The sequence below is a fragment of the Smaragdicoccus niigatensis DSM 44881 = NBRC 103563 genome (assembly GCF_000380645.1).
In the GTDB taxonomy this organism is placed as follows: domain Bacteria; phylum Actinomycetota; class Actinomycetes; order Mycobacteriales; family Mycobacteriaceae; genus Smaragdicoccus; species Smaragdicoccus niigatensis.
In genome coordinates this window covers 57,360-288,045 of record NZ_AQXZ01000017.1, presented here as the reverse complement: position 1 = coordinate 288,045, position 230,686 = coordinate 57,360, and the positions used below count along the sequence as shown (strand labels likewise).

General features: G+C 64.2%; 211 protein-coding genes, 6 tRNA genes and 3 pseudogenes (1 of these 220 running past the window's edge). 116 read left to right on the top strand and 104 right to left on the bottom strand.

The window, feature by feature from the left end; genetic code table 11:
- The 4 genes from F600_RS0114050 to F600_RS0114035 form a co-directional block, all read left to right on the top strand.
- On the top strand, positions 1-899 hold the 3' portion of the coding sequence (locus tag F600_RS0114050) for a flavin-containing monooxygenase (RefSeq protein WP_018161255.1). It extends 559 nt beyond the left edge of the window; the window shows 899 of its 1,458 coding nt (coding positions 560-1,458); its start codon lies beyond the left edge, outside the window; its stop codon occupies positions 897-899.
- A 34-nt stretch (positions 900-933) separates the two neighbouring features.
- The gene (locus F600_RS0114045) at positions 934-1,935 is read left to right on the top strand and encodes an AurF N-oxygenase family protein (protein WP_018161254.1); all 1,002 of its coding nucleotides are present in this window, start codon (positions 934-936) and stop codon (positions 1,933-1,935) included.
- Complete coding sequence (locus tag F600_RS28310; protein ID WP_081628844.1) at positions 1,936-3,474, top strand: FAD-dependent oxidoreductase; 1,539 nt, start codon at positions 1,936-1,938, stop codon at positions 3,472-3,474.
- 207 nt (positions 3,475-3,681) lie between these two features.
- Positions 3,682-4,671, top strand: coding sequence for an AurF N-oxygenase family protein (locus F600_RS0114035; RefSeq protein WP_018161252.1), 990 nt, complete (start codon positions 3,682-3,684; stop codon positions 4,669-4,671).
- Here F600_RS0114035 and F600_RS0114030 read toward each other — a convergent pair.
- Positions 4,668-5,369 (bottom strand): TetR/AcrR family transcriptional regulator, encoded by a 702-nt coding sequence (locus tag F600_RS0114030; protein ID WP_018161251.1) that lies wholly within the window; start codon positions 5,367-5,369, stop codon positions 4,668-4,670. The two genes, F600_RS0114035 and F600_RS0114030, sit on opposite strands and share 4 nt — an antisense overlap.
- A gap of 188 nt (positions 5,370-5,557) precedes the next feature.
- Here F600_RS0114030 and F600_RS0114025 point away from each other — a divergent pair, with 188 nt between their 5' ends.
- Positions 5,558-5,992, top strand: coding sequence for a type II toxin-antitoxin system Rv0910 family toxin (locus tag F600_RS0114025; RefSeq protein ID WP_018161250.1), 435 nt, complete (start codon positions 5,558-5,560; stop codon positions 5,990-5,992).
- Positions 5,992-8,196 (top strand): acyl-CoA dehydrogenase family protein, encoded by a 2,205-nt coding sequence (locus tag F600_RS0114020; RefSeq protein WP_018161249.1) that lies wholly within the window; start codon positions 5,992-5,994, stop codon positions 8,194-8,196. Before F600_RS0114025 ends, F600_RS0114020 begins: the two co-directional genes overlap by 1 nt.
- Here the strand turns inward: F600_RS0114020 and F600_RS28305 are convergent.
- The 10 genes from F600_RS28305 to F600_RS0113970 all read right to left on the bottom strand — a co-directional run bounded on the left by F600_RS28305 (position 8,193) and on the right by F600_RS0113970 (position 21,469).
- Complete coding sequence (locus tag F600_RS28305; protein WP_018161248.1) at positions 8,193-9,512, bottom strand: S8 family serine peptidase; 1,320 nt, start codon at positions 9,510-9,512, stop codon at positions 8,193-8,195. The two genes, F600_RS0114020 and F600_RS28305, sit on opposite strands and share 4 nt — an antisense overlap.
- A 154-nt stretch (positions 9,513-9,666) precedes the next feature.
- Entirely contained in the window at positions 9,667-10,773 is a 1,107-nt protein-coding gene (proB, locus tag F600_RS0114010; protein ID WP_018161247.1) for a glutamate 5-kinase, read from the bottom strand.
- Positions 10,773-12,230 carry a GTPase ObgE gene (gene obgE / locus F600_RS0114005; RefSeq protein ID WP_018161246.1) on the bottom strand — a complete coding sequence of 486 codons (1,458 nt, stop codon included), beginning with the start codon at positions 12,228-12,230 and terminating at the stop codon, positions 10,773-10,775. The genes proB and obgE overlap by 1 nt, the downstream gene beginning before the upstream one ends.
- Before the next feature lie 100 nt (positions 12,231-12,330).
- Positions 12,331-12,591 carry a 50S ribosomal protein L27 gene (rpmA, locus tag F600_RS0114000; RefSeq protein ID WP_018161245.1) on the bottom strand — a complete coding sequence of 87 codons (261 nt, stop codon included), beginning with the start codon at positions 12,589-12,591 and terminating at the stop codon, positions 12,331-12,333.
- A gap of 40 nt (positions 12,592-12,631) precedes the next feature.
- A complete protein-coding gene (gene rplU / locus F600_RS0113995) occupies positions 12,632-12,943 on the bottom strand; it encodes a 50S ribosomal protein L21 (protein ID WP_026306532.1) in 312 nt (103 codons plus the stop codon).
- Positions 12,944-13,144: 201 nt separating this feature from the next.
- Entirely contained in the window at positions 13,145-16,096 is a 2,952-nt protein-coding gene (locus F600_RS0113990; protein ID WP_018161243.1) for a translation initiation factor IF-2 N-terminal domain-containing protein, read from the bottom strand.
- 471 nt (positions 16,097-16,567) lie between these two features.
- Positions 16,568-16,981 (bottom strand): nucleoside-diphosphate kinase, encoded by a 414-nt coding sequence (ndk, locus tag F600_RS0113985; RefSeq protein WP_018161242.1) that lies wholly within the window; start codon positions 16,979-16,981, stop codon positions 16,568-16,570.
- Between the two features lie 17 nt (positions 16,982-16,998).
- Positions 16,999-17,421, bottom strand: coding sequence for a DUF4233 domain-containing protein (locus F600_RS0113980; protein ID WP_018161241.1), 423 nt, complete (start codon positions 17,419-17,421; stop codon positions 16,999-17,001).
- Positions 17,418-18,815, bottom strand: a complete 1,398-nt coding sequence (folC, locus tag F600_RS0113975; RefSeq protein ID WP_018161240.1) for a bifunctional tetrahydrofolate synthase/dihydrofolate synthase — start codon at positions 18,813-18,815, stop codon at positions 17,418-17,420. Before folC ends, F600_RS0113980 begins: the two co-directional genes overlap by 4 nt.
- A complete protein-coding gene (locus F600_RS0113970; RefSeq protein WP_051090821.1) occupies positions 18,812-21,469 on the bottom strand; it encodes a valine--tRNA ligase in 2,658 nt (885 codons plus the stop codon). Before F600_RS0113970 ends, folC begins: the two co-directional genes overlap by 4 nt.
- 351 nt (positions 21,470-21,820) lie before the next feature.
- Here F600_RS0113970 and F600_RS0113965 point away from each other — a divergent pair, with 351 nt between their 5' ends.
- Positions 21,821-23,749 (top strand): FHA domain-containing protein, encoded by a 1,929-nt coding sequence (locus F600_RS0113965; RefSeq protein ID WP_162141420.1) that lies wholly within the window; start codon positions 21,821-21,823, stop codon positions 23,747-23,749.
- 606 nt (positions 23,750-24,355) lie between these two features.
- On the opposite strand, the gene F600_RS28300 is transcribed toward F600_RS0113965, so the two are convergent.
- The 3 genes and pseudogenes from F600_RS28300 to F600_RS0113945 all read right to left on the bottom strand — a co-directional run bounded on the left by F600_RS28300 (position 24,356) and on the right by F600_RS0113945 (position 28,882).
- Positions 24,356-26,068: a serine/threonine-protein kinase gene (locus F600_RS28300; protein WP_018161237.1), complete on the bottom strand. Its 1,713-nt coding sequence runs from the start codon at positions 26,066-26,068 to the stop codon at positions 24,356-24,358.
- Positions 26,065-27,456, bottom strand: a pseudogene (locus F600_RS0113950) (DUF7373 family lipoprotein). Before F600_RS0113950 ends, F600_RS28300 begins: the two are co-directional and overlap by 4 nt.
- Before the next feature lie 652 nt (positions 27,457-28,108).
- Entirely contained in the window at positions 28,109-28,882 is a 774-nt protein-coding gene (locus F600_RS0113945) for a hypothetical protein (RefSeq protein WP_018161235.1), read from the bottom strand.
- Between the two features lie 290 nt (positions 28,883-29,172).
- Here F600_RS0113945 and F600_RS0113940 point away from each other — a divergent pair, with 290 nt between their 5' ends.
- The 3 genes from F600_RS0113940 to fdhD are packed head-to-tail and all read left to right on the top strand — an operon-like array spanning position 29,173 to position 33,027.
- Positions 29,173-29,979 carry a DUF6498-containing protein gene (locus F600_RS0113940; RefSeq protein WP_018161234.1) on the top strand — a complete coding sequence of 269 codons (807 nt, stop codon included), beginning with the start codon at positions 29,173-29,175 and terminating at the stop codon, positions 29,977-29,979.
- A 4-nt stretch (positions 29,980-29,983) separates the two neighbouring features.
- Positions 29,984-32,218, top strand: a complete 2,235-nt coding sequence (locus F600_RS0113935) for an FdhF/YdeP family oxidoreductase (RefSeq protein ID WP_026306528.1) — start codon at positions 29,984-29,986, stop codon at positions 32,216-32,218.
- On the top strand, positions 32,218-33,027 hold the full coding sequence (gene fdhD, locus F600_RS0113930) for a formate dehydrogenase accessory sulfurtransferase FdhD (RefSeq protein ID WP_018161232.1): 810 nt from the start codon (positions 32,218-32,220) through the stop codon (positions 33,025-33,027). The genes F600_RS0113935 and fdhD overlap by 1 nt, the downstream gene beginning before the upstream one ends.
- Here the strand turns inward: fdhD and F600_RS0113925 are convergent.
- On the bottom strand, positions 33,024-34,025 hold the full coding sequence (locus F600_RS0113925; protein WP_018161231.1) for a pirin family protein: 1,002 nt from the start codon (positions 34,023-34,025) through the stop codon (positions 33,024-33,026). The two genes, fdhD and F600_RS0113925, sit on opposite strands and share 4 nt — an antisense overlap.
- Before the next feature lie 25 nt (positions 34,026-34,050).
- Positions 34,051-35,100, bottom strand: coding sequence for an LLM class flavin-dependent oxidoreductase (locus F600_RS0113920; RefSeq protein WP_018161230.1), 1,050 nt, complete (start codon positions 35,098-35,100; stop codon positions 34,051-34,053).
- Between the two features lie 159 nt (positions 35,101-35,259).
- On the opposite strand from F600_RS0113920, the gene F600_RS0113915 reads away from it, so the two are divergent.
- From F600_RS0113915 to F600_RS0113905, 3 genes are all read left to right on the top strand, one after another.
- Positions 35,260-35,505 carry a hypothetical protein gene (locus F600_RS0113915; RefSeq protein WP_156024589.1) on the top strand — a complete coding sequence of 82 codons (246 nt, stop codon included), beginning with the start codon at positions 35,260-35,262 and terminating at the stop codon, positions 35,503-35,505.
- A gap of 102 nt (positions 35,506-35,607) precedes the next feature.
- Positions 35,608-35,922, top strand: a complete 315-nt coding sequence (locus tag F600_RS0113910; RefSeq protein ID WP_018161228.1) for a hypothetical protein — start codon at positions 35,608-35,610, stop codon at positions 35,920-35,922.
- A 12-nt stretch (positions 35,923-35,934) separates the two neighbouring features.
- Positions 35,935-36,438, top strand: coding sequence for a hypothetical protein (locus F600_RS0113905; protein WP_018161227.1), 504 nt, complete (start codon positions 35,935-35,937; stop codon positions 36,436-36,438).
- Between the two features lie 80 nt (positions 36,439-36,518).
- Here F600_RS0113905 and clpX read toward each other — a convergent pair whose 3' ends face one another.
- The 5 genes from clpX to F600_RS0113880 all read right to left on the bottom strand — a co-directional run bounded on the left by clpX (position 36,519) and on the right by F600_RS0113880 (position 41,001).
- The gene (gene clpX / locus F600_RS0113900; RefSeq protein ID WP_018161226.1) at positions 36,519-37,799 is read right to left on the bottom strand and encodes an ATP-dependent Clp protease ATP-binding subunit ClpX; all 1,281 of its coding nucleotides are present in this window, start codon (positions 37,797-37,799) and stop codon (positions 36,519-36,521) included.
- A 194-nt stretch (positions 37,800-37,993) separates the two neighbouring features.
- Positions 37,994-38,614 carry an ATP-dependent Clp protease proteolytic subunit gene (locus tag F600_RS0113895; RefSeq protein ID WP_174523572.1) on the bottom strand — a complete coding sequence of 207 codons (621 nt, stop codon included), beginning with the start codon at positions 38,612-38,614 and terminating at the stop codon, positions 37,994-37,996.
- A 114-nt stretch (positions 38,615-38,728) separates the two neighbouring features.
- Entirely contained in the window at positions 38,729-39,307 is a 579-nt protein-coding gene (locus tag F600_RS0113890; protein ID WP_018161224.1) for an ATP-dependent Clp protease proteolytic subunit, read from the bottom strand.
- 204 nt (positions 39,308-39,511) lie between these two features.
- Positions 39,512-40,861 (bottom strand): trigger factor, encoded by a 1,350-nt coding sequence (tig, locus tag F600_RS0113885; RefSeq protein WP_018161223.1) that lies wholly within the window; start codon positions 40,859-40,861, stop codon positions 39,512-39,514.
- Positions 40,862-40,924: 63 nt separating this feature from the next.
- Positions 40,925-41,001, bottom strand: a tRNA-Pro gene (locus F600_RS0113880).
- A 157-nt stretch (positions 41,002-41,158) separates the two neighbouring features.
- Here F600_RS0113880 and F600_RS0113875 point away from each other — a divergent pair.
- A tRNA-Gly gene (locus F600_RS0113875) sits at positions 41,159-41,232 on the top strand.
- Between the two features lie 30 nt (positions 41,233-41,262).
- Here F600_RS0113875 and F600_RS0113870 read toward each other — a convergent pair.
- Positions 41,263-41,850 (bottom strand): TetR/AcrR family transcriptional regulator, encoded by a 588-nt coding sequence (locus tag F600_RS0113870; protein WP_018161222.1) that lies wholly within the window; start codon positions 41,848-41,850, stop codon positions 41,263-41,265.
- 78 nt (positions 41,851-41,928) lie between these two features.
- Between F600_RS0113870 and F600_RS0113865 the strand changes: the two genes are divergently transcribed.
- Positions 41,929-43,158, top strand: coding sequence for an acyl-CoA dehydrogenase family protein (locus F600_RS0113865; RefSeq protein WP_018161221.1), 1,230 nt, complete (start codon positions 41,929-41,931; stop codon positions 43,156-43,158).
- A 162-nt stretch (positions 43,159-43,320) separates the two neighbouring features.
- Positions 43,321-45,465 carry an acyltransferase family protein gene (locus tag F600_RS0113860; protein ID WP_018161220.1) on the top strand — a complete coding sequence of 715 codons (2,145 nt, stop codon included), beginning with the start codon at positions 43,321-43,323 and terminating at the stop codon, positions 45,463-45,465.
- On the opposite strand, the gene F600_RS0113855 is transcribed toward F600_RS0113860, so the two are convergent.
- Positions 45,462-46,679 carry an FAD-dependent monooxygenase gene (locus F600_RS0113855; protein WP_018161219.1) on the bottom strand — a complete coding sequence of 406 codons (1,218 nt, stop codon included), beginning with the start codon at positions 46,677-46,679 and terminating at the stop codon, positions 45,462-45,464. The two genes, F600_RS0113860 and F600_RS0113855, sit on opposite strands and share 4 nt — an antisense overlap.
- 162 nt (positions 46,680-46,841) lie before the next feature.
- Here F600_RS0113855 and F600_RS0113850 point away from each other — a divergent pair, with 162 nt between their 5' ends.
- From F600_RS0113850 to F600_RS0113830, 5 genes are all read left to right on the top strand, one after another.
- The gene (locus F600_RS0113850) at positions 46,842-47,357 is read left to right on the top strand and encodes an NfeD family membrane protein (protein ID WP_018161218.1); all 516 of its coding nucleotides are present in this window, start codon (positions 46,842-46,844) and stop codon (positions 47,355-47,357) included.
- Positions 47,358-47,366: 9 nt separating this feature from the next.
- Positions 47,367-48,875 carry a flotillin family protein gene (locus F600_RS0113845; protein ID WP_018161217.1) on the top strand — a complete coding sequence of 503 codons (1,509 nt, stop codon included), beginning with the start codon at positions 47,367-47,369 and terminating at the stop codon, positions 48,873-48,875.
- A 177-nt stretch (positions 48,876-49,052) separates the two neighbouring features.
- Positions 49,053-49,982, top strand: coding sequence for an ABC transporter substrate-binding protein (locus F600_RS0113840; protein WP_018161216.1), 930 nt, complete (start codon positions 49,053-49,055; stop codon positions 49,980-49,982).
- A 13-nt stretch (positions 49,983-49,995) separates the two neighbouring features.
- Entirely contained in the window at positions 49,996-50,826 is an 831-nt protein-coding gene (locus F600_RS28295) for an amino acid ABC transporter permease (protein WP_018161215.1), read from the top strand.
- A complete protein-coding gene (locus F600_RS0113830; RefSeq protein WP_018161214.1) occupies positions 50,823-51,599 on the top strand; it encodes an amino acid ABC transporter ATP-binding protein in 777 nt (258 codons plus the stop codon). Before F600_RS28295 ends, F600_RS0113830 begins: the two co-directional genes overlap by 4 nt.
- Here the strand turns inward: F600_RS0113830 and F600_RS0113825 are convergent.
- The 3 genes from F600_RS0113825 to F600_RS28290 all read right to left on the bottom strand — a co-directional run bounded on the left by F600_RS0113825 (position 51,587) and on the right by F600_RS28290 (position 55,791).
- Entirely contained in the window at positions 51,587-53,605 is a 2,019-nt protein-coding gene (locus tag F600_RS0113825; RefSeq protein WP_018161213.1) for an ArnT family glycosyltransferase, read from the bottom strand. The genes F600_RS0113830 and F600_RS0113825 overlap by 13 nt on opposite strands.
- 29 nt (positions 53,606-53,634) lie before the next feature.
- Positions 53,635-54,909 carry a glycoside hydrolase family 27 protein gene (locus tag F600_RS0113820; RefSeq protein WP_162141418.1) on the bottom strand — a complete coding sequence of 425 codons (1,275 nt, stop codon included), beginning with the start codon at positions 54,907-54,909 and terminating at the stop codon, positions 53,635-53,637.
- 102 nt (positions 54,910-55,011) lie between these two features.
- Complete coding sequence (locus F600_RS28290; protein ID WP_018161211.1) at positions 55,012-55,791, bottom strand: alpha/beta fold hydrolase; 780 nt, start codon at positions 55,789-55,791, stop codon at positions 55,012-55,014.
- Positions 55,792-55,932: 141 nt separating this feature from the next.
- On the opposite strand from F600_RS28290, the gene F600_RS0113810 reads away from it, so the two are divergent.
- Positions 55,933-57,312 carry an alpha/beta hydrolase-fold protein gene (locus tag F600_RS0113810; protein ID WP_018161210.1) on the top strand — a complete coding sequence of 460 codons (1,380 nt, stop codon included), beginning with the start codon at positions 55,933-55,935 and terminating at the stop codon, positions 57,310-57,312.
- Here F600_RS0113810 and F600_RS28285 read toward each other — a convergent pair.
- Entirely contained in the window at positions 57,309-59,393 is a 2,085-nt protein-coding gene (locus F600_RS28285; protein WP_018161209.1) for an MMPL family transporter, read from the bottom strand. The two genes, F600_RS0113810 and F600_RS28285, sit on opposite strands and share 4 nt — an antisense overlap.
- 67 nt (positions 59,394-59,460) lie before the next feature.
- Here F600_RS28285 and F600_RS0113800 point away from each other — a divergent pair, with 67 nt between their 5' ends.
- Together F600_RS0113800 and F600_RS28280 are read left to right on the top strand one after the other, a co-directional pair.
- A complete protein-coding gene (locus F600_RS0113800; RefSeq protein WP_018161208.1) occupies positions 59,461-59,964 on the top strand; it encodes a MarR family winged helix-turn-helix transcriptional regulator in 504 nt (167 codons plus the stop codon).
- Positions 59,965-60,028: 64 nt separating this feature from the next.
- A complete protein-coding gene (locus tag F600_RS28280; protein ID WP_018161207.1) occupies positions 60,029-61,327 on the top strand; it encodes a condensation domain-containing protein in 1,299 nt (432 codons plus the stop codon).
- On the opposite strand, the gene F600_RS28275 is transcribed toward F600_RS28280, so the two are convergent.
- Positions 61,324-62,136 (bottom strand): alpha/beta fold hydrolase, encoded by an 813-nt coding sequence (locus F600_RS28275; protein ID WP_018161206.1) that lies wholly within the window; start codon positions 62,134-62,136, stop codon positions 61,324-61,326. The two genes, F600_RS28280 and F600_RS28275, sit on opposite strands and share 4 nt — an antisense overlap.
- Positions 62,137-62,270: 134 nt before the next feature.
- Complete coding sequence (locus tag F600_RS28270; RefSeq protein WP_018161205.1) at positions 62,271-63,098, bottom strand: SDR family NAD(P)-dependent oxidoreductase; 828 nt, start codon at positions 63,096-63,098, stop codon at positions 62,271-62,273.
- Positions 63,099-63,278: 180 nt separating this feature from the next.
- Here F600_RS28270 and F600_RS0113780 point away from each other — a divergent pair, with 180 nt between their 5' ends.
- A complete protein-coding gene (locus F600_RS0113780; RefSeq protein ID WP_018161204.1) occupies positions 63,279-64,505 on the top strand; it encodes an NAD(P)/FAD-dependent oxidoreductase in 1,227 nt (408 codons plus the stop codon).
- A 42-nt stretch (positions 64,506-64,547) separates the two neighbouring features.
- Positions 64,548-67,100 carry an aminopeptidase N gene (gene pepN / locus F600_RS0113775; RefSeq protein ID WP_018161203.1) on the top strand — a complete coding sequence of 851 codons (2,553 nt, stop codon included), beginning with the start codon at positions 64,548-64,550 and terminating at the stop codon, positions 67,098-67,100.
- Between the two features lie 57 nt (positions 67,101-67,157).
- Here pepN and F600_RS0113770 read toward each other — a convergent pair whose 3' ends face one another.
- From F600_RS0113770 to F600_RS0113760, 3 genes are all read right to left on the bottom strand, one after another.
- The gene (locus F600_RS0113770) at positions 67,158-67,622 is read right to left on the bottom strand and encodes a DUF5130 family protein (protein ID WP_018161202.1); all 465 of its coding nucleotides are present in this window, start codon (positions 67,620-67,622) and stop codon (positions 67,158-67,160) included.
- Complete coding sequence (ctaJ, locus tag F600_RS0113765; protein ID WP_018161201.1) at positions 67,609-67,833, bottom strand: aa3-type cytochrome oxidase subunit CtaJ; 225 nt, start codon at positions 67,831-67,833, stop codon at positions 67,609-67,611. Before ctaJ ends, F600_RS0113770 begins: the two co-directional genes overlap by 14 nt.
- Before the next feature lie 89 nt (positions 67,834-67,922).
- Positions 67,923-68,552, bottom strand: coding sequence for an HNH endonuclease (locus F600_RS0113760; protein WP_169518408.1), 630 nt, complete (start codon positions 68,550-68,552; stop codon positions 67,923-67,925).
- Positions 68,553-68,791: 239 nt separating this feature from the next.
- Between F600_RS0113760 and F600_RS28265 the strand changes: the two genes are divergently transcribed.
- The gene (locus F600_RS28265; protein ID WP_018161199.1) at positions 68,792-70,447 is read left to right on the top strand and encodes a right-handed parallel beta-helix repeat-containing protein; all 1,656 of its coding nucleotides are present in this window, start codon (positions 68,792-68,794) and stop codon (positions 70,445-70,447) included.
- A gap of 6 nt (positions 70,448-70,453) precedes the next feature.
- Here F600_RS28265 and F600_RS28260 read toward each other — a convergent pair whose 3' ends face one another.
- Positions 70,454-72,280 (bottom strand): glycosyltransferase family 2 protein, encoded by a 1,827-nt coding sequence (locus tag F600_RS28260; protein ID WP_081628842.1) that lies wholly within the window; start codon positions 72,278-72,280, stop codon positions 70,454-70,456.
- Between the two features lie 103 nt (positions 72,281-72,383).
- On the opposite strand from F600_RS28260, the gene F600_RS0113745 reads away from it, so the two are divergent.
- The 3 genes from F600_RS0113745 to F600_RS0113735 all read left to right on the top strand — a co-directional run bounded on the left by F600_RS0113745 (position 72,384) and on the right by F600_RS0113735 (position 76,118).
- Positions 72,384-72,779 (top strand): globin, encoded by a 396-nt coding sequence (locus F600_RS0113745; RefSeq protein ID WP_018161198.1) that lies wholly within the window; start codon positions 72,384-72,386, stop codon positions 72,777-72,779.
- 30 nt (positions 72,780-72,809) lie between these two features.
- The gene (locus F600_RS0113740) at positions 72,810-74,348 is read left to right on the top strand and encodes a glycoside hydrolase family 13 protein (RefSeq protein ID WP_018161197.1); all 1,539 of its coding nucleotides are present in this window, start codon (positions 72,810-72,812) and stop codon (positions 74,346-74,348) included.
- A gap of 66 nt (positions 74,349-74,414) precedes the next feature.
- Positions 74,415-76,118: a right-handed parallel beta-helix repeat-containing protein gene (locus tag F600_RS0113735; RefSeq protein ID WP_018161196.1), complete on the top strand. Its 1,704-nt coding sequence runs from the start codon at positions 74,415-74,417 to the stop codon at positions 76,116-76,118.
- Between the two features lie 27 nt (positions 76,119-76,145).
- Here F600_RS0113735 and F600_RS0113730 read toward each other — a convergent pair whose 3' ends face one another.
- Genes F600_RS0113730 through F600_RS0113720 form a run of 3 tightly spaced genes read right to left on the bottom strand, consistent with a single transcriptional unit; the run spans position 76,146 to position 81,930 of the window.
- Positions 76,146-76,820: a DUF8010 domain-containing protein gene (locus F600_RS0113730; RefSeq protein WP_018161195.1), complete on the bottom strand. Its 675-nt coding sequence runs from the start codon at positions 76,818-76,820 to the stop codon at positions 76,146-76,148.
- Positions 76,820-77,248: an acyl-CoA thioesterase gene (locus tag F600_RS0113725; RefSeq protein WP_156024586.1), complete on the bottom strand. Its 429-nt coding sequence runs from the start codon at positions 77,246-77,248 to the stop codon at positions 76,820-76,822. Before F600_RS0113725 ends, F600_RS0113730 begins: the two co-directional genes overlap by 1 nt.
- A complete protein-coding gene (locus F600_RS0113720; protein WP_245541533.1) occupies positions 77,245-81,930 on the bottom strand; it encodes an NAD-glutamate dehydrogenase in 4,686 nt (1,561 codons plus the stop codon). The genes F600_RS0113725 and F600_RS0113720 overlap by 4 nt, the downstream gene beginning before the upstream one ends.
- 143 nt (positions 81,931-82,073) lie before the next feature.
- Here F600_RS0113720 and F600_RS0113715 point away from each other — a divergent pair, with 143 nt between their 5' ends.
- Both F600_RS0113715 and F600_RS0113710 read left to right on the top strand, forming a co-directional pair.
- Positions 82,074-82,541, top strand: coding sequence for a hypothetical protein (locus F600_RS0113715; protein ID WP_018161192.1), 468 nt, complete (start codon positions 82,074-82,076; stop codon positions 82,539-82,541).
- A gap of 149 nt (positions 82,542-82,690) precedes the next feature.
- Entirely contained in the window at positions 82,691-83,269 is a 579-nt protein-coding gene (locus F600_RS0113710) for a hypothetical protein (protein ID WP_156024585.1), read from the top strand.
- 53 nt (positions 83,270-83,322) lie between these two features.
- On the opposite strand, the gene ettA is transcribed toward F600_RS0113710, so the two are convergent.
- Both ettA and F600_RS0113700 read right to left on the bottom strand, forming a co-directional pair.
- A complete protein-coding gene (ettA, locus tag F600_RS0113705; RefSeq protein ID WP_026306521.1) occupies positions 83,323-84,999 on the bottom strand; it encodes an energy-dependent translational throttle protein EttA in 1,677 nt (558 codons plus the stop codon).
- A gap of 44 nt (positions 85,000-85,043) precedes the next feature.
- Complete coding sequence (locus tag F600_RS0113700) at positions 85,044-85,904, bottom strand: hypothetical protein (RefSeq protein ID WP_156024584.1); 861 nt, start codon at positions 85,902-85,904, stop codon at positions 85,044-85,046.
- Positions 85,905-86,085: 181 nt separating this feature from the next.
- On the opposite strand from F600_RS0113700, the gene F600_RS0113695 reads away from it, so the two are divergent.
- Together F600_RS0113695 and F600_RS0113690 are read left to right on the top strand one after the other, a co-directional pair.
- Complete coding sequence (locus tag F600_RS0113695; RefSeq protein WP_018161189.1) at positions 86,086-86,814, top strand: PIG-L deacetylase family protein; 729 nt, start codon at positions 86,086-86,088, stop codon at positions 86,812-86,814.
- A 23-nt stretch (positions 86,815-86,837) separates the two neighbouring features.
- Complete coding sequence (locus F600_RS0113690; protein ID WP_018161188.1) at positions 86,838-87,539, top strand: SIMPL domain-containing protein; 702 nt, start codon at positions 86,838-86,840, stop codon at positions 87,537-87,539.
- Between the two features lie 8 nt (positions 87,540-87,547).
- On the opposite strand, the gene F600_RS0113685 is transcribed toward F600_RS0113690, so the two are convergent.
- The 3 genes and pseudogenes from F600_RS0113685 to F600_RS28255 all read right to left on the bottom strand — a co-directional run bounded on the left by F600_RS0113685 (position 87,548) and on the right by F600_RS28255 (position 91,654).
- Positions 87,548-88,645 carry a lipase family protein gene (locus F600_RS0113685; protein ID WP_018161187.1) on the bottom strand — a complete coding sequence of 366 codons (1,098 nt, stop codon included), beginning with the start codon at positions 88,643-88,645 and terminating at the stop codon, positions 87,548-87,550.
- A 155-nt stretch (positions 88,646-88,800) separates the two neighbouring features.
- The gene (locus tag F600_RS0113680) at positions 88,801-90,801 is read right to left on the bottom strand and encodes a bifunctional copper resistance protein CopD/cytochrome c oxidase assembly protein (RefSeq protein WP_026306518.1); all 2,001 of its coding nucleotides are present in this window, start codon (positions 90,799-90,801) and stop codon (positions 88,801-88,803) included.
- A gap of 52 nt (positions 90,802-90,853) precedes the next feature.
- A pseudogene (locus F600_RS28255) lies at positions 90,854-91,654 on the bottom strand (HugZ family pyridoxamine 5'-phosphate oxidase).
- Between the two features lie 63 nt (positions 91,655-91,717).
- Here F600_RS28255 and F600_RS0113670 point away from each other — a divergent pair.
- Positions 91,718-93,070 carry an MFS transporter gene (locus tag F600_RS0113670; RefSeq protein WP_040631375.1) on the top strand — a complete coding sequence of 451 codons (1,353 nt, stop codon included), beginning with the start codon at positions 91,718-91,720 and terminating at the stop codon, positions 93,068-93,070.
- Positions 93,067-93,690: a hypothetical protein gene (locus F600_RS0113665; protein WP_018161182.1), complete on the top strand. Its 624-nt coding sequence runs from the start codon at positions 93,067-93,069 to the stop codon at positions 93,688-93,690. The genes F600_RS0113670 and F600_RS0113665 overlap by 4 nt, the downstream gene beginning before the upstream one ends.
- 34 nt (positions 93,691-93,724) lie before the next feature.
- Here the strand turns inward: F600_RS0113665 and F600_RS0113660 are convergent.
- Positions 93,725-93,798: transfer RNA gene (locus tag F600_RS0113660), tRNA-Arg, on the bottom strand.
- Between the two features lie 112 nt (positions 93,799-93,910).
- Here F600_RS0113660 and F600_RS0113655 point away from each other — a divergent pair.
- The 4 genes from F600_RS0113655 to F600_RS28235 all read left to right on the top strand — a co-directional run bounded on the left by F600_RS0113655 (position 93,911) and on the right by F600_RS28235 (position 98,838).
- A complete protein-coding gene (locus tag F600_RS0113655; RefSeq protein WP_018161181.1) occupies positions 93,911-94,327 on the top strand; it encodes a group I intron-associated PD-(D/E)XK endonuclease in 417 nt (138 codons plus the stop codon).
- Between the two features lie 394 nt (positions 94,328-94,721).
- Positions 94,722-96,158, top strand: a complete 1,437-nt coding sequence (locus F600_RS30465) for a hypothetical protein (RefSeq protein WP_051090818.1) — start codon at positions 94,722-94,724, stop codon at positions 96,156-96,158.
- On the top strand, positions 96,155-96,970 hold the full coding sequence (locus F600_RS28240) for a hypothetical protein (RefSeq protein ID WP_018161180.1): 816 nt from the start codon (positions 96,155-96,157) through the stop codon (positions 96,968-96,970). The genes F600_RS30465 and F600_RS28240 overlap by 4 nt, the downstream gene beginning before the upstream one ends.
- Positions 96,970-98,838 (top strand): serine/threonine-protein kinase, encoded by a 1,869-nt coding sequence (locus F600_RS28235; protein WP_051090817.1) that lies wholly within the window; start codon positions 96,970-96,972, stop codon positions 98,836-98,838. Before F600_RS28240 ends, F600_RS28235 begins: the two co-directional genes overlap by 1 nt.
- 3 nt (positions 98,839-98,841) lie before the next feature.
- Here the strand turns inward: F600_RS28235 and F600_RS0113635 are convergent, their stop codons facing one another.
- Complete coding sequence (locus F600_RS0113635) at positions 98,842-99,504, bottom strand: SGNH/GDSL hydrolase family protein (RefSeq protein ID WP_156024583.1); 663 nt, start codon at positions 99,502-99,504, stop codon at positions 98,842-98,844.
- Between the two features lie 83 nt (positions 99,505-99,587).
- Here F600_RS0113635 and F600_RS0113630 point away from each other — a divergent pair, with 83 nt between their 5' ends.
- The 3 genes from F600_RS0113630 (at position 99,588) to F600_RS28225 (ending at position 102,237) form a co-directional block, all read left to right on the top strand.
- Entirely contained in the window at positions 99,588-100,307 is a 720-nt protein-coding gene (locus F600_RS0113630; RefSeq protein ID WP_018161178.1) for an RsiV family protein, read from the top strand.
- A gap of 153 nt (positions 100,308-100,460) precedes the next feature.
- A complete protein-coding gene (locus tag F600_RS31650; protein WP_018161177.1) occupies positions 100,461-101,306 on the top strand; it encodes a hypothetical protein in 846 nt (281 codons plus the stop codon).
- 13 nt (positions 101,307-101,319) lie between these two features.
- On the top strand, positions 101,320-102,237 hold the full coding sequence (locus tag F600_RS28225; protein WP_018161176.1) for a hypothetical protein: 918 nt from the start codon (positions 101,320-101,322) through the stop codon (positions 102,235-102,237).
- Positions 102,238-102,294: 57 nt separating this feature from the next.
- Here F600_RS28225 and F600_RS32020 read toward each other — a convergent pair whose 3' ends face one another.
- The 4 genes from F600_RS32020 to F600_RS0113600 all read right to left on the bottom strand — a co-directional run bounded on the left by F600_RS32020 (position 102,295) and on the right by F600_RS0113600 (position 105,150).
- Positions 102,295-102,456: a hypothetical protein gene (locus F600_RS32020; protein WP_018161175.1), complete on the bottom strand. Its 162-nt coding sequence runs from the start codon at positions 102,454-102,456 to the stop codon at positions 102,295-102,297.
- Between the two features lie 108 nt (positions 102,457-102,564).
- On the bottom strand, positions 102,565-102,726 hold the full coding sequence (locus F600_RS32015) for a hypothetical protein (protein ID WP_169518407.1): 162 nt from the start codon (positions 102,724-102,726) through the stop codon (positions 102,565-102,567).
- Positions 102,727-102,818: 92 nt separating this feature from the next.
- Positions 102,819-103,994 (bottom strand): fatty acid desaturase family protein, encoded by a 1,176-nt coding sequence (locus F600_RS28220; protein ID WP_018161173.1) that lies wholly within the window; start codon positions 103,992-103,994, stop codon positions 102,819-102,821.
- Between the two features lie 37 nt (positions 103,995-104,031).
- Positions 104,032-105,150, bottom strand: a complete 1,119-nt coding sequence (locus tag F600_RS0113600; protein WP_026306517.1) for a ferredoxin reductase — start codon at positions 105,148-105,150, stop codon at positions 104,032-104,034.
- Between the two features lie 277 nt (positions 105,151-105,427).
- Here F600_RS0113600 and F600_RS0113595 point away from each other — a divergent pair, with 277 nt between their 5' ends.
- Positions 105,428-106,045, top strand: coding sequence for a TetR family transcriptional regulator (locus F600_RS0113595; RefSeq protein WP_018161171.1), 618 nt, complete (start codon positions 105,428-105,430; stop codon positions 106,043-106,045).
- Here F600_RS0113595 and F600_RS0113590 read toward each other — a convergent pair.
- Positions 106,042-107,367 (bottom strand): MFS transporter, encoded by a 1,326-nt coding sequence (locus F600_RS0113590; protein ID WP_051090837.1) that lies wholly within the window; start codon positions 107,365-107,367, stop codon positions 106,042-106,044. The genes F600_RS0113595 and F600_RS0113590 overlap by 4 nt on opposite strands.
- Positions 107,368-107,526: 159 nt before the next feature.
- Here F600_RS0113590 and F600_RS30455 point away from each other — a divergent pair, with 159 nt between their 5' ends.
- The 3 genes from F600_RS30455 to F600_RS0113575 all read left to right on the top strand — a co-directional run bounded on the left by F600_RS30455 (position 107,527) and on the right by F600_RS0113575 (position 111,912).
- A complete protein-coding gene (locus tag F600_RS30455; RefSeq protein ID WP_051090816.1) occupies positions 107,527-109,215 on the top strand; it encodes an Ig-like domain-containing protein in 1,689 nt (562 codons plus the stop codon).
- A 103-nt stretch (positions 109,216-109,318) separates the two neighbouring features.
- Positions 109,319-109,894 carry a PadR family transcriptional regulator gene (locus F600_RS0113580; protein ID WP_018161169.1) on the top strand — a complete coding sequence of 192 codons (576 nt, stop codon included), beginning with the start codon at positions 109,319-109,321 and terminating at the stop codon, positions 109,892-109,894.
- Positions 109,891-111,912: an NADPH-dependent 2,4-dienoyl-CoA reductase gene (locus tag F600_RS0113575; RefSeq protein ID WP_018161168.1), complete on the top strand. Its 2,022-nt coding sequence runs from the start codon at positions 109,891-109,893 to the stop codon at positions 111,910-111,912. Before F600_RS0113580 ends, F600_RS0113575 begins: the two co-directional genes overlap by 4 nt.
- A gap of 78 nt (positions 111,913-111,990) precedes the next feature.
- Here the strand turns inward: F600_RS0113575 and F600_RS0113570 are convergent, their stop codons facing one another.
- Positions 111,991-112,953, bottom strand: coding sequence for a carbon-nitrogen hydrolase family protein (locus tag F600_RS0113570; RefSeq protein ID WP_018161167.1), 963 nt, complete (start codon positions 112,951-112,953; stop codon positions 111,991-111,993).
- Positions 112,954-113,024: 71 nt separating this feature from the next.
- Here F600_RS0113570 and F600_RS0113565 point away from each other — a divergent pair, with 71 nt between their 5' ends.
- From F600_RS0113565 to F600_RS0113545, 5 genes are all read left to right on the top strand, one after another.
- Positions 113,025-113,675 carry a TetR/AcrR family transcriptional regulator gene (locus tag F600_RS0113565; protein ID WP_156024582.1) on the top strand — a complete coding sequence of 217 codons (651 nt, stop codon included), beginning with the start codon at positions 113,025-113,027 and terminating at the stop codon, positions 113,673-113,675.
- 99 nt (positions 113,676-113,774) lie between these two features.
- Complete coding sequence (locus F600_RS0113560; protein ID WP_018161165.1) at positions 113,775-114,197, top strand: hypothetical protein; 423 nt, start codon at positions 113,775-113,777, stop codon at positions 114,195-114,197.
- A 55-nt stretch (positions 114,198-114,252) separates the two neighbouring features.
- Positions 114,253-115,056, top strand: a complete 804-nt coding sequence (cmrA, locus tag F600_RS0113555) for a mycolate reductase (protein WP_026306514.1) — start codon at positions 114,253-114,255, stop codon at positions 115,054-115,056.
- A 4-nt stretch (positions 115,057-115,060) separates the two neighbouring features.
- Positions 115,061-115,576 (top strand): nitroreductase family deazaflavin-dependent oxidoreductase, encoded by a 516-nt coding sequence (locus tag F600_RS0113550; protein ID WP_018161163.1) that lies wholly within the window; start codon positions 115,061-115,063, stop codon positions 115,574-115,576.
- A gap of 98 nt (positions 115,577-115,674) precedes the next feature.
- Positions 115,675-116,199, top strand: a complete 525-nt coding sequence (locus tag F600_RS0113545) for a nitroreductase family deazaflavin-dependent oxidoreductase (protein WP_018161162.1) — start codon at positions 115,675-115,677, stop codon at positions 116,197-116,199.
- Here F600_RS0113545 and F600_RS0113540 read toward each other — a convergent pair.
- Positions 116,196-117,839, bottom strand: a complete 1,644-nt coding sequence (locus F600_RS0113540; RefSeq protein ID WP_018161161.1) for a helicase HerA-like domain-containing protein — start codon at positions 117,837-117,839, stop codon at positions 116,196-116,198. The genes F600_RS0113545 and F600_RS0113540 overlap by 4 nt on opposite strands.
- A 232-nt stretch (positions 117,840-118,071) precedes the next feature.
- On the opposite strand from F600_RS0113540, the gene orn reads away from it, so the two are divergent.
- The 8 genes from orn to F600_RS30425 all read left to right on the top strand — a co-directional run bounded on the left by orn (position 118,072) and on the right by F600_RS30425 (position 128,293).
- The gene (orn, locus tag F600_RS0113535) at positions 118,072-118,671 is read left to right on the top strand and encodes an oligoribonuclease (RefSeq protein ID WP_018161160.1); all 600 of its coding nucleotides are present in this window, start codon (positions 118,072-118,074) and stop codon (positions 118,669-118,671) included.
- A 65-nt stretch (positions 118,672-118,736) separates the two neighbouring features.
- A tRNA-His gene (locus F600_RS0113530) sits at positions 118,737-118,809 on the top strand.
- 97 nt (positions 118,810-118,906) lie between these two features.
- Positions 118,907-120,463 carry a sensor histidine kinase gene (locus F600_RS30450; RefSeq protein WP_018161159.1) on the top strand — a complete coding sequence of 519 codons (1,557 nt, stop codon included), beginning with the start codon at positions 118,907-118,909 and terminating at the stop codon, positions 120,461-120,463.
- 72 nt (positions 120,464-120,535) lie between these two features.
- Positions 120,536-122,116: a sensor histidine kinase gene (locus F600_RS30445; RefSeq protein WP_018161158.1), complete on the top strand. Its 1,581-nt coding sequence runs from the start codon at positions 120,536-120,538 to the stop codon at positions 122,114-122,116.
- A 51-nt stretch (positions 122,117-122,167) separates the two neighbouring features.
- Positions 122,168-123,724, top strand: a complete 1,557-nt coding sequence (locus tag F600_RS30440) for a sensor histidine kinase (RefSeq protein ID WP_018161157.1) — start codon at positions 122,168-122,170, stop codon at positions 123,722-123,724.
- Positions 123,717-125,246, top strand: a complete 1,530-nt coding sequence (locus F600_RS30435; protein ID WP_018161156.1) for a sensor histidine kinase — start codon at positions 123,717-123,719, stop codon at positions 125,244-125,246. The genes F600_RS30440 and F600_RS30435 overlap by 8 nt, the downstream gene beginning before the upstream one ends.
- Positions 125,239-126,771 (top strand): sensor histidine kinase, encoded by a 1,533-nt coding sequence (locus tag F600_RS30430; RefSeq protein ID WP_018161155.1) that lies wholly within the window; start codon positions 125,239-125,241, stop codon positions 126,769-126,771. The genes F600_RS30435 and F600_RS30430 overlap by 8 nt, the downstream gene beginning before the upstream one ends.
- Positions 126,764-128,293 (top strand): sensor histidine kinase, encoded by a 1,530-nt coding sequence (locus F600_RS30425; protein ID WP_018161154.1) that lies wholly within the window; start codon positions 126,764-126,766, stop codon positions 128,291-128,293. The genes F600_RS30430 and F600_RS30425 overlap by 8 nt, the downstream gene beginning before the upstream one ends.
- Positions 128,294-128,377: 84 nt before the next feature.
- On the opposite strand, the gene F600_RS0113490 is transcribed toward F600_RS30425, so the two are convergent.
- From F600_RS0113490 to F600_RS30400, 7 genes are all read right to left on the bottom strand, one after another.
- The gene (locus tag F600_RS0113490) at positions 128,378-129,043 is read right to left on the bottom strand and encodes a response regulator transcription factor (protein WP_018161153.1); all 666 of its coding nucleotides are present in this window, start codon (positions 129,041-129,043) and stop codon (positions 128,378-128,380) included.
- Between the two features lie 10 nt (positions 129,044-129,053).
- Positions 129,054-129,416 carry a response regulator transcription factor gene (locus tag F600_RS0113485; protein ID WP_018161152.1) on the bottom strand — a complete coding sequence of 121 codons (363 nt, stop codon included), beginning with the start codon at positions 129,414-129,416 and terminating at the stop codon, positions 129,054-129,056.
- Complete coding sequence (locus tag F600_RS30420; RefSeq protein WP_245541532.1) at positions 129,398-131,008, bottom strand: HAMP domain-containing sensor histidine kinase; 1,611 nt, start codon at positions 131,006-131,008, stop codon at positions 129,398-129,400. Before F600_RS30420 ends, F600_RS0113485 begins: the two co-directional genes overlap by 19 nt.
- 68 nt (positions 131,009-131,076) lie before the next feature.
- Complete coding sequence (locus F600_RS30415; protein WP_018161150.1) at positions 131,077-132,591, bottom strand: HAMP domain-containing sensor histidine kinase; 1,515 nt, start codon at positions 132,589-132,591, stop codon at positions 131,077-131,079.
- A gap of 3 nt (positions 132,592-132,594) precedes the next feature.
- Positions 132,595-134,112, bottom strand: coding sequence for a sensor histidine kinase (locus F600_RS30410; protein ID WP_018161149.1), 1,518 nt, complete (start codon positions 134,110-134,112; stop codon positions 132,595-132,597).
- Positions 134,109-135,623, bottom strand: coding sequence for a HAMP domain-containing sensor histidine kinase (locus tag F600_RS30405; protein WP_018161148.1), 1,515 nt, complete (start codon positions 135,621-135,623; stop codon positions 134,109-134,111). The genes F600_RS30410 and F600_RS30405 overlap by 4 nt, the downstream gene beginning before the upstream one ends.
- A gap of 3 nt (positions 135,624-135,626) precedes the next feature.
- The gene (locus F600_RS30400) at positions 135,627-137,156 is read right to left on the bottom strand and encodes a sensor histidine kinase (protein ID WP_018161147.1); all 1,530 of its coding nucleotides are present in this window, start codon (positions 137,154-137,156) and stop codon (positions 135,627-135,629) included.
- Positions 137,157-137,291: 135 nt separating this feature from the next.
- Between F600_RS30400 and F600_RS0113455 the strand changes: the two genes are divergently transcribed.
- The 3 genes from F600_RS0113455 (at position 137,292) to F600_RS32165 (ending at position 139,228) form a co-directional block, all read left to right on the top strand.
- Positions 137,292-137,717, top strand: coding sequence for a cyclic nucleotide-binding domain-containing protein (locus tag F600_RS0113455; protein WP_018161146.1), 426 nt, complete (start codon positions 137,292-137,294; stop codon positions 137,715-137,717).
- Between the two features lie 4 nt (positions 137,718-137,721).
- Complete coding sequence (locus F600_RS31885; protein WP_162141417.1) at positions 137,722-138,651, top strand: adenylate/guanylate cyclase domain-containing protein; 930 nt, start codon at positions 137,722-137,724, stop codon at positions 138,649-138,651.
- A gap of 121 nt (positions 138,652-138,772) precedes the next feature.
- Positions 138,773-139,228, top strand: coding sequence for a hypothetical protein (locus F600_RS32165; protein ID WP_018161144.1), 456 nt, complete (start codon positions 138,773-138,775; stop codon positions 139,226-139,228).
- Positions 139,229-139,231: 3 nt separating this feature from the next.
- On the opposite strand, the gene F600_RS0113440 is transcribed toward F600_RS32165, so the two are convergent.
- Positions 139,232-140,449, bottom strand: coding sequence for a L,D-transpeptidase (locus F600_RS0113440; RefSeq protein WP_156024581.1), 1,218 nt, complete (start codon positions 140,447-140,449; stop codon positions 139,232-139,234).
- A gap of 222 nt (positions 140,450-140,671) precedes the next feature.
- On the opposite strand from F600_RS0113440, the gene F600_RS0113435 reads away from it, so the two are divergent.
- A tRNA-Lys gene (locus F600_RS0113435) sits at positions 140,672-140,744 on the top strand.
- A gap of 54 nt (positions 140,745-140,798) precedes the next feature.
- Here F600_RS0113435 and F600_RS0113430 read toward each other — a convergent pair.
- Complete coding sequence (locus F600_RS0113430) at positions 140,799-141,092, bottom strand: hypothetical protein (protein ID WP_018161142.1); 294 nt, start codon at positions 141,090-141,092, stop codon at positions 140,799-140,801.
- A 140-nt stretch (positions 141,093-141,232) separates the two neighbouring features.
- Between F600_RS0113430 and F600_RS32390 the strand changes: the two genes are divergently transcribed.
- Both F600_RS32390 and F600_RS0113415 read left to right on the top strand, forming a co-directional pair.
- The gene (locus F600_RS32390; RefSeq protein WP_018161141.1) at positions 141,233-142,438 is read left to right on the top strand and encodes a M23 family metallopeptidase; all 1,206 of its coding nucleotides are present in this window, start codon (positions 141,233-141,235) and stop codon (positions 142,436-142,438) included.
- A 366-nt stretch (positions 142,439-142,804) separates the two neighbouring features.
- Positions 142,805-144,184 (top strand): right-handed parallel beta-helix repeat-containing protein, encoded by a 1,380-nt coding sequence (locus F600_RS0113415; protein WP_020411025.1) that lies wholly within the window; start codon positions 142,805-142,807, stop codon positions 144,182-144,184.
- A gap of 4 nt (positions 144,185-144,188) precedes the next feature.
- On the opposite strand, the gene F600_RS0113410 is transcribed toward F600_RS0113415, so the two are convergent.
- A complete protein-coding gene (locus tag F600_RS0113410) occupies positions 144,189-144,629 on the bottom strand; it encodes an SRPBCC family protein (RefSeq protein ID WP_018161140.1) in 441 nt (146 codons plus the stop codon).
- Positions 144,626-144,850 carry a DUF3618 domain-containing protein gene (locus F600_RS0113405; protein WP_018161139.1) on the bottom strand — a complete coding sequence of 75 codons (225 nt, stop codon included), beginning with the start codon at positions 144,848-144,850 and terminating at the stop codon, positions 144,626-144,628. Before F600_RS0113405 ends, F600_RS0113410 begins: the two co-directional genes overlap by 4 nt.
- Before the next feature lie 88 nt (positions 144,851-144,938).
- Here F600_RS0113405 and bcp point away from each other — a divergent pair, with 88 nt between their 5' ends.
- A complete protein-coding gene (gene bcp, locus F600_RS0113400) occupies positions 144,939-145,424 on the top strand; it encodes a thioredoxin-dependent thiol peroxidase (protein WP_026306511.1) in 486 nt (161 codons plus the stop codon).
- Positions 145,425-145,471: 47 nt separating this feature from the next.
- Complete coding sequence (locus F600_RS0113395; protein WP_018161137.1) at positions 145,472-147,433, top strand: elongation factor G; 1,962 nt, start codon at positions 145,472-145,474, stop codon at positions 147,431-147,433.
- 218 nt (positions 147,434-147,651) lie between these two features.
- Here F600_RS0113395 and F600_RS0113390 read toward each other — a convergent pair whose 3' ends face one another.
- On the bottom strand, positions 147,652-148,155 hold the full coding sequence (locus F600_RS0113390) for a hypothetical protein (protein ID WP_245541531.1): 504 nt from the start codon (positions 148,153-148,155) through the stop codon (positions 147,652-147,654).
- A gap of 313 nt (positions 148,156-148,468) precedes the next feature.
- Here F600_RS0113390 and F600_RS0113385 point away from each other — a divergent pair.
- A tRNA-Leu gene (locus F600_RS0113385) sits at positions 148,469-148,555 on the top strand.
- A 5-nt stretch (positions 148,556-148,560) separates the two neighbouring features.
- Here the strand turns inward: F600_RS0113385 and F600_RS0113380 are convergent.
- Entirely contained in the window at positions 148,561-149,502 is a 942-nt protein-coding gene (locus F600_RS0113380) for a Leg1-related protein (RefSeq protein WP_018161135.1), read from the bottom strand.
- 72 nt (positions 149,503-149,574) lie between these two features.
- Here F600_RS0113380 and F600_RS0113375 point away from each other — a divergent pair, with 72 nt between their 5' ends.
- The 3 genes from F600_RS0113375 (at position 149,575) to F600_RS0113365 (ending at position 152,100) form a co-directional block, all read left to right on the top strand.
- Positions 149,575-150,474 carry a nitronate monooxygenase gene (locus F600_RS0113375; protein WP_018161134.1) on the top strand — a complete coding sequence of 300 codons (900 nt, stop codon included), beginning with the start codon at positions 149,575-149,577 and terminating at the stop codon, positions 150,472-150,474.
- A gap of 146 nt (positions 150,475-150,620) precedes the next feature.
- Positions 150,621-150,824, top strand: a complete 204-nt coding sequence (locus F600_RS0113370; RefSeq protein ID WP_018161133.1) for a hypothetical protein — start codon at positions 150,621-150,623, stop codon at positions 150,822-150,824.
- 175 nt (positions 150,825-150,999) lie between these two features.
- The gene (locus F600_RS0113365; RefSeq protein WP_018161132.1) at positions 151,000-152,100 is read left to right on the top strand and encodes a cytochrome P450; all 1,101 of its coding nucleotides are present in this window, start codon (positions 151,000-151,002) and stop codon (positions 152,098-152,100) included.
- Here the strand turns inward: F600_RS0113365 and F600_RS0113360 are convergent.
- Positions 152,097-152,669, bottom strand: coding sequence for a DinB family protein (locus F600_RS0113360; protein WP_018161131.1), 573 nt, complete (start codon positions 152,667-152,669; stop codon positions 152,097-152,099). The genes F600_RS0113365 and F600_RS0113360 overlap by 4 nt on opposite strands.
- Positions 152,670-152,776: 107 nt before the next feature.
- Between F600_RS0113360 and F600_RS32155 the strand changes: the two genes are divergently transcribed.
- Both F600_RS32155 and F600_RS0113350 read left to right on the top strand, forming a co-directional pair.
- Entirely contained in the window at positions 152,777-153,142 is a 366-nt protein-coding gene (locus F600_RS32155) for a hypothetical protein (RefSeq protein WP_018161130.1), read from the top strand.
- Positions 153,143-153,150: 8 nt separating this feature from the next.
- Positions 153,151-153,486 carry a DUF3817 domain-containing protein gene (locus F600_RS0113350; protein WP_040631496.1) on the top strand — a complete coding sequence of 112 codons (336 nt, stop codon included), beginning with the start codon at positions 153,151-153,153 and terminating at the stop codon, positions 153,484-153,486.
- 8 nt (positions 153,487-153,494) lie between these two features.
- On the opposite strand, the gene rdgB is transcribed toward F600_RS0113350, so the two are convergent.
- The 9 genes and pseudogenes from rdgB to clpS all read right to left on the bottom strand — a co-directional run bounded on the left by rdgB (position 153,495) and on the right by clpS (position 159,136).
- A complete protein-coding gene (gene rdgB / locus F600_RS0113345) occupies positions 153,495-154,103 on the bottom strand; it encodes an RdgB/HAM1 family non-canonical purine NTP pyrophosphatase (RefSeq protein ID WP_018161128.1) in 609 nt (202 codons plus the stop codon).
- Positions 154,096-154,872, bottom strand: a complete 777-nt coding sequence (gene rph, locus F600_RS0113340; protein WP_018161127.1) for a ribonuclease PH — start codon at positions 154,870-154,872, stop codon at positions 154,096-154,098. The genes rdgB and rph overlap by 8 nt, the downstream gene beginning before the upstream one ends.
- A 192-nt stretch (positions 154,873-155,064) precedes the next feature.
- A pseudogene (locus tag F600_RS28140) lies at positions 155,065-155,827 on the bottom strand (MBL fold metallo-hydrolase).
- Between the two features lie 73 nt (positions 155,828-155,900).
- The gene (locus F600_RS28135; RefSeq protein WP_245541530.1) at positions 155,901-156,497 is read right to left on the bottom strand and encodes a rhomboid family intramembrane serine protease; all 597 of its coding nucleotides are present in this window, start codon (positions 156,495-156,497) and stop codon (positions 155,901-155,903) included.
- Entirely contained in the window at positions 156,488-157,447 is a 960-nt protein-coding gene (locus tag F600_RS0113325; protein WP_018161125.1) for a PLP-dependent cysteine synthase family protein, read from the bottom strand. Before F600_RS0113325 ends, F600_RS28135 begins: the two co-directional genes overlap by 10 nt.
- The gene (locus tag F600_RS0113320) at positions 157,448-157,720 is read right to left on the bottom strand and encodes a MoaD/ThiS family protein (protein WP_018161124.1); all 273 of its coding nucleotides are present in this window, start codon (positions 157,718-157,720) and stop codon (positions 157,448-157,450) included.
- Positions 157,721-157,730: 10 nt separating this feature from the next.
- Positions 157,731-158,147: a M67 family metallopeptidase gene (locus tag F600_RS0113315; protein ID WP_018161123.1), complete on the bottom strand. Its 417-nt coding sequence runs from the start codon at positions 158,145-158,147 to the stop codon at positions 157,731-157,733.
- A gap of 75 nt (positions 158,148-158,222) precedes the next feature.
- A complete protein-coding gene (gene aosR / locus F600_RS0113310; RefSeq protein ID WP_018161122.1) occupies positions 158,223-158,786 on the bottom strand; it encodes an oxidative stress transcriptional regulator AosR in 564 nt (187 codons plus the stop codon).
- A 23-nt stretch (positions 158,787-158,809) separates the two neighbouring features.
- Positions 158,810-159,136, bottom strand: a complete 327-nt coding sequence (clpS, locus tag F600_RS0113305) for an ATP-dependent Clp protease adapter ClpS (RefSeq protein WP_026306509.1) — start codon at positions 159,134-159,136, stop codon at positions 158,810-158,812.
- A gap of 50 nt (positions 159,137-159,186) precedes the next feature.
- On the opposite strand from clpS, the gene F600_RS0113300 reads away from it, so the two are divergent.
- The 8 genes from F600_RS0113300 to F600_RS0113265 all read left to right on the top strand — a co-directional run bounded on the left by F600_RS0113300 (position 159,187) and on the right by F600_RS0113265 (position 165,146).
- Complete coding sequence (locus tag F600_RS0113300; RefSeq protein ID WP_018161120.1) at positions 159,187-160,467, top strand: nicotinate phosphoribosyltransferase; 1,281 nt, start codon at positions 159,187-159,189, stop codon at positions 160,465-160,467.
- Between the two features lie 2 nt (positions 160,468-160,469).
- Positions 160,470-161,063, top strand: a complete 594-nt coding sequence (locus F600_RS0113295) for a nicotinamidase (RefSeq protein ID WP_026306508.1) — start codon at positions 160,470-160,472, stop codon at positions 161,061-161,063.
- 165 nt (positions 161,064-161,228) lie between these two features.
- The gene (locus tag F600_RS0113290; RefSeq protein ID WP_018161118.1) at positions 161,229-161,906 is read left to right on the top strand and encodes a DUF6230 family protein; all 678 of its coding nucleotides are present in this window, start codon (positions 161,229-161,231) and stop codon (positions 161,904-161,906) included.
- A gap of 14 nt (positions 161,907-161,920) precedes the next feature.
- Positions 161,921-162,313 (top strand): DUF6114 domain-containing protein, encoded by a 393-nt coding sequence (locus tag F600_RS28130; protein ID WP_018161117.1) that lies wholly within the window; start codon positions 161,921-161,923, stop codon positions 162,311-162,313.
- Positions 162,314-162,395: 82 nt separating this feature from the next.
- Positions 162,396-163,148, top strand: coding sequence for a DUF6230 family protein (locus F600_RS0113280; RefSeq protein WP_018161116.1), 753 nt, complete (start codon positions 162,396-162,398; stop codon positions 163,146-163,148).
- A complete protein-coding gene (locus F600_RS28125; RefSeq protein WP_018161115.1) occupies positions 163,142-163,666 on the top strand; it encodes a DUF6114 domain-containing protein in 525 nt (174 codons plus the stop codon). The genes F600_RS0113280 and F600_RS28125 overlap by 7 nt, the downstream gene beginning before the upstream one ends.
- Positions 163,663-164,493: a hypothetical protein gene (locus F600_RS0113270; RefSeq protein WP_026306507.1), complete on the top strand. Its 831-nt coding sequence runs from the start codon at positions 163,663-163,665 to the stop codon at positions 164,491-164,493. Before F600_RS28125 ends, F600_RS0113270 begins: the two co-directional genes overlap by 4 nt.
- Positions 164,490-165,146, top strand: a complete 657-nt coding sequence (locus F600_RS0113265) for a hypothetical protein (RefSeq protein WP_018161113.1) — start codon at positions 164,490-164,492, stop codon at positions 165,144-165,146. The genes F600_RS0113270 and F600_RS0113265 overlap by 4 nt, the downstream gene beginning before the upstream one ends.
- A 14-nt stretch (positions 165,147-165,160) precedes the next feature.
- Here the strand turns inward: F600_RS0113265 and F600_RS28120 are convergent, their stop codons facing one another.
- Entirely contained in the window at positions 165,161-166,318 is a 1,158-nt protein-coding gene (locus F600_RS28120; RefSeq protein WP_081628838.1) for a glycosyltransferase 87 family protein, read from the bottom strand.
- Between the two features lie 25 nt (positions 166,319-166,343).
- Between F600_RS28120 and F600_RS0113255 the strand changes: the two genes are divergently transcribed.
- Entirely contained in the window at positions 166,344-168,338 is a 1,995-nt protein-coding gene (locus F600_RS0113255) for an ATP-dependent DNA helicase (RefSeq protein ID WP_018161111.1), read from the top strand.
- On the opposite strand, the gene F600_RS31630 is transcribed toward F600_RS0113255, so the two are convergent.
- The 4 genes from F600_RS31630 to F600_RS28110 form a co-directional block, all read right to left on the bottom strand.
- Positions 168,335-171,406, bottom strand: coding sequence for a PGRS repeat-containing protein (locus F600_RS31630; protein WP_018161110.1), 3,072 nt, complete (start codon positions 171,404-171,406; stop codon positions 168,335-168,337). The two genes, F600_RS0113255 and F600_RS31630, sit on opposite strands and share 4 nt — an antisense overlap.
- A 251-nt stretch (positions 171,407-171,657) precedes the next feature.
- Entirely contained in the window at positions 171,658-172,134 is a 477-nt protein-coding gene (locus F600_RS0113240) for a hypothetical protein (RefSeq protein WP_018161108.1), read from the bottom strand.
- 147 nt (positions 172,135-172,281) lie between these two features.
- The gene (locus F600_RS0113235; RefSeq protein ID WP_018161107.1) at positions 172,282-173,271 is read right to left on the bottom strand and encodes a hypothetical protein; all 990 of its coding nucleotides are present in this window, start codon (positions 173,269-173,271) and stop codon (positions 172,282-172,284) included.
- A gap of 33 nt (positions 173,272-173,304) precedes the next feature.
- Positions 173,305-173,973 carry an adenylate/guanylate cyclase domain-containing protein gene (locus F600_RS28110; protein ID WP_018161106.1) on the bottom strand — a complete coding sequence of 223 codons (669 nt, stop codon included), beginning with the start codon at positions 173,971-173,973 and terminating at the stop codon, positions 173,305-173,307.
- Positions 173,974-174,202: 229 nt separating this feature from the next.
- On the opposite strand from F600_RS28110, the gene F600_RS0113225 reads away from it, so the two are divergent.
- The gene (locus F600_RS0113225) at positions 174,203-176,038 is read left to right on the top strand and encodes a multicopper oxidase family protein (RefSeq protein WP_018161105.1); all 1,836 of its coding nucleotides are present in this window, start codon (positions 174,203-174,205) and stop codon (positions 176,036-176,038) included.
- Positions 176,039-176,041: 3 nt separating this feature from the next.
- On the opposite strand, the gene F600_RS0113220 is transcribed toward F600_RS0113225, so the two are convergent.
- Positions 176,042-176,392 carry a hypothetical protein gene (locus tag F600_RS0113220; RefSeq protein WP_040631483.1) on the bottom strand — a complete coding sequence of 117 codons (351 nt, stop codon included), beginning with the start codon at positions 176,390-176,392 and terminating at the stop codon, positions 176,042-176,044.
- 73 nt (positions 176,393-176,465) lie between these two features.
- On the bottom strand, positions 176,466-177,041 hold the full coding sequence (locus tag F600_RS0113215) for an NUDIX hydrolase (RefSeq protein WP_018161103.1): 576 nt from the start codon (positions 177,039-177,041) through the stop codon (positions 176,466-176,468).
- Positions 177,042-177,064: 23 nt separating this feature from the next.
- On the opposite strand from F600_RS0113215, the gene F600_RS28105 reads away from it, so the two are divergent.
- Positions 177,065-177,676 (top strand): class I SAM-dependent methyltransferase, encoded by a 612-nt coding sequence (locus F600_RS28105; RefSeq protein WP_018161102.1) that lies wholly within the window; start codon positions 177,065-177,067, stop codon positions 177,674-177,676.
- A 1-nt stretch (position 177,677) separates the two neighbouring features.
- Here F600_RS28105 and F600_RS0113205 read toward each other — a convergent pair whose 3' ends face one another.
- Positions 177,678-179,102: a serine/threonine-protein kinase gene (locus tag F600_RS0113205; protein ID WP_281168306.1), complete on the bottom strand. Its 1,425-nt coding sequence runs from the start codon at positions 179,100-179,102 to the stop codon at positions 177,678-177,680.
- A 127-nt stretch (positions 179,103-179,229) separates the two neighbouring features.
- On the opposite strand from F600_RS0113205, the gene F600_RS0113200 reads away from it, so the two are divergent.
- The 4 genes from F600_RS0113200 to F600_RS0113185 are packed head-to-tail and all read left to right on the top strand — an operon-like array spanning position 179,230 to position 181,226.
- On the top strand, positions 179,230-179,712 hold the full coding sequence (locus F600_RS0113200; RefSeq protein WP_026306503.1) for an RNA polymerase sigma factor: 483 nt from the start codon (positions 179,230-179,232) through the stop codon (positions 179,710-179,712).
- A complete protein-coding gene (locus tag F600_RS28100) occupies positions 179,709-180,239 on the top strand; it encodes a hypothetical protein (RefSeq protein ID WP_018161098.1) in 531 nt (176 codons plus the stop codon). The genes F600_RS0113200 and F600_RS28100 overlap by 4 nt, the downstream gene beginning before the upstream one ends.
- Before the next feature lie 2 nt (positions 180,240-180,241).
- Positions 180,242-180,676, top strand: a complete 435-nt coding sequence (locus F600_RS30380; protein ID WP_156024579.1) for a hypothetical protein — start codon at positions 180,242-180,244, stop codon at positions 180,674-180,676.
- Positions 180,677-180,680: 4 nt separating this feature from the next.
- The gene (locus F600_RS0113185) at positions 180,681-181,226 is read left to right on the top strand and encodes a carboxymuconolactone decarboxylase family protein (RefSeq protein ID WP_018161096.1); all 546 of its coding nucleotides are present in this window, start codon (positions 180,681-180,683) and stop codon (positions 181,224-181,226) included.
- Positions 181,227-181,289: 63 nt separating this feature from the next.
- Here F600_RS0113185 and F600_RS0113180 read toward each other — a convergent pair whose 3' ends face one another.
- Genes F600_RS0113180 through F600_RS0113170 form a run of 3 tightly spaced genes read right to left on the bottom strand, consistent with a single transcriptional unit; the run spans position 181,290 to position 183,019 of the window.
- Positions 181,290-182,066 (bottom strand): MBL fold metallo-hydrolase, encoded by a 777-nt coding sequence (locus F600_RS0113180; protein WP_018161095.1) that lies wholly within the window; start codon positions 182,064-182,066, stop codon positions 181,290-181,292.
- Positions 182,067-182,091: 25 nt separating this feature from the next.
- Positions 182,092-182,520: a VOC family protein gene (locus F600_RS0113175; protein ID WP_018161094.1), complete on the bottom strand. Its 429-nt coding sequence runs from the start codon at positions 182,518-182,520 to the stop codon at positions 182,092-182,094.
- A 4-nt stretch (positions 182,521-182,524) separates the two neighbouring features.
- Positions 182,525-183,019, bottom strand: a complete 495-nt coding sequence (locus tag F600_RS0113170) for an SRPBCC family protein (RefSeq protein WP_018161093.1) — start codon at positions 183,017-183,019, stop codon at positions 182,525-182,527.
- A gap of 168 nt (positions 183,020-183,187) precedes the next feature.
- Between F600_RS0113170 and F600_RS0113165 the strand changes: the two genes are divergently transcribed.
- Positions 183,188-183,838, top strand: coding sequence for a DUF998 domain-containing protein (locus F600_RS0113165; RefSeq protein WP_018161092.1), 651 nt, complete (start codon positions 183,188-183,190; stop codon positions 183,836-183,838).
- Entirely contained in the window at positions 183,778-184,494 is a 717-nt protein-coding gene (locus tag F600_RS28090; RefSeq protein ID WP_156447922.1) for an alpha/beta fold hydrolase, read from the top strand. The genes F600_RS0113165 and F600_RS28090 overlap by 61 nt, the downstream gene beginning before the upstream one ends.
- Here F600_RS28090 and F600_RS0113155 read toward each other — a convergent pair.
- Entirely contained in the window at positions 184,491-185,105 is a 615-nt protein-coding gene (locus tag F600_RS0113155; protein ID WP_018161090.1) for a LysE family translocator, read from the bottom strand. The two genes, F600_RS28090 and F600_RS0113155, sit on opposite strands and share 4 nt — an antisense overlap.
- Positions 185,106-185,187: 82 nt before the next feature.
- On the opposite strand from F600_RS0113155, the gene F600_RS0113150 reads away from it, so the two are divergent.
- Positions 185,188-185,640: an Lrp/AsnC family transcriptional regulator gene (locus tag F600_RS0113150; RefSeq protein WP_026306501.1), complete on the top strand. Its 453-nt coding sequence runs from the start codon at positions 185,188-185,190 to the stop codon at positions 185,638-185,640.
- Positions 185,641-185,691: 51 nt separating this feature from the next.
- Here the strand turns inward: F600_RS0113150 and F600_RS28085 are convergent, their stop codons facing one another.
- From F600_RS28085 to F600_RS0113130, 4 genes are all read right to left on the bottom strand, one after another.
- Positions 185,692-186,360, bottom strand: a complete 669-nt coding sequence (locus F600_RS28085; RefSeq protein WP_018161088.1) for an RDD family protein — start codon at positions 186,358-186,360, stop codon at positions 185,692-185,694.
- A gap of 186 nt (positions 186,361-186,546) precedes the next feature.
- Complete coding sequence (locus F600_RS0113140) at positions 186,547-188,367, bottom strand: peroxidase family protein (protein WP_018161087.1); 1,821 nt, start codon at positions 188,365-188,367, stop codon at positions 186,547-186,549.
- 69 nt (positions 188,368-188,436) lie between these two features.
- Positions 188,437-189,759 carry a cytochrome P450 gene (locus tag F600_RS0113135; protein ID WP_018161086.1) on the bottom strand — a complete coding sequence of 441 codons (1,323 nt, stop codon included), beginning with the start codon at positions 189,757-189,759 and terminating at the stop codon, positions 188,437-188,439.
- A gap of 44 nt (positions 189,760-189,803) precedes the next feature.
- Complete coding sequence (locus F600_RS0113130; protein WP_156024578.1) at positions 189,804-190,397, bottom strand: hypothetical protein; 594 nt, start codon at positions 190,395-190,397, stop codon at positions 189,804-189,806.
- Between the two features lie 275 nt (positions 190,398-190,672).
- On the opposite strand from F600_RS0113130, the gene F600_RS0113125 reads away from it, so the two are divergent.
- Both F600_RS0113125 and F600_RS0113120 read left to right on the top strand, forming a co-directional pair.
- On the top strand, positions 190,673-191,842 hold the full coding sequence (locus F600_RS0113125) for a PucR family transcriptional regulator (RefSeq protein WP_018161084.1): 1,170 nt from the start codon (positions 190,673-190,675) through the stop codon (positions 191,840-191,842).
- Between the two features lie 42 nt (positions 191,843-191,884).
- Positions 191,885-192,277 (top strand): VOC family protein, encoded by a 393-nt coding sequence (locus F600_RS0113120; protein ID WP_018161083.1) that lies wholly within the window; start codon positions 191,885-191,887, stop codon positions 192,275-192,277.
- An 11-nt stretch (positions 192,278-192,288) separates the two neighbouring features.
- On the opposite strand, the gene F600_RS0113115 is transcribed toward F600_RS0113120, so the two are convergent.
- Genes F600_RS0113115 through F600_RS0113100 form a run of 4 tightly spaced genes read right to left on the bottom strand, consistent with a single transcriptional unit; the run spans position 192,289 to position 196,683 of the window.
- Entirely contained in the window at positions 192,289-192,993 is a 705-nt protein-coding gene (locus tag F600_RS0113115; RefSeq protein ID WP_018161082.1) for an ABC transporter ATP-binding protein, read from the bottom strand.
- Positions 192,990-194,645, bottom strand: coding sequence for a branched-chain amino acid ABC transporter ATP-binding protein/permease (locus F600_RS0113110; RefSeq protein WP_018161081.1), 1,656 nt, complete (start codon positions 194,643-194,645; stop codon positions 192,990-192,992). Before F600_RS0113110 ends, F600_RS0113115 begins: the two co-directional genes overlap by 4 nt.
- Positions 194,645-195,520: a branched-chain amino acid ABC transporter permease gene (locus tag F600_RS0113105; protein WP_018161080.1), complete on the bottom strand. Its 876-nt coding sequence runs from the start codon at positions 195,518-195,520 to the stop codon at positions 194,645-194,647. The genes F600_RS0113110 and F600_RS0113105 overlap by 1 nt, the downstream gene beginning before the upstream one ends.
- A complete protein-coding gene (locus F600_RS0113100; RefSeq protein WP_018161079.1) occupies positions 195,520-196,683 on the bottom strand; it encodes an ABC transporter substrate-binding protein in 1,164 nt (387 codons plus the stop codon). The genes F600_RS0113105 and F600_RS0113100 overlap by 1 nt, the downstream gene beginning before the upstream one ends.
- Positions 196,684-196,962: 279 nt before the next feature.
- Between F600_RS0113100 and F600_RS0113095 the strand changes: the two genes are divergently transcribed.
- The gene (locus F600_RS0113095; protein ID WP_018161078.1) at positions 196,963-197,244 is read left to right on the top strand and encodes a hypothetical protein; all 282 of its coding nucleotides are present in this window, start codon (positions 196,963-196,965) and stop codon (positions 197,242-197,244) included.
- 12 nt (positions 197,245-197,256) lie between these two features.
- On the opposite strand, the gene F600_RS0113090 is transcribed toward F600_RS0113095, so the two are convergent.
- Positions 197,257-199,875 (bottom strand): helix-turn-helix transcriptional regulator, encoded by a 2,619-nt coding sequence (locus F600_RS0113090; protein WP_081628833.1) that lies wholly within the window; start codon positions 199,873-199,875, stop codon positions 197,257-197,259.
- 282 nt (positions 199,876-200,157) lie between these two features.
- On the opposite strand from F600_RS0113090, the gene F600_RS0113085 reads away from it, so the two are divergent.
- From F600_RS0113085 to F600_RS0113070, 4 genes are all read left to right on the top strand, one after another.
- The gene (locus tag F600_RS0113085; RefSeq protein ID WP_018161076.1) at positions 200,158-200,553 is read left to right on the top strand and encodes a hypothetical protein; all 396 of its coding nucleotides are present in this window, start codon (positions 200,158-200,160) and stop codon (positions 200,551-200,553) included.
- Positions 200,554-200,665: 112 nt separating this feature from the next.
- Positions 200,666-202,093 (top strand): sugar porter family MFS transporter, encoded by a 1,428-nt coding sequence (locus F600_RS0113080; protein ID WP_018161075.1) that lies wholly within the window; start codon positions 200,666-200,668, stop codon positions 202,091-202,093.
- Positions 202,094-202,154: 61 nt separating this feature from the next.
- Positions 202,155-203,387, top strand: coding sequence for a glycoside hydrolase family 3 protein (locus F600_RS0113075; protein ID WP_156024577.1), 1,233 nt, complete (start codon positions 202,155-202,157; stop codon positions 203,385-203,387).
- Positions 203,388-203,390: 3 nt separating this feature from the next.
- Positions 203,391-203,684, top strand: a complete 294-nt coding sequence (locus tag F600_RS0113070) for a DUF1905 domain-containing protein (RefSeq protein ID WP_018161073.1) — start codon at positions 203,391-203,393, stop codon at positions 203,682-203,684.
- Positions 203,685-203,691: 7 nt separating this feature from the next.
- On the opposite strand, the gene F600_RS0113065 is transcribed toward F600_RS0113070, so the two are convergent.
- The 3 genes from F600_RS0113065 to F600_RS0113055 form a co-directional block, all read right to left on the bottom strand.
- Positions 203,692-204,018, bottom strand: a complete 327-nt coding sequence (locus F600_RS0113065; protein ID WP_018161072.1) for a TfoX/Sxy family protein — start codon at positions 204,016-204,018, stop codon at positions 203,692-203,694.
- Between the two features lie 123 nt (positions 204,019-204,141).
- Positions 204,142-205,341: an RNA polymerase sigma factor gene (locus tag F600_RS0113060; RefSeq protein WP_018161071.1), complete on the bottom strand. Its 1,200-nt coding sequence runs from the start codon at positions 205,339-205,341 to the stop codon at positions 204,142-204,144.
- Positions 205,338-205,739 (bottom strand): YciI family protein, encoded by a 402-nt coding sequence (locus F600_RS0113055; protein ID WP_018161070.1) that lies wholly within the window; start codon positions 205,737-205,739, stop codon positions 205,338-205,340. The genes F600_RS0113060 and F600_RS0113055 overlap by 4 nt, the downstream gene beginning before the upstream one ends.
- Positions 205,740-205,861: 122 nt before the next feature.
- Between F600_RS0113055 and F600_RS0113050 the strand changes: the two genes are divergently transcribed.
- Both F600_RS0113050 and F600_RS0113045 read left to right on the top strand, forming a co-directional pair.
- Positions 205,862-206,386 carry a gamma carbonic anhydrase family protein gene (locus F600_RS0113050; RefSeq protein WP_018161069.1) on the top strand — a complete coding sequence of 175 codons (525 nt, stop codon included), beginning with the start codon at positions 205,862-205,864 and terminating at the stop codon, positions 206,384-206,386.
- Positions 206,383-207,183 carry a class I SAM-dependent methyltransferase gene (locus F600_RS0113045; RefSeq protein WP_018161068.1) on the top strand — a complete coding sequence of 267 codons (801 nt, stop codon included), beginning with the start codon at positions 206,383-206,385 and terminating at the stop codon, positions 207,181-207,183. The genes F600_RS0113050 and F600_RS0113045 overlap by 4 nt, the downstream gene beginning before the upstream one ends.
- Here F600_RS0113045 and F600_RS0113040 read toward each other — a convergent pair whose 3' ends face one another.
- A complete protein-coding gene (locus F600_RS0113040; protein WP_018161067.1) occupies positions 207,184-208,677 on the bottom strand; it encodes an ATP-dependent DNA ligase in 1,494 nt (497 codons plus the stop codon).
- Positions 208,678-208,706: 29 nt separating this feature from the next.
- Positions 208,707-210,149 carry a carotenoid oxygenase family protein gene (locus F600_RS0113035; protein WP_211220069.1) on the bottom strand — a complete coding sequence of 481 codons (1,443 nt, stop codon included), beginning with the start codon at positions 210,147-210,149 and terminating at the stop codon, positions 208,707-208,709.
- Positions 210,150-210,206: 57 nt separating this feature from the next.
- Between F600_RS0113035 and F600_RS28075 the strand changes: the two genes are divergently transcribed.
- The 5 genes from F600_RS28075 (at position 210,207) to F600_RS0113010 (ending at position 213,990) form a co-directional block, all read left to right on the top strand.
- Positions 210,207-210,788, top strand: coding sequence for a TetR/AcrR family transcriptional regulator (locus tag F600_RS28075; RefSeq protein WP_018161065.1), 582 nt, complete (start codon positions 210,207-210,209; stop codon positions 210,786-210,788).
- Positions 210,789-210,850: 62 nt separating this feature from the next.
- A complete protein-coding gene (locus tag F600_RS0113025) occupies positions 210,851-212,116 on the top strand; it encodes an ammonium transporter (RefSeq protein WP_018161064.1) in 1,266 nt (421 codons plus the stop codon).
- Between the two features lie 39 nt (positions 212,117-212,155).
- A complete protein-coding gene (locus F600_RS28070) occupies positions 212,156-212,437 on the top strand; it encodes a WXG100 family type VII secretion target (protein ID WP_018161063.1) in 282 nt (93 codons plus the stop codon).
- 64 nt (positions 212,438-212,501) lie between these two features.
- A complete protein-coding gene (locus F600_RS32385) occupies positions 212,502-213,137 on the top strand; it encodes a LuxR C-terminal-related transcriptional regulator (RefSeq protein ID WP_018161062.1) in 636 nt (211 codons plus the stop codon).
- Positions 213,138-213,147: 10 nt separating this feature from the next.
- Positions 213,148-213,990, top strand: coding sequence for a PPK2 family polyphosphate kinase (locus tag F600_RS0113010; protein ID WP_018161061.1), 843 nt, complete (start codon positions 213,148-213,150; stop codon positions 213,988-213,990).
- Between the two features lie 9 nt (positions 213,991-213,999).
- Here F600_RS0113010 and F600_RS0113005 read toward each other — a convergent pair whose 3' ends face one another.
- A complete protein-coding gene (locus F600_RS0113005) occupies positions 214,000-214,941 on the bottom strand; it encodes a DUF808 domain-containing protein (protein WP_018161060.1) in 942 nt (313 codons plus the stop codon).
- A gap of 64 nt (positions 214,942-215,005) precedes the next feature.
- On the opposite strand from F600_RS0113005, the gene F600_RS0113000 reads away from it, so the two are divergent.
- The 3 genes from F600_RS0113000 to F600_RS0112990 are packed head-to-tail and all read left to right on the top strand — an operon-like array spanning position 215,006 to position 216,795.
- On the top strand, positions 215,006-215,482 hold the full coding sequence (locus F600_RS0113000) for an SLOG cluster 4 domain-containing protein (protein WP_018161059.1): 477 nt from the start codon (positions 215,006-215,008) through the stop codon (positions 215,480-215,482).
- The gene (locus tag F600_RS30375; protein WP_018161058.1) at positions 215,479-216,375 is read left to right on the top strand and encodes a DUF1353 domain-containing protein; all 897 of its coding nucleotides are present in this window, start codon (positions 215,479-215,481) and stop codon (positions 216,373-216,375) included. Before F600_RS0113000 ends, F600_RS30375 begins: the two co-directional genes overlap by 4 nt.
- Before the next feature lie 9 nt (positions 216,376-216,384).
- The gene (locus F600_RS0112990; protein WP_026306498.1) at positions 216,385-216,795 is read left to right on the top strand and encodes an acyl-CoA thioesterase; all 411 of its coding nucleotides are present in this window, start codon (positions 216,385-216,387) and stop codon (positions 216,793-216,795) included.
- Here F600_RS0112990 and F600_RS28060 read toward each other — a convergent pair.
- Complete coding sequence (locus tag F600_RS28060) at positions 216,758-217,396, bottom strand: Pr6Pr family membrane protein (RefSeq protein WP_018161056.1); 639 nt, start codon at positions 217,394-217,396, stop codon at positions 216,758-216,760. The two genes, F600_RS0112990 and F600_RS28060, sit on opposite strands and share 38 nt — an antisense overlap.
- Positions 217,397-217,454: 58 nt before the next feature.
- On the opposite strand from F600_RS28060, the gene F600_RS0112980 reads away from it, so the two are divergent.
- Both F600_RS0112980 and F600_RS30370 read left to right on the top strand, forming a co-directional pair.
- The gene (locus tag F600_RS0112980) at positions 217,455-218,282 is read left to right on the top strand and encodes a hypothetical protein (RefSeq protein ID WP_018161055.1); all 828 of its coding nucleotides are present in this window, start codon (positions 217,455-217,457) and stop codon (positions 218,280-218,282) included.
- Positions 218,266-218,823 carry a gamma-glutamylcyclotransferase family protein gene (locus tag F600_RS30370; RefSeq protein WP_156024576.1) on the top strand — a complete coding sequence of 186 codons (558 nt, stop codon included), beginning with the start codon at positions 218,266-218,268 and terminating at the stop codon, positions 218,821-218,823. The genes F600_RS0112980 and F600_RS30370 overlap by 17 nt, the downstream gene beginning before the upstream one ends.
- Here F600_RS30370 and F600_RS0112970 read toward each other — a convergent pair.
- Positions 218,769-219,782 carry a DNA topoisomerase IB gene (locus F600_RS0112970; RefSeq protein WP_026306497.1) on the bottom strand — a complete coding sequence of 338 codons (1,014 nt, stop codon included), beginning with the start codon at positions 219,780-219,782 and terminating at the stop codon, positions 218,769-218,771. The genes F600_RS30370 and F600_RS0112970 overlap by 55 nt on opposite strands.
- 33 nt (positions 219,783-219,815) lie before the next feature.
- Entirely contained in the window at positions 219,816-220,124 is a 309-nt protein-coding gene (locus tag F600_RS28050; RefSeq protein WP_245541528.1) for a PASTA domain-containing protein, read from the bottom strand.
- A 171-nt stretch (positions 220,125-220,295) separates the two neighbouring features.
- Here F600_RS28050 and F600_RS0112960 point away from each other — a divergent pair, with 171 nt between their 5' ends.
- From F600_RS0112960 to F600_RS0112945, 4 genes are all read left to right on the top strand, one after another.
- Complete coding sequence (locus F600_RS0112960; protein WP_026306496.1) at positions 220,296-221,066, top strand: DUF2127 domain-containing protein; 771 nt, start codon at positions 220,296-220,298, stop codon at positions 221,064-221,066.
- 68 nt (positions 221,067-221,134) lie between these two features.
- A complete protein-coding gene (locus tag F600_RS0112955; RefSeq protein WP_156024575.1) occupies positions 221,135-222,511 on the top strand; it encodes a DUF2252 domain-containing protein in 1,377 nt (458 codons plus the stop codon).
- Between the two features lie 41 nt (positions 222,512-222,552).
- Positions 222,553-223,575, top strand: coding sequence for an HNH endonuclease (locus F600_RS0112950; RefSeq protein ID WP_018161049.1), 1,023 nt, complete (start codon positions 222,553-222,555; stop codon positions 223,573-223,575).
- Entirely contained in the window at positions 223,575-223,874 is a 300-nt protein-coding gene (locus F600_RS0112945; RefSeq protein WP_018161048.1) for a nucleoside triphosphate pyrophosphohydrolase, read from the top strand. The genes F600_RS0112950 and F600_RS0112945 overlap by 1 nt, the downstream gene beginning before the upstream one ends.
- Positions 223,875-223,877: 3 nt before the next feature.
- Here the strand turns inward: F600_RS0112945 and F600_RS0112940 are convergent, their stop codons facing one another.
- A complete protein-coding gene (locus F600_RS0112940; protein ID WP_018161047.1) occupies positions 223,878-230,114 on the bottom strand; it encodes a DUF4011 domain-containing protein in 6,237 nt (2,078 codons plus the stop codon).
- A gap of 150 nt (positions 230,115-230,264) precedes the next feature.
- Between F600_RS0112940 and F600_RS0112935 the strand changes: the two genes are divergently transcribed.
- On the top strand, positions 230,265-230,633 hold the full coding sequence (locus tag F600_RS0112935) for a gamma-glutamylcyclotransferase family protein (protein ID WP_018161046.1): 369 nt from the start codon (positions 230,265-230,267) through the stop codon (positions 230,631-230,633).
- Positions 230,634-230,686 lie beyond the last annotated feature (53 nt).

The window sequence follows — 230,686 nt, the reverse complement described above, 5'->3', positions numbered from 1 at the left end:
CCACGGCGATCACGCTGGTTCCGAACATGGCCGACGACGCCGAGCACGTCACGATGCTGCAGCGTTCGCCTACCTACATCATGGCCGTGCCGGCCAACGACCCGCTGTCGTCGGTCCTGAGCCGCACGCCGGTTCCGCAGTTCCTCGTCCGACGGGCAAGCCGCCTGTCGTACATCACGATCCAGCGCGCGCTGTACGACTTCTGCCGCACTCAGCCGCGCATCGCGAAGAAGCTGCTGCTCACGGACATTCGCCGCCGCGTAGGCAAGAACGTCGACATGCGTCACTTCACCCCGTCGTACAACCCGTGGGACCAGCGCCTGTGCGTCGTTCCGAACGGTGACCTCTTCAAGGTCCTCAAGAACGGGAAGGCGTCGATCGAAACCGATCACATCAAGTCCTTCACCGAGACGGGCATCGAACTCAAGTCAGGCAAGCACCTCGAGGCGGACATCATCATCACCGCCACGGGACTCAACGTTCAGGTCCTCGGCGGTGTGCAGGTCGAGGTCGACGGCATGGCCGTCAGCACGCACGACCGTGTCCTCTACAAGAGCGTCATGGTCGAGGGCGTGCCGAACGCCGCGATCGTCCTGGGCTACACCAACGCCTCGTGGACGCTCAAGACCGATCTCGCCGCCGAGTGGGTCTGCCGAGTTCTCAACCTCATGCGCCGAAAGGGCTACAGCCAGGCAGTAGCGCATGCGAAAGACGGCGACCGCGCTGAGTACTCGCTCATGGGCGGGGCCCTCAGCTCGGGCTACATCCAGCGCGGTGACTGGGCCATGCCGCGTCAGGGCACGCGCGCGCCGTGGAAGGCGCAGGACAACTACCTGCTCGACATTCCGCTGCTGCGTCACCAGTCCCTCAAGGACGACGTCCTTGAATTCAGCCGCTGATCCCGGCACGACACAACTTTCTCAGGAGAACACCATGACTTTGACCGCCGAACAGACGTATCACGAGCGCCTTCGCACCCTGTCGGAAGGCTCGGTTCACCGCAGCTTTGACGCCTACAAGGACATCGACTGGGACAACCCGGACTGGGCCGTCGACCCGACAGACGCACGCTGGGTACTCCCGAAGGCCGATCCGCTCGGAGGCCACGCCTGGTACCTCGCGCAGCCGCTCGAGAAGCAGATCGCGATCGGAATGTGGCGTCAGGCCAACATCGCTCGCGTGGGCCTGCACTTCGAGCAGCTGCTGATCCGCGGGTTCATGCAGTACAACTTCGGTCTCGAAAACGGCAACCCGGAGTTCCGCTACATCACGCACGAGTCTGCCGAAGAGTGCAACCACTCGATGATGTTCCAAGAGATGGTGAACCGCATCGGCGCCGATGTGCCCGGCATGGACCCGATCAGCCGATTGCTGACCATGGCGATCTGGCCCGCCGTGTCGTTCTTCCCCGAGTGGTTCTTCATCATGATCCTCGGCGGCGAAGAGCCGATCGATCACCTGCAGAAGGAGATCCTGCGCGGCTCGGACACGATGCACCCGATGGTCACCCGCGTCATGCAGATCCACGTTGCCGAGGAGGCTCGTCACATCTCGTTCGCGCATGAGTACATCAAGCTGAACGTGCCGAAGGCGGGCTTCATCAAGAAGGCCGCGCTGTCCGTGCTCATGCCGGCGACATTCCGCGTCATGGCCGAAATGATCGCCACCCCGCCGCGACAGTTCCGCGAGGAATTCGACATTCCGGCCGAGGTCATCAACGAGCTCTACTGGAGTGGCGAGACCGGAAAGTCAACGCTGCAAGGCATTTTCGGCGACGTCCGCGCTCTCGCACATGAGGCAGGACTGATCAACCCAGTGTCGAAGCTGGTGTGGAAGGTTCTGGGGATCGACGGCCGTCCGTCCCGCTACCGCAGCGAGCCTGCACCGGTGACCGAGAACCTCGACAACGTCGTCGAGTTGACCAGGAGCGCGTAGATGCCCCACGTCGTAACCCAGCCGTGCTGCAGCGACGCCTCGTGCGTCTTTGCGTGCCCCGTGAATGTCATTCATCCGACCCCCGACGAGCCGGACTTCCTCACGGCCGAGCAGGTCTACATCGACCCGGAGTCCTGCGTGGACTGCGGTGCCTGTGTGGACGCGTGCCCGGTGGACGCGATCGTCCCGCACACCAAGTTGACCGAGAAGAACATCGAGTTCCTCGAGATCAATGCGGAGTTCTTCCGCAAGCAGCCGGACCGCCCGCGGCCGATCCTCGCAATTCCGCCGACCTCGCCGAAGGCCGACGGCAGCAACACTTTGCGTGTCGCGATCGTCGGGTCGGGTCCGGCCGCGATGTACGCCGCCGACGAGCTGCTGAAGCAGAAGCGGGTTCGCGTCGATGTCTACGAGAAGCTCGATTCACCGTACGGACTCGTCCGCCACGGTGTCGCGCCCGATCACCAGTCGACCAAGCGCGTGAGTCGCCTGTTCGACAAGATCGCCGCCGAGAAGGGCTTCCGGTTCCATCTCGGAGTCGAGGTCGGCAAGGACATCACGCACGCCGAGCTGGCCACCACCCACCACGCGGTGATCTATGCCGTGGGTGCGTCGTCGGATCGCAAGCTCGGGATTCCGGGCGAGGAGCTTCCCGGCTCGATCGCCGCGACCGAGTTCGTCGCTTGGTACAACGACCACCCGGACTTCCGGGACCGTACCTTCGACCTGTCGGTCGAACGGGTGGTCATCGTCGGGAACGGCAACGTCGCTCTCGATGTCGCCCGCATCCTGACGTCCAACCCGGACGATCTCGCGGACACGACGATCGCCCCGCACGCGCTCGCCGCCTTGCGGGACAGCAAGGTGCGCGAGGTCGTCATTCTCGGACGTCGTGGCCCGGCACAGGCGGCCTACACGCTGCCGGAGCTGATGGGCCTGGTGCGAAAGCACTCGGCGCGCATCGTCGTCGACGGTAAGGATCTCGTCCTCGACTCGGTGACCAAGCGGGACCGCAAGGACGGCAAGCTCGCGCCTGGCCTGCTCAAGAAGCTCGAGCTCGCTGAGGAGATTGCTGCCGAGATTCCGGCAGCCGACGATACGCGTAGGCGAATCGTGTTGCGCTATTTGGCATCACCGACCGAGATTCACGGCGAGGACCACGTCGAGGCGGTCACGGTCACGCGCAACAAGCTGACCGTCAAGGACGGCACAGTGAAGGCCGTCGCCACCGATGAGTCCGAGAGGATCGAAACGGGACTCGTCCTGCGGTCCGTGGGCTACCACGGGGAGCCGGTCGCCGGCCTGCCGTTCGACTACAACCGCGGTGTGATTCCGAACGACGAGGGCCGGGTTCTCCGCGGCGAAACGGCCGTATCCGGCCAGTACGTCGTCGGCTGGATCAAGCGCGGTCCGTCGGGATTCATCGGCACGAACAAGTCGTGCTCGAAGGAAACGGTCGACAACCTGATCGCGGACTTCAACGCGGGTCGCCTCCCGGCGCCGAGCCGGCTGAAGCGCCGCAACCTGCTGGCGGTCTGATCGGAAACGGCCAAGCGACCCGAGGGCGTCGCCATCGATATATGTCGATGGCGACGCCCTCAGGTCTTCCGGCCGTTGGGCGAACCGTTTGGGACACGGTGTACCAGTACCGCTTGACTGGACGCCGTGTCCAATCTACTTTGACAAACAGTATTGAATTGTCAGCCCAGGCAACAAAGCCTGGATGTTTGTCAACCGGAGGCCTCAATGACGATGCTGTCCACCCATCCGTTCGACACCGACTACGACGAGTTGCTCGCGACGCTGTCGAACGGTTCGGTCAATCGCAATTTCGATCCTTACCTGGACATCGATTGGGATTCGCCCGAGCTGCAGATCGACCCCAACGATCCGCGCTGGGTACTGCACCCCGAGGTCGACCCTCTCGGCGCGACCGAGTGGTACCAGGCGCTGCCGCTCGACGAGCAGATCAGCATCGGCCGCTGGCGGATCGCCAACTCGATCAAGGTCGGCGCATCGTTCGAAAGCATCCTGATCCGCGGCATGATGCAGTACGCAATGAAGCTGCCCAACGGCTCCCCCGAATTCCGCTACTGCATGCACGAGATGACCGAAGAGTGCAACCACATCCAGATGTTCCAGGAGTTGGTCAACCGGATCGGCGTCGACGTCAAGGGACCGCGTCCCTACTTCCGCGCGTTGGCGCCCCTCATCGGCGTCGCTGGCGGGTACTTCCACACGATCCTGTTCATCGGCATCCTCGCCGGCGAAGAGCCCATTGACCACTACCAGAAGGCCATCATTCGCGCCGGAGACCGCGTGCCGCCTGCGGTCTTGCGTTGCATGCAGATCCACATCGCCGAGGAAGCGCGCCACATCTCGTTCGCGCACGAATTCCTGAAGAACCACATCGGTGCGATGGACCCCGTCAGCAAGACCCTCATGGGTCTGGCATTCCCGATCGCGATGCGTTGGCTCGCGGGCGAGATCGCCGCGCCCGACTGGGCCGAAGCGAAGGCCCATGGCGTCGACCGCGAAGCCTTCAAGCAAGCTTTCTGGAAGGCTCCGCATTCCCAGGAGGTTCTGGCCGGGTTCTTCAAAGACGTGCGTCCGCTCGTCGAGGAAATCGGTCTGCTGAACCCCATCACGCGACGAGTGTGGAGCCTTCTCGGTATCGCGGGCCCAAACAGCCGCTACCGCGGAGAGCCAGAGCGAAAGGCGACGGCGGCGGTCTAACGCCCGGAGACGAGTGACCCGATCGGCGTATCGGGAGTGATGTCGAGTCCGGATCGCTTGCTGACGCCTTCGAACATCTGCCAGATCGACACCTCGAGGAACCTCGAGAGCTGCTCGGCAGTCAGCGTGCGATCCGGGTTCGTCAGCCATCGGTTGACCGTGGCGTCGACCATTCCGATCAATCCGAACGCCAGCGAGTCCGCGAACTCGGTCGACGAGTCACGAGTGCGCAGGAACGTCTCGATCAAATGGGCCACGCCGAGGGCGACGTCGCGCTTCTGCCGCGACGCCACACTCGGCTTCGCGCCCGTGCGGGTCGACCGCCGTCCCGCGAATTGATGCAGGCGCGGGTGCGCGACGATCCACGCCACGTACGTGTTCACGGCACGGCTGATCGACGTCCCGATGGTTCCTTCGAGCGAGAGCGTGGGCGCAAGGTCGACCATGAGGTCTTCGATGATGCGGCCCTTGATCTGCCGGTCGAGATCGTCCCGATCCTTGAAGATCCGATAGACGACTGACCGCGGAATCTCGGCGCGGGTGGCAATCTCCTGAACGCCGACGTCCGGCCCGTCTTCGTCGATCGCTTCAATGGCCGACCGAAGGAGACGGTCGCGTCGATCGGCGCGGTGATCATCCCAACGGGTGGAGCGTCCATCGACCACTCCGGGCTCGTTCGGATCGTTCACCTGCGACATTCTGTCAATTCTACAGGTCGAAGCATTCGCCTCTGCGGCCACGCAACGCCTCCACCCCTCCCCGACACGCACAAATTCTCAGGCAGACAACCGTTGACTGGACATCGTGTCCAATGTACTTTTCGTGGGACACGTTGTCTCAGACAATTCGTCTCAATCACATTCCGCCGAGAACCTAGGGGAATCTCATGGCATCCGTTTCGGTATCCGTCGACCTCGCCGCCGATCCGCAGTCGACCTGGGACAAGCTTGCCGACGCCGCCCACTGGGACGAGTGGCTCTCGATTCACCAGAAGTGGAAGAGCGCGATTCCGACCGAACTCCACGTCGGCACCCAGTTCACCGAGATCGTCTCTGTCATGGGCATGGCCAACAAGATCGAGTGGACGATCGACGCACTCGACATCCCGCACCGCCTGACGATGTCGGGGCTGGGCATGGCCGGCGTCCGGGTCGAACTCTCGCTCGAGGTTCAGCCCAAGGACGGTGGCTGCACGGCAGTCATCGGCGCCAGCTTCTCCGGTGCGATGATCGCCGGACCGATCGGCAAGGCCGTTGCCAAGAACGCCCAGCGCGACCTCGAAGCTTCCCTGGCCACCTTCGCCGAGCTGGTCGCCGCCTGATGGCTCGCAACTCCTACGAACTCGGCCTCGGGCTCACCGAGGAACACATCGCGCTCGCGGAGTCCGTCCGCGCCTTCGCCGAGCACGCCATCACCACCGAAATCGTCCGCAGCGCGGTCGAAGCCGCTGCCGAACCGAAGTTCCCGCCATTCTGGGACGCACTCGTCGCCCAGGACCTCATCGGTCTCGCGGTCGCCGAGGAACGCGGTGGCCAGGGAGCCGGCCTGCTCACGCTCGCCGTCGCGCTCGAAGCGTTGGGCCGCACGGTTGCACCTGGCCCATTCGTCCCGACGGCCCTCGCCGCGACCGTCCTGTCCGCCGCCGACTCGAAGATCGGCATCGAAACGCTCCCCCGCGTCCTCGACGGCTCCGCAATCGCCGCAATCGCACTCGGCACGAAACTGCGGGCGCAGGCGGTCGCGGACGGCTGGGTCATTCGCGGCGACCTCGACGCAGTGATCGGCGCGGCGCACGCGGACTTCGTCATCGCCGCTGCGTATTTCGACGGCCAGGTCAAATGGCTGGTCCTCGACGCCGAACAGTTCAGCGTCGAGTCGCAGGACAGCATCGACGTGCTGCGTGGGTCCGCCTGCGTATCAGTCGAAGACCTCACCATCGGTCCGGACCGCATCCTGGAGGGCATCAGCGACCATCGCGTGCGCTCGATCGCCTCCGTCGTTCTCGGCGCCGAAGCTCTGGGTGTGTCCTCGTGGTGTGTGTCGACCGCGGCCGATTACGCCAAAACCCGCGTGCAATTCGGCCGTCCGATCGGTCAGTTCCAGGGCGTCAAACACAAGTGCGCCACCATGGGCATCGAACTCGAGCAATCCCGGGCTGCGCTCTGGGACGCGGCGGTCGCGATCGACAACAACGACGACACCGCAGACTTCGCGGCCGACATCGCCGCGGCCATCGTGCCGGATGCGGCGGTTCACATCGCCCAGGACTGCATTCAGGTCCTCGGCGGAATCGGATTCACCTGGGAGCACGACGCGCACCTCTACTACCGGCGTGCTCTCGCCATCCGGGGCGTCCTCGGGACTCGCGAGGACCGCGTCAACCGCGTTGCCGATCAAGCTCTTTCGGGCGTGACCCGTCCGGTCGAGCTCGAACTGCCCGAGGAGTCGGCGTCGATTCGCGAGCGAATCCGGGCGGAACTGGCCCCGATCGCGAGCATCACCGACGAGGACGAACAGTACATCGCCCTCGGTGACGGCGGTTGGGTACAGCCGCACCTACCGAAGCCGTACGGCCGATCCGCAACGCCGCTCGAGCAGATCGTCATCGCCGAGGAAACCAAAGCGGCGGGCATACAACTCCCCCAGCTGCTGATGGGAACGTGGGCGGTGCAGGCGATCGTGGCCCACGGTTCGCCGAAGCAGAAGGACGAACTCGTCGTTCCCACCCTGCGCGGTGAGGTCGTGTGGTGCCAACTCTTCAGTGAGCCGGGTGCGGGTTCCGACTTGGCCTCGCTCACCACGAAGGCGGTCAAGGTCGACGGCGGGTGGAAGATCACCGGCCAGAAGATCTGGACGACCGTCGCGCAGTTCGCGGACTGGGCGATGCTCATCGCTCGCAGCGATCCGAGCAAGCCGAAGCACCAGGGCATCACCTACTTCGTGCTCGACATGAGCACTCCCGGCGTGACGGTCCGACCGCTCCGCGAGATGACGGGTTCCGCGCTGTTCAACGAGGTCTTCCTCGATGACGTGTTCATTCCCGACGCCAACGTGGTGGGCGAGGTGAACGACGGCTGGCACGTGGCGCGAACCACGCTTGCGGGCGAGCGCGTGGCTCTGAGCCAGAAGCTCGAGGCCTACGCGACCGACAAGGACCTCCTCGCGTTCGCGCGCAAACGCGAGCTGACGCCGATCGGCCGATATCGAGTAGGCGAACTGCTCGCCGAGAGCCAGGCGATCGATCTCATCGGTGCGCGCACGGTGCTCAAACAACTCTCCGGCGCCGACATCAGCACCACGTCGAGCGTCGGGAAGCTGCTCGGCATGAAGATCGGCCAGGCGATTTCCGAATTCGTCGTCGCCGAACTCGGAACCGCCGGTGTCGTGTCGATTCCGGGTGAGCCGAGCGACAAAGCCATGGAACAACTCATCGGCGGACGCGCGACCACGATCTACGGCGGCACGACCGAGGTGCAGCTCAACGTCATCGGTGAACGCATGCTCGGCCTGCCTCGCGACTCTTAGTAGGCCCCGCCATTCACCAGATACCCGTAGTACTTGTTCGGATCAGGTGAGTGGATCGGGTCGCCGTTGAAGCCGAAGATCGGGGTGGCCGTCGTCTTCTGACCGGCGTCCGCCCGGATCTTGGTGATGATCTGGGCCGGAGTCATTCCGGCGCATGGTCCGGGCACGCCGCCCTTCGAGATGCAGTTGGCGACTGATCCGGCCACGTGTGGCGACGCCATCGACGTACCGGACAGCGTTCGCGTGGTCGACCAGAAGCTGGTCGAGAGCGAGACGATGCAGACGCCCGGAGCCGCGACGGTGTGGTTGATCTCCGAGCTGCGCGTGGCGTAGTTCGAGAACGCCGCGACCTTGTCGTCGATCTCGCTCGGCCGGCAGGACGGCGGCAGACCCTGGCCGTCACCGACACCGTTGCTGTCCGACATCGCCGTCACCGTGAGGACTTCGGGGTACGCGGCCGGCGCCTGGGTCTGGAAGTCGGACCCACTGTTGCCCGCGGCAACAACGAACGTCACGCCTTTGCCGGTGGCCCGGCAGATCGCGTCGTGCAACGCGTCGCCGGTGCTCGGGCTCACGAGGGAGCCACACGGAGTGGCATTGCCGCCGTCGCCGCCGAGGCTCATGTTGGCGACCTTGATGTTGAGGACCTGCGCGTTCGCGGTCACCCAGTCGATGCCGCAGATGATGTCCGACCAGTAGCCGCTGCCCTGGCTGTTGAGCACCTTGACCGGGTAGAGCTTCGCGCCGGGCGAAACGCCGAGGACGCGGTTGCCGTTGTTGGTGGCCGCGATGGTTCCGGCAACGTGCGTGCCGTGTCCGTTGTCGTCCGCGGTCGAGGAGCCGACACACCTCTTGCCGGTCCCGAGGTTCAGATTTCCGGTGCGCGTGCCGATACCGGTGTCGATGACCGCGACGCCGACGTCGCTCGCCTTGTTCGCCAGAGTCGTCGTCGCTGCGCCGATTCGACGGACGCCGTTGGGTGCGTTGTCGCCGGTGAGGATCTGTTGCGTCGGTGCATAAGCACGCACCGGCCGGTCCGGGCTGATGAAAGCCACGTCGGGATCAGCGGCAATGCGCGCCTTGTTGAGCGGTGTCAGGGTCGCGGAGAAGCCCTGGATCGCTGACCGGTACTTGAAAACCGGGGTGGCGAGATTCGCGCGTTCGAATGCATCGGTTTTCTGGTCCGCGTCGACGCCGTTCTTGAATACGACGATCACACGTTCGGAATTGTCGGCTGTTGCGACAGGTGCACCGGCGAAGCCCAACGCACCTGCAATAACAGCCACCGCCACCGCGGCGCGTGGCCAAGCCCGCATGGGTTCGCTCCTTCGAAACACTCGAATTTCGCTGTTTCGAACGTGAGCGTAAGAATTCGCCGTCCGGCTAATCCGCGAAGGCGCGCGACCCGATCATGTCGTGATTGGTCAGCAATCGAACTGAAATGTCAAAAGCGGCAAAGCCACTCAAATTTCACAAGGCGACGAGATCGTCCGCATGCACGACCGGGCGCTGCAGCTCCGATGGCAGTTCCGCCGTCGAGCGGCCCAGCATCCCCTCGAGTTCCGTGCGGTCGTACGCAACGACGCCCCGCGCGACCGTCCGTTCGTCCGGGCCGACCAGCGATACGACGTCACCGCCATGGAACGTTCCACGCACTCCGACGACTCCCGCGGCCAGGAGCGAACGCCGGCGCTGCGACACCGCGGCGACCGCTCCCGCATCGAGCAACAGTGCGCCGCGCGCGTCGGCCGCATGCCGAACCCAGAACTTCCGCGCCGAGAGTCGAACGGGCCGCGCCTCGAACGCCGTCCCCACGAGTCCGTCACCCAGAGCGTCCGCAGCCCGGGTGGCGGCGGCGAGCAGTACCGGAACCCCGGCATCGGCGGCCAGGCGCGCAGCGGACAGTTTCGAGGCCATCCCGCCCGTGCCCAGGGTGCCGCCGTCGCCGGCCTGCACTTCGTCGAGGGCCGCGTGCACCGAGACTTCGCGGATGAGGGTCGCGTCACCGCGTCGAGGGTCCGAGTCGTACAGTCCCTCGACGTCCGAGAGCAGGATCAGTGCGTCCGCACCGACCAGGTGCGCCACGAGCGCAGCCAGTCGGTCGTTATCGCCGAACCGGATTTCCTCGGTCGCGACTGTGTCGTTCTCGTTGACCACGGCCACGGCATGGAGCGAACGCAGACGGTCGAGCGTGCGCTGGGCATTGCGGTGGTTCTCCCGGCGGGCGAAGTCGTCCGCGCTCAGCAGGACCTGACCGACCGTGCGGCCGTACCGGCCGAACGACGTCCCCCACGCGTGCGCGAGGGCCAACTGCCCAACGCTCGCCGCGGCCTGCTTCGTCGCCAGATCCTTGGGCCGCCGCGTCAGGCCCAGCGGAGCCAGACCAGCGGAAACCGCACCAGAGGACACCACGACGACATCGGAGCCAGCACGCATCCGTGCCTCGACGGCATCGGCCAGGGTGTCCAACCGATCTCGGTCGAGTCCGCCAGAGAGCGACGTGATCGACGCGGAGCCGACCTTTACGACAACCCGGCGCGCCTTGGCAATCGCCTGGCGCGCTTGCGAACTGACCATCAGTCCAGTTCGTCCGGGTCGACCAACCCGCGGCGAATCCGCGACGCCAACTTGCGCTCTGCAGCACCCACGCGATCAGTCTGCTCCATGCGGAGGTCAGTTCCACGACCAGTCATCGGCATGTCGACGCCGGCGCCGATCATCGGCTCCCAGTCGAACGTCATGTCGCCGATCGTGACGGCACAGCCCGGCTCGGCACCGAGCTTCTGCAGCTTGTCCTCGACCCCGAGGCGGGCCAGACGGTCGGCCAGGTAGCCGACTGCTTCGTCGTTCTCGAAGTCGGTCTGCTTGACCCAACGCTCCGGCCGGATACCGCGGATGATGAAGCCGCCGTCGATGTCCGGATCGCTCTCGACGGTGAAGCCCGAGTCGTCGATCGCAACCGGTCGGATGATCTGACGTGCGGGAGCTGACTTCGGGTGCGCCTCGCGGAACTCCTTGACCATGGCGGCAAGGGCGAACGTCAAGGGCCGCAAGCCTTCCCGGCTCACCGCGGAGATCTCGTAGACCGGCCACCCACGCTGGGCGATCTCCGCCTTGATGAAGGCGGCCATGTCGGCGGCGTCCGGGATGTCGATCTTGTTGAGGATGACAATGCGCGGGCGATCTGCCAGGTCACCGAGGCCCGAATCCGCCGCGAGCGCAGGCTCGTACTCCGCGAGTTCCTTCTCCAAGGCGTCGATATCGGAGATCGGGTCCCGACCCGGCTCCAGCGTCGCACAGTCGACGACGTGCGCGAGAACCGCACAGCGCTCGAGGTGACGGAGGAATTCGAGTCCGAGGCCTTTGCCCTGGCTGGCACCGGGAATGAGGCCAGGCACGTCGGCGACCACGAACGTCGAGTCGCCCGCCGACACCACGCCCAGGTTCGGCGTGAGGGTCGTGAAGGGATAGTCAGCGATCTTCGGCTTCGCCGCAGAGAGCACGGAGACCAGCGACGACTTGCCCGCGGACGGGAAGCCCACGAGTCCGACGTCGGCGACGGACTTCAGCTCGAGAACGAGATCGCGCTCCTCCCCCTCTTCACCGAGGAGCGCGAATCCCGGAGCCTTGCGTGACTTCGAGGCAAGCTGAGCGTTGCCGAGCCCACCGCGACCACCGGCAGCAGCCGCAAACGTGGTACCTACGCCGACCAGGTCCGCGAGAACCTCACCGTTCTGGTCCAGCACCACAGTGCCGTCCGGAACCTTGAGAACGAGGTCCTCACCCTTGGCACCATCGCGGTTACTGCCCGCGCCCTGCTTTCCGTTGCCGCCCTTGGCGTGCGGGTGGAAGTGAAAGTCCAGCAGCGTGTGCACCTGATCGTCGACGACCAGGATGACCGAGCCGCCGCTACCGCCGTTACCGCCGTCGGGGCCACCGAGAGGCTTGAACTTCTCTCGGTGAATGGACGAACACCCGTTTCCGCCGCGTCCAGCGGTCACGTGCAGCACAACGCGATCGACGAATTTTGCCACGTCTGACGCTCCTTCTCGCGATGTGCGAACTAGTGATGAAAACACAGCAGGCGGGCCGGGTCTGTAACCCTGGCCCGCCCGATGTGAAGGTTGTTGACGCTTAGGCCTCAGCCGGCACAACGATGTTGACGGTCTTGCGGCCACGCTTGGTGCCGAACAGGACCGCACCCGCTGCGAGCGCGAACAGGGTGTCGTCGCCGCCACGGCCGACGTTCACACCCGGGTGGAAGTGAGTTCCACGCTGACGGACGAGGATCTCGCCGGCCTTGACCGACTGACCGCCGAAGCGCTTCACTCCGAGTCGCTGTGCGTTCGAGTCACGACCGTTGCGCGAGCTCGACGCACCCTTCTTGTGTGCCATCTCTCGTTACTCCTAAACGATAAAAGCTTGGGCGGTTAGCTCAGGCGATGCCGGTGACCTTGAGCACCGTCAGCTTCTGACGGTGACCCTGGCGCTTCTTGTAGCCGGTCTTGTTCTTGTACTTGAGGATGCGGATCTTCGGGCCCTTGGTGTGCTCGACGATTTCAGCCTTGACGGAAACCTTGGCCAGCTTGTCAGCATCAGTCGTCAGGGTCGCGCCGTCAACGAGCAGGACGGGGGTCAGAGCGACCTCAGTACCAACTGCGTTGTCGAACTTCTCGACCTTGACGAGGTCACCGACCGCGACCTTGTACTGCTTTCCGCCGGTCTTGACGATTGCGTACGTTGCCATCGGCCGGTCACCCTCCACTTCTCATGAGTTAGAGGACGACCTCTAACCGCGCTCGCGCAGCATCACCACGCGAATGGTCTGTTGTTTGCTGAAATTCAGCTTGCTGGGCAGCCAAAACGGCGCCTGTTCAGCGACTAACCAAGGTTAGTTGAACCGCCCGGCCAAAATCAAACTGAGCCTGAGCGGTTCGTCAGAGCCGCTCTAATCCTGCGGCGGCCCCGCCGGCCTTCCCGCCGTCCGGCGGCGTGGACGCTCGCGCGGCGGTGCCGCGATCTGCGGCACCACAACGGCAACCGACTGCGCCGCAACCGGTTCACCAGCCGGAGCGCTGAAGGTGAAACCTTCGCCCACTTCCGTCGATTCCGGAGACGCCGTCACCCGCTGCACGCGGCGACGAGTCCGGGCACGTGGTGCGGTCGGAGCCTCGTCGGCCGCAGCCGGCTCGGGTTCGACCACGGGTGCAGTCTCAGCCTCAACCACCGGCTCTGGAGTCGCCTCGGGCTCCGGACGAACCTCAACCGCAGGCTCGTCGACGACGACAGCTTCCGGTTCCACCGGGGCGCCAACCTCAGCGACCGAAGTTTCTTCGGGATGCTCGCCGTCGTGCTCGTGGTGATGCGCGGCCATGGCAAGAGCCACGGGGTGCGCCCGCTTGACCGACGGATCGACATCCAAGCCGTGCTCGGTCACCGTTTCGGTCTGCGGTGCACGGTCGCGGCTGCGCTTGCGGCGGGGCTGCTGCTCGCGGTCACCCTTCGATTCCGCGCCGGCGACCTCGACCGGAATGTCGGAGACGACGATTCCGCGGCCATGGCAGTGCTCGCACGTCGTCGAGAAGGCTTCGACCAGGCCAGTACCCAGCTTCTTGCGCGTCATCTGGACGAGTCCGAGCGAGGTCACTTCGGATACCTGGTGACGAGTACGGTCGCGGGCCAGGCACTCGGTGAGACGCCGCAGCACGAGGTCGCGGTTCGACTCGAGAACCATGTCGATGAAGTCCACGATGATGATGCCGCCGATGTCGCGCAGGCGCATCTGGCGAACGATCTCTTCGGCCGCTTCGATGTTGTTGCGGGTGACCGTCTCCTCGAGGTTTCCGCCGGTACCGGTGAATTTTCCGGTGTTGACGTCGACGACGGTCATCGCCTCGGTGCGGTCGATGACGAGCGTTCCACCGGACGGCAGCCACACCTTGCGGTCGAGCGCCTTGTTCAGCTGCTCATCGATTCGATGCGCGTTGAAGACGTCGACGTTGCTGGTCGCCTCATAGCGCTCAAGACGCGGCATCAGGTCCGGCGCGACCTTCGAGACGTACGTCTCGATGGTCTTCCAGGACTTGTCACCCTCGATGACGAGCTTGGAGAAGTCCTCGTTGAACAGGTCGCGGATGACCTTGACGAGGAGATCAGGCTCTTCATAAAGGGTCGCCGGCAGCTGGTTGTCCGACGCAGCCTCGACCTGCTCCTCGATCTTGCGCCACTGCTCCTGCAGACGCGCCACGTCGCCCGCGAGTTCCTCGGCGCTGACGCCCTCGGACGCGGTACGGATGATGACACCCGCGTCGTCCGGCAGAACGTCGCGCAGGATCTCCTTGAGACGCTTGCGCTCGGTATCGGGCAGCTTGCGGCTGATACCGGTCGACGAACCGCCCGGAACGTAGACCAGGAAGCGACCGGCGAAGCTGATCTGGGTGGTCAGACGTGCGCCCTTGTGACCGACCGGGTCCTTGCTGACCTGGACGAGCACCTTGTCGCCCGGCTTGAGCGCCTGCTCGATCTTGCGCTCCCTGCCACCGAGACCGGCGGCTTCCCAGTTCACCTCACCGGCGTAGAGAACGCCGTTGCGCCCCTTGCCGATGTCGACGAACGCGGCCTCCATGCTCGGCAGCACGTTCTGCACCTTGCCGAGGTAGACATTGCCGACCATCGACGCGGTCGAGGTGTTGGTGATGAAGTGCTCGACGAGGATCTTGTCCTCGAGGACAGCCACCTGAGTGGTCGCCGGGTGGCCCGGGAACGCCTTTTCACGTACGACCATCACCCGGTCGACCGCTTCGCGGCGCGCCAGGAACTCGGCTTCGCTCAGGATCGGCGGACGGCGACGGCCGGCCTCGCGTCCGTCGCGGCGACGCTGACGCTTCGCCTCGAGACGGGTCGAACCGGAAATGCCCTGAACCTCGTCGCGGGCACGCTGCTTGTTGCGTGGCTCGTTGTTACGCGGTTCGCGCTCGTGGACGACCGTGTTCGGCGGGTCATCCTCGGTCGTCGCCTCTTCCGCGCCACCCTCGCCGGTGCCCTTACGACGACGGCGACGACGCCGGCGACGGTTCGGGTTCGTCTCGTCGGAGTCATCCCCGCCATCATCAGCGCCGTCGGCACTCTCGGAGCTGTCCGCGGCCTCGCCCTCGGCGGTCTCAGCGTCGTCGATAGCCGGCGCCTCGGCCGACTCGGCCTCGTCGCTTTCGCCCTCGTCGGAGCCGTTCTCGCCGTCGGCAGCGTTCTCGCCACCACGGCCGCGACCACGTCCACGCCGACCACGGCGACGGCGACGGTTCGCACCGCCCGGTCCCTGCTGGTTCTCGCCGCCAGCGCCTTCGTCGGACGCTTGTTCGTCGCCTTCGGGAGCCTCGGTGGTCGGAGCCTCGGCGGTCGAGGCTTCGGCAGCCGTCTCGACGACGGTTTCGGTCACGACCTCGACCTTCTGGGCCGCCTTCGGAGCGGCCCTCTTCCGCGGGGGACGCGGCGGTGGGGTCGACTCCTTGTCCGGCGACATGAACACCGGGACGCCGACCTCGGCCGGCGCTTCGATGACAACGGGCGCAGTCTCGGCAACCGGGCTGGTGAACAGCGTCTGGTAGACGGGCGTTTCGGTCGCGGCGGGCTCAGCGGCTGGTGCCGGTGACTCCGCAGGAGCCGGTGCCCCGTCCCCGACCGGAACACCGAACGATTCGGCGGCGTTCACCGCAACCGCCCGATCGACGCTCGATTGCGCGCTCTTCGCGTCCGCACCGAGCTCGCCGAGGCGTCCCAGCAACTTCTTGCTGGTGACACCGAGAAGTTTTGCTAATGCATGCACTCTGATCCGCTCCGGAAGCTCGATCGGCTGGGACACGTCAGAACCGAGAACTGGGTCCTCGGTTGCCGGTTTGTCCATCACCGGAGAAGCAGATTCAGTTGTGTCGTGCAGCTGTTCGTCAGCCACGTAGTCTCCTCGCTACCCCCGGGCGCGTCTCCCCAGGTTGGGAAGTCGACGCGGCCACGCGAGGGTGCTCACTGTGTGCAAGGCGCCCGGCGGGCGCCCCGGTTTGTGCGGTCTCGAACGAACTAGCTGCGAAGCTGCGGTATGCACGATCATCCAGCGGGTTCCCGCGATGATCGCCCAAGACCAAGATGAGGCCCTGACCTTTGCTAGTCCATTCGGTTGCCGTTGCCCGGCCTGAACTTCGTCAGATCCGTAACGATGCCGACTCAAGCGCTGGGCGGGAATGACAACCGGGTCTCAGTATCCCACACGGGTAGCGCGTCACCGGCCATTGGCATCACAGATTGTTCACAACCCGGACGGAAAGACAAAGGCCCGGTGATCACCAAGATCACCGGGCCTTGAACAGAATTGCGGACGGAATTACGCGAGACCTGGGAACCAGAGCGCGATCTCACGCGCGGCCGACTCCGGGGAGTCCGAACCGTGCACGAGGTTCTGCTCGACCTCGAGGGCGAAATCGCCACGGATCGTGCCAGGGGTGGCCGCACCGACGGGGTCAGTGCCGCCGGCGAGCTGACGGAACGCCGCGACCGCACGAGGGCCCTCGATGACCGCGGCCACGACCGGGCCCGAGGTGATGAAGTCGATGAGCGAGCCGTAGAACGGACGCTCCTTGTGCTCGGCGTAATGCTCACCCGCGAGGTCTGCCGAAACGTCCCGCAAATCCAGGGCAGCAAACTTCAGCCCCTTGCGCTCGATGCGCGCGATGATGTCGCCAATGTGGCCCCGGGCCACGCCGTCCGGCTTGATCAGTACCAGTGTCCGCTCAGTCACTGGAAAAGCGTAACGGGTCAACCGTGTTGACTGGTAAGCGTGCCTTCCGCGAAGCGCTGAGCGACGATCGTGCGCACCCGAATGATGAACGCCCAGACCAGCAAGAAGACGACGCCCATAACGCCCAACGTCCAGTGAAAGACGAACCCGGCAACCATCAGTACCTGCAGAGTTACGTTGTATTTCATCGCCCAGCTACGCCGCTGGAGACCGGCGCCGAGGATCAGAGCGACCGTGAGACCGCCGATGTACAGGCCGAACACCCACGAGGGTCCCCGGCCGAAGTAACTGAGCACCGGAATCGCGAGCAGCACGACGATGACCTCGAGGATCAGCGTCGCTGCGCAGATCCCGCGGAAACCCCGCCACGGGTCGACGGGCGCCGGGGCGACGGCTGCTGCCTTCCCGTCATTGCGCTCGCTCTGGGCTCCCTCACTCACGCCGGGTCCTTTCCGAACAACGTGCGTGCTTCCCCGGCCGTCACGACCGAGCCGGTGACGACTACTCCGGACCCGCCGGGGGCCTCGTCGTCGCCTTCCTCGGCAAGGATGATGGCTCGTTCGAGTGCGTCCGCGAGGTTCGGCACCATCGTGACGCGTTCGTCGCCGAACCGCGCGACCGCCTTGTTCAGCAGGTCATCGGCGTCCATTGCGCGCGGAGAGCTGTTCTGCGTGACGACGAGCTCGTCGAATACCGGCTCGAGGGCCTCGAGGATGCCGTCCGCGTCCTTGTCGCCCATGACCCCAACGACGCCGACGACTTTGCGGAAGCTGAAGCTGTCGGCCAGCGTCTTCGCGAGAGCACGCGCCCCGTGCGGATTGTGCGCCGCGTCGAGGAAAACCGAAGGTGCGGTGCGGACGCGTTCCAACCGGCCGGGAGACGCGAACGATTCGAAGGCCGATCGAACCAGATCTTTGTCGAGCTGCCGATCGCGACCGGCGCCAAAGAACGCCTCCACGGCAGCGAGCGCGAGCGCGGCGTTCTGTGCCTGATGCTCGCCGTGAACCGGCATGAACAGGTCTTCATAGACGCCGCCGAGGCCTTGAATCGTCACGACCTGACCACCAATGGCGACGCGTCGTTCAAGCAGCTTGAACTCCGCACCGGCACGCGCGACGGCTGCGTCGACCTCGACCGCGCGGCGGAGCAGCACCTCCATCGCTTCCGGGTCCTGCTCGGCGATGACGGCCACCGGGTCGTGCGCGACCAGGCGCTCGCGCATGGGGTTGATGATTCCGGCCTTCTCCCCCGCGATCGTCGCGAGGTCGTTGCCCAGGATTCCGACGTGGTCGAGACCGATCGGAGTGATGACCGCGACCTGACCCTCGACGACGTTCGTGGCATCCCAGGTCCCGCCGAGCCCCGTCTCGACCACCGCGACGTCGATCGGCGCCTCGGCGAAGACGGTGTAAGCCATCGCCGTGAGCACCTCGAACTTGCTCATCGCCGGGCCACCCGCAGCGGCCGACTTCTGGTCCACGAGCTCGACGAACGGGAGGATCTCGCGATACGCGTCGACGTACTGACGCAGCGTGATCGGCGCCCCGTCCACGCTGATGCGCTCGGTCGCGACCTGCAGATGCGGACTCGTCGTCCGACCGGTGCGCCGACTGAAGGCCGTCAGCAGCGAGTCGATGAACCGGGCCACCGACGTCTTGCCATTGGTTCCCGCGATCTGAATCGCCGGGTAGCCCGACTGCGGCGAACCGAGCATGTCGAGCAGGGCGATGATGCGGGCCTTGCTCGGCTCGATCTTCGTCTCGGGCCAACGCTTGTCGAGGTCCGCCTCGACCAGCGCGAACTCGGCCAGTTCAACCGGACTCGGCGCGCTCACTTAAGACCGTTCAGACGCTCGTTGATGCGGACGACTTCTTCTTCGGCGACCTGCTTGCGGGCCTTGATCTTCTCGATGACGGCATCCGGCGCCTTGGAGAGGAACTCCGGGTTGCCGAGCTTGGCCGTCGTCTGCGCGAGGTCCTTCTCGGCCACCGCAAGGTCCTTCTCGAGACGCTTGCGTTCGGCGACGAGGTCGACCGTGCCGGACGTGTCGATCTCTGCGGTCACCGTGCCGAAGCTGAGGCGGATCTCGAGCGATGCAGTCGCGGCAAACGTGTCAGTGGCATCGGTGAGGCGTGCCAGAGCGGCGATCGGCGGCGGCAACTGCTCGGTGCCCAAGCCGGTAATGCGCGCGGCGACCTTCTGAGAGTCCTTGAGCCCCTGGTCGCTGCGGAATCGACGCAGCTCAGTGATGAGCTTCTGGAAGTTCTCGATGTTCTGCGTCGCCGCACCGGCGTCGAATCCGGTCGTGGTCGGCCATTCGCTGGTGACCAGCGTGTCACCGCCGGTCAGCGCGGTCCACAGGTCCTCGGTGACGAACGGTAGGAACGGGTGCAGAAGTCGAAGAAGCTTGTCGAGGACGTTGCCGAGCACGACGCGGGTGTTGTCCGCTACGGCGTCGTCGGGTCGCTCCGCAGGCTCCGCTCCCGGGGCGCCAAACTGCACCTTCGCCAATTCGAGGTACCAGTCGCACACCTCGTCCCACGTGAAGTGGTACAGCGCCTCACACGCCTTGGAGAGGTTGTAGGACTCGAAAGCCTCGTCGACCTCAGCGATCGTCTCCTCGAGACGACCGAGGATCCACTTGTCGGCGTCGGTCAACTCGGCCGGAAGCTCACCGACCCGTGCGCCATTCATCATGGCGAACTTCGATGCGTTGAACACCTTCGTGACGAAGCTGCGCGACGCGGTGATGTGCGGGGTGCCGACCGACAGGTCCGCGCCCGGATTCGCCCCCCGAGCGAGGGTGAATCGCGTCGCGTCGGCGCCATACTCGTCGACCCAGTCGAGCGGGTCGATGCCATTACCGCGCGACTTCGACATCTTCTTGCCGTGCTCGTCACGCAGCAGACCGTGGAGGAACACGTCCTTGAACGGAACTGCTCCGGGACTGTCGGCCTCGGAGGACGCAACGAACGTTCCGAACATCATCATGCGGGCGACCCAGAAGAACAGGATGTCGTAGCCGGTGACGAGAACGCTTGTCGGGTAGAACTTTTCGAGTTCCGGAGTCTTGTCGGGCCAGCCCATCGTCGAGAACGGCCACAGCCCCGAGGAGAACCAGGTGTCGAGAACGTCGGTGTCCTGCGTCCAGCCCGCGGGCGCGGTCTCCCCCGGTCCGAAGCATTCGACCTCACCGTTCGGGCCGTACCAGACCGGAATGCGGTGGCCCCACCACAGTTGACGCGAAATGCACCAGTCGTGCATGTTGTCGACCCACCCGAACCAGCGCGGCTCGAGCGAGGCGGGGTGAATGACGGTGTCGCCGTTGCGAACGGCATCACCGGCGGCCTTCGAAAGCTGCTCGACCTTGACCCACCACTGCAGGCTCAGGCGCGGCTCGATCGGCTCACCGGTGCGCTCGGAGTGACCGACGCTGTGCTGGTACGGACGCTTCTCGGCGACCACGCGGCCCTCGGCGGCGAGGCGCTCACGGACCTTCACGCGAGCCTCGAAGCGGTCCATGCCGTCGAACTCAGTGCCGGTATCGACGATTCGGCCCTTGGTGTCCATGATGTTCGGCATCGGCAGGTTGTGCCGCAGGCCGAGTTCGAAGTCGTTCGGGTCGTGGGCCGGCGTGATCTTCACAGCACCGGTTCCGAACTTGGGGTCGACGTAGTCGTCGGCGACGATCGGGATCTGGCGCCCGGTGATCGGGTGCTCGAGAGTCGTGCCGATCAGCGCCGCGTAGCGCGCGTCGTCCGGGTGCACCGCGACCGCCGTGTCACCAAGCATCGTCTCGACACGGGTCGTGGCGACGATGACGTGCGGTTCATTGTCGTTGAGCGAGCCGTAGCGCAGCGAGACCAGCTCGCCGTCGACGTCTGCATATTTGACCTCGATGTCCGAGATCGCGGTCTGCAGCACCGGTGACCAGTTCACCAGGCGCTCGGCGCGGTAGATGAGGCCGGCGTCGTAGAGGCGCTTGAAGATCGTCTGAACGGCCTGCGAGAGGCCTTCGTCCATGGTGAAACGATCGCGGGTCCAGTCGACCGAGTCGCCGAGCCGAGCCATCTGGCCCTTGATCGAGCCTTCCGACTCGCGCTTGAAGTCCCACACCTTGTCGATGAAGAGCTCGCGGCCGAAGTCTTCCTTCGACTTGCCGTCGATGGCGATCTGCTTCTCGACCAACGTCTGGGTCGCGATACCCGCGTGGTCGGTGCCCGGAAGCCACAGCGTCTCGAAGCCCTGCATGCGCTTACGGCGAACGAGCGCATCCATCACGGCGTGCTCGAGAGCGTGTCCCATGTGCAGGCTGCCGGTCACGTTCGGCGGCGGCAGCACGATCGAGAACGGAGGCTTGTCACTGGTGACGTCGGCGGTGAAGTAGCCAGCATTGACCCAGCGCTGATAAATCTCGTTCTCACGGTCAGCCGGAATCCAGGCTTTGGGTAGTTCACGCGTCACGACAGAGATTCTAGGGTGCGGCATAGAGCGACAAGAACTCGCGATTGTCGCAGTGGAGTGAGCACCCAGGTCAGAAGTCATCTCCGAACACGTGGCCAGGAGACGAGTGCGGCCATCGAGGGCTCCCAGTGCGAACAATGATTGGTCAGTTGCAATTCTGGTGGAATGCGATTTCATCGCCAGACACCCCGGGTGGGAATTTCATCCACCCTCAATTCCGCACGCACCGTTTTTCAAGGTGGTGGTTTTGTCACCCAAGAGTGGGTTTCTCCTGGTCACGGACTCTCCTAGCGTCATCTGAGTATCGATTGACAAGTCGGAGAAATATGCCGGCCGATCGGTGCCAACCACTCGAGTTATTGGAGGGTGATGGCCATGATTCGCGTCGAGACCGGCGGTCAAGTCCTGAATTTCGACGGCGGGCGTCCGGTTCGCTTAGGTCGCAATCTCGATTCCGAGGTCGTTCTGAACAGTGCCTTGGTTTCCCGAACCCACGCGGAGTTGGTGAAGTCACCCGACGGGTGGACTCTTCGCGACCTCGGCGGACCGAACGGCACGTGGATCGACGAGCAGCCGATCGCACAGGCCGTTCTCGGCCCGGCGACGAGGGTCCGGTTCGGTCCGCCGGAGCACGGGGTCGATGCCACGATCACTGTCCTGCCGGATGTCGACGCCGTTTTTCCGATCAACCCACCGACCGAACCTGACCTGGAAAAGACGTTCACTGGTCAGCTACCCATGTTCGGCGTCCCGCTGTTGGTGAGCACCAAGAGTGGAGACCACCTCTTCCAGGCTGGGCGTCCGGTCCGGATCGGTCGCGACCCGGGTTCCGACATCGTGACCAGCAACCCGGTCGTTTCTCGGGCCCACGCGGTCGTCGAATCGCGTCCCGACGGCTGGTGGTTCGTCAACCAATCGAGCTCTGGGTCATACATCGATGGCAACGAGGTCCAATCGGTCAAGCTGACCGGCCGGACCGAGATCTACCTCGGCCATCCCACCGGTGGCTACCGCGTTGAACTCGCGTCCATGGTTGCGACCGCCGTCGCGCAGAAGGAGGTCGCCACCCGCAAGCGCAAGAACCGGCGGACCAGCCACGGCGTGAAGATCGGCATGGCGCTGATGACGGCGGCTCTCGTCGGAATCGGTGGTGCCGGCGGGTTCGTGTTGTACAAGGACAGCCACAAGCCACAAACCGTGTCCGCTGCAGCGCTACTCGAGACCGCGAAGAAGGCGACCGTCGAGGTCATTGCCTACGACGCCAACGGTGTGCCGCTGTGGCATGGTTCCGGATCGATCATTGATTCCAGTGGGCTCATTCTCACGAATGCGCATGTCGCGGCGCCCAACGTGCCAGGTTCACGGGAGCAGATCGACTTGAAAGCGGCCGAATTCCGGATCGCTCTTCGTCAGTCCGACGACCGCCCCTCGGTGCCCACCTTCAAGGCGACAACAATCGTGTCGGACGGCTACCTCGATGTAGCGGTCATGAAGATCACCGGTCATGTCGACGGCTCAGCGGTCAAGCCGGGTGAGATCCCGGTGCCGATTCCGATCGGCGACAGTTCGAAGCTCAACACCGGCGATCCCATCACCGCGCTCGGCTACCCCGGTCTTAGCGACGATGACCCGTCGACGGTTGAAAGCCCGCTGACCGTCACCCGCGGATCCGTTTCCACCCTGCAGTCCGACCCGCTGACGAAGACACCTCGGGCTTGGATCGACAGCGACGTCCGGATTGCCTCCGGAAACTCTGGTGGTGGGTCGATCAACGCCGACGGCCAGCTCATCGGCATCAACTCGGCAGTCCGGCCAGGCCGGCAGGGATCGGTTGCAACCTTCAACTCGTCAATGATCCGCCCGATCTCCATGGCCTCGGAAGTCATCCGAATCGCCCGCGCCGGCGGGGACACGTCCTACACGTCGCCCGCACTACGCACTCTCCCGAGCGTAAAAGCAGGCGGATGGTCCCTCGATGGAAATGCAAACTGCAACGGCGCGAGCAGCCTGACGGGAGTCAAGCCGGGCAGCCGTATCTATGCCGAGTTCCAGGTCGAGAGAATCCCGAACGACATGCCGACCGCAGTCGAGATCGACGGACTGGTAGGCGGTCAAGCGCAGGTTCTCGGCACCGACGAGACCAAGTGGTCCAAGGGCACAAGTTCGGCGTGCGTTGTCGTCTCCATCACCGTTCCGGCCGGTGTCACCGACCTCGAGGCCTACTTCGCCGTGGGGCCGCGCGCCGAGGTGATGGCGACGAACCCGGTCACGCTGGAGGGTGACTCGTCGAATTCGGCGTCATAACCACAGAAGCAATCGAGAGGGCCTGGGCCCGGTGATGAACCGGACCCAGGCCATCGAGCTTTGTGGAGATGCGTGTGGTGTCGTACGAGGCGATGCACTCGTCACCGGCGACGATGAGGTCTTCGAACGCATCGAACCTCTCTTCGAGGATCCTGCGCCAGGAACGGTGCTGGTACTGAAACCCCTGGTCAGAATGCAACGATCAGACCAGCTACGGGTTCGGCGCCGGTGATCGCCGCTTCGAGCGAGGTAGCTGTCATCGTGAACGAGTCATATCGGCGGCAACGAAGGACCTTGCATTTGAGTCCGAGCAATCGCATCAGCTTGAGCACGGTGTTCTTCGCCAGCCGCCCCCACGGCTAACCAGGACCGTGTGGATACGCCGGTGCCCGTAGCGGCCGCGGGCCGGCTCACGCCCAAACGATTTGCCACGGCCTTTGATGACCAGTCCTGCTCAAACAACGCTACTGCCGCCCGGCGCTGGGCTTCGGTCACTGAACTTCGTGCACGCATAGAAATACTCCCCGGCAGAAGGAACTCGAGTTTCGAGTCCAACTTCCGGGGAGCAGTTCGCATTTCGACCGGGGAGTCCTCCTCGGTGGCGAATCAACTTCGAGAATCCCCCAACGGCGCCGTCGGGAACCAGATGTCATAGACCTGGGTGCCCGTGGTATTCGGGCCGCCGTAGACCCAGACCTGGCAGAAGTTACGACTCGGGTTGTCGAACGTCAACCCGACTATTCCGCGGTTGGCAGCGGAGTACGTTGCAACGCTGACCGAACCCGATTGTCCGTCGCTCTTCCACTCTCCTGTCTGCACATCTGCGACACCCTCACCGAAGTACAAGTCGGCCCACGGCGTCTTGTCTGCGTTGCAGGCGATGACGTACCACGTCTCGTCACTGGTGTTCGTCTGTTCGCCACAGCGGAGTCTGCCGATGGGACCGACGGTTGTGTAGTTGTTGGTTTCGTCGAAATTGCGGTCGATGGGCACGCACTTGTGCCCTGCGTAGTTCGTCGCATCCGGCGACACCGGCATCAAGCCCGGCAACGCTTTGACCATGAAGTCGAAGGGGCCCCACGCGGGCGCTTCCGGTTTCACTGATGTTGGTGTGGCCGCAGCTGGAACTGATTTGCCCGTCTGCGCAGTCGTCGTGTGGCCGGTCAACAGGACGCCCATACCTGTCACGAGCGCACCCACAGTCACTCCGGCGGCGGCGAGGATTCCCCACTTCCGCTTTCCCTTCGGCGCAGCTTTCCGCGGCGGAATGATGGTGTGGGCAAGTGCGAATGCACTGGGCGTGGGTTGACTGGGGTCCGATCGGCGCGCGGTCGGATCGAATGCCGGCGGCGGACCGTACGGACGCGCATTGAGGTACGTCGGCGCTGCCGGGTCCGACGGTCGATAGGTCGGATTTGACGGATCGGACGGTAGTCCTGTCCCGCCAACCAGTACCGGGCCGGATCGCAATGCCGGCTGGGCGTCGAGGGCCTCGGCGGCGGCTGCAGCGAGCTGTCGGCAGGTTGCATAGCGGTCTGCCGGATTCTTCGCCATCGCCTTCGCGATGACCGCATCGATCGCTGCCGGGAGGCCGGGGTTGACCAGCGTCGGGCGAGGCACCGGCTCCCACAGATGGGCATTCATCACGGCCAGGGCCGATTCCCGGGGGAACGGGCGTCGTCCCGTGAGCATGACGTAGAGCGTGCATCCCAGCGAATAGATGTCGCTGCGGTGATCCAGCGTCTTCCCCTCGATCTGCTCCGGCGAGGCGAAGGGCAGCGTCGACGGAGACGAACCGGCGCTGGTCAGATCAACGGTCTGGTCGAGCGCACGAGCAATCCCGAAGTCGGTAACCAGTACCTTGTCCTCGTCATCCACCTCCTCCGCAACGAGGATGTTGGCCGGCTTGATGTCGCGATGTAGCAACCCGTGGCGGTGAGCGTGATCGAGCCCCTTCGCAGCCTCGCTGAGAATGAACACCGCCCTCGCCGGTGGAAGCGCCAGCGGCGACGATTGGAGGAGCTGGTCGACGTCCATTCCATCGACGAGTTGCATCGCAATCCACGGGTGGTCGTCCTCGATGCCACGGTCATACACCGCGACGACATTCGGATGATCCAGACGAGCGGCGAGTTCGGCCTCACGCTCGAAACGTGCGCGGAACTCCGCTCGACTGCCAAGCCCTTCCGACAGAAGCTTCAGGGCAACTCGTCGCGGGAGGCGTGGGTGGCGTGCGGCGTAGACCGAACCCATCCCACCGGTCCCCAGTCGACGTTCAACGACATAGCCGGCAAAAACCGAGCCGGGCACGATAGTCATTTGAACCATCTCCTCGAACTCATAGTTGGGTTGACAAGCAGCGCGTGTAGGGCGGCTGCACGTTGTTTGACATCCGCTTCGTCTGCGCTCGCGAGCGTCGTGACGTAGCGATCGAAGGTGACGTAGCACTCGGTGCGGGCGTGGCGAAGCATCTTGACCGCTCAGAGATCGTTGACGAGCAGGGCGTACTGGGCGGCGGCGCGGAGCTTCACATCTGCTTCGTCGCCGCCATAGACGACTCCGACGAAGCGGTCGTAAGTGACGTAGCAGGCGTAGCGCTTGTTCGGGTCGTCAGCCCACACAGCTGGCTTTGCCTCGACGCATTTCGACCCAGCCACGCTGACAGGAGCCGCAATGGGATGGTCGATGTCGGTGCGAGACTTGATGCTTTCGTTGACGTAGGTGGATGCACCCTTGGCGTCACGGGCCCGGAAGACATAGGAACCGTTGTCGGACGAGAAGGCAATTCGGTCGATACCCGCTTTACCGAAGACGTTGGCGTTCCGCTCTCCGGGGTCTTGCGCCTGCTTGGCCACATTCGGACCGAGGACGAGGAATCCGGGCGCGATCTCCGGCTCACCCTCACTACCGGGCTCGTACTGCGTGCGGCCGAGAAGCTTGTCGGGGTCTCGAGGTATCCGCCCCAGATCCTGCATCGGCGTCGCTTTGAAGCTGTCGATCTTTGGAACCGTGCTGTCAAAAGTCTTCTCGATGAGACCCGTGAGGACACCGTAGTTGGTGGTGGGATTTCCGATAAGTACGTGGATCACGAAGTCGCCGTGCGCGAGAGTGACCGCCATGGTCGGGGAATATTGCCGCCAGTGGCCGTGAGCCTCCGGGTACTTGGTGATCGAGACCCGAACGTTGTCGGGACTGACCGAGTAGTCGACCTCATCCATCTCGCGTGCCGCGGCAGCGGCTGATTTCGCGTCCGGGAAGCGGACGAGCGTCACAAACATGACCCGGTAGTCCTGCCGCGGCGACCCGCCGTCAACTTTCAAGTCGGGCGAATCGCTCGACGATGCGAGATACGCCACAACCATTCCGTACTTGTCGAGCACCGGCTGAGCGATCGGGTCATTCGTGTACGACATGTTCCGCGAAGTAATGTCCGTCGACCCCTCAGGCTGCCAGATATACGGGTAGACGAGCGAGGAATCGATCGCCGCCAAGTCCGGCAGGGCATCCGACATCCGGACTCCTTCGACGAGCCTGCCTTCGTCGACCGAACTGACATTTCCGAGTTTTCGAGGCTGCTTCGGGTAGGCCCCGGTGGCCAGGTGTGAGACATCCGGCTTTGGTTGGTGGGCGGCGATCGGTTTCCCGTCGATCGCCTTTCCTGAGCAGCCCGCCAGAAGGGCGATTGAAAGTGCTGCCGATGCGACCATCTGAACTGATTTGATTTTCATGGCCATTCCCCTGTCTAACTTCCCTAAGGGGTTTGAATAATTCTGGTTCCGCGAATTGGCCTGAGTTGAAAATCGACACTGAGTCCGCCTGGTCAAACCGTTCGCGCTATTCCTGCCACACGTCGTGCGGCGACGTTGTTACTGGTGGGTGGCGCCCCGGGGGACGCACACCGGACCGAACGGCGGTGGCTGTGGCCAGGACTCCGTCCCGGCGGACTGACTGAAGATCATCGCTTCTCCTGAAAAAGATTGACTTTTCAAAAAGCGATTCTCGTCGCGGCGAAAAGGGTATGGAATAGCGCACGGGTGTAGGAAAACACGACCTAGGGCTTATTCCTGCGAGAAATACCCACTAAAGGTGAGCAGTTATCCCACCCTTGGGTTTGGGCGAACCACCCTAGGGATGGAAGACATGACGAAGGGCGGGATTTCAGCGTGACGCAGTGGCACTGAACTGCAATGACGAAGGGCGGGATTTCAGCGTGACGCAGTGGCACTGAACTGCAATGACGAAGGGCGGGATTTCAGTGGATGAGGGACACTGAAATACGACCGCCCTTCTCTTTACATGCTACCGGCGAACGCGCTGGATGGGAGCCGAGTTCGGCTGCTCGGCTCCCATCCGCTTCGATCAGCAGTCCTTGTTGAAGCTGCTGAAGTATTGGCTCGGAACTCCGTCCGATACGGCCTTCGAGCGGCAATCGTTCGTCGGGAAGGCCGCGTAGCTGACCCAGCCCGTTTCGTTCCACCGCAGCAGACGGGCGGTGTCACCGGGCGAGTCGTTGTTGACCAGCGCCCATTGCCCGTCGCAGTACTGAACAACTGCCGCGTTGAAATACGGCGTCATATTGAAGCTGGCGGGGTCGCACCGCGAAGTGTTGCGCTCGAATTCGAGGCCGGCCTCGGCGTTCGGCTGAGAGCTGGTGAGGAACACACCTCCGTTCGAACCCGAGGCGAGCTGGTAGTCCTTGTTGTCGTCGGCGGTGACGTAATAGCACCCGAGCGGGATTCCGGTGAATGTCGCCCGGCCCTGGACATCCGTCACGGCCGTGAATTTGTCGATGAACGCATCGGTCGGCGGCAGATAGCCCTTTTCTGGATCGCACGGCGAGATACGGCTTGCGCGGACTGTCATGCCCTGCATCGGCACTTGCTCCTGCAATCCCCACCAAACTCGGACCGCGATCCTGCCAGTGACCGCCTGTGGACCGTCACTCACTGGCTGTGCAGTGAAGACCGCCTCCTTCGTCGCACTGATCGGAGCTGCGGTCGGCGTCGATTTTTCAACCCCCTGGGCCGACCCCTTAGCCGTGTTGGCGACGCCTCCGTCGCCGATCGAACATCCAGCTGTCAATGCCGCTGCTGCGACCGCCAGCGACGCCGCAGAACGCCATTGAATACCCATTCCAACCACCCTTCGACCTCCGGCGCCCTGCGCGCCTTCGACGCCAGCATACGTACAGCAAACCTCGCCACCCGGGCCGCGGCTTGGTGATGATGATCACTCATAGAAACCCGTATTCCGGGTAGGACAAATGTCCCGGCACTCCGGTTCGATTGGCCCTAAATTCGCGCGTGGCTACCTTGCAGTTAACGCACGCGACGGGAGACGCCTCCGTACCCTTCGTCCCTTTTGCGGACGCCGGATGCGACGATGAGTCCCATGCCTCGTCCGAACGCGCAGGTGGAGCGCAGATGTTCACGCTGATCCTGCACGCGCTGACCTTCGTCGGCATCAACGCCGTGCCGGCCACAGGATGGTTCCTGGACGACTGGACCTCGGGCACACTGCTGGCGGTCTACTGGTTCGAGAACATCGCGGCGACGTTCTTCATCGCCGGGCGCATCGCACTTCAACAGCGCTGGAAACCGATGCGCGGCCATTTCCGTTATCAGGGACGGCAAGGCACCAAGGGATCGCAGGGGTCGTTCGTCCGTGGTTTTCTGCAGGTCAGCCTGATTTTCTCCGCGGCCCACGGACTCTTCCTCGGCATCATTCTCGTCATGTTGTCGAACCGGGGCACGGGTGAACCCACGGTGACCGTCGACTGGCACGCCGTGGCGGTCGGCTCGAGCATCGTCACCCTGTTGCTACTCGGAGATTTCCTTCTCGATCTGCGGACGTTGCGGTCCTGGTCGTTCGCCGACGTGGAACGCCTTGTCGACCGCAACCTCGCGCGCGTGATCATCGTCCACATGACGATCATCATCGGGATGGCGGTCGTCATGTGGACCGACGCCACCCGCGGATTCTTCATCGTCTTCATCGTGCTCAAGACGATGAACGACCTGTCCAACGTCCTCCCCCAGTGGCAACCCGCGAAGCCGCCACAATGGCTGTCCTCGGCAATGAACAAGGTCCCGAACTCCCGGCGCGGCAAGGGGCACAAGGACGAGACGTTCGAGGAGTTCTGGGCAAAAGATCAGCAGCAAGACAAAAATCGACGAATGTCCAACGAGCAACCGTGGGATCGAACTCGGAATCGCGCAGTGACACGATAGGTGCATGCCACGAGTAAAAGTGTCGAAGCCGAAGTCAAAAGCTGCCGGCTTACCCGCTGTCCTGGTGACATTGAGGCGCACCTTTCGCGAGATGGGGGTCCGTCGAACTGCCCAGACGCTCTACCGAATCAACCAATCGGACGGCTTCGACTGCCCCGGCTGCGCGTGGGGTGAACCGAAAGACCGCCGGCATGCGGAGTTCTGCGAGAACGGTGCAAAAGCCGTGGCAGAGGAAGCGACCACGAAGCGCGTCGGACCAGAGTTCTTCGCCGAGTATTCGGTTGCCGACCTCGCGAGCCAGACGGGCCATTGGCTCGGCCAACGCGGTCGACTCACCCACCCCACGGTCCGGCAGCCCGGAGCCGAACACTACGAACCCATCAGCTGGGACGACGCCTACGACCTGATCGCCCAGCATCTCTGGGAGTGCGAACCCAACGAGGCGGTCTTCTACACGTCCGGACGCACGTCGAACGAAGCCGCGTTCCTCTACCAACTTCTCGCACGCAGCCTCGGCACCAACAATCTGCCCGACTGCTCGAACATGTGCCACGAATCGTCTGGCACCGCCCTGAACGCGTCGATCGGAATCGGCAAGGGCTCGGTGACGATCGAAGACGTCGAGACCGCGGACCTCGTGATCGTTGCCGGTCAGAACCCAGGCACCAATCACCCCCGAATGCTGACGACGCTCGCCGCAGCCAAGCGCAACGGCGCCCGAATCATCGCGATCAACCCGCTGCCGGAAGCCGGACTTCGCGCGTTCGCCGACCCACAGAAGATCACTGGCCTGGCCGGACATGCTCAGCCTCTGGCGGATGACTTTCTGCAGATCCGCATCGGCGGCGACCTGGCGTTGTTCCAGGGTTTGGGCCGTCTCCTCGTCGAGGCCGGCGCCGAAGACCGCGAATTCATCGAGCAGCACTGCGCAGGTTATGCCGAATGGGCTGATCACATCTCCGCGGTCGATCTCGACACCGTTGTCGAAGCCACCGGCCTGACGCTCGCACAAATCGAATCCACTGCGCACGCAATGGCTTCCGCGGAGCGGATCGTCATCTGCTGGGCCATGGGCCTGACTCAGCACGAGCATGCCGTCGCCACGATCGAGGAAGCCACCAATCTCCTGCTTCTGCGCGGGATGATCGGCAAACCGGGCGCTGGATTGTGCCCGGTACGCGGGCATTCGAACGTGCAGGGCGACCGGACGATGGGCATCTTCGAGCAGATGCCGGAATGGTTCCTCGCGGCGCTCGACCAGGAGTTCGGAATCGCGTCCCCGCGCCCCCACGGATACGACACCGTAAACGCGATCCGCGCGATGCGCGACGGAAAAGTCAAGGTGTTCATGGCGATGGGCGGCAACTTCGCCGAGGCAACGCCGGATTCCGAGGTCACCGCTGAGGCGCTCCGTAACTGTGCGCTGACGGTTCAGGTGTCGACCAAGCTCAATCACAGCCACACCATCACGGGAAAGACCGCACTCATTCTGCCGAGCCTCGGCCGGACCGACCTCGACGTACAAGATGGCGTCAAGCAGCACGTATCGGTCGAGGATTCGATGTCGATGGTCCACCTCTCGACCGGACGGCTCGCACCGGCAAGCCCCGAGCTCCGCAGCGAAGTAGCAATCGTCTGCGAACTGGCGCAGCGGGTCTTCGGGCCCGAGCATCCGGTGGCGTGGGGACAGTTCGCGCGCAACTACGACCTCATCCGCGATTCGATCGAGAAAGTCGTCCCCGGTTTCGACGACTACAACCAGCGGGTCCGCGCACGCGACGGGTTCCTGCTCCCCCATCCGCCGCGCGACAGCCGCGAATTCCATACCGGCACCGGACGCGCGAACTTCGCCGTCAACGACCTGCACTGGGTCCCGACTCCCGCGGGCCGCCTCGTCCTGCAGACACTCCGCAGCCACGACCAGTTCAACACCACGATTTACGGCCTCGACGATCGCTACCGCGGTGTGAAGGGTGGACGTCGGGTCATCTTCGTCAACCCCGAAGACATTGCCGCCCTTGGACATTCAGACGGCGACACGGTCGATCTGGTGTCCGAGTGGAACGGCACCGAACGCCGAGCAGAGGGTTTCCGCATCGTCGCGTACTCGACCCCACCTGGCAATGCGGCGGCGTACTACCCGGAAACGAACCCGCTGATCCCGCTCGACCACGTGGCCAAACGCTCGAATACTCCAGCGTCCAAGGCCGTCATCATTCGGCTCGAGAAGTCGCGCTGATGGGCCGACTCACGGTTCGCCGGAAGGTTCGGCACATCTCCGCCGACGCCGATCGAGTGCGGATGGAGAACCTTGCCGTCGAGGAACCGCTCGAGATCCGCGTCAACGGACAACAGTTCTCGGTCACCATGCGGACGCCGGGAAACGACATCGACCTGGTGCACGGCCTGCTGTTCAGCGAAAACGTCATCGCGACTCGCTCCGACATCTCTGTCGCGCGCTACTGCGCCGGGACCGACGAGAACGGGCAGAACACCTACAACGTTCTGGACATCGACCTTGCGTCCGAAGCGCCGTTGCGCCCCCACAATCTGCTCACCAACAGTGCTTGTGGGGTCTGCGGCACGAGCTCGCTGGAACAGCTGCGTCGGGCGTCCGTTCACGACCCGTCCAGCTCGAACCTGACGATCAGCGCCGGACTTCTCGCAGAGATCGTTGCCGGACTGCCAAAGCGCCAGAAGGTCTTCGCGACCACGGGCGGCCTCCATGCGGCCGCTCTGTTCACCAGCACCGGGACTCTGCTGGCCGCGCGTGAGGACATCGGTCGCCACAACGCCGTCGACAAGGTCATCGGCTGGGCGATTCAGGAAGAGCTTCTCCCCCTCCATGATTCAGTGCTGGTCGTCAGCAGCCGAGCTTCGTTTGAGCTCGTTCAGAAGGCCGCTCTCGCTGGGATTCCGTTGCTCGCCGCAGTGTCCGCACCGTCGTCGCTCGCAGTCGAACTCGCCGAGGAATCCGGCGTCACGGTCGTCGGGTTCGTGCGCGGACACTCGATGAACGTGTACACGCACCCCGACCGAGTGAACTAGCGCCGCTCCTTCAACCGCACATTCTTCGGCATCTCGGGCGCCGGAATCGGTGGCTCGGTCGCCGTAGGCACGATGCCGAAACGGCCGGGCCTCATCGCTCGGCTCTCGGGGACGATCTGACCGCCCTTGGTGATCTGGTCCTGCCACTCCGCGCGGTATTGAACGATCTCATCGTGGGTTCGGGCGACGAAGTTCCACCACATGACGATCGACTCACCGAATGGCGTGCCGCCCAGCACCAGCAAGCGCGCACCGTCGGTGCTGGCGATCCGGATCGTCGTGCGGCCGACCGGAATGAAGGCCAGCTCAGCTGCCTTCACTTCGCAGCCGTCGGCTTCGATCACGCCGTGATCGACGAGAAGCCCGTGCTCGAACTCGGGGTCGACGTCGATCTCGATCTCTCCCCCAGCCGCCAACACGATTTCCGCGCCCAGCAGCGGAGTGTGGGTTGGCACGGGAGACGATGACCCGAGAAGAGACCCGATGAACACCTTCGCGGTCCACCCGTCGCCCGTCACCGCGGGTGGCTCGTAGTGGACGAGGGTGGGTTCGGTGAACCGGGCGTGGTTTGGCAACGCCACCCACAGCTGCGCACCCCACAGCGTGAAGTCACCGTGCGAAGTGTCGGAGAATTCGGAGTGGCTGATTCCCTTGCCCGCGGTCATCAGGTTCACCTGGCCCGGCAGCACCGTCTGGGTGAATCCAGCGCTGTCGGCGTGGTCGATTCGGCCGCTGAACAGCCAACTCACCGTCTGTAGTCCGGTGTGCGGATGCTGGCCGAGGGCCATCGCATTGCCGTGTTCGATGTCGTCCGGCCCGTAGTGGTCGGCGAAGCACCAGGCCCCGATGAATGACCGGTCGCGCTGTGGAAGCGTGCGCCGCACCTTCTTCGCGCGCAGCCCGCCGAGCGGAACCTCCCGCGGCGTCAGGATCTCGATCGCTTGCCCGTCGCCCTCGCGACAGACCAATTCCTCTGGGTTCGCATCCTGATTACTCACGGGTCGATTCTTCCCTTCACGTAGGTCAGGATGCAGCCGATTCCGAGCGCGTCGCGAGGAGTTCACGAACACGCGGGATGACCTCAGTGCCATAGAGGCGGATGCTCTCGAGCAGTAGCTCATGCGGCATCGAGCCGGAGTCGTACTTGAGGTCGAAACGGCTGATTCCGGTGGCGGCTACGGTGTCGGCAATCTTTCGCGCAACCGTTTCAGGAGTACCCACGAAAGTGGAGCCGTAGTCGACCTCGTGCTCAAATTCATCGCGCGTCATCGGAGCCCACCCGCGCTCGCGCCCGATGCGGTCGCGCATTTCCTTCGAGTGTTTGAACGCGAGATCGCGCGCGACCTGGTCGTCGTTGTGGAGGAAACCCGGTGAGTGCATACCCACGGGCAGCTTCTGACCACCGGACTCACGGAGCGCCCGCTCGTAGAACTCGACGTAGGCCGCGAAGCGCTTCGGGTCGCCGCCGATCGAGGCGATCATGAGCGGCATGCGGTACCGGGCAGCGCGAACAACGGATTGCGGTGTGCCACCCACACCGATCCAGACATCGAGAGTGCCCTTCTCGGTCTTCGGGAAGACCTCCGTGTCGACGAGTGGCTCACGAATCGTCCCCGACCAGCTGAGCCGCTTTTCGCTTCGCAGTGCATCGAACAGGTCGAGCTTCTCGTTGAACAAGGTTTCGTAGTCGGCGAGGTCGTAGCCGAACAGCGGGAAGGACTCCGTGAACGAGCCGCGCCCTAGTGTCACTTCCGACCGCCCATTCGAGAGCGCGTCGAGCGTCGCGAATCGCTCGTAGACGCGGATCGGATCGTCGGAACTGAGCACGGTGACCGCAGTGCCGAGCTTGATGCGCTGTGTGCGCGAGGCGGCCGCGGCGAGCAGCAGGTCCGGTGCCGAAACGGCAAAGTCGTTTCGGTGGTGCTCACCGATCCCGAACGCGTCAACGCCGACCTCATCAGCGAGCACGGCTTGGTCAACCGTGTTTCGAATGACCTGCGCATGGGTCAGCCGGCGACCATCCACATCTTCGGTGATCGAGCCGAACGTATCCAGACCGAACTGCAATTCCATGCCTGACTCCTCCGCTTGTTGCCTTATCAACCAATGTGCGACTGGATGTATTTCCATCGATGCCGGGGTGCTCGTTCTCCACCCTGGGGTAGCTATCTTCGACCCGAAATCGATCGCCCAATGGAAGGGACTCAACACTTCAAGAAGGAAGTACGTCCGATGTCCGACGCGACTGAACCGTTCCTGGGCAACAAAAAGCAACGCCTCGCCACCGCCGGCGGAGTCCTAGCCCTAATGACCGCCGGAATCGTGAAACTCGGCCATGTTCTCTCCAACGAGGAAGTCTGGGTGTCGATTTTCCGAGTGGGATTCGCCGTATTCAGAGTCGGCTGGCCATTCTTGATCTTTCTCGCGGTCGCAATGGCGGCGTACGGAGCCTGGGCGCTCATACGTCGTTCTTCGTAGTTCTCGCGGAGGTGGCGATCCTTCAACCCTTGGGTTGCTATTTCACTGCGCCAGCCAGCTTTTCAATAGAGATGCACCAACAGTTCCATCGAAGGAGTCGCCATGACTGTCGAGAAGTCACTGCGCCGTCGTGCCATTCAGGACGCCCGCGCCCGTTATCGACATGCCCTTACGCGCGGCGAGGTCTCCGGCGACGTATCCCGCTTTTCGGCGTGGATTGCCCGCGATCGCACGTTAAACATCGCGGTCGCGTCGCTAGCGATTCCGCTTCTCGTTCTCCTCGGCGTGGCGGTGGCTCTGAACGGACCGATGGTGGCCGCCTGCGGACTGCTCCTGCTCGCCGCTTCGAACGTCGTCACCTTCGTCGAACGCCGGCAGCAGCTGCGGTTGCTCGACCGGCTGATTCACGCGGTATAGGGCACGACCTCGATGAATGCCTTCCTCGTACGACTGCCCCTCACCGCGTATTTTCTCTATTTCGCGACCGTGGCCACCGTGGTCTACATCGGGTTCAATGCACTCGCTCACCAGGACCTGAATTTTGGGCGCTCACTGTTCCTCGCCGTAATCGTGTCCGGAGTCCTGACCTCACTCGAACGCGGACAGCGCCAACGCGGCGACTGGGATTCGAGAGTCCGCTACACGCGCGCACTCCGAGGTCGTGGAGTGTCGGGTGACATCACCACATGGGCCACCTGGATTCATTCCGACGACAAGGCGAACACAAAGAGCGCCGCATTCGCGGTGTCCGTGCTCGCAGTGCTCGGTTCGCTCGCGCTGATCTTCGCCGATTGGCGTGCAGCTGCCGTACTGCTTTCCCTGGCTGCGCTCGCGATGTTCGGATTTGTCCTTCGCCGCCGTCGACTGCGCCGACTTCAGGCGAAGCTCAACCACCCCAGCATGAGAGCGAAATTCGCTCTTTCCCGGGTCTGAGGGAATCCTCGGATCGCAAGAGCCACAACGAAAATCGGCCGCACACCCGTTCGGGTGTGCGGCCGATTTCGCTGAGCTTGTTACGCCGACTTGTCGCGACGCTCGCGATTCTCACGCTTGCGCGGCACGATCGTCGGAAGGACGTTGTGCAGGACGGTGTCCTTGGTGACGACGACCTTGGCGACATCGTCGCGGCTCGGGATGTCGTACATGACCGGAAGAAGAACTTCCTCCATGATCGCGCGGAGACCACGAGCACCCGTGCCACGGTGGATTGCCTGGTCGGCAACCGCCTCAAGCGCGTCCTGCGTGAACTCGAGCTCGACGCCATCCATCTCGAAGAGTCGAACGTACTGCTTGACCAGCGCGTTCTTCGGCTCCGACAGAATCTTGACGAGCGATTCCTTGTCCAGGTTCGTGACCGACGCGACGACCGGGAGACGACCGATGAACTCGGGGATCAGACCGAACTTGATCAGATCCTCAGGCATGACATCGGCGAACTTGTCCGCAGTCTCGATGTCGGCGCGCGAATGGACTTCGGCACCGAATCCGAGGCCGCGCTTGCCAATTCGATCCGAGACGATCTTCTCGAGGCCGGCGAACGCACCCGCCACGATGAACAGAACGTTCGTCGTGTCGATCTGGATGAACTCCTGGTGCGGGTGCTTGCGTCCACCCTGCGGCGGAACACTTGCCTGGGTGCCTTCGAGGATCTTCAGCAGCGCCTGCTGAACACCCTCGCCCGAAACGTCACGGGTGATGGAAGGGTTCTCGCTCTTGCGGGCGATCTTGTCGACCTCATCGATGTAGATGATGCCGGTTTCGGCGCGCTTGACGTCGTAGTCGGCAGCCTGGATGAGCTTGAGCAGGATGTTCTCGACATCCTCTCCGACGTATCCGGCTTCGGTCAGCGCGGTGGCATCCGCGATGGCGAACGGAACGTTCAGCATCTTGGCGAGTGTCTGCGCGAGGTAGGTCTTGCCACAGCCGGTCGGGCCGAGCATCAGGATGTTGGACTTCATCAGTTCAACCTGCTCACCCCGGCTGTCGCGAGTCTTCTCGCCAGCCTGGATGCGCTTGTAGTGGTTGTAGACAGCAACCGCGAGCGTGCGCTTCGCAGTGTCCTGACCGATGACGTAGTTCTCGAGGAAGTCACGGATCTCGCTGGGCTTGGGAAGTTCATCGAGTTTGACGTCGCTCGACTCCGCGAGCTCCTCCTCAATGATTTCGTTGCACAGGTCGATGCATTCGTCACAGATGTACACACCCGGACCAGCAATGAGCTTCTTGACCTGCTTTTGGCTTTTCCCGCAGAAAGAGCACTTCAGCAGGTCGCCACCGTCACCGATGCGTGCCATCTTGTTCGGTTCCCACTTCCTGTTAGCGACGTAATTCCTTTTAGTCACGCGTCAACGTGACAAAGAAAACTCCTCGTCGTTTGCCCCATCATGCCACCGAATCAGCAGCGCCGACACAGCTTGCGGCCTGTCAAACGCTGTGTCGCGGAACCACGCCGGAACGTGTACAACACGTGACCCAGGGGTCACACGCGTTACTTTCGTGCCGAAAGCTTCCGATATTCGAAAACCGTGTCCACAATTCCGTAATCCTTCGCCTCTGCGGCGGTGAGGATCTTGTCGCGGTCGGTGTCCTTGCGAACCTGCTCCGGAGTCTTGCCGGTGTGGATTGCGAGGGTCACCTCCATGAGTCGACGCATGCGCTCGATCTCGGCTGCCTGAATCTCGAGGTCCGAAACCTGCCCCTGAATGCCACCCGACACCGACGGCTGGTGGATCAGCACGCGAGCGTTCGGGAGGCAAGCACGCTTGCCGGGGGTACCGGCAGCGAGCAGGATCGCAGCGGCGGATGCAGCCTGACCGAGGCAGACAGTCGCGACATCAGCGCGGACGTACTGCATGGTGTCGTAGATCGCCATGAGTGAGGTGAACGAACCACCAGGCGAGTTGATGTACATCGTGATGTCGCGGTCCGGGTCGAGGGACTCGAGAACGAGCAGCTGAGCCATCACGTCGTTGGCCGAGGCGTCGTCAACCTGCACGCCGAGGAAGATGATGCGCTCCTCGAACAGCTTGTTGTACGGGTTCGACTCCTTGATGCCGTAGCTCGAGTGCTCGACGAACGACGGAAGGATGTAGCGCGACTGCGGCATCATGCCGGCGGTGCGGAGCGCGGCACTCTGAACGTCGGCGCCGGTCAGCTGACGGGGGTCGTAGAGGTTGGTCATCTTTACTCCAAAGTCTGTGGGGATTCGCGGACCAGGTGGCGGTTAGAGCGCGCCCTTGGGCGCCCGGCTGATGACGTGGTCGACGAAGCCGTACTCGAGAGCTTCCTTTGCGGTGAACCAGCGGTCGCGGTCGGAGTCGGTCTCGATCTCCTCGTAGGTACGACCGGTGTGCTGTGCGTTGAGAGCCGTCAACTCACGCTTGGTGTGCGCGAACTGCTCAGCCATGATCGCGATGTCCGCCGCGGTACCACCAATGCCAGCCGAGGGCTGGTGCATCATGATTCGCGCGTGCGGCAGCGCGAAACGCTTACCCTTCGTTCCCGCAGTGAGCAGGAACTGGCCCATCGAAGCGGCGAGGCCCATGCCGTAGGTGGCGACATCACACGGCACGAATTCCATCGTGTCGAAGATGGCCATTCCGGCCGTGACCGAGCCGCCCGGGGAGTTGACGTAGAGCGCGATGTCGCGCTCGGAGTCTTCTGCCGACAGCAGCAGGAGCTGGGCGCAGAGCTTGTTCGCGATATCGTCATCGACCTGAGTGCCGAGGAAGATGATGCGCTCCCGCAGAAGGCGCTCATACACGGAATCGCTCAGGTTGAGGCCCGAGGCCGCCGAGGTCATCCGGCTGGACAAGCTGTTACTGGACACCGATACCCGCCTTCTTCCATGGAGCTGATTGAGGCTGTTCAAAAGCCTTGAGGTGCTTGTAGAAGCACCGCCTCGATACACACATTAACCAGATGAGGCGGCACCGGAATCCCGGCACCGCCTCACTTCGCTTAGAGCGGAACGAGTTCTTCCGCAAACCTACTTGGTCAGCAGGCTTTACTCGGCCTCTTCGGCCTGCGTTTCGTCCTCCGAAGAGGCCTCTGCAGCGAGGTCCACCACATTGCCGTCGGTGTCGGTGACAGTGACGCGCTCGATGACCTGCTGGAGAGCCTTTCCGCGGCGCACGTCGGCGAAGACCGCACCGAGCTGGTTAGCCTTCTGGATCTCCGCGATGTACTCCTCAGGCTTCATTCCGAAGCGCTGCGCCTGCATGAGGATGCGGGTGGTGAGCTCGTCCTGGCTGACCTGGGTGCCCTCGGCCTCAGCGATGGCGTCGAGCAGGAGCTGGATCTTGACGGCGCGCTCGGCGCCCTCGCGAACCTCGGCCTCCCAGCTCTCACGAGTCTTGCCCTGGCCCTCGAGGAGCTGGTTCAGCAGCTCGTCGTTGTGCTCGAACTGGTGCACCAGGTTGTGGATCTGCTCGTCGGTCTCGGCCTTGACGACAGCCTCCGGGACCGGGATGTCGAGGGTCTCGAGGAGGTGGTCGACGACCTTCTCGCGGATCTGACCGACCTGAGCCATCTTCTTCGACTGCTCGGTACGGGTGCGCAGATCTGCCTTGAGCTCGTCGATCGTGTCGAACTCGCTGGCTTCCTGAGCGAAGTCGTCGTCGGCCTCGGGAAGCTGACGCTCCTTGACGGTGCCGACGGTGACGGTCACGGTGGCTTCCTGGCCGGCGTGGTCGCCCGCGAGAAGCTTGGTGGTGAACTCCTTCGACTCGCCTGCCGCGAGACCCTCGAGCGCCTCGTCGAGGCCGTCGATGAGCTGGTCCGAACCGACCTCGTGCGACATGCCCTCGGTGGCCGCCTCCGGCACGTCCTCGCCGTCGACGGTGGCCGACAGGTCGATCGTGACGATGTCACCCTTGGTGGCACCGCGCTCGGTGGCGACGATCGAGCCGAAGCGACGACGCAGGTTGGTCAGCGCCTCCTCGACGTCCTCGTCGGTGACGGTCAGCGGGTCCACCGTGACGGTGACCTCGGAGTAGTCCGGGAGGGTGATCTCCGGGCGGATGTCGACCTCGGCGGTGAACTCGAGGAGCTCGCCGTCCTCGATCTTGGTGATCTCGATGTCCGGCTGGCCGAGGACCTTGACGTCACCCTCGGTGACGGCCTGGCTGTAGCGGTTCGGGATCACGTCGTTGACGACCTGCTCGAGAATCGGGCCGCGGCCGACGCGGGCCTCGATGATGCGCGCCGGAGCCTTGCCCGGACGGAAGCCCGGGATGCGGAACTGCTGTGCGAGCGCCTTGTAAGCCTTGTCGAACTCGGGCTTCAGCTCCTCGAACGGCACCTCGACGTTGATGCGGACGCGAGTGGGGCTCAGCTGCTCGACGGTGCTCTTCACCGAATGCTCCTCATGTGACGTACTGGATCTGCCTGCCGGTTGACCGGCTGTCGACGATGTTTCTGGTCGGGGTGACAGGATTTGAACCTGCGACCCTCCGCTCCCAAAGCGGATGCGCTACCAAGCTGCGCTACACCCCGTTAATGCCCCAAGAATCTTTGCACGATCCTTGCCTGGACCGGTAACCGGGCTGGTGTCTCGACTCGCGGGAATCCGGTTTCCACTTTCGCCGGACGGTTATGTACAGTCGATCTCGCACACGGCAACAGTGGCGATCCCTCAGATGCCGCGTGCCTTGCGGGTGTAGTTCAATGGTAGAATCTCAGCCTTCCAAGCTGATTGTGCGGGTTCGATTCCCGTCACCCGCTCCATCTATCTTCGCAGATCAGGGCCGAGAAGTCTCACTCCGGCCGGATCAACTTCAGCATCGCCTCGGTGATCGCCGCAAAGTCCTTGTTCGCCGCCGGATTGTTGGTCGACGTGCTGTTCAACGCCCCAATCACGAGGTCGCGGAGAATCCGCGGGTTGATGTCCGTACGCACCACGCCGGCACGCCGCCCTCGCTCCAACGCCTCGTTCCACACCTGGGCAAAACGCCGCTCGTGCGGAACCTGCTCGGCACGCAGGTCCGGCGGCAGCGTCTCGACCATCCGGACGATGGCAGCGGCACGGTCGTCGCTCGCGTGCAGCGCGTCAAGATGACCGCGGATCGCAGCCCGGAGCCGATCAGCCGCTGACGCCTCGGGCGGAACCGCGTCGATTGCGTTCTTCACGGCCGCTCGCGCGGACTCAATGCAGTCGATGAGCGTCGCGGCAACCAGCTCATCCTTCGTGCGGAAATGGAAATACAGACTGCCGACTTGAAGCTGCGCCGCGGCGGCAATTCGACGCAGACTCGCGCCCCCGTATCCATGTTCGGCGAACTCTCGGGCGGACACGTCCAGGATGCGTCGCCGAGTCCGCGCGGCCTTGGTATCGCTGCTCTCCACGCAAATGACTCTATCGAATCGGACGACTGTTCGATTATCATAAATTCGAACGATCGTCCGATTCTGAGGAGTGCCGCCATGGCCACACCGATCCCCCGTACCCAAGACCGCATGTCACACGACGTTTTCCTGCCGAAGGAGACGGTCGAACTCCGCGCGCGGGCTCGTGCGTCGGTGAGTCGGCATCTCGCTCCGTGGGCACGCGACATCGGGTCACGCGAGGAAACAGCCGACAGTTTCTGCTGGGAGGCCTTCCGCGGACTCGCCTCCGACGGACTGTTTGGCGTCCCGTTCACATCCGAGTTCGGCGCCGGACTGGAGTATCCGATGCTCGGGACCTGCACTGTCACCGAAGAGATCGCCTACGAGTCGTCCTCGATCGCGGGCGTATACGACGGCCAGTGCATCCTCGTCCCAGCCACCCTGCGTCACGCGAGCCCGGCACTTCGCGAACGACTCATTCCTGATCTGGTGTCGGGCACGCAGGCGTTTGCCTTCGCCACCACGGAACCCGATACAAGTTCGGACCTCACCGCTGAGCGACTCGGCACGTACGCCGAAGAGGCCGACGGCGGATACATCGTCAACGGCCGCAAGCGGTGGATCACCAACAGCGTGGTCGCCGGCTGGGTGTCGATGCTGGTGCGGGCGGGCCGCGACGGCACGCGCGCGCACATGCTGCTCATCGACCTGACGAGTCCTGGCGTGCGGATCGGTACCCCGGACCGCAAGATGGGTCACCGCGGTCAGATCACTGCCGACATCGTCCTCGAGAATGTCCATGTCCCGGCAGAGAACGTTCTCGGTGAACCGGGTCGTGGCATGTCCGTCGCGTTGTCCGCATTGGTACGTGGACGCATCGGCATCGGCGCGGCCGGCGTCGGGGTCGCACAGGCTGCGCTCGACCTTGCGGTCCACCGCCTCCAGACCCGCCACGTCTTCGGCAAGCCACTCGGCGCGATGCAGCACTGGCAGTTCCAGATGGCCCAACGCGCAACGGAAATCGAATGCGCACGCAGCCTCTATCAAAAGGCAGCGATGCTTCTCGACACCGGTGACGCCACCGCCGAACCAGAGGCCGCGATGGCCAAGGCCTACGGCACCCGCCTGGCCAACGACCTCGTCCGGGAAGCCATTCAGATTCACGGCGCAGCAGGCTTCTCGCGGGAGGTCGGCGAGACCGGCGAAACCTTCCGACTCGAGGAGATGTACCGCGATGCCAAGATCCTCGAGATCTTCGAAGGCGCCAACGAACTCCAGCAGTGGATCATCGCGCGACGGCTGATTGGTCGGGAGATCACGGGCTGAAAACGCCTGACTGTCCGATTCGTGCACTTTGTGCGTACGCCAATCACATGACAGCCCAATGCGATTCGGATGATTGCGCGACCTCGGCAAACGTCCGAGCGAATACTCGCAATCAGGCCGATCCGCTGCGTAGGTGGGGCGTAACCGGCCGCTGGAGTAGATGTGAAGAGCCGGATCATTCGCACCCTGTGGTCGGTGCCGGATCACCGCCACTTGCCCACCGCCGGTCCTTCCGAAACCACATCACCCAACCCCAGCACGAATGCACTCAGACTGGACATCCAGGGGTTGCGGGCCATCGCGGTTCTCGTGGTCGTCGCCAACCACCTGTTCAAGTGGCCACAAGGCGGATATGTCGGCGTCGACGTGTTCTTCGTCGTGTCGGGCTACTTGATCACCGGACTACTCCTGCGCGAGCACGCCCGGACCGAGACGATCTCGTGGATCGGGTTCTACAAGCGACGGATCAAACGGATCATTCCGGCCGCGGTCACCACGATCTTCGTGACGTGCACGCTCGCTCCCCTGGCACTCGGATGGTCGCGCGGCGTCCGCACGGCAGTCGACGGCCTGTGGGCGCTGTTCTTCGTGGGCAACTGGCGGATGTACTTCCAGGACACGGACTACTTTCAGCGCAGCCAACTGCCGAGTCCACTCCAGCACTATTGGTCCCTGGGCGTTGAGGAGCAGTTCTACACCGTCTGGCCGTGGTTGCTGCTGGCTCTCATGACCGTGCTCCTCAAGGTGACCGGACACCTTGGGTACGACCGCAGCGTCACCGCTGTCGCAATCACGCTCATCGGCGGAGCGTCGTTCATTCTCGCCATCGTGCAGACGGCCGAGAGCCCGTCGGCGGCGTACTTCTCGTCGCTCACTCGCGCGTGGGAACTGGGCGTCGGCGTGCTTGTCGCGGTTGCGTCATTTGCCACCGTGAAGATCCCGCGGCAGCTGCGGCCGATACTCGCCTGGGCCGGCATTGCGGGAATCATCGCAAGCGTCCTGCTCATCAACGATCGGACGCCTTTTCCCGGTCCGTGGGCTGCCGCACCGGTGCTGTCGACCGCACTGGTGATCGCGGTCGGTGAAGGCGGCTACCCCAACCGCTATGTACCGATCCTGACCAGCGGGCTCAGTCACTACATCGGGGACTTGTCGTACTCGATCTACCTGGCGCATTACCCGGTGATCATCCTGCTTGCCGGAGTGATCAATCGGTCTAGCGCCGTGTACTACATCGCCTGCGTTGCCGGCATCGCGGCCGCCAGCCTCCTGAGCTTCTATGGCGTCGAGAACCCGGTCCGAAAGTCGAGCTGGCTCAGCGGCAAGGGTCGGCGCCTGGGAAAGGTACGGATTTCTCGACCGGTGAAGGTCGCCGCCGTCCTTCTTGCGGCGTACTCGGCGGTCGTCATCACCGTGGTCGTGCAGAAGCGGCTCGATGACCGATCGGCGGAGTCGGTCACGCACGCGACCGCACAGCCCGGAAGCCGTGTCCAATGCTTCGGCGCCGCAGCCGTTTACGCCAAGGCGACCTGCATTCCACTCACCGACACCACGCTCGTCCCGTCGCCGGTCAACGCCGGCGAAGACAACAAGATCTGGTGGTCGGAGTGCTTCATCAACGTCGATGAGGCGGTGATGCCGACCTGCCACGACGGTGCGACCGATGGGGCGGTCCGCATCGCCCTCTTCGGCGACAGTCACGCGGGGATGTTCCGAAATGCGCTGATGGAGACCGCCAAAGCACGCGGTTGGCAGGTCGACACCTACTACGGCGCAGGCTGCCGAGTGGGTGTCCCGTGGCGGTGTCCGAGCTTGGATTCAACGCTGGAAAAGCTCGCGACCGGGAAGTACAACCTCATCCTCACCACGGGCTTCTACGACGCCGCATTGTCCAACATCGATGGCGGGCGAGGCCTGAATCCGGGCGACGACGTCGCCGTCTCAGACGCGTGGAAGAAGTTGATCGCGTCGTCCGGGGCCAAACTCGTCGTCATCGGTGATGTTCCCCGGATCACCGAAGATGCGTTGGCATGCATCAAGCTCGTGACGACCACCGCCGACACGGACTGCTCGATGGAACGCGGGCCCGCAGTCACCCGGGTGACGCTGGACAGTGCGGTGGCACGCACACCCGAAGCCGGATTCATCGACCTGACGAACATCTTCTGCGACCTGCAGCGATGCCGGTCGATCATCGGCAGCGCGATCGTCTACGCAGACGGCGCGAGCCACCTGACGGACACCTTCGCCGCGTCGCTGGGCCCCTATCTCGCCGACGAGATCGCCAAGTTCCTACCGTCGCCCTAGGCGAGCCCGTTGTAGGTGGGCAGGTCGATCGAGTCCGCGGTCTTGAACCAGATCCGCTCCGCGATCGGTCGCAGCGGCCACTTCTGCATCCACTTGTAGGCGGCGGCCTGGCCGGCGATGTCGGACTCCTTCATCGGCGCAAAACGGTCCAACGTGTTGTTCAGCTTCTGGCAGTTTTCGACGTACGGGCTCATGACCGCGGCATATCGCTCGAATGCCGCGTGGACCGTCTCATTACTCAGGGTCTCCCTCGCCGGCCCCAGTTCCCCGGCCAGGACGTAGGCGCCAACCAGCGCGAGACTGGTCCCCATGCCGCTCAGCGGCGAGGCGCAATAACCGGCATCGCCGACGAGCGTGACCCGGCCTTGCGCCCACGACGGCATCTTGACCTGCGCGAACACGTCGAAGTAGAAGTCGTCGGCGGTCTGCGCAGCTTCGAGCAGAGCGTCACACTCCCAGCCCTTGCCGGTGAACCGCTCGACGAGAATCCGGCGTTGTGCGTCGACGTCGTGCCGGTCGTAATCGAGAGGCTCGGATTGGAACGCAAGCCCCGCCTTTGCCATCGACGGGTCGTGGGTCGCGCGCATCGACGCGTTGAGCCCACCGGGCGCCTGGTAGGTGAGATACCAGCCGTCGAGCCCGATCGTGTCCGGCGCGGAGAACCACGCGTTGTAACCGCCAAGCGGTTTCACGAACTGTTCCTCGGGCCCGAACACCAGTCGTCGAACGCCGGAGTGCGGACCGTCGGCGCCGACAACGAGATCCGCACGAAGCTGCGATCCGTCAGACAACGTGACATTCACGCCCGCCACGCCCTGATCGATCTCCGTGATCCGGACGTTGAACCGATATTCGACGCTGTCCTTGGTCGCCTGATACAGCACGTCGACGAGATCTCCGCGAAGAATCTCGAGCTTGCTCACCAGCCCGTTTCCGTGGAAGGCGGTCACCGGCATCTCGGCCCGCCAGCTGCCGTCCGACCGGACCCACGCAGCACCGCTCTGCGCCACTGCGCGGGCCTTCATCTGGTCCAGCAGACCCATCCGGTCGACGACGTCGCCGCCGATTCCACGGAGATCAACCGTCTGCCCACCGGGTCGGATTCCCGGTGCGATCTCGACCACGATGACGCGGTAGCCGTTCTTCGTGAGCCAGTACGCAAGCGTTGGACCTGCGATTCCAGCACCGCTGACCACTACCGTCGGGCGTGACATGGGTCATATTCTAGGCGTACCGTGCCGACGGAGGTGCCGAAAGAATTCCACATGGTCTGTTTCTCGGGTTGTCGAACACTGTCATCTTTTTGACTGACGCCATGATCAATTCCGCGGCCGCTATCTTGTTTGCACATCGAGTCCCTAGCCACCGAGCGGTCCATGCCAACCCTTTTCCTGCTGTGTTTCATCATCGGCGTCACCGCACTCGTCGGGACGCTGATCCTCGGCGAGGTCGGCGGCGGTTCCGGACATGTGTCGGACGGACTGCCGTTTCTGAGCCTCACGACACTGGCCGCCGCGATCTTCGGTTTCGGCGCCGGCGGCGGGGTCATCGCGCTCACCGAACTCCCGGTTCCGGTCCAACTCGGCGCCGGCGTCGGCAGCGCGGTCCTTCTCGTCGCGATTCTGCGGGGGCTCCTGGTTCCGTACCTGACTCGGCAACAGTCGAACTCGCACTACGGTCGCTCTGCTTACCTCGGCAAGCTCGCCCGCGTCGAGATTCGAATCCCGGTGGGCGGGTGGGGTGAGGTGTCCGTGCCAGACCCGGACGGCAGTCGGGTCCGGCTCAAGGCCAAGAGCCCGGAAAACGTCGAACTACCCGCTCACGCCAAGGTCTACATCGCCGACCTCGACACCGAATTCGTGCACGTCGTCGCTGTTCCAGAAATCGAATGAGGGAATGAAATGAACCCAATCATCGCCATCGGGTTCGCCGTCGTCGGCGCACTCATCGTGTTCGTCGTGCTGCCTCTGGTCTACGTGAAGAACTACATCAAGGTGCCGCCCAACGAGGTTGCCGTCTTCACGGGCCGCGGCGCGCCCAAGGTCGTACGTGGTGGTGCACGGTTGCGCATTCCCGGTATCGAGCGTGTCGACGTCATGTCGCTCGAACCGTTCAACGTGAACATCAACCTGCAGAACGCGCTGTCCAACAACGGCGTGCCGGTCAATGTCGAGGCCGTCGGCCTGGTGCGCATTGGATCAGCCGACGAAGCGGTCCAGACGGCGGTCCAGCGATTCCTGACGTCTGATCCGGATGCCCTGCAGAAGCAGATCAACGACATCCTGTCCGGAAGCCTTCGCGGAATCATCGCGACGATGACGATCGAGGATCTGAACTCCAACCGCGAGACCCTCGCGCGAAGCGTCGTCGAGGAAGCCGGGACCGACCTCGCGCGGATCGGTATGGAGGTCGACGTCCTCAAGATCGCCGGAATCTCCGACCGCAACGGCTACCTCGAGTCGCTCGGTCAGCGCCGCATCGCCGAAGTGCGCCGGGACGCGGAGGTCGGCACCGCCGAGGCTCAGCGCGACTCGCAGATCCGGTCGGCGAAGGCCCGGCAGGAAGGTGCAGTCGCACAGGCCGAAGCGGACACCGCCATCGCCATGGCTAACCAGCGCCGCGATGTCGAACTCGCGCGACTCCGCGCCCAGACCGAAGCCGAAAACGCACAGGCCGACCAGGCCGGACCGCTCGCGCAGGCCAAGGCGACGAAAGACGTCGGCATCGCCCGCGAGCAGGCGGAAGCCGCCCGTGTCGAGGCCCGAACCGAGGTCGAGCGCAAGCGCGCGATGCAGGCCCAAGCCGCCTTGCAGGCTGATGTCATTGCGCCCGCCGAGGCCGCCCGCCAGGCCGCCGTCGCGCGCGCCGAGGGAGAACGTCAGGCGACGATCCTGCTGGCGCAGGCGAAGGCCGAGGCGGCGCGACAGAACGGTGAAGCCGAGGCCGAGGCTCGCAAGTTCGCCGCCGACGCACTTCGTGCCGAGCGCGTCGCTGTCGCGGACGGTGTCCGGGCGGAGAAGCAAGCCGAGGCCGACGGTCTGCGCGCAATGCTCGAAGCCGAAGCCACTGGTAAGCGCCAGATCGCCGACGCGCTCAACTCGTTCACCGAGAAGGCCGCGAACCTCCAGAGTCTCCCGGCAGTCCTTCAGGCGCTCGTCGACGCGACCTCCAAGACGGCCGAGCAGGTTCGCGCGATCGACAAGATCTCGATCATCGGCAGCGCCGAAACTGCACAGAACTCGATGGGCTCGATACTCGGGATCTCACCGCAGGCGATCGCCGGGGTCATCACGAGTCTGCAGGCAACCGGAATCGACATCACCGGCATTCTCAACGGCAAGCCCAGCCAGCCGACGGTGCCGTTGGTCCCGGCCGCGGAACCGGAGCAGAACGGAGCGGCGTCCCAGTAGGCACCCGGAGAATGAGCCGGAAGACTATGGTCACGCGCCGAACGTTCGGCGCCGGAAATCCGCGTGAAGGTCTCGGCCCAGATGGTCTGTACAAAACTCATAGGTTGTACAGACCGCCGTGCGGGAGACATTGGACCCGGGGCACATTGTTGATCTTGCGTAAAGGCCATCGGCGCGATGGCCTTTACGCGCGATAATGCCCTCAGCCACCACGCTGAGGAGGCCGCCGTGTCGTCACGCATCGCACTCGCCATTTCCGGTACCGCGCTGCTGATCTCGGCTGGTTGTGCCACGAACACCGAGTCGACGCCCGCCGGGCCGAACATCCTGGTGACGAAGGACGACGCGCTCGCCGCCCAACTTCCGAGCAAGATCCGGGACAGCGGCAAGATCGTGGTCGGCGTGAATCTGCCGTACGCACCCAACGAGTTCAAAGACTCGTCCGGCAAGCTCGTGGGGTTCGACGTCGATCTCTTCAATGCCGTCGCCAAGGTCCTCGGCGTCACGCCCGACTACCGCGAAGCTGATTTCGAAAAGATCATTCCCGCGGTTCAGGCCGGTACGTACGACGTCGGAATGTCGTCCTTCACCGATACGAAGGCGCGCGAGGAAACCGTCGATTTCACCAACTACTTCAATGCCGGAATCCAATGGGCGCAGCGGACGGGCAAGCCGGTCGATCCGACCAACGCCTGCGGAAAGAAGGTCGCCGTCGAATCGACGACGATCGAGGACACCGACGACCTGCCCAAGCGAAACGACAAGTGCCTCGCCGAGGGGAAACCGGCCATCGAGGTCGTGCGCTTCGACCAGCAGTCTGATGCCACGAACGCCCTGGCCTTGGGACGTGTCGACGCGATGTCCGCGGACTCCCCCGTGACCGCGTACGCGATCAAGCAGAGCAACGGCGCGCTCGAAGCGACCGGGCCGATATTCGCGACGGCGCCCTATGGTTGGCCGATCGCCAAGAACTCCCCGCTCGCGAACCTGTTGAAGCAGGCACTCGAGAACCTGGTCAGCACCGGTGCCTACAAAATGATCGCCCACAAGTGGGGGCTCGAGAGCGGCGTCATCACGAAGCCGACCATCAACGGTGCCGTCTCCTGACCCATCGACCACCATGCCGGAGCCGGTTCCTATCGTCCCGCTCCGGCGACCCGGCCGGTGGATCGGCGCTGCGGTCGGTCTCATCGGTGCCGCACTCGTGGCCTGGGGCGCGGCGACGAATCCGGCGTACGACTGGCCCACTTATTGGCGCTATCTGTTCGATGCACGCATCTCGGCGGGCGCCCTGACGACCCTCGAATTGACGGTCACCGCGATGGCGATCGGCATCGGGCTGGGGCTTGTCGTGGCGGTCATGCGCCTGTCGGGAAACCCGGTTCTCGGTGTCATCGCCTGGCTCTATGTCTGGGTGTTCCGCGGTACGCCGGTCTACGTGCAACTCGTGTTCTGGGGTCTGTTCCCATCGATCTATCGATCCATCGACCTTGGAGTCCCCTTCGGCCCACAGTTCGTCCACCTCGACATCCAAGGGCTGAGCGCGGCGTTCATGTTCGCCTTCATCGGCTTGGGGCTCAACGAGGCCGCCTATATGGCCGAGATCTTCCGGGCCGGCGTGAATTCGGTGGGCATCGGCCAGCTCGACGCGGCCACCGCGCTGGGCATGTCGTGGCTGCTCATGATGCGTCGGATCGTGCTGCCGCAGGCCATGCGGCTCGTGATCCCGCCGACCGGCAACGAGATCATCAGCATGCTGAAAACGACGTCTCTGGTAACTGCTGTCCCCCTCAGCACCGAGCTCTACGGTCGCGCGCGGGAGATCTACGGAATCAACTTTCGACCGATCCCGCTGATGCTCGTAGCGGCGACCTGGTACCTCGCGATGACGAGCGTGCTCATGGTCGGGCAGCACTTCCTCGAACGCCGCTACCAGGTAGGACGCCGATGACCACGCCGGCGGTGCAGGTGGATCGCGTCTACAAGAGCTTCGGTGCCACCCACGTGCTGAACGGTTTGTCCCTCACGGTCGAGACCGGCGAGGTGGTGTGCATCATCGGACCCTCCGGGGCCGGAAAGTCGACGCTGCTGCGATGCATCAATCACCTCGAGACCGTGACTGCCGGCCAGATCTTCGTCGCGGGCTCGCGAATCGGCTACGAAGAACGAAAGGGCAAGGTCTACGAACTCGCGCCGCGTCAGGTCGCTCGGCAGCGTCGTCAGGTGGGGATGGTCTTCCAGAACTTCAATCTGTTTCCGCACCGAACCGCGCTCGCCAACATCATCGAGGCGCCCATCCACGTGCGCGGACTGTCCGAAGCGGCCGCGACCTCCCGCGCCCACGAGCTTCTTGAACGTGTCGGGCTACGCAATAAGGCGAACTCCTACCCCGCCCAGCTCTCCGGGGGTGAGCAACAACGAGTGGCGATCGCACGCGCTCTGGCGATGGACCCCCAGCTCCTCTTGTTCGACGAACCGACGTCGGCGCTCGACCCCGAACTCGTCGGCGAAGTGCTCGCTGTCATGCGAAACCTCGCCGCCGACGGCATGACGATGATCGTCGTGACCCACGAAATGGGTTTTGCGGAAGAGGTCGCGGACCGTGTTGCCTTCTTGGACGCGGGGGTGGTCGTGGAGTCGGGACGTCCGGCGGATCTCCTCCGGAATCCCACCCACGACCGCACCCGCGCATTCCTGTCCCGACTGAACCGTCAGCCCGAATAGTTCGAGAGGTCGTAGACCGTCGTGTTTCCGACCGTCTTCTTCGGGAACGTCGCTTCGACCCATGCGGTGATGTCCGCGTGGCCGCCACCGCGCATGAAGCCACTCGTTGCCGGTGTTGCACGCTGTCCACGGTTTCGGCCGGCGGTTTCTCGGTTCGCGGTCGCTCTCCCCTCACCCTGATTGCCCACGATGTAGTACGTGATCTGGTGATCCTTCACGTACTGCTTGAACTGCGCGAGGGTCGGGACGGGATCGTTGTTGAATCCGCCGATCGCCATGATTGCGGTGCGGCTCGATAGTTCGAGCGCTGCCGCGGCCGACGATCGATCGATCGCAGCGGCCCACTTCGTATGCGTCGCCTGGAGCATCGCGTCAAGCTGCGGGTTCGCGCTGGTTTGTTCGTCGAAGCTCCCGAACCCGCCGCGCCCTCCGCCGGCTCGCTCGCTGCGAGCGGGGCCCACCGTCGGACTTCCGCCGGTGTGCGCCTGCCCGAGCGTTGCCACCGCGTAGGCCGTCGAGCCGCCGAATCCGGCGAGCACACCGATGATGACAAAAACGGTGGTGAACCGGCGTAGCGGGGTGCCCGGTACGACGAAAACACCCGCCGCCGCGACGACGGTGGCAATGAGGATTGCCCATCGCACCTCCGGAAGCCACGTCGAATTGCGTTGCAGAAGAACGAATCCCCAGCCGCCCGCGGCGAGAATGATCGACGCATTGCCGATCCGTCCCAGCAATTCCTGCCGTCGCACCCACATCTCGTGAATGCCGAGCCCCACCAGTCCAGCGATCGCAGGACCGATCGCGAGCGTGTAATAGGCGTGGGTCAGCTGCTTCATGAAACTGAGGACGAGGCCGTCGACAATCAGCCAGAGACCGAAAACCAAGGCCGCGGCACGAACGAGATCGGTGCGCGGGAAACTCCGGCGAGCGACGAGAACCAGCACGAACGCGACGAGCGCGGCCGGTAGGAGCCAGCTGATTTCGAACCCGACCTCACCGTTGAAGAGCCGCCCGAGACCCGCGGATTGACTTCCGAATCCGCCGCGCTGCATGAACTGCTGCACCTGTTGCTGCGTCACGCCCGGCGGAAGCTGGACGCCCTGGAACGTCTGACCAGCACCCCGGAAGTTCTGGCCCATCGCTTGCCCAGCGCCGCCGCCGCGATTACGACCGAGAATTCGAGACAGTCCGTTGTATCCGATGACGAGGTTCATGAAGCTGTTGTCGGTCGAGCCCGCCATGTACGGGCGTGACGAGGCCGGCCACAGAATCGTCAGCAGGACGTACCAACCGGACGAGACCACGGTTGCGACGAGCGCGACGATCGTGTGCTGAATCCGCTTGCTGAGCGCGATCGGAGCCGCGATCAGATACGCGATGGCCAGGGCAGGCATGACCATGAGTCCTTCGAGCATCTTCGCCAGGAACGCGAATCCAAGTGCGACGCCGGTCAGCGCAACCCACCAGACACTGCCCTTCTCGATGGCGCGGATCGTGCAGTAGGCGGCCGCCATCATGAGCAGCACCATCGCGGCATCGGGGTTGTTGAACCGGAACATCAGCGCGGCGACGGGCAGGATGGCGAGCGCGGTGCCCGCGAGCAGTCCCGCGCCCCGGCCGCTGACCCGGGCAACCGCTCCGTACAGCAGCGCCACTGCGGCGACCGCCATGAGGGCCTCCGGAACGAGCATGCTCGCGCTCGAGAATCCGAAGATCTTGCCGGACAGACCCATGACCCACTGCGATACCGGCGGCTTGTCGACGGTGATGAAGTTCGACGGATCGACCGAACCGAAAAGCAGTGCCTCCCAGTTCTTCGATCCGGCCCAGGCTGCGCCCGCGTAGAAGCCGTTCGCCATCCCGTTGATGGTGATGTTCCAGAGGTAGGCCACGGCGGTTCCAACGAGCAGGACGACGAGGCCGACCCGCTCCCAGATGTGCTTGCGTGGGTGGACCGCCACGGGTTCGGGTTCGATGGCCAATGGCTCCAGAATCGCTGTCACCTGGTCAGTGTCAGAACTCTAGGTGGGCGTCAGCTTGAGGAAAGCTGGCAATCGGCAGTGAGTCGGAACAGTTGGGTGTCGTGGGCTGCGACGTTTGCCCGCATATGTCCCGAAAGGTCGGATTTCGTTCCCGCCCAAACATTTTCGATGCACCCGAATTGTCCGAGTCGGCTCGGGTCGAGGTCGATCACGCGATCGGAGACGTCCGCGTTGTAGAACGCGATGGCCACCGAGCCGTCTGCCAGATATCGAGTCCAGACCGAACCCTCAGTTCCGGGGAGCGGCTCCCCGGTGCGGCCCGCGGGGTCCTGGTCGATGGCGAGCATTCCTCGGTTCGTCAACAGACGACCGGTCTCCGCACTCATTGTCGAGAGGTCGTTGCCCGCGATGAGAGGGGCCGCCATCATCGCCCACATCGACAACTGCGTTCGAGACTCGGCCGTCGACAGACCCGGGTAGTTCAGTGGTTCACCGTCGACGCCGACTTCGAGCATGTCGGGATCGAGCCAGAATCCCTGCCCGAACTGAGTGGTCAGCAACGCGGCCGAATCGATGATGTCCGCGATCCCCTGATAGTCGTACGGTCCGCGGCCAAGTCGCCAGGCCGGAACGACGTCGTTCGTCGCCCGAGACATCGACGATGTCCAACGCCACGACCCCGAACTACCAGGCACCGCTCCGACGATTCCGCTGTTGGCGTTGATGCTGTAGACGATCGGCCGTCCCGTCGAGCGCAAGGCATCTCGCATCGCATTGAACGCCTGCCGTTGTTCGCCGACCGCAGCGCCCGGCGCACACCAGTCGTACTTGAGGTAGTCGACGCCCCAGTCGGCGAAGGTGCTGGCGTCGATCTGCTCGTGCCCGCGGCTTCCGGTCCGGCCTGGATAGGTTCCGTAGGTCTGGGCGCACGTGGCCTCACTCGGGCTCGAGTAGATCCCGAACAACAACCCACGCGCGTGCAGGTAATCGCCGAGCGCACGCATCCCGCTCGGGAATCGGACCGGGTCCGCCTGCAGCTCGCCGGTGCTCGTCCGCTGCGACGCCACCCAGCAGTCGTCGACGACGACGTACCGATATCCGGCGTCTCGCATGCCGCTGCTCACCATCGCGTCGGCCGTGTGCTCGATGAGTGATTCATTGATCCCGCAGCGGAACGTGTTCCAGCTGTTCCACCCGAGCGGGGGCGTCGCCGCGGCCCCGGGGATCGCCTGGGAGAACTCGACCGCGGGAAGCCCGGAAGCCGGCAGCGCAGCGAGGAACAGTCCGCCGGCGACGGCGAGACACAACCGGCCGGTGCGCTTCACGCCACCATGTTCGTCATGGTTGGGGCGGCTACCCACCACCGACCCCACATTCGCAGCAAACTGGCAACCGATTCGGAGCCTGCGTGGGCGTGGGCCAAGCCGTCAGTCGGCGGACGCAGACGCGCCGCGCCGTCCGCTCTGCCACGCGCTGACTTGCTCGATGACCCACTGTGGATCGTCCAATGGCAGGTCGTGCCCGGCTGTGGTGTGCATTCGAATCGGCGCCTCGAGCGAGCGCGCAATTTCTACCGAGCAGCGGTACGAGACCATTCGGTCACCGATCGACGTCACCACCAGCACCGGAGTCGCAACGCGATCCGGCGCTCGGAATTTTGTCGCCGCGAGGATCTGGTTGCGGACACTGTCCCGCTTGGGACCTGCCTCGACCTGCCAACGCGCCCACTGCTGTCCGATTGGGTCGAGCTCGGCGGCTGGCCGATTCGAACTCAGCGTGAGCAATCTCCGCTCCAGACCACCCGGAGCGGTCAGTTCGCGTCGAAGCAGCGCCGTCCCCACCGCTCGCGCAATCGTCAGTGCTCCGCGATCGACGGCATTGCCGAGGTTACCGGCGGACGAATTGATGACGACCGCCTGCCGAAAATCTTTGGGGTAGCGCGAAATCCAGTCCAGTGTTGCCATTCCGCCGAGCGAGATGCCCAGAATCGACCATTCGTCCTCGCCACGCAGGTCAGCGATGAACCGATCCCGCAGGTCGTCCACGATCTCGGCGACGCTCGCGGGTGAGACTCGACCGTTCTGGCTGCCGAACCCCGGCGGATCAATCGTGGCGACTTCGACTCCGAGTCCGGCGCTGAACGCCTCTGGGAAGTCGCCCCAGTGCCGAGCGTCTCGGGTCAGACCGCGAATGAGGAGCCACTTCATGATCTTCGATCGTTGTGGATAGATGCGGACTTGTCGAGGGTCGGCAACGCATCCATCCCGCCCCACCGCCGACCCGAAATTCGCAGCAAACTGCCAACCGATTCCGAGCGGATTCGTAGGCCGCATCGGAATCCTCGTGCCGTGCTACAGAATCGCGGTCTGTCGTTGCTGGGTGGTTGGTTTCCGGTCGTCGTCGAGGTGGTCACGGTCGTAGTCGTCGCGATCGCAATCGCCCGAAGAAATCGCCGGTGGTGGATTGTGTGGCTGCCGATCTGCGTTGCGGTCGGGGGCGCGACCTTCGCGGCCACGGCGGTCTACGTCCACTCGGAAGGTCTGTCGTCAGACCCGGCGCCGAAGCCGCTGTGGGCGTGGGTCTGGGTTTTCGGATCGGTGGTCGCCGCACTGATCCTGGGATTTCGAAGCGCTCGCTGGTGGCGTCGAGGACTCATGATTCTCGCGGTTCCACTCGCCGCGATGTGTGTCCTGTTGGTGCTGAATCAGTGGGTCGGCTACTTCCCCACCGTGCAGGCCGCCTGGGGCGCGGTAACCTCCGGACCGCTCCCCGATGAAGTCGACGCGTCGGACCTTCCGGCCCTGCGGAACACCGCGATGACCACGGGGAAGATCGTCGCGATCGACACCGGAGACGCGGGCAGCGACTTCCGGCATCGAACGGAATACGTCTACCTGCCGCCGAGTTGGTTCGTGGGCGCCACACCGCCAACGCTGCCCGCCGTCCTGATGATCGCGGGCGAGTTCAACACCCCGGCCGACTGGATTCGCAGCGGCAACATCGTTCCCGAGATCGACGCCTACGCGAAGTCCCACGGCGGCCAGACGCCGGAGTTCGTGTTCGTCGATGCCGGCGGCACGTTCAACAACGACACCGAATGTGTGGACGGACCACGAGGAAATGCGCACAGCCATCTCGTCAACGACGTTCGTCCCTACGTGGTCAACACGTTCGGGGTGTCGCCGAAGGCCTCCGCGTGGGGCGTCGTGGGCTGGTCGATGGGCGGCACGTGCGCGCTCGATCTCACCGTCATGCGTCCGGACCTGTTCAGTTCGTTCGAAGACATCGCCGGCGACGCGGGCCCGACCGCCGGGACCAAGGACCAGACCGTGAGCCGACTGTTCGGCGGTAGCGAATCCGATTGGGAGCACTACGATCCCGCGACGGTGATGCGCACGCACGGCACCTATCAGGGCGTCTCGGCGTGGTTCGCGGACACGGGCAACACCCCACCCCGCGGCGCTCGGGGATTCCATCGTCCTCCCGGCCAGTGGAAGCCGCCGGCCGGATTCGGGCGCCCCGCTCCCCCCGGCGCGACCGGCCTGGGTGGCGTGGACGGCGTTCGGGACACCGGCGAGGTCGGCGCAGCCGAGAAGCTGTGCACTCAAGCGAAGAGCGTTTCCATCAATTGCCAGGTTCATACCGAAAGCTCGCGCCACAGTTGGCAGTTCGCCGAGGCGGCCTTCACGGAGGCGCTGCCCTGGATGGCCGGGGTCCTACACGTCTAATGGCGTGATCGGTGCCGTCCCTGGTGAACGATGGAGGATGGCCACCAGATCCGCGGACCGATTATCGCGAAAAGCGCTGGAATGACGAGGGTTCGAACGACGAACGCGTCCAGCAGGATGCCGATACCCACGATGATTCCGAGTTGGGTCAGCGTGATCAGCGGAAGTACGCCGAGAACGCAGAACACGGCGGCGAGCACGATGCCGGCGCTGGTGATGACGCCACCGGTGGCGGCGACCGCGCGCACGATGCCATCTCGCGAACCATGGTCGGGTGTCTCCTCCCGCGCTCGGCTCACCAAGAAGATCGTGTAGTCGACGCCGAGTGCGACGAGGAAAAGGAAGGCGAACAGCGGGACGTTGGTGTCAAGCGCCGGAAAGTCGAGCACGTGGATGCTGATCCAGGTCCCGAGGCCGATCGCGGACATCGCGCTGAGCACGGTGGCCGCCACCAGGACGAACGGCGCGATGAATGCCCGAACCGCCAGGAACAGGACAGCGAGAACGACCAGCAGGATCGTCGGAATGATCAGGTTACGGCTCTGGGCGGCGGCGACACCGATGTCGCGGACCTGTGCGTCCGATCCGCCGACCGCTGCGTCGGGCGCGACGGATTGCACGGACTCGCGAAGGTCGCTCACGATCTGACTCGAGCGCTCGGAAGCCGGCGCCGCATCGAGCACGACATTCCACCGGGACAGTCCGGTCGCGGATTGCCCGGCAGGGCGGACGCTCTGCACACCCGGGCTCGACTCGATCGCATCCTCGAGCGCGGCGGCTTGGGCGGTCGGACCGACGACGATTGTCGGGTTCGCCGAACCAGGCGGGAAGTGTTGCGCGAGAACACGGTAGCCGTCCACCGAGTCCGCCGCGACGCGGAACTGGTCAGTTTGTGCGAGGCCTATCTGAGTGCCGACGATGCCGAAGGAACACACCGCCAAGGCAGCGATTGCGGCAGTGGCAACGGCGACGGGGCGCCGGGCAACGGCGGCCGCCACGCGATGCCAAGCATTTTCCGAGACGTCCACGTGGTCGCCGACGACGGGGATGAAGGGCCAGAAGAGCCCCCGGCCGAAGATGGCGAGTGCGGCGGGCAGGAGTGTCAACGTCGAGGCGGCGGCGACCACGAGGCCGCAGGCAGCGAGCGCACCGAGGCTGCGGATGTTCGGCAGCGACGACATCAGCAGGGTCAAGAGCGCCAGCACCACGGTCGCGTTGCTCGCGACGATCGCCGGAGCGGCGTGCCGCCACGCGGCCCGAAGCGCAACGCGATGGTCCTGCGCGTGATGAAGTTCTTCGCGGTATCGCGACACCAGCAGAAGGGCGTAGTTCGTCCCGGCGCCGAAGACCAGAACGCTGGTGATTCCCGATGTCGAGCCGTCGAAGGACAGGCCCGTCCACCCGGCGACGATGGTGCCGACACACGTCGCGACCCGGTCCGCAAGGGCGACGACGATGAGCGGAACCAGCCACAGGACCGGCGACCGGTAGGTCGCGATCAGAAGTACCGCAACGACCAGGGCAGTGACGCCAAGCAGCACGAAATTCGCGCCCGAGAACGAGTCCGCGATGTCGGCGCCGAACGCCGGGCCGCCGGTGACGTGCACCGTGAGGTCTGAGTTGGCTGCTTTACCGGCCGCCTCGCGCACGCTTGTCACGAGGTCGCGTAGTGGAAAGCCGTTGATGTCGTTACGCACGAATACCTGCACGAGGGCCGCTTTGTCGTCCGGTGCGGCCGTCGGTGGGAGTGCCGGAACACCTTCCGGCGCCGCCTTGGCGGCGGAGACGGCCGATCGCATCGCCTCGGCAACGGCGTCGAGGGATGCCCGGTCGGCGGTGCTGAGGGTGGTGCCGTCTGTACGGGTCAGAACGGCGATCAGGGGGCTGACATCGGCACCCGGAAACTGCTTGACCAGCGCCGCGGCGCGCGCGGAGTCGGCTGATGCGGGGAGCGAGACGGGAGCTTGATTGGCCGAGTCGTTCGAACCGGCGGCACCGATCAGCCCCGCGGACAGGACGAAACCCACTATCAGAACCAGCCACGCTGTCCGGCCGGTCAACCACTTCGCGACACTCTCCATAGACGCAGTATTTCAGTGAATTAACTATTCATCAACTGAAGCTTCTAGAGAGTGAGAGAATTCCCTTATGGGTGATCGAGAGGTGGAGCCGTCGCGGCAAGCGGTCGAAGCGCAGATCGGGGCCGATCTGCGTGCGCTCACCGCCGCCTCGGAACACATCGGTCGCGTTTTCGCCGCCCAAAATCATTTGCACCCAACAGATTTCCGTGCACTGCAGCACATCATGGTGGCAGACACCGAGGGGCGACCGCTGATGGCGAGCGAGCTCGCCGGACTGCTCGGAATCTCCTCTGCGGCGTTGACGTACCTGACCGAACGAATGACCGCGGTAGGCCATGTTCGGCGCGAATCGGACGCCAACGACCGCCGAAAGACTCTCCTGCGCTACAACGAATCGGCGATGCAGGTTGCGCGCGACTTCTTCGGCCCGCTTGGCGCCCGCCTGAACGGTGCCCTGGCCGAGTTCAGTGACGATGACCTCGAAACCACCCATCGCGTGATGAAGACGATGGTCCAAGCGCTCCGCGATCACGCCCAACACCTCGCGGATAAGGCTGAGCCGAACGAGTGAAAGCCGGGCACCCACGCGTCCCTTTCGGTGATCATGGACGTTCTGATCTGGGAAAATCCGGTACATGCGGCAAGCTCGACTGGACTTTCTCGATGAGGCGTGTCTGAACCTCGGCTCAGATATCGAGCCGTGGAGTGTTCACTTCGAGGTTCGCGTGGACGGCAGTCTCGACGCCGAGCGCGTGCGCGACGCCGTTCGCCAGGCGATGGCCATTCATCCGATCGCGCGGGCACGCATCGCCGACTGGGCCGCTACGGACACCCGCTATTGGTGGCACATTCCCGACGTTCCCGGCGAGCCGACGTTTTCCATCGCCGAATGCGCGTCACTCGAGGACGTCGACAAAGTTCGCAGCGCTCTGCAGAGCCATGTCCCGGACATCCGTCGGCGAGGAACATTCGAGGTCGTTCTGGCCAAGTCCTCGGGCGGCGACTATCTGATGCTCAACCTGCACCATGCCGCGGGCGACGGAATGTCGTCGTATCGGCTGATGAACTCGATCATTCGGAACTACGCCGGCCAACCCGACCCCGTTCCGGATTTCGATCCGGTGACCGCGCGCAACGTGCGCAAACTGGTCGGCGCGAGGCGCCTCGTGGAACGGGCGGTCCGGCTTCGATCGTTGCTCGGGCATCTGTCGATCAGCTCGCTCGATCCGGCTCGCGTCGCGATCGAGCGGGGCCACAACGAGGCGGGTTATGGGTTCCACCTTCTGAAGATCGACCGCGACGAAAGCGCGCGGATCATGTCCGCACGGCCCGATGGAGCGACGGTCAACGACTTGCTTCTCGCTGCTCTGGCGGTCACGATCCGCCGCTGGAACGACGCGCACGGCAAGCGGCGGCGACGAATCTCGATCACCATGCCGTTCAATGTCCGGCCCCCGGAATGGCAGTACGAAGTGATCGGAAACTTCGCGTCCTATGTGACCGCACACATCAAACGCGGCGAGCAATCCGCCCTGGTCGCGGCGACGAAGGCCGCTCTTCGCCGGACGACGACCATCAAGACCAACCGAACCCAGGGCGTCCTCGTGGACCTGCTGGCGATGGGCACCCTACTTCCGGCCGGAATCAAGGCCGGTTTGATCGCCAAGCGCCCGATCGTCGGCGACCGCGCGGTCGACACCGCGATGCTGAGCAATCTCGGTCGCCTCGCGAACCCGGACGTGCTGGGCGGCAATGCGGTCGACGTCACCGAACTCTGGTTCTCTCCCCCATGCACGATGCCGATGGGAATCGGAGTCGGAGCAGTCACCGTCGACGGAGAGATGTTCCTGACCGTTCGGTACCGGCACCCGCAGTTCGACGCCGCGGCGGCGCAGGAGTTCTCGGACCTGTTTCGCGAGGTCCTGCGGAGTTAAGCCGTGGCGGCCGCGAGTGCGTAGCGAGCCGACGGACGCTTGGCCGCAGTCCCGAGAATGATGTGCGCGATCAAGTCCGGAGCATCCGACATCGGCACGTGTCCACAGCCCTTGAGCGTGATGTGGCTACCGTTCGGAATCTGCTTCTTCGCGCGCTTGGCCTGCTTGAACGGCAGCACGTGGTCGTTCGTGCCCCAGGCGACGGTCACGGCGACCTCGGGCGGGATCGGTGCGTCGAAGTTCGATGCGTTCGAGAGGATCGCCCGCAGCGCCGGCTGTGCCGACACAAAGCCGTTGATCATCGTCGTGATCTGGTCCTTCGACAGTTCGCCCGGCTGGTCCAGGAAGACCTTCAGGGCGGCAGCGCCAAGCGGCGAACGCATGAAGATCGGCGCGAGCGGGCCCGCGGCACGGGCCGCGAAAGACACGCTGGCAAAGAGCGACTTCACGTAGGCGACCTCAGGTGCGCCCTGCCAGAATCCAGCGGGCGAAAGCGCGGTCGCGGTTCGGACCTCGCCACGTGCCGCCATCTCGAGTGCGATTCGGCCGCCGAGAGAGTTGCCGACGACGTGCGGCCGGTCAATGCCCAGGTAGTCGAACAGTTCATGGAAAGCGTCGACGAACGCCTCAGAAACGGTACGACCGTTCAGGTCCAGCGACTCAGACTTTCCGTGCCCCGGAAGATCCACGACGATGACGTCGAAGTACCGCTCAAGGTGCGGGATCAAGTGGTCCCACGCATGCCGGTTATGGCCGACACCATGAACGAGCACCAACGGTTCGCCTGAACCGAAACGGTCGTATTGCATCACTGGCAGATCTCCTTTGATCTAGTCCACGACTGCATTCACTCCCGGAGGACGTAAGAAGGCACTATACGGCCTCTGTGAGAAACGACACACCGGGGTTGCCATCCCCGTTATCGGACTTTGTTCGAAGTGTGTTAGCGCGATTCGTGGACAGACTCGACCGGCACGTCGGGTCCGGTCACTCCCGACCAGGTCATGAAGCGAAATGCGCCTTCGCGAAGCGAGCGAGGGAGCAGGTGCGCACCACGCAGCACCGGCCCGAACGGGCCAGGCACGAAGATCGGACCGGAACTCTGGTCGGCGACGGCTTCGACGATCGCATCGGCGACCTGGGCCGGCTCGACTTTGACGATCTTTCGCACCAGCGACCCGGAGCGAATCTCCGACTCAGTACGCACCGGACCAGGCAGAACGGCGGTCACGCGGACACCCAACGGGCTGAGTTCCTGCTGCAGCGCTTCACTCAGCCCGACGATCGCGTGCTTGGTCGCCGCATACGTGGCGAGGCCGGGCGCCGCAGTGACACCGAACGTCGACGCGATGTTGACGATGTGACCGCCATTCACCGCTGCGAAGCGCCGTCCGGCGAGCTTGGAGCCGACGATGACGCCGTAGACGTTGACGTCCAGTTGTTTGCGGGTGACGTCGTCGCTCTCGGACAGGAATTCACCCGGCGCGATGATCCCGGCGTTGTTGACCAGGACGTCCAGCGGGCCCAGCTCTGACTCCACAGCGTCGAGGAACGATTCGAACGAGGACGCGTCGCTGACATCGAGGCCGAACGCCGAAGCGCGATCCCCGATCTCGGCGGCCGTGCGGTGCGCGGTCTCAATGTCGATGTCGCCCAGTGCGACTCGAGCACCCGCGGCCGCGAACGCGGCAGCCGTCGCCGCCCCGATTCCTTTTGCGGCACCGGTGACCGCGACAACTCGACCTTCGAGGAGCTTGGCACGTCTGGACATGAGCCGCACCTTACCTGCGGGTTCAAAGCAAACCTCCGGGCACCACACCCGACACGCGGCGAATGGGACGCTAGTGCCTCTTCCAGGCTGGGGGCTCACCCAAAGGGAGTGTCTTGTCTCCCCTCTTGTCACCCCCGGGGACTAGGGTCGTTCCCTGGTGGACGATCTTCAGGAGGCTTCATGAACCAGCCAGTTTTCGCCATCGTCGGCGGTGGCTTGGCCGCAGCGAAACTCGCTGAGGCCCTTCGCGATCAGCAATTCGACGGCACCGTCGTCATGATCGCCGGCGAGTCCCATCTGCCATACGACCGGCCGCCGCTCACCAAGGGCTACCTCGCCGGAAAGAAGCAATTGAGCGATTTCACGCTCAATCCCGAGCAGTGGTACGCGGACAACTCGATCGACGTCCGGCTGAACACCAAAGTCACCTCGCTCGACCGTGCGAACAAGACGCTGACCCTCGACGACGGCTCGACGCTGACCTACGACAAACTCGCGCTCGCGACCGGATCGCGCTCCAAGCGCCCGCCGATCCCGGGTTCGGACGCCGAGGGCGTCTTCTACCTGCGAACGTACGACGACGCATCCGCGCTGTCGGAGCGGCTGACCGACGGCGCGCGGCTCGCGATCGTCGGCGCGGGATGGATCGGCCTCGAGGTGGCCGCGCAGGCGCGGTCGCGTGGCACCGAGGTGGCCATCGTCGAAGGGGCCCAGACGCCGCTGTACGCCGCGCTCGGACCCGAACTGGGCCAGGTCTTCGCTGACCTGCACATCGCCAAGGGCGTCGACCTGCGGACGAATGCGAGCGTCGAGGCGATCACCGTCGACGGCGGTAAGGCGACCGGGCTGCGCCTGGCCGACGGGTCGACCGTCGAAGCGGACACCGTTCTCGTCGCTGTGGGTGCGGCGCCGAACATCGAACTCGCTCGCGACGCCGGTCTCGACGTCGACGGCGGCGTTCTCGTCGATGAAAACCTCGTCACTTCGGATGCGGACATCGTCGCCGTCGGCGACATCGCCGACGCCTGGCACCCGGTGCTGAACCGTCGTGTTCGCGTCGAGCACTGGGCGAATGCGCTCAACCAGCCGGCGACCGCAGCCAAGGCGATGCTTGGCAAGCCGGAACCGTACGCACGTCAGCCGTACTTCTACACCGACCAATACGAGCTCGGCATGGAGTACCTCGGGCTCGCCGAACCCGGCAATTACAGCCGCGTCGTCATCCGCGGTGATCTCGAGGCCCTCGAGTTCGTCGCGTTCTGGCTCGACTCGGACAGCCGGGTCGTCGCCGGGATGAACGTCAACATCTGGGACCTCACCGACGACATCAAGGCGCTCATCAATTCGGGCCGAACCGTCGACTCCGCGGCTCTCGCGGACTCGACGATCGCACTTTCCGACGTCTGACCTGCCGCTCCAACCCCCTGACAAAAAAGGAACGAACTTCCCTTGGCTTCCCCGAATCTCACCCGAGAACAGGCCAACGCTCGGGCATCCGTACTCGACATCCACAACTATCGAATCGACCTCGACCTCACGACCGGGCCTAAGACCTTCCGCTCGGTCAGCACGGTCACCTTCACTGCGAAGCCGGGCTCGGAGACCTTCATCGATCTCGTTGCCCCGACGCTCGTGTCGGCGCACCTCAACGGCCAGGCTCTCGATGTCAGCGGATTCGACGAGTCGCTCGGCATCGCGCTGACCGACCTCGCCGCCGACAACGAACTCGTGGTCGTGGCGGACTGCGCCTACTCGAACACCGGCGAAGGGTTGCATCGCTTCACCGACCCGTCCGATCAGTCCGTCTACCTCTACTCCCAGTTCGAGACCGCAGACGCGAAGCGAATGTTCGCGTGCTTCGACCAGCCTGATCTCAAGGCGACCTTCACCGTGACCGTGACGGCCCCCGATGGGTGGAAGGTCATCTCGAACGGCCCTGGCAGCGTCGTCGACGGCAAGCACCAGTTCGAGACCACGCCGCGCATGAGCTCCTACCTCGTTGCGCTTATCGCGGGGCCATATGCGGAGTGGAACGACACCTACACCGACGAACACGGCACGATTCCGCTCGGCATCTTCTGCCGCTCGTCGCTCGCCAAGCACATGGACTCGGAGCGACTGTTCACCGAGACCAAGCAGGGCTTCGACTTCTATCACCGCAACTTCGGCGTTCCGTACGCCTTCGGCAAGTACGACCAGCTCTTCGTTCCCGAGTTCAACGCGGGCGCGATGGAGAACGCCGGCGCGGTGACGTTCCTCGAGGACTACGTGTTCCGCTCCAAGGTCACACGCGCGTCGTATGAGCGGCGTGCCGAGACCGTGCTGCACGAGATGGCGCACATGTGGTTCGGCGACCTCGTGACGATGAAGTGGTGGGACGACCTGTGGCTCAACGAGTCGTTCGCGACCTTCGCGTCGGTGCTGTGCCAGGCCGAGGCGACGGAATACAAGAGCGCGTGGACGACCTTCGCCAACGCGGAGAAGTCGTGGGCGTACCGCCAGGACCAGCTGCCGTCGACGCACCCGATCGCGGCCGACATCCCGGACCTGCACGCCGTCGAGGTCAACTTTGACGGCATCACGTATGCAAAGGGCGCTTCGGTGCTCAAGCAGCTCGTCGCGTACGTGGGGCTCGAACCGTTCCTCGCCGGTCTGCGGTCGTACTTCGCGGACCATGCGTACGAGAACGCGACGTTCGACGACCTGTTGTCTGCGCTCGAGAAGTCATCCGGCCGCGACCTCTCCGATTGGGGCACGCAGTGGCTCAAGACGACGGGCCTCAACACGCTGCGCCCGGAGTTCACCGTCGAAGGTGGCCTGTACAGCTCGTTCTTCATTCATCAGGACGGCGCCGAGCCGGGCGCAGGCGAGCGTCGTGTGCACCGCCTCGCGGTCGGCATCTACGACGAAGACGGCAGCGGAAAGCTCGTCCGCATCAACCGCGTCGAGCTCGATGTCGAGGCCGAGGCCATGACTGAGGTGCATGACCTCGTCGGCAGCCCGGTCGGCAAGTTGGTCCTCGTCAACGACGACGACCTCACGTACTGCTCCGTCCGCCTGGACGAGCCATCCCTCGAGGTCCTCATCGAGCGCATCGGCGACATCGCCGACTCGCTCCCCCGCACGCTGTGCTGGTCCGCGGCCTGGGAGATGACTCGCCAAGCCGAGATGCGGGCCCGCGACTTCGTGGCACTCGTGCAACGCGGTATCGGTGCCGAAACCGAGGTCGGCGTCGTGCAGCGGCTCTTGCTGCAGGCACAGACCGCGATCGGCGCATACTCGGAGCCGGGCTGGGCAAAGGCGTCGGGGTGGCCGGCATTTGCCGACCGCCTCGTTGAGCTCGCACAGGCCGCCGAGCCAGGCTCGGACCACCAGCTTGCGTTCGTCAACTCGCTGACAAGCTCGAAGCTCGAGGACCGCCACACGGATCTGATCGCGGCGCTGCTCGAGTCCGACCCGGCGGCGAACGGCTTGCCTGGCCTGACCATCGACGCCGATCTGCGCTGGCGTCTCGTGTTCGCGCTCGCCGCGGCCGGGAAGGTCGATGCCGATGGCCTCGAGTCTCCGTTCATCGATGCCGAAGCCGAACGCGACAACACCGCCGCGGGTCAGCGTCAGCGGGAGCAGTGCCGTGCGGCTCGCCCTCTCGCCGAAGCCAAAGCCGAGGCCTGGGCTCGATCGACCGGTGACGACACGCTCGCCAACATCACCAACCGCGCGATCGTGACGGGCTTTTCGCCGGCCGGCCAGGGTGAACTGCTCAAGCCGTACGTCAAGAAGTACTTCGAAACCGTCGGTCCGCTGTGGGAGCGCCGGTCGAGCGAGGTCGCACAGACCTGCGTCGTCGGGCTGTACCCGAGTTGGGATGTGTCCGCGGAGGCGCTGGGTATCGCCGATGAGTTCCTCGCCGGCGATCATCCGCCGGCCTTGCGGCGACTCGTCGTCGAGGGGCGTGCGGGAATCGCACGGTCGCTGAACGCGCGGGCCTTCGACGCGCGCTGACCGCAAACGACATTTGGCCCGGCTCGTTGATCGAGCCGGGCCAAATTTGTTCGAGAACTAGGGTCCCGTGATGGCCGAGGCGATGACGTTGATCGCCGACACCACGCCATCGAGCAGGTCGCCCTCAGCGAGGCTCGACTTCGCCGCCGTGACACCGAGCTGACACACCGTGTCGGTTACGCTGGTCGCCGCCGCGCCGCCGCGAATCTCGATGGTGCGCTGATTCGGCGAGACCGCGATGAGAACCGAGTTGTCCGCATTCGGGGTCGTCTTCAGGATCGCGTCCGCACCTGCGGCCGTCGATGCGCCGAGGTCGCCGACATAGACATTGAAGCGAACCTGGGTCGTCCGGTTGGCCGCGATGAGAGCGTCGTCGAGGCGCATCCGCTGGCCGCGAGTAAACGGCGACGGATCAAATGCATAGAGATGCTCAGCGGCGCTGGAAACGCGACCGCTGTTGGTCACGACCGAGCCCGACGGGAGGTCGGCGTGCGCGACCGGAGCGTGCTTACCACTTGCCACTTGCGGTTCCCCCCTTTGCATCCTTGTCAGCGTGAAGGTGGGCTACTGGCTCAGAGGTCGCAGTCCACAGGTACGGATCGTGGGTCCACTCGTCACCCTTGTGGTACTCGGTCGGCTTCCACACATCCTTCTTGTCGAGAAGGTAGACAAGTGCGAAAACCGCAATGATCACCACCAGCGGAACAGTGTGGAGCAGCGCAGAATTACTCACAATCTCACCGTAGTCCAGCAGACCCCTCCAACAAACATGGACGGCTCGATCTGCCTACGCGCAAGACAACATTCACTTCAAATGACGCCTCACGCCGCGCCCTCTCCGAGGTACCTCAGCCAGTCCGGCTCGAGCTCAGTCGTGGCGGACAGAAGCCGCCAATGTGGTCCCGTCGGCGGTACCAGAGGAGTGTGCAGAGTCCAGCCGATCTCGCTCAGCAGACGGTCGGCTTTCCGGTGGTTGCACGGCGCGCAACTGGCCACGCAGTTTTCCCACGCGTGCGTTCCCCCGCGGCTCCGCGGGATCACGTGATCAATGGTTTCCGCGCGATCGCCGCAATATCCGCAGCGACCTCGATCGCGCAGCATCAGCGCGGCGCGCGTGAGCGGAACCCGGCCCCGGTAGGGCACGCGGACGAAATGGCGAAGTCGGATAACCGACGGAATGAAGACTGTGGTGCCGACAGAGTGGAACGCGGTTAATTCCGTATCCGGGTCCTCGTGGACCGGATCGGCCTTGTCACAGACCAGAAGTGTGACTGCCCGCCGCACCGGCAATGCTGCCAGCGGTTCAAAGGTGGCGTTGAGGAGGAGTACACGGCTGCGCACCCGGAGGGCGCTACCGACATGGGTCACATCAAGATCAGCCCCCGATCCCCGATTTCGGACATCGGTGGGCATGAGTTGTCGATGGCCCCGGGCTGGGCTGATCCGTTTCATCGCATCGAGTACCTTTGCACCACGCACTCTGACGTTTATCCGAGTCAAGACCGTTGAAACTTGATCTCGACAGCAAAAGTATGCGGAGAGCGGGTCGCCCGCAATAGAAAACTCGCCGGGCTGAACTCTGCGAATACAAATTCACCCCCTTGGTGAGTTCAAAATGTCTGCGGACGCGTTAGCAGGAGGACTTCGACCTGATCATCCGGCCGAAACAGCACAGGGCGCCGAGCACTCGATTGCTCCGTAGCGCCTCGATCGCCGTTGTCGGTGCAGCCGTCCTCGGTTCGCTCGGCTACAGCGCGGTGATCGTCGGGAAGTCGCTCGTGCCGTACCGCACGTTCTATGTCGCCGCGACCGGCTCCGACCACAACGACGGTCGAACACCCAAGCGCGCTCTCGCGACGCTCAACGCGGTCAACGCGCTCAAACTTCGCCCCGGCGATCACGTGCTTCTCGATCCGAAAGTGATGTTCACCGGCAGTTTGGTGCTCGACCACGATGACGCGGGCAATGCCGACGATCCGGTCGTGATCGAGACCGCCGGACCCGGCCGCGCCACGATCTCCGCCTCCGGCGGACCGGCGATCGCCGTGGTCGACACGGCCGGCGTGGAAATCCGCAATCTGACGTTGGTCGGCAACACCGCGACCGAAGACGGTCTGCGATTCGTCAACAACGCAAAGAACAGCACCCGGCTGCGCGGCATCGACGTCAATGGCGTCGAGGCCAGCGGCTTCCGGAACGGCATCACGCTGACCGCCACGGGTAACAGCGGATTCGAGCAGGTCACCATCGAGAATTCGACGGTCCATGACAATGTCGCGGCGGGCCTCTCGACCTCGGGCCCAACGCTCACGGCCGGCTCGGCGGTCTACGCCCACAAAGGCGTGCTGGTGCGGAACGTCGAGGCGCATCACAACCACGGTGACCCGCTCGCGACGAAGAACACCGGTAGCGGCATCGTCCTCGGCAGCGTCGAGGACGCGACGGTCACGCGAAGTACTGCTCATGAGAACGGCGGCAACTCGAACACCACGGAAGGCCCAGTCGGGATCTGGGCTTACGACTCCGAGCACGTGGTGTTTGAGCACAACCTGTCGTACCGCAACCTCACGCAGGGCGCCGACGGTGGCGGATTCGACTTCGACCAGGGCGTCACCAACTCGCTCATGCAGTTCAATCTGTCGTACGAGAACCACAGCTACGGCTACCTGCTCTACACGAACGCGCCGACGACGGACTCGCTGAAGAACGTCATCCGCAACAACGTCTCGATCAACGACGCCGCGTCCGGCACCCAGTACTACGGCTCGATCACCCTCCTCGGCGGGTTGTCCGGTCCGCATACGGCCGGCGGCATTCGCGATGCCGCGGTCTACAACAACACGGTGGTCACGTCACCGATGCCGGGCGGTACCCCGAGCGCCTTCCTCATCGGCGGCACGCTCGAGAAGGTCGTCGTCGCGAACAACGCCGTCATCGTCAATGGGCCGAACCGTCTCGTGCAGTCGATCGACACCGACCCGGGTGACGTGCGTTTCGCCGGAAACTCCTACTCCGCACCCGCGGGTGCGTTTGCCATCACCTGGGGTCCACAAACCTACCCTGACCTGGCAAGCTGGCAGGCCGCGACCACTCAGGAGACTCTCGGTGGTGCCCCCACCGGCGTCATCGGCGGCAGCGTCGTCGATCCGAAACTCGTCGAGATCACCGATGCACACAAGATCGAGACTCTGATCGGTTTCCGTCCGCTCACGGGTTCGCCGCTCATCGGCGGCGGGGTCAATCTTTCGAGCGCCTTCGAAATCGACCCCGACAACTACCGCGACTACCTGGGCTCCCCACGCGTCCGCACGCGCTGGGACATCGGCGCCGCAGGCGGCGGCAAGTAAGTTCCGCTAGAACCGGAACTCGAGCAGCAGATACTGCGCGTACGCCGAGATCCCGATGACGAGCAGATATCCCGCTGCGAGGCAGCCGAGCAACGGCGCCCAGATGAGGCGCAGTGCGCGGAAGAATCCGATCGCGGTCACCTGCCGCGCTTCCAATGCGTGCCGGATGGTGAATGCGCAGGTCGCCATCACGTACGCGCTGGCACCGAGGATGGTCAGGCCGACGTAGCCGACCGGACCGACCTCGATGGTCCCGTAGATTGCCGCGAGGCACAGGCCGAAGGCGATGATCAGAAATGGCACGAAGATCTTCGCCGGCAACGGTGACCGGGTGCCGTCGTGCTTGGGCGTCACCTTGAAGTCGAGCGGTTTGCGGCGGAACTGTTCCGCGAATGCGGCAACGACACCGAATCCGACGAAGGGCCAGCGCGCGAAAACGTAGACCCACTGTTCCCAGCTCATGAGCGGGGCGTTGCGTGGGCGCAGTAGTCCGGCCCGCTTGCTGAGCCACGCGAGGGCGCCGAGCTGAAGACTGATCGCGAACCAGAACACCAGGAAGTAGCCGTAGTTGACGCGGACCCACGAGACGTCCGTGACCGCCGCGACCGGGGCCAGCACGATCCCCATCATCGACGTGAGCCACAGCATCGGATAAAACGCCAGAGCGAATCCGAAGCGCAGCCGCATCCGCCACGGAACCCGCTTCAGCGTGCGCGGAACCAGCGTCATGCTGCACATGGCGAGGCTGCGCGACCACTGGAATTCCTGGGTCAACATCGCACCCAGGGTGTCCGGTCCCTCGCCGTTCGCATGCGCCTCGATGGCGAAGGCTCCCGACCAGCCCGCGACGTTCATGAGGTAGGAGGTCGTGAAGTCCTCGGCGAGCTCGGGTCCGAGACCACCGATCTCCTTCAGCGCCTCGGTACGCACCGCATAGTGCGATCCGATCGCCACCGGACCAAGCCCGTGGTTGTGGCCGAGCTGATGCGGGCCGTGGAACACCGATTCGCGATAGAGCCGCCCACGCACGGCCCACGACACGTCCTCGTTCGCGCCGCACACACTCGGCGCGGCAACGTAGCCGATCGCGGGATCGGCGAACGGCCGGACCATTTCGGCGAGGTAGGTGGGTTCGGGAACGTGGTCGGCGTCGAGTTGGGAGACGACGTCATAGGCCGCGTAGCCGTAGTGGTCATAGAAGTAGGCGAGGTTGCCCTCTTTGCAGCGCCGACGACGCGGCCACTGTGTTCGCTGATACTCCGGGACTCCCCGGCGCGTGGATATCGACACCCCACGCGAGGCACACCAGGCCTCGACTTCCGCGGTCGGCGACTCATCCGCGAGCCAGACGTCGTACGGGTGCGGGAACTGCTGCTTCAGCATCGCCGACAGCGTCTCGCGCACCATGGACCACGGTTCGGAAGGCGCTTTCGTCACCACCATTGCCACCCGCATTGGCGGAATGTTCAATGCTGGATTCACTTTTCGCAGCCGGTTCGCGGCGACGACGAAGTACCCCGGAATGATCAGAACGTAGAAAAGCAGCGCGGTATTGAAGACGAATGCACCGATCGACAGTCGGTGTTCTGGCAGTGACCACCACGCGAGAAACAGCGCGAGAGTCACCAGCCACGTCAGAGAAATGAATCCGACCAGAATTCGCATGGGCCGACTCAGCGCCCACACGAAGGTGCTGCGGCTCGCCACCCGGCGCGGTGGAATTCGTGAAGAGAACACGGGACCGGACGGCCGGATACCGACAACCCGTCCGCCAGACAATTCGCGTAGATAAACCTCGGGCGGAACGAAATGCCCGGTCGTATTCAGCAACATCGCCTCGCATGCTAACTGCAGCAAGCGCGGAATTCAGCACTGAGCCCCGCGTGCCAACCGGGGAGAAATCACCCGAACTTGGCGAGGAGGCACAATAGGAACCGTGACGACATCTGGGCAGAGTTTCTATGAGGCCGTCGGTGGGGCTGAGACCTTCGAGAAGCTGGTGCATCGTTTCTACGCCGAGGTCAAGGAAGACGAAGTTCTCCGCGCGCTGTATCCAGAGGACGATTTCGAAGCCGCCGAGCGCCGGCTTCGCATGTTCCTCGAGCAGTATTGGGGCGGACCGCAGGCCTATTCCGCCGAGCGTGGACACCCGCGACTACGGATGCGCCATATTCCGTTCAAGGTCGGTCCCATCGAGCGCGATGCCTGGCTGCGCTGCATGCATGTCGCGATCGCGTCGATCGACGACTCGGCAATCGACGCCGCGCACCGCAAGGCACTCATCGACTACTTCGAAATGGCCGCGCACTCATTGATGAACTCTCCGTTCTGACGGCTGCGAGACCGTCCGGGGCGTGACACCATGGCGACCATGTCGTGGTGGTCGAACGCCGTCTTTTATCAGGTCTATCCGCGTTCGTTCGCGGACTCGGACGGCGACGGGGTCGGCGACCTCGGCGGTGTTCGCGCACGTCTCCCCTACCTCAAATCGCTGGGCATCGACGCAGTCTGGCTGTGCCCGGTCATGCGATCTCCGATGGCCGACGGCGGTTACGACGTCTCCGACCCACGGGACATCGATCCCTTGTTCGGCGGCATCGAAGCGCTTGACGAACTCATCGAGGCCGCCCATGGACTCAGCATGCGAGTCGTCATGGACCTCGTCCCCAACCACACCAGCGACCAGCACGAATGGTTTCAGGAAGCGCTGACCTCCCCGCCGGGAAGTCCGGAGAGATCGCGATACATCTTCCGGCCGGGGCGTGCCGCGAGCGAGCCGCCGAACAACTGGCCCAGCATCTTCGGCGGACCTGCCTGGCAGCAGGTGCCGGATGGGGAATGGTTCATGCACATCTTCGCGCCGGAGCAGCCCGACCTGAACTGGGAGAACCCCGAGGTTTTCGCCGACCTCGAGAAGACCCTGCGCTTCTGGCTCGACCGTGGAATCGACGGTTTTCGCATCGACGTCGCGCACGGCATGGCCAAACCGCCAGGTCTGCCCGACATGGCGGACATCGCGCACGGAATGCTGGACCTCGATGATGACGATCCGCGGTTCAATAACCCGGGCGTGCATGCGATTCACCGCAAGATCCGCACCGTCATGAATGACTATCCGGATGCGGTGACGATCGGCGAGGTGTGGTGCAAGGACTCGACCCGCTTCGGTGAGTACGTACGGCCCGACGAACTCCACCTCGCGTTCAATTTCAAGCTTGCCGAGGTCCACTTCGACGCCGAGGAGATCGGCGAAGCAATCGAGAACTCACTCAAGGCAGTCACCCTGGTCCGAGCCAATCCGACCTGGACGCTGTCAAATCACGACATCGAACGGGAAGTGACGCGGTACGGCGGCGGCGCGATCGGCGTTGCCAGGGCGCGCGCCATGATGCTCCTGACGATCGCCCTACCTGGCCCGACGTTCATCTACAACGGCTCCGAACTCGGACTGCCCAACGTCGACGACCTGCCCGAGGAAGTGTTGCAGGACCCGGTCTGGGAACGCTCCGGGCACACTATTCGCGGCCGCGACGGTTGCCGGGTTCCGCTCCCCTGGTCGGGAACCGAGCCGCCATTCGGATTCACGACAGGGAATTCCTGGCTGCCGATGCCGCCGGAATGGGTGACGTTGACGGCCGAGGCACAGCAGTCGGACCCGAATTCGACCTTCGCTCTCACCCAGGCCGCACTTCGATTGCGGCACAGCCGGAGTGAATTCTCGGGTGACCTAGATGGTCTTTCCGCCACCGATGATTCCGTCTTCTTCCGTCGTTCCGGCGGACTGTCGGTTCTCGTCAACACCGGCACCAAACCCATTCCATTGCCGGCGGGTGAAGTGCTACTCGCGAGCGGTCCGATCACCGATTCGGTACTCCCGAATACGGCGGTTTGGCTCGTATAACGTTTGACGCATCAACGCCGTCGCAAATCCCAATTGTTCGGGTAAACGGCGCTACGCTCGCCCGCGATGCACCACGTCCAGAAGTCGCCTAAGAACCGTTCGCTGATCGTCGGAGCTTCGCTCTCGGTCGGCGCGGTCGTGCTTGTCACCGCCGCTGGATTCGGCGTTCATGCGTTGCTCCAGAAAGACAACGCACTTCCGAATGCGTTCTATGTCAGTGCCTCGGGTGACGACAAGGCCGACGGCCGCACACCGCAGACCGCGTGGAAGACGCTCGCTCGGGTCAGCGAAGCCCGCCTCGCCGCCGGTGAGCAGGTGCTTCTCGAAGGTGGTTCCCGCTTCCGCGGCCAGATCGTCATCGACCATGGCGCCGACGATCCACAGCACCCGCTCGTCATCGGTTCCTACGGCGACGGACGTGCGCAGATCGTCAACGACCAGGACTCCGCGGTCGTCGTGGCAAACCGCAGCGGTGTGACGGTGCAGGATCTCGAGATCGTCGGCCCCGGAGCCGCCGTCTCGAATAGTGATGGCATAGCGGTGTACAACGACAAGAGCTCCCCGCAGCGCCAACGCGGCATCGTCATCCAGCGAGTTTCGGTCGCCGGCTTCAAGCACGGAATCGCCGCTGGAGCCGTAGCTGGCGCACCGGGATTCGACGGCCTCGACATCCACGACGCGCTCGTCAAAGAGAACCGTCTCTCCGGGCTGTTCACCTACGGCTCAGATTTCGATCCCGCCCACCCGACGTATTCGCACACCAACGTGCGGATCTCCCGCGTCGAAGCGGCGGGCAACACCGGCGATCCGACGCTGACGACAAACAGCGGCAGCGGCATCGTGCTCGGCAGCGTCGAGGATGGCATCGTCGAGTACTCGACCGCGCACCACAACGGCGCTCTCTCGGACACGATCGAGGGCCCGGCCGGAATCTGGACCTACGACTCGACCCGCATTCGGATCGAGCACAACCTCGCGTACAACAACACGACGGGCGAAGCCGACGGACACGGGTTCGATCTCGACCAGAACGTCTCGGACTCGACGCTCGAGTACAACCTGTCGTACGACAACGCGGGCGCCGGATACATGCTGTTCAGCAACGCCAACAATCAGACGCACCGGAACAACCAGGTCCGGTTCAACGTCTCGGTCAACGATGCGACAGCCAGCGGCTTCTACGGCGCGATCACGATCTTCGGCGGCACCCAGGGTCCGGACTCGGGAACCGGTGTCTTCGACGCGCAGGTCTACCACAACACCGTCGTCACCAAGGCGCACGATGGCGTCATCCCGCCGACGGTCCTCGTGCTCGGCAACCTCCACGACATCAAAGTGCTCAACAACGTCTTCGTTGCGAACACCGGAGCGCAGCTGACCCGCGCCAAAGAGTTCACGCCGGATGGAATCACGTTCGGCGGCAACGTCTACTACGCCGAACGGACCGGTCGCCCGTTCGAATGGAACGGCGAGCTCTACTCGACCCTCGCTGCCTGGCGCGCTTCGAGCGAGCAGGAACTAATGGCGGGGCGCCCGGTCGGCGTCGAAACCAACCCTGACCTGCGCGGTCTGATCGGCTCACCGACCTCGATCCGGAACGCGAGCCAGCTCAAGGACATCAATCTTCGCCTCGACAATGGCTCACCGCTCGTCGGCACCGGCGTCGATCTCGGCGCGCTGAAGATCGACCGCGGACGCGAAGACTACTTCGCCGACGAGCTCACGAAGTCCTACGACGCCGGGGCCGCGGCAGTGCGCGCGGGGCGGTAAAGGCTCGAAACCCATGCACTCCCGGAGCTAGCTCCGCACCATCACCGACAACTCGCTCCCCCGCCGGGTCGCGATCGACCCGAACCGGGCATCGAGCCGCAACCACGTCTTCGACGCGCGAACACGCACCATTTCGTTCGGGTCGATGCGTTCCGGGTCGATCTCATCGGTCGACTGCGCATTACCCGGCACCGGAATGAATCCCATGGCATTGAGTGCGAAGACGGTGCGCATCGCAATGGTCACCTCGTCGCCGGCACCGGTGACCGTGAGCACCTTCGAATCAAGCAACGACGACGGCGTCCGCCCGTGTTCGCGCGCGATCTCGACGCCCCGCTGCGCGAGCGACACCAGTGCGCGAGCCGGCACGTCGTCGATGTGGACGAAGCCCTGATCTGGTGGCAGCGCTCCCCGCCATGACGAATCCATCGGAAATCCGAGGTCGACCCCGGCCGCATGCGACTCCAGCCCACGCATCAACACGTCGCCCGCGACCGTGACGTCGGACGGCTTCAGCACGCCGGTCACCACACGGACCGCCAGGACATCGAAACCTGTTGGCGCCCAGGCGGTTAAGGTATCCGAGCCACGCACCCGCATACGCACGACGGCAGCCTCGTCGAGTCGGTTGACGCGCGTGACGAACGCGCTCAGATTGGCGCGCTCGACCGGGTCCGGGATCTCGAGCAGACGATCGCTCATCAACGCATCCAACTCTTCAGGTACTCCCTCTCGGGCTCGGTGAGCCGCCGCAGGCGCTGTGCCTGCAGATCCATCGCGGCAACCTGCGACGACGCCACGACCGCCGGCCGATCCGACAGCGGGGCGCCCCACGGACGCACTTCGTAGCGAATCGTGAAATCGACAGCGCGGATCTTCTCCACCCACATCAGGATCTGCAGCGGCGAGTGGTCGTGATGGAGTTGCCCCCGATAACGGACGCGCAGGTCTGCCACCACACAGCCCTTAGCCAACGCCAGCGTCGGCTTACCGGCACTGAACAGCCACGGAATCCGCGCTTCTTCGAGAATCGTCACCATTCGCGCGTTGTTGATGTGGTTGAACGCATCCATATCCGACCAGCGGACTTCCACCTTTGCGAGGAATCCCCTGGTCTGGTCTTCAATCAACGTTGCTTCTCCTGGTAGCCGGCGCCGCTGACCATGCTACGGATCTGCCGCGCCGCCACCGAAAGCGTGGCGAGGTCGGGTTCGGTTGGCACACCGAAAATCTCCGCGAGCGCACTGCGTGCACGGAGCAGTCGAGACTGGTTCGTCGACTCCCAGTCCGCGATCTTCTCGGCCGGGGTGTCCTCCGGATCGCAGGCCATCATGACGTCGACGGTGAGGGATCGCAGCGAACTGTAGAGATCGTCCCGCAGCGCGAGGCGAGCCAACGCATGCCAGCGATCGCCACGTTCGAGGTGCGTCACGGCCGTCAACAGCCGATCGATTCCCAATCGCGCATCGAGGGCGTAGTACAGGGCGCCCACCTCGTCGCGGGATCGGTCGGTCACCTCGGACAGGTCGATGATGTCGAGCAGCGGGAAGAGGTCGAGCAAGCGGACGACATCCAACGCGAGATGTTCCGGAACCCCCGCGTCTATCCACCCCTGCGCGTGCGTGCGGATGTGGTCGCGACGAATTTCGCCCATCCATTCCATGGCCTTCGGCGTGAGATCGGCGACCCTGGTTTGGTACCGCTGGATCTCCGCACCAACCGCCAGCGGCTGTGGCCGGTTCGACAGGAGCCACCGCGACGCGCGGTCGAGGCAACGCTTGGACTCGAGCTCCAGCGCATCGAGCGACGACGTCGGAGCCGAGGCGGCGCGGATCCGAACCCACAGATCTCGCAGCCCAAAGATCTCGGCGGCCGCGGTGTAGGCGCGAACGGCATCGGTCGTGGTGGCGATTGCTTCCTCGCGGAGCCGGAATGCGTACGAGATTCCGGCATTGTCGACCATGTCGTTGACGAGGACCGTCGCCAGGATCTCCCGGCGTAGCGGATGCTGTCGGATCGCCTTGCGGAACCGCTGCTGCAGTGGGTCCGGGAAGTATCCCGGCAGACGCTGTGCGAAGACCGGCACCGTCGGGAGATCGCTGGCAAGGAGTTCGTCCTTGATCCCGAGCTTGACGTGCGCCATGAGGTTCGACAGCTCCGGCGAGGTCAGCCCGCGCCCAGCCTCGATCCGCTCGGCGATCTCGGCGTCCGAAGGTAGAGCCTCGAGTTCGCGATCGAGTCCCCGACGTTGTTCGAGGTCGCTGATCATGCGCCGGTGCACGTTGAGAATCGGTGCCGCCTCGTAGCGGCTGATGCCCATCAGAGTGTTCTGGGAGATGTTGTCCTGCAACACCAGTGCCGCGACTTCGTCGGTCATCGACGCGAGCAGCGGATTGCGGTCCTCGACCGCGAGTTCCCCGCTCGACACGATCGCGTCGAGAAGGATCTTGATGTTGACCTCGTGGTCCGAGCAATCGACACCAGCGGAGTTGTCGAGCGCGTCAGTGTTGATCCGGCCGCCGTGCTGACTGAACTCGATACGTCCGCGCGCGGTGACTCCGAGGTTTCCGCCCTCGCCGATCACCCGGGCCCGGACATCACGGCCGTTGACGCGCACCGCGTCGTTCGACTTGTCTCCGACGTCGGCGTTCGATTCGGTGCTCGCCTTGACGTACGTACCGATGCCGCCGTTCCACAACAGGTCGACCGGCGCGAGCAGGATCGCGCGCACGAGTTCCGGCGGCGACAGCGACACCACGTCGTTCGGCAACCCGAGAGCCGCACGGGCTTCCGGCGACAGCGGAACCGACTTGAGCGTGCGTTCCCACACGCCGCCGCCCTGCGAGATGAGCTTGGTGTTGTAGTCCGCCCACGACGACCGGGGTAGCGCGAACATACGCTCTCGTTCGGCGAACGATCGCGCGGGTTGCGGGTCCGGGTCGAGGAAGATGTGGCGGTGATCGAAGGCCGCGACCAGTCGGATATGGCCGCTGAGCAGCATGCCGTTACCGAAGACGTCGCCGCTCATATCGCCGACTCCGGCAACAGTGAAGTCTTGCTTCTGGGTGTCGAGGTCGAGCTCACGGAAATGGCGCTTGACCGCTTCCCAGGCACCACGCGCCGTGATGCCCATGACCTTGTGGTCGTAGCCGGCCGACCCACCGGAGGCGAACGCATCGCCGAGCCAGAAACCGTAGTCCTGGGCGACCGAGTTCGCGATGTCGGAGAAGGTCGCGGTGCCCTTGTCTGCGGCGACGACCAGGTAGGTGTCGTCACCGTCGCGACGGACGACATCGGGCGGCGGAATCGTCGCCCCGGTCGACAGATCGACGTTGTCGGTGAGATCAAGCAAGCCGCTGACAAACCGCCGGTAGCACTCGATGCCCTCGGCCTGGAAGTTCTGGCGATCCAGTGCCGCGTCTCCGGTTGGTGCGGGCGGTCGCTTGACGACGAATCCGCCCTTCGCACCGACCGGCACGATGACCGCGTTCTTGACGGCCTGCGCCTTGACGAGGCCGAGGACCTCGGTGCGGAAGTCCTCCTGGCGGTCGGACCAACGCAATCCACCGCGCGCCACCGGGCCGAAGCGAAGATGCACTCCCTCGACTCGCGGTGAGTACACGAAGATCTCGAACATCGGCCGCGGCTTCGGGAGCTCCGCGATCGCCCGCGGTTCGAGCTTGAACGACAACACTGGCCGCGAGCGGAAATAGTTGGTGCGCAACGTCGCTCGAATGAGGGTCAACACCGCGCGGAGAATTCGGTCGGCATCGAGGCTGACGACGTTGTCGATCGAGGTCGCCAATTCGGACTCGATCTTCGCCGATGGACGATCCGATCCCGGTTCGAAGAGCGCGATGAACAGGTCGACGAACCGCCGGGACACCGCCGCGTGGCTCAGCAACATGCGGGCGATGATTCCCTGGCTGTACGGGAAGCCGGCTTGCCGCAGATACCGCGCATACGCACGCAGAACCGCAACCTCACGCCAGTTCGTGCCGGCCTTGAGGACGAGTTCGTTGAACGTGTCGATCTCCGCATCGCCGTGCCACATCGCCCGGAAGGCGTCGGCGAATCTGTTCCGCAGGCCATCCACTGGCACCGGGACAGCCGACAGCTCCGCGTCGAGATCGTCCGACAACCCGCCCAGCAGGAGGTCACCGCGCACGCGCAGCCCGAAGTCGTAGACCCAACCGGCGAGCCCGATTCGATACGGCTGCTCGTCGAGCACCTCGACGCCGAGACTCTGCAGAATCGGCAAGACGCGGCTCAGCGAGATGCCCTCCCCCGCGACGTACAACGTGAAACGCCACAGCCCGGCGGTGGTGGCGTCGGCCCGCACGACGTCGACATCAACGCCCGTGGACGTCAGCGCCTCGAGCCGGCGGATGTCGTTGACCGCGCGTTCCCCGTCGAAGTCGTGCTTGTAGCTCTCCGGGAAGGCGTCCGCATAGCGCTGGGCCAGGTCGACATCGCCCGCGCTGGCGAGCTGGTCCTGCCAGGTCCGGCTGACGTCGGACAGCATCTGCTCGAGGCGTTCTCGATTGGCATCGGAGACGTCGGCACCCGGGTGACTGCGACGGATCGTGACGTACACCGTGGCCAGGTCGGTCTCGGAGACCCGGACCGTGAAATCGAGGCCGATGCCGTCGAGTTCCCGCAGGAGGATCGCCTGCATGTCGAGCCGGACGCGGGTCGAGAATCGGTCGCGCGGCAGGTAGACCAGGCACGAAACGAATCCGGTGTAGTGGTCCTCGCGCAGGAACAGCCGAACCTGCCGACGCAATCGGGCATTCGCGAGTGCGGACGTGATGGCCACGAGTTGCTCGGTGCTCGAGGCGAACAGCTCGGGACGAGGCAGCGACTGGATCAGTTCCAGCATCGACTGGCCGCTGAACGATTCGAGAGCGAATCCCGCCTGTGTGATCGCGTTCCGCGCGCGACGTTCGATGACGGGGATGTCGAGAACGTTCTCGAACATCGCGATCACGGTCAGAACGCCGACGAACAGGTGCTCACCGACGATCCGGCCGTCCTCGATGAGCGCCACGGCGACGAAGTAGGGATAGACGGATCGATGCACGGTCGCGGGCACCACGCCACGGGTCAACACGAGCAGCGGTCTCGCCTCGCCCGGTTCCGAATGCAGATCGATCGGTGCTGCCACGAGCTCTGATCGCATCAGCCCCAGCGACGAGTTCTTGTCCAGGACCGTGTTTCCCGCGGCCCCGAACCGGTACTTGCAGTACCCCAGCAGCGTGTAGTTCCCACCGGCGAGCCAGCGCATCAACGCCGCACAGTCGTCGAGTTCCTGACGGGTGAATGGGCCCGAAGCGGCATCCAGGGCGGCGGCGATGTCGAGCTGGGTCGCTTGCATGGCAGCGGCGTCGTCGTCGACCCGGCGGACATCCCCGAGAACGGTCACGAGTTGAGATTCGACCTCGTTGAACTGCGCCACGGTGGTCGAGGAGAACAAGTCGAGATGTATCCAGGACTCCAACGGCCCGGTACCGAATTCGGTGATGACGCCGTTGGAATCGCGTGACACCTTGAACACCGGGTGGATGATCGCGGCGAGACCGACCTTGAGCCGGGTCAGCAGCGCCGTGACCGACTCGACGAGGAGCGGCATGTCGTCGAAAACAATGTCGACCACATGCCGCTCACGGTCCACCCGCAGGCACAGTTCGCCCGGCATCCGGGACCGTCCCGCGTCGAAGTGACGCCGGAGGCATTCCTTCGGATCGGTCACTTCAGCACTTGCCTGGAGGAAGTACTGAGGTGCGATTGCTTCGAGATCCGGTCCGGTCACGGAGCCTCCCCAGAACGAGCACGCGGCTGCTTCTGAAATCGACACTAGCCGCGTAGTTGAAGCCGTAATGACGGATCAACCGACTCCTCACGCAACAGTCCGGTGTCGGGAACTTTCCGCCACCGCCCGTTCTCCAAAGAACCATGAGCAAGACACTGAACCGACGCTCCGTTGCGGGCGCAATGACGATATTTCTGGCGTCGCTGACGCTGGCCGGATGTGTGGACCCGACCGGGTCCGCGTTGCCCAGTACGGGTGGCACCGAGACCTCGAGTGGCACCGACCAGCAGACGTCGCCGGACCGGCACGTCGCGGCGGACGGCTCGTGCACGTACGACCTGCCCACCCCGAACCCGGCGTACTACCAGCCGGGTGACCCGTCCGAAGCGCTGACCTGCACCGATTACGACAACCTGGTCCTCGGCTGCTACGCCGGCACTCTGGAAGACTGCGATCGCGTTGCCGACATCTCCACGACCGATTCGACGTACTCCTACAGCTCGAAACTGGTGACCTACGGTCGAAGCTGCGGACGCCGACTGCGCTGGAGCGACGACTGGCCGCAGCCGTACAGCGCCGTCAGTTCGTGCACGCAGGTCTCGTGGACCTGACCGGGGAGGGACACCGGGCGCCGGTCACACCGCAGTCACACTTGGGCGCTGACCCCATCACATGCTGCGCGTCACTTCGGGCGTCACGACGCAAACGCCCTAGCGTCCGGGTCGCGGCGACGGTGCCGCCCGCTGGGATGGAGGACCCCATGAACCACACTCAATTGCGTGCGGGCGCGCGTGTAGCCCTCGTCGTCGGTACCGCTGCCGTCGCCGCAGTCGGCGGTGCAGCCATCGCGTCAGCCAAGATCAGCGGCGGTGGAACTCTCACCGCGAACGGCAACACGGTCACGCTTGGCGTCGATGTCACCGGAAAAGGCAACATCAGCTGCACGGCCGACGTGCTGGCCGCGGGCATCGTCGTCAAGAAGGAAACGCTTGCGGGCGGACCTGACGTCCTCAAGACCACTCGAACGTTCGCCGGAATTCCGGCTGGGACCTACACGGTCAAGCCGACCTGCACCGATGACGATGGACCCGCCAAACTCGCCGACATGTCGGTGACCGTCTCCAGTACGGCTAACGTGGCGGCCGCGACCGACGCGGTCCAGGAAACGACGAAAGTCGGTCAGACCGCGACCAGCGTCGCTGCGACAACAGCACACGCCACGAACACGGTCGGGACCGCGCTGAGCGGAGCTGCAGCGACGCACGCCGATACGTCGTCACCCACCGGAATTCTGCAGATGATCGTGAGCCTTCTGTCCGGTCTGCTCGGCGGCAGCTGACCCTTCTTATGCCGGTGGGGCCCACGAATATCGTGGGCCCCACCGTCATGCGATCAGTTACGCGTGAGCTTTCGGTACGTCACGCGGTGCGGGCGAGCCGCTTCCGCACCCATGCGCGCGATCTTGTTCTCCTCGTAGGACGAGAAATTGCCCTCGAACCAGAACCATTTCGCCGGGTTCGCGTCGTCGCCCTCCCAGGCGAGAATGTGCGTGCAGGTGCGGTCGAGGAACCAGCGGTCGTGGGAGATGACCACCGAGCAGCCCGCGAAGTTCTCCAACGCGTTTTCCAGAGACGACAGGGTCTCGACGTCGAGGTCGTTGGTCGGCTCGTCGAGCAGGATCAGGTTTCCACCCTGCTTGAGCGTCATCGCGAGGTTGAGACGGTTGCGCTCACCACCCGAGAGAACACCAGCCGGCTTCTGCTGGTCCGGTCCCTTGAAGCCGAACGCGCTGACGTACGCACGCGACGGAACTTCCTGGTTACCGACGTGAATGAAGTCGAGTCCATCGGAAACGACCTGCCACACGGTCTTCTTGGGATCGATGCCCGAGCGGTTCTGGTCGACGTAGCTCAGCTTGACCGTGTCACCGACCTTGACCTCGCCGCTGTCCGAGTTCTCGAGACCCACGATCGTCTTGAACAGCGTCGTCTTACCGACACCGTTCGGTCCGATGACGCCGACGATGCCGTTGCGCGGCAGAGTGAACGACAGGTCCTTGATGAGCGTGCGCTCACCGAAGCCCTTGTCCAGGTGGCTGACCTCGACCACGATGTTGCCCAGACGCGGACCAGCCGGGATCTGGATCTCCTCGAAGTCGAGCTTCCTCGTCTTCTCCGCCTCGGCAGCCATCTCCTCGTAGCGACCCAGACGTGCCTTGTTCTTGGCCTGACGAGCCTTGGCGCCCGAACGAACCCAGGCGAGTTCTTCCTTGAGACGCTTCTGGAGCTTCTGGTCCTTCTTGCCCTGGACTTCGAGGCGCTCGGCCTTCTTCTCCAGGTACGTCGAGTAGTTGCCCTCGTACGGGAACGCGCGACCGCGGTCGAGCTCGAGGATCCACTCCGCGACGTTGTCTAGGAAGTACCGATCGTGGGTGACGGCGAGGACGGCACCGGCGTACGACGCGAGGTGCTGCTCGAGCCACAGCACCGACTCGGCGTCGAGGTGGTTGGTGGGCTCGTCGAGAAGCAGCAGGTCAGGCTTGCTCAGCAGGAGCTTGCACAGAGCGACGCGGCGACGCTCACCACCGGAGAGGTTGGTGACGGGCTCGTCTGCCGGCGGGCAACGGAGCGCGTCCATTGCCTGCTCGAGCTGGGCGCCGATGTCCCACGCGTCCGCGTGGTCGATCTCCTCCTGCAGCTTGCCCATTTCGTCCATGAGCTCATCGGAGTAGTCCGTCGCCATGAGTTCGGCGATCTCGTCGAACCGCTTGAGTTTGACCATGATCTCGCCAACGCCCTCTTCGACGTTGCCGCGAACGGTCTTCTCCTCGTTGAGCGCCGGCTCCTGCATCAGGATGCCAACCGTCGCGCCCGTAGCGAGGAACGCGTCGCCGTTGTTCGGCTTGTCGAGTCCCGCCATGATCTTCAGCACGCTGGACTTACCGGCGCCGTTCGGTCCGACGACACCGATCTTCGCGCCTGGCAGGAAGTTAAGGGTTACGTTGTCGAGGATGACCTTGTCGCCGTGCGCCTTGCGCACGCGCTGCATCTGGTAAATGAACTCCGCCACGGCCACCAAGGGTAGCCGCTGTCACACTCCGCGACGAACGCCGGTCATTCGTGACGACGCTGGTCGACGGCCGAGACCACACGCTGCCACAGGCTCTTGTGGGGTGCCGCGCCATTCTCCGTCTCGCCGGACTCCCGGTGACGGCCCGTCCGGTGGCCGTTGCCTTCGTGCGGAGTATCCACCTCGTGGTGCCAGCCAAGGGGTTCGACCTTCTCGTCCCGCGTCTCGTCGACGTCGGTCTTGTCGTCATTGCTCTCGTCGATATCCGTGACGTCGACGTCCGTCTTGTCGCCGAAAGCCCTTTCCCAGGACTCCGCGTTCGACTCTTCGGTATCTGACTTCTCGGTGTCTGACTTCTCGGTGTCTGACTTCTCGGTGTCTAACGTCTCGGTCTCCAATTTCTCTGGCTTGTCCGCGACCAATTCGCCCGAACTGCCAAGCGCACGCTCGAGTGCATCGCGAACCGCCTGCTTTCCCAGCGCCAGCTGCTCTCCGTGATGGCGCATGAGCTCGGCCCGCTCCGCCTCGGCCTCCTTGGATTGGCGGTCGAGTTCCCGTTGATGCTGCTCGGCCAGAGTCACCCGCTGTGTCTCCGCCTCCTGGCGATGCCGCGCCAAATCTGTCTCGTGCTCTTCGATGAGAGCCGCACGATCCTCTTCTGCCTGCGCGTTGAGAACCGTCAGCTCCTTGTGGTGCTTCTCCGTCAAAGCCGCACGTTCTGCCTCGACTTGCCGACTTGAGTTCCTTCGGCCGGCCGAGCCGGCGAGTCTGCTGGCGATGAGAGCGATTCCGGCAAGCGCGACGGCTCCGACGAGAGCGCCGAGAAGGAACCCGCCGGCCGGCGTTGTCCCGAAGATGTACCCGAAGACGTGCAGCGACTCGTCGGTGGCTGTGTTCGCGTTCATCACCAGCACTCCGACGCCCGCGGCGAGAGCAGCTATCAGTAGAAGAGCACCTAGTACGACCATGAGAATCCCCGCCTCTTTGATTGCTCGTTATGACCGGCGTACCCGGCATCGGCGATTTCTACCGACGTGCGGCCAAACCACCTGGCAGAGCGGACGGTCGCACCCTACGGTCGTAGCTGTGACCGCCCAACTGCCTCTCCTTCCGGACGACACCTTCCAGCGAATTCTCTGCGTGGTCGCGCACCCGGACGACCTCGAATACGGCACGTCCGCCGCGATCGCGAAATGGACCGATCAAGGCATCGAGGTGGCATATCTGCTGCTCACAAAGGGTGAAGCGGGAATGCCGAATCCGCCGCACGAGACGGCGGCGATCCGTCGCGGCGAACAAGAGGCCGCGTGTGCGACGGTCGGTGTCACGGACCTGACGATGCTCGATCACCCCGACGGGATGCTCGTCTACAGCCTCGACCTTCGCCGCGACATCGCGCTGCAGATCCGGCGCTTCCGCCCCGACGTCGTCCTCACGACCGCCTTCGACGTCGAGGTCTCATGGGGTCTGAATCAGGCCGATCACCGCGCCGCCGGACTGGCCACGATCGATGCCGTTCGCGACGCCGGCAATCCGTGGGTCTTCTCTGAGCAGGTCAGCGACGGCATCCTCTTGCCACATTCCCCGAAGTGGCTCCTCGTTGCGAGCGCCAACAAGCCGACGCACGGGATCGCGGTCACCGTCGAGCATCTGAACCGAGGAATCGCGTCGCTCAAGGCCCACGAGCAGTACCTGGCGGCTCTCCCCTGGCATCCGAACCCAGAGGAATTCATGCCCCCGTTCTTCCAGGAAGAGGGTGCATCGATCGGTGCCGAATACGGCATCGTGTTCCAGGCGTTCGATCTCGGTAGCTAGGCGATTCGGGCACACTCGAAGCCATGACGCGACGCCCGGTTACCGTCCTCGCCGCCATCGCCGCGGCCGCGACTCTCGCTGGCTGCGGCGGTGGCCCCGGGCCCGGTCCCAACGGTGAAGGCCGGACCGTCACCGTCGTCGGAACCGGAGAAGTCCGGAGTGCACCGGACGCCCTGACCGCCGAACTCGGAGTCAGCACCTCCGCAGCGGATGTCACGACGGCGATGAACCAAGCGAACGAGCGCGCGAAAGCGATCATCGACTCGGTGAGCGGGCTGGGCGTGGCCAAGGCCGACATCCGAACGAGCCAGTTCACGATCTCGCCGAACTACCGACCGGACGGCGCACCGAACGGCTACCAGGTGACGAACATGGTGTCCGTCGTCGTGCGTGACCTCAACAAGGCGTCAAAGGTCATCGATGCCGCTGTCCGCGCCGGCGGCAACGATGCGCGGGTGAACTCGGTGAGCTTCACGCTCGACGACGATTCGAAGGCCGTCACCGAAGCCCGCTCCCTCGCGTTCGCCGACGCGAAGAAGCGTGCTCAGCAGTACGCCGATCTTTCCGACCTGTATCTCGGCGACGTCGTGACGATCACCGAGGCGACCAGCGGTTCGCAGCCACCGGTCGTGATGAACATGGACAAGGCCGCCGAGAGTGTGCCCCTGGAACCGGGGACTCAGTCCGTCCAGTTCCAGGTCACGGTGAAGTTCTCCCTGCGCTGAGTTGAGGCCTATCCCAGCCGCGCCTTGACGAACGGCGTCGAATCCACGAGCGACGCAGCCATCGTCCCGCTGTGGTCGGTCGGGTACGTCTTGTAGGTGACCGGCTGACCGGAGGCGGTCATCTCGGTCACGAGCTTCGCGGTGAGCGGCGCCGGAACGACGGTGTCGAGAAGTCCCTGGCCGATGAAGATCGGGCGGTCGTAGCCGGTGGTCGGCACCTCGAGGTATTGCTTCATCGCCTCGCGCAGCGGCAGTGCATCCTTCTTCAGCAACTGGCCGATGCCGATTCCCTTGACGCGCTTGACCATGTCGTCGAAGCAGAGGGTCTCGCCATCGGCGACGACCTTCTTTCCCACGTCGGACAGGTACGAGTCGATGTTGAGATCTGGTCGGGCGGTCCGGAAACCAGCGATGAAGTACGACGCGATCGTCGTGAGCTCCGGAATGCCCACGTTCGGGATCACTGGGTTGGCGAGCTGGAACACCATGTCGAGATTCGCGGCTGCACCCGTTGCGACGGTGCCGCGGAAGTCCAGGTCAGACCTCCACTTCGTCGCGGTGCTCGCGGTCTCGAGCGCGGCCTGACCGCCCTGCGACTGTCCGATGACCATCCACTTGTGGCTCAGCTCGGGTACTGCATCCATCGCGGCGCCGACACCGTCGACCATCGCGTGGGCTTCGGAAAGTCCGTGCAGATAGGGATGGATGCCCGGCGTTCCCAGCCCGACGTAGTCCGGCGCGACGATCGCGTAGCCCTGCTTGAGCCAGTGGTTGAGGTAGTCGATGTCGCGCTGCGTTCGGCCGGCGCGGCTCGGGGCGCAATCGTCGCCGATTCCAACCGTGCCGTGCGCCCACGCGAGGACCGGCCAACCGCCCGCCGGCGCGGTGCCCTTGGGCAGGTAAACCGAGCCGGATCCGTCGGCCGCCTCGCCGCGCGAGCCGATCGTCGCATACGAGATCTCGTACGCCTGCGAGGCTTCGGCGAGCGCCGCCTTCGGGCTGAGTTCGCTGAGTGCGGTCGCCGCCGACGCGGCCGGCATCTGGCTGAGGATGCCGACACCGAGGGCTGCCACGGTCACGAAGGTCCGGAAGCGAAGACTGCGCATGCCGCGGACGCTATCCGCGCGCGTCACCCGGACTCCCCCACCACACAGATCGCGCTGGCAACCGTTTCTCAATCGAGATTCAAGGCTGACAAATCGCCCCTACCAGGTCATTCGTTCGACAGACAGGGTCTCAGCGCGGTGTTGGGAACCCCGTTTCAGCGTCGCGGCTCGCGGTCCTTTTGCGCCAACTCGCGCAGCATCGCGTTGTAAGCCTCGAGTTCGGCGTCGTTGTCGCGGTCTGCCGCCCGGTCGATACGGCGGGCTTCCCGCTGATCGGTGCGGGCCCACTGGATCAGCAAAGCGAGCATCACGACCACGAGCGGAACTTCCGCAGCCGCCCACGCGATGCTGCTGCCCAGGCTTTGATCAGCCATCAGGTCGTCGACCCACGGGAGCCCGAGGCCCTTGTAGTACCAGCCACCCATCGGGGTGTCCTGGTTCATCATGATCACCGCGAAGAACGCGTGGAACGGCAGCACACCGAACACCATGGCGAGCTTCGCGAGCGACGAGGTCGGCCGCGGGTGTGGGTCGACACCGATCGCCACCCAATAGAAGAGGTAGCCGCTGAGCAGAAAGTGAGCCGTCATCACCAGGTGCGCGAAGTGCGAGTCGACCACCGCGCCGAAGATCCCGCCGAGGTAGAAGCCGTAGAAGCCAACCACGAAAATCGCCGCGGCGATCGCCGGATGGGTCAGGAACCGGGAGACGGGGCTGTGCACCGCAGCCAGGAGCCACTCGCGCGGACCCGGCGGGTTGTTTCGGCCCGCCGGCGGAAGCGCGCGCAGCGCCAACGTCACCGGTGCACCGAGGACCAGGAAGATCGGTACCAGCATCGACAGGATCATGTGCGATTCCATGTGGACGCTGAACATCGCCGGCGCGTACTTTCCGATGCCCGAGGACGAACCGATCAGCAGAAACGCGCAGCCCACCAGCCATGCCGCGGTGCGGCCGACCGGCCACGCGTCGCCGCGCTTGACGAGCCGTCGCACGCCCAGCGCGTAGACCACCGCAAGGACGATCGCGAGTGAGCCGTAGATGAGGTCGAATCGCCAGTCGAAGAGCAAGCGAGCGAAAGTCGGCGGTCCGTCGAGGTTGTAGCCCAGTTGGACTTCCATGACCGTGGGTCGCGTCGTCGCCGCCGGTGGCGGCGTACGACCGAGCCCGACTGCGACTCCGACCACCAACGCGAACAGCGCCACCTCGACCATCGCGTACCGGATGAATTGCCCGGGACCGGCACCGATCTGCGGAATCGCGCGCTGGCGTTGCTGCAATCCGACGAAGCCCAGCACCGCCAGAATGACGATCTTGACGAAAACAAGCCGCCCGTAGTCCGTCGTCAGCAGCTGTCCGGGGGTGATCCGCACCAGTGCGTTCAGAACGCCCGATACCGCCATCGCGGCGATCGCGAAGCCTGCCAGCGCGGAGAACCGGCGCAGGGCGAGCGGCAGATGTTCGCTGCGGTGGAACGCGAGCATCAAGACCGCGATCAGTCCACCGACCCACACCGCAGCGGCGAACAAGTGGATGATCAGGCTGTTGGTGGCGATGTCATGCGCGCCGCCGGCTGACGAGTGACCGGCGATTGCCTGCGGAAGGAAGCCGGCCAGGGCGCCCGCGAACAAGACCGGCGTCCACCCCCAGCGCACGACCATCCGCGAGATTCCGGCAATGATCAGCGCAATCACGCCCGTCTTGAGCCAGGCGTCCGAAGCCGAAACCTCGACGGCCAGCGTGACGAAGTTCGGCGCGGACACGATCTCGCCGACCCGATGCCCCGACACCTCCGACAAGGTGAGCGGCACGAGCGCGTAGCTCGCGACGGCCCACACGGTCGCCGCGACCGAGGCGGTTCGAAGGCCCCGATATCCGTCGACGTCGAGAATCCCATCCTTCTGCGGTGGCACCAGGAACGCCGAAAGCAGGAGCGCGCCGACCGAGACCATCCCCGCACCATCGGCGATCGCGGTGAGCGCGGGCAATCCGTACGTCGTGATCGCGCCGGGGTCAGGAATGCCGAGCCACTGCTGGACCGCCTCCGCCGACAACGCCGCGAGCATGACCGCGACCAGCGCTGCCACCGCCGCTGCTCCCCCGTAGATAACAGGAATCAGCGATCGATCGTGTTGGGCGGAAGCGGTCGATGCCATATGCACAGGGTAAGCGCCCTTTCTGAGCTCCCCGTGATCACCTGCCGTTCGGCTAGCCCTTACTCCGCGCGAGCCGCGTCAGCTCGACGGTTGCGCTGCGCAGGTCCGCAATGTCGTTGATCGGCTCGAGGTAGCCCACGCGCGTCGGTGCCCAACCGCGCGGCGTCGTCACTTGCAGTCCCAGTCCATACCGGTCGGCCCGCGTGCACACAGCGCGTGTCGCGTCCGGATATCCGCCGAGGTGCTGCGCCATGAGCAACAGTGCATCGGCGTGGTCGGCGTTGAGGTGCTCGACGCCGTAGGCAGCCTTCGGCAGGATCGGGTCCGGCGTCGCGGCGTGGTAGTCCGTGCTCGTCGCGGACGCCATGCGGCCGTAGCCGCCAACCCAGCGCACGCGGTCGACGTGCAGCACCCACACCGAGAAGTCCGTGTAATCGATGTAGTACTTGGCCGCCTCGACCGCCGCGACATGAGCGTCCCGGGCCGACGTGAACTCGTCGCCCTCGGGTCGGTGCACGACTCCGGCGAGCGTCACTCAACTGGTCGCGAGAGGGTCTTTGGCAATGTCCGACACGATGGAGATGCTGGCGCGCGGATCCGCTGCCAGATTTCGCCCGTGTTCGGCCATCGTCGAGACGCACAGCACCGGGTTGCCGCCGAGCAGGCCGAATGTCACGAACGATGCCCACGGGTCGCCGTCAACGGTCAGGGAAGCCAGCGTCCCGATGTTCGTCGACGCGACGATCGTGCGCGCTTCTTCGGCGGCGCTCGGCTGGGCGGGATTGACGATCTCGGTCAGCGGCGACGCCAGAGTCGAAGCGCCGGTCGTGGTGCCGTGGTCATAGTTCGCCATAAGAGCAACGTTAGTTCTCGTTGCCGGGTGCGCACGCGCTGGTTGTCGCGTAAGTCTGTTGTTGTGCGTCGCGTCGCGGTTCCCCTCCTGTCGTTGACCGTGGCAGTTGTTCTCGCTGACTCCGCGATCGTCACGCTCGCGCTGCCAGAGATCCTTCGGCACCTGGGTGGAACCGTCGCCCAGGTCTCCTGGGTGCTCATCGCGTTCAACCTCGTCCTTGCCGTCGTTGTCGTACCGGCCGCCTGGGCGTGCGACCGCTGGAACCCCGCGCCGATGTGCGCGGCCGGGATCGCGGTTTTCGCGGCGGCGTCAGCCTCGTGCGCCCTGGCCGGAACGATGGAAGTGTTGATCGCCGCGCGCTGCGTACAGGCACTCGGCGGCGCGTTCGTCCTGGTCGGATGCCTGGAATTGCTTGTCGCGGCGACCGGCGAGAAACGGGGTCTCGCCCTGTGGACGACGGCGGGCGTGATCGGAACCGCGGTTGGCCCAGTCGCCGGCGGACTCCTCACCGAGGCCATCTCGTGGCAGTCGATCTTCGTCGTGCAGGTTCCGGTCGCAGTTCTCGCAGTCCCGGCCGCGCTCACGATTCGCCGCCCATCGGTTCACACCGCGGAGACGCACCGCCCGGTTATCGCGCCGAACCTCGCCCTGCTGTTGCTCTCGGCAGCGCTGACCGCCGCGTTGTTCCTGGTCGTTTTGCTTCTGGTCGAGGGGTGGGGTCGCTCGCCAGCCGTCGCCGCGCTCACGGTGTCGGTTGTGCCGATTGCGGCGTTCGTTGCGACTCCCCTGGCACGTCGGGTCAGATCTGGCCCGCGCTCGGAAACCGCGGCCGGGTGTCTGCTCATCGCCGGCGGTCTGGTCGCGCTGGCGATTCCGCCTTCGGCAAACCTGGCGTGGACGATCGCGCCGCAAGCTCTGATCGGGCTGGGACTTGGACTGACCGTCGACTCCCTTACTTTCCAGGCCCTGCGCGATCGAGTGCCGCGAGCGATGCACGGCGGTTGGACGATCGGCGCCCGGCACGCGGGAGTAGTCCTCGGACTGGCGATTCTGACGCCGGTGTTCACCGCCGATCTCGTCGACGCCCAGGCACCCGCACAGGAGGCCATCACGGGACTCGTCCTGGATGCCCCGTTGCCGGTCAAGGACAAGATTGCCCTTGCCAAGGGGCTGAGCAATCAACTTGCGAGCGAGCGCGGACGCGTGCCGGACTTACACCCGGCCTTCGCCACGCTGCAGGTGGCACCCGAGCAGCGCCAAGCGGCAGAGGCGCTCGAACGCAGCCTCGACGAACAACTCGAGCGGGCCGCCACCTTCGCTTTCCGCGATTCGTTCCTCATCGGGGCGGGGCTGGCATTGGCCGCGCTCGTACCGCTGATTCCGTTCACCGCAGTACGCAGAAGGAGGCACGCATGAGGCCCGGGAATCTGCGCGCCGCAGTCCTCCCCGGCGTCGCCGCCACGCTGGTCTGCGTCGTGCTCGGTGTGCAGGTCGCCAACGGCGGCGGTGACTTCGTCCCCGCGCGGCCTGCCGACCCATGCATTGCCCGGGTTGTCGCACCGATCGCGACCGGCGACATCGAGGCCCTCGGCACGCGACTCGTCCTCCTTGGGTTGGACGGCGCCGCGTGCCGCCTGCACATATCCCGCGAGACCCTGGTGCTCCAGTTAGCGCAGCCGGGCACGCGCACGGATGCTGAGATCGATGCGATTCGAGCGGGTCTGCTTGGCGCAGTGGACCGAATGAAGGCCGACGGCACCCTGCCACCCGCATCCGATTTCACCGACGAGGCGCTGGCGAACGCGAATCTGCCCGGGTACGTCAAATGGCTGATCCGCCACCTGCCGGACTCGGTGGTGAACGGAGCACTCAAGACCGACGACGTTCTCCGGCGCGCGATCAACGACCTCGACCTGCGCGCCCTGATGGCTGATCTGAGCGACACCGACGATCTCAACCGGATGATCAACGCCGCGATCACGAAAGCGGTCCGGGAATCGCTGATTGCCCGGCTGCGGGGTCTGCTCCCCGGCTGACCGCGCGAGACCGACCGCTCACGCGGCACACAAGTGCCCCCGGCAGGAATCGAACCTGCGACCAGATCATTAGAAGTGAACTGCTCTATCCGACTGAGCTACGGAGGCGCGGTACAAACTGTATCGGACGCCGGCTGGCGTGTGGAAAGCGAAACACAACGGGACACTCGCACCCACAAAGTTCTCCTGACCGATAGACGGGTACTGCTAGGGTCTCTCGGTGGCCAGCCATCACACCAAAGACAAGGGTGACCTCGGGGTCGCAAAGGCCCACGCGGACCTCGTGAGCCAAGGATTTGTAGTGCTCTTTCCCGCAAGTGAGCACACTGAGTTCGACTTGGTCGCATACCGCGACGGGACTTTTCACCGGGTCCAAGTCAAGTATCGGTCGGCGTCATCAGGATCAATCCAGGTGCAGTTTCGGTCCACCTGGGCAGACCGGAATGGAACTCACACCGCCCGCTTGGATAAGACCGCGGTCGATTTCGTCTGCATTTATTGTCCCGAATCTGACGAGTGCTACTACGTAAGGCCCGACGACTTCCGAATCTCGGTAACGCTGCGGGTCAGACCAGCCAAGAACAACCAAGCGTCTGGCGTGTACATGGCAACCACATTTCGAACAATCCCGGCGTAGGACAACGCCACCCACCGTGGGCTCCGACCTCGACCTCACCTTGAGCCCGTGCGCGCCCCACGAAGGCGTCGATCAACCTGCGAACTGTGCCCGGTTCGTCGTCGTCTCGTCGAGAAACCCCCCGCGACAACAGGTTCGATTCGCCTCTACCACGCACACGCCCGGCCGTTGGGGGGTTTTAACGAGATTCCCAGCTAAAGGGCATCTTTTGCCAAGGTGCTATACCCACTCGTGATGTGATAGAAACCCGGCATCTTCGCATCCATCGCCGTATGCGCCGCGGCCAATCCGGCCGGTATCCCATCCGTCCGAAAAGGCAGCGCAACTTATGGCATCCAAGTCGTTGAATGTTGTACCGCCAAAGAGGCGACAACGTATTTCCCGCCTTCTCGCGGTGTTGTTTGCGCTGCTGGTGGCGTTTTGGGTCTCGTCGTCCGGCGCAGATGCCGACGTCACGTTCCCGACCTTCACATTCCCCAGTGTCAGCAATCCGGGAAATGCCGAGTCGGGCAAAACCGTGCCGGTCAATACTGACCAGGAAAATAGCTTCCCCACCTTCGAATTTCCGACCCCGACATTCGACTCCCCGGCGCCCAGCGCTCCCGACCCGAGCACTGAGGCCCCCGCACCCGAGGTCCCGAACCCGATCGAGGAACCGCCGGTGTCCGTCCAAGAAATCGGGGACGTCACCATCAGCGGCAATCCCCCGGAGGGGTTCGTCAGCGTGCCCTACAGCTCAGGCCCGTTCACGTGCACCGAAGAGACCGACGGCGGCACTGAGCCTTGCGCGGTGGCCAACGACCCCAGCGATCCCGCAGACTTTCACCCCGGTTTGGCATTTGCGGGGAATTCGTTGACGGGTTCCCCGACCCAGTCCGGGACCTACACCGTCGTCGTCTGCGCCGATATCTCCGGCCAGGAAGTCCTGTCCCACTGCACGCCCTTCAGCTTCGCAGTGTCGGAGAATGCGCAGCCGTCAATCTCCGGCGACGCTCCGGACGCCTGCCTCGGCACGTTCTATCGCTATGCCTACTCGGGCACCGACTTCGACTCGTTCTCGGTAGCCGGAATTCTCCCGCCCGGGATCCTGTCGAGCTCATCCGACACGGACGGCAGCGGCCGACCCGACACCGTTGTCCTGAGCGGCATTCCGCTCATCGTTGGCACTTACCCGTTCACGATCACGGTCAGCGGCGGCGAGACAACGGACAGTGTGAGCGACTCGATCACGATCACTGACTGCGGCCAGACCAACCCGCCACCCAACAACAACCCGCCACCGCCGCCAAACAACGACCCACAACCTCCGCCACCGGATAACCCTCCGGCGGACAACCCGCCGGCGGACAACCCACCCGCCGACAACCCGCCCGCCGATAACCCGCCCGCGGACAACCCACCCGCCGACAACCCACCCGGCACGAATACGCCTCCGGGTAACCCGCCAGCTGCCACCACCCCTTCATCCACTGGCCTCCAGACGGCCAGCACCTCGGTGAGCCAAGGCGGAACCGTGCAGGTCAACGGATTCGGATGCACGCCGGGCGCGAAGGTCACGTTGACCAGCGAGGGGCAGGAACTCGGGACCGCCGTCGCGAGTGACAAGGGCGAGTTCTCGGCAACCGCGGACGTTTCGGGCCTCGATGTCGGGCGCCACGTAATCACGGCCAGCTGCGGAACGGTGCTGACGGCACCGATCGACATCGTTCTGACGAGCCGGGCCGGTAGCGGCGCAACCGCGATCGTCATCGTCTTCTTCACGGCGCTGAGCGCGTTGCTCTACCGTCCGCGCTTCTTCCGCCCGTCCGACCGAAACGGAGCTTCATCGTGAGCATCAACAAGATGATCGCCGCATCGATCGGCGCACTCCTCCTGCTCGCAACGCCCATGTGGGCCAGTGCGGCACCGGAGAGCGGGCTCTCCTATACCGCGACGGTCGCGGGCCAGAATGTCGCGGACGCGTCCGAAGCGCACCCACTGGTCCTCGATCCGAAGCATCAGACGACGGTCGAGATCACGGTCACGAACACCGGTCGCGCGCCGGTGACCGTCGAGTCGATTGGCCTCAACGGCAAAATCCTCGGCCTGACGCTGTTCAACGTCCGGACCGCGGTCAGTCTGGCCGTCCCACCCGGCAAGACCGACAAGCTTGCGTTCAAGATGGACATCAGCGATCTCGACGGTCAGGCGACCGGACTGGTCGCCGGTAGTTTCTCGGTGCGAACCTCAGCCGGCCAGGAGTTGGTGAATCCGGTCGTCAGCAAGGTCGAGGGATCGCTGTTCTCCGTGTACGGCCTGTTCGGCCTCGGGCTCGTCATCATCACGATCCTCGCGGCCGTCGACACGGGACTCGCTATCGCCCGAGGTCGGCTGCCGGAGAACCGATTCCGGCGCGGTCTCATGACCATGGCACCGGGCATCGGCATCGGTTTCGTGCTGATCTTCTCGCTGTCGGCGCTGAGCATCTGGGTCCCGACCGGTCCGCGCTGGATCATTTCGGCACTCCTGTTCGCCGGAGCTTGCTTCGCTGCGGGATACTTCACTGGCGCACCGGATGACTCCGATGAGCTAGACGATCAACCGGTCGAAGTCGAAGCCAATTTCGAAGGCCGGCACGGGATAGGTACGGAAGCAGGCACCTAGTGGACGACGACCTGCGAGCGATCGCAGCGGCGTTGCCGGCATATGAAATCGGCGGCGTGATCGGGAAGGGCGGGTTCGGCGTTGTCCTCGGTGGGCGTCACCGCGCCCTCGATCGGCTTGTCGCGATCAAACAACTTCCGCAATCCTTCGCCTCGAACAACGAGGTCCGCGCCCGATTCACCGCCGAGGGCCGCCTCCTGGCCTCGATCGATCATCCGCATGTCGTTCGCGTCTTCGACTATGTGGAGAAAGACGGCCTCTGCCTTCTCGTGATGGAGATGCTCCCGGGCGGAACGGTGTGGAACCGGTTTACCAAGCAGGGACTCAACGCCCCCAACGCCGTCGGGGTGGCGCTCGCGACCGCAGCCGGCCTCACCGCCGCCCACCACAAAGGCATTCTCCACCGCGACATCAAGCCCGAAAACCTGATGTTCTCGGACAACGGCCGACTGAAAGTCACCGACTTCGGAATCGCGAAGGTCCTCGGTGGAGATCACACCCTCGCGACCAAAACCGGCGAAGTCATCGGCACACCGTCGTATATCGCACCCGAGCAGGCACGGGGCGAGGCGCTGAGCCCCGCCACGGACATCTACGCGCTCTCGACCTTGCTCTACGAACTCCTCAGCGGGCAACTTCCGTTCCCGCGCGGCGATGCCATGCAACAACTGTTCGCACATGCATATGGCACCCCGATCCCGCTGAACGAGGTCGCACCCCGCGTACCCCCGAGCGTCGCGCATGTCGTGATGAAGGGCCTGGCGACCGACCCGGTCATGCGATTCGACACCGCCGAAGCGTTCGGCGTGGCACTTGCCCACGCTTCGACCGCCGAGTGGGGATCGCACTGGCTGAACACCCAGGCCATCGCGATCGAAGGCGCGGACTCGATCACCGCAGCCGCCATGACGCGGTCCTCGGGAGAACCACCCGCGCCTCCGACCCAGCACGCGTCCGGCCTGCCGCCGGTCCCGGGAATCGTGATCGATCACGAGACAGCGGCGTCCGAACCCATCGTCCGGCCGAGCGTCCAAGAACACGCGTCCGGCGTCAAGGTCGCCGAGGTCGCCGCCAGCGATCTCGTCCCGGTGCACACCACCGTGTCCGCGCCGTCGGCGTGGCCGCCCTTCTTCGCCGCCATCGGATTCGCGGCGGCCAGCCTGGTCGTCGCGTCGATCGGCCTCGGCACGCCGGTCGGGCAATCCGTCCCGCGTCCCGCCACGATCACGATCGCCGACCACGACCCCGCAACGACCGCTCCGGTCCGCATCGACCTCAACGAGGCCGTCGCCATCTCCGGGACCGGCCCAGCACCGGGCACCGAGGCCACGTTGTCGCTGCGCGTCCTCGGCGTACCGCTGCGCACACAAAGCACCGTGGTGACCACGGACGGCAACGGGTACTCCGCCGTGTTCGAGCCGCTGCGTGGCGAATATGTCGTCGGCGGCGCTCTCACCGCTGACCTTCAGTTCACGGATTCGGATGTGCCGACCAAGCATTGGGCGTTCCCGGTGCGGACCGTCCAGACCTCTTACCGCACCGTCAGTGCGGTTGCCGTGCTGGCATTGCTGCTGTTCGCATTCGCGTACGTCGAATCATTCGGCCGCAAGCTCCGCAACCGGCGTCAGCTGATTCGCGCGAGCATCGGCACCGTCATCAGCATGAGCCTCCTGGGCGCCGGAGTCGTCGGCGCGGTGTGGGTTGCCGGCGGTGCGGAGCCCACCATCACGAGCATCACGGCAACGGCTATCCTGGCCGGCGCCGCGGGCGCGGCGCTCGCTTGGGGGCTCGCGCGCATCGGTCGAAAACGCCATATCGACCGGGTGATCTCGAAGGTTCAGATGACGATCAACCTGAAGCAGAGTTGACGCTCAATCACAGCTGCTGAGCTCACGCGGAATCGCGTCGGCCAGCTTTGTGCCCAGAATCTGCTGCCCGCGCGCGGTCGGGTGAATGTTGTCCGGACCGAAGAGCTTCGGATCACCAATGAAGTGCTGAGCGTCGATGAAGACGCTGAAGTTCGACTCAGCCGCCGCGCGGACAGCATTACTGATGCGCGCAACCTGCGGTCCGGCGCCCGGGAGCGGCGGGGTCACCGGACCCATGACGAAGAGGCGGGCCCCGGGCAGCCGCTGGTGGATCGACTGGAACAGGATTCCCGCGGCGATCGTGGTGACGTCCGGTTCCCGGTCGTTGAACGACCCCTGCACGATCACGACGTCCGGCATCGCCGCCACAACGGCGTCGACCCGCGTGACGTAGGGCCCGCGGCCGTCCGCGCCCGCAATCGTGTAGCCACTCCCCGCCACTCCGAAAGGCACTGCCTGCCAGCACATTCGAGAGGTGGTGGTCTGCCAGTACGACGGTGTCGCGTCGCCGGGCGCGGTGTAGGAATCGCCGATGAACGCCGCGACGAGCTGCGGCCGATCGTTCTCCCCCGACTCGTCGGATTTGGCACACGAAGTCGTCGCCGCGGTCACCATCGCCACCGCAGCGATCGCCACGCGCCCCAGGCCCCGCCGTCCGATCCGCACATCCGCACACTACTGACGCATCCTGAGAAGCCGACAGGCAGTTCACGTCGCGCCGCAGGGCATGAGTCGGCGACAATGCGTTCATGACCTTCACGGCACGTGTGGCGATCTTCGCGGCGATCCTGGCGACCGCTACCGCATGTTCGACGTCTGGAACGCCGACGCCGGGTGCATCACCTGGCGCGACAGCGACCACGACGTCCGCGGCGGAATCGCCCTACGTCGCGACCACCGCGAAGCTCAAGGGCGTCAAAGGCGGCGCCACCTACGACGTCGAGATTCCGCAGGTCGAGGGCGGCAAACCGGCGGTGTCAGAAAAGTTCAACAACTCGGTGCGCACATCCGTCGATCAGCAGATCAATCAGGACGGCACCTTCACTCTCGACGGCGTCAGCCAGAAGGTGATCCTCGGGAACGACGTCATCGCCGGGGTGCTCGAGATGTCGTTCATGGTGACCGACCCGATGGCGGCCCACCCGAACGGCCTCGTCGGCACGTTCGTCATCCGCAAGTCGAATGCCAAGCCGGTGATGCTCACCGAACTGTTCAGCGACGTCAACGAGGGGCTTCAGCGCTTGTCCGACGCCGCCAAGCAGAAGGTGAAGGCCAAGCTCGGCGCGGATTCGACATTCGACGGCGGCATGTCACCGGACGCCAAGAACTTCGCCAACTGGGTCCCGACCTCGACCGGTCTCGAGATCCACTTCGACGACGGACAGGTCGGTCCGCACGCGGCCGGAATGGTCGTCATCGAGGTGCCGTGGTCGACGTTTGACGGCGTGCTCGCGGAGAAGCTGAACTAACCGTCGCAGACCCGGCATAGACCCGGCAAAGGGTTAGGTCTTTGCCACCTAGGTGTCGAATCCGTTGTCCCAAGGTGCGCTCGGCCGGATCCGCACCTTACGGTCCCACCTATGAGTTTGCGATCTTGGCACGAGACGCCAAAAAGATCTTCGATGGCAAACGGCGGCACTCGGCGGTCGACCGTTACCGCCGCATCCGTTCTGGCGCTGGCCACACTGGCGGTTCCGGTCCTGTTCGCGGTGGGAGCCAACGCCGATGTCGCGGTTCCCGCTGGCACCGCTCCCCTGACTGTTCAACGGCTACCGGTCGATTCAATCAGCACGGACGGTGGCGACGCCACGAGCACTGACGGTGTTCCCTGCGACTCGATCGAGGGACAGTGCCCGCCGCCGGTAGATGAAGGCCCGTCGACGGACCCCGCGCCGCCGCCCGTGACCATCGTCATTCCTCCGCCGAGGCAAGACCGGACGACCGTGCCTCCCACGACGGAGCCACCGACCACCCCGCCACCAACCACCGAGCCGCCGACCACCACTGCGCCGCCGACGACCGAACCACCGACCACAGAGCCACCAACCACCGAACCGCCAACGACAGAACCGCCCACAACGGTGCCACCGCCCCCGAATACGCCGACACCGCCAGCGGACGGAGGCCTGCACCTCGCAGCCGATTCGGTCTCCCAAGGTGGCAACGTCCAGGCCACCGGACGCGGTTGCGCCGCAAGCGCGCCGGTCACGTTGACGAGCGACGGCCACGGCGTCGGAGCGACGACCTCGGGTGCGGACGGCTCCTTCACCGCGGACCTCGACATGTCTTCGGTCGAAGTCGGCCAGCACATGGTCATCGCCAACTGTGGGGCGGTGCTGTCCGCACCCATCGACGTGTACCTGACCAGCGCTTCCAACAGCACTGGATCGGCAGCAATCGTCATCGTCATCCTCACCGCGCTGTGCGCGATGCTCTACCGACCTCGCTTCATGCGACCCACCCTCTGACCCGGAGTTTGTTATGCCTCACCCGAAAGCCGTCGCCGCACTCGGCGCGTTGCTCATCGCCGCCATCACTCCACTCAGCGCAGCCGCTGCTCCGGCGACGACCGGCGGATTGACCTACACCGCCACCGTCGCTGGCAACGCCGTGTCGAGTGCTTCGGAATCGCAGCCTCTGGAGCTCGATCCAAAGCACCAGACCGACGTCAAGGTCACCCTGAAGAATTCCGGTTCCGAGCCGGTGACCGTCACCTCCATCGGACTCGACGGCAGAATCCTCGGCCTCACGCTGTTCAACATCCGCACCGCAACCGCGATAACAGTGGCACCAGGTGCGACGAAGACCATGAGTTTCCCGATGGATCTGCGCGACCTCGACGGCCAGGCGACGGGTCTCGTCGGCGGCGACTTCTCCGTTCGAACCGCCGCCGGCCAGGATCTGAAGAGCCCGGTCGTCAGCGAGGTCCAGGGGTCGTTGTTCTCGGTCTATGGCCTCTTCGGCCTCGGCCTGGTCATCATGACCATCATCGCCGCCCTCGACGTCGCACTGGCGATCTCGCGTCGGCGTCTGCCGGAGAACCGCTTCCGCCGGGGACTCCTGACCATGGCGCCCGGCGTGGGCGTCGGCCTCGTGCTGATCTTCTCGCTATCTGCGATGTCCGTATGGGTGCCGTCCGGCCCGCGCTGGATCGTCTCCGCGCTGGTCTTTGCGGGAGCGTGCTTCGCCGTCGGTTACTTCACCGGACGGCCAGACAATGCGGACGAGCGCGACCCTGACCTCGAGTTCGAGGTCGATGTCACCGTCATCCAACGGCCCGCTGAGGGCGCGTCGCCGGTGCCGGCCGGTCACGACGTGACGATCGAGACGTATGCGGTCCCGTCGACTCCGCCACCGGCTGCCGCACTCGTCGGTCAGCCGAACCACGCGGGATTCTGACCACCGAGACACGAAGAAGCCCGGTCCCCAAACGGGACCGGGCTCATGTTTGTCGAACTACTTGGGACCGCCGATGGCGGACCCGAGGAAGTCGCTCAGCTCCCGCACGATGTCCGCGATCGCGGTCGTGAGGATGCCGGCGATGTTGCCCACCGCGTCGAGCGCCGACGTAATCGCATTCTCGACATGATCTTTGGCTTCTACTGCTGCGTTGGCCACGTAAGACCACCTCTCACCTAGCTGGGGTTGTCCCGAACGATAGCAGCGGGGCCCGGAGTTGGCGTGGTCGCTCGTCACACCTGTGAGGGCCGACTCACCCCGAACTTTTTACTTGTTTCCGCTGTCCATTGCGGAACTGATGAAGTCGCTAATCTCGCGGACGATGTCGCCGATCGCGGTCGTGAGGATGCCGGCGATGTTGCCGACCGCGTCAAGACCCGACGTGACGGCGTTCTCGACGGCGTCTTTGGCTTGTTCTGGCTTGGTCACGTGGACCACCTCTCGAGAAATGCAGGTATGCCTCGACGATAGTGGACTGGGCGCGCAACGCACGCCCAGTCCACTGATCAGTCAGGCATCACTCAGGCAGCAGCCTTGAGCTGCTTGCGCACCTTGCGGACCGGGAACTTGATGATCTCGGCGACTCCGGCAGCCGGCGACTTCGCCCAGAAGCTGTCCGGGAGCGAGAGCTTGAACAGCTTCTTGTAGACGCTGAGCAGCTGCTTGTACATCGGAGCCTCGTGGTACGCGATGCCGTACTTCTCGCACAGCGCGCGGACCTCGACGGAGATCTCCTTGTAGCGGTACGCGGGCATGTCCGGGAACAGGTGGTGCTCGATCTGGTAGCTCAGGTTGCCCGAGAGAACGTCGACCCAGTGGCTACCGGTGAAGTTGGCCGAACCGAGAATCTGGCGGTAGTACCAGCCGCCATGGCTCTCGTCTTCGGTCTCTTCGATCGAGAAGGTCTGAACCTCTTCGGGGAAGTGTCCACACCAGATGACCGAGGACGCCCACAGGTTACGGACGAGGTTGGCGACCGCGTTACCGGCGAAGGTGAATGGCGCGCCCGGTCCCGACAGCAGCGGGAAGATCACGTAGTCCTTGAGTGCCTGCTTGCCGCCCTTCTCGCGGACACGAGCGAGGCCTTCCTTCATGTCGTCCCAAGACTTCTCGCCGGCGAAGAACTTCTCCGACTCGAGCTCCTGCAGAGCGGTGCCCCACTGGAAGAAGATTTGCAGCAGCGCGTTGTACACCGGGTTGAGCAGCCACTTCGGCTCCCACGGCTGCTCTTCGGTCATGCGCAGAACGCCGTAACCGGTCGCGTCGTGGTCCTTACCGACGATGTTGGTGAAGGTGTGGTGGATGTAGTTGTGGGTGTACAGCCAGCTGTCGGCGTGGATCGTGTTGTCCCAGTCGAAGTTCTTGGCGGTGTAGGCCGGGTCGCCCATCCAGTCGTACTGACCGTGCATGATGTTGTGCCCGATCTCCATGTTGTCGATGATCTTCGACAGCGACAGAGCAGTGACACCACCGAGCCACGCCGGCGGGAACCAGCCCGCCCACAGCAGCGCACGGCCGGTGATTTCGAGCTTCTTCTGCATTCCGACGACGCCGCGGATGTAGTCCGCGTCCTTCTCGCCGAGGTCGGCAACGATGCGGGCGCGCAGGGCGTCCATTTCCTTGCCGAATTCCTCGATCTGCTCAGGACTGAGCTTCTTCAGGTCGTTGGGCTTGACTGCGGGTGCGTAGGTAGTCATTGTGGGTCCTCCTAAAAGGGCTGTGGTAGTGGTCTTTTTAGAGTTCGTTGATGGAGACGTCGCCGACCGGGCGGCTGATGCAGAGCTTGACGTTGACGTCGGTGTCGCTCTCGAGTTCGCCGGTGAGAACGTTCTGCGTGGTTCCGCAGTCCTTCTTCTTGACGCATGAGAAGCAGATTCCGATGCGGCAGCCGTAGTCGGGGTTGAGGCCCGCTGCTTCGGCCTGCTCGAGGATCGTCTGGCCGTTGTTCTCGACGGTCGTGCCGCTGGCGGTAAAGGTGAGCCGACCTTCCGCGTCATCGGTGCTGACGGTGCGGGTCGGTGCGGCGAACTGCTCGAGGTGCAGTCGGTCCGAGAGGCCCTCGGCTTCGAAGACCTCGCGCACTGCGTTCATGAGCGGCATCGGTCCACAGAGGAAGGTCTCGGCCTCGGCGTAGTGCTTGTCGGCAGCGACGAGGTGTTCCTTGCTGAAGTAGCCCTGCAGGTCACCGTTGTCCGCATCGGTGTACGCACGGATGATCCGGACGCCCTCGTACTTCCGCTCGATCTCCTCGATCTCCTTGCGGTAGATGACGTCGTTTTCGGTGAACGAGTAGTGCAGGAAGGTGACCTTGCCGATATAGGCGCGCTCGGTGAGCGTGCGCAGCATCGACATGACTGGCGTGATACCCGAGCCACCGCTGATCAGCAGGATGCTGCGCGGGTGCGGCAGCGGGATGAAGAACTCACCCTGCGCGGCCGAAACCTGGACGATCATGCCGGGCTTCGCGTTGGCGAGCAGCCACGGCGACACCAGCCCGTTCGGGTCGACCTTGATGGTCAGCTCGATCTTGCCGTCCTTGCGGAACTGCGAGTTCGCCGGCGAGTAGCAGCGGGTGCGGCGGATGCCGTCGATCTCGACCGAGAGCTTGACGAACTGGCCGGCCTTGAATCCCTGCCAGTTGCTGTTCGGGCGGATGGTCAGCGTGACGCTGTCGGAAGTCTTGCGCTCGACGTCAGTGACCTCGGCGCGGATCTCGTCCTGCGACCACAGCGGGTCGATCATCTCGATGTAGCGGTCAACCCCGTGCGGGGTGAAGGCGGCTTCAACGAGGGACGAGCTCAGTACGCGACGGGCAAGCCTCGATGAAGTCAAGGCCTGAGTATTGAGAGACATGCTTGGCTCCATTTCAGTGAACATCTGTACACGAATTAAGGTACGGCCTTTAAGGCTCTGACCACAAGCTTTCCGAACGTGACGCCGAATACAGTGTGCATAACGCGCAGGTAACAGTGATTATTCGTTGCACTTTTGGTGGACACTCTCATGCGTTTCACAGGCGGTGCCCGACCCACTCCGGTCAGATGGACCGCAGGCCCGTACAACCGGGGATCGGTCGTGTCCATCACGACCGCCGGTATCAAAAGGGTGAACAGTTGTACGCTGATTCACCGTGACCCGTCCGTCTTCGCGCGCCGAGCAGAAGGAACGCACCCGGCAGGAAATCCTCGACCGGGCGCTTGAGCTCGCCGAAGACCGGACCTTCGCAAGCTTGTCGCTGCGGGAAATCGCGCGTGCGGCCAATCTGGTGCCGACCGCGTTGTACCGGCACTTTCCGTCACTCGAGCAGATCGGTTTGAACCTCGTCGATGACGGCGTGCGCGCATTGCGTCCGATGCTGCGCGAAGCGCGACGAACCGAAGGCAGCATCGATAAGTCGGTTGACGTGTTGTTCACGCACGTGCGCGAGAACCGCACACTCTTCCGGTTTCTCCATCGGGAACGCTTCAGCGGAAGCGGTCAGGTGCAGCGCTCGATCGAGATGGAGATGCGGCTCATCGCCAGCGAACTCACGATCGACCTGTCCCGGAACAAGCATCTTCAGGACTGGCGGTCCGAGGACCTCGACATGGCGGCGAACCTCATCGTCACCGCTGTTCTCGACTCGATCATGTCGTTCATCAACGCCGAGCCGCTCGGACCCCGCGCGGAAGAAGAGGTCGTCAACCGGATCAAACGGCAGCTCCGCCTGATCCTCGCCGGAATGGCCGTCTGGCGCCCTAAGCCCTAAGCCGCGACTTCGGACGGCTCCCGGACGAACCACATCGCTGCCGCACCACCGGCGAGCACGATCATGAGCCCGACGATTCCCGCCCGATCGGCCGCGAACAGGTAGACGAACAAGCCGAACAGGGCCGGCGACAGGAACGAGACCGCACGTCCGGTCATCGTGTACAGCCCGAACAGCTGCCCTTCCCGTCCCGGCGGCGCAAGCTTGGCCAGGTACGTGCGAGCCGAGGCCTGCGCCGGACCGACGAACGTGCACATCATCAGGCCGAAGATCCAGAACATCAGGTGTCCGGACACCATGATCAGAACGAAGCCGATGGCCACGAGCCCGACGAGGGACGTGAGAATGACGGACTTCGGTCCGTATTTGTCATCGAACCGACCCGCGATAATCGATCCCAGCGCCGCGACGACGTTGGCCGCGATGCCGAAGAGCAGGACATCGGCCGCGCTCAATCCGTAGACAGTCGCCGCGAGGACGCCACCGAAGGTGAAGATTCCCGCAAGACCATCCCGGAACAGCGCGCTGGCGACGAGGTAGTAAACGGTTCGGCGGTCCTCGTCCCACAGCTCCCGAACGTCCCGCCAGAGGACCTTGTACGACTCGATGTATCCGGCTTCGGCCGCACCTGGGTCGGCGTTCTTCGGGATCGTCGGCTCGGGCACGGCGAAGAACACCGGCATCACGAACACGGCCATCCAGACCGCCACGACCAGAGCGACGGTGCGAATGTTGAGGCCGTCGGTGGTCTCGATCGCGAAGAAACCGCGCTCGGTCCCCTCTCCCGCAATGAATCCGAAGTAGCAGAAGACCAGCAGGAAGATGCTGCCGAAGTAGCCCATCGCCCAGCCGAATCCGGACAACCGGCCGATGTTCGACGGCGTGGACAGCTGGGTCAGCATCGCGTTGTACGGAACGGTGGCGAGTTCGGCCGTGACCGAGGCGAAGCCCAACAGCGCGAGTCCGAGCCACAGGTATTGGTACGAATCTTCGACGAAGAACATCGCCGCGACCGACATCACGGTGAGCGCGGTGAGAATCGCGAGCGATTGCTTGCGACGACCGGCGGCGTCGAAACGCTGACCACTTACCGGCGCAAGCAGGGCGATGACCAGTCCGGCGATACCGATCGACCAACTGAGCCAGGACGTCGCGCTGATCGATCCCGGCAGGTCATCACCGACCTTCTTGGTCAGATACACCGAGAAGACGAAGGTCAGGATCACCGAGTTGAATCCGGATGTCCCCCAGTCCCATAGCCCCCAGGCCAAAACCTGACGCGGCGTCGCAGGACGTTCGGTTTCGGCAATGGCGGTGCTCACGCGTCGCAGCGTAATCGTCGCCAGAGCCGATCGCACACCAACACGACATGGTTGCGGCGGCCTCACAGTTCGATAACATCCGCCCCTTTAATTAACAACTTCATCACCAATCGCTACCGTCACAGTACCGATACAAAACGACAACAGGAGTGACCGGCGATGATCAGCCACCGACTGACGGCGACCGCAGCAGCGGGACTGATCGCGTCGGGATCCTTTGTCTTTTTCACGGTGGGAACGAGTTCGGCAGCCCTGGCCGCGAACTGCAGCCAGAAGGACTCCGAGATCCAGTGCGTCTTCCGCTTCACCGGCGGTGAGCAGACGTTCGTCGTGCCGGCCGGAATCACCGAAGTCGGACTTCTCGCGGTGGGCGCCTCCGGCGGTGGCTCCGCTGGCGGAACCGGTGCCGGCACCCCAGGTGCGGGTGGCTTCGGAAACGCCACCGTGCAGCCCGGCCAGACCCTCTATGTCGAGGTCGGCGGACGCGGCGGCAATGGCAACGGCAAGGCCGGTGGAACCGGTGGTTACAACGGCGGTGGCGTCGGCGGTTCGGCGACGAGCGACAGCGGCAAAGGCGCGGGCGGTGGCGGCGGGGCTTCGGACGTTCGCAGCAGCACCCGCAGCAAGGCCGGCTCGCTCGACACTCGTCTCGTCATCGCCCCCGGTGGTGGCGGCGATGGCGCCGGCAGTGGCAAGAACGGCTCCGATGGCTCTCTCAGCGGCGGCGGTGCCGGCGGTGGCAACGGCGCCACAGCCGGTACCGTCGGTTCCGGCGGCGCGGGCGGATCATGCTCGACCGCCGGCGGTGGCGGCGGTGGCGGCGGCCAGTTCGGCGGTGGCGGCGGCGACTGCGGCGGCAACGGTGGAAACGGCACCGCGTACCTCAACGCCAGCTCGATGGCCGACGGCCAGGGCGCGATCGTCATCACCTACGAGACGTCGAGCGCAGCACCGGCACCCGCGCCGGCGCCCGCCCCGAACACCCCGCCGACGGTGGCGGACGACGACTACGACGTCACCATCGGCCAGACGCTCAAGGTTGACGCGCCGGGCGTGCTCGAGAACGACACCGACAGTGAGAAGAACCCGCTGACGGCCAAGCTCGGCGCCACTGTGCCGAAGTACGGCAGCCTCACGCTGAACTCCGACGGGTCCTTCACGTACACGCCACTGCCGGACACCAAGGCCGAAGAGGACTCGTTCACCTACACGGCGAGCGACGGAACCACCACATCGCCGGAAGCAACCGTCACGATCGCCCTCGAGCCCAAGGCCACTACCCCGCCGACAACCACTCCGACCACGCCGCCGCCTCCTCCGCCGCCACCCGTAACTCCGGCGTCGGGGCCGGCCCTCGCGATTGCCGCGTTCAAGTGCGACTCGTCCACCAGCGGCACCTTCGCGATCGCGCTCGCCGACTCGGACACTCCTGTCGATGATCTGACTGTCACTGCCACCACGACAAGCAAGAGTGCTCTGAACTGGTGGTCGCTCAAGGTGAAGGGCACCGGAGCCGCCCGCGCGGTGAGCATCTCGACGGCCAAAGCCGGTACCGCAACCGTGACCGTCACCGTCTCCGATGGCACCAAGAGCGCGTCGACAACGATCAACGTCGCCCGCGGAACCCGGGGCAACGACATGATCCGGGCGACTTCCGGTACGAACCTGCTGATTGGCGATCGCGGTAACGACACGATCATCGGCGGCCCGGGATCGGACCTCATCTGCGGTGGGGCGGGCGATGACACGATCACCGGCGGAGGCGGTCCCGACGCGATCGACGGCGGAAGTGGCAACAACGTCCTCACCGACCCGAGCGCAGACGACCTGATCACGAACATTCCTTAGACCAATCCGCGATGGACCGGTCCGTGGCGATTACGTTGCGGACCGGGCATCGTGGTTATGCACACAGTTGCATAGGCACAAAGTTGCATATACGCTTCTCGCCGTGGCGCTGGAGCACTCAATCTTGGTCTCGCTAGCCGAACGCTCGAGTTCCGGCTACGACCTCGCACGTCGATTCGACAAGTCGATCGGCTTCTTTTGGAGTGCCACGCACCAGCAGATCTACCGCACTTTGAAGCGCATGCTCGACGCCGGCTGGGTCAACGCCGAGGAAGTCGTCCAGGACGGCAAGCCCGATAAGAAGGTCTACCGCATCAGCGACGCCGGTCGGGGCGAACTGTCCCGATGGATCGCCGAGCCGTCTGACCCATCCCTCCCGCGGGACGAACTTGCCGTCAAGCTGCGTGGCGCATCGTACGGCGACGTCGCGGCCCTGCTGGCCGAGATGAAGCGCCACCGCGACGCCCGCGCCGAGCGCCTGGATCTCTACCGCCGCTTCGAAAAACAAGACTTCTCCGCTCCCGCAGAGCTCAGCGGGAGTGCCCTTCACCAATACCTCGTTCTGCGCGCTGGAATTCGCGTGGAAGAGGGCTTCACCCAGTGGTGCGACGAAGTGATCGCCGCACTCGGATCAGCGGCTCCTACCGCTACAGAAAACAACGAAAGAGAGCCGGAATGAGCCGCTACCCCCACCTGTTCGAACCCCTCGACCTAGGTTTCACGACCTTGCGCAACCGCGTCGTCATGGGCTCGATGCACACCGGTCTCGAAGACTGGTCATGGGATACCAAGCGCCTTGCCGCCTTCTTTGCCGAGCGGGCAAAGGGTGGTGTCGGCCTCATCATCACCGGCGGCTACTCCCCCAACCGCCAGGGTTGGCTGCTGCCGTTCGGTGCCCGCATGTCGACGAAGACCGACGCCTACCGCCACCGCACGATCACCAAGGCCGTGCACGCCGAGGGCGGCAAGATCGCGCTGCAGATCCTGCACGCGGGCCGCTACGGCTACACCCCGTTCAGCGTTTCGTCGTCGGCGATCAAGGCGCCGATCAACCCGTTCAAGCCGAAGGCCCTTTCTGAGAAGGGCATTCTGAGCACGATCGAGGACTACGCCAACTGCGCCAAGCTCGCCCAGTTCGCCGGTTACGACGGCGTCGAGATCATGGGTGGTGAGGGCTACTTCATCAACCAGTTCCTCGCGCCGCGCGTGAACAAGCGCACCGACCGCTGGGGCGGATCGACCGAGAACCGTCAGCGCATCGCAGTCGAGATCACCAAGGCGATCCGCAAAGCCGTCGGTCCGGACTTCATCATCGTGTTCCGCCTGTCGATGGCCGACTACGTCGAAGGCGGTCAGACCTGGGACGAGATCACCGGTCTCGCCAAGAAGCTTGAAGCGGCCGGCGTGACGATCATCAACACCGATATCGGCTGGCACGAAGCACGCGTCCCCACGATCGTCACTTCGGTCCCGCGCGCGGCATTCGTCGATGTCACCGCCAAGCTCAAGTCCCACGTCACCATTCCGGTCTGTGCGTCAAACCGCATCAACATGCCGGAGACGGCGGAAGAGATCCTCACTCGCGGCGACTCCGACCTCATCTCGATGGCTCGCCCGATGCTCGCTGACCCGAACTGGGTCAACAAGGCGATGGAGGACCGCGCCGACGAGATCAACACCTGCATCGCGTGCAACCAGGCGTGCCTCGACCACGCATTCGTGCACAAGACGGTGTCGTGCCTCCTGAACCCGGTCGCCGGGCACGAGACGTCGCTCATCCTGTCGCCGACCCGCCGCACGAAGAAGATCGCGGTCGTCGGTGCTGGTCCGGCTGGCCTTTCGGCTGCCGTGAACCTCGCCGAGCGTGGTCACCAGGTCGACCTGTTCGAGGCGAACAGCCACATCGGTGGCCAGTTCGACATCGCGCAGAAGATCCCGGGCAAGGAAGAGTTCGCCGAAACCCTCCGCTACTTCACCCGCAAGATCGAGCTCAGCGGCGTCAACCTCAAGCTCAGCACCAAGGCCACGGCTGCCGACCTCGCTGGATACGACGACGTCATCCTCGCGACCGGCGTCCGTCCGCGCATCCCGAACATCCCCGGCGTCGACCACCCGAAGGTGCTCACCTACGCCGAGCTCGTGCGCGAAGAGAAGCCGGTCGGCAAGAAGGTCGCCGTCATCGGCGCCGGTGGAATCGGATTCGACGTCACCGAGTTCCTCACCGTCGACGGCTCACCGAGCCTCAAGCTCGACGACTGGAAGGAAGAGTGGGGCGTCGTCGACCCTGAGGACGCACCGGGCGCCTTGGGCAAGCCGAAGCCGTCGCCGGCGGCGCGGGACGTCGTCATGCTGCAGCGCAAGGGCTCGTCGTTCGGCAAGGGGCTCGGCAAGACCTCGGGCTGGGTACACCGCGCGGCGGTCAAGGCGAAGGGCGTCGAGCAAATCGGCAATGTCAACTACGAGAAAATCGACGACTCGGGTCTGCACATCAGCTTCGGTGAGAAGCGTGAGCGCCCGACCGTCATCGAGTGCGACAACATCATCCTGTGCGCAGGCCAGGAATCGGTGCGCGACCTCGAGGGAGCGCTGCGTGAGGCGGGCGTGAACCTGCACCTCATCGGTGGGGCTGATCTGGCCGCCGAACTCGACGCCAAGCGTGCAATCGACCAGGGCACACGTCTGGCCGCGAAGCTGTAAGTCAAACGCAACGAGGACCTGACGGCTTCGCCACCGATATATTTCGATGGCGAAGCCGTCAGGTCCTTTGTCCGTTCGTCAGCGGCTCACATGCCGGCCGATGAGCTTGCGCGCTCGGTAGCTGGCCGCACCCTGAATGTTCGAGAGGTCCCACGTGGCGCGAATCAGCGGCGTCATCTCCGGAATCCAGTAACGGTCTTCGATGCGATCGAGCGGCGTCGGGTCGCCGATCTCGATGTTCGCGGCGATGTGGCCTTCGCCGTCGTCATAGGAAAGCCGGCCCAGGATCGTGCCGTCGCGCTCACAAATCTGCGTCTCCCCGACCATCTCGACTCGACCGGAGACCCCGGGAAGCATCGGGAGGTAGCCCTCGATCGGTCCGACATGGCTCGCGTGGACGATCGGAACGCCGACCAGGCGGGCTACCTGGCCGGGCAGCTTGCGGGCGAGCGGCAGGTGCATCTTGTGCTCTTGACGGCCGAGCCAGCCCAGGGGGCCGCTCCAATCCAGGAACGGCACGGTAGGCCAGCACATACCGCCGAGGACGACATCGACGTTGCCGCGAAGCCGGGCGGACGTGCGGTAACGCGCCCACTCCCAGCCACACGCAAGTCCCACCGTGCCGAGTGCCGGACTCGACACGATGCCGTTGTCGGTGCCGCCGCGGTAGTAGTGCTGCTCGTACATCGTCGGGATGTCTTTGTCGTGGGTGTTCACCGTGCCGTCCGGCTCCGCGAGCACGTAGGTGTTGAAGACGTCGTCGCCGCGCTGCGCGAGGAAGCCACCGCCGATGACAACCCCGAGTTCACGCGCCAGGCCGGTATAGAGCTGGAACGGAGCTCCGTCCGAAGGTCGGGCAACGGTCCGCATCGCCGGGTGGTGCACGTTCGGAGCGGAAGCCGCTTCCGGGACGATGATGACGTCCGGCTGGTGCGCTCGGTGCGCATCGCGAATGAGGGAATCCAGGCGCGCCAGATTGTTGTCCACATCGGCGAGGGCGAGTGCGGGCTGCACTGCCGCGACCTTGATCGTCCTGGTCATTCACGACTCCTTTATCACTGTTATTTCGGTGTTAAAGGCTACCTTTCCGAGTCGTGCGACACAATGAACGAGTGGCAGAACGGATGCACGGCAGCGAGATGCGAGGGCGCTTGCTGGAGAGTGCCGCCCATCTGCTCGCCGAGCATGGACCGAGCGGCCTGTCGACGCGCAAGGTCGCCGCCGCGGCCGGAACCTCGACGATGACGCTGTACTCCCAATTCGGGTCGATGCCAGATCTCGTCCGGGCCGTCGTCGACGAGGGATTCAAGCGTCTTGCCGACGAGTTCGCGACCGTGCCGCAGACCGACGATCCCATCGCTGACCTCGGCGGTGTGTTCGCGGCCTATATCGCGTACGCACGGTCGAACCCCGACCTCTACGTCATCCAGTTCGGCTCGGCTTCCCTGGGTGGGTATCGCGGCTCCGGCGACGACGTCAAACTGACGGGTCGGTACTCGTTCGAATACATTGCGCGTGCCGCCGAGCGGGCTGTCGAGGCCGGGCGACTGCGCAATGAACACCCGATGTGGCTCGCTTCGCAACTCTGGACCGCGCTGCATGGGTACGTCCAACTCGAGCTTTCGGGCTACTACGCTCCCCCGGAATCCGGCGTCCGCTACGTGCTGAAACCGATGATGGCGGCCCTGGTAATCGGGCTCGGCGACGATCCGGAGGCCACCGCGCAATCCTCGAAATCCTGGTTCTCATCAGCGACTTCCTGACGTCGACGGCGGGGGGTGGCCCGAATCCACACCTAGGGCGGCTAGTACCGACCATCGCGCGACCGCACCATTGACTCATTGCAAGTGAGGGAGTGCGCCATGAACGTTTGGCTCGACATCGTCGGACCGGCACTATTCATGATCGGGTGTGCTGCGACCACGATCTGGTGGTTCCGCATCGAATCAACCCGAAGCCGGTTCCAGTGGGTCCGGAATGCGGTCAAGAATCAGCAGATCGCCGATGACATGACGGCCGATCAGTGCGCATCCCGTGTCGCGGAATATGTCGAGAAACTGCGCATGGGCCTGATGGCACTCGCGCTCATGGGAATCGGCACGGCCGTGATCGCCATCTCCGCCATCAACAACACCGAGCCGGCCTCGATGACCGCCTTCGTGCTGTGCATCGCCGTGGCGGTGCGATTCGATGCCCTCCTCGGAATTCGCAAGGATGCCCTCGACTTCCTGGACTTCGTCGAGTCGGTGCAGCAGGGCCAAGGCCGGCGGCTGCGACTCGTCTGAGCAAACCGCGGCGCCGATGGCCGGTCCGTCGCGACCGACGGTTTAGAGTCGCCCCATGGGTTTACCTGCTGCTTCTTCAACCAACTGCGCGGTTGTGACCGGCGCTTCGTCCGGCATCGGACTTGCGCTCGCCCGCGAGCTCGCATCGCGCGGCTACGCACTGATCCTCGTCGCCCGGAGGGCCGACCTGCTCGAGAAGATCGCGGCCGAGATCACCGCGGCGCACGGCGTCACGGTTGAGATCCGCCCGACCGACCTCTCCGATCGTGACCAGCGCGGCAAGCTCGTGGACGAATTGTTCGACCGCGACATCGCCGTTCTGTGCAACAACGCCGGGATCGCGACCTTCGGCGCACTCGCCACGCTCGACCCGGCCGCCGAGCGCGCCGAGGTAGAGCTCAACGCCGTCGCGCTCCATGACCTGACGTTGGCAGTCCTGCCCGGCATGCTCGAGCGCCGCGCGGGCGGAATTCTCATGAGCGGCTCGGCGGCGGGCAACATGCCGATCCCGAACAACGCCACGTACGCCGCAACGAAGGCCTTCGTCAACAGCTTCTGCGAGTCGCTGCGCCACGAACTGCTCGACACCGGGGTTCACATCACGCTGCTCGCGCCCGGACCCGTTCGTGGCGAGACCCCGGACGCGGAAGCAAAGTCGTTCGTCGACAAAGCGATCCCGGACTTCCTGTGGGTCACCACCGAGTACACCGCCCGCGTCTCGATCGATGCGCTGGACGAGAACAAGATGCGCATCGTCCCCGGCGTGCTGTCGAAGGCGATGTCGGTGGCCGGTGGCTACAGCCCGCGGGCGATGGTCGCGCCAATCGTCGGAAAGTTCTACGAGCGCCTGGCAAATTAGGTGCATGACCTTCCCTGATGTGCGCTGGGGCAAGCCGGACGGCCTCTTCCGCCGCCTCATCGACAAGCCGATGCTCCTGTTCATGAATTCGCGCATCGGGAAATGGATTCATCGCCACCTGAACTGGCTCGACAAGATTCTGTTGCGAGTCAGTAAGGGACGGATCAACGTCGCTGGACCCGTAGGCCTGGCCTTCTTGCAACTGACCACAATCGGGTGCAAGTCCGGCCAGCCGCGGACTCATCCGCTGATATACATCGTCGACGGCGCTGAGGGCATCGTCCTCGGCAGCAACTATGGGCAAACGCATCACCCAGCGTGGACGGCGAATCTCCTCGCCAACCCGAATGCAACGGTCGAAGTTGGCGCCGAACGATTTGAAGTGCGCGCGACGCTCATCGAAGGTTCGCGCCGCGACGAACTGTTCCAGCGGATGAACGAGGACTATGCGAACTACGAGAAGTACAAGGCGACAGCCGCCGGCCGAGAATTTCGAATGTTCGCGCTCCGACGCGTCTAGGGTCTACCGCCCGCACTGGGTACAGCCCCGCGCGATGGTCGCGCCGATTGTGGGCAAGTTCTATGAGCGTCTGGCCAACTAGACCTAACGTTTGACGCATGTCCGAACTGCGCTTTCCTGACGTGCGGTGGGGGTCGCCGGACGGTTGGTTCCGCCGAGCGTTCCAACCGGCGGCGATCGCCTTCCTCGAAAGTCGTCTCGGTGGCTGGATACATCGGCGGCTCCGCTGGCTCGATCTGGTACTACTTCGGGCGACCGGCGGGCGGGTGTCGATGTTCGGACCGTCGGGCATCTATGTGCTCGTTCTGACGACCACCGGCCGAAAAACGGGGAATCTGCATAGCGTTCCGCTCGTCTACGTACCGCATGAGGGCGGAGCACTCGTGCTCGGAAGCAACTACGGCCGGCTGCAACACCCCGCATGGTCCGGAAACCTGCTCGCCATCCCGAAGGCAACCGTGGAGGTCGGCGGCCAGAAGTTTCCGGTTGACGCTGAACACATCACCGGCGCGCAGTTCGAGGATCTGTTCCGACACTTTCTCGCGATCGGCGAGAACTTCGAAACGTACCGCGAGCGATCGCAGCGCGACCTTCGCATGTTCGCGTTGCGACGCGTGGGTTAGCGCCGGCGGCCCGTCCCGAAGATGCTTCGGGTGATCTCTCGCCCGAGAGCGGTTCCCGCCGAACGCATCGCATTCTTGACGAACGGCTGGTCGAAGAAGCCCGGCTCCTCCTTCTGAACACGCGGCCGAGGTGCCGCCTTCGGTTCCGGCTGCGGTGCAGGTGCGGGCTGCGCCGGCGCTGGTGGTGCGAGACGGGCACTCAATTTCTCGTACGCCGACTCCGGGTCGATCGTCTGCGCATACTTCGGTGCGAGCGAACTCGCATGCGCGGCCTGGTTGATCGCCTGCGGACCGATCGTGTCCATGAGCGAACGCGGCGGACGCAAACGAGTCCACGCGACGGGAGTCGGTGCACCCTTCTCCGACAACACCGTCACGATCGCCTCACCGATCCCGAGCGACGTCAACGCCTCCTCGAGGTCGTAGACCGGGGTCTTCGGGTAGGTGCGGACCGTCTTGCTGAGTGCCTTCTGGTCGTCCGGAGTGAATGCGCGCAATGCGTGCTGGATACGGGCACCGAGCTGCGACAACACTTCGTTCGGGATGTCGGTCGGCAACTGGGTGCAGAAGAAGACGCCGACGCCCTTCGACCGGATGAGCTTGACCGTCTGCTCGACCTGCTCGACAAACGCCTTCGACGCATCGGTGAACAGGAGGTGCGCCTCGTCGAAGATGAACACCAGCTTCGGCTTGTCGAGGTCGCCGGCTTCCGGCATCGTCTGGAACAGGTCCGCGAGCACCCACATGAGGAACGTCGAGAACAGTGTCGGCCGGGCCGCCTGCGTCCCGAGTTCGAAGAGGGTGATGATGCCCTTGCCGTCGACGACGCGAATCAGGTCCGCAGTGTCGAGTTCGGGCTCGCCGAAGAACGTGTCACCGCCGTCGGCCTCGAGATTCACCAGTGCGCGCAGGATGACGCCCGCGGTCGCAGCCGAAACACCGCCGATTCCCTTGAGGGTTTCCTTGCCGTCGTCGCTGGTCAAGAAGGTGATGACGGAGCGAAGGTCCTTGAGGTCCAGCAGCGCGAGGCCGTTCGTGTCCGCCCAGTGGAAGATCAGCCCGAGCGTCGACTCCTGGGTGGCATTGAGACCGAGCACCTTGCTCAGCAGAATCGGCCCGAAGGACGTGATGGTCGCGCGGATCGGCCAGCCGATTCCGTTCGTACCCAGAGACACGAACTCCGTCGGATAACCGGCGGGCGCCCAGTCGGCTTCACCGGTTTCTTTCGCACGCGTGACGATTTTGTCGTTCGACTCGCCCGGCCGCGACAGGCCCGAGAGGTCACCCTTGACGTCCGCCATCACGACCGGGACACCCGCGGCCGACAACTGCTCCGCGATGCCCTGCAGGGTTTTGGTCTTTCCGGTACCGGTTGCGCCGGCCACCAGTCCATGGCGGTTGAGCGTCGCGAGCGGAATCCGAACCTTGGCGGTGGGGTCGACCTGGTTGCCGACCATCACAGTGCCGAGTTCGAGCGCCGCGCCGGAAGTCGCATAGCCAGCGGCGATTTCGGCAGCACCAGACGGAGCGGCAGCGGGCTCGGGGTCCGGCGCGGCGCTTTGTGCTTGGGCCGCGGCTTCCGCGCGGGCCGCAGCGAGCTGGGCCTCGAGCTCCGCGATTTTGGCGTTCGGGTCCGTCATCGTCAAAGATTCCTTTCCGTCCTCGCGACTGGCGCACCAAGCACCCTAGCCGGTGACCGGGTGTCCCGTCCGGCATCCACTCCGCGGTCCGGTGTGCCTTACGATTCGGTGCTCTGCTGGCCTCGTCATCGCGTTATCTCGATGACACTTCTGACGAAGCACCGTTCCGTTTCGCACCTCCCCCCGACGCCGGGCACCGACAAGTTCCCGTCGTTCGCTACTGTGTTGTCCTGTGCAGGACAAACTCGTCTGGATCGACTGCGAGATGACCGGGCTTCGGCTCGACGCCGATGCGCTGATCGAAGTAGCCGCTCTAGTGACCGACGCCGACTTGAACGTTCTCGGCGCGGGTGTCGACATCGTCATCCACGCCGATGAGGACGCTCTCGCCAGCATGCCGAAAGTCGTTGCGGACATGCATGCCAAGTCCGGGCTCACCGACGAGGTACGCGCATCGGCCGTCACCATGGCCGAAGCTGAAGAACAGATCCTCGCCTACATTCGCGAGCACATCCCCGTTGCGGGGCAGGCCGTGCTGTGTGGAAACTCGATCGCCACCGATCGCGGCTTCATCGCCCGCGACATGCCGAAGCTGGACACGTTCCTGCACTACCGCATGATCGACGTCTCGTCGATCAAGGAGCTGTGCCGGCGCTGGTACCCGCGGATCTACTTCGGCCAGCCCGAGAAGGGTCTCGCGCACCGCGCGCTCGCGGACATCAAGGAGTCGATCCGCGAACTCGACTACTACCGAAAGACCGCATTCGTGGCCGATCCTGGCCCGTCTGCCAGCGAGATCGCGGCCGTCACGGAGACACTTCCCCGCCGCTGACAACCGATTGGCGTTCGGCCGGGATCGCACGCTAGTATCGTTCACGCCGCTTCGGCGGCAGCATGGTGGCCGTAGTTCAGCTGGTAGAGCACCAGATTGTGGATCTGGATGTCGCGGGTTCGAGCCCCGTCGGTCACCCTGAGAAGAACGGCCGGTCTGTAATCAGACCGGCCGTTCTGTTTTTCCGTGTGAGCACGGATCACCGATCGTTGCCTGAATCCCTAGTGTTCGAAGTGTGTCCACTGACACGCCCCCAGCGATCGCCGCCGCACTGGCGAGCGTCGAGTACGCGCCCGGTCACGGATTGTCCGATCGGTTGTATGCGCGTTTCGGTTGGAAAGTGTGGCCGATCACGGCGGCCGTAACGTGTACGGTCCTCATTCTCTTGCTCGCCGCAGTCTGGTTCCAGATCAGTCGGATCCTGCAGCTCGCGAATCGCACGCTAATTGAAATCACCGTCCTTTATGCCGTCGTGTTCCCGATCGGACTGGTGCTTCTCGTCGCCGATACAGTGCGCGCTTGCGCGCCTCTGCGCCGCGTCTCGGCAGAGCAGTCTGATCTCGTCACCCAGTTCCAAGCGACTGTCCTTCTGCCGCAGCGGATCACCAGGTCCTGCGTCCTCATGGCGCTTGCCCTGGCGATACCTGGTTCGCTCGTGATGCAGAAGATTCTGCGGGCCAATGTTCACGTGTACGTGTTCGTATGGCTCTGTGCGATCTTGACCTTGACCACAGTCATCGCCGGACTCATGTTTGCGACGCCACTGCTGGTGCGACCTTTTGTTGCCGACCTCCTGACGCGTTTGGAAGAACCCCCGCCAGCCCAGACGATGACCCTTCGCGCCCGACTTGCGTTTCTCATCCCGGTATTCGGCGTGGCAACCACCGCAACCGGGGCCGTCATTGCCGTGCCCAAGGGCAGCGGTGTCCACGCCGCGACCGTCGTCACCATGGTCGTGGCGATAGCTGTCGGACTCCTCGTCTGGACTCCGCTGGTGTCCTTGTTCGCGCGATCGATGCGAGCCCAACTCTCCGACCTGGTCGCCGCCACCAATCGCATCGAAAAAGGCGACTACACCCAGCCGGTCCCCGCTTACTGGGTCGATGAACTCGGCTCCCTTGCGGTGTCATTGAACAAGGCGATGCGCGGACTCGGCGAACGCCGACAGATGGCCAACGAAGTACGCGAATCCCGGGCCCGCATCGTGGCCGCGGCCGATGCCTCCCGAAAGAAGATCGAGCGGAACATTCACGACGGTGCGCAGCAGCGTCTCGTCGCCCTCACAATCGATGCTCGATTACTCGAAACGCTCGCCCAAACGATGACCGCCGACCAACTCGCCCAAGCCCATCGACAGCTCGCCGAGGGTCTGAAGGACGCACTCGCTGAACTACGTGACCTGGCGCGCGGACTGCACCCCGCGGTTCTCACCACCGACGGGCTTGGTCCGGCGCTGCACCAGTTGGCGGCTCGTGGCCGGGTCCCGATTTCGATCGACGCGCCGGCCACGCGCTTCGCCGAGCAAGTCGAGACAACCGCCTACTTCGTCACCGCCGAAGCGCTCGCCAATATCGGCAAATACGCCCACGCCACGAAGGCGTCGGTCACGGTGCACGAACTAGACGGCCAACTCCGCATCGAAGTCGTCGACGACGGAATCGGCGGCGCGACTCCCCACGCCGGATCGGGGTTGAGCGGACTGGCCGACCGCGTCGCCGCCATCGGCGGCAAACTCAGCGTGCACAGCCCGATCGGATCAGGCACCCACATCGTCGCCGAACTGCCGTTGTAGTTCTCGTTCGGATCTGGGCGTTCCGTGCGGGCACGGAACCACAGACATCGCATCTCTCGTAGCGTGTGAAGTGTGTCCAAGGCAGACACACCGTCGCGTCACGCCGACGAAAACAACGGCACCGAGCACGTGCGACGACTATCCGTGCCTGATCGCCTCTATGCCCGTTTCGGCTGGAAGGTCTGGCCGATAGCGGCGGCCGCCGCCTGGGTTCCCGCCGTCCCCCTGCTCTACGGCATCTGGCTCCAGTTCAGTCGTCTCCTGCTTCTACCAACCAGCACTTTCGTTACGCTCCTCGCCTTCCAGACCCTCTGGTATTTCATCGGAGTACCGCTCCTCGTCGTCGACACCGTGCGCGCCTCCGGGCCGTTGCGTCGGGCTCCCACGGGACAATCCGACCTGTTGGCCCAGTGGCAAACCATCGTCCATCTGCCGCGGCGGATGACCCGAACCTGCCTCATCTTGGCGTTTGGAGTCGGGGTTCCCGGCTCGTTCGTGATGGCGGCAATTCTGCGAGCGGACGCGCGCACGTTCGTCTTCATGTGGATCTGTGCGTCGATGACCCTGCCGGTCGTGATCGCCGGCATCATGTTCGCGACCCCGATCCTGGTACGGCCGTTTGTTGCCGATCTCATGACGCGGCTGGAACAACCGCCGCCGTCGCACACGATGACCCTACGAACCCGGCTCGCGTTCCTCATCCCGGTATTCAGCGTGGCGACTACGACTACAGGAGCCGTAATCGGCCTGCCCAAGGGAGGCGGCATCGGAGCCGTCACAATACTCACGATCGCCTTTTCGGCGGTCTTTGGGCTTCTCATCTGGACCCCGCTGGTCTTCTTGTTTGCGCGATCGATGCAGTCCCAACTTTCCGATCTGCTCGCCGCCACCGAACGCATCGAAAACGGCAACTACCGCCAGCCGGTGCCCGATTACTGGGTGGACGAACTCGGATCACTGGCAGCGTCGCTGAACAAGGCGATGCGAGGGCTCAGCGAGCGCCGTCAGATGGCAGATGAGGTACGCGAATCCCGGGCACGCATCGTGGCCGCGGCCGATGCCTCGCGGAAGAAGATCGAGCGCAACATTCATGACGGGGCTCAACAGCAGTTGGTTGCCCTGACATTGGACATCCGCATGCTCCAGTCTCTCGCGCCAACGATGAGCTGCGACGAGGTGGTACGGACGCTCGACCAACTCGCCGAAGCTGTCAAGGGGACACTCGCTGAACTGCGGGACCTCGCCCACGGCCTGCATCCCGCCGTCCTCACCACCGACGGGCTGGGCCCCGCTCTCCAACAGCTGGCGAACCGCGCACGCGTGCCTGTCACGGTCGACGTTCCACCGACACGCTTCGACGACCAGATCGAGACGACCGCCTACTTCGTGGTCGCGGAGGCGCTCGCCAATATCGCCAAGTACGCGCATGCAAACAATGCCGCGGTCGTCGTGAGTGAACGACACGAAATGATTCGCATCGAAATCACGGACGACGGCATCGGCGGCGCCCGCCCGCATCCCGGCTCTGGACTGGTGGGATTGGCTGACCGCGTCGCGGCGATTGGCGGGGTACTCGTGGTCGACAGCCCCATCGGCCGCGGGACACGCATCACCGCAGACCTGCCCCTCGCGGGATCGCTTATCACGACGTAGATTCCGTACCAGCACGGATCGGCCGATCGGCCCGCGGACTTAGGGTTAGGTGTGTCCGCAGACACGCCGACCTTGGACACCCCCAAACGCGGGTTCCCCGAACGGTTTTACGCACGGTTCGGGTGGAAGGTGTGGCCGATCGCCTCTGCCATTCCGTGGGCCTCCGGATTGGCGATGACAATCGCGGGCGCCTGGAACACCCAACGCGTTCGTGCCGCCCCTGTCGATGAGTACATCGGTCTGTGCCTCTGGATCACATTCACGCTTTCGATCGGCGCGCTGCTGTCCGTGGTCGCTGCAATCCGAGGATGTCGATCGCTGCGGACCTTGCCTTCGAATGGCAGTGAAGCCGCGACCGCATGGAACACCACCGTGGCCCTGCCCGGTCGGTTGATCAAGAGAGGTGTCGCTGTCATCGTTGTGTGGGCTCTGCCGTGCATTGCGATCGGCTTCTTTGCCGTCTACGGCTACGACTTGCCCATGATGCTTTGGTTCGCGTTTGGCGGCCTCATCATTCCCGCCACAACCCTTACCGCCCTGGCCTATGGGGTACCTCTCCTGCTGCGTGCGGTCCTGGCCGATCTGGAGCCGCGACTGGACGGCCGGACGCCCGCCGCGCAGTCATTGTCCTTGCGGACCCGATTGCTCCTTTTCATTCCCGTCTTCAGCGTCGGTACCGCATCTGGCGCAGCTGAGTGGGCGCAGCCAGCGGGCGCTGGAATCGACTCCGACACCGTCTATTCGATTCTCCTGACCGCATGCTTCGCGTTTGTCTTTTGGACGCCAGTCGCAGTGCTGTTCGCGCACTCGCTCCTCACACCACTGTCCGATCTCAGGGCCGCGACCGGGCGCATCAAGAAGGCCGACTACACAAGGCCCGTACCCCTGGTGTGGGCCGATGAACTCGGCGCGGTGGCCGGCTCGCTCAACGACGCCATGGGCGCGCTTTCCGAACGCCAACAGATGGCGCGGGAAGTGCGGGAGTCCCGCGCCCGAATCGTGGCGGCCGCAGACAGGTCGCGCAAACGCATCGAACGCAACATTCACGACGGCGCCCAGCAGCGTCTGGTCGCGATGGCCCTCGACGTTCGAATGCTGCAGCAGACCGCCCCGACAATGTCGACCGATGAAATCAACGCAGCACTCGAACAGTTCGCCGAAAGCCTGAAGGAGTCGCTGGCGGAATTGCGCGATCTGGCGCGCGGTCTGCACCCGGCGATACTCAGCACCGACGGACTCGCACCCGCTTTGCAGCAACTCGCGACGCGGGCAAAGGTTCCGATCTCGGTCACCGCTCCCCCAGATCGCTTCCCCGAGCAGATCGAGACGACGGCCTATTTCGTTGCGGCAGAAGCACTTGCCAACGTCGCGAAATATGCTCGTGCGTCACGCGCGACAGTGACGGCTGCGCAAGAAGACGGTCGCCTGAGCATCGAGATCGCCGACGACGGGGTCGGCGGCGCATCCGCCACGAGCGGCTCCGGACTCAGCGGCCTGGTTGACCGCGTCGCGGCGATCGGCGGCCGACTGACCGTCGACAGCGAGATTGGAAGGGGCACGCGAATCGTCGCGGATCTCCCAGTAAACGGGTGGGCATCCAGTGGCTGAGACTCGACACCCGAGCCTTCCGGACCGGTTGTACGCCCGGTTCGGCTGGAAGGTGTTGATCCTCGTCGCCGCTGCGGTGTGGACGTTCGGACTGATTCTGAGCGAGGTCGCAACGCTAAATGTCGTTCGAATGCAACCGATTCCGGAGAGAGAAACGATCTTTCTCGCCGTCTTGGTCGCAGTTGTGATCGGGATAGCCGGGGTCGTCGCGCATTTCATCGCACTGCGATTGGTGGCGCCGCTGCGGCGCACCGCCCGCACCCAAAAGGACCTCGCGGCGGCATGGCAGGCAGCCGTTTCATTCCCGCTGAGCTTCGCGATCCGCAGCATGACAGTGGGGCTTGTCTTGATCTCACCCGCAGTGATCTTCGGCTTTGTGCACGCCTTTGGTTTCCGAGTGCCGCTGCTGATCTACGCGGTCGTCGGCATCAGCCAGATCACTGCGGTCACGGTCATTGTTCTGATCTATGGCGCCGCCGTCCTCGTCCGCCCGCTGCTCACCGACTTGTACAAGAAGCTCGACGCACTCCCGAGCTCGCAGACCGTGACTCTGCGGACGCGCTTGATCCTGTTGATCCCGATCGGCGTGGGTGCCACGGCGACGGGCGCCGCGTTCGCTCAACCCACCCGCATCGGAATCACCACATCGACCATTGTCGCGATCGCTCTGACTTCGGCCTTCGCGCTCTTCATGTGGACTCCGGTGACGGCGATGTTCGCGCACTCGATGCTGACTCCGATCGCCGACCTCCAAGCTGCGACGGAACGAATCCGACACGGCGACTATTCGCAGCCCATTGTCGAGATGTGGGCAGATGAACTGGGCGCCGTTGCGGTCTCACTCAACGAGGCGATGCGCGGACTATCCGAGCGCCAGCAGATGGCGCGCGAAGTCCGCGAATCCCGCGCCCGAATCGTCGCCGCGGCGGATGCTTCGCGAAAGCGGATCGAACGCAATATTCATGACGGTGCTCAGCAGCGTCTCGTCGCACTCACGCTCGATGCCCGCCTGCTCGAGTCGCAGATCCCGACCATGTCTGACGACGAAACGATCGCCGCAGTTCAACAAATCGCCGAAGGGCTCAAAGAGGCGCTGGCAGAACTGCGCGATCTCGCGCGCGGCCTCCACCCGGCAATCCTCACGACGGACGGTCTCGGGCCGGCACTGACCCAGTTGGCGACCCGATCGGCGGTCCCGGTCTCCGTCGACGCACCATCGGAGCGCCTCCCCGAACAGGTCGAGACGACCGCCTACTTCGTAGCAGCCGAGGCTTTGGCGAACGTCGCAAAATATGCGCGAGCCTCCCACGCCACCGTGACCGCGACGCATGTGAACGGCCGACTCAGCATCGTCATCGCCGACGACGGGGTCGGCGGCGCATTCGCCGCCAACGGCTCTGGTCTCAGCGGCCTCGCGGACCGGGTCGCGGCGATCGGCGGCCGGCTGACTGTCGAAAGCGAATCTGGCAAGGGAACGCGAATCACCGCGGATCTCCCCGTGAACGGAACGCCCCATGGCTGACACGCCTCGGCGCGACCTCCCGGACCGGCTTTATGCCCGGTTCGGCTGGAAGGTGTGGCCGTTCACCTCCGCCACGTTCTGGCTGCTCGCATTAGTGGTGACCGAAGCGTGTTCGCTCAACCTCGCGCGTATCCAACCGACTCCCCCGGGCTCCGCCATCAGACTCGCCCTCTTGGCGGGCCTCATGTGTGTGATCGGCGGTTGTGTCTCAACTCTCGTCACCATCCGGTTTTGCGCACCTTTGCGTCGCGCTCTGGACAACGGCGCAGACCTCGTCGGCGGCTGGAACGCCGTGATTTCGCTGCCCATCAAGATGGTCGCGACACACCTTTCGATTGCCGCCGCCTTGGGGATTCCAACCATTGTCATGGCATACGGGCGCGTCTACCACTTCCAGATTCCGGTCCTGTTCATGCCGGTGCTCGGTCTGCTGGGGGTCTCCGCAGCTGCTAGTACCGGGTTGATCTACTTCGGGACCGCATTGGTGCGCCCCTTTCTTGGTGTGCTCCACGATCTCGGCGCTCCGCTCGCTTCTCAAACGGTGACTCTGCGGTCGCGCCTCCTGCTGCTCATCCCGACACTGAGCATCGGTGCCACCGCAACCGGAGCAGGCTTCGCACAGGCGACGGGTAGTGGAGTCACGTGGTCGATGGTCGCGGTCATCATCGTGACCACAGCATTCGGATGCGCGGTCTGGACGCCCATTGGATTCATGTTCGCCCACTCGATGCTGACCCCACTCAAGGACCTCCAGGCCGCAACCGAGCGCATCAAGCGCGCGGACTACACACAGCCCGTGCCGGAGACCTGGGGAGACGAGTTGGGTGCCGTCGCCACCTCCATCAATGAAGCGATGGCGGGACTTGCGGAGCGACAGCGGATGGCTCGCGAAGTCCGCGAATCGCGCGCCCGCATCGTCGCCGCCTCGGACGCCTCACGCAAGCGCATCGAGCGCAATATCCACGATGGTGCCCAACAACGGCTTGTCGCACTCGCGCTTGATGCACGCCTCCTCGAATCGCAGATTCCAACGTTGTCCGGCGCAGACGCGGCCGCCGGCGTTCGACAACTCGCCGAAGGCCTCAAGGAGGCGCTCGCGGAACTTCGCGACCTTGCCCGCGGACTTCATCCGGCGGTCCTCAGCACGGATGGACTCGCACCGGCGTTGCAGCAACTGGCGACGCGAGCCAAGATTCCGGTGGTGATCACGGTTCCGAAGGAGCGCTTCCCCGAACAGATCGAGACGACGGCCTACTTCGTCTCTGCGGAAGCGCTGGCCAACATCGCGAAGTACGCTCGGGCGACGACCGCGACAGTGACCGCCACCCGCCGAGACGGCCACCTGAGCATCGAGATCGTTGACGATGGGGTGGGCGGCGCATCAGCGTCCAACGGCTCTGGTCTCAGCGGCTTGGCCGACCGCGTCGCGGCTATCGGCGGTCGGTTCACCGTCGACAGCCCGCAAAGCGGCGGGACGCGCATCACCGCCGACCTCCCACTGAACGGGTGGCAATCGAATGGTTGAGATTCCCCGTCGCGACCTTGCGGACCGGTTGTACGCCAGGTTCGGCTGGAAGGTGTGGCCTCTCATCGCCGGTACGTTCTGGCTGCTCGGGCTCGTTCTCAGCGAAGGTGCGACGCTCAATCTCTTTCGAGTGCAGCCAATTTCACACCGTGAACTGATCGGACTCGGTCTTTGGGTCGCCGTCATCTGCACGATCAGCGGCACTTGCTCGGTGCTCCTGACCATCCGGGCCTGCGCACCACTGCGGCGCGCCCTCGATCACGGCGCCGATCTCACGGCCGGCTGGGATGCCGTTGTTGCGCTGCCAATCAAGATCTCCCAGCAGGGCCTCGTGCTGGTGACCGTGTGGGCCGCGCCGGCTGCCTTCATCGGATTCGGACACGTCTATGGCGTCGAGATACCACTCCTGGTCATCACTGCGATGGGCGTCCTCATGGTCACCTCGGTGACCGCGACGGGAGTCATCTACGGCGCGGCAGCCATCGTGCGTCCGTTCCTCACGGAACTGCGTAGTCTCGGCGCGCAACCCGGGCCGCAGACCGTCACGCTGCGCGCACGCCTGATCATGTTCATCCCTTCGCTCAGCATTGGCGCCACCGCCACCGGTGCGGTCCTCGCGCAGCCCAGCGGCACCAGGATCACGATGTCCACGATCATCGTCATCCTGGCGACGTCTGCTTTCGCACTGGTTGCCTGGACTCCGGTGACGGTCATGTTCGCCCACTCGGTACTCACACCCCTCGCGAACCTCCAAGCCGCGACCGAACGCATCAAGCGCGGCGACTACACGCAGCCTGTTCCGGAAGCGTGGGCTGACGAGCTTGGCGCGGTTGCGACCTCGCTCAACGAAGCGATGGCGACGCTGTCCGAACGCCAGCAGATGGCGCGCGAAGTGCGCGAATCCCGTGCGCGGATCGTCGCCGCTGCGGACGCGTCGCGCAAACGAATCGAGCGCAATATCCATGACGGCGCCCAACAACGGCTCGTCGCTCTCGCCCTCGATGTTCGGATGCTCGAATCCATGGCCGCGACGATGTCCGCGCCGGAGCTCGCCACGGCACACCAGCAGCTCGCCGAAGGCCTCAAGGAAGCCCTCGCCGAATTGCGCGATCTCGCGCGCGGCCTCCACCCGGCCGTCCTCACCACCGACGGCCTCGGGGCTGCCCTCAACCAATTGGCGACACGAGCAAAACTGCCGGTCACTGTCAGTGCGCCCGACGCCCGCTTCCCGGAACACGTCGAGACGACTGCGTACTTCGTCGCCGCAGAAGCGCTGGCCAACGTCGGCAAATACGCGCACGCGACCGGGGCTTCCGTCGCTGCCGCGCAACTCGACGGCCACCTTCGGATCGAGGTCGCCGACGACGGAATTGGCGGCGCAAACCCGGCATCAGGTTCAGGCTTGAGTGGCCTCGTCGACCGGGTCGCCGCGATCGGTGGTCGGCTCACGGTCGAAAGCCCGAGCGGCAACGGCACACGAGTCGTCGCCGAACTTCCCCTCGTCAACCCGCTTCTGAGCTGACGGTCGGCGCCCTGCACCCTTACGCAGGTTGCGCCGCGCCGCCGGACCAGCGTGAGGGTGCACGGCGGAAACTGGCTGGCCTGATCAGGCGTTCAGAAACGCCAAGACGGCAAGAACTCGACGATGATCGTCGCGCGTATCGGTGAGTCCGAGCTTCTGGAACACGACACCGATGTGCGTCTCGACCGTTCGCAGACCGAGCGTCAACTGGTCCGCAATTCCCGCATTGGAACGGCCCTGCGCCATGAGACCCAGGATTTCTCGTTCGCGGTCGGTCAGGTCGACCAACTTGTCTCGCTCGCGCAGACTGCCCAGCACGCGGCGCACGATCGCATGGTCGACGACCGACTCGCCCGCGGCCACGCGCCGGATCGCCGCGGCGAAGGCGTCGAGATCGGTAACCGAGGTCTTGAGCAAGTAGCCACGGCCCGGCGTGCCGTCTTCGAGAAGTCTTGTGGCGTAACGCGGTTCGAGATATTCGGACAACACCAGCACGCTGACGTCCGGATACTTCCGGCCCAGCTCGGCGGCTGCGCGCAGCCCTTCATCAGTGCCCGTGGGAGGCATCCGAATGTCGACGAGAGCGACATCCGGCTCGTGCCGGGCAACCTCACGGATGAGCTCGTCACCGTCTCCAGCTTGTCCGACGACATCGAACCCGCGCGCGGTGAGCACCTTCGCCAGACCTTCGCGCAGCAGCAAGGAATCATCGGCGACAACAAGTCGCAGCGGAGACTGCTCGCGGTTCATCGCCAGTAGGTTAACTGGCCTTACCGATCAAAGCCTGCAATGTCATGCGACAAAGGTCCGGTTTGTAGATGAAACCGGCAGCTGGCGCGCGTTCGATGAGACTTCCGTAGTCGGACGCTTCCCGGCTCGACACAAGCACCACAGTCGGTTTCAGCTCCTGCGCCTCGAGCGCCTCCGCCACGGTGAACCCATCACCGTCGGGAAGCTGAACATCGAGCAGGACGACGTCCGGATGCAGGAGGCGACATTGCTCGACGGCTTCCCGAGCATCACCGGCCTCGCCCACCACCACGTATCCGGCCGCTTCCAAGAGCCTCTTCGCCCTTGACCGGAAGACCTCGGCGTCGTCGACGATCAGTACCCGCGTGCCCACTGGAGCCCACCTTCCAATTCGTATGAGTCGCGGTCGACGGCCACGTTGCCGTCCACCGGAATTTCAGCCATGACCGTCGTGCCATGCCCGGCCGGGCTCTCGATCGTGAGCTTGCCGTCCAGAGCTTCGACCCGGTCGGCGAGTCCGGCCAGGCCGGTGCCATTTCCGAGCGTCGCTCCCCCGATTCCGTCGTCGCAGACATAGACCAGAACCCGGCCATGACCTGCTTCGACGGAAACACTTGCTTGGGATGCCCGCGAATACTTCGCGACATTCGCGAGAGCCTCCGCAGCGACGAAATAGGCTGCGGTTTCGACCTCAGCCGGGAATCGAGACTCTGGGACATTCACCGCGACTGGCATTTTCGATCGCGTCGCGAGCTGATTCAGCGCAGGCGCCAGACCATCGGTGCTGAGCACCGCAGGATGCAGTCCGCGCGCGAGTTCGCGCAGCTCCGCGAGCGCATCCTTGATGTCCGCCGAAGCCTGACCGATCGCGTTTCCGATGTCTTCGCGCGACATCGCCTGAGCCGCATCCTGCAGCATGCTGAGATCCAGAGCGACGGCCACCAGCCTTTGCTGCGCACCATCATGAAGATTGCGCTCAATCCGGCGCCGGCTCGCATCTGCGGCCGCCACAATGCGCGTCCGCGACGCTCGCACCTCGTCCAGGAGCTGCAGATTTTCCCGGGAAAGCTTCTGCCGCTCAGAAAGTCCGTCCATCGCCTCGTTGAAGGAACGAGCGAGTTGTCCGAGTTCGTCGGTCGACAGCGCAGGAACCGGCGTGCGGTAGTCGGCTGCCTGGACGCGCTTGGTTCCCTCGAGCAGGTCCTCGATCGGATCGCGAACGGACTTGCTCAGCAGCACTGTGAGCGGAATGGCGCCGGCCGCGGACAACACCGTTGCGATCGCGATATGGGTGAGAGCAAGGTGAAGATCCTGCCCAGGGGTCATTCCGACCCCGCTACCCACCATCGCGGTGGCAATACAAAGCCCGGGCACGACGAACAGCAGTCGCTTCGTCAACGGAATCCCCGAGTTCATCGGCGGTGCACCGTCGATCTTCAGCGCTATCGATCGAAGAACTGGTCGAGTGAAGATCGAAGAACCGAAGATTCCCAAGGCCAGGCTGTAGAGGAAGACCCCGACGCACGCCAGCACATAGATGCCAGTGAACGGCCAGGACAATGGTTCGACCGATGCGGCAATCAGCAGGCCCGCCGGCGCTGTGATCAGCGCGACGATGGGGCAGTTCGACTGCACAATCCCGTAGGGCAAACCAGCAATCGCCCGCCATGCTTCCTCCGCGCTACCCTCACCGCGCTCAAAGCTGCGAAGTGGCCGACAGGCCCGGACACACAACACGATCGCAAGCGATACGCAGAACACCCACAGGAGGAGCGCCCAGCCCGTCACTTCGAGCACCTCGTCGGCGGTGAGCTGCCGCAGTCGGGCGAATGCCGCGATGATCAGAAGCCATGCGACGGAGCCGCCGGACCAGAGCAAGATCGGGAACAGCAGCATCCACCGCCAGCCCAGACGCCGATACGCCCGGTCCGACCACCCCTCGGTTTGGGTCCGCGTGCCGCCCACAAAATGAGCGTATGCCGTTTGGTGGACTTCCCCATCCGGGCTATCACGGAGATCTGGTGACGTGGCAACTATGCGACCGGAAAGTCAGCTCGGATGCGCGTGCCGTGACCCTCAGGACTGTCGACGGTCAGCCGTCCTTCGAGTGCCGCGACCCGGTCTGCCAGCCCCGACAGTCCGGATCCGGGGCTCGAGCACGCGCCGCCGATTCCGTTGTCTGCGACCTCCACCACAAGGCGGCCGTCTCCGTCCATGACCGAGACACTCGCCTCGGACGCATGCGCGTACTTCGCGATATTCGCCAGTCCTTCAGCCGCGACGAAGTACACCGCCGTCTCGAGTTCCTGCGCGAAACGCGTCTCGGGTGCGTTCACCGACACGGGCACCTTTGCGCGCGAGGCGAGCTGCTTCAGCGCTGGACCGAGACCGTCGGTCGTGAGGACCGCGGGGTGTAGTCCACGTGCCAATTCGCGAAGCTCGTTGAGCGCGGCCTTCACGGTTTCCGACGCTCCGCGAACGGCCGCGACAGATTCCTCTGCGCTCATCGACGGGAGCATCTCCTCGAGCAATTTGAGGTCAAGCGCCAAAGCAACGAGGTGCTGCTGTGCGCCGTCGTGCAGGTTCCGCTCGACCCGTCGGCTGCTCTCATCGGCAGCGGTCACGATCCGGATGCGAGAGGCCCGAACCTCCCGTGCCAACTGCTGTCGCTCGGCAAGTCCGTCCATTGCCTCGTTGAACGATCGCGCCAGCTCCCCCAGCTCGTTAGTCGACAGCGCCGGAACGGGCTTCGAGTAGTCACCGACCTTCACACGTTTCGTACCGGCAAGCAGATCCTCGATCGGCAGTTTGACCGACCGCGCAAAGAGCAAGGTCACGGGGATCGTTGCCGCGCAACCGATGACGGTGACGATGAACATCCGCCAGGCGGCAGCGCCGACGTCCTCGCCTGGATCGAACCCGATTCCCACGCCGAATAGCGCGGTGGCCACACTCAACGCCGGCACGATGAAGACCATTTGCGGTAGCAGCCGAAATCCCGAATCGGGTGGTGGCGGTCCGTCGAGGTTGCTGGCGATCGACCGCAGCGCCGGGCGCACGAAGACGGTCATCAAGAACGACCCGAGCGCAAGTTGATAGAGAAACAGGGCGAGTATCCCGAAAGCGAACAGCCCGATGAACGCCCAATCGATAGAAACGACCTGCGCCAGGCAGAGCAGTCCGACGGGTGTCGCCACAGTTGCTATCGTGTAGTTGATCTTGATGAATTTCAGTGGGAACTCGGCAACCGATCTCCAGGCAACCTCAGGTCTTACCTCCCCACGAGCGAATCCCCGAAGAGGGCGACTCACGATCATTCCGCTGATGAGTGACGCTGCGAAGCAGACGACAAACAACAGGCCAAGCCACAAAGCGAGTTCGAGGACTTGCGCGGCAGTGAGCCGGTAGATCCGGACGACCACGTAGACCAATGCAGCTTGTAGGAACCCGCCGATGATCCAGATCATCGGCGCGAATGCGGCGACCAACCGCCAGCCGAGTCTGTTGTACAGCCGGTCCGAGAAGCCCAACTCCGTATCCGCTTCCATTGCTCACCCCCGGACCGGGATCTCGGCACGCACTTTCGTGCCCGCGCCGGGAGGACTATCGACCGTCAACCGGCCATCGAGCGCGGCAACCCGGTCCGCCAAACCGGCAAGCCCTGTTCCGGCTCCAAGCGAGGCTCCACCGACGCCGTCGTCGGCGACCTCGACTGTCAAAGACCCGTGCGACGTCTGCACGGTCACCTGCGCCGACTCCGCCTTGGCGTACTTCGACACATTCGCAAGCGCTTCGGCCACAACGAAATACGCCGCTGTCTCGACCGGTTCGGGGAACCTTTCCGCCGGTGAGTCGACGCGCACCGGGACCTTCGACCGCGACGCCAACTGCAACAAGGCCGGACCGAGTCCATCTGTCGACAGGATCTGCGGGTGGAGTCCGCGAGCGAGTTCCCGCAGTTCGGCGAGCGCCTCTCTCGCGCTCTCAGCAGCCTCGCGAAACGCGTTGGCGCTTTGGTCCGTCGTCATCGCCGACGCCATTTCCTCGTTGAGTTTCAGGTCCATCGCCAACGCGACGAGCCTCTGCTGTGCACCATCATGCAGATTGCGCTCGATTCGCTTACGGCTCTCGTCGGCTGCCGCCACGATTCGCGCCCGCGACGCCCGCACCTCACGTCCCAACTGCTGCCTCTCCGCGAGACCTTCCATCGCTTCGTTGAACGACCGGGCGAGATCCCCCAACTCGTCGGTCGACAGTGCGGGAACTGGCGTCGAGTAGTCACCGGCTTTGACGCGTCTGGTTCCTTCGAGCAAGTCATCGATCGGAAGGTTGACCGAGCGGGCAAACAGCATCGAGACCGGCACTGCCGCGACCGCGGCAAAGGCTGTGACCGCCAAGAGATTCATCAGCGCAGCTCGGTGGTCGCCGCGCGTATCGACCGCCAAGGCGGCGCCGAACATCGCCATCGCGACGCCCAGCGCTGGAATCACAAACACCGTCTTCTCGAAGAGGCGCATACCCGATACCGACGGAACAACACCGTGGAGATCGGCTTCGATGGATCGGAGAGCAGGCCTGATGAACTGAGTGGCAAGGAAGCTGCCAATCGCAAGTTGATACAGCCAGGCTCCCGCAATCCCCCACAGGACGATCCCGGCCAGCCACGCATTGATGGGGACAATGCGCGACAGGATGAGAAAGGCAATCGGAATCAGAAGTATTGCGAAGGCGTAGTTGAACTTGAGTGCCTTGACTGGAGTTACAACGACCGCCCTCCACGCCTCGTCGGCGCTTGCCTCTCCCCTCTCGTAGCTGCGCAACGGGCGCGTAATACGCAGCATGTGGATGAGCGAAATCGTCACGCAGACGAGCCAGAGCCCGCCCATCCAGACGGCCAGTTCGACGATCTGCCCCGCCGACAAGGGATAAATTCGCGCCAACGCAACAATGAGAACGCACTGCACTAAGGCGTTCAATGTCCAAGCGACAGGCGCAAACGCAGCCAGCATCGAGGAGCCGAACCGGCTGTAGATCCGGTCCGACAGACCCATACCTTTGTCCGAGCTCATGAGTCCCGCCTGACTGGGATCTCGGCCCGAACCCTCGTACCCGCGCCGGGAGGACTGTCGACCGTCAACCGTCCCTCAAGCGCGGCAACCCGGTCCGCCAAACCGGCGAGCCCAGTCCCGGCTCCAAGCGAGGCTCCCCCGATTCCGTCATCGGCGACCTCGACCTGCAACGTCCCGTTGTGCGACTCGACCACGACCACAGCGGACCCCGCCTTCGCGTACTTCGAAACATTCGCAAGCGCTTCGGCCACCACGAAATACGCGGCCGTCTCGACCGGCTCCGGATACCGCTGCTCAGGTGCGTCAACCCGCACCGGTACCTTCGCTCTCGACGCCAACTGAGACAACGCGGGCCCGAGGCCATCGCTCGTCAAGATCTGCGGGTGCAATCCACGTGCCAGTTCCCGCAGTTCGGTCAGCGCTTCCTTGACGCTCTCGCCGGCCTGGTGCAGCGCATCCGCCATGTCTCCGGTCGCGGTCTCTTCAAGAAGCTTCAGATCCAGGGCCAGGGCAACGAGTCGCTGCTGCGCGCCGTCATGAAGGTTCCGCTCGATTCGCTTGCGGCTCTCATCGGCCGCGGCAACGATCCGAGCCCGTGACGCTCGGACCTCACGTGCCAATTGTTGGCGTTCGGAAAGTCCCGCCATCGCGTCATTGAACGAGCGTGCGAGTTCACCGAACTCGTCGCCCGACAGCTCCGGGACCCGTTTCGAATAGTCACCGGCTTTGACTCGCTTGGTGCCGAGGAGAAACTCTTCGATCGGAATATTGACCGAGTTCGCGAAGAGCATCGTCACCGGCACCGTCGCCACGGTCGCGACAACGGTGGCCACCACCAGCCGAGTGAAAGCCGTGCCCATGTCGACCCTGGAGTCGAGCGACAATCCACAGCCGAACATCGCCATCGAAAGTCCCAGCGCGGGCAGTACATACACGGTCTTATCGAAGAGGCGAAGCCCGGATTCCGGAGACGTCGCTCCGCGCAGCTCACTCGAGATCGATCGCAACGCCGGCCGAATGAACACCGCCGCGAGGAAACTGCTCGTGGTCAGTGAGTAGAGAAAATTCCCGGCAGTTCCCAACAAGACCAGTCCAATCAACGGCGCGCTCAGCGGCACGACCTGCGCGACGCAAAAGATCGAAGACGGGTAGATGATCAGTAACCCCGCACCGAAGTTGAACTTGAGCGCGCGCATGGGAATTCGGACAACGGCTGTCCAGGCCTCCGCCGCCTCTGCTTCACCCCGCTCAAAACGGCGCAACGGAAGCGCGGCGACCACTCCATGGATGAACGACGCCGCCACGCAAATGAGCCACATGACACCGAACAAGCCGGCGAGTTTCGCCGCTTGCGCAAATGACAACGGATAGATCCGCGCAAAAATCCAGATGAGAGCGCACATCACCACCGCGCCCGCGGTCCACGCGAGCACCGCGTACGAGACCACCATCCACCAGCCGATTCGACGGTAGATCCGCTCCGGCAGGCTCAGACGTGGTTCTGCACTCATCGGTCAACCTCGGACCGGGATCTCGGCTCGAACGGTTGTGCCGGCACCGATGGGACTGTCAATTGTCAGCCGGCCATCCAACGCCGCCACCCGGTCGGCCAACCCGGCCAGCCCGGTACCGGCTCCCAGCGTCGCTCCGCCGATTCCATCGTCGGCGACCTCGACTCGAAGGGATCCATTCCGCGCCTCTACCGTGACGTGTGCAGACTCTGCCTGGGCGTACTTCGCGACGTTCGCGAGCGCTTCGGCGACCACGAAATACGCGGCGGTCTCCACCGGTTCCGAATAGCGCTGAGTCGGGGCATCCACCCGCACCGGCAGCTTCGACCGGGTCGCCAACTGCGACAACGCAGGTCCCAGGCCATCTGACGTCAGAATCTGCGGGTGCAGGCCACGAGCGAGTTCGCGCAGTTCGATCAACGCACCTTTGACCGCATCGCCAGCCTGGCGGACTGTCGCCACGACCTCCTCCGAGGACATCGTGGGAGCCATGTCTTCGAGCAGCTTCAGATCGAGCGCCAGCGCGACGAGTCGCTGCTGCGCGCCGTCGTGGATATTGCGCTCGATTCGCTTGCGGCTCTCGTCCGCAGCGGCCACGATCCGAGTCCGGGACGCTCGAACCTCACGCGCCAACTGCTGTCGCTCCGAGAGTCCTTCCATGGCCTCGTTGAACGACCGCGCCAACTCTCCCAACTCGTCAGCGGAGAGCTCTGGCACTGGCGTCGAGTAGTCGCCGACCTTCACGCGCTTCGTGCCGTCAATCAGATCGTGGATCGGGAGGTTGACCGACTGCGCGAAGAACATCGTGATCGGAACAATCGCCAGTGCGGCAACGACAGCGATAACGGTCAGAGTCACCAGCGCGGTTCGCAGATCGCCCTGCGGAGCGATCGCGGCTGCACCCCCATTGATCGCCATGGCGATAGCCAACGCCGGGACGATGAAGACCAACTTGCCGTAGATGAGCATCCCCGAGCCTTCGGGCGGCGGACCATCAAGCTCGCTTCGAATCGCCCGGAGCACGGGACGAAAGACCACCGGCGCGCTGAAGCTCGTCACGCCGAGCATGTACAAGGACACGCCTGCGCCGATGATCAAGAAATAGCCGAGATACGTGGGACTGAGCTCGGTGAATCTGCTGAAAATCACCAACGAGGACGGCGTGATCACGCCACCCGCGATGACGAAGTTACCGATCAGCAGTTTTCTGGGCCGACGAACGACCGCGCGCCATGCCTCATCCGGCCCGATCTCACCGCGCTCATAGCGGCGAAGCGGTCGGCATTCGACAACCGACTGCCCAAAGGAAAGCAGGACCCCCGTCGCCAACTGCACAATGAGCAATTTCGCCAATTCGCTCGACTGACTCGCATTCAAAGCGAGTGTGCCGACGCCTGTGTAATAGATTCCGAACCAACTCAGGCCACCCGGAATCAGCCAGGTGAGGGGCGGCAACGCCGCGACCATCCGCCACCCGAACCGGCGATAAACGCGATCCAGAATGCCGTCAACCTGGGTGTCGTCGATACCCATGAGCTGAGATTAAATCCGCCGCCGATCTTCCCCATCCGTGTTTGCACGGAGGAAGATTCGGGGGTGCCCACGATGGCACACGCCGGTGTGCGGACGAGGCTTTCCTTATTCGACCCACCGAATGAGGAGCCCACGATGAACATGAACCGCTCGCGGCACACGCTCAGTGCAGAAGCCACCCGGATGCGTTCCTTCTCGACCTTCGCCGACTACACCGATGAGCAGCTCGAGCGGATCGCGAGCGCCGGCCACCACTCCACGATTCCGTCCGGTTGGCCACTGATCCACGAGCAGACCCCTTCGGACGCTTGCTACGTCATCTTGAGCGGCGAACTCGCCGTGTACTACGGCCGCGAACAGGTCGCCACCCTTACCCCCGGCGACATCGTGGGTGAGGCCGTCATGCAGCCCGGAAAGCTCCGCTCCGCGACCGTGGCCGCTGTTGGACCAGTGGACCTGCTGAACATCCCGAAGGATGACTTCACTCAGCTGCTCAACGACGTTCCGCCGCTGCTCGGCACCGTCGAGGCCAGTGCCTCCCGGCACACGACCCACGCCTAGTGCCATGAGTCGCACCCGGACCCAAACCGTCATGTTCACCGATGTGGTGGGCTCGACGGAACTCTTCGGCGGGCTGTCCGAAGACACCGCGGTGCGAGTTTTCCATGAGCATTTCTCCACAATGCAGCGCCTCGTCGATCATCACGGCGGCCGCGTGGTGAAGACTCTCGGCGATGGCGTGATGGCGAGTTTCGACTCAGCGACCAGCGCCATCGACTGCTCGGTCGCGATGCAGCGGGCCACGTCGATCGCGCCCAGCGACGGTAATCCCCAGTTGTGCATTCGAATCGGCTTGAGCAGCGGTGACGTCCACTTGGACGACGGTGACTGCCATGGTGTCGCCGTGGTCGAGGCAGCACGGATCAGTGCACTCGCACGGGGAGGTCAGGTACTCGTCACCGAGACGACCCGACTACTCGCCCGCGAGCATCACAACCTGGTTCCCCGGGGCGCGGTCAAGTTGAAGGGCCTCGACGAGTCGCGGGTCGCGTGGGAGGTCAGCTGGTCGCCGGAGGTCCAGGCAAAGGTTCGAGCCGTTCTGGCCGACGACGCGATTCTCGTTCGCGAGGGAATCGCACGAGTGCTCACGGCGAAGGGCATCGAGGTGGTCGGGCAGGCCGACGACGCCGTCGGCCTCGAGCGCCTGACGGCCGAACTGCGGCCGGACCTCGCGATCGTCGACGTTCGTATGCCACCGACCTTCACGGCGGAGGGACTCGACGCGGCCCGCCGAATTCGTGGTCGGTATCCCGACACGGCCGTCTTGGTTCTGACGCAATCGCCCGTGCCGAGCCACGCCGCGATGCTGCTGGAAAGCAGTCCGACCGCGGTGGGCTACCTCCTCAAGGAGAGGGTCAGCGACCTGCAGGACTTCATCGACGTCGTACGCCGGGTGGCGCGCGGTGACACCGTGATCGAGGGCATCGAGCCCTGACCCGCAAACGTCCGTCGATCGCAGGATTCATTTGGATTTTCCCGGGATAAGGGTGGTTCCTCCCGGGATTCGGTGATGTCAGCCCCAATAATCGTCACGCAAACCGACAGAGAGGCGTGACGTGACGCGCGATCGACTTTTTCTTCGAGTTTCGGTCCTGGCTGCCGCGAGCGCTGCGGTCCTGCTGACCGCCGGCTGCGGCAACGACGACCCCGCCTACCGCCCATGGAGCGAGACGTCGACCAAGGCTACGGCCACAACAACCACGAAGACTTCCGCGAAAAAGACAACGACGACCGCGCCGGCTCCGGCTGCCGACGTACCGGACCCCGCACAGAACCAGGCGCCTCCCGCCGGCGGCAACGCTCAGGTGGTGGCACCCACAACGACAACCGCCGCGCCCGTCGTCACGACGACCACGACAACGACGACCACAACCACCACTGCCGGCACGACCACGACAACAACGACGACACAGCCCGTCGGTCAGCAGCTGACACAGGAAATCTGCTCGGCCGCCACGTCGCCCGCAATCAAGGCCGCGTGCGTCGCCGGCGGCTTCACCGTGACGCCGTAGGTCCTAGCTCGGAACCTCGTCCGCATTGCCCTTTTGCCACATCGACCACGGGATGTTCCAGTCCCCGAGTCCGTCGTACCCGGACAACGTGCCGCCTACCGTGTTCTGCACGATCACGACATCACCGCGCCTGGTGTTGTTGTAGACCCACATCGCGTTGTCCGGGCTGAGGTTGAGGCAGCCGTGGCTGGTGTTGGTGTTGCCCTGCGCCGACAGCGACCACGGCGCCGAATGCAGGTAGATGCCGTTGTAGGACATTCGAGTCGCCCACTGGATCGTCTCGCGGTAGCCCTCGGGCGAATTCACCGGAACGCCGTACGTCGACGAGTCCATGATCACGGACGGCAGGTGCTCGGCGAGGATGTACGTCCCGTTCGGGGTCGGCGTCGAGTCCTTACCCATCGAGGTCGGCATCGACATGATGACCTCGCCGTTGCGGCTGACGGTCACCTGTTTGGTGTTGTCGTCCGCGACGAGAATCACCGAGTCGCCGATGTTGAACTCGTCGCTGATGTCTTCCTGACCGAAGAGTCCACCGCCCAGATCCTTGCCGAAGACGTCGACGCTGACCTTGACCTTCGTGCCGGGAGCCCAGAAGTCCTGCGGACGCCAACGCACCTCGCGGTTGCTCAGCCAGAAGAAGGCACCATCGACGTGCGGCGTGGTCTCGACGGTGATTGCATTCTCGACCGCGTGCCGGTCCGGGATGTTCTCGTCGAACTGGATGCCGATCGTCTGCGCGATTCCGACGGTTTCGTCGCCGCCGACATTGAGGTACGGCTTGGTCAGGTTGTCCGGGGTGGTCGTCGTGAATTCGATCTCATTTGTCGACGCGCCGCCGAGTCCGTTGGAGGTCGACTCGAGGGTGTATTCGGTGTCGTATCCGAGCGGGCCGGTCGAGTGCCAGGACTTGCCGTCCGCGGCGATCTCACCCCCGACCGTCTTGTGGTGGGCGTCGGTGAGCGTGACCTTGGAGATCTGTCCATCGGCAACCGTGACAGTGATCGGATCGCGGGGCGAAACGCCTTTGTCGCCGTCCTTGACGGACGTCACGACCGTCGGTTTCATCATCTCCGACAGGGGGTTCGGATCGATCGGAGACAGCAGCCCACCTGCGGAGGAGCAGCCGGCGAGCAGTGCGACGAGACCGGCAGCGATAGCCACGGTCAGCAGGCGGCCGTGAACTCGACTCGACAGTCGACGATTCGCGATTTCAGACATCCGGACCCCGTTCAGGTACGCGGCTGCGCCCTCCCCTACGTCGGCGCGCGCGTCACCCCGATTGTGCCACCGAGCCCACCGCCGCCACACTCGGGCGACCTCCACCGAAGGCAAACCGATCTTGCTCCGTGACATTTGTGCGGGCGATGGCCTCTGACCTCGCGATTTCACATCGGCGCCACCGTCCTGTTAATGTTCTATCCGCACCGCACAGCGGAGCACGCGCCATTAGCTCAATTGGCAGAGCAGCTGACTCTTAATCAGCGGGTTCGGGGTTCAAGTCCCTGATGGCGCACAACAAATTAGGCGATCCCCACGCGGGGGTCGCCTTCTTCGTTTCAGCCGGACTTCAGACTGCGTTGTAAGTGCGCAGATCCTCAGGTGCAGCGGTGGTGAGCGGGGAACAGACCTCGCACACCGCGGCGCCATCGGCCGATGTGATGGTGTTTTCGCCCAAGATCACGCCACGTAGCGCCTTGGACAGTTCCCATCCGTTGTCGACGCGGCCGACGGCATGGGTGGTGAGTGCGAACATTCGCTGGGTGATCTCGAGGAGTTGCGCGCGAGTCAGGGGGCGCTGCTCGAGCCGGGATCGCAGGATGGAGAGTTCGGTCTCCATGGCGGCGGTAATCGTTACGGTCATGTCAGCAGCATGCGGCCGATTTGTAGTGGTATCAGTGTGACGCGAGTGACGAAGGTCTGATCGTTACGTCCTATTCACGAGTCGACCCAGTAGCGGTCTGAGGTTGGCACTTGTCAGAGGGCTGACGCAGACTCGTCACCGTGCCAGATCGCTACTTCCCGCTTGCCCGCGGATACGTCATCACCAGCCCGTACGGCTGGCGCGACCTCGATGGTCAGCGCGAGTTCCACGCGGGCACCGACTTCGGCTTCGAGGGCGGCTCCGGCGGTAAGGCCGTGTATGCCGTACAAGCCGGAACGGTCATCTACGCGGGCGCGGCGTCCGGCTTCGGCGGCCCCGACCCGGCCGGCTGGGTGGTGATCGACTCCGACGACTCGCAAGGTGGCGGTGTCTTCATTTACGGACACGTTGTTCGCGAGGTGGCGGTCGGTGACCGCGTCGTCGCCGGACAACGGATCGCGATGATCAACCCGGACAACCGCACGAACGGCGGCGTCGCCCCGCATCTACATCTTGCGCACTGCACGTATGCGTATTCGGACACCGATCGCGACGACCCCATGCCCTACCTTCAAGGCGCGAAATATCCGGGCGAGGGAGCCCCGTCCGGTTTCACCTTCTTCTCCGACGTCTCCGAGTTCCAGGAGCTCGTTGATGATCGGTACCCGTACCGAATCCTCACCATCCGCTCGAACGACGGCGACTACCGCGATCGAAAGTTCCAGGAGAACTACGCACGTGCCGTTCGAATGCTCGACAGCGGCAAGCTCGACGTCCTCGGGGTGTACTTCTACTGGCGCCCGAACTGGCAGACCTGCGTCGACGTCCACCGCTCGATGATCGGAAATCCGCACCCGCGGATCTTCAGCATGATCGACGTCGAGTCCGGCTACGGAAACGAGAATCTCGGCGACCAGTCGGCTGCGCTGAACCAGACGTACGACGCGTTGACGCGTTGGCTCGGCGATTCGAAGCGCGTACTGGCGTACGCCAACCGGAACGACTACCTGACGATGTGGCGCAGCCGCCCCTCTGGACTCCGCGTCATCGGCGCGGGTTATCCCGATGACCCGAAGCTGCCGGGACAGATCGCCCACCAGTACACCAACGGCGTGATCGCGGGAGGTGGTCCGCTCGGCGCCGCGCCGTTCGGCAACTGCGACATGAACAAGACTCCGCTATCCGTCACGGACTTCGCTGCTGCCGTTGGTGTTTCGAGCGCACCGTCGCCCGGCGGAGGCAATGGCGAGCCGCCTTCCGGATCGATCTGGGACAAGCTCGGCGACCTCTGGCGCTACGTCCGCGACCACCTCCCTTTCGGCGGATTGGTCAATTCGGGCAAATAGCACTGCACTCGTTGACATAACTCAAATAGGGCTTATCTTTGCCCGGTTGTTTAAACAACAACTTCAATCGTGCAATTCGAGGTCGCACATTGTGCGAATCTTCACAAACTCGGCCGAATAGTAATCGCATCCACACCCAATCGCGATGTTGATGATGTGTACCCGTTCCGAGCGACTCCGTTGCAGCAGACAAGCAGTTACTTGTCAGCTAAACGACAGATAAGTCGTCACGGACCGATACCGATCGGACCAGAACCCGGTCACAGTGCTGTGCGGGGGGCTTGAGACTCCCCCGACGGCACTGTTGAATTCGTTCCAAATCCACGGAGGATTTCCGAGCCGCATACCAGCTTGACGTGCGGAATTGTGGACTCTCCGTCCTCACGAAAGCTCGATCTCTTGACGCTCCACCACCAGGACCCTGTACACGCGGGCCTCAACCTGAGTCGACGTAGCCTCCTGGCGGCCGTCCCGGCTGTTGCCGCCCTTGCCGCGTTTACGCCGCGGGCTGGTGCTGCTGGGACGACCATCGATGCCTCGAAGTATCCGAGCTTACAGGCCGCAATCGACGCGGCTCCCGATGGAGCGACGATTACCGCCCCCCTGTCATTCCAGACACTGGGTGACGCAAAGCTTGACAGTCGCAACGGAATTCAGCTGACCGGACTTTCCATTTCCGGTCGATTGACACTGAATTACTGTACGAACGTCACAATTTCCAATTGCCGAATTGTCACTCCGGATATCGGCATATGGATGGTGCGCTGCACGACGTGCACCGTGTCGAGTTGCACGCTCAGTGGTTGCACTCTCGGCGGTTACTCACCGTCCGGATGCGTCTTCACGAAGAACACCATCACGAACGCATCGGGAAACGCGATTTCATTCGCCGGGTACGACGCAGCGCCGGCGCTCAACAACAAGTACACCGCCAATGTCATCCAGAACTGCGGGCGGATCGGGATCGAGGAGTACCCGACCGAGGGCACGGACAGTTGCCGCGGGACGGTGATCGATGGCAACCGCATCACGACCGCCACGAGCATGGGCATCAGCGCGGTGGGGATGAATCCGACGATCACCAACAACACGATCCAGAATGCTGGCTGGACTGGCATCGAGGTACTCGGAAACTACGCCTACATCAGCGGCAACAACATCTCGAGCACGAACTACTCGGGCGCCGGAATCTGCGTCAACTCGACCGATCCGTCCTTCCCCGACGCCAAGACAACCGTCACGGGCAACACCCTGACCGGTCTTGGTACGGGCATCACGTTGATTGCACAGAAGCAGGAAGCGCCCCTGCGCAACGTCACCGTCAGCAGCAATACGCTCACGAACTGCGCCGACTTCGGAATCATCGGACTGAACGGCTACGAAGCCGGCGGCAACCAGATCAACTCGAACACTTTCAGCCTGACCGCGCCGACCCAGGCGAACCGGAATCGGATCGCACTGAAGACGGGCAACAACATCTCGCTGTCGGGCAACAAGATCACCTACAAGCCGAATTCCGCGGGAGTGTCGGTCGATATGCCGATTCACCTCGTGGGAAACAACGTCAAGCTCAGCAACACGGTGGTCGACGGTGGATGGCGCACAAAGAACCTTCTGCCGTCCGCGTCGGTCGCCCCCGCCGGCAGCTACACCGGATGGCAATACATCAACAACCGCTACATCAACGGCGCCAAGATCAACAAGCTGGGCACCGTGGCAACGGTCGACTCCGACCGGAACTGGTAGGCCGTCAGCCTTCGGCGATGACTTTGAGCTTGCGGAGAGTCTCCGCGATGTTCACGGTGTTGTGGGGAACGCGTTCTTTCACTCCCGTGAATGGAGCCGCGACCTTCGTAAACCAAGCCGGACGCCGGTCCCACCAACTCTCGGTGACCTGCACTCCGCCGTCGGCGGGCTCGATCGTGTACTGCCAGCGCGCCACCGGAACACCGAGTTCGCCGATTTCGAATTCGAACACGCGGCCGGGCACGGCCTGAACGATCTTCGTGTGCGTCGCCCACACGTGCCAGCCGTTGCGGTTGAACCCAACCCAGTGGTTCTTGTTGACCGTGAGGATCTTGAAGGTCTCCTCCGCGAACTCGACGATCTTCTTCGGGTTGCTGACGAGGTCGTAGACCTGGTCGGCTGAGGCGTTGATCGTGATGCTGCCGGTCGCGCCGGGAGCCGTCATTTCCGAACGATCTTGACGACGATCAGCACGGTCAAGAGGCTGCCGACGCCGATGAGGGTGTACTTCACCTTCGGCTCGTTGACCTTGTTCTTCACCGCGACCTTCGTATTGGCAGCGATGCGCTTGGGGTTGGCACGCAGGGCGAGTTCGTCGAGCGTCGCGGCGAGCTGCTCGCGGGCCGCCTCGATCTCCGCTTCGATCCGCTCGTAGTCCTTGGCCACAGTTCCTCCTGTTTAGGGGCGCGCGCAGAATCAGTTCCCGTCGCACCGCTCATCCCGCGAGACAGACGTTACCGGTAGCGTGCCTAATGTGACGACTAACTCGGCCGGTTCGATCCGTCTTGCGCCTGGCGATGCTGCTCCTGCTTTTACCCTGAAGAACGCTGAAGGTAACGAGGTTTCGCTTTCCGACTTCGCGGGCCGGAAAGTGATCGTTTACTTCTACCCAGCCGCCAGCACCCCCGGGTGCACGAAGCAGGCGTGCGACTTCCGCGACAACCTCGCCGAACTCAACGGCGCCGGCATCGACGTCGTCGGCATCTCCCCCGACAAGCCGGAGAAGCTTGCCAAGTTCCGGGACCACGAGGGCCTCACATTCCCGCTGCTCAGCGATCCGACCAAGGAGACGCTCGAGGCCTACGGCGCATTCGGCGAGAAGATGATGTACGGGAAGAAAGTCACCGGAGTCATCCGCTCGACTTTCCTCGTCGACGAGAGCGGCAAGGTCGAAGTCGCGCAGTACAACGTCAAGGCCACGGGCCACGTCGCCAAGCTCCGGAAGGACTTGGCGGTTTAGTCCGCATTCACTGCCCATGCGTTCGTTGTTCAACGGATGATGTACGCATGGGCGCTTCCAGCATCCGAAATGTCGCCCTGGTGGGGCATCAGGGAACGGGAAAGACCACGCTGGCTGAGGCGATGCTGTACGCCTCCGGCGTGATCAGTAGACCCGGGCGAGTCGAGCTTGGAAACACTTCGCTCGACAACTCCCCTGAGGAAATTGAGCGTCATCAGTCGCTGGCGCTTGGGGTCGCAACCTTCGCCTGGCAGGACTGCCAGATCAACCTCATCGACACACCTGGCTACGCGGATTTCGCCGGTGATTGTCTGACCGCTCTCCAAGTCGCCGACGTCGCGGTGTTCGTGATCGACGGCGTCGCCGGACTCCAACCAGGCGACGAGCTGATGTGGGAAGCCGCGTCCAACCAGAACATTCCGCGCTTGATCTTCATCAACAAGATGGACAAAGACCGCGCCGACTTCTCGGCCGTTGTCGAAGAGATTCGCGAGCAGTTCGGGCAGGGTGTCGAACTCGTCGAACTCCCGGTGACCGAAGGATCGGCGTTCCGAGGGGTCGCCGACCTCGTCACCGAGCACGTCTTTCTGTACACGGGAAACAAGGCGACCGAGTCAGACGAGCTTCCCGCCGACATCGCAGACCAGGAACACAGCGAACACGATCACCTGGTCGAGGACGTCGTCGAAGTATCGGACGACCTCATCGAGAAGTACCTCGACGGCGAGACCATCACGCCGGAAGAACTCGAAGGCGCACTTCGCACCGGATTCGGCCGCGCCACGGTCTGGCCGGTGCTCTGCGGTTCGGCAACCGAGTGCACGGCGGTCGATCGCCTCCTGGAATTCATCTGTCATGTCGCTCCTGCACCGACCGAGGAGCCCGAGGGCGAAGCCGCCTACGTCTTCAAGACGCAGACCGACGATTTCGTCGGCCAACTCGCGCTGATCAAGGTCGTCGCGGGTTCGATCAAGGTCGACGACGTTCTGGTCAACCACCGGACCGGCACGCGCGAGCGCTTGCACCACCTGCTGCGTGTCGTCGGCACGAAGACCACACCCGTCGACCACGCGGACGCCGGCGACATCGTCGCGACGATCAAGCTGTCCGACGTCGCGACCGGTGACTTCCTGGTTCTCAACGGCACGCCGGTCGGCGAGCCGCAGATCGAGTACCGCCAGCCGGTGTACGGGCTAGGGATCTCGACGCCCGCTGCCAAGGACCAGGACAAGCTCTCGACCGCGCTGAGCGAACTCGTGCGTGACGATCCTTCGCTGCAGGTGGTCCGCGACGAATCCACCCACCAAACGGTCCTCCGCGGCGCCGGTGATGTGCATGTTCAGGTCGCACTGGCGCGGTTGAAGCGTCGGTATGGCATCGCCATCGACACCGAGCCGGTGAAGGTCGCCTACTTGGAGACCCTCGCGCGGGGCGCGGAAGCCGAGGGGCGGCACAAGAAGCAGAGCGGCGGGCACGGACAGTTCGGTGTGGCGCTCGTGCGCTTTGAACCGCTTCACCGCGACGGTGGCTTCGAGTTCGCGGACGAGACCAAGGGTGGAGTGATCCCGAAGTCGCTGGTGCCTGCGGTCGGCAAGGGCATCTCGGAGGCGATGCAGCGCGGCGGCAAGCACGGCTACCCCCTCGTCGACATCAAAGCCACCGTCCTCGACGGCAAGTACCACTCGGTCGACTCCGATGAACACAGCTTCCGGATGGCCGGCGCAATCGCGCTGAAGGATGCGATCGATCGCGCGGGCACGAAGGTGCTCGAACCGGTGCACCACATCGAGGTCACCGTGCCGGCGTCCCTCCAGGGTGACGTCATGGCGGACATCGGTCGGCGCCGCGGGCAAATCGAAGGCACCGAACCGATTTCGACGGCCGAGGTCACGATCGTGGCCTCGGTCCCTCAGGGCGAGATGAGCGATTACGCGATCGCACTGCGGTCGATGACGCATGGGCGCGGCCGGTTCACCACCCAGTTCGCGCGGTATCAGGAACTGCCCTGAGCTCGATAATCTGACTACCCAAGGTGCGACGAAATGCCCACTTTGAGCGCACTCGCTGCAGTTTCGGCCATCATCCTCGACTCCGGCGCTCGCCTTCGCGCAAGGGGACACGGCCGCTGGAGGCAGCTACCCCGGTCCCTGGAGTTCATACGAGCCAGACTCGATCAGCCCGCAGGAAACACCCCGCTTCAGGTGAAGCGGGGTGTTTCGCTTTACGGCTAACGCTTAGGTCCCACGAACTCGTCCATACGCCGAGTCGCGGCCTTGCGGTAGACGGCGATGTCCCGCTTGCTGGGATGGGTCCAGGGAATGCCCAACGCGTCGAGGGCTCCACAATAGAGCGACAGAATGTCGGTCGAGGCGTTCGAAAAGTGGTATCGAACGCTTCGTACGCCTCGATCATTTGCGACGACGCGACAGCCGTCGCTGTGGATAAGGCCTCTGACGAATTCCTCGTTGCAACCCTCGAGAAGCCGCTCCTGCCATCCTTCCAGGACTATCTGCCGCTCGTGCTTGCGACCGGGGCCATGCTGCGGCAACAGAAGTGGCCAGGCGTTGGAGCACGTGCTCACGTCCACACAGTTAGCCTTCGTGCGAGCCCAGATATGGGCGTGCTTGCCGGGAAAGACCGCCTCCATCGCGGCGCCACACTCATCGATAATTCCTGGGTAGGCCGTGTCGAGCGTGACCCTCAACTTCCACGTCCGCGCTTCCTTCGACACGTACCCGTCCCCGAGGTAAAGACCCAACAAGTAGCAGTACGACTTGGCAGGGAGCGAAGCCCGCAGGATTTCTGCATCGATTCTCGGCGGAGCGGTTCTCTGTCTCGAACCGTGACGCCAATCTCGGACCGTTGTTCGAGGCAACAATGTCCGTCGCGAGATCTCGCAGTCATTCAGTCCATCTCGGACCATGGCCATCACAGCCTCGACTTCGTCCTCTGTCCTCATTGTCGCCCCAATCTCACGCTTGGCAGTGGCTTGGCAACGCTAGCCGGGGGTACCGACAAGGGAGGCGGTACGATCTTGAGGACTCGCGGGCGTGATGGAACAGGCAGACATGTCAGGTTTAGGTCCTGATGCTCGAAAGAGCGTGGGGGTTCGACTCCCCCCGCCCGCACCAAATCCCTACGGCCGCATTAGGTACCAGAGCATTCGGGGATAAACCGTCGGGCTGGTGTTCTTGCGATCGAACACCGCCCCGAGCATCGTCAGAACCTCAGCTCGGGCCGCTTTGGTGCGCATCAGACGCCGCCAGAACCACAGGTTCACCTCAAACTGCCGCGTGGGCATCTTCGCCAGCCCACGGACGTTGGCGACGTTGCTCCGCACGCTCTCGGGCAACGCCTTGAGGTCCGCTCGGTCTCTGAGCACATGCTCAGGAAGAACGTCCAACCCGTGTTCGACCATGAACTCGAAGTCAGTGGGCCAGCATGCAGCCCACAGGTAGTCGACCATCCGGCACCATCCCCGCAAGAAATCGAGCTCCATGGCCGGATCGCCGGCCGGGTCGACCTCGCCGACGGTCCGGGCGACCACATCCAGACTCGTTTTGTGCGCGTGCCAGAGGACCTTGCGGAGCGGGTCGAGATCCGTCCCGGGGGCGGTGGCGCGGACGCGTTTGAAGTACGTCGCCCAGTCGTCCACAGCCGGCCGCAACTCAGCCGGCACCACACCGCCGACGACATAGCGGAAGCGGGATGGCCCCGGCGGATCGGATACAGCCGCTGCAGGCACGACGCTAGCCGCGACTGCACCGAGCCACGGAATCACGTTCAACGTGTAGTTGCCGTAACCCCACGGCGAGTCCGGATCGATGCGCCCGTGGTCCTTGGACGACGGGCCGAGTCGACCGGAATCGAGCTGCCACTGATGCTGGAACGCCAACCCCCACAGCAGGTTTCCACTGTTGTCGGGCCCGAAGATGCCGCGCTCATTCGTCGCGTCGATCATGCTCCGATAGGCGGCCATACGATGTTCGAACCGGAACGGGTCGAAGGTGCCGTCAAGGTCGGGTGCGGTGCTCCACACCCGGTGGAGATCGAGCTCGGCCAACTTTCGCGGGAACACTACCTAGCCACGCTTCCTTGAACTACTCGCAGGTGATGCCGGATCGATTCTTGCACCGAATACCGTTGCACCATGGAGAGTCTGCTCGGTCTGAAGCACCCCGTCGTGTGCGCCCCGATGGGCGGTGTGGCCGGCGGCCAGCTCGCGACGGCGGTCTCACAGGCGGGCGGTCTCGGCATGATCGGGATGGGCAGCGCGGGTTCCAGCAGCGCCCTTCGGCGCGAACTCGACCTCGTTCGTGCCGCCACCGAGATCGGGATCGGCCTCGTCGACTGGGTGGTGCGCAGATCACCCGACCTCCTCGAGACCGCGCTCGCTGCGCGCCCGAAGCTCCTCGCGGTGAGCTTCGGCGATAGCTTCAACTGGATCGAGCAGGCACACGCGGCCGGAATCCCCGTCGCCGTTCAAGTCCACGATGCCGCCAGCGCCAAGCAGGCGCACAATTCCGGCGCCGACATCCTCGTCGCGCGCGGACTCGAAGGTGGCGGTCATGGGCGGCCCGTTCATCAACGGGACTCAGTGCTGCGGCAAACCCTCAGCGCAACGGACCGTCCGGTGCTCGCTGCGGGGGCTATCGCCACGGCCGCCGATGTGGAACGCGCGCTCGATGCGGGTGCCGCAGGCGTCTGGGTCGGGACCGCGTTCTCGACCTGCGCAGAAGCCCTGTCGACTGCTGGCCATCGACGTGCCCTGTTCGCTGCGACCGGCGCGGACACGGTGCTCACGAGCACGTTCGATTGGGCGGCCGGATTCGCCTGGCCATCCGACATCCCGGAGCGAGTGATCGCCAATGACTTTGTTGCGCAATGCAATACCGGGAGCGGTGACAGATCCGAGGCGGCTGCCGCCTTGCGCCGAGCAATCGCCGCGGACGACGAGTCACGCATCTGCGTGAACGCCGGAACTGGCGTCGGGCACCTCACGGAGGTCAAGTCGGCAGCCCAGGTTCTCGTGGAATTGTGCGGGTTCTGATCCCGCGAGCGGTACTCACCATGGGGCGCAGGATTCACACCCGAGGGTGATCTGGGGTCACCCCGAGGGTGGCTATTTTCGGGCGTTCGTTCGGGCGAATCTATTAATGCCAACCGGCAAAGCCCCTCTCCCAAAAGGACCCCGAAATGCGTAAGCCCACCAACCCCGTCAAGGTCACTGTCAAGGTCGCAGCCGAACTCGCCGCAGCATCCGCCATCATGATCGGCACCGGCGCCTTCGCCTTCGCAGCACCGGCAACCACCGCCACGGACACGCAGTCCCAGACCACCGTGAGCGCCTACTACTACCACTACGCACCGGCATCGGCCGCCAAGTATTACTACTACTGAGCCACCCCGTCGCAGCCAGGTCGAGCAGGCGCGAGCCAACCACTCGCAGCCGCGCCTGCCTCACCATCCTCGGCCGGGTACGAGATATCTGAGCGGCGCTGATCTACAGCCAGAACTGAGTCACACGAGCGTGTGAACCTGGCCATCGAGCGCCGACTGACGAAAGAATGACTGTATGAGCGCTCCCGGAGTCTCCCGAGTTCAGCAGGTCGCGGAACACGCATTCGTCGTCCTCGGCTATGAACCAGCGCGCCAGATCCTGAGCGATCGCCGAGCTTGCAACAACCCGTCAACCGCCGGCGTCGCCGAAGACCCCGCCCTCAATGGGCGCGGCGTCAGCATGCAACTGTGTGACGGAGCGCAGCACGCGCGACTACGCGCGATGATCGCACCTGCCTTGAGTCCCAAGGCTTCTGACGCCATCATCGCCGGAATGCCAGCGCATGCCGAGTCACTATTGGCGCAGCTCGAAAGTCGCGGTTCCGGCGATCTCATCGAGGACTACATCGCACCGCTCATCCGCCGAGCCATCGGCCAGCTTCTCGGCATTCCGGAAGCCGACCAAGCGCGAATCCTCGTCATCGCGGAGGACTCCACGATGGTCGCCGACGAGACCGGCGCCCCGGCCGCCGAGGCACTCCACGACTACATGGCCGCCCTCGTGAGGTCGAAGATCGACCACCCCGGCGACGACCTCTGCACCGAACTCGCCCGCGCATTGACCGACGGCCGGATCGACGAGGCCGAGGCGTACGGCACAGCCACTTTGATGATCATCGCCGGCTACGACACCACAGTGGGCTTCCTCGCGATGGCCGCATTGACACTTCTGCTCACCCCGATGCTCCGCGAGGAGCTCGTCGACAACCCGGACAGCAACCCGTTTGTCGTTGAGGAACTGCTCCGATTCATCACGCCGACCAAAGGCGTGTGGACCCGATTCGCGACGTCCGATATCGAACTCGACGGCACCACGATTCCTGCGAAGAGCCGGATCATCGTCGAACTCATGGCAGCCAACCGCGACAGCGAGCGCTTCGAAGACCCCGACGTGTTCAACCCGGCCCGCAACGACGACAAGCACCTTGCGTTCGGTTACGGCGCGCACTTCTGCCCCGGCGCGAATTCCGCGAAGCGTCAGTCTCTCGCAGCGCTCAACGCGCTTCTCCCTCGTATGGAATCCATGGAGCTTTCGGTGCCCGTCGGCGAACTCCAGTGGCATCAGAATCGGTTCAGCCGCCGACCGCTCACCTTGCCGGTGACGATCCAGCGCTAGCCCCGGACGTCGTGTACGTGGTGAACGAGATCGTGCACGAAGTACTGAGCGAACGTCGTGACGCTGAAAACTGCACCATCGCTGCGGCGTACCGTGCGAGAGAGCTCGGCTCCCGTCACCCGCGCGAAGGCGTCGGCAATGGCACCCGCCGCCTGTAAGAGTTCCTGTGAAACGACCTCTGGGCTCTGGCTTCGATAGTCGGCAGCGACCGCGGTGTCGTCCTGGTCCCAGTTCGTCAGCACGGCAACGGAGTTGACGAAGCGCACGGCGGGATCGAAAGCCGGCACGCCGGGATCCTCGCCTCGGCCAGTCAGCACCACCGACAGCCGGTAGCCGAAAATGCGGCATACGTCTCGTACGTGCGCTGCGTACTCGAGCGGCGACCACACTCCAGGGACAGGCCGCAACTGGGCACCCGGCAGCGCGAGGGCCGCCGCCAGCACCGAAGCAGCCTCCCGCGTCCGCCCCGGCACCGCCTCGAAAGACATTTCGGCAGCGTCGAATCCGCATTCGGCGCAGGGGCGGCCCAGGACCCATGTCCAGTCTTTGGTATCGGGAATGATCGTCATGAGACCAAAGCTATCGAGGCAGAAAATGTTCCTCCACCAATAAACTGCCAACCTTGCCGGAGATCCTGCCGATCTCAGTTCACCGTTCGACCAGGTACCTTCGAGATGTGACAACTGCCCCTCGGCGGCGACCCGCTCTCATTGCGCTGGTGATCCTGGCGTTCTTTGGGTGCCTCGCGCTCGGGTGGTGGCAATGGACCCGATGGGAATCCACCGACGGGTCATTCCAGAACCTCGGCTATGCGTTGCAATGGCCGCTGTTCGCCTGGTTCGTCGTCTACGCCTACCGGCGCTACGTGAAGCTCGAAGCCGAGGAAGCACAGATGGATTCGCCGCAAGAGATGCGCGAACTCCCGGCTGATCTGCTGCCGCCGCGCCCCCGGGCCGCCAGCGAGCCAATCGATGCGACGCGCGCCGAATACAACCGCATGCTGCACGAACTCAACGAGAAGAAGAACGGGAGCCAACCGTGACGGCCGAAATGACCGAGAACAAGCCGACCCAGGATCAGGCGCGAATTGCCTCAGCCCTGACCAGGTACCGTTTTCTCGCCTGGACCACCGGCATTTGGCTGCTCGTGCTGACGACCGAGGTCATCGCCAAGTACGGGTTCGGTGTCGACAACTTCGGCTGGGTCGGCATCGTGCACGGCTGGGTGTACCTCGTGTTCCTCGTCGTCACCGCCGATCTCGCGGTCAAGGTCCGCTGGCCCGCGGTCAAGACGATCCTCACGCTGCTCTCGGGCACGATCCCGTTCTTGTCGTTCTTCGTCGAGCACATCCGGACCGCCGAAGTGAAGAAGCGGTTCTTGAGCTAGGCCGGGCCTCAGCTAGAAGCTAGCGCCCGCAACGCCGGGATCAACTGCCGCAAGGCGTTGCCCCGGTGGGACACCGCGTTTTTCTGCTCTGGTGTCAACTCGGCTGCCGCACAGTCGAACCCGTCCGGCAGGAAGATCGGGTCGTAGCCGAATCCGCCCGCACCGCGCGGCGCGCGGGCGATTCGGCCAGGCCACTCCCCGCGCACGATCGTCTCCGAACCATCCGGCAGAACGAGTGCGCACACCGACACGAAGCGTCCGCCCCGCCGCTCCTCGGGCACGTCGCCGAGCTGACCGAGCAAGAGCTCGTTGTTCGCCTGGTCCTGCCCATGCGTACCCGACCAGCGCGCCGACAGCACGCCCGGCATGCCGTTCAGCGCGTCGACTTCGATACCCGAATCGTCCGCGAGACAAGCGATTCCCGTCGCGGCGACACCATCCCGAGCCTTGATCAGGGCATTGTCCGCGAACGTCGCCCCGGACTCCGGCGACTCCGGGAACGGCGGAACATCGCCCAGGCTCAACAGCGAGAGCCCTTCAATCCCGGCGTCGTCGAGAACCCGACGCAGTTCCTTCAGTTTCTTCGCGTTGCGGCTGGCGACGAGGAGCTCAGGCACCGAACTTCTTCTTCGGCGCCGACTCCGGCAGTTCACCGGGGTACGGCAGCGCCAGAGCCTGCTTCTGCACCTCGAAGATCTTGTCGCATCCCGCGACCGCAAGATCGAGCAGCGAATCGAGGGTCGACCGCGGGAACGTCGCGCCCTCACCCGTGCCCTGCACCTCGACGAGCGTGCCGACGTCGGTGGCGACGACGTTCATGTCGACCTCAGCGCGAGAGTCCTCTTCGTAGGGCAGATCGATGCGCACCCGACCGTCGACAACGCCGACACTCACGGCCGCGATCGCACACGAAATCGGCTGCGGGTCACGAAGCCGGTCCGCGGCACGCAGCCACGTCACCGCATCGGACAGCGCCACATAGGCGCCGGTGATCGCCGCAGTGCGGGTACCGCCGTCCGCCTGCAGAACGTCACAGTCGATCGCGATGGTGTTCTCGCCGATGGCCGCGAGGTCGATGCACGACCGCAGCGACCGACCGATCAGCCGGCTGATCTCTTGAGTGCGACCGCCGACCTTGCCCTTCACTGATTCGCGCTGGCTGCGCGTATGCGTCGCGCCCGGCAACATCGCGTACTCGGCCGTCAGCCAGCCCAGGCCACTGCCTTTGCGCCAGCGCGGGACATCGGTCTCGATGCTCGCGGTGCACATGACGCGGGTGTTGCCAAACTCGACGAGTACCGACCCCGCGGGGTTGCTCGTGAATCCACGAGTGATCCGGATTTCGCGAAGTTCGTCATCGGCTCTGCCGTCGGCTCGTCTAGACACGCATCGAGCCTAGCGGCTAGAGCTCCGCGCAACGGCGAGACCCTCACAGGCGTCGACTCTCGAATGCAGAGGTCCACTCGATGCGGCGAGACACAAGTCAGCCGAAAATTAGTCGGTACAAAACATGAGTTTCGTACAACGCAGTTTGGCGGAGACTACCGCCGATCGCTCGGGTGAGTCCGCTTCGAACTCTCAGAAATCGAACACCTCGCCGGGAGACACCGCGTGGATGGGTCCCGAGAACTGGCTCTTCGCCTCGGCAATGATTTCCTCGCGCGAGGTCCACGGTGGAATATGCGTGATCAGCAGCTCGCCGACCCCGGCCTCGCGAGCGGTGCGGCCGGCTTCGAGACCGGACATGTGCACACCGGGCGGACGGTTGTCCGGGTCGTGTGTCCAGGACGCTTCGGCCATCAGGACGTCTGCGCCCCGGGCCAGATCGAGAAGCGAATCCCTACACCGCAGTGTCACCGGTGTAGGCGAACACCTTGCCGGTATCGGTCGTGAAGCGAAGGCCGTAGGACTCCGGTGGGTGGTACATCCGGTACGGAGTGATCGACAGTCCCTCGTAGTCGAGCGGCTCGCCCTCGACCCAGGGGCGCAGTTCGAGGACGTCGGTCACGTCGTCGGTCTCGCCGCCGACCTCCGCCGACGCATTGCCGAGCCGAAGCGCGGAACCTTCGGGCGCATACAGCAGCGCGCGGCCCGACGGCGGGTTCGGGTGGTACCGCCGCCAGACCAAGAGACCGGAAATGTCGGCGCAGTGATCGGCGTGCAAATGGGTAAGGAAGACGTTGACGGCACCGGGATCGGCGTATCGCTGGAGCGCACCGAGAATGCCGGGACCGAATTCCAATACGACCGGCGTCATGCCGGGACCGGTGAGCAGGTAGCCCGACGCTGCGGAGTCCGGGCCGCCTACACTGCCCGAGCACCCCAGTACCGTAAGCCGCATGCGTGTCATGCTGCCACGACCGCTGGACGCATCTAAAACATTTGCCGAAGAATTCGTCGGCGAGTCCCCGTAGCTATCGTTCGAACGCCGGACGCGGAACCCGTTGGGGCCGCAACCACCACGCTGCGAGGACGCCGGCGGCGGCACCGAAGAGGTGCCCCTGCCACGAGATGCCAGGCATCGACGGGAGCACGCCCCAGAGCGCCGATCCGTACAGCACGAACACCGCGAGCCCGATCAGAACGTGAACGAACTTTCGGGTGAAGAAGCCCTGCACAAGCAGGTACGTGATCCACCCGAAGATGAGCCCCGATGCGCCGATCGTGTACCCGTTGTTTCCGGTCAGCCACGTGCCGAATCCGCCGACGATCCAGATGATCGCGGTGGCCGCGAGACCGCGCATCAGGCCCGTCAGGAGCGCGAGAAACCCGAGAACGAGAACGGGGAGGGTATTCGCGATCAGATGTTCCCAGTTCGCGTGCAACAGCGGAGCGAACAGGATCCCGATGAGCCCATCCGCGTCCCGCGGCTCGATGCCCTCGCGGTCGAGACTGTGCCCCATGACGGAGTCGATCGCCTCGATGACCCACAGCAACGCCGTGAACGAACCCACCACCACCGCCGCGACATAGCTCGGCCGCGGCGTTGTGGGTACTTCATTCAGGCCCAAAGCTGTCCTTCCAGACGTTCCTCCGCCTCATCCAGCGTGCCCTCGTAGGCACCGGTCGACAAGTATTTCCACCCGCCGTCGGCGACGATGAAACAGATGTCCGCGCGCGACCCCTTTTGCACGCACTTCCGTGCCACGCCGAGAGCGGCGTGCAGAATTGCGCCCGTCGAGATTCCCGCGAAGATCCCTTCTTCGGCGACCAACTCGCGCGTGCGCCGGACCGCGTCGTACGGCCCGACCGAGAAACGCGAGGTCAGGACCGTCTCGTCGTAGAGTTCCGGGATGAACCCCTCGTCGATGTTCCGCAGCCCGTAGACCAGTTCGCCGTACCGCGGCTCGGCGGCAATGATTTCGATGTCCGGCACGTTCTCGCGCAGGAACCGCCCCGTTCCCATGAGGGTGCCCGTCGTGCCCAGGCCCGCGACGAAGTGCGTGATCTCGGGTAGATCCCGCAGGATCTCCGGGCCGGTCGTCTCATAGTGCGCGAGCGCGTTCGCCGGGTTGCCGTACTGGTAGAGCATCACCCAATCGGGGTGCTCGGCGGCGATCTCCTTCGCCATGGCGACCGCTTGATTCGATCCGCCGGCGGCCGGCGAGGTGATGATCTCCGCGCCGTACATCGTCAGCAGCTGCCGGCGCTCGATCGACGTGTTTTCGGGCATCACGCAGATGAGCTTGTAGCCCTTGAGCTTTGCCGCCATCGCGAGCGAGATTCCGGTGTTGCCGCTCGTCGGCTCGAGAATCGTCGCGCCCGGCTGCAGCAGGCCATCGCGTTCGGCCTGCTCGATCATGCGAAGTGCCGGACGGTCCTTGACCGAGCCCGTCGGGTTGCGGTCCTCGAGCTTGGCCCAGACGCGAACCGGCACGTCGGCATCCCACGCCGGAGACAGCCGCTGCAAACCGACGAGCGGTGTGTTTCCGAGAGCCGCGATGAGCGAGTCGTAGCGCACTTAACCTCCGGCCACCGCGGGCAGAATCGTGACGTCGTCCCCGTCGGAGATCGCCGTTGCGAGCCCGCCGCTGAAACGAACATCCTCGTCATTGACGTAGATGTTGACGAAGCGGTGCAGCTTTCCGTCGTTGACCAGCCGTTCCTTGAGTCCGGCGAAGTTGGAGTCGAGGTTGTCGATCACCTCGGCCAACGTCGAGCCGGTTGCCTCGACACGCTTCTGGCCGCCGGTGTGCGTGCGCAAAATCGTCGGAACGGAAACAGTTACAGGCACTTCTCTCTCCTCAGGAATAGCTTTCAACGATCGAAACAGGTTCTTCGGTGACCACTCCGTCGACGATCCGGTAGCTGCGGATCTCATCGGTGTCCGCGTCACGGGTCGACACCAGGACATAGTGCGCGTTCGGCTCCGAGGCATACGAGATATCGGTACGGCTCGGGTAGGCCTCGGTCGCCGTGTGCGAGTGATAGATGACGACCGGTTCTTCGTCGTTGCGGTCCATCTCGCGCCACAGCCGCAACTGCTCACCGGAATCGAAACGGTAGAAGGTCGGCGAGCGCTCGGCGTTGACCATCGGTACGAATCGAAGCGGCTGGTCGGAACCTTCAGGACCAGCGATGATCCCGCAGGCCTCATCTGGATGGTCCGCGCGCGCGTGCTTGACCATCGCCTCCACGAGATCCGCCCGGATCACCAGCACGTCCTCACCCCTTCACCCAAGTCTTCTGACTCAACGGTCGCGGATTGACGTGCATTCCCGCAAGTTTGGAGCCCGCTACTCCCCCATCAACGCCTGAATGAGCGAATCCTGCATCCAGGTGAGCCAGTGATAGACCGGCAGGTGCGGCGCGCGGGGGTCGCCGGGTTCGAGCTCATCCGGCATCTCGGGGTGAACGTCCAGTGCGGTGCCGAGCGCCAGACGGACGTCGTTGAGACCGGACATCCAGGCATCGGCCTGCTCGAGCGTGAGCACGATCTTGCCGCCACCAGAGGGCAATGTGCGGAGGATGACGTCGGCGGCCGCGCACTTCGCGTCGATGATCTCCGGCTCGTGCAGGCTTCGCAGCGCGCCGTTGAGGTCGCTGCCATCATCTTTCTTGTCCGGCTTGTGAAAGTCCGGCAGAAGTCGCGCCAAAGCCGCCTCCTCGGGGGGCTTCGAGTGACCGGTTCGTATGCCGGTGAGTTCCGCGAGCGGATCCTGCGGTGTCGATTCCGCTCGGTCCGACAGCATTCCGCGAACCGACTCGACCAGCGATCGCAGGACCGCTGCTTCATTGCCGTCGATTTCCGAGCGAAGCTTCGGCCCGCCCAGTGAGCCTTTCCGGGTCCAGGTTCGCACCGTGCGGACGTACTCCTTATTCGCTATTCGCTGCGCTGCAGCGTGGCCCACAAGCCGGCGGCATGTAGACGTTGGACGTCGTGTTCCATCTTGTCCCGAGAGCCGCTCGTCACGACGGCCTTGCCTTCCTTATGGACCTGCATCATGAGGTCCGTGGCGCGCGCCTTCGTGTATCCGAACAGCTTCTGGAAGATGAACGTCACGTAGTTCATGAGGTTGACGGGGTCATCCCAGACGATGGTCACCCAGGGCAGCTCCACGTTCTCGAGGTACTCGGTGACCTCTTCCGGTGCCTCGGTTTCCTGCGGAGCCGACTTGAGCACAACAGTCGTCAGATCGACTAATCGCATATACACAGCGTACGACTCCGCCGGAAGCCTGCAACACCCAAGATGGGCGTATGGGGCACTCCACAGCGCTGCTCACCGACCAATATGAGCTGACGATGCTCGCCGCAGCGCTGCGGGACGGGACGGCTGATCGACCGGTTGTTTTCGAGGTTTTCGCACGTCGATTGCCCGAAGGACGCCGCTACGGCGTCGCGTGCGGAGCACAGCGACTGCTGGACGCGGTCGACGCATTTCGCTTCGGTGCCGACGAGATCGAAACAGTGGGCAAATTCCTCGATGACCGCACGATCGACTGGCTTCGCCGGTTCCGGTTCTCCGGCGACATCGACGGTTACCCCGAAGGTGAACTGTTCTTTCCCGACTCTCCGATCCTGACCGTCCGGGGCACGTTCGGCGAGTGCGTGCTGCTCGAGACACTTCTCTTGTCGGTCCTCAACCACGACTGTGCGATCGCCGCTGCGGCGGCACGCATGGTCACCGCGGCCCGAGGTCGCACGCTCATCGAAATGGGCGGGCGCCGGACACATGAACAAGCGGCTCCCTCCGCTGCCCGCGCCGCCTACATCGCCGGATTCACCGCGACGTCCAATCTCGAAGCAGTTCGCCGCTACGGCATCCCCGGAGCCGGGACCAGCGCGCACGCCTTCGTCCTCCTTCATTCCGGGCTGGCGGCCGATCCGGAGACTGCTGCGTTCGCCAGCCAGGTCTCCTCGATGGGACCGCAGACAACGCTCCTCGTCGACACCTTCGACGTGCGCAGCGGTGTCGAGAAGGCGATCGCCGCGGCGGGAACGAAACTCGGCGCGGTTCGCATCGACTCGGGCGATCTCGGGCAGCATGCGCGCGATGTGCGCGAGCAACTGGACGATGCCGGCGCCACGAGCACGCGAATCCTGCTCTCTGGCGACCTCGACGAGTTCTCCATCGAGGCGTTGCGTGAGGCACCGGTCGACGGGTTCGGGGTCGGGACGTCGTTGGTGACGGGATCCGGAGCCCCGACCGCTGGTCTCGTCTACAAGCTCGTCGAGGTCGATGGAATCCCGGTGGCGAAGAAAAGCAGCCAGAAGGCGACTCACGGCGGAGCCAAGCGGGCATTCCGGAGATTTGACGACGGCGTAGCGGTCGAAGAGGTCATCCGGCCCACGAACGCCCCGCTACAGCAAACTCTCCGCGAACTCCAGACACCGATGATGCGCTCCGGCGAGCGAACCTACACAGAGCCACTGGTTGCGGCGCGCGCCAGATTGGCGACCGGATTGCAGAACCTCCCACCCCAGGCTCTCGATCCCTCGGCCGGTGAACCCGCGATTCCAACCAGCATGGAGGCGTGAGCATGACGGACAGTTCGCCGCGGCGAGCATTACTCATCGTCGACGTGCAGAACGACTTCTGCGAGGGCGGGTCCCTGGCAGTCGTGGGCGGCGACGCGACCGCTGCGCGGATTTCCAACGAATTACTTACCCACGCAGAGCAATACGACTGTATTGCCGCGACGCGCGACTACCACATCGCACCCGGGTCACACTGGGCCGAAGCCCCTGATTACCGCCACAGTTGGCCGCCGCACTGCCAAGCCGGGACTCACGGCGCAGAATTCCATCCGGCTTTGAACCTCTTGAAAATTCAAGCAGTTTTCTCGAAGGGCGCATATTCGGCCGCTTATTCCGGCTTCGAAGGCACTGACTCCACTGACACAAGCCTCGAACAATGGCTCCGCGACAGGAATGTCACTGCGGTCGACATCGTCGGCGTCGCGACCGACTACTGCGTGCGCGCCACCGCCCTCGATGCGCAGGTCGCAGGGTTTGCTACGCGAGTACTGCTCGACTTCATCGCGGGAGTGGACCCCGTAACAAGCGAGGCCGCTTTACACGATCTGCGTGTGGCAGGTGTGACGCTAGTCGGCGCGTCGGACACGAATAGATAACAGCTAACTAACGAAAAAGCTGTTACTGAGGTTTCCAAAGTTGCCTCAAGTGTTGCACGCGAGTGATACCGTCACGGCATTCACAGCTGTAACAGACGCAACAGAGAACCTGTTTCGCCTCATAAGTGTCTTCCAGTCATTAACTCTTGAGAGAGGAGCGGGAGCGTGCAGAAGCAAGACCGTGGCCGACTCCGGTGGCGCCGCGCAGTACCCCTGTTTCTCCCGGCTGGCCTGGGCATGCTCCTCATGGCTGCGTTCCTGTTCATCGGTTGGATGCCACTGAACCTGGCGATCAAGGGACAAGACGTCAAGCTGACGTCCAACGGTCGCAGTGGCAGCGCCCCCGGTGGCCTGCTCGCCTACGCGGACCTCACGCAGATGAAGAACGGCGGAGACAAGGTCCCCACCCTCATCGCGCAGATCCCCGAAGCCAAGCTCAACGGATTGTGCATGTCGATGAACCTGACCTTCCCGGTCATCGGCAGTTGGACAGTCCAACTTCACTCGACCAAAGAGGTCGTTATCCACGATCTGAAGGCCGCAGCTGCCGATGCGCACCTGGTCAACGCGGTTCTCGCGGCCGAGACCAACGACGGCAAACCCGTGAACAAAGATGCGTCGAACCTGGTGTCCGGCGTCGAACTCAACAAGGACGCCGCGACGATCGACGGGGTAGACGGCGGCGTCGGAATCATGGGCGTCGAAGGACACGGTCCGCTGACCTTCTCTGAACTCCAGGCCAACGCCAAGAGTGCCGGGCTGTACGGCCGTGCCACTCTGACTGGACTTGGTATCCCCAAGTTCGGCCATGGCAAGGGCGTCGAACACCACGAGTGCTACTAGAGGGGGCGACGACAATGTTCCAGAAATTCCGTGAGTTCCGCTGGACCCGCCCATTCTGGGGTGGCTTGCTGGTCTTCATCGCCGGCTTCCTCATCTTGGTGTTCGCGGTCCCGTTCAACCCGGTCACCATGATCATCAGCGCCGGCCTCGGCGCGATCTTCGGCCTCGTGCTCGGAATCGTCGATCTGTTCCTCGGCTTCATGATCTGGTTCCGTCCACAGAGCAAGAACGTCGCCGGCGTCCTCGCCGTGATCGTCGGCCTGCTGTCGTTCCCGCTCACCAACCTCGGCGGCTTCGTCGCCGGAATGCTCCTGTCGGTCATCGGTGGGTGTTGGGCCTTCGGTTGGACACTGCCGCAGGGCCGCATGAGCGACGAAGAACTCACCCCCACGCAGGTGAACGCATGAAAACCCTGATTTTTCCCCAGAGCGCAGCCGCGCAATGTGCACGTCCGCAGCAATTCCCCAAGAGCGGGAAGGAACACCAGAAGTGATCACGAAAATGAAGAATTGGGCGAATCGCGGCGGCAGCGCTCTCGTAGCCCAAACCGTGACTCTCCGCACCAAGGCTTTCGCTGCTGCGGACTCCTTCAACGCCGAGGTTCGAGAAGCCGCGCACGCCACGCCGCAGAACCGCACCCGGTGGGGACGCGGAGCAGCGGTGCTGGTCCCATCCATGGCGATCGTCACCGGCCTCGGTGCCGCAATGGCACAGGGCGCACTGGCGGCGAACTTCAACGTTGCCGACAAGCCGATGTCGCTGGCGGTCCAGGCGCTCGACGCCCAGGGCCTCGACATCGTCGTCAGCTCGCTGAACGTCACGGACACCAAGGGCAAGACCAGGCCGGAGGCCATCCTGCACGCTGCGGTGGGTAGCGGAACCCTGACGGGTGTCTGCATCATTGCGTCGCAGACGATCCTCGGCGGCACGTATTCGGTCGTCCTGTCGGTACCGCCGGACTCCGGCCTCGCGTCAGGTGCCAACCTGCAGTTCGACGTGACTCATCTCGTCGGCCACAACGTGACTCTCTCGAACGCTCTGATCGGAAAGTCCGCCGACCTCCTGTCCATCAACGGTGTCTCGCTCAACGGCCAGCCCGGTGGATTTGGTGTCGACGGAAGCGAGGGTCAGGCACATCTTGAAAACGTTGAGGGCACGGCGCGTGGCGCCAGCATCCTCGGATCGCTTCAAGCGCCTACGTTTGACGCGTCGATCCACCCCGGGGAGGTGAAGAGTTGCTAACCGACTCTGTTCTCGAAGACGCAGTTCAGGAGACCGAGCTGGCACCTGTTGCCATCTCGCATGTGCAGCGCGTCAAGAATCTGTTCAACGACGGCCGCATCTGGTTCCGCGGATTCCGGCGGACGCGTCCGTTCTGGGGCGGCCTCTGGATGCTTGTCGGCGCCTACTTCCTGCTCGACATGTCGATGGTGCCGATCCAGGTCATCGTCAAGGCCGGCCTGACCGGTCTCGGCGGCTGGCTGACCGGCGGCACCCTGCTGCTGTGCGGGCTCGCGACCTGGTTCTTCCCGACGCAGAAGCTTTTCGCCGGCGTCATCGGACTGCTCGTTGCGATCGTCTCGATCGTCATTTCAAACCTCGGTGGACTGTTCGTCGGCATGTTGTTCGGCGTCATCGGTGCTTCGATGACCCTGGGCTGGGGACCTGCGAAGCCCCGCTCGTTCGGTAGGAAGAAGAAGGTCACCGAAGAGGCGGCAGCGCAGGACACCGAGCTGGAAGAGATTGAGACTCCGGCATGAAGGCGTCGCGCCGGGCGCGCACATCGACCGAGGGCGTGGATACTCGCCCGTGGGGCCAACGAACAATCGTCCGGACTGCCATGATGTTCGGTCTGGCGTTCGCCATTGCGCTCATGGCGATCGGCCCGGGCAACCTCGCGTCGGCACTTGGCGGAGGCGCCCCCAAGGCGCCGTTTGAGCCCATCCCCTTCCCACAACCGGGTTGGCGGACGGCGAACGCGTCGATCAACATCACGTCGCCGACGGCCGAAATCTACGGACTCACCAAGGCGTACTGGGGCGCACGCGTCCGGATGGCAAACGGGCAACTGAGCCCTCCCGACACGGTCTACCTCAAGGTGCGCAAGCTCGAGCTGGACGACATCCGGATCAAGAGCATCCGGCCCGATCACACCTGGCTCATGCAGAACCTCAACGGCTCCAAGTCCAACAAGGCCCAGGTTCTCACGATCGGAAATGACCTCAAGAACACGACGATCGAACTCTGGGTCACGATCAACAGCCTGAAGCTCTGTGTCACTGCGCAGACGTTCTACACCTTGGTCAACAGCGAGAAGGGCCAGTTCCAGGGCCGTCTCGATGAGGTTTTTGCGCTGATCGCCGCGGTCTTCCAGCCGTACGTAAACGGACCGCTGAAGAACGTCGGTCCGTGCATCCCGATCAAGGAGCTCATCCCGCTTGTCGCCGTCCTCGTCGACGCCGGTGTGCCGCTGCCCGAACTCCCGGTCATCAAGGCTGACCTGGACGCCTGGGCCGCGAAGATCACGACGCCGATCGATCAGCCGGCGGTGTTCGGGCCGATCACCCAAGTGAGGATGTTCCAGTGAACGAGGAGCTGACTGAGAACACCGTCAACCGGACGCGATGGGGTCGCACCTCGATCCTCATGGTCGGCGGTCTGGCCACAACTGCGGCGATCGCAGGCAGTCTCGTGAGCCAGGGTGCCTACGCCAGTGAGTTCATCGCGTCCGCGGCCGACAGCGACGTCACGATCAACAGCCTGAGCACCACTCACAATGGCGCGTTTGTCCGTGGCATGCACATCAAGAACTACGACGGAAGTCCCGGCATTCGTTGGCTCGCCACCTTCCAGGTGCCGCACGCGACCGCGGACGGCCTCTGTCTCACGCACGACATGGAGTTCCTTGGTCAGCCGGTGACGCTGTACATCAACATCGCCGGTGCCAACCTCGATGTCACGGGCATCAACGTCGACATTCCGACGGCCGACGCGGCACTGACGCTTCGAGGCAACACGGATCTCGTCAAGGCTCCGTCCATCATCGAACCGAAGATTCGGGCCCTTGGTGCGCCGTCGGTTCCCTGGGTCAACGACACCGACGGTGTCGGCATCGAAGCCGAGGGTGGCGCGCTGCTACAGGGAGTCAAAGCGAAGCTGTTGAGCGCAGAGATCATCAAGGCAACGAACGTGACGACGCTCGACGCGAAACTCGTCATGGGCGACATAAAGTGCTCGTGAGTTAGTCGTACGAGTCAGTGGGCCAGGCCATCGGGTCTGGCCCACTTTCGTGTCCAGGCCACTTCGCTTGCTAGGTAGGCAAGAGCCCACACCACATAGAGCGAGTTGACCAGGTGACCCCAGCTCGGCCAGTCTTCGCGGTTGTCCGGCAACAGAATTGGCATTCCGACGCCGAACACGAGGACGCCTGAAGACACCAGCACCCACCGCTTGTCGATCACCAGAACGACGAGCAGCGGGACGATCCAGATCCAGTGGTGTGTCCACGAAATCGGCGAGATGAGCAGGCCGCACATCGCCACCGCGAGCAATCCATGTCGTGGGTCGGCGCGCTGCGCGATGAGGAAGGCCGCGACGATCACCGCGAGTGACAGCACGATCCAGGCGACCGACGAAAGCCGACTGTGATCGCCGAAGACCCGTGCCACCTCACCGTGCAGCGACTGGTTTCGGCCGTAACTCGTCGGGCCGATTCGGCTCGTATCGAAGAGTGCCTTCGTCCAATACTCGATGGTGTCATTCCAGGCGAGGGCGGTGGCCAGGAGCGTGGCGCCCACGAACCCGGCGACGACGTTGATCATTCCCCGAACATCTCGCCGGGCTAGGAAGAAGAGCAGGAACACCAGTGGCGTCAGCTTTATCGCGGCGACCAGACCGACCGCCATTCCCCGCCACTTCCGATTGGGCGCCAGGAGACAGTCCGCGGCGATCACCGCGACGAGAACGGCGTTGATCTGCCCATATCCGAGGCCCGTTCGAATCGGTTCGAGCACGATCGCAACGACGGCAATCCCGAACGCCGCCGTCATCCCCCGCACTCCCCCAAGGAACGTCCACACGATGACCGCGAGCAACACCGTCGACACGGCAAGCGCCGCGACACTGGCGACGTGGAGCGGAACCATGGCCAGAGGCGAGAAAAGGATCGCAGCCAACGGCGGGTAAGTGAACTCGAGTGGCACCCCGCCGGCAAGTTCCGGAAGACGCCCGTACAGATCTTGTCCCTCGAGCCAAACGCGGCCACCGAGTCGGTAGACCGCGAGGTCAGTGCCTTCGTAGCGGCCGAGGAGCGATCTCGGGAACAACTCGCCCAGGGCAAGGAGCACTACCGTTGCCGCAGCAGCAAATCCACTCAACCCGACAAACGTGCGCGTTGGCGGGCCAGAGTGCATAGCAAGAAACGGTACCCTCGTCTCCGTGGCTGATCTGCCCGACGTTCCGTCGCTTCTCGCTTCAGCCGTACAGGCTCTTGGCGGTGTCGAGCGCGCGAACCAGTTGACGATGGCTTCCGCGGTCGCCGAATCCATCTCCGCAGAACGTCATCTCGCGGTGCAGGCCGGAACCGGAACCGGTAAGTCGCTCGCCTACCTCGTACCGAGTATTCGGCACGCGCTCGAGACCGCTCAGACCGTCGTCGTCTCGACCGCGACCATTGCGCTACAGAATCAGCTCGTCGACCGCGATCTCCCCCGCCTGGCGAAGGCGCTCGAAGGGCCACTCGGGCGCACTCCGAAGTTCGCGATTCTCAAGGGCCGCAACAACTACGTCTGCCGCAACAAGACCGAGGGCACCGTTCCCGAAGATCCCGCCGAGGAACTCTTCGACGCCTTTGCGATCTCGCGACTCGGCCGGGAAGTCCAGAAACTGCACGCCTGGGCTGCGGAAACCGAGACCGGAGACCGCGACGAGGTCAAGCCAGGTGTCTCAGACCGTGCGTGGCGTCAGGTCAGCGTCAATTCGCGCGAGTGCCTCGGACGTACGCGCTGCCCCTTCGGCGAGGAGTGCTTCGCCGAACTCGCGCGGGCGAAGGCGTCGAAGGCTGATGTCGTCGTCACCAACCACGCGCTGCTCGCGATCGACGCGATCAGCGGTATCCCGGTCCTGCCCGAACACGACGTCGTCGTCATCGACGAAGCCCACGAACTCGTCGACCGCGTCACCAGCGCCGCTACCGCGGAGCTGAGCCCAGGCATGGTGACGATGGCCGCGCGTCGGTGCACGAAGCTCGTCGAAGACGGAGACGTCGATCGACTCGAAGCCGCCGCCGAGGCGTGGGACCAGCTACTCGGCGAGCTCGCCCCGGGGCGTTGGGACGAAATGCCCGACGGCGCCGCCGCGGTCCTCGCGTTGATCCGCGACTCCGCGTGGAACGTGCGCACTGCACTCGCGCCACCCGGACAGTCCGACAAGGGTGATCCCGACACCGCAGCTGCCCGCGGCGTGGCCGTCGCGGCGATCGACGACGTGCACGACGCCGCCGTCCGCGCGCTCACCGCGTTCGACGCAGACCCCGCAGCCCGACGTGACGTCGTCTGGCTCGCGTTCGACGACATGCGCAGCGGTGCCCAGCGTCGAGTCGTTCGAGTCGCGCCGCTCGCCGTCGGCGGCTTGCTGCGCACCCGACTGTTCGAGCCCTCGACAGTCGTTCTGACCTCAGCGACTCTGCAGGTCGGCGGGTCGTTTGACGGCCTCGCGATCAACTGGGGCTTGCCGCCACAGTCCGCGGAAGAGATACCGCCGGGAATGGCGTGGTCGGCGCTCGATGTCGGCTCACCGTTCGATCACCGCAAGGCCGGAATCCTCTACCTCGCGAAGCATCTCCCCCAGCCGGGCCGCGACGGTCTGCAGCCTGCGTACCTCGACGAGATCGAGGAACTCATCACAGCGGCCGGCGGGCGCACCCTCGCGCTCTTCTCGTCGATGCGCGCCGCCCGGGCGGCCGCCGAAGCGATGACGGAACGGCTCAGCACGCCGGTCCTCTGTCAGGGTGACGATTCGATGCCGGCTCTCGTGACTAGGTTCGCCGAGGACGAATCCGCTTCTCTCTTCGGCACTTTGACGTTGTGGCAGGGCGTGGATGTGCCGGGGCGCTCGCTGAGCCTCGTCATCATGGACCGCATTCCGTTCCCCCGGCCGGACGATCCGCTGCTCGTTGCTCGTCAGCGGGCAGTCGAATCCCGCGGTGGGAACGGCTTCATGACGGTCGCCGTCACGCACGCCGCTCTGCTTCTCGCGCAGGGCACTGGGCGATTGCTGCGCAGCGTCGACGACCGCGGCGTCATTGCGGTCCTCGACCCGCGGCTGGCGACCGCACGCTATGGCGGATTCTTGCGGGCATCGCTGCCGCCGTACTGGACGACGACCGACCCCCAACTCGTGCGGAAGGCGCTGCGGCGGTTGGTGGGCGACTAGCCGTTGGTACCCGGGGTTCCCGTGGCGCCCTGGCTGCCGGTTTGCCCAGTGGAGCCCGCGCTGCCGGCGGATCCGCCGTTGTTTCTGAAGGCATCAATGGTACCGCCGGCACCCCCAGCACCGCCAGCGCCCCCTGTTCCTCCGGACCCTCCGGAACCTCCACTGCCGCCTGCTCCACTCGTGATGCCAGTTCCGGCTGCGCCTCCGGAACCGCCAGTTCCTCCAACGCCGCCGGTTCCACCTACTCCACCGTCGCCGCCGTTGCCGGCATTCCCCGCGTTGCCGTCAGAGCCGGTGCCCGTAGTCACTCCATTGCTGTCCGCAATGTTCCCGCCACTTCCACCAGGACCGCCCGCGCTGCCTGTTCCCCCGGTGCCACCGCTGCCGCCCGTGCCGCCGTTGCCCCCGGCTCCGCTTACGGTGCCGCCGCTGCCACCGGCGCCACCGTTACCCCCGGTCCCACCTGACTCGCCCGCCAGGCCAGCTCCACCAGTACCGCCGTCGCCAGCATTCCCGCCATTGCCGGTACCGCCGGCAAAACCTCCGCCGTTCGTGTCGCCGAGGTTGCCGCCGTCGCCACCGACTCCGCCACCTTCCCCACCATTTCCGCCGTTACCTGCGTTTCCACCGTGGCCGGTACTGCCGGCCAGTCCGACTCCGTTGAGGGCGCCAATACCCCCGCCATTGCCGCCGGCTCCACCACCAGCACCGCCATTTCCTCCGCTTCCGGCATTTCCTCCGTTACCGGTCCCTCCACCTTGTCCCGCGCCGTTGTAGAAGTTGGGAATGCTGCCCCCGTTTCCACCGTTCTGGCCGTCTGTTCCGTTGCTACCGTCGCCCGCGTTGGTACCGGTACCAACGCTTCCGGCACCAATGCCCGCGCCGTTGTAGTAATCGTCGACATTCGCGCCGCTCGCGGCGGTGTCGGTCGGTGGCGTCGGGTTAACGGCGTCCGCGCCAGTTCCTCCGGCGCCACCGTTTCCACCGTTTCCACCGTTGCCGCTGGTCCCGAGGCTCGAACCACCATTTCCGCCGTTGCCTCCAGCGCCGCCGATAGTGGTGGTGTCCCCGCCGTCGCCACCGTTACCGCCGTTGCCGGCGCCCGCGGCACCCGTGGTCGAGCCGGTACCACCTGCGCCACCAGTGGCGTCCCCGCCATTTCCGCCGTCTCCACCGGGGGTTCCGTCAGCGCCGTTGCCACCGGTCGCAGATCCGCCGCTGCCGCCGGCGCCGACGAGTCCGGTCGCTCCGGTTGCGCCCGTCGTCCCGGATCCGCCAGTTAATCCGCCAGCTCCAGTGCCGTTCCCGCCCGTGCCGGCAGTTCCGGCCGCGCCGCCGCTGCCACTGAGGCCACCTGCGCCTCCGCCGCCTCCTGCACCGCCGTTGCCGCCAGCACCGCCGACAGCGTTGCCACCGTCTTCTCCGGCTGCCGTCGGGCTGTAGCCGACCGCGGTCCCACCGGTGCCTCCGGTGCCTCCGGTGCCTCCTGTGCCACCGTTGCCTCCGTCGCCCGCAGCGCCGCCGTTTCCAGCGTTTCCACCGGTGCCGAACAGGCCGGCGTTGCCGCCATTGCCGCCCGCTCCGCCGGTGCCGCCGTTTCCTCCGTTTTCACCGTTACCACCGCTGAGTCCATCGGTTCCCTTGCCGCCCAATGCATCTGGGTCACCCGATGTTCCGGTGCCGGTCGTGCCGATCGTCCCGTTCGTGCCTGGGTCTCCTGTGGCGCCAGTCGCTCCGATTGCTCCCGCGCCACCGTTTCCGCCGTCTCCACCATTGCCGACGAGTCCGAGGTTCGAGCCGCCGTTGCCGCCCGCGCCGCCGTTACCACCGGGCGTCGTCGCGTCGCCACCGTTGCCGCCGTCTCCGCCGGTACCGGTTCCGACATGTCCGTTCGTCGCACCTGTTCCAGCTGCGCCTCCCGTGCCGTTACCACCGTTTCCTCCGGCGCCACCAGCAGCGCCGTCCGCACCGTTGCCACCGGTACCGGGACCGCCGTTGCCGCCGTCGCCCATCACGCCGGACGAGCCGCTCGCTCCCGCTGATCCGTTTACGCCCGCGGTACCCACGGTTCCGCTGCCTCGACCTCCGGTGCCAGCGCCTCCGGCCGCACCCCCCGCACCGCCGGAGCCGCCCGACCCACCGGCACCTGCCGCACCGCCTGCGCCGCCGTTTCCGCCAGTTGCGTTGCCGCCGTTGTCGCCTGCCGTGGTCGAGGTGTAGCCAACCGCGATACCGCCGTTGCCGCCAGTACCGCCGTTGCCACCAGTCGCACCAGTTCCGCCGTTTCCGCCAGCGCCGCCGTTGCCACCACTGCCGCCCTTGCCGAACAGGCTGCCCTTGCCGCCAGCGCCACCCGCACCGCCCGCCGTGCCCGCGGTGCCACTGCCACCGGCAGCCCCGTTTGTGCCGTCTCCACCGTTGCCGCCGACCGCGTTCGGGTTCGCTTGCGTGCCATCGACTTCCGTGGCATTGGCGCCGGCGGAGCCGTTCGTACCGGCCGCTCCATTGGTTCCTGCAGTGCCCGAACCGCCGTTGCCACCCGATCCGCCATCGCCCCGGAGGCGACCCGCATTGCCGCCGTTGCCACCTGCGGCGGCCGAGCCCCCGTCGCCACCGTTACCGCCGTTGCCACTGAACCGGCCGCCCGAGCCACCGTTCCCACCGGAGACTCCGTCCGTGGTCGAGTCGTAGCCGTTGCCACCGTTGCCCCGAATCAAGCCACCGTTCTGCCCATCGGGGTGGTCGGCGGTGCCGTCGGCGCCGTTGCACACCAGTCCGCAGCTATTCGACGCAGCGGCCGAGTTAGCCCAACTCTTCGGGAACAGCGACGTCGAGGCACCCGTGAACACAAAGGGCGCACGCGATCGGGGCTGGATGAAGGTCGACGATGCTGTGGCCGTGCCGGTTCCGAACAAGTGGCCGAGCAGCGTGACAGCTGGTGCAGCAGACGCGACGCCCACACTCGGGCCGAACAACAGTCCGGCCGAAACGAGTCCGGTGGTCAGAACCTTCCGTGGTCGGTTCTTGGCGCGCGAATCTCGGCGCGAGCGGGGGGTGGTGGCAGCCATGACGATGCTCCTCGCGACCCGCCGAACAACGTTGTCCGCACCTCAAAGTGATTAAGGCGTAAACCATTTACCCGGCCACCGAACAGTTACCTGAATCGTAAGTCCACGGGAGATCAAAACAAACTAGTTGGTCTTATTTCGCGTGTTTCGGACCCCGTGACTTCATGGACTGCCGCACCATGCGCCTGATCAGGTGCTCGATCTGGAAGCCCATGAACCCGACGACCGCAACCGATGCACTCCGCGGCACCTCATGCAGCGCCGCAGAGGACATCGATGCGGTCGCTGGCGGCTTGCGCGTCCCTCAAACGCGCGGCTTCAGCCGGGTCGTCGTAGGCGACGCCGGCCTGGGCATAGATGGAGATCTCCTGCAGGTCGGACGCGAAGCGCCGGATCTCATCGGCCAGATCACCCGCAGTCGCGGGATCAAGTCGAGTGAGCAGATACAACGCACCGGAAGACATCGCGAGGCGCGAGTTCACGTCGACGACCTGCTCATCCACGCTTCCCGGCACGGCGGTGGCATGGGTTTGCAGGGACACCGCCTTCTTGACGACGGCGAAGTCGCTGCAGGCTCTCGTTTTCAAGTCACCCGTTGCCGGTCCCGCCAACGGCGGTTCAGGCGATCGCGCGCGTAGTGCCCACACGGCCACGGCGATCGCGATCAGTGCTACGACAATCGCGACGGATGCCAATCGGGTCGCCCACGAGGGCGCGGTGTCGGCCATGACCGGATCGTATCCATCCCGTCCGAACTACCCGTCCGGCTTCGACTTTCCCGAACATAGCCGCCGGTGAAGTAGTCGTGCTGATCTCATGCCCGTTGGACGGCCCGCTTCGACAAGCAGTTCCGTCCATCCGGAGAATGTGCGACATCAGTCGCCGAGCAGTTCCCTGACCCGGTCCGACTCGGCGAACCCGCGGAAGCGTCGCCGGATCACCTCGTCCAAGATGCCGTGCTTTTGCGAAGCCGCGATTGCCCGCGGGGCAAACCGCAGCGCTTCCTCGATCATGTCTTCGGCCGTGATGCCCATTTCGAGGAGCAGTTGCGCCAGCGTGTAATTCGCATTCCGCTCGAAGAAGACGTTGATGCCCTCTTCGATCGCGGTGCGCAGCGGGCGAGTCGTGCGCACGTCGCGCAACAACTCGAAGGCGACCAAGAGGAAGTCCTCGATGTCGCTGGCTTCGATCGTGGTCGTCAGCCCGCGACCATCGCTCGACGAATTGATCGCCGCGACGATGTTGTGCGCAATATCAGCCGGGTCGGTCTTGTCGCGTTGGACCAACGTCGCGAGTTGCTCGGCGACCCCATGCAGGATTGCGTCGGCGCGCTGCTCGGCGTCCGGGAGAACCCGCTCGACGATGCCTCCGGTGAGTTGCAGGAAACGACCGAGCCCCTTCGCTTCCACACCGCGATTCTTCTTCAACGCATCTACAGCGGCTTGATACACCAGTGCTGCAGACGACCGCCGAACGAACTCGCTCTGGTAGATCGCGCCGATCAGGCGTTGGAACGCGGGAACGTTCTCGAGTCGCTCGAACGCCTCTTTGACGCCGTTCTCCAGATCGAGGCTCGATTCCGGATCGAACAGTCGGTTATGGATTCGAACGGCGATTTCGGACAGGAGATCGACAAAGGTGTCCTCGAAGCGCCATTCCAGCGCGTACTTGACGGCGACGCCGCGGACCTGTTGCGGGCTCACGACCTCACTGAGCGTGAGCTTCTCCGCGGCAACCATGGCAAGGCGGACTTCTTCGTGGACCCAACGCACGAAAAGCTCACCCGACAGCTGCTCGTTGCAATAGTCCACGAGCGCTTCGAGGAGGGCGGCCGACTTGTCGTCGGGGATCTCGGGTGAATCCACCCCGCAATCCTATGGGCTGATCTTGGCCTCGACTCAGCTTTGTGGGCGGGGCCACGCGAGGCGCGTGAGTTTGCCGCGACCGCGCAGTTCCACGAGTTCGCCAACCTCCCAATGGGCGCGCTCCTCGTCGCGAGCGAAGTTGACGGTGTATTCCGAGGCCACGACACGGCCTTCGTGCTTCTTCGCCAACTCGGTGAGACGCGCGGCCTCATTGACCGGCTGACCGATCACGGTGTACTCGAATCGAGTGCTCGAGCCGATGTTGCCTGCGAGCACAGTGCCCGCGGCGACGCCGATTCCGGCCTGCATCTCGGGATTCCCGACAAGCGCCTCGTGGAGTTCGCGCGCCGCCTTGAGAGAGTCGCCGGCGGCGTCCGCCGAGTATGCCGGAGCGCCGAAGATCACGAGGGCCTCGTCACCGATGAACTTGTTGACGAAGCCGCCGTTGCGCTCGACCACGTCCACGACGATGTCGAAGAAACGGTTGAGCAGGTCGACGACCTGCGCCGGGCGCATCATCGCGACCTTTTTCGTCGAGCCGACGAGGTCGATGAAGAGGACCGCGACAAACCGCACATCGCCTTCCCGATTGGCACCGGAGACCAGTTCGCGCTCCGCCACGTCTTCGCCGACGTGATGTGCGAGCAGTTGCCGGAGTCGGAGGTTCTCAGCTTCGAGTTCATCGATCCGTTCTGCGGTCACGTCGCCAATTGTCGCAGGCTCACCGTCGTCGGTAGGCACGGTCGACGAACGAATGACTTTGTCCAGTTCGTTATTCGCATGACGACGAAACGTGATTCACTTTCGCGGCGATAAGTGAACAACTGCACCACTAGTGATCGTCTTTCCCATCGGTCACACGCGCTTCGCCGTACGCCAATGACGACCAACGGATTGAATGCTGATGAGATCACTGACGAGACGTGAAGCCATGTGGGCGCTCGGAGCCGCCGCGGGTGCCGCCGCAGCCGGAACCGTCGTTTCCTCAGCAGATGCGGTGCCCCTACCCCCGCCGGGCGGACCGATTCCCGACATCGCCCCAGTCCCGGTGTCGCCGCTGGGGTATCACTCCCCGCCGTTGCAGCCGTACGTCGACAAGCTCCCGATTCCCGCGCGACGCGGCAACTCCGGCCAGCTGTCGATGGTCGCCGGCCCGCACAAGTTCCACCGGGACCTCCCGCCGACTCGGGTGTGGGGTTACGACCAGGCCTACCTCGGGCCGACGTTGATCGCGCAAAGCCACGTCACCGCCAATCTGACGGTCACCAACCAGCTCGGTGTCCACCCGCTCGCGCAGCACGTCGACACCACGCTCCACGGCGCCACCGAAGAAGACAAGACGAACCCGCGGTCGAACATCCACCTGCATGGCGGCGTCACTCCCGCGTCGTCGGACGGGCACCCGTACGACACCGTGCGCAACGGCGGAGCCATCACGTACAGCTACCCGCACCGCCAAGAGGCGATGACGCTCTGGTACCACGACCACGCGGTCGGCATCACCCGGCTCAATGTGCACGCCGGTCTTGCCGGTGCGTACTGGGTGCGCGACGAATTCGACACCGGGGAGGCCGGCAACCCGCTTGGCCTGCCAAGCGGCGAGTACGAGATTCCGCTGGTCGTCCAGGACAAGATCTTCCGGCCCGACGGCACCATGGTTCCGCTTCTGTGGTTCTTCCTCCCGACGAACTTCAACCAGGCCGGCAACTACGGCGACGTGGCCTGCGTAAACGGAGTCGCGTGGCCACGACTCGACGTCAAGCGTGGGATCTACCGCTTCCGCTTCGTGAACGGCAGCAACTCGCGCAACTACCAATTCAAGCTGAGCAACGACGCGCCGATGTGGGTCATCGGTAGTGACCAGGGTCTGCTCAATGCTCCGGTCAAGGTCGAAGACTTCGGATCGATGCCGGGCGAACGGTACGACGTCCTCATCGACTTCAGCAACGTGCCGCCGGGCACCCGCATCGTGCTGGAGAACGTCGCCAACAACTCGGTCGGCGACGCCGCGTTCATGATTCAGGCGCTGCCGAACATCATGGAGTTCGTTGTCGGCCCCGAAAAGGGGTTCACCGGCGGAATCCCGAAGCTTCTGCGGGGCGGCCCCGGACTCCCGGCAGCCATCCCGGGCCTCACCAAGCCGGACCGAGTTCGCTCGATGACGATGCTGACGCTCCTCGATGAAGCGCGGCCCCAGAGCGGCGCGCCCGCCATGAACACGCTCAATAACCTGCGGTTCCATACCGAGGACGTCGAGATGGTCCCGTCCGGCTCCGTGGAGCAGTGGAACCTCATCAACAGCACGTTGGTCGATCACCCGATCCACATCCATCTGTGCAAGTTCCGCGTGATCGGGCGTCAGCCGTTCAACTCGGCGGGCTACTTCGGCTCGAACCCGCCACCTGCTGAGGACGGCCGCCGGTGGAACCCTTCGGCCGACAATTACGTCATCGGACCGATGGAACCTCCGGAGCCCGAGGAGGTCGGCTGGAAGGACACCGTCGCGTGCCCGGTCGGCTTCATCACGCGAATTCTCGTGCACTTCCCGTCCCGGGACGAGATGGGATTCGACCCGGACGCGCCGTTCACCGTCAACGAGCCGATCCCGACAACGGGAATGTCGATGCCGGGGATGTCCATGCCTGGAATGTCGATGCCGATGCCGAAGACCACGTCCGGGTCGAAGCAGGCCCAGGGGTACGTCTGGCACTGCCACATCCTCGACCACGAGGATCACGACATGATGCTGCCGATGCGGGTGATGTGACCGCTAAATGACCGTCGGCGCCGGTGGGAAGGACATCGGGAACTCGCCCTTGACGTCGACGATGACGCACGTCGGGTTGCCGCCGGCATTCAGCAGTCGCCAGCCGGGAACAGTGATGAATCGCCCGCTCGACATGTCGGCACGGCTGGCGCAGTATTTGCCCATCTCGGCCTCGGTGGAGAAGGCACAGAGCCAATGGACTCCGCCCATGGATCCCATGTACACGTCTTCGTCGTCGGTTAGTGGCACGAAGAGGGAGGCCTGGCGGAACGCCTCACGCAGCACGGTGGGCTGACCGGCGCCACGGTAGTACGCGCCGATTTCATCCCGCAGAGTCACCAGTCCGTCGATCATCACAGCCCCCCTGACAGACAAATTCATCTGCTTCATCGCCCGGGGAGCGTGCGTGCGTTACGTCTCTCTTCGATCAGTCGAGCGCGACCTCGCGGAATGCGGAAAGGATGCGGTGGGTGAGGCCCCAGATCACCAGGTTGTCGAGGGGTGCCGGCTCGCCGGTCCGGACATTCCACGCCGGCCAGGGACCGACGAGGCGGTTCGGATACCTGATGCGATAGCTCGCGTCGGTGATGATCGACAGCGGAATCCAGTGCGCGCCAGCCACTTCGCGTGGGTCAGGCGAGAACGGCACCGCTTCTGGAATATGGAAGACGACCGGCGTGACGACGCCTTTCATGATTCGTCCGCCAATGTCATCCAGACGACCGACAGCCTCGCCCAGCTCCACTCCGACCTCTTCGAAGGCCTCACGCCGAGCGGTCGCCACGGCGTCCACGTCGGTCGGATCGACCTTTCCACCGGGCAATGCCGCATGCCCCGACCACGGATCGCCGTCATGTTTGGTGCGACGGATGATCGCAAAACGAGGGTCCGCTTCGGCGGTGATGATGAGTGCGGTTGCGGCCTGCAAACCGTGCGAGAGCTCGATCGTGTTCGGGCGGTGGGCCGACACTCGGCGGAGTACGTCATCGAGACTCACGGTCATAAACGTAGCGCTAGGTTCGAGTCATGAATATCGGCGGGCAGATTTTCGCGCACTTCTACGACCGGATCTTCGAGCGCACCGAACGGGCCGGACTCACCGACATGCGTCGGGAACTGCTCAGCTACGCGACGGGCGACGTGTTGGAGATCGGTGCCGGCACCGGCCTCAACCTCTCGCTGTACCCGAAGGCAATCGAAACGCTGACGCTGGCCGAGCCCGAGGGACCGATGCTCAAGCAGCTCTCGCGCAAGGTCGACGGGAGCGTGCTGCAGGTCGTCGAAGCGCCGGCCGAGGAGTTGCCGTTCTCGGTCGAGACGTTCGACACCGTCGTGTCGACGCTGGTCCTGTGCACCGTCAACGACCCGGCCCGCGCCCTCAGCGAAATCCGGCGGGTGTTGCGTCCCGGCGGGAATCTGCTGTTCCTCGAACACGTGCGGGGCGAAGGCTCGATCGTCAAATGGCAGGACCGGCTCAACGGCATCAACCAGGTTGTCGGGCACGGCTGCAACTGCAACCGGGACACCCTCGCGTCGATCCGCGCGGCGGGCTTCACCGTGTTGCGGGTGTCGAACGACAAACTGCCCAAGGCACCGGCGCATCTGCGGCCGCTGATCTGGGGAATCGCGCAGGCGTGACCTAGCGGGTGTCGCTGTCGATGAGCATCTTGCCGCTCTTCATGACGATGTGGAACGTGAGCGACTTGGTGGTGCCGCCCGCGGTCAAACTCGCCAAAGTGACATCGATCGAACCGTCGGACTGGTTCGGACTGGGCACCTGAATGTTCCGGTAGTTGGTGACCCCGTGCGCCTTCCAGTACGTGACGAACTCCTCCTGGGACCCGTAGACCTTCTGGGCGGCCGGAGTCAGCATGTCCCATGACTGGGCGATCGTGGACGAACCAGAGATCAGATTCGAATAGAACGAATCGATCAGAGTGGCAGCCGCGCCACCATTCACGGTGCCGTCGCTTGGCGTCTTGCCGAGGTCCTCGGTCTGCTCCGAACCATTGCCCAAGCCGAGGCCCGCAATGCCGCCGTCCAAGTTGCTGATGCCCCAGATGACACCGCCCAGCGCCACGAGCACGGCGATGACTGCGGCGAGGTATCCGAGCCCGTTTCGACGCTTCGGCTTCACCACGGGGTACGGCTCACGCGGAGTGGCGTAACCGGTGTTTCCCAGCGGTCGGCCGACCGGGATCGGCTGCTGGATGTGAGCCGTTCGTTGGGTGGGCATCACTTGCGTCGCCGTCGCCTTGACCGGGCCCGCGTTGACGAATTGTGCGAGCGCGTTCTCGGTCTCCTGCATCGACGGGCGAGCCCGCGGATCCGGATCGAGTAGTGCGGTCATCAGTTCGGTCGCCGGGCCGGCACGGTGCGGTGTGCTGACTTGCCCGTTGGCTGCGGCATAGAGAATCGCGAGCGGGTTCTCTTTGAGCCCGTACGGCGGCTCCCCTTCGAGTGCATGGAAAAGCGTTGCACCCAAACCGAATACGTCAGAGGCAGGGGTCGGCTCGGCGCCGCGCGCGATCTCCGGCGGGATGTACGCAGCGGTACCGGAGACGAGGCCGGTCGCGGTGAGAGTCGTGTCGCCGACGGCCTTGGAGATTCCGAAGTCGGTGATCTTCACCTTGCCGTGGTCGTCGATGAGGATGTTGCCAGGCTTCACGTCGCGGTGGACCAGCCCCGCTTTGTGCGCGGCGGCAAGCGCGGCGGCCGCCTGACGACCGATCTGCGCCACCTCGGAAAGCGGCAGCCTCGACCGCTTCGCCAGCACCTGCGACATGCTCTTGCCTTCGAAGTACTCCATCACCAGGCACGGATCGCCGTTGCTCTCGGTGATGTCGAAGAACACGATCGCATTCGGGTGCTGCAGCTTCGACGCATTGCGCGCCTCGCGGATCGCACGCTGGCGAATCAGCTCGCGTTCGCTGTCCGGAAGGCTCGGCTGAATGGGGATCTGCTTGATGGCGACGACACGGCCGAGGCGCTCGTCAATCGCGCGCCAGACAACACCAGTACCGCCACTGCCGATCCGTTCGACAAGGCGGTAGTGACCCGCGATTACCTGGCTGGATTCGATGACGTCTCTCCGGTTCTGGTCTTCGATCGTCGATTGTACGGGCCATGCCGGTCAGACTGTGCCCCACGACGCGTTACGGTTGGGCCCGAATCGGCAAAGAAAGAAGGTCATGGCCGAGTTCGCCGACGTCTATCGCACACATGTGACACCGGTGTGGCGATACGTGCGCGCTCACGTGCCATCTGACCCAGATGCCGAGGATGTGACGAGCGAAGTGTTCACGCAGGCCATGCGGTCGTGGCCTCAATACGACTCCACGCGGGGGCCCGTCGCGGCCTGGCTGACGGGGATTGCACGCAACTGTCTCGCGGCCTGGTGGCGTAAGCGAGGTCACGAATTTCCGTTCGACGGAGAGGCAGTCGACTCCCCCGCACCCGATGATCCGGAGGGCATCGTCCTCGCTCGCGCCGGCGCCGAGGATCTCCGCAAGCTCCTCCGGCACCTGACCGCAAAAGAACGCGAAGCCGTCGCGCTGCGCTTCGGATCAGAGATGACCTCGGAGCAGATCGGCGCGGCGATGGGAATCTCAGCGACCGCCGCGCGGATGCTCGTCTACCGCGCAGTCGGCAAGCTGCGGGAGGTGATGAAGTGACACCCGAAGAGTTGGAACACGAGATTTCCCAGGCCTTGGCCGGTAAATCCGCGGATCCCGCGTTGACGTGGCTCGCGTCCGAATTCCGTACCGAACCGCCTGCGCGTCTGCGTCGACGGATCACTCGAATGGTGTGGTTGCGCCGGTGGTCAGCTGCGCAGTGGGCGGCCGCGGTGCTCGGTGTCGTGCTGTTCTGGCACGGCCTCAGCTCGATCGCTCTGGGCCCGTGGATTGCCCAGAACATCGGTGAGCCCTATGCCCCGCACGCCACGCTCGAAGGCGGACTTGCCGCGATGGCAATTGGCACGGTCGCGATCGCGTGTCTCCTGCGCCGCGAATGGCTGCCGGTGACGTTGTTGGCGGCGGTCCCGCTGGGCCTCGCGTACGGCGTGCACGGCATCGGTGAAGTGACCGTCTTCGCGTGGGGCGCGGTCTTCCATCTCACCGAGGGAATCGCCGCGATCGCAGTTCTCTATTTCTGGTGGCGCACGTCACGTTACAGGCGACGGGGTACGCGCAAAGACTAGGTGTGAACACCTTACGAACGGCGATCCCGACCTGGGCTCGGATTGCTTTGGGAATCACCGCAATCCCACACCTCGCGACCGGATTCTGGGCAGTGCTTGCACCCGCCAACTGGTACGCAAACTATCCCGGTTTCGGCGAACCACTGGTTGCGGCCGAGCCACCCTTCAATGCTCATCTCGCGAGCGACGCCGGAGTCGGTTTCCTTGCGGTCGGTGTGTTGCTGCTCCTGGCCGCGATCATCGGGGACCGTCTCCTGACGTTCGTCGCCGCGGCCACGCTGTTCGTGTTCTCCGCACCGCATCTGGTCTTCCATCTGATGCATCGCGTCCCGACCATGAGCACCACCGGATTTCTGACCGGAATCGTCGGGTTGGTGGTTGCAATCATCCTGCCGGTCGTTCTCGTCCTCACCATCAAAGTCACCGAAGGAGACTGACCCCATGCGCGCGCTCAAGAAGATGTGGAAGTACACGAAGGTCATGGCGAAGGCCAAGCGGAATCGCTCGGACATCTTCAAGTGGCTCATCCGCCGGCCGCTGATCGGGTTTGCCTACTTCATCTACGAGGTCGGCCTGATGTTCAGCAACCGGATGGACCCCAAGCTGAAGCAACTCGCGGAGATGAAGGCCGCCGCGATGGTGAACTGCGAGTTCTGCATCGACATCGCCTCTGCCCTCGGCAACGTCTCGGGTATGACCGAGCAGCAGATCCTGGACCTCCCCCGCTACCGCGACAGCGACGCCTACTCCGATGTCGAGAAGCTCGTCATCTCGTTCGCCGAAGCGATCACGCGGACACCGGCGATCAATATCGAGGAGATCCGCGACGAACTCCTCACCCACTTCACCAAGGGTCAGGTCGCCGAACTCGCCGCCGCGATCGTGTGGGAGAACCAGCGTGCTCGCCTCAACCAGGCACTCGGTGTTCGCCCGACCGGAATGGCCGAGGGAATGGTGTGCATGATCCCGGAGCGTCCCGCACAGTAGCCGACGCTCGGCACCCTCATGCTGGAATCCGACGCCGTCGAAACCAGCGTGAGGGTGCCAAGCTTAAGCCGTCTCGCGCGCGTGCTCGTAAAGCTCCGGATCGTGGGCACACACGACCAACATTCGCGGCTCGCGTCGTTGATGCAGTTCCGCCAGCCGCTCCTGATTCGCTCGCAGCGCCGTGAGGTCATAGGCGACGAGCCGTTCCTGAAGAGCGAGCACCGAAGGAACCTTGGGCCGCCCCTCGAGGACGCTCCAGTGGTAGAAGGCATCGCCGGCATGCAGCACCCATCGATGACCCGCGTCGACGGCGATCGCAGCGTGACCGCGGGAGTGGCCCGGCAGAGAAATCATGACGATTCCGGCGAGCAGTTCTTTGGCCGCCGCGAATCCCTGCCACGCCTCACCGGCCGTGTCGTGCTCGACGAGCTTGGCGTTCAATGCCCACCGCGTGTGCTGGTAGCGAGCCCGTTCCATCAACTGCTTCGGCTTGCGCACCGCCTGCGCCTCGGTCGTCGTCACATGCAGCGTCGCATCTGGAAAGTCCGACGCCCCGCCCACGTGATCGCCGTCGAGGTGCGTGAGGACGATATGGCGCACATCGTTCGGGCTGTACCCGAGTCGTTTCAGATGAGCCACCGCCGTTTCATCGCGATCCAGCGTGGGCCGAGAAACGAAACGGATCGGACCGACGCGACTCCCGGGGTGGGCGATGTCGTCGAGTCCGAACCCGGAATCAACCAGCACCAACCCGTCGTCGGTTTCCACGAGCAGGACGTGGCAGACGAGGTGCGCCCCGGGATAGTGCATGGTTCCGCAGTTGAGGTGGTGAACCTTCATAGCCCATTCTGCTTCGCGAGGTCACTCAGTCGAGGCAGAACTCATTCCCCTCGGGATCGGCCATGACGATATGGCCGCCCTGGAGCGGCGGTGCGGGTTCGAATCGCGACAGCCGAGTCGCCCCCAGCGAAACCAAGCGCGTGCATTCGTCTTCCAATGCCGCCATTCGCTCGTCACCCGCCAAACCCGGAGCCGCACGAACGTCGAGGTGAACGCGGTTCTTCGCGGTCTTGCCCTCGGGCACTTTCTGAAAGAAGACCCGCGGCCCGTCCCCCACGATCGCCGACGCGTCGTTGCGCCGCTCGGGTGGCACACCGAAGGCGTCCAGAGCGGCATCCCAGCTGTCGAAACCTGCTGGCGGATCTTGGATGCGATACCCGAGCACCTCGGCCCAGAACTGTGCAAGAGCGGCCGGATCGCCGGCATCGAACGTCACTTGAATTTCGTGGCTCATCAGCTCAAGCGCCGAAGTGCTTCAGGGTGTCGCGCTCGAAGCTCTTGTACAGAACCTTTCGAGTGATGGGCTGCGACCAGCCGAAAGTCGGTCCCATCAAGGGGTTGCCGGCTGCTGCGAAGGTCCACGTGAATCGACACCCGTTTCGGGTCGGCTCGATGCGATAGTCCTCCGCGAACGATTTGAAGGCCGGTACCGACGCATGGGTCACGTAGAAGCTGTGGTGCATTTCCTCGTCGTCCCAGGCGAAGAAGTACTCCTTGAGACGCACGGCGCCCTTGAACGCACCGATCTCCCGCAACGTACCGACACCGTGCGGCGTGGGAGAGGTGTAGTGCCCATTGTGGAGCCGCGAACACCACTTGAGCGGCTCGTTGTTGGTGATCCCCTCCCATACCTTGACCGCCGGCACCGGAAGATCCATGACGAGCGTGTCAATGTGCGGCGCAGTCCGGAAGAACGACTCGTCGACTGGGTCAAGAGAAAACCACGGCGCCATAAACAACTCCTTCGTGTTTCGAAAATCGTATGTCCGCGCGCGAAGGGATCGGGTCAGAAAGCTGCCGATCCACGCCAGGACGGTGCACGCTAGAAGTACGGAGGTTGCAAAATCAGCTCCATCCACGAGTCAACGAAGCCGCCAGCGCGCTCCCGGCAGATCGCCCTGGTGTCGTTGTTGTGTGCCGCCGCGCTCTGCTATTCGACCTGGATTCTCGAATTCGTTCTGTTCGATGTCGAATCTCCGGTCGGGTATGTCAGCGAACTCTCTGCCCGGGGCCAACCGTTTTCGTGGCTGTTCCGGACCGGCGACTTCCTCGGCGGGACTGCTGCCGGCCTGGCGGCGTTGATTGTTCTGCGCCGGCGCCCGACGTCGGTATTCAACACGGTCGCGTGGGTCGGGATGGCCGCGTTCGGTTGGTTCACGGTCCTCGACTCGCTCCTACCGATGTCATGTGCTCCCCATTCGGACCCCGAATGCGCCGCCCGACTTGCCGCGAGCGAACCCCTGACCGACCAGATTCACCTGCTGACCAGCACCGTCTCGACGGGCGGTGCGATCGTGTCGATGCTCGCGTTCATGGTCATCGCCCTCAAACGCCCGGCGCAGTGGCTGGTGTCCCGAATCTGCGCTTTTGCCACGTCGGGACTCATGGTGGTGTCGACGGTGTGGACCCTGGTGGCTGTTGCTCTCGACAGCCTCGGCAAGCCGGCCGATCTCGGAACCGCGCAGCGGGTGCAACTCCTCACGATTACGACGTGGCTTGTCTACGCCGCCGCGACGGCGATGCTCGCAAGGCGGAACCGCGGGGCTCGATGATCGTCGAGGGAACCGGACCCGCAGTCATTCTGTGCAGCGGCTTGGGTGGTCGTGCCCTCGACTGGGACGATGCCGTCAGCCACATCGCGGGCCGCACGGTCATCAGATTCGATCGCCCGGGGCTCGATGGACGCCCCGACGCCGCCGAGCTTCCGACCATCGCCGGCGAAGCCCGGCGCATCGCGGACGTACTCACCTCGCTGGCCGTCGCGAAGGCGGATGTCGTCGGCCATTCGATGGGCGGCTTCTATGCCGAGGGCTTCGCGCGCCTGTACCCCGACCGGTGCGGCCGCATTCTGCTGCTCGATTCGAGCGTCCCGGACCAACGACCGTTCCTCCCCCGGCGATGGCGGCTCGCTGTCGCCGCGTCGGCGGCCCGAGCGGGTGCCTATCTCGGAGCGGTCGTCCGGGAGTACGTCGCCTACCCCGAACTCTGCGACGAGATGCGCCAACTGCGCGAGCGCACACCCCTCACCGTGCCCACGACCGTCGCGATGGCTGACACCGGCCGCCGCAGCTGGTTCGGTCGGCGCTGGATGCGCCTGCAACGCGACCTGGCGCGCGAACTGGACGCCGATTTCACGGTGATCAGCCCATCCCGGCATCGCGTGATGATCGATCAACCGGATGCGGTCGCGACCCTCATCACCGGCTAGGCGACGACGCCCTCAACCAGAAGCAATCCGCCTATGGCGATCATCATGGCACCCGACGTTCGGGTCACCGCTCGCGCCACGACGGGCCTAGCAGCCAACACTGTCCGGGCAAAGGCGCCGACGGCGAGGTAGACCAGGGCGCAGGCGACCGTGTGGAACAGGCCGAAGAAGGCGGTCTGCGCAGCCACCGGCCACGTGTTAGCCGCGACGATGAACTGCGGAAACAACGCGAGGAAAAGGAGCAACGCCTTGGGGTTCGAACCGCTGATCGCCGCGCCCCGCCACATGACTCGCCTTTGCGACACTGCCGGTTCGGCTGCTGCAGCAGGGCATACCGGGCTCCGCACGGTTCCCCAGCCGAGCCACAACAAGTACATCGCGCCGCCCACGCTGAGCGCCGACAGGAACGTTGATGACTGCGCGACGAGGAACGCCAAACCGCCGACCGTGACCGCGGTGAGCCCCACATAACCAACGACCAAGCCAGCCACCGCCGGAATGACCGACCGGTCTCGCAGTCCCACCGCGATCACGTAGGCCCAGTCAGCTCCCGGGGTGAAAACCAGCAGGAGGTCCACCGCCACGAAGGCCATCAACGTGGTCGTATCCATGCATGGAAGACTATTTCCGATCAGCCCGAAGGTGTTTTCATAGTTACCCCGATCAGACGCCATCTGTAGAAGAATCTTTGCCATGGACGGGCTAGATCGGAAGATTCTTACCGAACTACAGCTGGATGGTCGACTTACCATTACCGAACTGGCATCGCGCGTGCAGCTCAGCGTCTCGCCGTGCCATCGCCGGCTGCGCGATCTCGAGAGCTCCGGCGCGATCCGGCGCTATCGCGCGGTGGTGAATGCGGCGGCGGTCGGCTTGAACTTCGAAGCGATCGTCTTCGCGACGCTGCGTTGGGAACACCGGGACACCGTCGCGACGTTCGAGACCGCAGTCGAGGCCATCCCCCAGGTGGTCCAGGCTCAGCGCCTGTTCGGTGAGCCCGACTACCTCCTTCGGGTCGTCGCCCAAGACTTGGCCGCCTACCAGCGTCTCTATGACGAACAACTGGCGAAGCTGCCCGGGGTTCAGCGCATCAGCTCAACCCTCGTGATGAAGCACCTGATCGAGGATCGGCCACTACCCCACTGACGGAAAGTCCCCGCACCTCGACGAGGTGCGGGGATCCACCAACTGCTGGCGTCAGGCGGTCTTGACGACCCGCGTGCCACCCGCGAAGTGATCGTGCCAACCCTGCCGCGTAGGGCTCTGGTTGATGGTCACCGCGATGTAGATGTAGGCCGCGAGCAGCGCGAACGCGCCGACAAGCGAGAGCAGCCAGCCGATCAACGGGATCAGCCCGCCGACGGCGTAGGTCAGCGGCAGGAAGACATAGAAGCAACGCTTCGCGGCTTGCTCGAGCGTCGGGTTCGCGCCGGTCGGACCTTCGACCTTGAGCTTCATGATCTGCATGCCGAACGTCTGGCCGCGCTGGTGCTGCAGCAGTACGAAGTACGCGGCTTGGGCGGCGATGACGACGAGCCAGCCGATGAACGTGATGACGGCGATGACCGCGAACGATCCCGACGCGAAGCTCACCACCCCGACGATGGCGATGACGATCCACGACACAACCCACAGCAAGACGCTGTCGATGAGGAGGGCGAGGAAGCGGTCGAGGAGTTCGGCCGGCTGTCCAGCACCGGGAGTGGGACGCGGCGCGAATCCGTTCTGCGACTGTCCCGGATAGAACGGCGGTGGCGGGTTTCCACCGGGCTGCACGCCGGGCGCGCCCCATTGAGGTTGGTAGGACGCACCGAAGGACTGCCCGCTCGGCGGTGTCATGTTCGGGTCGAATGCACTATTGGTCATGAGTGATTCCTTCTGTTGTCAGTCTGCACTGGCGATCTTGAACGTCGGTAGTGAAGACATTGACACCGCGAAGCCGCCGCAACTACCGCCCCTAGGGGTGGGCGGATACCCACCACGGCTGTGAGCTAGGACATACGAAAGTCCCCGCACCTCAACGAAGTACGGGGACTTTCAGTCAGCTAGGACTCAGATGTCCCAGGGCATGTACGCCTTGACCGTGTCCGCGAGGCGGACGATCGGGTTCGGCTTGCCCGGCACCGGAGCACCGAGTTCGGCCCACGGCGCGAACATGCGGTCTGCGTTACCGATGACCGGCTCGAGCTCCGGGTAGTGGCGCAGCAGCACGTCCTTCATGCCGTTGTTGTTGACCCAGTCGAAGCCGACCTTCGTGTAGACCTCCGGACGGAAGTCCTTGGTGAAGAACCGGTCGCTCTTGAGTCGGCGCGAAGCCATGACGATGAAGATGCGGAACGCGGTGTCCGAGAAGCCGAAGCCCTTCGGCGGCATTTCCGCCTGCATACCGATCTGCAGGTCGACGCTGTCGATGTCGCCCTTGTACACGTCGGCGATCTCGCGGGCCCACTGCTTGTTCGGGGTGATCTCGTCGAACGTCTTCCGACGCGGCATCCGGAGAGCCTCGCGGAAGTCGTTGTAGCGCGGGACTCCACGCTCACGGTCGCGGACGATGTCGAGCGTTGCGAGGTCGGTGACCTGACCATCGACGCGCTTGAGGTTGCGCAGCGCGTTCGGGTAGTTGTGCAGGCACACCGCACCGGCGCTGGCCTTACCGATCGAGTACCACTGGTCGCCCAGCGGCATGCTGTCCATGAAGCCGCGGGTGTGACTGCCCTGGAGCTCGGTGAAGTACGCCGACGACTTCAGCTCTCCACTCTCGAGCGAGTAGAAGTCCCAGTCGTCCGGGACCAGCGGGTGCATGCGGTACACGGACACGAACTCTTCGGTCAGGGAGAACGGCGCCGAGTGGTGGTCGGTCGACGAACCCACGATGCCCGACAGTGCTTCGCTGTCGCCGACGCGGCCGAGCTTGTCCTTGAAGGTCTCGCCGAGGGCGCCGTACCAGTTGGCGTTCATACCGATCTGCAGCGCGGGGTGACGCAGGACGGTGGTGGTCCACTCCACGGTGTGGATCTTGGCGATCAGGGCCGAGACAACGAGGACACCGAGCTCGTACAGACGCTGGTCGTTGAGTTCGGGGTATGCCTTCTTCAGCTCGCCGACGACGTGGTTGTGCTCACGCGAGAACAGCGTGTGGAGAAGACCCGGGCCGAACCAGTAGTTGTCCTGGAATCCGGTGAGGTCGACACCAGGGGTGTCGCTCTTGAACAGCCGGCCATCGTCGTCGACCTTGATCTTGCCGTCGACGAACGTACGCATCTTATTGGTCCGGTCGATACCCGACCCGTAGATCTGCGAGCCGTCCCACCAGTGGGTTTCCTGGTTCGCGAAGACCGGAGCCGGCTTGCCGTCTTCGATCTCGCCGCCGTGCATCGGGATGGTTTCCCGGATGCGCATCGGGTTCTCGGGGAAGTCGTCGCCGTCCTTCAGCGGGATCTCGATGTTGCGACCCTCGATGCCGTCGCCGTGGAAGAACCAGTTGTGGTTCTCGAACTGCAGCCACGCCGCACCGAGTGCGTTGAGGATGCCAGCCGGTTTGAAGGTGTCGCGAGCCATGAGCGTGCGGCTGATGACGCGGGGGTCGGGATCGAGGAGACGCTTCTTGTTGACGATGGTCTTCTCGATCGGGACGTTACGGCCGAAGCCGGTTCCGCGGGCACCCATGTGCGGGCAGCCGCCGAGGTCGTTGTACGTCCCTTCCGGGGTCCGTGCCACCAAGGCCTCCGCCGGGGCTTCCTTCGGAAGGCCATTCTCGGGACGGATGTCCGGCGCCTCGAACAGGTTCTTCTCGCGCAGGTCGTCACGGGCTCCGGACAGCGCCTTGAGCTGCAGGAGCAGGCTCGGGTTCTCGTACCACTGACGGTCGCTCATTGTGTTCTTTCCTTCTCGGGGGTGTGGGCTAGTGGGGCTGATGTTTCTGGTCGGCTCCGCCGACGGTGTCTAGACGGTCGGGGTCAAACCGACGGTGGTGGTGAAGTGGTTGAGGGTGTACGGCAGCGGCTTGCCAGGGTGGAGTTCGCTGCCCTGGTCTTCCAGGCCGTGGTTCTGCAGGAGCCGGGCGAGTACCGCCTGACCCAGGAAGATCGAAAGGCCGGCGCCGGGGCAACCCTGCGGTCCGTGGCTGAAGAAGTTGAATCCCCAGTCCTTGCCGGCGTCGCCCTTGCTCCACTCGTCGGGGGCGAAGCGGTCGGCGTAGTCGATCCGGTCGCCGTTGCGGTGGTTGAAGATGTTGTGGATGACTACGTCGGTGCCCGCCGGAACCGTGGCGCCGCCGGGGAACGTGACGTCCTCGAGGGCAACTCGGGCCAGCATCGGCGTGGTCGGCCACAGACGCATGGCCTCGTAGATGCAGCCGGCGAGATAGTCGAGCTTCGCGACCGACTGCGGGTCACTGAGGTCGGCGGCGGCGATCTCTTCCTTCGTGAGCGTCAGCTTGACCGGGTGAGTCGCCAGCAGCGCAAGCGTGCGCAGCAGGTTCGCCGGCAGCGTGTCGCCCATCGCGAACAGCCAGTGGATGACCTGGCCCTCGACCGGGCCGTAGATCTTCCCGGGTGCATCGGCGATCAAGGCGACGAGGCTGTTCGCCTCGGGCTCCTTGGTGTACCGAGCGATGCAGTGCAGCAATTCCGGGTACTGCTCGCCGACCTTGCCCGGCGTTCCGTTCGCCTCCGCCATCAGCGACTGCAGGATCTCGGTGAGCTGCTTGTCGCGGGCCGCGGCCTCGCCAAGCACAACGCGACGGGTCAGACGCTGGAAAGACTCGTTGATGTCCTCCCAGGTGATCGTGCCCTTGGCCGCAAGCTGGTCCGCCTCGTCGTACGCGACTTCGAGGAACCGACCGGCGAACGGGTGCAGCGGCTTGCCGGTGGCGAGGACGTGCTCGGCGAACGAGCGGCGGCCCTCCCATTCCGGCGACCGCGACAGCGTCAGCGAGTCCGGCTGGAACACAACCATTCCCGCCTGCTTCTTGGCCGGGTTGGACGCGAACTTCGACGGCGAACCGTCGAGAACGAACTTGATGTCCTCGGGGTCGGTCACCAGGATGCTGTTCGCCGCGGCGACCCGGACGTAGAACGGACCCGGGCCGTACTTGCGCACGAGGCCACGAATGGTGTCGAACCCGCGGCGGTCGACATCGAGAAAGTTCGCGACCTTGACCGGTCCTTCCTTACGGCTGAAGAGGCCGGTGATGGCGTTGGGGGCGGCTGCGGTCGCGGTGAACTGAATCCCCTCGATAATCGACGCGCTTGGCGGGGTAACCATCCGTATTTTCCTTCCAGGGACTGTTGATTGCTGCGTGCTCAGGGCTACTTGGTACGCAGTGCGAAGTAGCCGATGCGGGCGAAGTTGCCTTCCTTACCGGGGAGTGCCGGCGTGCGGAAGAAGATCTTCCCGAGGTAGGTGCCCGGGACGAGTTCGACGAGTTCATCGCGAATGCTGCGGATGAGCAGCGCCGGGTTGCTCGCAACCGACTCGTAGTTGATGACGAGGACCGGAACTTCTGGGTCTTCCTTGCCCGCCTCGGTGAACGTCTCGAAATCGAACGCGGCCTTGCCGTCGGCGCCCGACTTCATCGAGTAGAGCGGCCACAGGACCTTGCCGACGATCGTCGAGGAGTCGGTCATACGGTTCTCACCGGTGCTGGTGGCGGCGTCGAAGCTCTTGCCGCGCCACGGCATCCAGTTCTTGGTGAGGGCGGTCGCGAAGGCGTCGAGCGCTGGGTTCGTCGTGGTGGCGACGAGCATGCCGTCAGTCGGCCCGTTCAGGCCGGTCGGAGTGGTGCCGCGAGCGAACAGGTCGTTCAGCGCTGCAGCAGCACCGTCTCGATCGTGGGTGGCGCGAATGCGGAGACGATCGATGAGCTCCCAGGCGTCCTGGGCGGCTTCGACCGGCTCGGTCACGGCGCGCTCCCGAAGAATGGAAAGGATTTGATCTGCAGACGCACCGCCCGGAATGTCGGTAATGAACGGTTCTGACATGAAAGCGGGACCTCCGATTTAGTGGCTGCTCGGATTGGTTGGGGCGTCTCGCGATTCCCACTCAACCAGAGCTTGTTGATATAAAAATTCTCTTTTGCGCAGGTCAGAAGAACCATGTGTGTGGGAACAACGTTGACGGGGTTACACGGTGACGCAGAACAACGGCCTCACGCGCGCGCGGGTCATAAGGTGAGCCCATGAGCAATTCCGACCAGGAAATCTCCGCGTTCGCCACCGAGTTGTTGGCGCGCGCGGACGAACTCGGCGCACAGGCCGCAAAATCGATCCTTCGCCAGGTCGAGTTTTACGGGGCGACCAACGCGATCGACCTCGAAGAACTGCAAACCAGCGTCACCGCGAATATTCGCTATGTATTCGCGACACTCGCCGGTCACACGGACTTGGAAATGTCGGCCGCGATTGCGACCGGAATCAACCGAGCTCGCGCCGGAATGCCACTACACGCGGTCATGACGGCGTACCGCGCTGCGATCCGCAAGGTCTGGAAAGACGTCAGCGGCGAGATCCGCGAACGACTCCAGGTGACAGCTGACACCTTCCTCGAAGCGACCGAGCGCGTCGTCACGGCGACGGATGCACTCATCGACGCGATGGCCGGCGCCTATTCGAAGGAACAGTCCGCCCTCGTACGCGCCGAGGACGAACGACGAAACGCACTCGTCAACGGCCTGCTCTCCGGAACCATCGTCGACCGGAAAGCGGTGTGGGAGATCGCGGATGTGCTCGGCCTCCCGACGTCGGGCCCGTACGTCGCGGTGTGCGTCGCGTGCGCGGAAGTCGGAAAGACGCCGATGCCGGGTATCTCCAACGAACTTCGAACGCTGAACATCCCGTCGGCGTGGCAGCTCATGCCGGACAGTTACCTCGGCATTGTGCGCCTGCGGAACAAGGCGCAACGCGACGCCGTGGTCGAGGTACTCAAACGGCTCGCAACGACGAGCGTCGGAGTCAGCTCGATCTACTCGGACCTCACGCGAACATCGGACATCGTTCGCTTGGCGCGGATCGCGGGCGCCGGAAGGAAGGCCGGCCCGTCGGTCACGGTCTTCGACTCCGCTCCCCTCGCGATCGCCGCCGCGAGCGACCCCGAGGTCATGCAGACGATTTCCGCGGGTGTCTTCGGTGGATTGCCCGACGATGAGCGCGACATGCTCCTCGAAACCCTCGAAGCCTGGATCTCGACCGAGGGATCCGCTCAGGACGCGGCCGCGCAGTTGTACTGCCACCCGAACACGGTCCGCCACCGCATGCACCGGATCGAGAAGTACACCGGCAAGAGCTTCAACAATCCGCGCCACGTGGCCGAATTGTGTCTGGCTTTGGAGGTCGTGCGCCGATTCTCGTAGGCGTCACTGGCGGGTTCTCGACTGTCCAGGCATGGTGGACATGTGGCAGTTGAGTTGAACCACACGATCGTCCACGTACGAAACAAGGAAGCCTCGGCGCAGTTCTATGCCGAGATCCTCGGCCTTCCCGCGCCACGCCGATACGGACCGTTCCAGGTCGTCGAGCTCTCGAACGGCATTTCGCTGGACTTCATGGACGCGGAAGGCGACCATGCCCCACAGCACTATGCGTTTCTCGTCTGCAACGACGAATGGGATGCCATCTTCGGCCGAATCCGGGATCGAAAGCTCGACTATTACGCGGACCCGTTCGGGCACGAGCCGGGGAAACACAACACACATGACGGTGGACGCGGCGTCTACTGGCGAGACCCCGACGGCAATTCGCTCGAGATCATCACCGTCCCCTACGGCGGTTGGGCTTCTTCGGTCTAGAGGGTTTCTCACTACTCGAGACCGAGATAGGCGTGCACGATCCGTTGGTCGTGCAGCAGTTCGCCGGCCGGACCGGAGTGGGCCACCTCGCCGACCTCCATGACATAGCCCGTGTCGGCGGCCCGCAAGGCGCGCCGCGCGTTCTGTTCGACGAGAACGACAGTGGTACCGGTCGATCGGATCTCCTCGATCACCCGGAACACTTCGTCCACCGCACGCGGCGCCAATCCCATCGACGGCTCGTCCATGAGGATCACGCGCGGTGTCGCGAGCATCGCTCGAGCGATAGCCAGCAACTGTTGCTCTCCACCGGACAACGCCGACGCCGGCAACTGCCGCCGCTCGCCGAGAACCGGAAACCGGGAATACAGCTCGTCGATCGACGCCTTCAGGCTCGACCGTCGATTCCATCCGCCGAGCTGCAGGTTCTCCGCGACCGTCATCGTGCCGAGGACGGCCCGCCCTTCGGGAACGAGGACCAGGCCCGCACGAACCAGCCGGTGCGCGGGCCAGCCGGTGACGTCGCGGCCATCGAACACGACGCGGCCGGACTTCGGTTTGAGCAGTCCCGCAACGGCATTCATGAGCGACGACTTACCTGCGCCATTGGCACCGATGACGGCGACGAGCGATCCGGCCTCGGCTTGGAACGAGACCTCGCGCACCGCACGCACCCGTCCATAACTGACGTCGAGCTTGTCGACCTCCAGGATCACGAGACCGCCTCCGACCCGAGGTACGCCGCAACCACCGCTGGATTCGAGGTGATGTCCGCGGGTGTCCCATCGGCGATGAGCGCACCGAATTCGAGCACGAGGATGCGCTCGCAGGTGTTGAGCACCATGCGCACGTTGTGCTCGATCAAGAGCACCGTGGTGCCGTCCGCCGCGAGTCGGCGAATGACATCCGAGAGTTCCGCGGCCTCGACGTGATTCATGCCGGCCGCAGGCTCGTCGAGGATCAGCAATGCCGGATGCGCCGCGAGCGCGCGCGCGATCTCCACGCGGCGACGGTCCCCGTAGGACAGTTGCGAGGCCTTGGTGTTCGCCTGCTCGCTCAACCCGACCCGGGCCAGCGCAGCGGCCGCCCGGTGGAGAACGTCTCGTTCATCACGGCGTGCGGACGGTAGCCACACCAGTCGGCGGAGGACGGTCGGCCGGCTGACGACGTGCGCGCCGATCACCACGTTGTCGAGCACGGTGAGCCGGTCGAAGAGCTTGGACTGCTGGAACGTCCGACACACTCCGGCAGCCGGAAAGGTGTGCGGTGCAACGGTACCGAGGTCGATTCCAGCCACCACTCCGCGTCCATGACTCGGAATGGTCAGTCCGGTGAGGAGGTTGACGAGGGTCGTCTTACCTGCGCCGTTCGGGCCGATCAGTCCGACGACGTCTCCAGCTCGAATCTCGAGCGAGACGTCGCGAACGGCGTGGACACCGCCATAGTCCTTGCTGATTTCGGTGAGCGACACCAATGGCGTCCCCGGCTCCGGCAGCGGCTTCATTTCCACGGTCGCGGTGCCGGTCGGAACCTTCGATCGGCGCAGCGGGATCAACCCGGCGAACCCGCCGGGGAGGAAAAGGATGACGACGAGCAGCAGGATGTTCGAGATGAGTGGCCGAATCCAACCCGCCTGAACGCCCACTGCGCGCTGAATCTCGGGAACGAGCGTGAAGAACGTACTACCGAGCAGCGGGCCGACGAACATCACTGCGCCGCCGACAACAGCCGTGACCAGTCCGTTCACCGCGGCCGGGAAGTTGAAGTCGTTCGGCGAGATGAGCCGCGAGAAGTAGGAGATGAGCACGCCGTACACGCCCGCGATCGCACCGGCGGCCACGAAGGCGAACATCCGGTGACGGGTCACGTCGATCCCCATCGCGCGCGCGGCAAGTTCGTCCTCACGCACCGCGGTCAGAGCCCGCCCGAGCCGCGACGGAGCCAGTCGCCAGAACCAGTACGCGACGACGATGAGTGCCGCCCACGCGATTCCGGGAGTGACCCACTTGTGGACGACGGTGCCGTTGGCTCCCCCGGTCCAATCCGGGAGGTTGATGAGGATGAGCCGTACCACTTCGCCGAATCCGAGCGTGGCGATCGCCAGATAGACACCGCGCAGCCGCATCACCGGAATGCCCAGTACAAACGCCGCGCACGCGCCCACCGCGGCCCCGACCGGGACCCCGATGATGATCGGGTTCAGTCCCGCAATCGCGTGGTCCGGAACGACGAGCGTCGCGGTGAAGCCCCCGAGGCTCGCGAATCCGGCTTGCGCCAGGCTCAACTGGCCGGCGTACAGCACGGCATAGAAGGAATAGGCGAAGAGCGCCGTCAGCGCGATGAAGGTGACGGTCGACGGAGTCAGCATCAGACTTCTCGAACCTTCTTGACCCCGAACATCCCCTCCGGACGCACGAGCAGAATCGCGAACAACAGGCCGAACGCGATGACGTCCCGCCACGACGACCCGATGTACGCAACCGCGAAGACCTCGGCGAGCCCGAGCAGGATGCCGCCCACCATCGAGCCGAGCAGGGAACCCATCCCGCCGACGATGATGACCGCGAGGCCTTTGAGTTCAATGGCGAATCCCATTCCCGGCTGCGCGGTGTTGACATTCAATGCCAGGAGCACGCCGGCAACGGCACCGAAGGCCGAGGAGATGGCGAACGTCGTCGATGTCACCATGTTGACGTTGATGCCGAGAACCTTTGCCGCCGTAGGGTTCTCCGCGACGGCGCGCATCGCCCGACCGAGCCGGCTGCGCTGCACCAATGCCGCCAGTCCGACCATCAGGCCGAAGGCGATCACGAGGATCAGGACCTGGATCAGGGTGACGCGCGCTCCCCCGAACTCCCAGGCCGTCGGCGGAAACGCGTCGGGCGGGAAGCGGCGGGTGTCCGGGCCGAACCGGGCTTGCAGCAACGACAGCAGGATTCCGCCGAGTGCGATCGAGCTGATGAGCCCCGCGAAATGGGCATCCGGTCGCCCGGCGAGCGGACGGAAGGCGACGCGTTCGATGATCAGCCCAAGCAGCGCACCGACGACGAGAACGCCGACGATGGCGAGCCAAATGGGCAGCCCGCCGGTCACCACGAACTCGATGCCGACGTACGCCGCCACGGTGAAGACCGCGGAATGCGCGAGATTCAGTCGATCCAGTACCCCGAACACGAGCGTGAACCCGATCGCGAACAGGGCATAGATCGAACCCGACGAAATTCCGTTGAAGACCTGCTGCATCAGTGGAGCAGCTGGTACTTACCGTTCTTGATGGTGTACACCACCGGCGGGTGGACGGCGTCCCGGTTCGCGTCGAACGAGAAGTTGCCCAGCGGGGTCTGCATGTTCACGATCTCGGCCAGGTTGTCGCGAATCGCGTTGCGGTCGGTCGAGCAGTCTGCGCGAACCGCCTGGTCGACGAGGAGCAGACCCGTGTAAGCCTGTGCTGCGAACTGGTCGGGGTCGGCCTTGAACTTCCGCTTGTACGAGTCGAGGAAGCCGGCGTTGGCCTCGGTCTGGTTGGCCTGGTTCCAGGCGGCACCGACGACAACGTTGTTGGCCGCAGCGCCCGCATCCTTGATCAGCTTCGGGGTGTTGAAGCCGTTGCCGCCGATGATCGGCACGTTGATGCCGAGCTCGCGCGCCTGCGTGACGAGCGGAACGCCGGCTTCGATGAGGCTCGAGACGACGATCGCGTCCGGGTTCTCCGCCTTCGCGTCGGTGAGTAGTGCGTGGAAATCCGTGTCCGCCTTCGAGAAGGTGATCGTCTTGGCGACGGCTACCTTCTCGGCGGCGAGCGCCGCGGCAAACGCGTCGTAACCGGACTGCGTGAAGGCATCGTCGTTGGCGTACATGACGACGACCTTCTTGAGCCCGAGCTTCGCCTTGGCCTGCTGGATCGTGTTCGGGATGACAACCGCCTCGGTGAGCGAGTCACGGAAGACGTAGTTTCCGATGGAGGTGATACCGGCTGCGGTATTCGAGATTCCGAGAACCGGAACCTTGTTCTCCTGCGCGATCGGGTCGGTGACCTTTGCGGCGTTGGACAATGTCGGTCCCAAAAGCACTGACATGCCGCCATCGGCGAACTTCTCGAAGATCGAGATACCTTGCTTCGGGTCCGTCGCATCGTCTTCATACGAGACCTCGTACTTGACGCCGCCCTTGTCGTTGAGCTGCGCGACTGCGAGGTCGAGGCCGTTCTTCTGGGACTTGCCGTACGGCGCGGCCGCACCGGTCAGGCTGAGTGCGGCACCGACTTTCACCGGGTTCGCAAGCTGGCAGGTCTTCTCGGACCCCACGCCCTTCTCGCCCTCGGCCGACTTGTTGTCGTTGGAGGCGCAGGAGACCGCGCTCACCGCCAAGATCGGGGCAAAAACGGCTGTCAGCTTGTGAATACGCATCGGGCCTCCTCATCAGCCGAAGAATGTGGCGCTCATCATGTCAGACCCTAGTGATACGGACGACGAGATGCTTGGTAAACCTTGTGCAACGCGTTCGGCGTGTACGACTGCCATCTACCTCAGCAGACGCTTAGCAACCGCCGGTCTGCGTATGTCCTGCAATCGAACTACGTAGGTCTCTACGCTATTGCGCCGCGTATTCCTTTCCTAGCGTGGAGGCAGGTCGGGCAGAACGCTCGATTCTCACCGCAATCACGCTCGGACTGTGAGGAATTCGCGATGGTAGAGATTGGAACCCGCTCTCAGTTGTCGGTCACCTTCCGGTCGCCGAGTGAGGGTGTGGTCCTGGTGCGCGCCAACCTGCGGGGTGCAGAGAACGCTCGCTTTCACTTCACGGTCTTCGACTATGACGAGGGTCGTTGCCTCGCCAGCTCCGGCTGCATCGAGGACGTCAAGACCGTCGTCTATGCGAAGTCCGGGCACAAGCTCGGCTGCGGTGTCTCGTGTTACGACGAGAACGGCATCATCGCTCGGAGTTACACGTACGTCGTCGTGAAGTAGGCCGGGCGTCGCTCACCCGCGGCGGAACAACGCCGTCAACTCCATTCGCGTCGCGGAGCCGGTCTTCTGGAGCGCCCGCGAGACATGGCCTTCGACGGTTCGCGCCGACAGTCCGAGTCGAGCCGCGATGTCCTTGGTGGTGAGCCCGTCCGCGACCAGGGTTGCGACCTCGCGCTCGCGCACCGATAGATCCGGCATCTGGACCTGCTGCAACGCCGGCGTCCGGGCCCCGCATTCAGTGGCGATCCGTTGCGCATGCGCCGAAAGCTTGTTCGCCTTCGCCCGGTCACCGGCGCGTTCATAGTGCAGCGCCGCCTGGGCTGCGGCGTCGATGGCACCGATACCGTCGCCGAGCTTGGCGTAGCTGTCGCTTGCATCTTCGAGTGCCTCCGGCGACTTGGCAGCCAGGGCCCTGGCGTGTGCGGCAACCACCCCGGCACGCGGCCCCTCCGCGGAGGCTGCGAGTTCTTCGAGCCTGGCCACGGCAGTCGCGTCTCCCAGCTGCACCGCCACTTGCAGCACGAGAGTTTCGCTGAGCCGATCGCCGATCGCCGCGGCATCGCGCGCGACGTCGTGCGCGCGCGTAATGGCTTCGGCGACCAGGCCCTCGGCGGCCAGAACCCATACCTCGGCGACGCCGAGCGGACCATGCATGAACTTCAGCTGCGCCGGGAGGACCATCTTGAGCATCTGCCAGAACTGGCGGGCCGCCGCGGCCTCCCCGCGCATGGCATGCGCTTGCGACAGACACACCAACGCCCGCGGTGCCATGCCCCGCGCGGTCGGCTGCACCAGAGCTTCGTTGAGCCGCTGAATTGCGGCACCGGTCTGACCGTGACTGAACGCCTGCATGCCGAGCAACACGGTCGCCGGAGCGTCCGCCACGCCCGGCGGAACGAGCGAAGCCTCGTCGTCGAGTCGCGATGCGGTCGCGTCGAGTCGATCCGCGAAGCCCGCTCCGAGGTAGCCCGTGATCACCAGCGAGGCGACGTAAAACCGTAGCTGGGACGCTTCCGGCTCCGACGCAGCCAGCGAAAAGGCGTAGTCCGCCGCGGCTTCCATGTCGTCGATCCGGCCGAGCACGCCCGCACTCAGCACTCGTGACGCGGCGATCATCATGTCGACATACGGCGGGATCGACGATTTCTGCGCGGTGGTCGCGTCCGACAGCGCTCGTTCGAGTTCGCCCCTCGCGGCCAGAATTCCGGCCTTCGCACCCGCGATAGCGGGCGGCGCGAAACCCAGAACGGCAATCGCCTCGTTGAGAACCTGATCCGCCAGTTCGACCTGCCCGAGCCCACCCGTGAGATTGATCGCCCGCAATGCGATTGTGTGCGAATACAACTCGTCGTCGGGAGCGAGATCCAGCGAGGAAAGCACAGCATCGGCCTCCGCGCCCCGAAAGAGCGTCACCAGGATCCCCGCGTGACTCAGTCGGACTGCGGGCGCAGCGGAGATCGAGTTCGCAGCGTCCGCGAGGCGATTCGCGAGCGGAAAGTCGAACTGCGATAGCGCCGCGCGCGCACCGGAGACCAGCAGTTCGGGATCGAGCGGCACGTCGGCGTCGAGCGACAGCGCAGCGACGCGGAGGAGAACCCGCGGGTCCGACGAGTACGCCTCGAGGGCGGTCATCACCGCACCGCGGATTCGGCGCAGTCGAACCGTTCCCGCCTTTTCACGCCGCGCCTCACCGAAGAGCGGGTGCGCGAGGATCGCCTGGAGTTCACCGTCTCCAGTGGTCACCGAAATGAGTCGCTGCGCCTCGGCGGCCTCAACGGCCTCCGGCGACGACAAATCCGCCAGCACCGAAACCGGGAGGGGCTCCGACACCGCGAGGGCGTCGATGACGGTGAGCTGCGGTTCGGCGACCGCACCCATACGCGCCGAAATCAGGTCGCGAAGGTTCGGCGTCAGGGTCGGAGCGCCGGACCACAACCAAACGCCGCTCTCTTGGCTCAGCCGCCCAGTTGCCCGCTCGCCCTCGATTACTTCACGTAGGTAGAGCGCATTTCCCTGCGTGATATCCCACAAGCGCCGGGTGGTCGCGGTCTCGACTACCCCGCCGAGCAGCGTTTCGAGCAGGTCGCCGGCATCTTTGGGGTGCATGGGTTCGAGGTCGAGCCGATCAACCGTTCGACTGCGCCACAGCTCTGCAACCGAATCCGGACACGGCGATTCCGACCGATACGTCAGCAGCAAGGCGACACCACGCGCGGCGGCCTGTTGCAGTACGAACGCCGACGAGTCGTCGAGATAGTGAACGTCGTCGACATAGAGGACGACTCGCTTGCCAGGTGCTCCGACCGCCAGTCGGTCGACAAGACGCTCGGCCTGGGTGAACGGGTCGTTGCCGGGTTCGATGTTGTTTCGGCCGAACACGCTGAAGGCGATCGCCTGGGACGCCGGCGATGCGGTGAACCGACGCACCTCCCAACGGCTGCCGAGATGATCAACGAACTGTTGTGCGAGTGCCGACTTGCCCACACCCGCTTCGCCGGCGATGACCACGCCGGCGGTCAACGCTCCACGGTTGATCTCATCGAAGATCTTGCTGAGTCGATCGACCTCGCCAAGGCGTCCCACGAAAGGCCATTGGGACCGCCGGGTCGAGTAGCTCTGCGTGGGGGACATGCCCTACAAAATAGGGCCATCTGTCCCAGGTCGCGAAAACAAACGCCCAGCCTTTGGCTCATTCTCCAAGTCCCTATCCACTGTTCACACGACATCGCGAAAGGTCTTGGGACACGACGTCTCATTCAAGAGCCACGCCGAGCTGAGGTGAACAGACGGTTAAGACTTCAGCCTCAGCGGTACCTCAGGTTGCGATCTCGACGACGGGCCAAATAGGTTCACCGTGGTCCGGGGGCCACAACGCCTAGCCGACACACCACAACGAGAGCTTTTCGAAAACCCATGCAGTCCCAGAGTCACCATCACGTACTTCGTCGCATTCGCAATATCGCGTTCGTCGCCCCGATCTGCGCCGCCATTTTCGTCGGAACCAGCGCTCCCGCGACCGCGGCTGTCACCCCAGGTCCCGTCATGCCGACCTCGGCACCCACGTTCGCGCCGCTGCCCGCACCTCCGGCGAACATCCTCCCGCTGGCCCTGCCGCTCATCCTGGCGCACGATGCGCATGTCGCCCAGGACGAACAGAACGCCAGTAAACCCGCAGCCCAGCACCAGACATTCGTGCCCCTGACGCTGTCGGAGAGCTTTTCACCGCCCGCTATCGCGCTCGCCGGATTGGGCGTCATGACTCTGGCCGGCGGTACCGCGTTCGCGGCAGTGGCGCGGCGCCGAACTTAGATCACCGGACTTCTGCACTCCCCTCAACAAATCTCCATATCTGAGAGACGATGGAAGTGATCGATCTTGAGTGCCGGGCTGCACAGCTCGACGGGTCGACGTAGGGGGAAATATGAGCCACGGCGGTTCGTTCGAAGTCCTTCCATCCGACGAAAACGAAGAACACACCGGAAAGGGCGTCGTTCGGATCGCGTCGGTCGCAGCGCTCGGTGGATTCCTCTTCGGCTACGACAGTGCGGTCATCAACGGCGCGGTCGGGGCGATCGGCGATCACTTCCACGCTGATCCCGCATCGCTCGGATTCGCAGTCGCCTCCGCGCTCATCGGCGCGGCCGTCGGTGCTCTCACCGCGGGCGGCTTCGCGGACCGGTTCGGCCGCCTGTTCGTCATGAAGATTGCGGCGGTCCTGTTCTTGATCAGCGCAATCGGCACGGCACTCGCGCCCAATCTGGTGATGCTGGTCGTCTTCCGCATCGTCGGCGGGGCCGGCGTGGGTGTCGCATCGGTTATCGCACCCACCTACATCTCCGAGGTCTCGCCGGCGCGAATCCGCGGCCGCCTCGCGTCACTTCAACAGTTGGCGATCGTCACCGGTATTTTCATCTCCCTTCTGGTGGACTACATCTTCCAGTCTGCGGCAGGTGGCGCTTCGAAGGACTTCGCCCTGGGGTTGGAGGCCTGGCGCTGGATGTTCCTGGCCATGTCGATCCCGGCCCTGGCGTACGGCCTGCTGTCCCTCACGATCCCCGAGTCGCCGCGCTTCCTCGTCGCGGTCCACCGCATTCCCGAAGCGCGCAAGATCCTCTCGGCACTGCTCGGTGAGAAGGGCGTCGACATCAAGATCGACACCATTCAGCGGACTCTCGCCGTCGACAAGAAGCCGTCGTGGGTCGATTTGCGAGCCCCGGGGACTGGCTTGGCGCCCATCGTCTGGGTCGGCCTTGGATTGTCCATCTTCCAGCAGTTCGTCGGAATCAACGTCATCTTCTACTACTCGACGATCCTGTGGCAGGCCGTCGGCTTCAGCGAGTCCGACTCGTTCAAGATCACGGTCATCTCCGCGGTGGTCAATATCGTCACGACGTTCATCGCCATCGGCACGATCGACAAGTTCGGCCGAAAGCCGCTGCTCCTCATCGGTTCATCGGGAATGTTCGTGACCCTGGGTGTGATGTCCTACATCTTCGGCACCGCACCTGTCGTGGACGGAATTCCGCAGCTCAGCGACGTCGAGGGAATCGTCGCCCTCCTCGCCGCGAACTTGTTCGTCGTCGCCTTCGGAATGTCGTGGGGACCGGTCGTGTGGGTGCTGCTGGGCGAGTCCTTCCCGAACCGCATCCGTGCTGCCGCCCTCTCCTTTGCAGCCGCGGGTCAGTGGGTAGCGAACTGGGCGATCACCGTCAGCTTCCCGTCACTCAAGGACTTCTCGCTGGGCTTTGCCTACGGCTTCTACTCGCTCTGCGCGCTGCTCTCCGGAATCTTCGTCTGGAAGTGGGTCGAGGAGACGAAGGGCAAGGAACTCGAGGACATGCACACCTAGGGGACCTCCCCCCACCGGCGGCGAGACGAAGCTGTCATACCGACCCTCTAAGGTGGGCGGCGTGAGACGGGCTCGAATCTTGATCGCGGCAACGGTGGCAACCATGGCGGTCGCGTGCGGCAACTCGACGCCGTCATCCCACGTCGCCCAACCGGCACCCGCCGTTGTCCAGTACAACTGGGGTCCCACGTCCGCCGATGTCGAACGTGCCCGGAGTCTCATCAGCGGTTGGGACTCGGATCGCCTCGCCGGCCAGTTGATCGTCGGACGCTTCAAGGGAACCGACCCGGCGGTCGCCGCCGATCTCGTCCGCCGCCTTCACCTTGCCGGCATGTCCGTCCAGGGTTCGAACGTCACCGATGCCGCGCAAGTCCGCGCTCTCACAAAGGCGATCACGGACGCCGAGCACGCGGACGGCCGCGACTTTCCGCCGATCATCGGTGTCGATCAGGAGGGTGGAACGGTCGAGCATCTGCGTGGCATCGCCACCGAGTTCCCACCCTTCGCGGCCGCCGGCGCAACGATCGAGGCTGACCCCGTGACCGGCCCCAAGGTCGTTCAGGAAGCGGCCCGCACGCTCGGACTCGAACTGCGCGACTTCGGCTTCACCTGGGTCTTCGCGCCCGACGCGGACGTGACGATCGGTCCCGGCGACGTCACCATCGGGACCCGCTCCGCCTCCCGGAACGCGGACACTGCATCGAAGGCGGTATCGGCTGCGATCACGGGTTACCACGATGCCGGAATCGTCGGTACGCCCAAGCATTTCCCGGGGCACGGGTCGGCCACGACGGACAGCCACGTTTCGTTACCCAATATCTCGAAGTCGATGGACCAGTTGCGCAATGTCGACCTCAAGCCGTTCGAGAGTGCGATCCAGGCAGGCGCCAACGCGGTCATGGTCGGTCACCTCAACGTTCAGGCCGTCGCGCCCGGGATGCCCTCGACTCTCGCGCCCGAGATCTACAACCTGCTCCGCGACGACCTCAAGTTCGAGGGCGTCGTCCTGACCGACTCGATGGGTATGGGTGCCGTGATGAAACGGGATCAGCCCGAGGTCAGCGCACTGCTCGCCGGCGCGGACCTCGTGCTCATGCCCGCCGACCCCGCGATCGCGCACACCGCGATCAAGGCCGCGATCGACAGCGGCAAGCTGCCGAAAGAACAGGTCATCGACAAGGTCGCGAAGGTCATCGCGCTGCAGATGTGGCAGCAGCGAGTCGCCGACGAGAAGGCGATTCCCGCGGACATCTCGACCCAGGCTGCCCGCGCGGCGTCCGCTCTGGAGTGGTGAGCAGTGGCCTGGACGTTCGAGTCGGAGTTGTTTCTGTGGCAAGGCGACGCTAGTTCCTGGACGTTCCTGCGGATTCCACTCGATGTCGCCGACGCGATTCGCGACGAGCAGTTCGGGCCGCGAAAGGGCTTCGGCTCGGTGAAAGTGTTGGCCACGATCGGCGATTCGCAGTGGTCGACATCGGTGTTCCCGGAGAAGGAATCCGGGAGCTTCCTCCTTCCGGTGAAGAAGCAGGTGCGGACCGCCGAGAGGGTCGCGGGCGGCGATCCGGTGACGGTCCGACTGGAACTCGCCTGATCTCGCCTTACTTCGGCGGCAGCGTCTTCGCGTAGCTGACCGCGTGGCGCACCCAACGGGCCATCGCAGCATCGCTCTCCACGGCGTCCGCGGTCACCCGCAGCCACCCCTTCATCTCCCGCCCACGCATCTCCATCGGGCTGACGCCGGGTTCGTCGAGAACACTCTGGTCGTCGGGGTCGGACCGAACCAGCAGTCCACCCTGCCCGCTCGCCGCGACGGACATGTTGCCGTTCAGCAGGAAGGCGAGACCGCCGAACATCGCCTTTTCGACGACGCTCTCCCCAGCTAGAAGTTCCCGGATCCGGTTGGCGAGGTCGCGATCGTAAGCCACAGAGAAACCGTAGATGGTGGCGCATCGGGAAGGCTGTCGGAGGGACAAGTCTCGCGAAAATCGCGTTGTACGAAACGTACGTTTCGCACAAACCGCTGTGCGTGAGTAACTAGGTTGCGGCGGCTAGCCCATGCGCAGTCGCGCCGCCTGAATCGTCAGATAGTCACGTTCCGGAACACTCGTCGTGAGCCGTGCTGCGCGCTCATAGTTCGCGATCGCGGCGTCGTAATGTCCGGCCATTTCGTGGAGATGGCCGCGCACCGCGTCCAAGCGGTGACTTCCCTTCAGCGGATCATCGAGGCCTTTGGTGGCGAGTAATCCCGCAGCCGGTCCGTTGACCATCGCCACGGCGACCGCCGCATTGAGTGAGACGACCGGGCTTGGCGCGACGCGCTCGAGAATTCGGTAGAGCGCCAGAATCTGCTCCCAGTCTGTTGCTTCGGCACTCGCGGCCTGAGCATGGACCGCAGCGATGGCCGCCTGGATCTGATAGGGGCCGTTCAGCCCCTGTTTCAGTGTGCGAGTCACCAGCCGCACACCTTCAAGAATGAAGTCCCGATTCCACAATCGGCGATCCTGCTTCGCGAGCGGAATGAGTTCCCCGTGCTGCCCCGAACGCGCACCCCGGCGAGCATCGGTCAGCAGCATCAACGCAAGCAGTCCGGTGACTTCCGGGTCGTCGGGCAGGCTGCTCTGGATCTGCCGCGTGAGACGGATCGCCTCATTGGACAGATCTGTCCGGTTCACCGCCTCACCGCTGGTCGTCGCATGCCCTTCGGTGAAGATCAAGTACAGGACGTGCAGTACCGGGCGGAGCCGATCAGTGCCCCCACGCTGGGCGAACGGCCGTTCCAGCTCGGCCAGCCGCTTCTTCGCCCGCCCGATCCGCTGCGACATCGTGGCTTCTGGTACGAGGAACGCTCTCGCGATCTCCCCGGTTGTCAGACCACCGACCGCCCGCAATGTCAGCGCGATCGCGCTCGCGGGCGGCAGTTCGGGATGGCAACAGAGGAACAGCAATTCGAGCGAATCGTCGACGGAGACAGCGTCCGCGTCCGACTCGAGCCGGGCCACCGTCTCCTCCCGCTCGCGTCGGGCGATCTCGGACCGGATGCTGTCGATCATGCGTCGGTGCGCGACCTGAATGAGCCACCCGCGCGGGTTGTCCGGAACGCCAGACTCCGGCCACTGCTGCGCTGCGATGATCAACGCTTCCTGGACCGCGTCCTCGGCGAGCCCGAAATCGCTCGACCGCCGGATGATCGCGGTCAGGACCTGCGGCGCCAATTCGCGCAGCAGGTCCTGCACCATCGTCAGATTCACGAGTCCGAGGCGGGAGCACTCATCAGAGCGCGGACCTCGATATATTCGCCGACGGGCTTGCCATCGGGGCCGGGGCCGGCCGATGCCTTCGCAGCGATCTCGATGGCTCGCTCCTGGCTCTCGACGTCGATCATCCAGTAGCCGGCGAGGAACTCCTTGGTCTCCGGGAACGGGCCCTCGGACACAACCGGCGCATTCCGGCCGTCGGACATCACGATGAGCGCCTGGTCCGGAAACGCAAGGCCCTGCGCGTCCACGAATTCACCCGTCTTCTTGAGCTCTTCGCCGAGCGCGCGCTGGAAGTCGATGTGCGCCTGGATCTCCTCCGGCTTCCACTGGGTGATGTCGGTGTCGCAGTAAGCGGTCGGTGCCCAGTGCTTCAGCAGCAGGTACTTCATGTCAGTCACTCCTTCTGGATTCGAGCGCCCCATCGGCGCTCTCACAGACAGGTCGGAGCCGTCACGACGAAACCGACACACTTGCCGAAAGTATTTTTCCCGGTACGAGCAATACTTACGCCGTGACGATCATTCAGCTTGGTGAAGACATCCCGACCATCGACGACACCGCCTGGGTCGCACCAAATGCGACCGTCATCGGCAAGGTGACTCTCGCCGCCGGCGCATCGGTCTGGTACTCGACGGTGATCCGCGGCGACATGGACGACATCACCATCGGCGAGAACTCGAACATTCAGGACGGCTGCGCTCTGCACACCGACCCAGGCTTCAAGCTGACTGTCGGCACCGGGGTATCCGTCGGCCACAACGCAATCCTGCACGGCTGCACGGTGGGCAACGACGTGCTCGTCGGTATGGGTGCAACGGTCCTCAACGGCGCCGTGATCGGTGACGGCGCGATGATCGCCGCGAATGCGCTGATCCCGCAGGGTGCAGTCATCCCGCCGGGCACGCTGGTCGCCGGTGTGCCAGGCAAGGTGCGCCGCGAACTCAGCGAAGACGAGATCAACCACATCAAGCTCAACGCCGCAGCGTACGGGCACCTGCGCGATGTGCACCGGGGCGCGAAGGAGGTTCATTCATGACCGAGCCGAACCTGACCGGTGTTCCGGAGACCATGCTCTGGACTCTGCATACGCGTGCTTCCGAAGCCCGGAAGGTGCGGCCGATTCTGCGAGACCCCGACGCGGTTCGGATCTACGAGTCGATCGACTACGACTTCGAGCGCAGTTTCGGAGCCTCGGACGGCACTCACGCGTTGCGATCACGCCTGTTCGACGAGGTTGTGCTGCCGTGGATCGCGCATCACCCGGAAGGCACAGTCGTCGAATTGGCGGCCGGTCTGGAGACGCAGTTCCAGCGTTGTGACAACGGCACGATCCAGTGGGTGTGCATCGACCTGCCCGAGTCGATCGCGATCCGCGAACGTTTCCTTCCACCAGAGCCGCGCTGTCGATACCTGGCGAAAAGCGCGCTCGACTTCAGCTGGATGGATGACATCGACGCAACGGACGTCTTCGTCAGCGCCCAGGGCCTGTTGATGTACTTCGAGCCGGAGGACGTCGAGCGTCTCGTCACGGCCGTGATCGAACGGTTCCCCGGCGTGGAATTGCTGTTCGACTCGATTCCACCCATGTTCTCGGAGATGACGAAGAAAGGCTTCCGGAAGACGAAGCACTACCAGACGCCGGTCATGCCCTGGGGAGTCACGCGCGACAGCCTCGAGCCGCTGCTGCGGGGTTGGTCGTCACGGGTGGAGTCCGTCACGAACCGCAGCTTCGCCCCGCCGCATGGACCGGGCGCCATCGCCGGAGTCCTCGGTCGAATTCCGTTCCTGCACAACCTGCTTCCCACGATCACGCACGTTCGCACGAAGCGCTGATCAACGCAGCATCGCCCGAACCGCGTCGATCGTGTCGGCCTCGGCCGGCGACTTGTCCGGGCGATACCGCACGACGCGCGCGAAACGCAGAGTCACACCGCCGGGGTACCGCGTGCTGACCTGAACACCGTCGATTGCGATCTCGACAACAAGTTCCGGGCGCAGATAGACCGCACGATCGTCGCGCGATGCCTCGTGTCGCGGAAACTCATCGGTCTGCCACTGAAGCAATGCGTCCGTCATGCCCTTGAAGGTCTTGCCAAGCATGATCGGCGGCCCACCGTTGGGGTCGCGCGCGCCGAGATGCAGGTTCGACAGGTAGCCCGTCCGCCGGCCATAGCCCCATTCCGCACCCATGACGATGAGATCGAGGGTGTGCACCGGTTTGACCTTCTGCCAGGCACTTCCGCGTCTACCAGCCGCGTACGGGGAGGACAGTGACTTGATCATCACGCCTTCGTGTCCGGCGTCGATGGCAGCCTCGAGATGGGCTTGAGCGGCAGGTACGTCCGGGCGCAGGACAGCCGGGATGTACTGGCCAACTGCACCCAAGGCGGTCAGCCGCTGCTCCAACGGTTCGTCGAGCAGGTCCTGGCCATCGAGCAGGAGACAGTCGAAGTAGAACGGCCGCAGCGAACTCACATCGTCGACCGCGAACTCACTCATCGTCTCCTGAAACGATCGAGGTCGGCCGTCCGGCCCGAGTACGAGTGCCTCACCATCGAGCACAACGGAGCGACACGGCAGTGCGAGCGCAGCCGACACGAGTTCGGGAACGTTCGCCGTGATGTCCCGAAGATTGCGGGTGAAGATCCGCACATCGTCCTGGTCCCGATGCACCTGAATCCGTGCGCCGTCGAGCTTGTATTCGACGCTCACGTCACCAAGTTCGGCGATCGCGTCCGGGATGGAGTCGGCCGTCGACGCGAGCATCGGCTGGATGGGACGCCCGAGTTGGAGTCCATACTCCGCGAGGCCGGCCATCCCCTTCGTCAGCGCAGCTTCGGCAGCGACCGGCAGCTGGCCCGACAACATGAATGCGCGCCGCACGGCTGCCTCGGGCACGTCCGCAGCCGCGGCGATCGCCGCGAGCATGACGCCCTCCCCGGCTCCCTGCCGCAGCTCGCCGCCGAGTAGCTGAATGAGGAACTGCTGTTCGTCCGTGGTTGCCAGACCGAACATCTCGGTGAGGATCTGTTTGCGGAGGTTCACCGAACCTGGACCGGACGCGCCGGCAACATCCGCGAGCCGTCGGGTGATGTCGTCGATCCGAAGAGTCGCGACCGGCGCCGGCTCCCCCATCGTCGACATGAGCGTCCGCCAGCCGACTCCAATTCGCCCGCTGACCAACTCACCAGACAGCCAGGCGACGACGGTTTGGACCTCGTGCGGTTGCGCGGCTTGCAAAACGTCGCGGAGTACCGCGACTTTCGCGAGGCGCGACCGCGTGGACGCGACCGACCGCGATGCCGTGACCAGGGTTTCGAGCAGCACGATCCGACGTTAGCGCCAGCCACCGACAACTACGCGGTCGTCGGCAGCCAGTTTCCGTGGAATCCGTACGGAACCCGCACCGGAAGATGGATGGTGGCAACGGTTTCGAGCGTCTGCGCATCGAGAATCTCGAGATCGCTGAGGTTGCGATCCGGGTCGTAGATGTATCCCATGAGCACGCCGCGCTCCTCGGGAGCATCGTCGGAGTCGGGGACGAACACGAACTCGCTGGCGTTGCGGGCTCCGAGCGAACGGGTCTCCGAGCGGCGTTCTTTGAGGTCGTTGCGGATGATCGAGGTCGTCGAAAGGGAGTCGTCGGAGTCGCTACTGAATCCAACCGAGTAGCCGAAGCGATACTGATCCCCTTGTAACCGCTCGTCGAAACGCGGGAACTCTTGAGCCTGACCGTCGACGAGTTCCTCCCGAACCTTGCCGGCCTCGCTGTCGACGGTCCAGCGGTAGAGCGCCGACTCGCCATCGCGGTTCGAATTCGGACCAGTTCGGTCCGAGGTGAACATCGATGGGTGGCGGACAACATCCAGCACGATGTCGTCGCCCTGCTGGAAGGCATTCATCGTGTGGAAGACGTAGCAGGGATCGACGTCGAACCAGCGCACGTCTTTCGCCGTTCCCGTCCGGGGCAGAACGCCCACACGCGCCGGATAGTCGGAGTCCCAGCTGTAGGGCATCGCCTTCGACGAGGCGGCTCCGCGAGCGGCGCGCGCCAGGATCGGCTCCGGAATCGCGTACTTGCCGAGGATGCGTCCGAGGAGAGACTGGACAAGTTTCGGCGCCGTCGGCGCGAGCTGGCCGACATCGAGGGTCACCGGTAGGTCGTACATGACGACGTAGTCCTTGGTCAGCGCAAAGTCGTGAACCATCGGAGCGCCGGTCACCGGGACGTCGACGAACTTGCTGATGTGGGCGTCCTTGTCGAGCACGGTGTACCGGACTTTGTTCCCCCAGCCGAAGTAATACGAGACCGCATGCATCTCGCCCGTTGCCGCGTCGCGGTGCGGATGCGCCGTGTAGGCCCCGTCGAGCGTTCCGTCGAAATCGCAGTAGCCGATCGATTCGAGCTCGTCACTGAGTTCGAATTGCGGTGCGCCGGCTTCGACGAGAGCGAAAGTCCGACCGTTGACCTCGACGATGTTCGTGTTCGCGGAGGCATCGAGCGCGGAGATCTTGCGGCCACCTCGTCGCGCTTCCCCCAGCGAATCGGCGACGTCGTCCGATCGAACCCAGCGGTTCCGGTACCACTCGGCCTTGCCGTCGCGGATACGAATGCCATGGACCATGCCATCACCGATGAACCAGTGGTAGTGCATCGGGTCGACGTCGTCGACGGGGTTGGGCCCGATCCGGACGTACCGTCCGTCGAGGTGCTTCGGAATGGAGCCAGTGACCTTCAGATCGGTCAGGGTGACTTCTTCGCGGACTGGAGCGAAATTGCCGCTCAGGTACTTGTTCATCGGGACCCCCATAACGCCGTTATGCCGAACATAGCACTGTTATGCGATGATGGCTAGGTGCCAAGTGAAAGTGTTCGGGAGCGCGTCATCGACGTCGCCGCTCGCCTCCTCGACGAGGAGGGTGCGGCCGCGCTGAGCACCCGTCGACTCGCGAAAGAACTGGGCGTCTCGACGATGGCCGTTTATACACATTTCGGCAGCATGGGTGAGGTTTTCAAGGCGGTCGCCGAAGAAGCGTTCGCGCGATTCGCTGATGCCTTGGACGCCGTGCCCCTCACCGACGACCCGTTCACCGACCTGGCCAACCAAGCCGCGGCATACCGGGCCTTTGCGAAGGCGAACGGCCACCTGTACTCGGTGATGTTCGGCGGGCTGTTCGGAAAATGGCATGTCGAGGCCAGCGACATTTCGAACGCCGCACCGACCTTTCAGGTGTTGGTCGACGCAACAGCCCGCGTGATCGACGCGGGCATCTTCCGGCCCGCCGATCCCATCGAGGTCGCCTATCAGTTGTGGACAACGCTGCACGGATTCGTCCAACTCGAACTGACGGACACTTTTTCGCGAATGGGACTGACGACCGCCGATCGCGTGTGGAATCAGTTGCTGGCGACCGCCGCCCGAGGACTCATGCCCTAGCGCTGTTCACATCTCACCGGGGTTCCGGTGAGATGTGAGAACTGATCGCTTATTCTTCCCGAGTGCCGGAAACCCTTGACACCGCCGCGACCGCGTGGCTGCTGTGCAGTACTGCACTCGTCCTTCTGATGACGCCAGGCTTGGCCATTTTCTACGGCGGCATGATGCGGTCGTCAGGCGTTCTCAACATGATCATGATGAGCTTCATCTCGATCCCGCTCGTGACGATCGTCTGGATGATCGGCGGCTACAGCCTTGCGTTTACCGAAGGCAACAGCCTCATCGGCGGACTGTCGCACCTCGGGTTGAGCGGCATCACGCCGGACTCGGTGCATCTCGGCGTCCCGACGTATCTGTACGTCACCTTCCAGTTGACGTTCGCGATCATCACCGCAGCCCTCGTGAGCGGCGCGATCGCGGACCGCGCTCGGTTCGCTGCCTGGGTGACGTTCGTGCCGGTGTGGGCGCTGCTCGTGTACACGCCCATCGCGCACTGGGTGTGGGGCCCGGGCGGCTGGCTGGCGAAGATGGGCGTGCTCGACTACGCCGGCGGCCTAGTCGTCGAAATCGCCTCGGGCGCTTCCGCACTCGCATTGGCGCTGGTCCTCGGACCGCGCATCGGTTTCAAGTCCGAGGCAATGCGACCGCACAACCTGCCACTCGTCCTCCTCGGCGTCGGGCTCCTGTGGTTCGGCTGGTTCGGTTTCAACGCAGGATCTGCTCTCGGCGCCAACGGCCTGGCTGCCACGATCTTCCTCAACACGCTCATCGCGGGCTGCCTCGGCATGGTCGGGTGGCTGGTGGTCGAGCAGTACCGCGACGGTCGGCCCACGACCTTCGGTTGCGCGTCTGGCGTCGTCGCCGGATTGGTCGCAATCACACCGTCCTGTGGCACGGTCTCCCCCGTCGGCGCACTTGTCGTCGGCGCCGCGGCAGGTGTTGTTTGTTCGTTCGCCGTCGGCTGGAAGTTCAAGGCCGGCTACGACGACTCGCTCGACGTGGTCGGCGTCCACCTCGTCGGCGGAATTATCGGAACGCTCCTCATCGGATTCCTCGCGTCCACGGTGATGACCAAGGGTGTCGACGGACTGCTCTACGGCGGCGGCTTCACACAACTCGGAAAGCAACTCCTCGCGATCGGTGTCGTCGGGGTCTATGCGTTCGCGGCTTCGTTCGCGATCGGCACGATCATCGACAAGCTCATGGGCTTCCGCGTCACTCCGGACGACGAGGTGACCGGCATCGACTTCGTCGAGCATGCCGAAACTGCCTACCCCGAGGGGGGCATGAGTCACCACGGCACGAAGCGACCCGGCATCGGAAACTGACGCGGGAACCAGATCGGCCTGACTCGCGTCAATCAAGGCATGATCGTCCAACCTGCACACCTGTTGACCGCTGCCGCGACCGTTCATTCGACCCGATCCGACCTGAAGTCCGAGCACGATGCTTCGCACACCGCGATCGATTCCGCCCTCGACGGCTGGGTGGGTGCCTCGGCCATCGCGCTCAACTCTCGCCTCGCGGCCTGGCGCGGGAGTTCGGCGTCACTCGATCAACGGATGGCGAATCACGGCGACGCGCTCACCGCGTCCGCCCAGCAGTTCCGTGTCGTCGACACCACAAATGTCCGAAATCTGAATATGTAGGGAAGCGCCGAGTACACGACCTATCATCGAACGCGAGTTTCGAGCTAGGGAGCTGTCAAACAAATTGGACTGTGCTGAAGCTTCGGTCGTCATCTATCGACCGCTTCAGGAGGTCTGGGACTTCCTCCTTTCACCAGGTAATACTCCGATCTGGGGGCCTGGTGCGACACAGCTGTCTCCCGTATCCGAGGGTCCGATCGGCCTGGGCTCCCAATTTCGTGGCGTCACCAACTTTCTCCACAAGACGGCCACCTGGACCGCCGAAGTGACGTTGTTCGAACCACCACACCGGTACGTCCTGTCCGGCGTCGACACCATCGCGAGCTTCTTCGCAGAAACAACGGTCGCGTCCGCCGGCGGCGGAACCCAGGTCACCAAGCGATATGTGTTTCCCGACGGAATCAGCATGTCGTTCGACACGGTGCCGGCAGTCGTCGTGGTCGGCTCCCTGGAACGCACGTTGCACACCGGGCTCCTCAACCTGGCGGACGTGATGGATCGCGGCGCCCGTCGCAACCTCACCGCGCGCCAGCAGGATGTGCTTCGACTCGTGCAAGAGGGACTCACGAATCGGGCGATCGCCGACGAGTTGACAATCAGCATCAAGACGGTTGGACATCATGTGTCCGCGATCCTGGCGGCACTCCAAGTACCATCCCGTCACGCGCTTCGCCGGCTCTCCCGGACCCAGTCCCCCTAAGCTTCGAATCATGGGCCGATCTGCACGCAGTACGTTCGTCGTTCAGCCGGGAAAAACACATCCTCGCGACTACCCAGCAGATGCCCCGTCGAAAGGGCCCGACGACAAAACAGAGGGCGGCACGGCACTCGCCGAACTCCGATCCAAGCTCGCTGTTCAGCAGGACATGCTCTATGCGCGCGGCGCCGAGGGTGACCCCCGCAGCATCCTTCTTGTCCTGCAGGGGATGGATACATCCGGTAAGGGTGGAGTCACCGGGGACGTCGTCAGTGCGTTCAACCCCGCCGGCGTGCGCTTCGCATCATTCAAGGCGCCAACATCCGAGGAGTTGAAGCACGACTTCCTGTGGCGGATCCACAAGCAGGTTCCCGCCGCGGGCCTCATCGGCGTGTTCGATCGCTCGCACTACGAAGACGTCCTCGTCGTCAAGGTCCGCAAGCTGGCCGAGGCATCAGTGATCGAGCAGCGCTACAGCCGGATCAACGATTTTGAGGCCGAGCTGACCGCGAGCGGAGTGACGGTCGTGAAGTGCTTCCTACATATCAGTTTCGACGAACAGCGCGAGCGGCTGCTCGCCCGCCTCGACGACCCCGCCAAGCACTGGAAATTCCGCGAAGGCGACATCGACGACCGGCAGCTCTGGCCCGCCTTCGAGGATGCGTACGCAACTGCGCTCGGTCGGTGTTCGACGGCGCAATCACCCTGGTACGTCATTCCGAGTAACAAGAAGTGGTATCGGAACTGGGCGATCGCGTCGATCCTGCTCGAGACGTTCGAGGACATGAACCTCAGTTATCCCGAGGTCGATCTCGACTTCAAGCGGCTGAAGGAGCGGCTCGCCCCGCCGAATTAGCGGCCAGCCTCAGTGATCAGCCTTGTGCTTGATCTTGTGCACCGCGTGCATGATCGCGACGACGATCGCACCGATCACGAGACCGACGATCGCTGACGCCCCGGTGTTCACAAACCAGCCGACAACCGCACCGACGCCCGGAACATGTTCGGCGACATAGTGTTCCATGTGGTGAACGGCCTCGTAGGGGGCTTCGAGCCCAAGCTTGTGCGCACCGTCGAGCAGGATGTGGCCACCGACCCACAGCATCGCGATGACACCGACATTCGCCAGGACCGCCAGCACGATCGGCATGCCCTTGACCAGGCCGGAACCTATTTTCTTGGCGAAGGCCGAGGCACGCTTCGTCAGGTGTAACCCGACGTCGTCCATCTTCACGATGAGTGCGACGACACCGTAGACGAGCGCGGTGATGAGCAGCGCGACGACGATCAGAATGAAAAGCCGAGACAGAAATGGCTCGTGGGCGACCTCGTTGAGGGCGATGACCATGATCTCGGCGGACAGGATGAAGTCAGTTCGAATCGCGCCCGAGACGACGGTCTTCTCCGCCTCCGGCCCCTCCTCGGTCACGGGCGTCTCGTCCTCGTGACCGCCCTCGAACTTCTCCCAGATCTTCTCGGCGCCCTCGAAGCAGAGGTAAACACCGCCCATCATCAGCAGCGGTGTCAGCGCCCACGGCGCGAACTGACTGAGGATCATCGCGACCGGCAGGATGAACAGCAGTTTGTTGATCAGCGATCCACGGGCGATCCGCGCGATGATCGACAACTCGCGCTCCGGCGCCAGACCGTGCACATAGCGCGGGGTGACCGCGGTGTCGTCGACGACCACTCCGGCGGCCTTCACGCTCGCCCGACTCGCAGCCGCGCCGACGTCATCGAGGCTCGCCGCGGCCAACCGGGCAAGCGCCGCCACATCGTCGAGCAGAGCGACCAAACCACCAGCCATGCGAGATCGGCCCTTTCTTTGTTCGTTCTTTACAACCCTAGGTCAGCCGATGTCCGATTGCCGTATGTCCCCGCATCCGCCCTACCTCTTCATCAGCGGCCCCGGCGAGCCCCGCGACCGGATGATTCTCGATATGGCGTTCGAAGCCGGGCGGACAGCCGGCGGGCTCGGGTGGTTCGTTCTCACCGGAGGACTCGGCGGTGTCATGGCCGCCGCGGCGTCCGGTGTCGAATCCGTTGGCGGGACCGCGATTGCGCTGCTCCCGGGCCGGGATAGAGCCGCGGCCTCGCGGGGACATTCTGTCGTCCTCCCGACCGGCCTCGGCGAGATGCGGAATTCGCTTCTCGTCCGATGCGCCGATGCCGTTCTCGCGATCGGTGAATCGTGGGGAACGCTGTCGGAGATCGCGCTGGCCGCTCGAACCGGAGTTCCCATCGTCGGCATCGGTGTCACTCCCCCGTCATTCGCCGGACCCGAGTTGATGTTGGCCACTGACGTCTCGTCGGCGTTCGAGCGGCTACGTGCTTCAATCGCTTTATGACGGCGCCACTTTCGCCCGTTCCGGAACCACCGGTAGATCGGCCGGCGGTTCTCGGGAATCAGGCCAGTGGATTCTTCGACCCGAACCGTTTGGACTCCCCACCGGAATTTCTGCTGTCGCGGATCGTGTCCGATCTCGGCGTCGAGGAGTTCCGGCTTCTCCGCCCGATCGGATACTGGGACGCACACGAGCGCGGCATCATCGTGCCCGCCGATCTCGACACCTTCGGGACGGACTTCACCTCGGTTCCCGCGCTCTTCACGTGGCTCATTCCGAAGTCGGGCAAGCACTTACCGGCCGCGCTCATCCATGACGGACTCGTCCCCGATTACCCGGGCGAGCCGCCGACCTACAAGCATCGGAACGGGTTGATCGACAGGGAGACCGCGGACCGAATCTTCCGGGACGCTCTGCGTGACCTCGGGGTGAGCGGCGTCCGGCGTTGGCTGATGTGGACGGGAGCATCGCTGGGGACGCTGGGCAACGCGCAGAGTTGGGGACTTCGCCTGCTGGTCTACGGCTGGATCGGTGCGATCTCGCTGCTCGGTATCGCCGCCACGATCGACTTGCTTCCGGGCCAGGAACTGCTCCCCTGGATGGTCGGCCCGTTCTGGCTCCAAGTCCTCATCGGGGCCGTGTCGGCGGTCGTCATTCCCTTTGTGTTCAGCTTCGCGGTCTGGGGTCGACGCTGGCGAGTAGGTGCGATCTCCGGTGTTGCCCTCGCGCTTCTGCTGCACGTGACGATCGCGCTCGTCGTCGTCTCGAACATCTTCTTGGCGGTCGAGGCGGCCTTCGACGACCGCCTCCGCGACGCCGTTCGGCCGTCCGTGATTGCAGTCGCGATCGTCACATCCTGTGTTCTCGCAGGTTGGTGGGCGCTCGCCGCCGGATAACGTGCCCCTATGACAACGACGTTTAGGGCCACCATTGAGATGCGGTGGACCGACTGTGATCTGCTTGGCCATGTCAACAACGCGAAGTTCATCGAGTTCGCGCAGGATGCCCGGATTCGCTTCTTCGGGGAGGACTCGACCATCACCTGGGGCCGCGACAACAGCATGGTTGTGCGACACATGGAAGTGGACTACGAGCGGCCGCTGTTTCTGACGTCGAGCCCGATCCACGTCGACGTTTCGATCCTCAAGATCGGCAACAGCTCGTGCACGATCCGGCACGACATCTGCGACAAAGACGGAAATCGCGCGGCCCGGGTCGACGCGGTGCTCGTCGGATTCGACGGGAAGACGAACACGTCCAAGCCGTTGTCGGACGAGATCAAGACGCTGTTGTCGAAGTACCTGGTCGAGAGCTGACCAACCGGTCCACGAACACCGCGCCCGCCGCCAGCAGCGTCATCGCCGACGCAGCCACGACACAGAAGATGATCGCGGGCAGATATCCGGTCTTGGGCACGTCGATGAACGGGTACGGATACCACCCGCTGAACGCGCCACTCACGAACGTGAACACCACCCAGACGACCGGAACGATCGCGAAAGCGCCAACGTCCGAGAACTGAGCCCGACCGCGCGGACCGAATACGATCCAGCCGGTCAGCGCCAGAATCGGAACGACATCGTGCTGCAGATGATCGCCGAGATTCGCGAGGCCATGCAGGTCGCCCAGCGGTCGAAGCATCACGAAGTTCACGGTGCCGATGACGACCGGAAGCACAACCGAATCGAGGCGCAGCGCTCGCCAGACCGCGGTGTCCCGGTCGGTCCCGATAGCGATCGTCAACGCCATCGCGCCGGCGATCAGTACCGTCCAGGTCGTCAGATACGCGAAGTAGTGGATCACCCGGTCGGCGCGGCTGTCGTCAGGCGCGGTGTCACCGCGCCACATCACGACGAATTGCACCGACAAAGCGATCAACGCCGCCGCGGCGGTCAACCCGTGCCACACCCTGCCCATGGGTCTATCTTGCTGTTGGACTGCCACTCTCGCCTATCGATGCGGTTAGCCTCACATTGTGGGTGCCAAGCAGTTGGACGACATCGTGGGCGAGTTGTACTCGGTTGACCCTGCCGACTTCATCCCGCTGCGCGCCGAGCGGATCAAAGCAGCGAAGAGGGCCGGCGACAAGGATCTCGCCGCCGAAATCGGCAAGCTGCGGAAGCCGACGCTCGTCGCGTGGGCGGTCAATCTCGCGTCCCGCCAACTGCAGTCCGAACTCGCCGGACTCCTTCAGCTCGGCGATGCGTTGCGTGACGCGCAGCGGCATCTCTCGGGGCCACAGCTCAAGAAGCTGACCGCCCAGCGTCAGCAGGTCGTCGGTGCGCTCGCGAAACGCGTGGGCGACCTGGCCGCCGAGAACGGCCACCCGTTGAACGAGACCGCGATCCGCGAGGTCGGTGAGTCGCTGAGTGCGGCCCTCGCCGACCCGGACGTGGCAGCAAAGGTTCGCTCAGGGACGCTCGCCGCCGCGGCAACATACAGCGGATTCGGACCGGCAGGACTGTCGTCGGTCAAGGAGCCCGCTGCCAAGCAGGTTGAGGCTCCCGAGTCGGACGACCAGGCGGAGAAGCAAGCCGAACTCGAGGCCGCTCGCACCGAATTGAAGAAGCGCCGCACGGAGGCCGAAGCGGCGAAGTCGGCAGTGGTCGATGCGCGAAACCGCCTCAGCGATATCGATGAGCGAATCTCCAAGCTGCGCGACGAACTCGAGCGCGCCGAGCAGGAACGTCAGTTCGCGCGCAGTGCGGAACGATCGGCGGAGGACACCCGCCGGTCGGCCGAGCGCGCTGTTCATGAAGCGGAACGTCGTGTTGAGGATGCCGAAGATGCGGTGGCGGGTTAGCGATTGGCCGGAACTCCCCTACCCAGGACTACGACCGCCCGGGTCCTGGCGCCTGTCCCGCGGCTTCGTCCACTCCCTCGACGTCGACGTCCTCGATGACTTGATCTGGGTCCTGGCCTACGGATCGAACGCAAACCCCGCGAAGCTTCACCGAAAGGGTCTCGACGATGTCGTGGTGCTCGAAGCGACGATCAACGATGCGAAGGCCGTGTGGTGTCGAGCCCGGCGAATGGCGGGTGACGTCGTGGCGACCCTCGTTCGATCACCCGGGAACGTCGAGTCGTGTCCGGTGCTCGGACTGAATCCGACTCAGCTCGATGCGGTTGATGGTTGGGAAGGACATCCCGTCCGATATCGCCGTGAACCGTTCTGGGGCGTCTGCACCGTGAGCAGCGGCATCGTTGTGACACCGCACGTCTACGTCGGAACGGACATCCGTCCCCCGCTTCTCGTGGACGGTCAGGTGGTCGGACTTCGCGACCTCGCCTACGCGGACGTCGACCTGATCGTGGCAACGACCGCCTTGTCAACGACCGACTGACGGGCGTTCTTCGAGCGCTTCTGAGCTGCGCGTTTGAGTGCCCGTTCGATCGTCGCACCGTGCTCGTATGCGCGGATGATCCGCGGATCGACGTAGGATCCCTTGGCTATCGCAGGTGTGTTTCCGAGTAATTGCGCGACTTCCTCCATGACGCGCCGCTGCGTTGATGTCATTTCCCTCTTCGACGTTGGACGATCCGTTTCGGCGAACGCGGCCGCGGCCATCACCGTTCCATGCCAGGTCCGGAAATCCTTTGCCGTACAGGCACACCCCGTGAGTTCATGGATTCGATCGTTGATGTCGTCGGCATGCAACTCCCGGAACTCGTCACCGTGGCGGTACATCAGAAGCCGTTCGGACGTCGACGGGCTCCGCTTCAGTGCTCGGATCGCCGTCGCCAGCAGATGATCGGTGATTTCCGCCTGATGCCGAATGCCACCCTTGGCGGTGAAATCGAACCGGATCCGATCTCCCGAGACCTGGACATGGGATCGGAGAAGGGTGGAGACGCCATGAGTACCGTTCTCGTCGGCATAGGCTTCCCCGCCCACGCGGAAGACTCCGCGGTCGAGCAGAACGATCGCGACCGCCTCCACACGCCTCCTGGTGAGACCACGCGAGGCCAGGTCCTGGTGGACCTGCGCGCGCAGGTCAGGTAACGCGGCGGCGAGTTCGAGCATGCGATCGAACTTCTCTTCGTCGCGGTCGTTGCGCCACTGCTCGTGGTAGATGTACTGCCGCCGGCCCGCGGCATCTTCGCCGACCGCCTGGATGTGTCCATTCGGGCGCTCGCAAATCCACACGTTTCGCCAGGCCGGCGGAATCACGAGTTGCTGAATTCGTTCGAGGAGCTCGGGGTCGGTGACCCTTGAACCGTCGCTATCGACGTACGAAAATCCTCGCCCACGCCTGATCCGTTTGAGTCCGGGCCCATTCGGGTTCACTCGTCGTAGCCGCATCTCCGGGCACCTCCCGGATGATGAGTACCCGTTTCAGCACTCGGTGGTGATCTCGTCCGTCTTCAGGACGAACAGATTCGCGTCACCTTCGCCGATGAGTTCGCCGGGTGCAGGCTCCTGCCTGACCACTGTCCAGTTCCGGTCGAGGATTTGGTGACGACCCTGTCCGGAGGCATCGGTCGAACGTGAGTAGAAGACGCCGGCGCGCTGGATCTCGTCCTGCGCGGCCTGCAGGTTCATGCACACGACGTTCGGCATGGGAACCTTCTTCGGCTGCGCTTGGGGTCCGTCGGTCGCCGTCGCCGGGACGGTGGCGATCACTGTCTTCACAGAGGTCGTCACCGCCGGACCATTGGCGCCGTTCGCGCCACAACCAACCACCCACACCGCCGCGAAAATACCAACCGCCACAGTCTTTTTCACTCCACACCTCACCTTGGAGAGTAGGCGCGTCGGCGTGGCGAAATGGCAATATGCGGGACTAGTCCAATGTTCGTCGGACACCATGGGCAGATGATCGACTTTTCCTTGCGGGCGTGCAGCCGGCACGGTCACGCGACATTTGCACCGGACGAACCGGAGCTGCGGGAACGTCTCCACGTCACGACGGTGGCCGGCGAAGCATGGCGCTGTTTACGGTGCGAGACCTTCGTCGTCGGGCCACCGCGAGGCAGCGGTCCCGCGAGTACTGCACCCGAAGTTCCGCGCGGGAAAGTGCTCCGCGATCTGGCGATCATGCGAATTCTGGCCGTCGAGCGCGGCATCCGCGGATTGGTCATCGTGCTGATCGGCATCGGCGTCATCCGAATTCGAGGTTCGCACGAACAACTACAGGAAGCGTTCAATCGAGAGCTGCCGCTGATCCGTCCCCTCGCCGAGCAACTCGGGTGGGATATGGACACGTCGAAGGTCGTGCACTTCTTCATCAAGGCGTTCAGCATGTCTGCCGAGACCCTGCTGTTCATCGCGGTGGGCTTGTTCGTTTATGCCGGAATCTTGATGGTCGAGGCCACCGGTCTGTGGTTGGCGAAGCGCTGGGGCGAATACTTTGCCGTCGTCGCCACGAGCGTGTTCATCCCGCTTGAGATCTACGAGCTCAGTGAACGACTGACCGTCTTCCGCATCGCAATCTTTGCTCTCAACATCGCGGCGGTGGTCTGGCTGGTGTGGTCGAAGCGGTTGTTCGGCATCAACGGCGGGGCTCCGGCTTATCACGCCGAACACGCGGCCGAGAGCCTCCTGACGGTCGAACACGCGGCGGCCCGAGAGGCTGCCGAGGCCTAAAGGCATGAGTGCCTTCTCACACGCGCAGAGAAGGCGGCAAATCGCCCACTACTCTCCAAAGAGGACCCTTGGAGAGGACTGAGTTGGCTCGGACAGATCTGCGAACCTTCGCGACGGCTGATGAGGCCTATGACCGCGGTCGCGCTCTGCGCGAGGTCACGCCAACGGATGCACATGACCACGCGGCAACGAGCGGCGCCCGGCCGTCGGTGGCTGAGTTCATGCGCACGTCGAACGAGGGTCGACTCGAGCATTTGATCGACCTTCGCGTCAGTCGAATGGCGTCTTCGCCGTTCGCCTTCTTCCGCGGTTCAGCCGGCCTGATGGCCGCCGACCTTGCCGGTACCCCGACCAACGGCGTCGATGCACAACTGTGCGGTGATGCGCATGCCGCGAATTTCGGACTTTACGGTTCACCCCACGGCGAGATCGTCATGGACATCAACGACTTCGACGAGACGCTCGTCGGTCCGTGGGAGTGGGATATCAAGCGACTCGCAGCGAGCCTCGTGCTTGCTGGACGCGAGGGCGACGTCCCCGAGAAGACTCAGCGGAAGGCCGCGGAAGACGCGGTGCGGTCGTACCGGCGAACGATGAATCAGCTTGCGGAACAACCATTTCTGCGGTCGTGGGCGGCACTACCCGATGCGTCGGTCGTCGAGGCCGCGGAAGCCGATGCCCTCATCGACGACTTCAACGAGGCCGCCGAGAAGGCCCGTCTCAACACCAGTGATCGCGTCGTCGCGAAGTCGGTGCGACACCTCGAGGATCATGAGGCCGGCATCAGCGGCCACCGTTTCATCGAGGACCCGCCGATCCTGACTCACGTCGGCGAGCCCGAACGCGAATCCGTCATCACCGGACTCGAGGACTATGTCGACTCGCTGCCGGTCTCGCGGCAGGCGTTGCTGCGGCGATTCGCCGTCCAAGACGTCGCGTTCCGAATTGTCGGAACGGGAAGCGTCGGAATTCGCAGCTACATCGCGCTCCTGCACGGCAACCGCGACGAGGTTCTCGTCCTGCAGTTGAAGCAGGCGCGCCCGTCGGCTCTCGCACCGTACCTTCCTGCTTCGAAGCACAAGCACGAAGGAAAGCGCATCGTGCTCGGTGCGCGGATCGTCCAGTCGGCGCCGGATATTCTGCTCGGCTGGACCACGATCGACGGGCTGCCGTTCATGGTTCGCCAGTTCCGGAACATGAAGGGCGACATCGATCCGACGGCGCTGTCGAAGGGCCATCTCGATGACTATGGGCGCCTCGCCGGCTCTCTCTTGGCGCGCGCCCACACCCGCACACTCGACCCTCGCCTGCTCGCCGGCTATTTCGACGACGACAAGGACCTGCACAACGCCATCGGCGAATATGCGATCCGCTACGCCGACCAGGTCGAAGTTGATCATTCGGAATTGGTGGAGATGGTGGGTCGCGAGGTCGGCGGTTCGTAGGAACCAACGGGATGTCGGACCCCACCACTAACGTCCTGTAGGTGGATCCGATCACCGCCGCCGCTCGAGTCGCAATGCTGCTCGAAACCGGTGCACGATCGGCCACCTACAAACTCGCCCTGGTGACGGCGATCATCGACATCTGCGTCGAGTACGAACCAGCGCCGGACGGGACGCTCGCCATCCCGCTCCAGGAGATCACGCACCGGGTGATCGCACTGTATTGGAACCAGACCCGGACGTTCGGTGAGCAGGGACGCCTCCGCCAGCTCAAAGGATCGGGCCGAAGCCTCACCGATGCGATTGCCGCGATTCGGGATCGTCTCGCCGCTCGCGGAATCAAGTCGCCGGAGGTCGCACGTGAGATCGAGGATCGCGAGTACCTGAACTTCGCGCGAACCGAGACGTTGCGTGTCTCGAACATGCCGATCAAGCATCTTCAGACAGCGGTGAAGGGATCGCACGACACGGATTTCCTCTACGACGCGAGCGAGTTTCAGAGGGAGATGACGCATCGTGACGTCGAACGCATCAACCACATTGTTCTGCGCCCCGGGGTCGCCGACGGTCTCCGCCATGCATCGACGCTGCTCAAGACGTACATCCGAGCGCTCTGGACGCGGGATGTCATCGCCATCAACCCGACCGAGCTCGAGGAGAACAGGCTTGAGCAGTTCCTGTTCGGTTCCGATCGGACTGGCTTGTCCGCGCTGACGAATCCCCTTCGCGAACTTCAGGGGAATCGATGCTTCTACTGTGATTCGCGGCTCAACAGTTCTGTCCACGTTGATCACGTTCTTCCGTGGTCGGTGATCCCGATCGACGGTGTGGCGAATCTCGTTGCTGCTGATCAACGTTGCAATCTCGCCAAACGCGCGACGATTCCAGTTCGTGAACACACGGAACGCGCATTGGGACGCACCGACCTCAAGACGATCGCCAAGCTGGCGCGCTTTCCACTCCTGCACGAACGGACTCGATCTGCGTCGGTAGGCATCTATGCCGCTCTGCCACATGGCTCTCTGTTGTGGCGGGGCAAGGACGACTATTTGGAGCACATCTGATGGGCAAGCTCGTTCGGGACCGTATTCCCGAGATCATCCGTTCCTCGGGGCGCGAGCCGGTGACTCGCATCCTCGACGACCACGAGTACGCCGCAGCCCTGCACGCCAAGCTCGATGAGGAGGCGGCGGAGCTTCGCGCTGCGGTCGGCGCAGAAGTGCTGGAGGAAGCGGCGGACGTCCTGGAGGTGCTCCAAGCGATTGCGGCTCAGCACGGCCACACGTTGCAGGACGTCGTGAATGCGGCGTCGAAAAAGGCGCACGATCGGGGCGGATTCAGGGATCGCATATGGCTGGCCTGACCCCTACGGCTCCAGAATCAGCCCTTCGCGATCGACAATGACGCCCTCCCGCTCCGCGGCCATGATGACTCCCTCGAGTCGCGGTCGAACCTTGGAGGCCAACCGCGTTCCCTCGAACGCCTTCGCCGTCTCGCGGAGCGCATCCTCCCGGCTGAGCCCATGCGCCGATCGAACTGCGGCGACCAGCGCATTTCGCAACTCGTGGTACGGCACCTCGAGGATGTCGCGCTTGCCCGTCCGGTAGTCGAGATATTGCGCGGGGTCTGCGGAAGCCGGCCACGCGACGAACTCGTTGTTCGGCGCCTTCTTGAGCAAGCCCGGTGGAAAGTGGTTCCGAATCTGCAACCAGCGACCTTCGCGCACGCGTCCGAGGTCGAACCGTGAGGCCACGATCTTGATCAACCGGTCGGCCATGATCGGCCCTTCTTCTTCGACGACCTTCACCGCCTCGGCGGCGACCATCGCCGGGATCTCAAGACCTGCCGGATCGTATCGAGGGCGATCGTCGGCGGGAACGAACACATTCGAGACAACGGTCTCTTCGCGCACCAGAACAGGCGCCGGCTCGTCGACCACCTCGGGTTCGGCGACCACCTCAGGTTCAGCGGCAACCGTCGCGGGAGCCACGCCCGACACCGCCGCCTGCCGCACCGCGTCGACCACTGAGTCGCTGTCCCGCACCCAAGTCGGCAGCCAGATCCGGACGACCTGAGGCCATCCCATCGCTCCGGTCAGGACGGCCGACGGCAGACTCTCCCGGTCGCCGACCGTCGCGCGCTGCGCCCATTCGGGGCCGTCTAGCAGAACCGCAATCCACGGCTGGTCCCCCGAGCGAACGGCGAGGTCGACTGTGAAGTCGGAAAGTCCGACCTTGGTCGCCACTTCGAGTCCGGCCAGACGCAGACGGTTTGCGATCTCCTCGAGATGGCGGTCGAGCGTCGAGGGTCTCCGAAGCCCAACGTGCGCAACACCATTCCGCGCGAGCAGCAGGTAGTCCTTGAGATCCGCGAGACCCTTCGACGACGACCCGCCGAGGTCCAATTCGTGCGGATCGAACGAACTGAAGATCGCGACCTGCCTCTTCGCACGGGTGACGGCAACGTTGAGACGCCGCTCACCACCAGCTCGCGTCAGCGGACCCCAGTTCAGTGGCACGCGTCCCTTCGAATCCTTCGAGAACGCGAGGGTGAACAGGATGACGTCCCGCTCGTCACCTTGGACATTCTCCAAGTTCTTCACGAACAACGGTTCGTCGTCACGTTCGAGCGCATCGCGGACTCGAGAGTCACCGTCGGCTTCGAGCATGTCGAGGACCAGTGTCTGCTGCTGGCTGTTGAACGTCACGACGCCGATGGTGTGATCGGGGTCTTCGTCGAGAATCCGGTGTATCTCCTCGACCACCGCCTTGGCCTCCGCGCGATTGACTCGTGCAGCCCCGCGTCCTCCGCCTTCCCACTCGCCGTCGACGCGGACAAGCCGAAGGCCCTGTCCGCCCACATCAGGCGGCATCGGAAAGCTCGACAGCCGACCGTCGTAGTAGTACTGGTTCGAGAACGCGATGAGCGACTCGTCGCGGCTCCGGTAATGCCAAGACAGCAGCCGAGACGGAAAGCCCGACTCCACGGCCTCCGACAGCACGGACTCGAGGTCGACCGGAACCGGCAGACCGTCCTGCGCCTCGATCTCCTCGTCCTCGTCGGTCGATGTCGCCGAGAACATCGACGTCGGGGGCATCTGCTTCGAGTCGCCGACGATCACCACGGATTTCCCGCGGCCCATCGCACAGATCGCCTGCGGAACCCGGATCTGCGAGGCCTCGTCGAAGACGACGAGGTCGAACTCCATCTCCGCGGGCAAGAACCGCGCAACCGACCCCGGACTCATCAGGAAACATGGAGTGACCTGCGGAATGATGTCCGGGAATCGGTGCAGCAGCTGCCGAATACTCAGGCCACCGCGGCGTCGCCCGAGTTGCTGACGAAGGTCGCCGATCCGCCCCCGCGAACCTCGGGAATCGAACGTCCGGCGCTGAACGAGCCGCGCCGGAAGCTCGGTGACCATCCGCCTTCGGACATCGAGACCAGTCTTGATGAACCGATCGATCTGGTGCCCACGCTCAGAGTCGTCAAAGCCCGCCAAGCCGGTCGAATCAAGGCGCTCCGAGAGCACTGCTTTGGCGATACCCAACCGAACTTGGCGTTCGAGTTCGTCGCCCGTCAGCGCACCGGATCGAACCGATTCCTCCAACGCACCAAGCCCCACCCGGTTCGCATTCTCCACACCAGACCGGACCCGACCCCAGCGCCGCAGACGCACGAACGCCGCGCCCGCGCCGTCCGCAGTCCACGACGGCAGATCCTCGTCAATGGCGGGAAGCAGCGACCGGTCCTGTAGCCAAAACTCGACGTCTGCTGGTTGAGAAGCCAGCGCGGACAACAGGTCTCGCCATGCCACGGCGAACGCACTGAGCGCCGGAGCCGACCCGAGGACCTGCGGCGACCGCAACCGAAGGATGTCTGCCGTCGCCGTGTCGATGGCACCGCTCGATGCCCGATGGAGCGCCGCCGAAGCCCGAAGCCCGGCGACTTGAGCGTGGACGTACCGCGCCTCCAGCCGATCGAGGGGGTTCCAACCCGGAAGCACCTGCACCCCGGGCAGCTGCGAGACCTCTTGGTTGAGCTGCGCAATACCCTGACGAATTCCGGTGAGTTCGCGCAGCACCGACGTCAGCTGGTCGAGCGGGAACTGCTGCGGGCCGTCGATGAAGGCCTGGATCTCGGCGACGATCGCGAGCCGGCGCTTCTTCTTTCCCAGTAGCCTTCCGTCCGTTTCCTCGGACCAACGAAGCAGTCCGTCGAGATCGACGCCGAGTACCTCTGGCGAGAAATTGCGCAACACCGGGGTGAAATGCGATGTGAACTGTTCAATTCGGCGCACGGTGTGGTCGGCCGCCTGCTCCCACTGTGGCGTACAGATCGATGCTGCGTCGGCGGCGGGATGCGCCACTCCGTAGCTGGCCGCGCCGAGCCACGACGCCACCGCATCGAGCTGGTCGAGTGTCCGGCAGAACGACAACAGCGACATCACGCTGGGGTCCGTGACCGACCGACGTGCGGTCGCAACTGCGCTGACCTTTGCCTGCAGAGCCGACCGATCAATGGTGTCGACGTCGATCGGTCCAGCCAGCCGCCAGTGCGCCTGCACCGGCTTCACGCCGAGATCGAGCAGGCTCTCCCCCAGCCGACTAGCGATGTCGTAGACCTCTTCAATCGGAGCCGCCCCCAGGACGACCGATCGAGGAACGTCAGCCGCGGATGTCGGACCCATCTCCTCGAGTTCGAGGATGATCTGCCGGGCGTCCCACGCCGACATCTCGATTGGGCCGACTTCGTGCAGCTGGCCGGGATAACGAGCCAAACCCGCGACGAGGCCCTGATAGTTCCGTCGCAGCTGGTCGAACGCCGGAGTGGGCGCGATCGAATGGTCGAGTGCGTCCTGCAACTGCTGGCGAACGGCGGTGACCGTCTGGTTGGGGCCATGCAGGTCGAGGCTGAATGCGTCGAGGCCGACGCTTGCCAAACGCCCCTTCACGATGTCGAGCGCGGCAGCCTTCTCGGCCACGAACAGGACGCGCTTGCCCTCCGCCAAGCCGTTCGCTATGAGGTTGGTGATGGTCTGCGACTTGCCGGTTCCGGGTGGCCCTTCCAAGACAAAGGACTTTCCCGCAGATGCCCACCGGATCGCCTCGAGCTGCGAACCGTCGGCGGGGATCGGCAGGTATGTCGTCGCCTCGGCACTCGGGTCAGCATCGGGTGGCTCGATCGAGTCGTCGAACCCGCTGCCTGCGGAATGGACGAGGTGCCGAACGGTCGGCCGGGCCAAGAAGGACTGCCAGTTGTTCGACAGGTCCTGCCAGAGCTGCAAAGTGGAGAACTGCAGAAGTGCAAGATGCGCGGTCTCCTGCACATGGAATCCCTCGACCCGCTTACGGAGGATCGACGCACGAACCGCCTCCAGCGCAGCCGGCAGGTCGATCCCCGAATGGTCTTCGCGGGGGTTGAGAAGCTCCGGAATCTCGATGCCCCACGAGACCCGCAGCTTCTCGATCAGGCAGTAATTCGGTTCGAGATCTCGCGTCGGGTCGAGTTGGATTGCGAACGCTGTATTACCTTTTCCGCCAAGCAGTTTGACGGGCACAAGGTAGAGCGGCGCCTTGCCCTGCTGGGCCCGCTCACTCCACTCCAGCGTGCCGAAGGCCAGATAGAGACTCGACGTGCCGGTCTCTTCAAGAGCCGTCTTCGCGCGTCGCGCGATCGACAGAATCCGGCGGTGATAGTCCTTCTCAGCAACCGCAACGTAGGCCGTGTGCTCGCTCAGCAGCACGGCCGACAGCGTTTGCGCATCGACATCGGCGGCAGTGCGAGCACCCTGCGCAAGATGAATCGCGCTCAGCACGTCGTGCGGCTGCAGCTCGAACTTCTGATCCCCGGCGATTCCGTCTTCGAAACCACCCAACGCACCGGACGGAACATGGATCGGGACGCAGGACGCCGCCTTCAACTTGAGCAGCGCATTCGCATACGTCATATCGAGGAGGGCACGCTTCCACCGATCGATCCGCGGTGGGACCACGCTGGCCGGCCCGGGGACGGCCTGCCCCGGCGCACGCCGGGCCACTGCGGCCGGCTGATGCGGCGCAACTTCGATAACCCGGGTATCGCCTTCCATGCGGATCGTGGGCAGTGGTCGGACTCGACTGTGCGCAGCCCGGACATCGAGCAAGTAGCGGAGTTTGTGCAGGTCCTCGCGCCACCAGTGCCGCACCTCTGCGCGTGCGTCATCAAACCCCAGGTGGCCCGGGCCAGCGCAGACGGCCGTCGCCTCGAAGGCATCGAAGAGGTTCGAGTCAACGATCGTCTGGAGGCGTCCGAGATCGTCGATGACGACTGCGGGCAACTGCTCATCCGCAGTCAGGTAGCCGACAAAGGCATGACCTTCGCCGATGACGACAACGGGGTGAATCCCAGCCTGCTCCATCGCCGCGGCGAAGGTACACGCCAGATCGAGGCACGTCCCGGTTCGTTCCTCGAGAACGTCGCGGTGCCGACGCACGCGCTGACCGGTGCCTTCGAACGACGCCGGCGGCTCCACGTAGGTGATGTTCAGCGCCGACATTGCGTCGTAGATCGCTTCGACGATGCGATGCGCGCGATCGGGACCACGCTGGTAGCCATCCAGCGATGGGTTCCCCGTGCGGCGCCTCAGCAGGTCCGATGCGGTCTTGAGCAGGCCCGCGATCGAACTCGAGTTGGGCCGGACAAACGCGGCGAGCGATTCCGGGATGCCGCGGGCCCACCACTCGTCGGCGGTGAGAAGCCGAATGTCGTCCGACGCGGTGTACGCGCCAGATGCGGTCTTCACCGTCAGCGTCAGCTCGGTGGTGACGGCTTCGTCGAGCGCGGCGAACACATTCGGATCGATCCGCCAGCGCAGCTGCACGGACGGAACGTCGAGCGTGGCGCGCGGCTCGACCGCGCCGATCTCGATGGTGAGCGGTGCTGCCACCCGCTCGGCCGTGACCATCGCGGGTGTCTCGATGGACAGTTCGAGCGACTCGACCGTTACCCGTTGCGACCCTGGGTTCACGACCATCACCCCCGTCACCGGTGACACGGAGTTATGCGCAAGTGCGAGGTTGACCGCCTCGCGGTAGAGCACCGTCACCTCCACGCCGTCGACGCGAACAGCGAGAGCCCGAATCCCACGCGGCAGATCGACGTCGAGCCGAAGTGGGGTCGCGGCCTTGGCCGCGGATACCGTCGCGACCTCCGGCTCGCGCTCGATCAGCTCCCGCATGCGATTTGCCGCTTCATCCAGTTGAAGCGACTCCGCCAGCAGGATCATCGTGTCGATTGCGCGGTCGACTTCCCGCTTCCCGCGGCTCATCGTGTGTGCCGCGGTGTTCGCCGCGGTCAGGATTTCTTTGGTGTACGTCCGTTGCAGCGAGTTGAGGTCGGTAAAGACGCGGTTCTCGAAGAACAGGATCTGTAGCAACATGCGCGGATCCTCGAGATCCGCGGTGTAGCGGTGCCCACGCCGGGTCGCTTCCTTGGCCTCGTACAGCGGCAGCCACGGCTGCCCGGCCGGCGCGGCCGCAGCCATCCGCCCGTCGACGATCGGTTTCAGCGCAGCGCCGAGAAGATCGAGCGCCCGGACCTGGCGCTCCTTATCTGTCAGCACCACTGTGCTCCTTCCAACCCGCGACGCCCATTGTGGACCAGACCACCGACAAGTTCGGATCGTTCCATCTGCAGGCTGGATGCGCGACCACTTCCACCACGGCGTTGCCACTTCGCAGATGCATGAAGTTCTCGATGGTGACGAGGCAGCATGAAGGGCGTGATCCCCCGGTTGTTCGTCTACGGCACGCTCATGCCGGGCGCGATCAATTGGGAAGTGCTTGCTCGGTGGTCGACCGGCACCCCCGCACCGGACTCGATCGAAGGAAGGCTATTCGACACCCACCTCGGGTACCCGGCTGCGGTCGTCGGCGCAGCCGGGTCCATCCCGGGATTCGTTGTGCCACTTGATCCGGCACGGCTCGACCGGGCCCTCGGCGCACTCGACGACTTCGAAGATGTCAGTAGCGGGTTGTACAAACGAGTCGAAGTGGTCACCACGGGCCGGGTTGCGGCGTGGGCTTACCACTGGCTGGGCTCGGTCGACGGAATGAGGAGAATCCCTACCTGGCGCGCGTAGCTCTGGATAATTGCTTGCAGGACGGACATTTTCGTCGCCAATGAGAGGACAGC

Excerpts from the sequence above, each read along its gene's own strand:
- F600_RS0113175 (WP_018161094.1), bottom strand. The coding sequence starts at position 182,520 with ATGAGCCACGAAATTCAAGTGACGTTCGATGCCGGCGATCCGGCCGCT.
- F600_RS0113680 (WP_026306518.1), bottom strand. The coding sequence starts at position 90,801 with ATGGCATCGACCGCTTCCGCCCAACACGATCGATCGCTGATTCCTGTT.
- F600_RS0113180 (WP_018161095.1), bottom strand. The coding sequence starts at position 182,066 with ATGAAGGTTCACCACCTCAACTGCGGAACCATGCACTATCCCGGGGCG.
- F600_RS0113035 (WP_211220069.1), bottom strand. The coding sequence starts at position 210,149 with ATGAACAAGTACCTGAGCGGCAATTTCGCTCCAGTCCGCGAAGAAGTC.
- F600_RS0113430 (WP_018161142.1), bottom strand. The coding sequence starts at position 141,092 with ATGACCGTAACGATTACCGCCGCCATGGAGACCGAACTCTCCATCCTG.
- proB (WP_018161247.1), bottom strand. The coding sequence starts at position 10,773 with ATGGTCAGTTCGCAAGCGCGCCAGGCGATTGCCAAGGCGCGCCGGGTT.
- F600_RS0114035 (WP_018161252.1), top strand. The coding sequence starts at position 3,682 with ATGACGATGCTGTCCACCCATCCGTTCGACACCGACTACGACGAGTTG.
- F600_RS0112960 (WP_026306496.1), top strand. The coding sequence starts at position 220,296 with ATGATCGACTTTTCCTTGCGGGCGTGCAGCCGGCACGGTCACGCGACA.
- F600_RS0113575 (WP_018161168.1), top strand. The coding sequence starts at position 109,891 with ATGAGCCGCTACCCCCACCTGTTCGAACCCCTCGACCTAGGTTTCACG.
- F600_RS0113455 (WP_018161146.1), top strand. The coding sequence starts at position 137,292 with ATGAACATGAACCGCTCGCGGCACACGCTCAGTGCAGAAGCCACCCGG.
- fdhD (WP_018161232.1), top strand. The coding sequence starts at position 32,218 with ATGGGCCGACTCACGGTTCGCCGGAAGGTTCGGCACATCTCCGCCGAC.
- F600_RS0113560 (WP_018161165.1), top strand. The coding sequence starts at position 113,775 with ATGAACGTTTGGCTCGACATCGTCGGACCGGCACTATTCATGATCGGG.
- F600_RS28225 (WP_018161176.1), top strand. The coding sequence starts at position 101,320 with ATGCCTCACCCGAAAGCCGTCGCCGCACTCGGCGCGTTGCTCATCGCC.
- F600_RS0113220 (WP_040631483.1), bottom strand. The coding sequence starts at position 176,392 with ATGATCGACGGACTGGTGACTCTGCGGGATGAAATCGGCGCGTACTAC.
- F600_RS0113045 (WP_018161068.1), top strand. The coding sequence starts at position 206,383 with ATGACCGAGCCGAACCTGACCGGTGTTCCGGAGACCATGCTCTGGACT.
- F600_RS0113240 (WP_018161108.1), bottom strand. The coding sequence starts at position 172,134 with ATGGCCGACACCGCGCCCTCGTGGGCGACCCGATTGGCATCCGTCGCG.
- F600_RS0113395 (WP_018161137.1), top strand. The coding sequence starts at position 145,472 with ATGGGCGCTTCCAGCATCCGAAATGTCGCCCTGGTGGGGCATCAGGGA.
- F600_RS0113920 (WP_018161230.1), bottom strand. The coding sequence starts at position 35,100 with ATGGAATTGCAGTTCGGTCTGGATACGTTCGGCTCGATCACCGAAGAT.
- F600_RS0113735 (WP_018161196.1), top strand. The coding sequence starts at position 74,415 with ATGCACCACGTCCAGAAGTCGCCTAAGAACCGTTCGCTGATCGTCGGA.
- F600_RS0113350 (WP_040631496.1), top strand. The coding sequence starts at position 153,151 with ATGACCGAGAACAAGCCGACCCAGGATCAGGCGCGAATTGCCTCAGCC.
- F600_RS28130 (WP_018161117.1), top strand. The coding sequence starts at position 161,921 with ATGTTCCAGAAATTCCGTGAGTTCCGCTGGACCCGCCCATTCTGGGGT.
- F600_RS0113905 (WP_018161227.1), top strand. The coding sequence starts at position 35,935 with ATGAATGCCTTCCTCGTACGACTGCCCCTCACCGCGTATTTTCTCTAT.
- F600_RS0113600 (WP_026306517.1), bottom strand. The coding sequence starts at position 105,150 with ATGTCTCTCAATACTCAGGCCTTGACTTCATCGAGGCTTGCCCGTCGC.
- F600_RS28070 (WP_018161063.1), top strand. The coding sequence starts at position 212,156 with ATGATCGTCCAACCTGCACACCTGTTGACCGCTGCCGCGACCGTTCAT.
- F600_RS30410 (WP_018161149.1), bottom strand. The coding sequence starts at position 134,112 with ATGAGCTCGGACAAAGGTATGGGTCTGTCGGACCGGATCTACAGCCGG.
- F600_RS28275 (WP_018161206.1), bottom strand. The coding sequence starts at position 62,136 with ATGCAATACGACCGTTTCGGTTCAGGCGAACCGTTGGTGCTCGTTCAT.
- F600_RS30375 (WP_018161058.1), top strand. The coding sequence starts at position 215,479 with ATGACGGCGCCACTTTCGCCCGTTCCGGAACCACCGGTAGATCGGCCG.
- F600_RS28085 (WP_018161088.1), bottom strand. The coding sequence starts at position 186,360 with ATGACCAATAGTGCATTCGACCCGAACATGACACCGCCGAGCGGGCAG.
- F600_RS0113055 (WP_018161070.1), bottom strand. The coding sequence starts at position 205,739 with ATGAAGTACCTGCTGCTGAAGCACTGGGCACCGACCGCTTACTGCGAC.
- F600_RS28105 (WP_018161102.1), top strand. The coding sequence starts at position 177,065 with ATGAATATCGGCGGGCAGATTTTCGCGCACTTCTACGACCGGATCTTC.
- F600_RS30400 (WP_018161147.1), bottom strand. The coding sequence starts at position 137,156 with ATGGGTATCGACGACACCCAGGTTGACGGCATTCTGGATCGCGTTTAT.
- F600_RS0113850 (WP_018161218.1), top strand. The coding sequence starts at position 46,842 with ATGCCAACCCTTTTCCTGCTGTGTTTCATCATCGGCGTCACCGCACTC.
- F600_RS28280 (WP_018161207.1), top strand. The coding sequence starts at position 60,029 with ATGCGGCAAGCTCGACTGGACTTTCTCGATGAGGCGTGTCTGAACCTC.
- F600_RS0113970 (WP_051090821.1), bottom strand. The coding sequence starts at position 21,469 with ATGCCGCACCCTAGAATCTCTGTCGTGACGCGTGAACTACCCAAAGCC.
- F600_RS0113710 (WP_156024585.1), top strand. The coding sequence starts at position 82,691 with ATGAACCACACTCAATTGCGTGCGGGCGCGCGTGTAGCCCTCGTCGTC.
- F600_RS28295 (WP_018161215.1), top strand. The coding sequence starts at position 49,996 with ATGCCGGAGCCGGTTCCTATCGTCCCGCTCCGGCGACCCGGCCGGTGG.
- F600_RS0113910 (WP_018161228.1), top strand. The coding sequence starts at position 35,608 with ATGACTGTCGAGAAGTCACTGCGCCGTCGTGCCATTCAGGACGCCCGC.
- F600_RS30425 (WP_018161154.1), top strand. The coding sequence starts at position 126,764 with ATGGTTGAGATTCCCCGTCGCGACCTTGCGGACCGGTTGTACGCCAGG.
- F600_RS0113700 (WP_156024584.1), bottom strand. The coding sequence starts at position 85,904 with ATGAACGCGAACACAGCCACCGACGAGTCGCTGCACGTCTTCGGGTAC.
- F600_RS0113170 (WP_018161093.1), bottom strand. The coding sequence starts at position 183,019 with ATGGCGCCGTGGTTTTCTCTTGACCCAGTCGACGAGTCGTTCTTCCGG.
- F600_RS0113545 (WP_018161162.1), top strand. The coding sequence starts at position 115,675 with ATGTCCGAACTGCGCTTTCCTGACGTGCGGTGGGGGTCGCCGGACGGT.
- F600_RS0113090 (WP_081628833.1), bottom strand. The coding sequence starts at position 199,875 with ATGTCCCCCACGCAGAGCTACTCGACCCGGCGGTCCCAATGGCCTTTC.
- F600_RS0112945 (WP_018161048.1), top strand. The coding sequence starts at position 223,575 with ATGGGCAAGCTCGTTCGGGACCGTATTCCCGAGATCATCCGTTCCTCG.
- F600_RS0113760 (WP_169518408.1), bottom strand. The coding sequence starts at position 68,552 with ATGAAACGGATCAGCCCAGCCCGGGGCCATCGACAACTCATGCCCACC.
- F600_RS0113125 (WP_018161084.1), top strand. The coding sequence starts at position 190,673 with ATGAGCAATTCCGACCAGGAAATCTCCGCGTTCGCCACCGAGTTGTTG.
- rpmA (WP_018161245.1), bottom strand. The coding sequence starts at position 12,591 with ATGGCACACAAGAAGGGTGCGTCGAGCTCGCGCAACGGTCGTGACTCG.
- F600_RS0113155 (WP_018161090.1), bottom strand. The coding sequence starts at position 185,105 with ATGGATACGACCACGTTGATGGCCTTCGTGGCGGTGGACCTCCTGCTG.
- F600_RS31650 (WP_018161177.1), top strand. The coding sequence starts at position 100,461 with ATGGCAAACGGCGGCACTCGGCGGTCGACCGTTACCGCCGCATCCGTT.
- F600_RS0112990 (WP_026306498.1), top strand. The coding sequence starts at position 216,385 with ATGACAACGACGTTTAGGGCCACCATTGAGATGCGGTGGACCGACTGT.
- F600_RS30455 (WP_051090816.1), top strand. The coding sequence starts at position 107,527 with ATGATCAGCCACCGACTGACGGCGACCGCAGCAGCGGGACTGATCGCG.
- F600_RS0113570 (WP_018161167.1), bottom strand. The coding sequence starts at position 112,953 with ATGACCAGGACGATCAAGGTCGCGGCAGTGCAGCCCGCACTCGCCCTC.
- F600_RS30415 (WP_018161150.1), bottom strand. The coding sequence starts at position 132,591 with ATGGAAGCGGATACGGAGTTGGGCTTCTCGGACCGGCTGTACAACAGA.
- F600_RS0113630 (WP_018161178.1), top strand. The coding sequence starts at position 99,588 with ATGACCTTCACGGCACGTGTGGCGATCTTCGCGGCGATCCTGGCGACC.
- F600_RS0113110 (WP_018161081.1), bottom strand. The coding sequence starts at position 194,645 with ATGCTGACTCCGTCGACCGTCACCTTCATCGCGCTGACGGCGCTCTTC.
- F600_RS28270 (WP_018161205.1), bottom strand. The coding sequence starts at position 63,098 with ATGTCCAGACGTGCCAAGCTCCTCGAAGGTCGAGTTGTCGCGGTCACC.
- F600_RS0113915 (WP_156024589.1), top strand. The coding sequence starts at position 35,260 with ATGTCCGACGCGACTGAACCGTTCCTGGGCAACAAAAAGCAACGCCTC.
- F600_RS0113270 (WP_026306507.1), top strand. The coding sequence starts at position 163,663 with ATGAAGGCGTCGCGCCGGGCGCGCACATCGACCGAGGGCGTGGATACT.
- F600_RS0113800 (WP_018161208.1), top strand. The coding sequence starts at position 59,461 with ATGGGTGATCGAGAGGTGGAGCCGTCGCGGCAAGCGGTCGAAGCGCAG.
- F600_RS0113940 (WP_018161234.1), top strand. The coding sequence starts at position 29,173 with ATGTTCACGCTGATCCTGCACGCGCTGACCTTCGTCGGCATCAACGCC.
- F600_RS0113370 (WP_018161133.1), top strand. The coding sequence starts at position 150,621 with ATGCGTAAGCCCACCAACCCCGTCAAGGTCACTGTCAAGGTCGCAGCC.
- F600_RS0114045 (WP_018161254.1), top strand. The coding sequence starts at position 934 with ATGACTTTGACCGCCGAACAGACGTATCACGAGCGCCTTCGCACCCTG.
- F600_RS0112935 (WP_018161046.1), top strand. The coding sequence starts at position 230,265 with ATGAAGGGCGTGATCCCCCGGTTGTTCGTCTACGGCACGCTCATGCCG.
- F600_RS28290 (WP_018161211.1), bottom strand. The coding sequence starts at position 55,791 with ATGAAGTGGCTCCTCATTCGCGGTCTGACCCGAGACGCTCGGCACTGG.
- F600_RS30405 (WP_018161148.1), bottom strand. The coding sequence starts at position 135,623 with ATGAGTGCAGAACCACGTCTGAGCCTGCCGGAGCGGATCTACCGTCGA.
- F600_RS0113360 (WP_018161131.1), bottom strand. The coding sequence starts at position 152,669 with ATGACGATCATTCCCGATACCAAAGACTGGACATGGGTCCTGGGCCGC.
- F600_RS0113490 (WP_018161153.1), bottom strand. The coding sequence starts at position 129,043 with ATGAACCGCGAGCAGTCTCCGCTGCGACTTGTTGTCGCCGATGATTCC.
- F600_RS28300 (WP_018161237.1), bottom strand. The coding sequence starts at position 26,068 with ATGACTATCGTGCCCGGCTCGGTTTTTGCCGGCTATGTCGTTGAACGT.
- F600_RS0114025 (WP_018161250.1), top strand. The coding sequence starts at position 5,558 with ATGGCATCCGTTTCGGTATCCGTCGACCTCGCCGCCGATCCGCAGTCG.
- rplU (WP_026306532.1), bottom strand. The coding sequence starts at position 12,943 with ATGGCAACGTACGCAATCGTCAAGACCGGCGGAAAGCAGTACAAGGTC.
- F600_RS0113540 (WP_018161161.1), bottom strand. The coding sequence starts at position 117,839 with ATGACGGACCCGAACGCCAAAATCGCGGAGCTCGAGGCCCAGCTCGCT.
- F600_RS0113935 (WP_026306528.1), top strand. The coding sequence starts at position 29,984 with ATGCCACGAGTAAAAGTGTCGAAGCCGAAGTCAAAAGCTGCCGGCTTA.
- F600_RS0113085 (WP_018161076.1), top strand. The coding sequence starts at position 200,158 with ATGCAGTCCCAGAGTCACCATCACGTACTTCGTCGCATTCGCAATATC.
- F600_RS0113990 (WP_018161243.1), bottom strand. The coding sequence starts at position 16,096 with ATGGACAAACCGGCAACCGAGGACCCAGTTCTCGGTTCTGACGTGTCC.
- cmrA (WP_026306514.1), top strand. The coding sequence starts at position 114,253 with ATGGGTTTACCTGCTGCTTCTTCAACCAACTGCGCGGTTGTGACCGGC.
- F600_RS0113440 (WP_156024581.1), bottom strand. The coding sequence starts at position 140,449 with ATGTCTGAAATCGCGAATCGTCGACTGTCGAGTCGAGTTCACGGCCGC.
- F600_RS0113225 (WP_018161105.1), top strand. The coding sequence starts at position 174,203 with ATGTGGGCGCTCGGAGCCGCCGCGGGTGCCGCCGCAGCCGGAACCGTC.
- F600_RS0113150 (WP_026306501.1), top strand. The coding sequence starts at position 185,188 with ATGGACGGGCTAGATCGGAAGATTCTTACCGAACTACAGCTGGATGGT.
- F600_RS0112970 (WP_026306497.1), bottom strand. The coding sequence starts at position 219,782 with ATGCGGCTACGACGAGTGAACCCGAATGGGCCCGGACTCAAACGGATC.
- F600_RS0113965 (WP_162141420.1), top strand. The coding sequence starts at position 21,821 with ATGATTCGCGTCGAGACCGGCGGTCAAGTCCTGAATTTCGACGGCGGG.
- F600_RS0114020 (WP_018161249.1), top strand. The coding sequence starts at position 5,992 with ATGGCTCGCAACTCCTACGAACTCGGCCTCGGGCTCACCGAGGAACAC.
- F600_RS0113730 (WP_018161195.1), bottom strand. The coding sequence starts at position 76,820 with ATGAGCGATCGTCTGCTCGAGATCCCGGACCCGGTCGAGCGCGCCAAT.
- F600_RS0113135 (WP_018161086.1), bottom strand. The coding sequence starts at position 189,759 with ATGGTTACCCCGCCAAGCGCGTCGATTATCGAGGGGATTCAGTTCACC.
- F600_RS0113100 (WP_018161079.1), bottom strand. The coding sequence starts at position 196,683 with ATGCGTATTCACAAGCTGACAGCCGTTTTTGCCCCGATCTTGGCGGTG.
- F600_RS0113410 (WP_018161140.1), bottom strand. The coding sequence starts at position 144,629 with ATGACGGCTCCCGGCGCGACCGGCAGCATCACGATCAACGCCTCAGCC.
- F600_RS0113780 (WP_018161204.1), top strand. The coding sequence starts at position 63,279 with ATGAACCAGCCAGTTTTCGCCATCGTCGGCGGTGGCTTGGCCGCAGCG.
- F600_RS0113295 (WP_026306508.1), top strand. The coding sequence starts at position 160,470 with ATGACGGACAGTTCGCCGCGGCGAGCATTACTCATCGTCGACGTGCAG.
- F600_RS0113840 (WP_018161216.1), top strand. The coding sequence starts at position 49,053 with ATGGCCTTTACGCGCGATAATGCCCTCAGCCACCACGCTGAGGAGGCC.
- F600_RS0113665 (WP_018161182.1), top strand. The coding sequence starts at position 93,067 with ATGAGGCCCGGGAATCTGCGCGCCGCAGTCCTCCCCGGCGTCGCCGCC.
- F600_RS28260 (WP_081628842.1), bottom strand. The coding sequence starts at position 72,280 with ATGTTGCTGAATACGACCGGGCATTTCGTTCCGCCCGAGGTTTATCTA.
- F600_RS0113000 (WP_018161059.1), top strand. The coding sequence starts at position 215,006 with ATGTCCCCGCATCCGCCCTACCTCTTCATCAGCGGCCCCGGCGAGCCC.
- F600_RS0113215 (WP_018161103.1), bottom strand. The coding sequence starts at position 177,041 with ATGACCGTGAGTCTCGATGACGTACTCCGCCGAGTGTCGGCCCACCGC.
- F600_RS0113945 (WP_018161235.1), bottom strand. The coding sequence starts at position 28,882 with ATGGGTATTCAATGGCGTTCTGCGGCGTCGCTGGCGGTCGCAGCAGCG.
- F600_RS0113895 (WP_174523572.1), bottom strand. The coding sequence starts at position 38,614 with ATGATGCCGCAGTCGCGCTACATCCTTCCGTCGTTCGTCGAGCACTCG.
- F600_RS0113005 (WP_018161060.1), bottom strand. The coding sequence starts at position 214,941 with ATGGCTGGTGGTTTGGTCGCTCTGCTCGACGATGTGGCGGCGCTTGCC.
- F600_RS0113140 (WP_018161087.1), bottom strand. The coding sequence starts at position 188,367 with ATGAGCGACCGTCAGTGGTACGAGAACCCGAGCCTGCTCCTGCAGCTC.
- F600_RS0113200 (WP_026306503.1), top strand. The coding sequence starts at position 179,230 with ATGGCCGAGTTCGCCGACGTCTATCGCACACATGTGACACCGGTGTGG.
- F600_RS28310 (WP_081628844.1), top strand. The coding sequence starts at position 1,936 with ATGCCCCACGTCGTAACCCAGCCGTGCTGCAGCGACGCCTCGTGCGTC.
- F600_RS0113890 (WP_018161224.1), bottom strand. The coding sequence starts at position 39,307 with ATGACCTCGGCGGCCTCGGGCCTCAACCTGAGCGATTCCGTGTATGAG.
- F600_RS0113740 (WP_018161197.1), top strand. The coding sequence starts at position 72,810 with ATGGCGACCATGTCGTGGTGGTCGAACGCCGTCTTTTATCAGGTCTAT.
- F600_RS0113550 (WP_018161163.1), top strand. The coding sequence starts at position 115,061 with ATGACCTTCCCTGATGTGCGCTGGGGCAAGCCGGACGGCCTCTTCCGC.
- F600_RS0113300 (WP_018161120.1), top strand. The coding sequence starts at position 159,187 with ATGGGGCACTCCACAGCGCTGCTCACCGACCAATATGAGCTGACGATG.
- F600_RS0113830 (WP_018161214.1), top strand. The coding sequence starts at position 50,823 with ATGACCACGCCGGCGGTGCAGGTGGATCGCGTCTACAAGAGCTTCGGT.
- clpX (WP_018161226.1), bottom strand. The coding sequence starts at position 37,799 with ATGGCACGCATCGGTGACGGTGGCGACCTGCTGAAGTGCTCTTTCTGC.
- F600_RS0113855 (WP_018161219.1), bottom strand. The coding sequence starts at position 46,679 with ATGTCACGCCCGACGGTAGTGGTCAGCGGTGCTGGAATCGCAGGTCCA.
- F600_RS0113010 (WP_018161061.1), top strand. The coding sequence starts at position 213,148 with ATGGGCCGATCTGCACGCAGTACGTTCGTCGTTCAGCCGGGAAAAACA.
- F600_RS0113865 (WP_018161221.1), top strand. The coding sequence starts at position 41,929 with ATGGCCACACCGATCCCCCGTACCCAAGACCGCATGTCACACGACGTT.
- F600_RS0113365 (WP_018161132.1), top strand. The coding sequence starts at position 151,000 with ATGAGCGCTCCCGGAGTCTCCCGAGTTCAGCAGGTCGCGGAACACGCA.
- F600_RS30430 (WP_018161155.1), top strand. The coding sequence starts at position 125,239 with ATGGCTGACACGCCTCGGCGCGACCTCCCGGACCGGCTTTATGCCCGG.
- clpS (WP_026306509.1), bottom strand. The coding sequence starts at position 159,136 with ATGCGATTAGTCGATCTGACGACTGTTGTGCTCAAGTCGGCTCCGCAG.
- F600_RS28285 (WP_018161209.1), bottom strand. The coding sequence starts at position 59,393 with ATGGAGAGTGTCGCGAAGTGGTTGACCGGCCGGACAGCGTGGCTGGTT.
- F600_RS0114030 (WP_018161251.1), bottom strand. The coding sequence starts at position 5,369 with ATGTCGCAGGTGAACGATCCGAACGAGCCCGGAGTGGTCGATGGACGC.
- F600_RS0113715 (WP_018161192.1), top strand. The coding sequence starts at position 82,074 with ATGAGCAAGACACTGAACCGACGCTCCGTTGCGGGCGCAATGACGATA.
- F600_RS0113375 (WP_018161134.1), top strand. The coding sequence starts at position 149,575 with ATGGAGAGTCTGCTCGGTCTGAAGCACCCCGTCGTGTGCGCCCCGATG.
- F600_RS28060 (WP_018161056.1), bottom strand. The coding sequence starts at position 217,396 with ATGGGCAGGGTGTGGCACGGGTTGACCGCCGCGGCGGCGTTGATCGCT.
- F600_RS0113685 (WP_018161187.1), bottom strand. The coding sequence starts at position 88,645 with ATGCGCAGTCTTCGCTTCCGGACCTTCGTGACCGTGGCAGCCCTCGGT.
- F600_RS0113080 (WP_018161075.1), top strand. The coding sequence starts at position 200,666 with ATGAGCCACGGCGGTTCGTTCGAAGTCCTTCCATCCGACGAAAACGAA.
- F600_RS28220 (WP_018161173.1), bottom strand. The coding sequence starts at position 103,994 with ATGACTACCTACGCACCCGCAGTCAAGCCCAACGACCTGAAGAAGCTC.
- F600_RS31630 (WP_018161110.1), bottom strand. The coding sequence starts at position 171,406 with ATGGCTGCCACCACCCCCCGCTCGCGCCGAGATTCGCGCGCCAAGAAC.
- F600_RS0113105 (WP_018161080.1), bottom strand. The coding sequence starts at position 195,520 with ATGCAGCAGGTCTTCAACGGAATTTCGTCGGGTTCGATCTATGCCCTG.
- F600_RS28120 (WP_081628838.1), bottom strand. The coding sequence starts at position 166,318 with ATGCACTCTGGCCCGCCAACGCGCACGTTTGTCGGGTTGAGTGGATTT.
- F600_RS0113690 (WP_018161188.1), top strand. The coding sequence starts at position 86,838 with ATGACGCGACGCCCGGTTACCGTCCTCGCCGCCATCGCCGCGGCCGCG.
- F600_RS0113845 (WP_018161217.1), top strand. The coding sequence starts at position 47,367 with ATGAACCCAATCATCGCCATCGGGTTCGCCGTCGTCGGCGCACTCATC.
- F600_RS30370 (WP_156024576.1), top strand. The coding sequence starts at position 218,266 with ATGCGGTGGCGGGTTAGCGATTGGCCGGAACTCCCCTACCCAGGACTA.
- F600_RS0113185 (WP_018161096.1), top strand. The coding sequence starts at position 180,681 with ATGCGCGCGCTCAAGAAGATGTGGAAGTACACGAAGGTCATGGCGAAG.
- F600_RS0113095 (WP_018161078.1), top strand. The coding sequence starts at position 196,963 with ATGGTAGAGATTGGAACCCGCTCTCAGTTGTCGGTCACCTTCCGGTCG.
- F600_RS28305 (WP_018161248.1), bottom strand. The coding sequence starts at position 9,512 with ATGCGGGCTTGGCCACGCGCCGCGGTGGCGGTGGCTGTTATTGCAGGT.
- F600_RS31885 (WP_162141417.1), top strand. The coding sequence starts at position 137,722 with ATGAGTCGCACCCGGACCCAAACCGTCATGTTCACCGATGTGGTGGGC.